Source organism: Streptomyces sp. JH34, from assembly GCF_029428875.1.
GTDB lineage: Bacteria > Actinomycetota > Actinomycetes > Streptomycetales > Streptomycetaceae > Streptomyces.
The window spans coordinates 620772-850052 of sequence record NZ_JAJSOO010000001.1 but is presented as its reverse complement, the minus strand read 5'-3'; the positions used below and the strand labels follow the sequence as shown (position 1 = coordinate 850052).

198 protein-coding genes, 2 tRNA genes, 2 pseudogenes and 1 riboswitch (2 of these 203 running past the window's edge) are annotated in these 229281 nt (G+C 71.3%); of the genes and pseudogenes, 117 read left to right on the top strand and 85 right to left on the bottom strand.

The genetic code is table 11. The features are described 5' to 3' along the window. The 7 genes from LWJ43_RS03990 to LWJ43_RS03960 form a co-directional block, all read left to right on the top strand. A protein-coding gene (locus LWJ43_RS03990; protein WP_277330875.1) for a quaternary amine ABC transporter ATP-binding protein crosses the window boundary here: on the top strand, positions 1-911 show its 3' portion. 172 nt of this gene lie to the left of the window's left edge; 911 of the gene's 1083 nt are visible here — the last part of the coding sequence; the start codon falls outside the window, past its left edge; the stop codon is at positions 909-911. Continuing rightward, positions 911-2893 carry an ABC transporter permease gene (locus LWJ43_RS03985; RefSeq protein WP_277330874.1) on the top strand — a complete coding sequence of 661 codons (1983 nt, stop codon included), beginning with the start codon at positions 911-913 and terminating at the stop codon, positions 2891-2893. The genes LWJ43_RS03990 and LWJ43_RS03985 overlap by 1 nt, the downstream gene beginning before the upstream one ends. A 1-nt stretch (position 2894) precedes the next feature. After that, on the top strand, positions 2895-3878 hold the full coding sequence (locus LWJ43_RS03980; protein WP_277330873.1) for an ABC transporter substrate-binding protein: 984 nt from the start codon (positions 2895-2897) through the stop codon (positions 3876-3878). A gap of 113 nt (positions 3879-3991) precedes the next feature. After that, the gene (locus LWJ43_RS03975) at positions 3992-4561 is read left to right on the top strand and encodes a PadR family transcriptional regulator (protein ID WP_277330872.1); all 570 of its coding nucleotides are present in this window, start codon (positions 3992-3994) and stop codon (positions 4559-4561) included. Beyond that, the gene (locus LWJ43_RS03970) at positions 4558-5298 is read left to right on the top strand and encodes an ABC transporter ATP-binding protein (RefSeq protein WP_147959153.1); all 741 of its coding nucleotides are present in this window, start codon (positions 4558-4560) and stop codon (positions 5296-5298) included. The genes LWJ43_RS03975 and LWJ43_RS03970 overlap by 4 nt, the downstream gene beginning before the upstream one ends. Beyond that, positions 5288-6619, top strand: coding sequence for an FtsX-like permease family protein (locus tag LWJ43_RS03965; RefSeq protein WP_147959154.1), 1332 nt, complete (start codon positions 5288-5290; stop codon positions 6617-6619). The genes LWJ43_RS03970 and LWJ43_RS03965 overlap by 11 nt, the downstream gene beginning before the upstream one ends. A gap of 110 nt (positions 6620-6729) precedes the next feature. Next, the gene (locus LWJ43_RS03960; RefSeq protein WP_277335805.1) at positions 6730-7335 is read left to right on the top strand and encodes a maleylpyruvate isomerase family mycothiol-dependent enzyme; all 606 of its coding nucleotides are present in this window, start codon (positions 6730-6732) and stop codon (positions 7333-7335) included. 40 nt (positions 7336-7375) lie between these two features. Here LWJ43_RS03960 and LWJ43_RS03955 read toward each other — a convergent pair whose 3' ends face one another. The 6 genes from LWJ43_RS03955 to xylB all read right to left on the bottom strand — a co-directional run bounded on the left by LWJ43_RS03955 (position 7376) and on the right by xylB (position 16246). Beyond that, a complete protein-coding gene (locus LWJ43_RS03955; RefSeq protein ID WP_277330871.1) occupies positions 7376-8566 on the bottom strand; it encodes a low temperature requirement protein A in 1191 nt (396 codons plus the stop codon). A 502-nt stretch (positions 8567-9068) separates the two neighbouring features. Beyond that, positions 9069-10958 carry an ABC transporter ATP-binding protein gene (locus LWJ43_RS03950; RefSeq protein WP_277330870.1) on the bottom strand — a complete coding sequence of 630 codons (1890 nt, stop codon included), beginning with the start codon at positions 10956-10958 and terminating at the stop codon, positions 9069-9071. Positions 10959-11054: 96 nt separating this feature from the next. Next, a complete protein-coding gene (locus LWJ43_RS03945; RefSeq protein WP_277330869.1) occupies positions 11055-12422 on the bottom strand; it encodes a cytochrome P450 in 1368 nt (455 codons plus the stop codon). A gap of 157 nt (positions 12423-12579) precedes the next feature. After that, on the bottom strand, positions 12580-13407 hold the full coding sequence (locus LWJ43_RS03940) for a hypothetical protein (protein ID WP_277330868.1): 828 nt from the start codon (positions 13405-13407) through the stop codon (positions 12580-12582). Continuing rightward, positions 13407-14693, bottom strand: a complete 1287-nt coding sequence (locus LWJ43_RS03935; RefSeq protein ID WP_277330867.1) for a VWA domain-containing protein — start codon at positions 14691-14693, stop codon at positions 13407-13409. The genes LWJ43_RS03940 and LWJ43_RS03935 overlap by 1 nt, the downstream gene beginning before the upstream one ends. Positions 14694-14764: 71 nt before the next feature. Continuing rightward, positions 14765-16246, bottom strand: coding sequence for a xylulokinase (gene xylB / locus LWJ43_RS03930; RefSeq protein ID WP_277330866.1), 1482 nt, complete (start codon positions 16244-16246; stop codon positions 14765-14767). A 218-nt stretch (positions 16247-16464) separates the two neighbouring features. On the opposite strand from xylB, the gene xylA reads away from it, so the two are divergent. Further along, entirely contained in the window at positions 16465-17634 is a 1170-nt protein-coding gene (gene xylA / locus LWJ43_RS03925) for a xylose isomerase (RefSeq protein WP_277330865.1), read from the top strand. Between the two features lie 71 nt (positions 17635-17705). Here xylA and LWJ43_RS03920 read toward each other — a convergent pair whose 3' ends face one another. The 5 genes from LWJ43_RS03920 to LWJ43_RS03900 all read right to left on the bottom strand — a co-directional run bounded on the left by LWJ43_RS03920 (position 17706) and on the right by LWJ43_RS03900 (position 22346). Next, positions 17706-18962: an ROK family protein gene (locus LWJ43_RS03920; RefSeq protein ID WP_277330864.1), complete on the bottom strand. Its 1257-nt coding sequence runs from the start codon at positions 18960-18962 to the stop codon at positions 17706-17708. A gap of 65 nt (positions 18963-19027) precedes the next feature. Further along, entirely contained in the window at positions 19028-20326 is a 1299-nt protein-coding gene (locus LWJ43_RS03915; protein WP_277330863.1) for a phytase, read from the bottom strand. Positions 20327-20508: 182 nt separating this feature from the next. Next, entirely contained in the window at positions 20509-21156 is a 648-nt protein-coding gene (locus tag LWJ43_RS03910) for a DUF305 domain-containing protein (protein WP_277330862.1), read from the bottom strand. Further along, the gene (locus tag LWJ43_RS03905) at positions 21153-21803 is read right to left on the bottom strand and encodes a DUF3105 domain-containing protein (RefSeq protein WP_277330861.1); all 651 of its coding nucleotides are present in this window, start codon (positions 21801-21803) and stop codon (positions 21153-21155) included. Before LWJ43_RS03905 ends, LWJ43_RS03910 begins: the two co-directional genes overlap by 4 nt. A 114-nt stretch (positions 21804-21917) precedes the next feature. Further along, entirely contained in the window at positions 21918-22346 is a 429-nt protein-coding gene (locus LWJ43_RS03900; RefSeq protein WP_277330860.1) for a hypothetical protein, read from the bottom strand. A gap of 62 nt (positions 22347-22408) precedes the next feature. On the opposite strand from LWJ43_RS03900, the gene LWJ43_RS03895 reads away from it, so the two are divergent. After that, positions 22409-23296, top strand: a complete 888-nt coding sequence (locus tag LWJ43_RS03895; protein WP_277330859.1) for a phospholipid scramblase-related protein — start codon at positions 22409-22411, stop codon at positions 23294-23296. Positions 23297-23387: 91 nt separating this feature from the next. Here LWJ43_RS03895 and pcaDC read toward each other — a convergent pair whose 3' ends face one another. Genes pcaDC through pcaH form a run of 4 tightly spaced genes read right to left on the bottom strand, consistent with a single transcriptional unit; the run spans position 23388 to position 27173 of the window. Next, positions 23388-24530 carry a bifunctional 3-oxoadipate enol-lactonase/4-carboxymuconolactone decarboxylase PcaDC gene (gene pcaDC, locus LWJ43_RS03890; RefSeq protein WP_277330858.1) on the bottom strand — a complete coding sequence of 381 codons (1143 nt, stop codon included), beginning with the start codon at positions 24528-24530 and terminating at the stop codon, positions 23388-23390. Continuing rightward, on the bottom strand, positions 24527-25858 hold the full coding sequence (gene pcaB, locus LWJ43_RS03885; protein ID WP_277330857.1) for a 3-carboxy-cis,cis-muconate cycloisomerase: 1332 nt from the start codon (positions 25856-25858) through the stop codon (positions 24527-24529). Before pcaB ends, pcaDC begins: the two co-directional genes overlap by 4 nt. Further along, entirely contained in the window at positions 25858-26430 is a 573-nt protein-coding gene (pcaG, locus tag LWJ43_RS03880) for a protocatechuate 3,4-dioxygenase subunit alpha (RefSeq protein WP_277330856.1), read from the bottom strand. Before pcaG ends, pcaB begins: the two co-directional genes overlap by 1 nt. Continuing rightward, positions 26430-27173: a protocatechuate 3,4-dioxygenase subunit beta gene (gene pcaH, locus LWJ43_RS03875; RefSeq protein ID WP_462100937.1), complete on the bottom strand. Its 744-nt coding sequence runs from the start codon at positions 27171-27173 to the stop codon at positions 26430-26432. Before pcaH ends, pcaG begins: the two co-directional genes overlap by 1 nt. Positions 27174-27396: 223 nt before the next feature. Here pcaH and LWJ43_RS03870 point away from each other — a divergent pair, with 223 nt between their 5' ends. The 9 genes from LWJ43_RS03870 (at position 27397) to LWJ43_RS03825 (ending at position 36997) form a co-directional block, all read left to right on the top strand. After that, positions 27397-27864 carry a MarR family winged helix-turn-helix transcriptional regulator gene (locus LWJ43_RS03870; protein WP_277330855.1) on the top strand — a complete coding sequence of 156 codons (468 nt, stop codon included), beginning with the start codon at positions 27397-27399 and terminating at the stop codon, positions 27862-27864. A 317-nt stretch (positions 27865-28181) separates the two neighbouring features. Then, positions 28182-29870 (top strand): FUSC family protein, encoded by a 1689-nt coding sequence (locus LWJ43_RS03860; RefSeq protein WP_277335803.1) that lies wholly within the window; start codon positions 28182-28184, stop codon positions 29868-29870. Beyond that, on the top strand, positions 29867-30370 hold the full coding sequence (locus LWJ43_RS03855; protein ID WP_277330854.1) for a MarR family winged helix-turn-helix transcriptional regulator: 504 nt from the start codon (positions 29867-29869) through the stop codon (positions 30368-30370). Before LWJ43_RS03860 ends, LWJ43_RS03855 begins: the two co-directional genes overlap by 4 nt. A gap of 611 nt (positions 30371-30981) precedes the next feature. Further along, complete coding sequence (locus LWJ43_RS03850; protein WP_277330853.1) at positions 30982-32610, top strand: sensor histidine kinase; 1629 nt, start codon at positions 30982-30984, stop codon at positions 32608-32610. Then, entirely contained in the window at positions 32607-33014 is a 408-nt protein-coding gene (locus LWJ43_RS03845; RefSeq protein ID WP_033302788.1) for a roadblock/LC7 domain-containing protein, read from the top strand. Before LWJ43_RS03850 ends, LWJ43_RS03845 begins: the two co-directional genes overlap by 4 nt. Continuing rightward, positions 33011-33379, top strand: coding sequence for a DUF742 domain-containing protein (locus tag LWJ43_RS03840; protein WP_277330852.1), 369 nt, complete (start codon positions 33011-33013; stop codon positions 33377-33379). The genes LWJ43_RS03845 and LWJ43_RS03840 overlap by 4 nt, the downstream gene beginning before the upstream one ends. Next, positions 33360-33974 carry a GTP-binding protein gene (locus tag LWJ43_RS03835; RefSeq protein WP_277330851.1) on the top strand — a complete coding sequence of 205 codons (615 nt, stop codon included), beginning with the start codon at positions 33360-33362 and terminating at the stop codon, positions 33972-33974. Before LWJ43_RS03840 ends, LWJ43_RS03835 begins: the two co-directional genes overlap by 20 nt. A 79-nt stretch (positions 33975-34053) precedes the next feature. Beyond that, a complete protein-coding gene (locus tag LWJ43_RS03830) occupies positions 34054-35568 on the top strand; it encodes a cytochrome P450 (RefSeq protein ID WP_277330850.1) in 1515 nt (504 codons plus the stop codon). An 82-nt stretch (positions 35569-35650) separates the two neighbouring features. After that, positions 35651-36997, top strand: a complete 1347-nt coding sequence (locus tag LWJ43_RS03825; RefSeq protein WP_277330849.1) for a 6-phospho-beta-glucosidase — start codon at positions 35651-35653, stop codon at positions 36995-36997. A gap of 15 nt (positions 36998-37012) precedes the next feature. Here the strand turns inward: LWJ43_RS03825 and LWJ43_RS03820 are convergent, their stop codons facing one another. Together LWJ43_RS03820 and LWJ43_RS03815 are read right to left on the bottom strand one after the other, a co-directional pair. Then, positions 37013-37453 (bottom strand): hypothetical protein, encoded by a 441-nt coding sequence (locus tag LWJ43_RS03820; protein WP_277330848.1) that lies wholly within the window; start codon positions 37451-37453, stop codon positions 37013-37015. Further along, complete coding sequence (locus LWJ43_RS03815; protein ID WP_277330847.1) at positions 37447-37905, bottom strand: ATP-binding protein; 459 nt, start codon at positions 37903-37905, stop codon at positions 37447-37449. Before LWJ43_RS03815 ends, LWJ43_RS03820 begins: the two co-directional genes overlap by 7 nt. A gap of 206 nt (positions 37906-38111) precedes the next feature. Here LWJ43_RS03815 and LWJ43_RS03810 point away from each other — a divergent pair, with 206 nt between their 5' ends. The 5 genes from LWJ43_RS03810 to LWJ43_RS03790 all read left to right on the top strand — a co-directional run bounded on the left by LWJ43_RS03810 (position 38112) and on the right by LWJ43_RS03790 (position 41325). Further along, positions 38112-38972: a helix-turn-helix domain-containing protein gene (locus LWJ43_RS03810; RefSeq protein WP_277330846.1), complete on the top strand. Its 861-nt coding sequence runs from the start codon at positions 38112-38114 to the stop codon at positions 38970-38972. Continuing rightward, the gene (locus LWJ43_RS03805; protein WP_014152862.1) at positions 38972-39208 is read left to right on the top strand and encodes a DUF397 domain-containing protein; all 237 of its coding nucleotides are present in this window, start codon (positions 38972-38974) and stop codon (positions 39206-39208) included. The genes LWJ43_RS03810 and LWJ43_RS03805 overlap by 1 nt, the downstream gene beginning before the upstream one ends. A 64-nt stretch (positions 39209-39272) precedes the next feature. Further along, positions 39273-40082, top strand: a complete 810-nt coding sequence (locus tag LWJ43_RS03800) for an SAM-dependent methyltransferase (RefSeq protein WP_277330845.1) — start codon at positions 39273-39275, stop codon at positions 40080-40082. A gap of 157 nt (positions 40083-40239) precedes the next feature. Beyond that, the gene (locus tag LWJ43_RS03795; RefSeq protein ID WP_277330844.1) at positions 40240-40695 is read left to right on the top strand and encodes a YchJ family protein; all 456 of its coding nucleotides are present in this window, start codon (positions 40240-40242) and stop codon (positions 40693-40695) included. Positions 40696-40737: 42 nt separating this feature from the next. Continuing rightward, positions 40738-41325 (top strand): GNAT family N-acetyltransferase, encoded by a 588-nt coding sequence (locus tag LWJ43_RS03790; RefSeq protein WP_277330843.1) that lies wholly within the window; start codon positions 40738-40740, stop codon positions 41323-41325. A 9-nt stretch (positions 41326-41334) separates the two neighbouring features. Here LWJ43_RS03790 and LWJ43_RS03785 read toward each other — a convergent pair whose 3' ends face one another. Next, entirely contained in the window at positions 41335-43410 is a 2076-nt protein-coding gene (locus tag LWJ43_RS03785) for an MDR family MFS transporter (protein ID WP_277330841.1), read from the bottom strand. 56 nt (positions 43411-43466) lie between these two features. Next, a complete protein-coding gene (locus LWJ43_RS03780) occupies positions 43467-44303 on the bottom strand; it encodes an ATP-grasp domain-containing protein (RefSeq protein ID WP_277330840.1) in 837 nt (278 codons plus the stop codon). A gap of 107 nt (positions 44304-44410) precedes the next feature. Here LWJ43_RS03780 and LWJ43_RS03775 point away from each other — a divergent pair, with 107 nt between their 5' ends. From LWJ43_RS03775 to LWJ43_RS03765, 3 genes are all read left to right on the top strand, one after another. Beyond that, positions 44411-45637: a cytochrome P450 gene (locus LWJ43_RS03775; RefSeq protein ID WP_277330839.1), complete on the top strand. Its 1227-nt coding sequence runs from the start codon at positions 44411-44413 to the stop codon at positions 45635-45637. Positions 45638-45868: 231 nt separating this feature from the next. After that, entirely contained in the window at positions 45869-46378 is a 510-nt protein-coding gene (locus LWJ43_RS03770) for a Pycsar system effector family protein (protein ID WP_277330838.1), read from the top strand. An 11-nt stretch (positions 46379-46389) separates the two neighbouring features. Further along, positions 46390-47088: a Crp/Fnr family transcriptional regulator gene (locus LWJ43_RS03765; protein WP_277330837.1), complete on the top strand. Its 699-nt coding sequence runs from the start codon at positions 46390-46392 to the stop codon at positions 47086-47088. Between the two features lie 57 nt (positions 47089-47145). On the opposite strand, the gene LWJ43_RS03760 is transcribed toward LWJ43_RS03765, so the two are convergent. The 5 genes from LWJ43_RS03760 to LWJ43_RS03740 all read right to left on the bottom strand — a co-directional run bounded on the left by LWJ43_RS03760 (position 47146) and on the right by LWJ43_RS03740 (position 54873). Next, complete coding sequence (locus tag LWJ43_RS03760) at positions 47146-48759, bottom strand: hypothetical protein (protein WP_277330836.1); 1614 nt, start codon at positions 48757-48759, stop codon at positions 47146-47148. Positions 48760-48779: 20 nt separating this feature from the next. Continuing rightward, positions 48780-49883 carry a protein phosphatase 2C domain-containing protein gene (locus LWJ43_RS03755; protein WP_277330835.1) on the bottom strand — a complete coding sequence of 368 codons (1104 nt, stop codon included), beginning with the start codon at positions 49881-49883 and terminating at the stop codon, positions 48780-48782. A 273-nt stretch (positions 49884-50156) separates the two neighbouring features. After that, on the bottom strand, positions 50157-50834 hold the full coding sequence (locus LWJ43_RS03750) for a vWA domain-containing protein (RefSeq protein WP_277330834.1): 678 nt from the start codon (positions 50832-50834) through the stop codon (positions 50157-50159). A 15-nt stretch (positions 50835-50849) separates the two neighbouring features. After that, positions 50850-52616, bottom strand: coding sequence for a vWA domain-containing protein (locus tag LWJ43_RS03745; RefSeq protein ID WP_277330833.1), 1767 nt, complete (start codon positions 52614-52616; stop codon positions 50850-50852). 1 nt (position 52617) lies between these two features. Beyond that, positions 52618-54873 carry a hypothetical protein gene (locus LWJ43_RS03740; protein WP_277330832.1) on the bottom strand — a complete coding sequence of 752 codons (2256 nt, stop codon included), beginning with the start codon at positions 54871-54873 and terminating at the stop codon, positions 52618-52620. Positions 54874-55209: 336 nt separating this feature from the next. On the opposite strand from LWJ43_RS03740, the gene LWJ43_RS03735 reads away from it, so the two are divergent. Beyond that, positions 55210-55779 carry a hypothetical protein gene (locus LWJ43_RS03735; protein WP_277330831.1) on the top strand — a complete coding sequence of 190 codons (570 nt, stop codon included), beginning with the start codon at positions 55210-55212 and terminating at the stop codon, positions 55777-55779. 87 nt (positions 55780-55866) lie between these two features. Here LWJ43_RS03735 and LWJ43_RS03730 read toward each other — a convergent pair whose 3' ends face one another. The 4 genes from LWJ43_RS03730 to LWJ43_RS03715 form a co-directional block, all read right to left on the bottom strand. Next, a complete protein-coding gene (locus LWJ43_RS03730; protein ID WP_277330830.1) occupies positions 55867-57081 on the bottom strand; it encodes an acyl-CoA dehydrogenase family protein in 1215 nt (404 codons plus the stop codon). Between the two features lie 4 nt (positions 57082-57085). Next, positions 57086-57559 carry an SCP2 sterol-binding domain-containing protein gene (locus LWJ43_RS03725; RefSeq protein ID WP_277330829.1) on the bottom strand — a complete coding sequence of 158 codons (474 nt, stop codon included), beginning with the start codon at positions 57557-57559 and terminating at the stop codon, positions 57086-57088. Positions 57560-57631: 72 nt separating this feature from the next. Beyond that, positions 57632-57895, bottom strand: coding sequence for a hypothetical protein (locus LWJ43_RS03720; protein ID WP_277330828.1), 264 nt, complete (start codon positions 57893-57895; stop codon positions 57632-57634). A gap of 199 nt (positions 57896-58094) precedes the next feature. Next, the gene (locus tag LWJ43_RS03715) at positions 58095-59309 is read right to left on the bottom strand and encodes a helix-turn-helix domain-containing protein (protein WP_277330827.1); all 1215 of its coding nucleotides are present in this window, start codon (positions 59307-59309) and stop codon (positions 58095-58097) included. Positions 59310-59963: 654 nt separating this feature from the next. Between LWJ43_RS03715 and LWJ43_RS03710 the strand changes: the two genes are divergently transcribed. The 17 genes and pseudogenes from LWJ43_RS03710 to LWJ43_RS03630 all read left to right on the top strand — a co-directional run bounded on the left by LWJ43_RS03710 (position 59964) and on the right by LWJ43_RS03630 (position 77418). Further along, positions 59964-60599 carry a hypothetical protein gene (locus tag LWJ43_RS03710; protein ID WP_277330826.1) on the top strand — a complete coding sequence of 212 codons (636 nt, stop codon included), beginning with the start codon at positions 59964-59966 and terminating at the stop codon, positions 60597-60599. Between the two features lie 278 nt (positions 60600-60877). Beyond that, the gene (locus LWJ43_RS03705) at positions 60878-62368 is read left to right on the top strand and encodes a DUF6801 domain-containing protein (RefSeq protein WP_277330825.1); all 1491 of its coding nucleotides are present in this window, start codon (positions 60878-60880) and stop codon (positions 62366-62368) included. 57 nt (positions 62369-62425) lie between these two features. Continuing rightward, positions 62426-63379 carry a hypothetical protein gene (locus LWJ43_RS03700; RefSeq protein ID WP_277330824.1) on the top strand — a complete coding sequence of 318 codons (954 nt, stop codon included), beginning with the start codon at positions 62426-62428 and terminating at the stop codon, positions 63377-63379. A 744-nt stretch (positions 63380-64123) separates the two neighbouring features. Beyond that, complete coding sequence (locus LWJ43_RS03695; protein ID WP_277330823.1) at positions 64124-65110, top strand: ABC transporter ATP-binding protein; 987 nt, start codon at positions 64124-64126, stop codon at positions 65108-65110. Next, positions 65107-65952, top strand: a pseudogene (locus tag LWJ43_RS03690) (MlaE family ABC transporter permease); the annotation flags it as partial. The gene LWJ43_RS03695 and the pseudogene LWJ43_RS03690, both read left to right, overlap by 4 nt. 7 nt (positions 65953-65959) lie before the next feature. Then, complete coding sequence (locus tag LWJ43_RS03685) at positions 65960-66763, top strand: MlaE family ABC transporter permease (RefSeq protein WP_277330822.1); 804 nt, start codon at positions 65960-65962, stop codon at positions 66761-66763. Next, complete coding sequence (locus LWJ43_RS03680; RefSeq protein WP_277335802.1) at positions 66763-68082, top strand: MCE family protein; 1320 nt, start codon at positions 66763-66765, stop codon at positions 68080-68082. Before LWJ43_RS03685 ends, LWJ43_RS03680 begins: the two co-directional genes overlap by 1 nt. After that, on the top strand, positions 68079-69110 hold the full coding sequence (locus LWJ43_RS03675) for an MCE family protein (RefSeq protein ID WP_277330821.1): 1032 nt from the start codon (positions 68079-68081) through the stop codon (positions 69108-69110). Before LWJ43_RS03680 ends, LWJ43_RS03675 begins: the two co-directional genes overlap by 4 nt. Next, positions 69107-70123: an MCE family protein gene (locus tag LWJ43_RS03670; protein ID WP_277330820.1), complete on the top strand. Its 1017-nt coding sequence runs from the start codon at positions 69107-69109 to the stop codon at positions 70121-70123. The genes LWJ43_RS03675 and LWJ43_RS03670 overlap by 4 nt, the downstream gene beginning before the upstream one ends. 1 nt (position 70124) lies before the next feature. Continuing rightward, positions 70125-71267 carry an MCE family protein gene (locus tag LWJ43_RS03665; protein WP_277330819.1) on the top strand — a complete coding sequence of 381 codons (1143 nt, stop codon included), beginning with the start codon at positions 70125-70127 and terminating at the stop codon, positions 71265-71267. Beyond that, entirely contained in the window at positions 71264-72403 is a 1140-nt protein-coding gene (locus LWJ43_RS03660; protein ID WP_277330818.1) for an MCE family protein, read from the top strand. The genes LWJ43_RS03665 and LWJ43_RS03660 overlap by 4 nt, the downstream gene beginning before the upstream one ends. Then, positions 72403-73659, top strand: coding sequence for an MCE family protein (locus LWJ43_RS03655; protein ID WP_277330817.1), 1257 nt, complete (start codon positions 72403-72405; stop codon positions 73657-73659). The genes LWJ43_RS03660 and LWJ43_RS03655 overlap by 1 nt, the downstream gene beginning before the upstream one ends. Further along, positions 73656-74177: a hypothetical protein gene (locus tag LWJ43_RS03650; protein ID WP_277330816.1), complete on the top strand. Its 522-nt coding sequence runs from the start codon at positions 73656-73658 to the stop codon at positions 74175-74177. Before LWJ43_RS03655 ends, LWJ43_RS03650 begins: the two co-directional genes overlap by 4 nt. Continuing rightward, positions 74174-74785 carry a hypothetical protein gene (locus LWJ43_RS03645; protein WP_277330815.1) on the top strand — a complete coding sequence of 204 codons (612 nt, stop codon included), beginning with the start codon at positions 74174-74176 and terminating at the stop codon, positions 74783-74785. The genes LWJ43_RS03650 and LWJ43_RS03645 overlap by 4 nt, the downstream gene beginning before the upstream one ends. Positions 74786-74798: 13 nt before the next feature. Next, the gene (locus LWJ43_RS03640) at positions 74799-75329 is read left to right on the top strand and encodes a nuclear transport factor 2 family protein (RefSeq protein ID WP_277330814.1); all 531 of its coding nucleotides are present in this window, start codon (positions 74799-74801) and stop codon (positions 75327-75329) included. Positions 75330-75368: 39 nt separating this feature from the next. Continuing rightward, positions 75369-76160, top strand: a complete 792-nt coding sequence (locus tag LWJ43_RS03635) for a hypothetical protein (protein ID WP_277330813.1) — start codon at positions 75369-75371, stop codon at positions 76158-76160. A gap of 19 nt (positions 76161-76179) precedes the next feature. Further along, a complete protein-coding gene (locus LWJ43_RS03630) occupies positions 76180-77418 on the top strand; it encodes a lytic transglycosylase domain-containing protein (RefSeq protein WP_277330812.1) in 1239 nt (412 codons plus the stop codon). A gap of 4 nt (positions 77419-77422) precedes the next feature. Here LWJ43_RS03630 and LWJ43_RS03625 read toward each other — a convergent pair whose 3' ends face one another. After that, entirely contained in the window at positions 77423-78484 is a 1062-nt protein-coding gene (locus tag LWJ43_RS03625) for an ATP-dependent DNA ligase (protein WP_277330811.1), read from the bottom strand. A gap of 95 nt (positions 78485-78579) precedes the next feature. On the opposite strand from LWJ43_RS03625, the gene ligD reads away from it, so the two are divergent. Then, positions 78580-79590 (top strand): non-homologous end-joining DNA ligase, encoded by a 1011-nt coding sequence (ligD, locus tag LWJ43_RS03620; protein WP_277335801.1) that lies wholly within the window; start codon positions 78580-78582, stop codon positions 79588-79590. After that, positions 79587-80657, top strand: coding sequence for an ABC-2 transporter permease (locus LWJ43_RS03615; protein WP_277330810.1), 1071 nt, complete (start codon positions 79587-79589; stop codon positions 80655-80657). The genes ligD and LWJ43_RS03615 overlap by 4 nt, the downstream gene beginning before the upstream one ends. Positions 80658-80670: 13 nt before the next feature. On the opposite strand, the gene LWJ43_RS03610 is transcribed toward LWJ43_RS03615, so the two are convergent. Together LWJ43_RS03610 and LWJ43_RS03605 are read right to left on the bottom strand one after the other, a co-directional pair. Continuing rightward, positions 80671-82911, bottom strand: coding sequence for an OmpL47-type beta-barrel domain-containing protein (locus LWJ43_RS03610; RefSeq protein WP_277330809.1), 2241 nt, complete (start codon positions 82909-82911; stop codon positions 80671-80673). Further along, a complete protein-coding gene (locus LWJ43_RS03605) occupies positions 82908-85265 on the bottom strand; it encodes a ThuA domain-containing protein (protein WP_277330808.1) in 2358 nt (785 codons plus the stop codon). The genes LWJ43_RS03610 and LWJ43_RS03605 overlap by 4 nt, the downstream gene beginning before the upstream one ends. Between LWJ43_RS03605 and LWJ43_RS03600 the strand changes: the two genes are divergently transcribed. From LWJ43_RS03600 to LWJ43_RS03585, 4 genes are all read left to right on the top strand, one after another. Continuing rightward, positions 85159-85389, top strand: a complete 231-nt coding sequence (locus LWJ43_RS03600) for a hypothetical protein (protein WP_277336063.1) — start codon at positions 85159-85161, stop codon at positions 85387-85389. The genes LWJ43_RS03605 and LWJ43_RS03600 overlap by 107 nt on opposite strands. A gap of 248 nt (positions 85390-85637) precedes the next feature. Further along, positions 85638-86627, top strand: a complete 990-nt coding sequence (locus LWJ43_RS03595) for a multicopper oxidase domain-containing protein (RefSeq protein WP_277330807.1) — start codon at positions 85638-85640, stop codon at positions 86625-86627. A gap of 200 nt (positions 86628-86827) precedes the next feature. Further along, entirely contained in the window at positions 86828-87619 is a 792-nt protein-coding gene (locus tag LWJ43_RS03590) for a VOC family protein (protein ID WP_277330806.1), read from the top strand. A gap of 121 nt (positions 87620-87740) precedes the next feature. Continuing rightward, positions 87741-87992, top strand: coding sequence for a WhiB family transcriptional regulator (locus LWJ43_RS03585; RefSeq protein WP_277330805.1), 252 nt, complete (start codon positions 87741-87743; stop codon positions 87990-87992). An 83-nt stretch (positions 87993-88075) separates the two neighbouring features. Here the strand turns inward: LWJ43_RS03585 and LWJ43_RS03580 are convergent, their stop codons facing one another. The 4 genes from LWJ43_RS03580 to ssgD form a co-directional block, all read right to left on the bottom strand. Further along, positions 88076-88966, bottom strand: coding sequence for a chitosanase (locus LWJ43_RS03580; RefSeq protein ID WP_277335800.1), 891 nt, complete (start codon positions 88964-88966; stop codon positions 88076-88078). 144 nt (positions 88967-89110) lie between these two features. Then, on the bottom strand, positions 89111-90088 hold the full coding sequence (locus LWJ43_RS03575; RefSeq protein ID WP_277330804.1) for an acyl-ACP desaturase: 978 nt from the start codon (positions 90086-90088) through the stop codon (positions 89111-89113). Between the two features lie 154 nt (positions 90089-90242). After that, complete coding sequence (locus LWJ43_RS03570; protein ID WP_277330803.1) at positions 90243-91889, bottom strand: ABC-F family ATP-binding cassette domain-containing protein; 1647 nt, start codon at positions 91887-91889, stop codon at positions 90243-90245. Between the two features lie 298 nt (positions 91890-92187). Continuing rightward, entirely contained in the window at positions 92188-92604 is a 417-nt protein-coding gene (gene ssgD, locus LWJ43_RS03565; RefSeq protein WP_277330802.1) for a spore wall synthesis regulator SsgD, read from the bottom strand. Positions 92605-92789: 185 nt separating this feature from the next. Between ssgD and LWJ43_RS03560 the strand changes: the two genes are divergently transcribed. The 4 genes from LWJ43_RS03560 (at position 92790) to mmpA (ending at position 95529) form a co-directional block, all read left to right on the top strand. Further along, entirely contained in the window at positions 92790-93875 is a 1086-nt protein-coding gene (locus LWJ43_RS03560) for a WD40/YVTN/BNR-like repeat-containing protein (protein WP_277330801.1), read from the top strand. A 166-nt stretch (positions 93876-94041) separates the two neighbouring features. Continuing rightward, positions 94042-94551 (top strand): protease inhibitor I42 family protein, encoded by a 510-nt coding sequence (locus LWJ43_RS03555; RefSeq protein WP_277330800.1) that lies wholly within the window; start codon positions 94042-94044, stop codon positions 94549-94551. Between the two features lie 68 nt (positions 94552-94619). Next, positions 94620-95333 carry an endonuclease V gene (locus LWJ43_RS03550; protein ID WP_277330799.1) on the top strand — a complete coding sequence of 238 codons (714 nt, stop codon included), beginning with the start codon at positions 94620-94622 and terminating at the stop codon, positions 95331-95333. A 49-nt stretch (positions 95334-95382) separates the two neighbouring features. Beyond that, on the top strand, positions 95383-95529 hold the full coding sequence (gene mmpA, locus LWJ43_RS03545; protein ID WP_277330798.1) for a morphogenic membrane protein MmpA: 147 nt from the start codon (positions 95383-95385) through the stop codon (positions 95527-95529). A gap of 25 nt (positions 95530-95554) precedes the next feature. Here the strand turns inward: mmpA and LWJ43_RS03540 are convergent, their stop codons facing one another. Then, the gene (locus LWJ43_RS03540) at positions 95555-96745 is read right to left on the bottom strand and encodes a saccharopine dehydrogenase family protein (RefSeq protein ID WP_277330797.1); all 1191 of its coding nucleotides are present in this window, start codon (positions 96743-96745) and stop codon (positions 95555-95557) included. Between the two features lie 205 nt (positions 96746-96950). Here LWJ43_RS03540 and LWJ43_RS03535 point away from each other — a divergent pair, with 205 nt between their 5' ends. Genes LWJ43_RS03535 through LWJ43_RS03515 form a run of 5 tightly spaced genes read left to right on the top strand, consistent with a single transcriptional unit; the run spans position 96951 to position 103742 of the window. Continuing rightward, positions 96951-98102 (top strand): CaiB/BaiF CoA transferase family protein, encoded by a 1152-nt coding sequence (locus LWJ43_RS03535; RefSeq protein ID WP_277330796.1) that lies wholly within the window; start codon positions 96951-96953, stop codon positions 98100-98102. Continuing rightward, the gene (locus tag LWJ43_RS03530; RefSeq protein WP_277330795.1) at positions 98102-99136 is read left to right on the top strand and encodes an LLM class F420-dependent oxidoreductase; all 1035 of its coding nucleotides are present in this window, start codon (positions 98102-98104) and stop codon (positions 99134-99136) included. The genes LWJ43_RS03535 and LWJ43_RS03530 overlap by 1 nt, the downstream gene beginning before the upstream one ends. 1 nt (position 99137) lies before the next feature. Beyond that, complete coding sequence (locus LWJ43_RS03525) at positions 99138-100280, top strand: acyl-CoA dehydrogenase family protein (RefSeq protein ID WP_277330794.1); 1143 nt, start codon at positions 99138-99140, stop codon at positions 100278-100280. Positions 100281-100317: 37 nt separating this feature from the next. Continuing rightward, on the top strand, positions 100318-101532 hold the full coding sequence (locus LWJ43_RS03520; RefSeq protein WP_277330793.1) for an acetyl-CoA C-acetyltransferase: 1215 nt from the start codon (positions 100318-100320) through the stop codon (positions 101530-101532). 38 nt (positions 101533-101570) lie between these two features. Then, the gene (locus tag LWJ43_RS03515) at positions 101571-103742 is read left to right on the top strand and encodes a 3-hydroxyacyl-CoA dehydrogenase NAD-binding domain-containing protein (protein ID WP_277330792.1); all 2172 of its coding nucleotides are present in this window, start codon (positions 101571-101573) and stop codon (positions 103740-103742) included. Positions 103743-103758: 16 nt separating this feature from the next. On the opposite strand, the gene LWJ43_RS03510 is transcribed toward LWJ43_RS03515, so the two are convergent. Next, positions 103759-104499, bottom strand: a complete 741-nt coding sequence (locus LWJ43_RS03510; RefSeq protein WP_277330791.1) for a MerR family transcriptional regulator — start codon at positions 104497-104499, stop codon at positions 103759-103761. Positions 104500-104720: 221 nt separating this feature from the next. Between LWJ43_RS03510 and LWJ43_RS03505 the strand changes: the two genes are divergently transcribed. Continuing rightward, on the top strand, positions 104721-106550 hold the full coding sequence (locus tag LWJ43_RS03505) for an AMP-dependent synthetase/ligase (protein WP_277330790.1): 1830 nt from the start codon (positions 104721-104723) through the stop codon (positions 106548-106550). A gap of 41 nt (positions 106551-106591) precedes the next feature. Further along, positions 106592-107068: a macro domain-containing protein gene (locus LWJ43_RS03500; RefSeq protein WP_277330789.1), complete on the top strand. Its 477-nt coding sequence runs from the start codon at positions 106592-106594 to the stop codon at positions 107066-107068. A gap of 45 nt (positions 107069-107113) precedes the next feature. Here LWJ43_RS03500 and LWJ43_RS03495 read toward each other — a convergent pair whose 3' ends face one another. After that, the gene (locus LWJ43_RS03495) at positions 107114-108286 is read right to left on the bottom strand and encodes an acyl-CoA dehydrogenase family protein (RefSeq protein ID WP_277330788.1); all 1173 of its coding nucleotides are present in this window, start codon (positions 108284-108286) and stop codon (positions 107114-107116) included. A gap of 98 nt (positions 108287-108384) precedes the next feature. Between LWJ43_RS03495 and LWJ43_RS03490 the strand changes: the two genes are divergently transcribed. Continuing rightward, the gene (locus tag LWJ43_RS03490; protein ID WP_277335799.1) at positions 108385-109017 is read left to right on the top strand and encodes a TetR/AcrR family transcriptional regulator; all 633 of its coding nucleotides are present in this window, start codon (positions 108385-108387) and stop codon (positions 109015-109017) included. 52 nt (positions 109018-109069) lie between these two features. Here the strand turns inward: LWJ43_RS03490 and LWJ43_RS03485 are convergent, their stop codons facing one another. Both LWJ43_RS03485 and LWJ43_RS03480 read right to left on the bottom strand, forming a co-directional pair. After that, positions 109070-110509: an aldehyde dehydrogenase family protein gene (locus LWJ43_RS03485; RefSeq protein ID WP_277330787.1), complete on the bottom strand. Its 1440-nt coding sequence runs from the start codon at positions 110507-110509 to the stop codon at positions 109070-109072. Next, entirely contained in the window at positions 110506-111384 is an 879-nt protein-coding gene (locus tag LWJ43_RS03480; RefSeq protein WP_277330786.1) for an oxygenase MpaB family protein, read from the bottom strand. The genes LWJ43_RS03485 and LWJ43_RS03480 overlap by 4 nt, the downstream gene beginning before the upstream one ends. 425 nt (positions 111385-111809) lie before the next feature. Here LWJ43_RS03480 and LWJ43_RS03475 point away from each other — a divergent pair, with 425 nt between their 5' ends. Then, positions 111810-112673: an oxygenase MpaB family protein gene (locus LWJ43_RS03475; protein WP_277330785.1), complete on the top strand. Its 864-nt coding sequence runs from the start codon at positions 111810-111812 to the stop codon at positions 112671-112673. A gap of 45 nt (positions 112674-112718) precedes the next feature. On the opposite strand, the gene LWJ43_RS03470 is transcribed toward LWJ43_RS03475, so the two are convergent. After that, positions 112719-113768, bottom strand: a complete 1050-nt coding sequence (locus LWJ43_RS03470; protein WP_277330784.1) for a LacI family DNA-binding transcriptional regulator — start codon at positions 113766-113768, stop codon at positions 112719-112721. Between the two features lie 241 nt (positions 113769-114009). Here LWJ43_RS03470 and LWJ43_RS03465 point away from each other — a divergent pair, with 241 nt between their 5' ends. Continuing rightward, positions 114010-115749 (top strand): BCCT family transporter, encoded by a 1740-nt coding sequence (locus tag LWJ43_RS03465; protein WP_277330783.1) that lies wholly within the window; start codon positions 114010-114012, stop codon positions 115747-115749. Between the two features lie 13 nt (positions 115750-115762). Here LWJ43_RS03465 and LWJ43_RS03460 read toward each other — a convergent pair whose 3' ends face one another. Continuing rightward, a complete protein-coding gene (locus LWJ43_RS03460) occupies positions 115763-116695 on the bottom strand; it encodes an FAD-dependent oxidoreductase (protein ID WP_277335798.1) in 933 nt (310 codons plus the stop codon). A gap of 106 nt (positions 116696-116801) precedes the next feature. Here LWJ43_RS03460 and LWJ43_RS03455 point away from each other — a divergent pair, with 106 nt between their 5' ends. Next, positions 116802-118442 carry an ABC-F family ATP-binding cassette domain-containing protein gene (locus tag LWJ43_RS03455; protein WP_277330782.1) on the top strand — a complete coding sequence of 547 codons (1641 nt, stop codon included), beginning with the start codon at positions 116802-116804 and terminating at the stop codon, positions 118440-118442. Between the two features lie 113 nt (positions 118443-118555). Here the strand turns inward: LWJ43_RS03455 and LWJ43_RS03450 are convergent, their stop codons facing one another. The 3 genes from LWJ43_RS03450 to LWJ43_RS03440 form a co-directional block, all read right to left on the bottom strand. Continuing rightward, positions 118556-120994, bottom strand: a complete 2439-nt coding sequence (locus tag LWJ43_RS03450) for a Tex family protein (RefSeq protein WP_277330781.1) — start codon at positions 120992-120994, stop codon at positions 118556-118558. Positions 120995-121153: 159 nt separating this feature from the next. Then, entirely contained in the window at positions 121154-121285 is a 132-nt protein-coding gene (locus LWJ43_RS03445; RefSeq protein WP_258310621.1) for an LPFR motif small protein, read from the bottom strand. A gap of 67 nt (positions 121286-121352) precedes the next feature. After that, positions 121353-122216, bottom strand: a complete 864-nt coding sequence (locus LWJ43_RS03440; protein ID WP_277330780.1) for an SCO6745 family protein — start codon at positions 122214-122216, stop codon at positions 121353-121355. 124 nt (positions 122217-122340) lie between these two features. Here LWJ43_RS03440 and LWJ43_RS03435 point away from each other — a divergent pair, with 124 nt between their 5' ends. Together LWJ43_RS03435 and LWJ43_RS03430 are read left to right on the top strand one after the other, a co-directional pair. After that, positions 122341-123297 (top strand): GlxA family transcriptional regulator, encoded by a 957-nt coding sequence (locus tag LWJ43_RS03435; protein ID WP_277330779.1) that lies wholly within the window; start codon positions 122341-122343, stop codon positions 123295-123297. A gap of 18 nt (positions 123298-123315) precedes the next feature. Continuing rightward, positions 123316-123951: a DJ-1/PfpI family protein gene (locus LWJ43_RS03430; protein ID WP_277330778.1), complete on the top strand. Its 636-nt coding sequence runs from the start codon at positions 123316-123318 to the stop codon at positions 123949-123951. Here the strand turns inward: LWJ43_RS03430 and LWJ43_RS03425 are convergent. Continuing rightward, a complete protein-coding gene (locus tag LWJ43_RS03425) occupies positions 123938-124738 on the bottom strand; it encodes an enoyl-CoA hydratase/isomerase family protein (RefSeq protein ID WP_277330777.1) in 801 nt (266 codons plus the stop codon). The two genes, LWJ43_RS03430 and LWJ43_RS03425, sit on opposite strands and share 14 nt — an antisense overlap. 340 nt (positions 124739-125078) lie before the next feature. On the opposite strand from LWJ43_RS03425, the gene LWJ43_RS03420 reads away from it, so the two are divergent. Next, positions 125079-125534 carry an ATP-binding protein gene (locus tag LWJ43_RS03420; protein ID WP_277330776.1) on the top strand — a complete coding sequence of 152 codons (456 nt, stop codon included), beginning with the start codon at positions 125079-125081 and terminating at the stop codon, positions 125532-125534. A gap of 24 nt (positions 125535-125558) precedes the next feature. Here LWJ43_RS03420 and idi read toward each other — a convergent pair whose 3' ends face one another. From idi to galE, 3 genes are all read right to left on the bottom strand, one after another. Further along, positions 125559-126152: an isopentenyl-diphosphate Delta-isomerase gene (gene idi / locus LWJ43_RS03415; protein ID WP_277330775.1), complete on the bottom strand. Its 594-nt coding sequence runs from the start codon at positions 126150-126152 to the stop codon at positions 125559-125561. A 231-nt stretch (positions 126153-126383) separates the two neighbouring features. Further along, positions 126384-127325, bottom strand: coding sequence for a cation diffusion facilitator family transporter (locus tag LWJ43_RS03410; protein WP_277330774.1), 942 nt, complete (start codon positions 127323-127325; stop codon positions 126384-126386). Positions 127326-127517: 192 nt separating this feature from the next. Next, positions 127518-128504, bottom strand: coding sequence for a UDP-glucose 4-epimerase GalE (galE, locus tag LWJ43_RS03405; protein ID WP_277330773.1), 987 nt, complete (start codon positions 128502-128504; stop codon positions 127518-127520). 305 nt (positions 128505-128809) lie between these two features. Between galE and LWJ43_RS03400 the strand changes: the two genes are divergently transcribed. The 18 genes from LWJ43_RS03400 to LWJ43_RS03315 all read left to right on the top strand — a co-directional run bounded on the left by LWJ43_RS03400 (position 128810) and on the right by LWJ43_RS03315 (position 148866). Further along, positions 128810-130564, top strand: a complete 1755-nt coding sequence (locus LWJ43_RS03400) for a DUF5941 domain-containing protein (protein ID WP_277330772.1) — start codon at positions 128810-128812, stop codon at positions 130562-130564. Further along, complete coding sequence (locus LWJ43_RS03395; protein ID WP_277330771.1) at positions 130561-131298, top strand: phosphocholine cytidylyltransferase family protein; 738 nt, start codon at positions 130561-130563, stop codon at positions 131296-131298. The genes LWJ43_RS03400 and LWJ43_RS03395 overlap by 4 nt, the downstream gene beginning before the upstream one ends. Further along, a complete protein-coding gene (locus LWJ43_RS03390) occupies positions 131286-132347 on the top strand; it encodes an iron-containing alcohol dehydrogenase family protein (RefSeq protein WP_277330770.1) in 1062 nt (353 codons plus the stop codon). Before LWJ43_RS03395 ends, LWJ43_RS03390 begins: the two co-directional genes overlap by 13 nt. Further along, on the top strand, positions 132325-133104 hold the full coding sequence (locus LWJ43_RS03385; protein ID WP_277330769.1) for a CDP-alcohol phosphatidyltransferase family protein: 780 nt from the start codon (positions 132325-132327) through the stop codon (positions 133102-133104). Before LWJ43_RS03390 ends, LWJ43_RS03385 begins: the two co-directional genes overlap by 23 nt. A gap of 8 nt (positions 133105-133112) precedes the next feature. Beyond that, complete coding sequence (locus LWJ43_RS03380) at positions 133113-133985, top strand: glycosyltransferase family 2 protein (protein ID WP_277330768.1); 873 nt, start codon at positions 133113-133115, stop codon at positions 133983-133985. 101 nt (positions 133986-134086) lie between these two features. Beyond that, positions 134087-135016, top strand: a complete 930-nt coding sequence (locus tag LWJ43_RS03375; RefSeq protein ID WP_277330767.1) for an ABC transporter permease — start codon at positions 134087-134089, stop codon at positions 135014-135016. Further along, the gene (locus LWJ43_RS03370; protein WP_277330766.1) at positions 135009-135794 is read left to right on the top strand and encodes an ABC transporter ATP-binding protein; all 786 of its coding nucleotides are present in this window, start codon (positions 135009-135011) and stop codon (positions 135792-135794) included. The genes LWJ43_RS03375 and LWJ43_RS03370 overlap by 8 nt, the downstream gene beginning before the upstream one ends. 415 nt (positions 135795-136209) lie before the next feature. Continuing rightward, positions 136210-137127 carry a squalene synthase HpnC gene (hpnC, locus tag LWJ43_RS03365; RefSeq protein ID WP_277330765.1) on the top strand — a complete coding sequence of 306 codons (918 nt, stop codon included), beginning with the start codon at positions 136210-136212 and terminating at the stop codon, positions 137125-137127. 29 nt (positions 137128-137156) lie between these two features. Beyond that, the gene (gene hpnD, locus LWJ43_RS03360) at positions 137157-138077 is read left to right on the top strand and encodes a presqualene diphosphate synthase HpnD (protein WP_277330764.1); all 921 of its coding nucleotides are present in this window, start codon (positions 137157-137159) and stop codon (positions 138075-138077) included. A gap of 115 nt (positions 138078-138192) precedes the next feature. Then, on the top strand, positions 138193-139581 hold the full coding sequence (gene hpnE / locus LWJ43_RS03355; RefSeq protein ID WP_277330763.1) for a hydroxysqualene dehydroxylase HpnE: 1389 nt from the start codon (positions 138193-138195) through the stop codon (positions 139579-139581). Continuing rightward, positions 139578-140681 carry a polyprenyl synthetase family protein gene (locus LWJ43_RS03350; RefSeq protein ID WP_277330762.1) on the top strand — a complete coding sequence of 368 codons (1104 nt, stop codon included), beginning with the start codon at positions 139578-139580 and terminating at the stop codon, positions 140679-140681. The genes hpnE and LWJ43_RS03350 overlap by 4 nt, the downstream gene beginning before the upstream one ends. A gap of 104 nt (positions 140682-140785) precedes the next feature. Next, complete coding sequence (gene shc / locus LWJ43_RS03345; protein WP_277330761.1) at positions 140786-142798, top strand: squalene--hopene cyclase; 2013 nt, start codon at positions 140786-140788, stop codon at positions 142796-142798. Between the two features lie 19 nt (positions 142799-142817). Then, complete coding sequence (locus LWJ43_RS03340) at positions 142818-143462, top strand: phosphorylase family protein (RefSeq protein ID WP_277335797.1); 645 nt, start codon at positions 142818-142820, stop codon at positions 143460-143462. A 6-nt stretch (positions 143463-143468) separates the two neighbouring features. Continuing rightward, the gene (gene hpnH / locus LWJ43_RS03335; RefSeq protein WP_277330760.1) at positions 143469-144488 is read left to right on the top strand and encodes an adenosyl-hopene transferase HpnH; all 1020 of its coding nucleotides are present in this window, start codon (positions 143469-143471) and stop codon (positions 144486-144488) included. 158 nt (positions 144489-144646) lie between these two features. Then, positions 144647-146557: a 1-deoxy-D-xylulose-5-phosphate synthase gene (gene dxs / locus LWJ43_RS03330; protein ID WP_277330759.1), complete on the top strand. Its 1911-nt coding sequence runs from the start codon at positions 144647-144649 to the stop codon at positions 146555-146557. Then, entirely contained in the window at positions 146554-147948 is a 1395-nt protein-coding gene (locus LWJ43_RS03325; RefSeq protein WP_277330758.1) for an aspartate aminotransferase family protein, read from the top strand. The genes dxs and LWJ43_RS03325 overlap by 4 nt, the downstream gene beginning before the upstream one ends. A 57-nt stretch (positions 147949-148005) precedes the next feature. After that, positions 148006-148623, top strand: coding sequence for a helix-turn-helix domain-containing protein (locus LWJ43_RS03320; protein WP_277330757.1), 618 nt, complete (start codon positions 148006-148008; stop codon positions 148621-148623). Between the two features lie 69 nt (positions 148624-148692). Next, complete coding sequence (locus LWJ43_RS03315) at positions 148693-148866, top strand: DUF6126 family protein (protein WP_014152776.1); 174 nt, start codon at positions 148693-148695, stop codon at positions 148864-148866. 9 nt (positions 148867-148875) lie between these two features. Here LWJ43_RS03315 and LWJ43_RS03310 read toward each other — a convergent pair whose 3' ends face one another. Continuing rightward, the gene (locus LWJ43_RS03310; protein WP_277330756.1) at positions 148876-149700 is read right to left on the bottom strand and encodes a tyrosine-protein phosphatase; all 825 of its coding nucleotides are present in this window, start codon (positions 149698-149700) and stop codon (positions 148876-148878) included. 412 nt (positions 149701-150112) lie between these two features. After that, positions 150113-150273: riboswitch (cyclic di-AMP (ydaO/yuaA leader) on the top strand. A 3-nt stretch (positions 150274-150276) separates the two neighbouring features. Here LWJ43_RS03310 and LWJ43_RS03305 point away from each other — a divergent pair. Together LWJ43_RS03305 and LWJ43_RS03300 are read left to right on the top strand one after the other, a co-directional pair. After that, positions 150277-151179, top strand: coding sequence for a M23 family metallopeptidase (locus LWJ43_RS03305; protein WP_277330755.1), 903 nt, complete (start codon positions 150277-150279; stop codon positions 151177-151179). Positions 151180-151342: 163 nt separating this feature from the next. Further along, positions 151343-152170 (top strand): SGNH/GDSL hydrolase family protein, encoded by an 828-nt coding sequence (locus LWJ43_RS03300; protein WP_277330754.1) that lies wholly within the window; start codon positions 151343-151345, stop codon positions 152168-152170. A 75-nt stretch (positions 152171-152245) separates the two neighbouring features. Here the strand turns inward: LWJ43_RS03300 and LWJ43_RS03295 are convergent, their stop codons facing one another. From LWJ43_RS03295 to LWJ43_RS03270, 6 genes are read right to left on the bottom strand one after another with little or no spacing between them, the layout of a single operon-like run. Next, a complete protein-coding gene (locus LWJ43_RS03295; protein WP_277330753.1) occupies positions 152246-153205 on the bottom strand; it encodes an STM4011 family radical SAM protein in 960 nt (319 codons plus the stop codon). An 8-nt stretch (positions 153206-153213) separates the two neighbouring features. Continuing rightward, positions 153214-154617: an STM4012 family radical SAM protein gene (locus tag LWJ43_RS03290; RefSeq protein WP_277330752.1), complete on the bottom strand. Its 1404-nt coding sequence runs from the start codon at positions 154615-154617 to the stop codon at positions 153214-153216. Further along, entirely contained in the window at positions 154614-155426 is an 813-nt protein-coding gene (locus LWJ43_RS03285; protein WP_277335796.1) for an STM4013/SEN3800 family hydrolase, read from the bottom strand. Before LWJ43_RS03285 ends, LWJ43_RS03290 begins: the two co-directional genes overlap by 4 nt. Positions 155427-155463: 37 nt before the next feature. After that, positions 155464-156702 (bottom strand): STM4014 family protein, encoded by a 1239-nt coding sequence (locus tag LWJ43_RS03280; RefSeq protein ID WP_277330751.1) that lies wholly within the window; start codon positions 156700-156702, stop codon positions 155464-155466. Further along, positions 156683-157651, bottom strand: a complete 969-nt coding sequence (locus LWJ43_RS03275) for an STM4015 family protein (protein ID WP_277330750.1) — start codon at positions 157649-157651, stop codon at positions 156683-156685. Before LWJ43_RS03275 ends, LWJ43_RS03280 begins: the two co-directional genes overlap by 20 nt. A gap of 7 nt (positions 157652-157658) precedes the next feature. Continuing rightward, positions 157659-158609, bottom strand: coding sequence for an STM4015 family protein (locus LWJ43_RS03270; protein WP_277330749.1), 951 nt, complete (start codon positions 158607-158609; stop codon positions 157659-157661). Positions 158610-158872: 263 nt separating this feature from the next. Between LWJ43_RS03270 and LWJ43_RS03265 the strand changes: the two genes are divergently transcribed. Then, the gene (locus LWJ43_RS03265) at positions 158873-159199 is read left to right on the top strand and encodes a hypothetical protein (RefSeq protein ID WP_277330748.1); all 327 of its coding nucleotides are present in this window, start codon (positions 158873-158875) and stop codon (positions 159197-159199) included. A 114-nt stretch (positions 159200-159313) separates the two neighbouring features. Beyond that, entirely contained in the window at positions 159314-160315 is a 1002-nt protein-coding gene (locus tag LWJ43_RS03260; protein ID WP_277330747.1) for a DUF6745 domain-containing protein, read from the top strand. 118 nt (positions 160316-160433) lie between these two features. Here the strand turns inward: LWJ43_RS03260 and LWJ43_RS03255 are convergent, their stop codons facing one another. After that, entirely contained in the window at positions 160434-161045 is a 612-nt protein-coding gene (locus LWJ43_RS03255; RefSeq protein WP_277330746.1) for a TetR/AcrR family transcriptional regulator, read from the bottom strand. 9 nt (positions 161046-161054) lie between these two features. Next, positions 161055-162299 carry a Glu/Leu/Phe/Val dehydrogenase dimerization domain-containing protein gene (locus tag LWJ43_RS03250; protein ID WP_277330745.1) on the bottom strand — a complete coding sequence of 415 codons (1245 nt, stop codon included), beginning with the start codon at positions 162297-162299 and terminating at the stop codon, positions 161055-161057. A 154-nt stretch (positions 162300-162453) separates the two neighbouring features. Here LWJ43_RS03250 and LWJ43_RS03245 point away from each other — a divergent pair, with 154 nt between their 5' ends. Together LWJ43_RS03245 and LWJ43_RS03240 are read left to right on the top strand one after the other, a co-directional pair. Then, positions 162454-162894: a PPOX class F420-dependent oxidoreductase gene (locus tag LWJ43_RS03245; protein WP_277330744.1), complete on the top strand. Its 441-nt coding sequence runs from the start codon at positions 162454-162456 to the stop codon at positions 162892-162894. Positions 162895-163026: 132 nt separating this feature from the next. Further along, positions 163027-164223 (top strand): MBL fold metallo-hydrolase, encoded by a 1197-nt coding sequence (locus LWJ43_RS03240; RefSeq protein ID WP_277330743.1) that lies wholly within the window; start codon positions 163027-163029, stop codon positions 164221-164223. 259 nt (positions 164224-164482) lie between these two features. Here LWJ43_RS03240 and LWJ43_RS03235 read toward each other — a convergent pair whose 3' ends face one another. From LWJ43_RS03235 to LWJ43_RS03215, 5 genes are all read right to left on the bottom strand, one after another. Further along, complete coding sequence (locus LWJ43_RS03235) at positions 164483-165709, bottom strand: metallophosphoesterase (protein ID WP_277330742.1); 1227 nt, start codon at positions 165707-165709, stop codon at positions 164483-164485. Positions 165710-165905: 196 nt separating this feature from the next. Further along, positions 165906-167030 carry an ABC transporter ATP-binding protein gene (locus tag LWJ43_RS03230; protein WP_277330741.1) on the bottom strand — a complete coding sequence of 375 codons (1125 nt, stop codon included), beginning with the start codon at positions 167028-167030 and terminating at the stop codon, positions 165906-165908. Further along, the gene (gene modB, locus LWJ43_RS03225; RefSeq protein WP_277330740.1) at positions 167027-167887 is read right to left on the bottom strand and encodes a molybdate ABC transporter permease subunit; all 861 of its coding nucleotides are present in this window, start codon (positions 167885-167887) and stop codon (positions 167027-167029) included. The genes LWJ43_RS03230 and modB overlap by 4 nt, the downstream gene beginning before the upstream one ends. Next, the gene (gene modA / locus LWJ43_RS03220; RefSeq protein WP_277330739.1) at positions 167884-168702 is read right to left on the bottom strand and encodes a molybdate ABC transporter substrate-binding protein; all 819 of its coding nucleotides are present in this window, start codon (positions 168700-168702) and stop codon (positions 167884-167886) included. The genes modB and modA overlap by 4 nt, the downstream gene beginning before the upstream one ends. Before the next feature lie 657 nt (positions 168703-169359). Further along, positions 169360-169944, bottom strand: a complete 585-nt coding sequence (locus LWJ43_RS03215) for a helix-turn-helix domain-containing protein (protein WP_277330738.1) — start codon at positions 169942-169944, stop codon at positions 169360-169362. Between the two features lie 118 nt (positions 169945-170062). Here LWJ43_RS03215 and LWJ43_RS03210 point away from each other — a divergent pair, with 118 nt between their 5' ends. From LWJ43_RS03210 to LWJ43_RS03200, 3 genes and pseudogenes are all read left to right on the top strand, one after another. Beyond that, positions 170063-170899, top strand: a complete 837-nt coding sequence (locus LWJ43_RS03210) for an EamA family transporter (protein WP_277330737.1) — start codon at positions 170063-170065, stop codon at positions 170897-170899. 30 nt (positions 170900-170929) lie between these two features. Next, positions 170930-171578 (top strand): annotated as a pseudogene (locus tag LWJ43_RS03205) (FMN-binding negative transcriptional regulator). Positions 171579-171618: 40 nt separating this feature from the next. Then, positions 171619-172344 (top strand): B3/B4 domain-containing protein, encoded by a 726-nt coding sequence (locus tag LWJ43_RS03200; RefSeq protein ID WP_277330736.1) that lies wholly within the window; start codon positions 171619-171621, stop codon positions 172342-172344. On the opposite strand, the gene LWJ43_RS03195 is transcribed toward LWJ43_RS03200, so the two are convergent. After that, the gene (locus tag LWJ43_RS03195; RefSeq protein ID WP_277330735.1) at positions 172336-173073 is read right to left on the bottom strand and encodes an SDR family oxidoreductase; all 738 of its coding nucleotides are present in this window, start codon (positions 173071-173073) and stop codon (positions 172336-172338) included. The two genes, LWJ43_RS03200 and LWJ43_RS03195, sit on opposite strands and share 9 nt — an antisense overlap. 162 nt (positions 173074-173235) lie before the next feature. Beyond that, on the bottom strand, positions 173236-173952 hold the full coding sequence (locus LWJ43_RS03190) for a DinB family protein (RefSeq protein ID WP_277330734.1): 717 nt from the start codon (positions 173950-173952) through the stop codon (positions 173236-173238). A gap of 192 nt (positions 173953-174144) precedes the next feature. On the opposite strand from LWJ43_RS03190, the gene LWJ43_RS03185 reads away from it, so the two are divergent. Both LWJ43_RS03185 and LWJ43_RS03180 read left to right on the top strand, forming a co-directional pair. After that, a complete protein-coding gene (locus tag LWJ43_RS03185) occupies positions 174145-174645 on the top strand; it encodes a cupin domain-containing protein (protein WP_277330733.1) in 501 nt (166 codons plus the stop codon). Between the two features lie 165 nt (positions 174646-174810). Next, complete coding sequence (locus tag LWJ43_RS03180; RefSeq protein WP_277330732.1) at positions 174811-175254, top strand: SRPBCC family protein; 444 nt, start codon at positions 174811-174813, stop codon at positions 175252-175254. A gap of 111 nt (positions 175255-175365) precedes the next feature. Here LWJ43_RS03180 and LWJ43_RS03175 read toward each other — a convergent pair whose 3' ends face one another. Continuing rightward, positions 175366-175638: a hypothetical protein gene (locus tag LWJ43_RS03175; RefSeq protein ID WP_277330731.1), complete on the bottom strand. Its 273-nt coding sequence runs from the start codon at positions 175636-175638 to the stop codon at positions 175366-175368. Positions 175639-175804: 166 nt separating this feature from the next. On the opposite strand from LWJ43_RS03175, the gene LWJ43_RS03170 reads away from it, so the two are divergent. Continuing rightward, positions 175805-177601 carry an ABC transporter ATP-binding protein gene (locus LWJ43_RS03170; RefSeq protein ID WP_277330730.1) on the top strand — a complete coding sequence of 599 codons (1797 nt, stop codon included), beginning with the start codon at positions 175805-175807 and terminating at the stop codon, positions 177599-177601. Positions 177602-177849: 248 nt separating this feature from the next. Here LWJ43_RS03170 and LWJ43_RS03165 read toward each other — a convergent pair whose 3' ends face one another. Then, entirely contained in the window at positions 177850-178926 is a 1077-nt protein-coding gene (locus LWJ43_RS03165) for a LacI family DNA-binding transcriptional regulator (protein WP_277330729.1), read from the bottom strand. Positions 178927-179498: 572 nt separating this feature from the next. Here LWJ43_RS03165 and LWJ43_RS03160 point away from each other — a divergent pair. The 5 genes from LWJ43_RS03160 (at position 179499) to LWJ43_RS03140 (ending at position 185255) form a co-directional block, all read left to right on the top strand. Next, positions 179499-181511 (top strand): beta-galactosidase, encoded by a 2013-nt coding sequence (locus LWJ43_RS03160; RefSeq protein ID WP_277330728.1) that lies wholly within the window; start codon positions 179499-179501, stop codon positions 181509-181511. A 362-nt stretch (positions 181512-181873) separates the two neighbouring features. Then, positions 181874-183850, top strand: a complete 1977-nt coding sequence (locus LWJ43_RS03155; protein WP_277330727.1) for a sensor histidine kinase — start codon at positions 181874-181876, stop codon at positions 183848-183850. A gap of 7 nt (positions 183851-183857) precedes the next feature. Then, positions 183858-184292 (top strand): roadblock/LC7 domain-containing protein, encoded by a 435-nt coding sequence (locus LWJ43_RS03150; protein WP_277330726.1) that lies wholly within the window; start codon positions 183858-183860, stop codon positions 184290-184292. A gap of 2 nt (positions 184293-184294) precedes the next feature. Next, positions 184295-184666 (top strand): DUF742 domain-containing protein, encoded by a 372-nt coding sequence (locus LWJ43_RS03145; protein WP_277330725.1) that lies wholly within the window; start codon positions 184295-184297, stop codon positions 184664-184666. Beyond that, the gene (locus LWJ43_RS03140; RefSeq protein ID WP_277330724.1) at positions 184644-185255 is read left to right on the top strand and encodes a GTP-binding protein; all 612 of its coding nucleotides are present in this window, start codon (positions 184644-184646) and stop codon (positions 185253-185255) included. Before LWJ43_RS03145 ends, LWJ43_RS03140 begins: the two co-directional genes overlap by 23 nt. Positions 185256-185286: 31 nt before the next feature. Here the strand turns inward: LWJ43_RS03140 and LWJ43_RS03135 are convergent, their stop codons facing one another. Beyond that, on the bottom strand, positions 185287-188310 hold the full coding sequence (locus LWJ43_RS03135) for a ThuA domain-containing protein (protein ID WP_277330723.1): 3024 nt from the start codon (positions 188308-188310) through the stop codon (positions 185287-185289). Positions 188311-188634: 324 nt separating this feature from the next. Here LWJ43_RS03135 and LWJ43_RS03130 point away from each other — a divergent pair. Next, a tRNA-Pro gene (locus LWJ43_RS03130) sits at positions 188635-188708 on the top strand. 601 nt (positions 188709-189309) lie between these two features. On the opposite strand, the gene LWJ43_RS03125 is transcribed toward LWJ43_RS03130, so the two are convergent. Then, entirely contained in the window at positions 189310-189825 is a 516-nt protein-coding gene (locus tag LWJ43_RS03125) for a hypothetical protein (RefSeq protein WP_277330722.1), read from the bottom strand. A gap of 417 nt (positions 189826-190242) precedes the next feature. Here LWJ43_RS03125 and LWJ43_RS03120 point away from each other — a divergent pair, with 417 nt between their 5' ends. After that, complete coding sequence (locus LWJ43_RS03120; protein ID WP_277335795.1) at positions 190243-198801, top strand: golvesin C-terminal-like domain-containing protein; 8559 nt, start codon at positions 190243-190245, stop codon at positions 198799-198801. Between the two features lie 95 nt (positions 198802-198896). Beyond that, entirely contained in the window at positions 198897-199868 is a 972-nt protein-coding gene (locus tag LWJ43_RS03115; RefSeq protein WP_277330721.1) for a hypothetical protein, read from the top strand. A 196-nt stretch (positions 199869-200064) separates the two neighbouring features. On the opposite strand, the gene LWJ43_RS03110 is transcribed toward LWJ43_RS03115, so the two are convergent. The 3 genes from LWJ43_RS03110 to LWJ43_RS03100 form a co-directional block, all read right to left on the bottom strand. Continuing rightward, on the bottom strand, positions 200065-200961 hold the full coding sequence (locus tag LWJ43_RS03110) for a DUF2510 domain-containing protein (protein ID WP_277335794.1): 897 nt from the start codon (positions 200959-200961) through the stop codon (positions 200065-200067). A gap of 98 nt (positions 200962-201059) precedes the next feature. Then, complete coding sequence (locus LWJ43_RS03105) at positions 201060-201731, bottom strand: response regulator (protein WP_277330720.1); 672 nt, start codon at positions 201729-201731, stop codon at positions 201060-201062. 4 nt (positions 201732-201735) lie between these two features. Next, complete coding sequence (locus LWJ43_RS03100; protein ID WP_277330719.1) at positions 201736-202689, bottom strand: HAMP domain-containing sensor histidine kinase; 954 nt, start codon at positions 202687-202689, stop codon at positions 201736-201738. 236 nt (positions 202690-202925) lie between these two features. Here LWJ43_RS03100 and LWJ43_RS03095 point away from each other — a divergent pair, with 236 nt between their 5' ends. The 5 genes from LWJ43_RS03095 (at position 202926) to LWJ43_RS03075 (ending at position 207199) form a co-directional block, all read left to right on the top strand. Further along, positions 202926-203204: a DUF3040 domain-containing protein gene (locus LWJ43_RS03095; protein ID WP_277330718.1), complete on the top strand. Its 279-nt coding sequence runs from the start codon at positions 202926-202928 to the stop codon at positions 203202-203204. A 140-nt stretch (positions 203205-203344) separates the two neighbouring features. Then, positions 203345-204109 carry a FadR/GntR family transcriptional regulator gene (locus LWJ43_RS03090; RefSeq protein ID WP_277330717.1) on the top strand — a complete coding sequence of 255 codons (765 nt, stop codon included), beginning with the start codon at positions 203345-203347 and terminating at the stop codon, positions 204107-204109. 146 nt (positions 204110-204255) lie between these two features. Beyond that, positions 204256-205023 (top strand): (Fe-S)-binding protein, encoded by a 768-nt coding sequence (locus LWJ43_RS03085; RefSeq protein ID WP_277330716.1) that lies wholly within the window; start codon positions 204256-204258, stop codon positions 205021-205023. Beyond that, on the top strand, positions 205020-206564 hold the full coding sequence (locus tag LWJ43_RS03080) for a lactate utilization protein B (RefSeq protein WP_277330715.1): 1545 nt from the start codon (positions 205020-205022) through the stop codon (positions 206562-206564). Before LWJ43_RS03085 ends, LWJ43_RS03080 begins: the two co-directional genes overlap by 4 nt. Beyond that, positions 206561-207199, top strand: a complete 639-nt coding sequence (locus tag LWJ43_RS03075) for a LutC/YkgG family protein (RefSeq protein WP_277330714.1) — start codon at positions 206561-206563, stop codon at positions 207197-207199. Before LWJ43_RS03080 ends, LWJ43_RS03075 begins: the two co-directional genes overlap by 4 nt. A 60-nt stretch (positions 207200-207259) precedes the next feature. Here the strand turns inward: LWJ43_RS03075 and LWJ43_RS03070 are convergent, their stop codons facing one another. From LWJ43_RS03070 to LWJ43_RS03045, 6 genes are all read right to left on the bottom strand, one after another. Further along, entirely contained in the window at positions 207260-209155 is a 1896-nt protein-coding gene (locus LWJ43_RS03070) for a DUF2264 domain-containing protein (RefSeq protein ID WP_277330713.1), read from the bottom strand. Next, positions 209152-210180 carry a hydroxyacid dehydrogenase gene (locus LWJ43_RS03065; RefSeq protein WP_277330712.1) on the bottom strand — a complete coding sequence of 343 codons (1029 nt, stop codon included), beginning with the start codon at positions 210178-210180 and terminating at the stop codon, positions 209152-209154. Before LWJ43_RS03065 ends, LWJ43_RS03070 begins: the two co-directional genes overlap by 4 nt. Positions 210181-210216: 36 nt before the next feature. Further along, a complete protein-coding gene (locus LWJ43_RS03060; RefSeq protein ID WP_277330711.1) occupies positions 210217-211092 on the bottom strand; it encodes a carbohydrate ABC transporter permease in 876 nt (291 codons plus the stop codon). Then, positions 211089-212090 (bottom strand): carbohydrate ABC transporter permease, encoded by a 1002-nt coding sequence (locus LWJ43_RS03055; RefSeq protein WP_277330710.1) that lies wholly within the window; start codon positions 212088-212090, stop codon positions 211089-211091. Before LWJ43_RS03055 ends, LWJ43_RS03060 begins: the two co-directional genes overlap by 4 nt. Positions 212091-212134: 44 nt before the next feature. Next, positions 212135-213502, bottom strand: a complete 1368-nt coding sequence (locus tag LWJ43_RS03050; protein ID WP_277330709.1) for an ABC transporter substrate-binding protein — start codon at positions 213500-213502, stop codon at positions 212135-212137. A 102-nt stretch (positions 213503-213604) separates the two neighbouring features. After that, positions 213605-214729 (bottom strand): substrate-binding domain-containing protein, encoded by a 1125-nt coding sequence (locus LWJ43_RS03045; protein WP_277330708.1) that lies wholly within the window; start codon positions 214727-214729, stop codon positions 213605-213607. A 146-nt stretch (positions 214730-214875) separates the two neighbouring features. On the opposite strand from LWJ43_RS03045, the gene LWJ43_RS03040 reads away from it, so the two are divergent. Next, positions 214876-215643, top strand: coding sequence for a sulfite exporter TauE/SafE family protein (locus tag LWJ43_RS03040; RefSeq protein WP_277330707.1), 768 nt, complete (start codon positions 214876-214878; stop codon positions 215641-215643). A gap of 22 nt (positions 215644-215665) precedes the next feature. Here LWJ43_RS03040 and LWJ43_RS03035 read toward each other — a convergent pair whose 3' ends face one another. Both LWJ43_RS03035 and LWJ43_RS03030 read right to left on the bottom strand, forming a co-directional pair. Next, positions 215666-217195, bottom strand: coding sequence for an amino acid permease (locus tag LWJ43_RS03035; protein WP_277330706.1), 1530 nt, complete (start codon positions 217193-217195; stop codon positions 215666-215668). Between the two features lie 62 nt (positions 217196-217257). Continuing rightward, the gene (locus LWJ43_RS03030) at positions 217258-218265 is read right to left on the bottom strand and encodes a hypothetical protein (protein WP_277330705.1); all 1008 of its coding nucleotides are present in this window, start codon (positions 218263-218265) and stop codon (positions 217258-217260) included. Between the two features lie 374 nt (positions 218266-218639). Between LWJ43_RS03030 and LWJ43_RS03025 the strand changes: the two genes are divergently transcribed. From LWJ43_RS03025 to LWJ43_RS03015, 3 genes are read left to right on the top strand one after another with little or no spacing between them, the layout of a single operon-like run. Next, positions 218640-220073: an FGGY family carbohydrate kinase gene (locus tag LWJ43_RS03025; protein ID WP_277330704.1), complete on the top strand. Its 1434-nt coding sequence runs from the start codon at positions 218640-218642 to the stop codon at positions 220071-220073. Next, the gene (locus LWJ43_RS03020; protein WP_277330703.1) at positions 220070-221491 is read left to right on the top strand and encodes an FAD-dependent oxidoreductase; all 1422 of its coding nucleotides are present in this window, start codon (positions 220070-220072) and stop codon (positions 221489-221491) included. Before LWJ43_RS03025 ends, LWJ43_RS03020 begins: the two co-directional genes overlap by 4 nt. After that, complete coding sequence (locus LWJ43_RS03015) at positions 221488-222759, top strand: FAD-dependent oxidoreductase (RefSeq protein WP_277330702.1); 1272 nt, start codon at positions 221488-221490, stop codon at positions 222757-222759. Before LWJ43_RS03020 ends, LWJ43_RS03015 begins: the two co-directional genes overlap by 4 nt. 10 nt (positions 222760-222769) lie before the next feature. Here LWJ43_RS03015 and LWJ43_RS03010 read toward each other — a convergent pair whose 3' ends face one another. From LWJ43_RS03010 to LWJ43_RS03000, 3 genes are all read right to left on the bottom strand, one after another. Next, positions 222770-223129 carry a hypothetical protein gene (locus LWJ43_RS03010; protein WP_277330701.1) on the bottom strand — a complete coding sequence of 120 codons (360 nt, stop codon included), beginning with the start codon at positions 223127-223129 and terminating at the stop codon, positions 222770-222772. Positions 223130-223189: 60 nt separating this feature from the next. Then, positions 223190-223612, bottom strand: a complete 423-nt coding sequence (locus LWJ43_RS03005) for a DUF350 domain-containing protein (RefSeq protein ID WP_277330700.1) — start codon at positions 223610-223612, stop codon at positions 223190-223192. A 104-nt stretch (positions 223613-223716) separates the two neighbouring features. After that, positions 223717-224265 (bottom strand): DUF309 domain-containing protein, encoded by a 549-nt coding sequence (locus LWJ43_RS03000; protein ID WP_277330699.1) that lies wholly within the window; start codon positions 224263-224265, stop codon positions 223717-223719. Between the two features lie 107 nt (positions 224266-224372). On the opposite strand from LWJ43_RS03000, the gene LWJ43_RS02995 reads away from it, so the two are divergent. Both LWJ43_RS02995 and LWJ43_RS02990 read left to right on the top strand, forming a co-directional pair. After that, on the top strand, positions 224373-227030 hold the full coding sequence (locus LWJ43_RS02995) for an ATP-binding protein (RefSeq protein ID WP_277330698.1): 2658 nt from the start codon (positions 224373-224375) through the stop codon (positions 227028-227030). 49 nt (positions 227031-227079) lie between these two features. Then, positions 227080-227153, top strand: a tRNA-Pro gene (locus tag LWJ43_RS02990). Between the two features lie 129 nt (positions 227154-227282). Here LWJ43_RS02990 and LWJ43_RS02985 read toward each other — a convergent pair. Together LWJ43_RS02985 and LWJ43_RS02980 are read right to left on the bottom strand one after the other, a co-directional pair. After that, positions 227283-227849 carry a type 1 glutamine amidotransferase domain-containing protein gene (locus LWJ43_RS02985; RefSeq protein WP_277330697.1) on the bottom strand — a complete coding sequence of 189 codons (567 nt, stop codon included), beginning with the start codon at positions 227847-227849 and terminating at the stop codon, positions 227283-227285. 244 nt (positions 227850-228093) lie between these two features. Beyond that, positions 228094-229281, bottom strand: the 3' portion of a protein-coding gene (locus tag LWJ43_RS02980; protein ID WP_277330696.1) for a penicillin-binding transpeptidase domain-containing protein. The gene runs 441 nt beyond the window's last position; only the last 1188 of its 1629 coding nucleotides appear in the window; its start codon lies beyond the right edge, outside the window — the gene reads right to left on this strand; it ends in the stop codon at positions 228094-228096.

The following is a 229281-nucleotide window of genomic DNA, read 5'->3' as shown; positions in this document are numbered from 1 at the left end:
CCTTCGACGTCGAGAAGGGCGAGGTCTTCGTCGTCATGGGCCTGTCGGGTTCCGGCAAGTCCACCCTCGTACGCTGTCTGACCCGGCTCATCGAACCCACCAGCGGCACCCTGGCGATCGACGGCGAGGACGTCCTGGCCATGGACACCAACCGGCTGCGCGAACTGCGCCGCCACCGCGCCGCGATGGTTTTCCAGCACTTCGGGCTGCTGCCGCACCGCACCGTGCTCGACAACGTCGCCTACGGCCTGGAGATCCAGGGCCTCGGCAAGGCCGAACGGCGCGCCAAGGCCGCCGAACTGGTCGAGAAGGTCGGCCTCGCCGGACTCGAGGACCGCCGCCCCGCCCAGCTGTCCGGCGGTCAGCAGCAGCGTGTCGGGCTGGCCCGCGCCCTCGCCGTCGACCCGTCGGTCCTGCTCTTCGACGAACCGTTCAGCGCGCTGGACCCGCTGATCCGGCGGGAGATGCAGGACGAGGTCGTCCGGCTGCACCGCGAGGAGGGCCGCACCATGGTCTTCATCACCCACGACCTCAGCGAGGCGCTCCGCCTGGGCACCCGCATCGCGCTGATGCGCGACGGCGGCATCGTCCAGCTGGGCACTCCCGAGGAGATCGTCGGCTCGCCCGCCGACGACTACGTACGCGAGTTCGTCCGGGACGTCCCCCGCGAGCAGGTCCTCACCGTCGCCACCGCCATGCGGCCGCCGACCGCGGGCGAGAGCGAAAGCGGACCGGCCGTCCGCCCCGGCGCCACCGTCTCCGAGGCCATCGAGGCCGTCTCCCGCTCCGGCGACCCCGTCGCCCGGGTCATGGACGACGGCAGGCTGGTCGGAGTCGTCGACCACGCGTGCCTGCTCGATGTCGTCGCCGGTGCGGGCGGGGGCCCGGAAGTCCGCGAGGTGACCGTCTGATGGCCACCGCCCAAGCCACCACCCGCACCGCCTCGGGACCTCCGGGGAGCCGGCCCCTGGCCGCCCTGCGGGACCGGCCCGCCCTGGCCAAGATCCTGTCACTGCTGGTGATCGCCGCCGTCGCCGTACCCCTCGCACACGCCCGCTGGGGCGGCGGGGTCTGGCCCGGCGCGCTGACCGTCGACCTGAGCGGGCCGCTCGGCGAGGTCAACGACTGGATCATCGGAAACCGCGACAGCCACCCGCTCTTCCTGTACTTCTTCGGCTACATCAGCAACGCCGTCGTCCTGTCGGTGCGCGGGGTCTACCTCGCGCTGCTCGCCCTGGGCTGGGCCGGAGTCACCGCCGTCGCCGCCCTCGTCGCCTGGCGGACCGCCGGATGGCGCCTCGCGCTGACCGCCGGACTCTCCTTCCTCCTCTGCGGGCTGCTCGGCATGTGGGTGCCCACCATGCAGACCCTGGCCCTGATGGTCGTCGCGGTCCTCGTCTCCGTGGTCCTCGGCCTGCTCCTCGGCCTCGCCGCGGGCCTCTCGGACCGCACGTTCCGCGTCCTGCGCCCCGTCCTGGACACCATGCAGGTGCTGCCCGCCTTCGCCTATCTGCTGCCCGTCGTGCTGGTGTTCGGCATCGGCGTGCCCGGTGCGGTCCTCGCGACCGTCGTCTACGCGGCGCCTCCGATGGCGCGGCTCACCGCGCTCGGACTGCGCGGAGCCGACCCCGGTGTCATGGAGGCCGTCGCCTCGCTCGGCGCGACCGGACGCCAGCGACTGCTCAGCGCGCGGTTGCCGCTGGCCCGCAAGGAACTGCTCCTCGGCCTCAATCAGACCATCATGATGGCGCTGTCCATGGCCGTCATCGCGTCCGTCATCGGCGCCGGCGGCCTGGGCGACCGCGTCTACCAGGCGCTCTCCTCCGTCGACGTCGGTGCCGCGCTCGCCGCGGGCATCCCGATCGTGCTGCTGGCCGTCGTCCTGGACCGTACGACCGAGGCGGCAGGCCGGCGGATCGGCACGGAACCCACCGGTCCCGCCGCCCTGCGCGGGGCACGCGGCTGGGGGCTCGCCGCGCTGATCGCCGCGGCCGTCGCCGTCGTGGGCCGCTTCACCGGCGGCCGGATCTGGCCCGAGGACGGTGTCGTCCCCATCGCGGAACCGGTCAACACCGCGAAGGACTGGATGGTCGACCACCTCTACACCGGGATCCCCGTCATCGGTGGCACCGCCGACTGGGCCGCCCACTTCACCAACTGGGTCCTCAACCCGCTCCGTGACGGACTCCTGGGGCTGCCCTGGTGGGCGGTGCTGCTGATCGTCGCCGCCCTCGCCTGGACCATCGGCACCTGGCGCACCGCGCTCACCGCCGTGCTGGCCATGGCCGCCATCGGAGTGCTCGGCGTGTGGGACCTGTCGATGGACACGCTCAGCCAGGTCGTCGCCGCCGTCGCCGTCACCCTCGTCCTCGGCTTCGGCATCGCGGTCGGCGCCGCGCGCAGCCGGCGCCTCGAACGGCTGCTGCGGCCCGTCCTGGACGTCTTCCAGACGATGCCGCAGTTCGTCTACCTCATCCCCGTCGTCGCCCTCTTCGGCGTGGGCCGTGCCCCCGCCGCGGCGGCGGCGGTCGTCTACGCGCTGCCCGCCGTCGTCCGCATCACGACGCAGGGCCTGCGGGGCGTCGACCCCGCCGCGATGGAGTGCGCCCGCTCGCTCGGCGCGACCAGCGGCCAGCGACTGCGCCAGGTCCAGATCCCGCTGGCGAGGCCCGCACTGCTGCTGGCCGTCAACCAGGGTGTCGTCCTGGTCCTCGCGGTCGTCATCATCGGCGGACTCGTCGGCTCCGGCGCACTCGGCTACGAGGTCGTGTTCGGTCTCGCCCAGGGCGACCTGGCCACCGGTCTCGTCGCGGGTGCCGCCATCGTCTGCCTGGGGCTGATGCTGGACCGTGTCACGCAGCCCACCGCCCGCCGCCAGCGGAAGGAGAGCTGACATGGCTCGCACCCGGACCCGCGCCCGTCTCCGTACGTCCGCGATCGTCGCCTCGGCGGCCGCCCTGCTGGCCGTCACCGGCTGCGGCGCGGCGGACATGACCAAGCAGGCCTCGCCGTTCGCGGCCCCCGCCGACATCAAGACCGTGACGCTGTCCGTCCAGTCCTGGGTCGGCGCGCAGGCCAACGTGGCCGTCGCCCAGAAGATCCTCCAGGACGAGCTGGGCTACCGCGTCGACCTCGTGCAGACCGACGAGGTCCCCGCCTGGGACGCCCTCAGCCAGGGCCGGGTGGACGCCATCCTGGAGGACTGGGGCCACCCCGACCAGGAGCAGTTGTACGTCAAGGACAAGAAGACCATCGTCCCCGGCGGCGACCTCGGGGTCACCGGCCACATCGGCTGGTACGTCCCCAAGTACTGGGCGGACGAGCACCCGGACGTCACGGACTGGAAGAACCTCGACACGTACGCCGACGAACTGCGCACCGCGGAGAGCGGCGACAAGGGCCAGCTGATGGACGGTTCGCCGTCCTACGTCACCAACGACAAGGCGCTGGTGAAGAACCTCGGCCTGGACTACAAGGTCGTCTTCGCGGGTTCCGAAGCCGCGCAGATCACCCAGATCCAGCAGTTCGCCAAGGAGAAGAAGCCCTTCCTCAGCTACTGGTACCAGCCGCAGTGGCTGTTCAACGAGGTACCGATGGTCGAGGTGAAGCTCCCGGAGTACTCCGACGCCTGCGCGGCCAAGGACCCGGCCGACATCGACTGCGCCTACCCGACGACCCCGCTCCAGAAGTACCTCAACGCGGACTTCTCGAAGCGCGGCGGGGACGCCGCGGCCTTCCTGAAGAAGTTCGAGTGGTCCGAGAGGGACCAGAACGAGGTGTCCGAACTCATCGCCTCCGAACGGCTGTCACCCGACGAGGCGGCCGGCCGCTGGATCGAGGAACACCCGGAGACCTGGAAGAAGTGGCTGGAGAGGTGACCTCGGCGTAGGGCTCCCTCCCGGCTTCCCGTCAGCCGTCGCGGCACCGGCCGCGGCGGCTGACTCCGTCCTCACTATTCACTCAGTACATGTACTGAGGATATAGTCGGCCCATGAGCACCCGACACGTCCTCCTGGGGCTGCTCGCTGCCGGTCCCTGCCACGGCTACGACCTGAAGCGGCAGTACGATTCACGTTTCCCTCAGGCCCGCCCGCTCGCGTACGGGCAGGTCTACACGACGCTGCAGCGCCTGGTCCGGGACGGACTGGCGGCGGTCGACGGCACCGATTCCGAAGGCGGTCCGGAGCGCACCCTCTACCGCTCGACGGACGAGGGTTCACGCGAACTGGCCCTCTGGACGGACGAGATCACCGCCCCGGCCCCCTTCGTGACGAACGAGATCTTCGCCAAGGTCGTCGTCTCGATCCTCGTCGCCGCAGCCGGAGCACCGACAGGACCCGACGGGCGGAAGCCGGACGCCGCCGCGCATCTGAGGGCCCAGCGCGCCGCCCACATGGAGCGGATGCGCGAGCTCACCGCGCTCAAGACCGCACCGGGCGCCGACCTCAGCACAGTCCTGTCCGCCGACTACGCCCTCGCCCATCTCGACGCCGACGTGCGGTGGATGACCACCACGACGGCTCGCATCGACACCCTCACAGCGGAGGTCAACGCAGCATGAGCACACGGGAAGAACGGCACTCCCCGGAGTCGTCCGCGCTGATTTCGGCGCACGGGCTGAGGAAGTCGTACGGAAGGACCGAGGCGCTACGGGGCGTGTCCCTGGAACTCCGCGAGGGCGAGATCCTGGCCGTCACCGGGGCGAGCGGCAGCGGCAAGTCCACCTTGCTGCACTGCCTTTCGGGGATCGTGCGTCCGGACGAGGGCACTGTCACCTACGGGAGCGAACAGCTCGGCCTGCTGTCCGAGGGCCGGCTCGGCGAGCTGCGCCGCAGCGACTTCGGAGTCGTGTTCCAGTTCGGTCAGCTCATCCCCGAGCTCACCGCGCTGGACAACGTTGCGCTGCCGCTGCTGCTCGCCGGCATGCGCCGCGGTCCGGCGCAACAGCAGGCGGGGGAGTGGCTGGAGCGCTTCGGCGTCAGGGGCCAGGCGGCACTCCGTCCCGGAGAGATGAGTGGCGGTCAGAGCCAACGGGTCGCACTGGCACGGGCGCTGGTCACCGGCCCCCGCGTGGTCTTCGCGGACGAACCGACCGGGGCCCTCGACACGCTGGCCGGGGAACAGGTGATGACCGCTCTCGTGCACACGGCGCGGGAGTCGGCCACGGCGGTACTGCTGATCACCCACGACGCGCAGGTCGCGGCGTACGCGGACCGCGAGGTGGGAATGAGCGACGGGGTCCTCCACCCCGGCTCGGACGACGTCGTCATCCAGAAGGCGGCCCGCCATGAAGGCTGACATCCGCATCGCCTGGATCCTCGCGCGCGGCTCGGAACGCCGTGAGTGGTGGAGAGCCTCGCTCACGCTGATCGGAGCCCTGCTCGCCACGGGCTTCGCGCTCGCCGCCGTGACCGTCGCCGCCGTGTCCGGCCAGGTGTCGATCCCTTACGCACACGGCCTCCTGGACCGGCCCGGCGAGCGTGCCGGGGTGGTGTTCACCCTCGTGCTCCTGCTCGTACCCGTGCTCGGGTTCCTCGGCCAGTGCGCGCGTATCGGCGCTGTCCACCGCTACCGGCGGATGGCCGGCCTGCGGCTCGCCGGGGCGTCCCCGGGGCAGGTGCGCAGGATCGCCGCCGTGGAGTCCGCGTTCGCCTGCCTGGCCGGTTCGTCGGCCGGATTCGCCGTGTTCCTGGTGCTGCTCGCCGCGACGGGGCACAGCCCGCGCCCGGTGGCCTGGGCAGGCTTCACCGCCGTCGTCCTGGCCGTGCCGGTGGCCGCTGCGCTGGTGAGTGCCCTCGCCCTCCGTCACGTCGTGGCCTCGCCCCTCGAGCACGCGCGCAGGACGGTTCCGGGCCCGGGACGACGGGCGGCACTCGGTTTCCTGCTCGCTGTCGCGCTGATCGCCATGTCCGCACTGCTCCTCCTGTTCCCGGTCGGCCCCCGCGTGACGCCGCCCGTGCTGCTGGTACTGGCACTGGTGCTCCTCACCGGAGCCGGTGCGATCTGGGCGGCAGGCGCGTCGGCGGCGTTCATCGGCCGCACCCTCAGCCGCCGGGCGAAGCGCCCGGCGGTGCTCATCGCGGCGAGCCGCCTCGCGCACGACCCGTGGGCCGCCGCGCGCACCCATGCGGCGCTGCTGCTCGTCACCGTCGTCGCCGTGGGCTTCGTCGGAGTGCGCGCGATCCTGCTCGACACGCTGACGGACTATTACCGCCCGGTGGACCTGGCCTTCTACACCACGGGAATCGACCTCGCCGGAGCCGCCGTGCTGATCGCCCTGGCGATCAGCGCCTGCGCACTCGCCGTGGGCGCGGCCGAGTCGCTGGCCACCCGGCGCAGGGGTCTGGCCGCCCAGGCCGCGGCCGGGGTGCCCCACAGGGTCCTGGCCGAGGCAGCGCTCCTGGAGACCGCCCTTCCGCTGGCCCCCGCACTTCTGCTCGCTGGGCTCGGAGGCACCGTGGTGTACGTGGGGTACGCCATGGTCGTGGTCACCGCCCCCGTGCCCCTGCTGCCGCTGCTCGTCCCCGTGACGGTCTACGCGGCCTGCCTGCTGGCGGCGGCGACGTCGTTGCCGCTCCTTCGGCGCGCGGTGCACCCGGCGGAGCTGCGCTTCACCTGATGGCATGGACGCCGCGGCGGGCTGGACCGATGAGTTCCCGGGACCTGTTGAGTCTGCCGTGGTGGAGGGTGCACCCGGTCGAGGAGGTAGCCGTGGAAGATGTCTGGCCGATGGTCCACGCGGAGCGTGCGGCGCTCATCGGGGACCTCGAACGCCTCGACGAGGGGCGGTGGGAGGAGCCGTCGCTCTGCGCGGAGTGGACCGTGCACGACGTCGTCGCCCACCTGGTCGACACGGCGCGGACGACACGCCTGGGCTTCCTGGCCGGTCTCGCCCGCGCGCGGTTCGACTTCGACCGCCAGAACGCCCGCGGGGTCGAGCGCGAACGGGGCGCCTCGCCGCAGGAGACGCTGGAGCGGCTGCGGCGGGTGGCGTCGCGCAGGTCGACCCCGCCGGCGCCACTCGACAGCCGGCTCGTGGAGGAGATCGTGCACGGAGAGGACATCCGCCGGGCACTGGGGCTCGCCCACTCCTACCCGGAGGAGGCCGTCGTCCGGTCGCTGCGTCTGCAGGTCCGTACTCCGGCCTCCTTCGGCGGGGCCAAGGAGCTCGTGGCGCGCGCCCGCCTGACGGCCTCGGACGCCGACGTGGCGATCGGCGAAGGGCCGGAGGTGAGCGGGCCCGCGCTCTCGCTGCTCCTGGCCGTCTCCGGCCGGCGGGTGGCCCTGGACGATCTCGGCGGACCGGGCGTCCCCGCGCTGGCCGCGGCGATCTGACGGCCTGACCGCCACGAACGGTCCGACGGGCCGGTGCGCCTCAGCCCTCCGTGAGGTCCGCCCCCGCGCGCGGACGCGCCGCCACGAACAGCGTCGCTCCGACGAGCGCGGCGGCGACGGCGCCGGTGGCGAGGACCGGGCTCGGAGTGAACGTCATGGCCAGCACCGCGAGGACCGCCGACGGATGGATGAGGTCGTTCCGGCTGCGGATCTCGCGGCCCCGGTGGTGCAGGAGCCACACCAGGGTGATGAACACGGCCACCGGGACGGTGAACGCCGCGGCGGCCGCGTGGTCGGAGAGGTGGCCGTGACCGGTGGTGTGGGCGACGCCCAGGGCCAGCCCGGCACCCACGGCGGCGGCCGACGCGAAGACGGCGTAATGGCCGTAACCCCAGAGGATCGCGGACCTGAGGTTCGTCAGACGGCGTGGGGCGTTCTGGGCGAAGTAGAGCCACCACAGGGCGAACACGGTCAGCAGGCCGCCGACGACCAGGGTCGCGATGTCACCGAGGGCCGTCTCGTCGTCGAGGGCCGTACGGACGGCCACCGTCGCCGCCGTGATGGTCTCGCCGAGAACGATCAGGGTGAACAGGCCGTACCGTTCGGCGATGTGGTGGGGGTGCCAGGTGGTGTTGCCCGCGCTCTCGGCCCAGACGGGGACGGCGAGCTCCGCGACGACCAGGACCGCGAAGAGCGGCAGTCCCCAGTCGTCGGGCAGGGCGAGGCGGGCGACCCAGCCGGCCTGCACGATCAGGATGCCGACCGCGTAGCGCACACAGCAGCGACGGTGCTCGGAGTCGGAACGGGCCGCGCGCAGCCACTGGGTGACCATGGCGAGCCGCATGACGACGTAGCCCCAGGTGATGACGGTGAAGTCCTCGTGCTCCAGGGCCTCCGCCGCGCCGGCGGCCAGGACGAGCGCGCCGGCGATCTGGACCAGTGTGAGCAGCCTGTAGGGGACGTCGTCGGTGTCGTACGCGGAGGCGAACCAGGTGAAGTTCATCCAGGCCCACCAGATCGCGAAGAACACCATCGCGTAGCCGAGGACCCCGTGGGCGATGCGGCCTTCGGCGAGTTCGTGCTCGAAGGCCCCCGACGCCTGGGCGACGGCGGCGACGAAACACAGGTCGAAGAACAGCTCGAGGGCGGTCGCCGGGCGGTGTTTCTCGCTGGAGAGGCGGGCGACCATCGGCCGGTGCCACGCGTCGGCGGCGGACTGTGACTGACTCATTCGTACCTGGTTCCATCGCGGGGAGGCTGTTCGGGCATGGCCGGCCCCGAGGGCGGCCGGACCTGCCGAGACCGGCCGCGCAGGCCACCGGCCTGGTCGGCCGGCTCGACGGACACCGCTCACGTTACGAGCGCGCCCGGAGGACACGCAACGCCGACAGGCCGCCCCCGGGAGGCCGGGACCCCGCCCTCGCCCCCTCGCTCCCGCCGGGCGCGGGCTCAGAAGGACGTGACGACGACCCGCGCCACGTCCGGGTCGCGGAGGGTCCCGTAACCGGCGTCGATCTCGCCCAGCGCGATCCGCCGGGACACCAGGTCGACAGCGTCAGGCGCCCGCCGTCGCCTGCCGGCCCCACGACGTGGACGCCACCCCCGAGCGCCGTCATGCGCAGCGCCTGCTCCGTCGTCGCCGCCGCCCCCACCAGGCCGGAGGCGTGCCGCACTCCGCCGCCCGGTTTCGGTCGGGGGCAGAAGGCGGGAGCGGTGCGGTCCGTACCGAGGGATCAGCGCACCGGGTGGTCGTCGGCGGCCCCCGGGCGTTCGAACTGGGTGCGGTGCAGCTCCTCGTACCGTCCTCCGGCGGCCAGCAGTTCCTCGTGCGTGCCGCGTTCGACGACCCGGCCGGCCTCGACGACCAGGATCAGGTCGGCGGCCCGGACCGTGGAGAGCCGGTGGGCGATCACCACGGCCGTGCGGCCCTCGAGTGCCTCGGCCAGCGCCTCCTGGACCGCCGCCTCCGAGGTGGAGTCCAGGTGCGCGGTCGCCTCGTCCAGGATCACCACCCGCTGACGGGCCAGCAGCAGCCGTGCGATGGTGAGCCGCTGGCGCTCGCCGCCGGAGAGCCGGTAGCCGCGCTCGCCGACCACTGTGTCCAGTCCCTCGGGCAGCGACGCCACCAGGCCGTCCAGACGGGAACGGCGCAACGCGTCCCAGATCTCGTCCTCGGTGGCCTCCGGCCGGGCGAGCAGCAGATTGGCGCGCACCGACTCGTGGAAGAGGTGCCCGTCCTGCGTGACCATGCCGAGCGTCTCGCGGATCGAGTCGGCCGTGAGGTCGCGGACGTCGACACCGTTCAGCCGCACGGATCCCGCGTCGGTGTCGTACAGCCGGGGGAGCAGCTGGGCGATCGTCGACTTCCCGGCCCCGGAGGAGCCGACGAGGGCCACCATCCGGCCCGGCTCCGCGGTGAAGGAGACGTCGTGCAGCACCTGCGCGCCGTCCCCAGGGGCGAGGGTGGCGACCTCCTCGAGCGAGGCGAGCGAGACCCTGTCGGCGGAGGGGTAACCGAAGGACACCCCGTCGAACTCCACGGACACCGGCCCGTCCGGGACCCGGCGGGCATCCGGCTTCTCGGCGATCAGTGGCTTCAGGTCGAGGATCTCGAAGACCCGCTCGAAGCTGACCAGGGCGCTCATCACCTCGACCCGCGCCCCGGCCAGGGCCGTCAGGGGCGCGTAGAGCCGGGTGAGGAGCAGGGCCAGGGCGACGACGGCCCCGGGCTCCAGGCTGCCGCTCAGGGCGTAGTGCCCGCCCAGCCCGTAGACCAGGGCGAGGGCCAGCGCGGACACCAGGGTGAGCGCCGTGACGAAGGTGGACTGGAGCATCGCCGTACGGACGCCGATGTCCCGCACCCGGCCCGCGCGGACGGCGAATTCGGCGGACTCGTCGGCCGGCCGTCCGAAGAGCTTGACGAGTGTCGCGCCCGGAGCGGAGAAGCGCTCGGTCATCTGCGTACCCATGGTGGCGTTGTGGCCCGCGGCCTCCCGCTGGAGGTCCGCCATCCGCGCACCGAGCCTGCGGGCGGGGAGGACGAACACCGGCAGCAGGACCAGGGCCAGCAGCGTGATCTGCCAGGAGATCGTCAGCATGACCGTCAGGGTCAGCAGCAGGGTGACGAGATTGGAGACGACGCCCGAGAGCGTGTTGCTGAACGCCCTCTGGGCGCCGATCACGTCGTTGTTGAGCCGGCTGACCAGCGCACCGGTCCTGGTGCGCGTGAAGAAGGCGACGGGCATCCGCTGTACGTGGTCGAACACGGTGGTGCGCAGATCGAGGATCAGCCCCTCACCGAGGGTCGCCGACAGCCACCGGGTGAGGAGCCCGAGGCCCGCCTCCGTGACGGCGATCAGGGCGATGAGCAGGGCGAGCCCGGTGACCGTACCGCCGTCCTCCCCCCGCACGATCGCGTCGACGACCCATCCCGCCAGCACCGGCGTGGCCACCGCCAGCAGGGCGGTGACCACGCTGAGGAGCAGGAACTTCACGATCCTGCCCCGGTGCGGCCGGGCGAACGCCGCGATGCGGTGCAGTGTGGCCCGGGAGAAGGGTCTCCGGTCCTTCTGCGCGTTCATCGTGCTGTGCAGTGAATGCCACGCGGTGACTTCCATGTCCATGCGGTGCCTCCTGAGTCGGTCGGTACGCATGGCACGCTAGGACCTCAAGTAACGTTGAGGTCAAGCGTTCCCGGCCTGCTTCACCCCTCGGCGCGTTCAGCGTGCCCGTACGGTCGCCATGACCGCGCGGTCCGGCTGCAGGGTCAGCGTCGGTACGGGGTTCACGGTGCCCGGGTCCACCTCCAGTTCGAAGCGGCGTGCCAGGACGGCGAGGACGAGCACCGCCTCGACCATCGCGAAGCGCGTGCCGAGACAGACCCGGGGGCCGCCGCCGAACGGGTACCAGGCGTACTCCGGGACGTCGTCGCCGTCCTCCGCGTCCCAGCGCTCCGGGCTGAACGCCTCGGGCTCCGGGAACCACCGTCCGTCCCGGTGCGTGGCCCACTGGCTGCTCCACACCCGTGTGCCCTCGGGCACGGGCAGGCCGCCGAGCCTGGCCCCCTCCTTGGCGATCCCGGTGACCAGCCAGATCGTCGGGTACAGCCGGAGTGTCTCCTTCACCACCGCCTGGGCGTACGTCAGTTGTGCGTAGTCCTCGATCCCCGGCTCCCGCCCGTCGAGGACCCGGTCCAGCTCCTCGGCGAGAGCCGCCCGCGCCCGCGGGTTGCGGGACAGCAGGTACCAGGCCCACACGAGCGTCGAACTCGTCGTCTCGTGACCGCCGATGTACAGCGTCACGGTCTCGTCGCGTATCTCCTTGTCGGAGAGGTGCGCCCCCGTCTCGTCCACCGCGGTGAGCAGCCGGCTCAGCAGGTCGGGGCGCTCCCCTTCCCCGTCGCGGTGACGGGCGACCACGCGTCCGACCTCGGCGTCGATCACCGCCGCGGCCTTCTTGATCCTGGCCCGTCCGGGAGTCGGCACCCAGTCGGGAAGGACGGCGCCGAGACCGCTGAACTCCTTGCCGATCTCCTGCTGGGCGATGTCCATGGCGCGGCCCATCGACTCCGCGTCGGCCGGTGTGTCCACACCGAAGATGGTGCGGACGGCGATCTTCTGCGTGAGAGCCGCCATCTCCCTCTTGACGTCGACGCGTTGACCGGCCGACCAGCTACCCGCCAGGTCCACCGTGCACGACGTCATCGTCGAGGCGTACGACTTCACCTGCCTGGGGCGCACCGAGGGCTGCACCAACGACCGCTTGCGCCGCCAGTCCGCGCCGCGCGCCACCACGACGCCGTTTCCCATGACCGTACGGAAGGCGATGCCCAGCAGCGGCTGGTCGAAGGTGCGCTCGGTCTCGGTGAGCAGTTCTCCGATGCACTCGGGGTCGGCGACGAAGAGGCAGTCGTGCCGGCCGAAGCGCCAGCGCACCATGTCTCCGTAGCCACGTAACTGCTCGAAGAAGGCGAGGGGGTTCCTGCCGAACCGGGGCAGGCTCCCCAGCAGGGGGAGACCCCTAGGCCCCTGGACGATCCGGTGGCCGCGCGGCTCGGTGTCGAGGGTCGCGCCGGATTCCGTGGACATGGCCACTCCTGTCATCTTCCGTGCACGGTAAGTGAGTTGCCGAGCCTAACGTCCGTCGGCCATGAGTTCGACGGGGCGTCCGCGGTGTTCCGTCCCGGACATGCCGGAGGGCCGCAGGCGGTTGCCTGCGGCCCTCCGGCGGCGGTGCGCCTCGTGGTCAGACGCCCGGCGGCACCCGGGAGGGGCGGCCGTTGCCGCGGGTGAGGCCGTAGCCGAACACCCCTGCCAGCGCGGCGAGTACACCGCCCCCGACGGTCCACAGCCAGCGGCTGGTCCACCAGCCGGAGGACCAGCCGTCCTCCGGTTCGGTGCTCGCCGGGGCGCTGCCGCCCTTCGCCGAGACGGCGGACGCGCCCGGCACCACGGGTTCCGAGAGGGCGCCGTCCACATCGGCGGCCCCGCCCTGGCCGGCCGAGTCGACCTGGGTCTCGACGTGGACGGGAAGACCGAGGTCCTCCTCGGCCAGGCCGACCACCGTCAGGCGTACGTAGTAGGTGCCGGGCAGCGGGTCGGACGCCCACGGCTCCGACCAGGCCCGCACGGTGCGCAGTACGCAGGACAGTTCGACCGTGCCCGCGTCCGGCGCCGCCTTCCTGGTCTGGTGGCCGTACATACAGGCCTGCCGACGGCGGAGCCCGTCGTAGACGTCGACCTGCCAGGTGGACGCGCCGTGCCGGGTGGCGCTCTCCGGCAGGCTCACCTTCGCCCGGACGGTGGGGCGCTGCCCGGCGTCCGCGGGGAAGGCCCAGTACAGGTAGTCACCCGTGGAGGCGTCCGCGGTGGCCTTCTGCCCCTGCTGGACCGCCGTGGCGGTGCGGAAGGTGGTGCCCGCCTCCGTAGGCCCCGCCGACCCGCCGTCCGCCGTGCTCGCGCTCGGTGACGGGTCGTCGGCGACGGCGGCACCCGCCGAGGTGAGCAGGGTGACGGCCGCCAGCAGCGCGCCGACGCATCCGCGCCTCAGGGTGTTCCTGCGGGTGATACGCATCAGTTGGTCCTCCATACGGCGACGCGCCAGCGCGAGATCCAGCCGAACAGCAGGCCGGCGATCAGTCCGGTCAGGACCATGACGCCCAGCAGCCACCAGCCGCGGCCCAGGCCGAACGCGGCGACGTCGGCGGCCTCGTCGGGAGCCTCCACCAGGTCGATGGTCAGCTCGACGGGCATGCCGGGCGTGGTCTTCACGGACGCGGGCGCCGAGAAGGAGTTGCTGAGCTGGAGGCACACCGCCTCGGCGGCGGGCTTCACATTGCCGTCGGAGACATCGGCGTCGTCCTGTTCGGGCTTCGGGTAGCGCAGCCCCGTGGAGATGGCGTCCGTGCGCCCCGTGCCGGACTCCGAGCCCCGGACGATCTCACGGCCGTGCGCGGTCACGGCGCGCAGCAGGATCCCGTAGTCCTTGTTCACGGCGCGGTCCGCCGCCACGCTCGCGGAGGCGCGCAGCTCCTGGCCGGGCAGTACGTTCACCCGGTACCAGCGGTGCTTGCCGATCTCCTGGCGGTCCGTGAAGAGCCCTGCCTGGAGCTCCGGGGCCGAGGCGCAGCTGCCCGCACCCTCGGTCGCGACGGGGGTGACGACGGGCTCGGCGGCCCGGTCCACCAACTGCTTCACGCGGCCCGACAGCTCGTCGGTGTGCTGGACCGCCGTGTAGGTGCCGCCGGTGGCCTCGGCGATGCAGGTCAGCTGCTGCCGGATCTTGGCGTTGGGCACCAGGCCCAGGGTGTCGATGACGAGGTGGATCCCCCGTGCGGCGATGTCACGCGCGACCTCGCAGGGGTCGAGCGGACCGCAGGTGTCCTCGCCGTCGGTGATCAGGACGATCCGCCGGGTGGTGTCCCCGCCCTCGAGGTCGTCGGCCGCACCGAGCAGGGCGGGGCCGATCGGGGTCCAGCCGGTCGGCGCCAGGGTGGCGACGGCGGTCTTGGCCTCGGTGCGGTCGAGCGGGCCGACCGGGTAGAGCTGCTTGGTGTCCTTGCAGCCGACCTTCCGGTCGTCGCCCGGGTAGTCGGCACCGAGCGTGCGGATGCCGAGCTCCACCTCTTCGGGCACCGCGTCGAGGACGTCGTTGAACGCCTGCTTGGCGGCGGATATGCGGGACTCGCCGTCGATGTCGCGGGTGCGCATGGAGCCGCTGACGTCGAGGACCAGTTCGACCTTGGGTGATGCGGCGGTGGAGGGTTCGTCGGCGGCGGCCGGGAGAGCGGTGCCGAGCCCGGCGGCCAGGGTGGCGAGCAGGACGCACACCCCGGCCGTCAGCCGTTTACTTATGATCATCGCCGGATCCTATTGAAGATCCGCGGCCATCCCCAAAACACGTCCGCCGGGCGCGATTTCGGGGCCCTGCCTCATCCGCCGAGGACAGGCTCCGACGCCCTGTCCAGCACCGAACCGACGCGCTCCCACGTCTCGACGTCCCTTTCCGTCGACGGGAGTTCGGCGTCCTGGGACTTCTCGTTCCACCGGGTCGCGATGGCGACCGGGTCGCCGCCGCCGGCAGCGGAGGCGGCCAGCGCGGCCGCACCGAGCGCGACCAGTTCGCCGCTGCCCGGCACGATCAGGGGACGGCCCGAGAGGCGGCGCACGGTCTCCACCCACGTACGGCCCTGGGCGCCGCCGCCGATCAGCCGCAGCGGCCGCTCGGCGACCTCGGGGTCGGCCGGGTCGAGGCCGCAGGCCAGCAGCAGTTCGTCGAGTGCCCGCAGGACGGTGTAGGCCGCCCCCTCGTAGGCCGCGCCCAGTAGTTGCTGCGGCGTGGTGTCGTGGCGGAGCCCGGTGAGCAGTCCGGACGAGGTGGGCAGGTCGGGGGTGCGTTCGCCGTCCAGGTAGGGGAGGAGGACGGCCTCGCCACCAGGCGTGGCGTCGTCGCGGTGCAGCCCGAGCAGCGCCGCCACCTTGTCGACCGCGAGGGTGCAGTTGAGCGTGCAGGCCAGCGGGAGGTACGTGCCGTCGGCGGCGGCGAAGCCCGAGAGGGCCGTGGACGCGGGGCGGGTCCGGGACGCGGCGAAGACCGTGCCCGAGGTGCCCAGACTCAGCACGGGGTGGTCCAGCAGGCCCGCGCCGCCGAGGCCCAGGCCCACTGCGGCGCTCATGTTGTCCCCGGTGCCCGCCGCGACGGCGATCCCGGCCGGCAGGCCGAGCGCCGCGGCCGCGGACTCCGTCAGGGAGCCGATCCGGGTCCCGCCCGTCGCGGCGACCTCCGGCAGCATGGAGGCGTCCAGGCCGAGCCGGTCCAGGAGTTCCGGGTCGTACGCGCCCGTCGCGGTGGAGTACCAGCAGGTGCCCGACGCGTCACCCGGGTCCGTCGCCGCGACGCCGGCCAGCCGCTCCGTGAGGAAGTCGTGGGGGAGGCGTACGGAGGCCGTCGCCTCGGCGTTCGCCGGGTCGTTCTCGCGGAGCCACCGCCACTTCGTCGCGGTCATGGAGGCGACGGGCACCGTGCCGGTGCGCGCGGTCCACGCCTCGGGGCCGCCCAGCTCGGCGACGAGTGCCGCGGCCTGCGGCGCGGAGCGCGTGTCGTTCCAGAGGAGCGCGGGGCGCAGCGGGCGCCCGGACCGGTCGAGGGTCACCAGTCCGTGCTGCTGGCCCGCGACCGCGATGCCGACGACGGCGCTCGGGGAGAGCCCGGCCTCCTTGAGCCCGGCCGCGACGGCGTCGCACAGTGCCAGCCACCAGACCTCGGGATCGGTCTCGCGTGCCCCGCCCTCGCCGGTGACGACATGCGGGGCGCGGCCGACGGCGAGCAGCTCACCGGTCTCGGTGTCGGTGACTGCAGCCTTGGTGGACTGGGTGGAACTGTCCACGCCGATGACGACGGTACGCGGCGGCATGGGCTACCTCTTCTCGTGCGGATTCCGGTGGTGCCGGTTTTGGGAGTGCGACAAACAAATTACGTGATCGAAGGCGCCCGGAACAGGGGCGACCCCATTTCGCCGTCCGGGGGGTTACGTCGGCACGGTCCCCCGTGCATAATTAATCATGTCAGTGAACAAATAGGCCCGGGCGACTGGCGACGACCCCGGGGCCCAGGCAGGCGAAGGCGGACCCCATGACCGAACGCTTCACTCCCACTCCCGCGGACAGGTTCACCTTCGGTCTGTGGACGGTGGGCTGGCGTGGCAATGACCCGTTCGGTGACGCGACGCGTCCGGTGCTGGATCCGGTGGAGTCGGTGGAGCGGCTCGCGGAGCTGGGTGCGCACGGTGTGACGTTCCATGACGACGACCTGATCCCGTTCGGGGCGGACGAGGCGGAGCGGGCCCGGCTGGTCGGGCGGTTCAAGGACGCGCTGGAGCGGACCGGGATGAAGGTCCCGATGGCGACGACGAACCTGTTCACGCATCCGGTGTTCAAGGACGGCGGGTTCACCTCGAACGACCGTGACGTGCGGCGTTTCGCGTTGCGCAAGGTCATCCGGAACATCGATCTGGCCGCCGAGCTCGGCGCGAGCACCTATGTGGCCTGGGGTGGGCGTGAGGGTGCGGAGTCCGGGGGTGCCAAGGACGTGCGTCTGGCGCTGGACCGGATGAAGGAGGCCTTCGACCTGCTGGGCGACTACGTCACCGAGCAGGGCTACGACCTGCGGTTCGCGATCGAGCCCAAGCCCAACGAGCCCCGCGGTGACATCCTGCTGCCCACGATCGGGCACGCGCTGGCGTTCATCGAGCGCCTCGAGCGCCCCGAGCTGGTCGGGGTGAACCCGGAGACCGGTCACGAGCAGATGGCCGGGCTGAACTTCCCCCACGGCATCGCGCAGGCCCTGTGGGCCGGCAAGCTCTTCCACATCGACCTCAACGGCCAGTCCGGCATCAAGTACGACCAGGACTTCCGCTTCGGCGCCGGAGACCTGCGCCAGGCGTTCTGGCTCGTCGACCTGCTGGAGACCGCGGGCTACGACGGCAGCCTGCACTTCGACTTCAAGCCCGTGCGCACCGACGGCATCGACGGGGTCTGGGAGTCCGCGAAGAACTGCATGCGCAACTACCTCATCCTCAAGGAGCGCGCCGCCGCCTTCCGCGCGGATCCCGCCGTCCAGGAGGCCCTGACCGCCTCCCGCCTCGACCAGCTCGCCCGCCCCACCGCCGACGACGGCCTCAAGGCCCTCCTCGCCGACACCTCCGCCTACGAGAACTTCGACGCCACCGCCGCCGCGGAACGCTCCATGGCCTTCGAAGCCCTCGACCAGCTCGCCATGGAACACCTCCTCGGCGTCCGCTGACCCACCACACCACCTACCAGGGGCCCGGCCCGCACCACCGGGCCCGGGCCCCTGGGCCTCGGCGGATGCCGTCAGACGTCCGCCGGCGCGGACCGGGAGTACGCGACCGGGTCGGCCAGCACGTCCTGCACCACCAGGGCCGCCGCGCCCCGGGCCGCGTCACCCGCGACGGACGACGCGCGCAGCCTGCCGCCGCCCGGGGACCAGAGACCGGACACCACACGGCCCGTCAGTTCCTCGTCGGCGGGCGGCGAGAGCCATGGCATCAGGCCGCGGTAGATCCCGCCGAGGACGACCGCGTCCGGGTCGAACAGGTTGACCGCCCCCGACAGCACCTGCCCCAGCATCCGGCCCGCGTCGGCCACGGCGGCCAGGGTCGCCGGGTCGCCCGACTGCGCCCGCCGCTCCAGTTCCATCACGCCGGCGGCGCCGCCCGCGCCCTCGTCGATGCCGGCCGCACGAAGCAGGGCCGACTGACCTGCGTACTGCTCGAGGCAGCCGCGTGAACCGCACCGGCACTCCGGGCCCGTCGGGTCCACCACCACGTGCCCGATCTCCCCGGCGAACCCGTGCGCGCCGCGCAGCAGTTCGCCGTCGAGCACCAGGGCGCCGCCGACACCGATCTCGCCCGTCAGGTAGAGGAAGCTGCGTACCGCGTCGAGCCCGCCGAACCACAGCTCGGCCAGGGCCGCGAGATTCGCCTCGTTCTCCGAGCGCACGGGCAGCGGAGCCGTGCCGGGGCGAAGCCCCGCCAGTGCCTCCGCGAAGAGTTCCTCGGCGGCGACCTGGTTCCAGCCCAGGTTCGGCGCCTGGCGCACCGAGCCGCCCGAGACGAGTCCCGGCAGGGCGAGCGCCGTGCCGACCGGACACAGATCCTGCTCCCGGGCCGAGTCGAGGGTGCGCGCGGCGATACCGGCCGCCCGGGCCAGCACCTCCGCGGGCGGGGCGCCCCGGTTGTCCAGGTGCTCGGTCTGCCGTACCCGGCCGGTGCCCGCCAGGTCGACGACGCACACGGACACGTAGTCGATGTTGACCTCCACGCCGAGCCCGGCGGGCCCGGTGCGAGCCACCTTCAGGGCCGTACCGGGACGCCCGGCCTGGCCGCTGAAGGTCTTGCCCGACTCAGTGACGAAGCCGCTGTCCAGCAACTGCTCGACCAGGGAGGACACCGCGGCCCGGGTGAGTCCGACCCGGGCCGACACCCCGGCCCGGGTCGCCTCACCTGCCTCGCCCTCGTCCCGTACGGCGCGCAGCACGAGGCTCAGGTTGTGGCGCCGCACGGTGTCCTTGTCGGCCTTGGACCCCAGGGGCGTGAGGTAGCTCTTCATATCGTCGACGAGCCTATGCGATGCCCTGCGGGAGAGGGTCCGCGGCAGGGACGAGGGGCCGTGGGCTACAGGTCCGCCGCGTCCTTCACCGCACGGAGGTCGACGAACTTGAAGCCGGTCGCCTCCCGGCCCTCCTCGGCGCCCGACGCGGAGGTCTCGTGCCCGTCCTGGACCACCAGCAGTCCGTGCGGGTACCGGGCACCCAGGGGCTCGTCGAGCACGGCGGCGCCGTCGCACTCCTCGCTGCCGTCGAGGTCGGCCGAGACCGCGGTCACGCGGAAGCCGCCCTCGTACTCGTTGTCCTCGGAGACCTCGCGGTCGTACAGCGCGAAGGAGTCGTCACCCTGGCCCGACGCCATGAGGTAGCCGTCGCCGCCGGACTCACGGATGAGGGTGAGGCCCTCCACGTCGGCCGCGAGCCGCTTGCCGCCGAAGCCCGGGTCGGCGCCGGGCGCGCACTCCTCGGTCTCCGGGTCGTACCTCCCGGGGACGCCGTACTCCCGCACCTTGTCCATCAGGACCGGACGCCCGTCCAGGCCGGCCGGCAGGCGCCAGATGCCGACGTCCTCCTGGCCGGCGTAGAGCATCCCGTTCGCCGGGTCCACGACCATGCCTTCGACCTGGGGCAGCTCACCCGGCTCGCCGCACGGCGTCCACGCGGTGCCGTCCGGGAGACGGAAGGAGGAGGGGAGCGACAGGGTGCGCACCAGGCGGTAGCCGACCGTGCCCGTCGCCGTCGGCCGCAGCTCCAGCAGGGCGAGGTCCGTGGTGTTCCGCCTGCTGACGAGTGCGTACGCACGCCCGGTGGAGCGGTCCTGCCAGGTGGCGAGGCCGTACGCCGTCCGCTGCTCGTCGATCTCGTCCTGGCCCGACGAGAACACCGGGGCGGCGGCGGGATCCGTGACGTCCTTCAGGGGGCCACCGGGCTGCGAGGGGTCGACGCGGTAGACGCGGAGGCGGTCGTTGCCCCGGTCGCTCACCACGGCGAAGTCGGCGCGGCCGGCCGCGGTGCGGAGACCGGAGACGAGGTCGACGTTGTTGAACCTGCCCGGGGCGTCGTCCTCCGTCGCGGGCGCCGGTGCCGGGATCGTCTGTACGAGGGAGGCGTCGAGTCCGTACACCCGGAGCCCGCCCTCCTTGGCGGTGGCGACGACCAGGCTGCGTCCGGGGTCCGCGTCGTCGCGCCAGATCGCCGGGTCGTCCGCGTTGGCGTTGCCGCCCGCCTCGTCGTCGTACAGCGCGGCGGTCTCCGCCGTCGCGCCGACGGACGGCAGCGACCTCGCGTGGGCGGAGGAGAGCGGGACGAGAGCGATGAGCGCCGTGCCGAGGACGGCGGTCGCCGCCAGTCGGGGGGAGCGGTGCATGCGCACGGATGCTTCCTGTCGTGAGAGGGACATGTCCATGACTCGTCAGGAAGTGTCGGGCGGCGGAGCGCTGCCCCGGTGTCGCGTTCATGAGGGGTACACGGGAGCCGGGTGAATTCCCGGTGCCGTGGGAGAGGGCGGGGCCGGTGACACATGCCACCGGACCCGCCGCCCGTCGGTCCCTAGGGCTGTGCGCCCCGGTCCTTCAGCATGTCCGCCATGAGGGAGATCTCCGACTCCTGGGCCCGTGCCATCCCCGCCGCCAGACTCCTGATCTCGTCCGTGCCCGCCGCGCCGGCGGCCGCCTGTGCCATGTCGGCCCCGGCGCGGTGGTGGACGGTCATCAGCCGGAGGAACAGCACCTCGGCCCCCTTCCCGCGGGCCGCGCGCAGCCGGTCCAGCTGGGTGTCCGTCGCCATGCCCGGCATGAGTGAGCCGTCGGACGCGGTGACCGGATGCCCCATCCACTCCATGGGCGGCCGGTCCGAACTCTTCGGCCTGTCCCAGGACTCCAGCCAGCCCAGCATCATGCCGCGCTGGTTGGCCTGGGTGTTGATGATGTCGTACGCGAGCCGGCGCACGGCCTCGTCATCGGTGCGGTCCCGGACGAGGAACGCCATCTCCACCGCCTGCTGGTGGTGGACCGACATGTCCCGGGCGAACCCCACATCGGCCGAGCCCTCCGCGGGGACGGCGGCCGCCCCTCCCGAGCCGGACGGGGAGGCCGCCGAGGGGCGTACGACCATCAGCAGCACCAGCCCCACGGCCACGGCGAACACCACGGCCCCCGCCCACACCAGAGAAGGGGAGGTACGCCCGGCCGAGCTCACTTGGCGACCCCGCCCGAGCACGCGGCGCCCGGCTCCGGGGTCTGCGCGCCCTGGACGTACTTGGTGAAGAACTGCGCGACGCGGGCGTCGGTGGCGCTCTTCACCGTCAGCTGCTTGCCCCAGGCGCTGAGCATCAGCGGGTCCTTCTGGTCGGCCACCGGGCTCATCAGGGAGTAGGGCGTCTTCTCGACGCGCTCGGAGAGCGCCTTGACGTCGGCGGCCGCCGCCTTGTCGTTGTACGTGACCCAGACGGCGCCGTGTTCCAGGGAGTGGACGGCGTTCTCGTTCGGTATCGCCTCGGTGTAGACGTCGGCGTCGCAGTTCATCCAGACGGGATCGTGGTTGCCGCCGACGGGCGGGTTCATCGGGTAGTCGACGGGCGTCCCGACGTGGTCCTGCGTCAGGTCGTCCCAGGACTTCTCGCCCGTCACGGGTGAGGTCCTGGCCTGCTCGTCGGCCTTGTCCTTCTCGTCGGCCGCCGACATCAGGTAGCCGCCCCCGGCGACGAGGCCGGCGAGCACGACGACGGCCGCGGTGATGGTGATGACGCGGCTGCGGCGCTCGCGGGCCCGCTCCTTGCGGCGGGCCTCCTCGAGCTTGGCGCGCCGCGCGGCGGCAGGGCTGTTCTGGTTCTTGGCGGATGCCATGTCAGGTCCTCGGGTTCGGCGGACCGCGTGGGGGCACGAGGTGCCACGCGGGGAAAGGGCATACGGAAGATCCGCCTCCGGCGCTTCGCGGCACGGAGGGCGGATCCGGGATGCCTATGTCCGCTGGATCTGGAGGCTTATCCGGTCGACGGAGCCCACGCCCTCGTTCGAGGGACCTCGGATGGCGACGGCTCCGGTGAGCGGAGCTGTCCGGGGCGACGCCGAGGGGCAGGGCAGCGCGAGAGGAGCGGGATGGCCGGGCAGGACGACGGCCGTCGAGTGGTCCACCGGACCGTGGCAGGAGCTCCCGATCCCGCGTTCGTCGGGTGCGTCGGCCACCACGACGGACGCGGCGGGCGCGTCCACCGGGGTGAAGGCCCTGAGCGCGGTGGCCGAGGGCGCCTCGGCACGGGGTGGGACACCCGCCGGGGAACAGCAGAGGAGGACCGCCAGGAGCATGAGCGCCCAGACCGGCGCGGAGAGCGGGCCGTTGCCGCTCCGTCGCCGGTCCGTCCGCGCGCTCGCTCTGGTCATCGCCGCCATCGTAGATGGTGTGTGAATGTTCAAAGAGTCCGGCCCGTAGTCCGGCAGGATAAAGTGCCCCGGTGACCACGCAATCGAACATTCCTGCGGGCTGGCATCCGGATCCTCACGGAGCGCCGCAGCTGCTGCGCTACTGGGACGGCTCCCGGTGGACGGAACACACGCACCCGGCCCAGGGGCAGGCGCCCGCTCAGGCCCAGCCTCAGGCCGGCGGGCCGTACGCCGGACAGCCCCAGCAGCAGCCGCAGGTTCAGCACCAGCAGCCGCAGGCCGCGGTGCCGCAGCAGCAGTTCGCCCCGCAGCAGGCGGCCCCCGCGCAGGCCGTTCCCCAGCAGGGGGCGCCCGGCGCCGGCTCGCTGTTCAGCCAGCAGGTCCTGGTCGTGAACCAGAAGGCCAAGCTGATCGAGCTCACGAACGAGTACAGCGTCTTCGACCAGCAGGGCAACACCGTCGGCTCCGTCGTCCAGGTCGGTCAGAGCACCCTGCGCAAGGTGCTCAGGTTCGTCTCCAGCATCGACCAGTACCTCACGCACCGTCTGGAGATCCGCGACGCCTACGGGCAGCCGCAGCTGCTCCTGACCCGCCCGGCGAAGTTCATCAAGTCACGGGTCGTGGTGCAGCGTCCGGACGGGCGGCCCGTCGGTGAGATCGTCCAGCAGAACGCCATCGGCAAGATCAACTTCGCCATGACGGCCGACGGACAGCAGATCGGAGCCATCAAGGCCGAGAACTGGCGCGCGTGGAACTTCGCCATCGTCGACCACAACGGTGCCGAGATCGCCAGGATCACCAAGACCTGGGAGGGCCTGGCGAAGACCATGTTCACCACGGCGGACAACTACGTGCTGCAGATCCACTACCAGCTCCCCGAACCGCTGCTGAGCCTCGTCGTGGCGACGGCACTGACCGTGGACACCGCGCTGAAGCAGGACGCCCGCGGCCTCGGCTGATCCTCAGGGTCCTCCGGATCCTCAGGGTCCTCCGGATCCTCCGGTGGCACGGGGCGACGGCCACCTCCGCCGCCCCGGAGCCGGTCCGCCGCTACCCCGGCCCGTCCCGCTCCGTCTCCGTCAGCACCCGCTCGGCCACCGCGAACGCCGAATTCGCCGCCGGGACCCCGCAGTAGACCCCGGTCTGCAGGAGTGCCGCCCCGATCTCGCGCGGGCTGAGGCCGTTGCCCACCGCCGCTCGGACGTGCATCGCCAGCTCGCCGTGATGGCCGTGCGCGACCAGGGCGGTCAGCGTGATGAGGCTGCGTTCCCGGCGGGACAGGGTCGGGTCGGTCCAGATCTCGCCCCAGGCGTAGCGGGAGATGAAGTCCTGGAAGGGCGCGGTGAACTCCGAGGTCGCCGCCTGCGCCCGGTCCACGTGGGCGTCCCCGAGGACCTCGCGGCGCACCGCCGTCCCGCTCCCGCGCTCCCGGGGGGCGAAGTGGGCGCGCAGCGCCTCCCGTACGGCCTCCGGGCGTTCGGCGGGAGCCAGGTGGGAGGCGTGCGGCAGTTCGGTCAGTGCGGCGCCCGGGATCCCGTCGGCGATCTCCCGGGCGTGCGCGGGCGGGGTGGCCGGGTCGTCGCGGCCGGCCACGACCAGTGTCGGCGCCTGGATCCCGGGCAGGCCGGGCCGCAGGTCGCACTCGGCGAGCGCGTCGCAGCACGCGGCGTAGGCCGCGGGGTCCGTGCCCAGCAGGTCGTCGAGCAGCCGTGGCTCGGTGAACCCGGGTGTGAACCAGCGGCCCGCCGCGCTCTCCGCGACCTTGCCCAGTCCCTCGGCGCGGACCAGGGCGGCCCGCTCCCGCCACGGCCCCGGGTCGCCGAAGTGGGCGGACGAACACACCACGGCCAGGCGGTCGACGCGCTCCGGACGGTGGACGGCGAGCCAGAGGCCCACGGCGCCGCCCAGCGACACCCCGGCGTACGAGAACCGCTCCAGGGACAGCGAGTCGGCGAGCGCCAGGACCAGCGCGCCCAGATCGGCGACGCCCGCTCCCGGGCCGATCAGTGAGGCCGGGGAGTCTCCGTGCCCCGGCAGGTCCCACCGCACGACCCGGTGGGTGGCGGAGAGCTCGGGGGCGACCCCGTCCCAGAGCGCGGTCGAGGTGCCGAGCGAGGGACCGAGCAGCAGCGGGGGAGCGCTCGCCGGGCCTTCGGCGCGGTGGTGGAGGAGGCGGGCGGGTGTCGTGGTCATCGGCGCTCCAGAGCGCGGTCGGTGAGTGCCCCGGCGCAGCCTGTGTACCGGGCGGGATCGGTCAGTTCCACGAGGTCCAGGCCCTCGAAGGCGGGTTCGCCCCCGAGGACCTCCGCCAGAGGTCTCCCCTCGTCGCGGGCCCGGCCCGCGGCCGACTCCAGGATCTCCTTCGCGCGGGCCCGGCCCACCCGCGCGGCGGCGACCGCGGCCAGCCGTTCGGAGACGATCAGCCCGCCGGTCAGCGCCAGGTTCCTCCGCATGGCGTTCGGGAACACCCGGAGCCCCTCGGAGAGTTCAGCCGCGTCCCGGGCCGCCCCGCCGGTCAGGCGCAGCAGGTCGCGCAGAGGCTCCCACTCGGCGTGCCAGGCCCCTGCGGGCCGTTCGTCCCCGGCGGCGAGCGAGCCGTACAGCGTGGCCGCCGCGCCGGGCGCACGGCGCGCCGCGGCGGCGATCAGGGTGGCGCGGACCGGATTCGCCTTGTGCGGCATGGCCGAGGAGCCGCCGCCCGACCCCTCCGAGAGTTCGGCGATCTCCGTACGGGACAGGGTGAGCACATCGGCTGCCGTCTTCCCCAGCGCGCCCGCGGTGAAGGCGAGTGCCCCGGCCAGATCGGCGACCGGGGTGCGCAGCGAGTGCCACGGCAGGAGGGGTTCGGCCAGACCCGTTTCCCGCGCGTACGCGGCCACGAGCCCTGGCCCGGCCGTGTCTCCGGCCGCGGTGACGGGGAAGGCGGCCAGCGTGCCCGCGGCGCCGCCGAGCTGGACGGGGAGCGCGTCGCGCACCATCCGCAGCCGGTCCCGCGCGTCGAGCACCAGCGACCGCCAGCCGGCCGCCTTGAGGCCGAACGTCGTCGGCACCGCGTGCTGTGTCAGCGTGCGGCCCGGCATCGGCGTGTCGCGGTGCTCCACGGCGAGGCGCTCCAGCGCGTCGGCGGTCCGTCCCAGGTCGTCGAGGACCGGTGCCAGTGCCCGCGACGCGACGAGCATCGCCGCGGTGTCCAGGACGTCCTGGCTCGTCGCTCCTAGGTGGACGAAGGGCCGCACCTCCGCGTCGACCGCCGCGGACAGGGCGGCGACCAGCGGAATCACCGGATTGCCGGCTGCCCGCGCCCCGAGCGCCAGCTCCCGGATGTCGTACCGGCCGGCGTCCGCCGCCGTGGTGACCGCCCGCCCGGCCCCGGCCGGTGCGGTCCCGGCGGCGGCCTGGGCCCGGGTGAGCGCGGCCTCGGCGTCCAGGAGGGCCTGCAGGAAGGCGTGGTCGCCGGTGGCTGCCTCGGCGACGGAGCCGGCCCGTCCGGGGGCGAGGAGGCCGGCATCGCTCTCGTGCATCAGCTGAACTCCAGGAAGACCGTCTCGTCGGCGCCCTGGAGACGGATGTCGAAACGGTAGGTACGGGGGTCCGTGCGCGTCGCGATCAGTGTCGCGCGCCGCCCCGCGTCCAGCGACTCCAGCAGCTGATCGCCGGCGCCCGCACCCGCGTCGAGCAGATCGGGGAGGTACACGCGGGTGTGGAGGTGCTGGACCAGGCCGCGGGCGAAGACCGCGGCGCAGATGTAGGGGACACCGCCGGGCCGCAGCGTACGCACGGCCCAGTGCCCGGCCGCGTCGGTCGGCGCGCGGCCGAAGCCGGTGAAGTCCACCCCGTTGCGTCCGATGACCTTCCCCGTCGCGGGGTCGTGGCGCATGGATCCCGGGAGGCCCGTGCGCGATCCGTCGGGTGCGGGCTGCCAGGTCTCGACGATCGCGTCGGGCACGGGTTCGCCCCGGCCGTCGAGCACGTGACCGTGCACCGTGACCGTGTCCGGATGCCCGGCCGGGGCTACCTCGCCGCCTCCGGGGAAGGGCAGGGCGTAGCCGTAGAAGGGACCGACGGTCTGGGAGGGAGTCGGGGCGTGGGACATCAGTGGTCGCCTTCTTCCTCGGTCCAGGTGGCGCGCGGCCCGTCGAGGACGATGTCCCAGCGGTATCCGAGGGACCACTCGGGGACGGACAGCTCGTGGTCGTACGCCGAGACGAGCCGCTCGCGCGCCGCCTCGTCGGTGACGGAGCGGATCACCGGGTCGTAGGGGAGGAGCGGGTCGCCGGGGAAGTACATCTGGGTGACGAGCCGCTGGCTGAACGACGTGCCGAACAGCGAGAAGTGGATGTGCGCGGGGCGCCACGCGTTGGTGTGGTTGCGCCAGGGGTACGCACCGGGTTTGACGGTCGTGAACGAGTAGCCGCCGTCGTCGTCGGTCAGGCACCGCCCGAACCCGGTGAAGTTGGGGTCCAGCGGGGCCGGGTGCCGGTCGAGCTGGTGGGCGTACCGCCCGGAGGCGTTGGCCTGCCATACCTCGACGAGCTGACCCCGCACCGGCCTCCCGGCCCGGTCCAGCACCCGGCCGGTCACGGTGATCCGCTCACCGAGCGGCTCGCCGTCGTGCCGCGCCGTGAGGTCGCGGTCCAGCGCGGTGACGTCCGTGACGCCGAAGGCGGGCCCGGACAGCTCGACCGCCTCCGGGTCACGCACGGGGACGAGCGGACGGTGCGGGTGGCGGAAGTGGCTGCTGCGGTACGGCGGGTAGTCGCGCGGCGGATGGTGGGAACCCGGTTCGGCCGCCGCCTGGGCCCGGTCCATCTCGGAGTCGATCTCCTGCTGGCTCATCCCGTCGGGCAGCGGATGCGCGGGAACGTCACGTGATGTCATGTCACGGCTCCGTGAATCGCGGTTGATGCTCAGTGCACTGATTAAATGTGGTGGCCATGAAGCTATCCAGGGCCCGTTGTCGAGGTCAATACCCTCAGTACACTGTGTACCGCCGGCATCCCGGCCGATGGAGTCGACGGCCGATGGCCGACGGCCGACGTCCGAGAGAGAGGGCGGTGCCGTGCAGGCGGTCGACCTGAGCACCCACCCCGGGCACCTGGCCCGGCGCCTTCAGCAGGCCCACCACCTGCTGTGGAACACGATGGTCTCCGAGGAGATCACCTCACCCCAGTTCGCCGTCCTGAACGCCCTGACCGCCGAACCCGGCCTCGATCAGCGGACGGTGGGGGAGCGGGTCGGGCTCGACCGGTCCACCGTCGCCGAGGTGATCACCCGGCTGTCGCACCGGGGGCTGCTGGGCAAGGTGCGAGACCCGCAGGACGGTCGCCGCTACCTGCTCCGCCTCACGGACGAGGGCGTGCGTACCCACGGGCGGCTCGCCCGCCGCACGGTCGGGATGAACCAGGTCTTCCTCGGCCCGCTCTCCACGGACGAGCGGACGACCCTCTTCGCACTGATGCGCAGGGTGGCGGACGCCGCCGAGAGCGTCCGGCTGCCCGAGGGGGCCGGGCCGGCCGCGGGTCGCTGAGGCTGAGTCCTCGGAGGGGGTGGATGCCGAACCTCGCCCGTGGGGCGGTCTCGGACCGCCATCCGAAGAGTCCCGCGTAGAACGCCTTGGCCGCCCCCGCGTCCGAGGTGCTCAGCTCGACCCAGCAAGGTCCACCGGGAACCGGTTCCGTGAGCTTCATACGGGTTCCTCCCGAGGCGAGCGATCCCTCACATTCCTACGCTGGTATGCAGCACGGTAGAGCCGTGAGGGGGTGGCGGCTACCTGAGGCGGCGCGCACCACGAAAACGTTTTACGTGTGTAACACCTGTTAAGGTAAATGGGTGAGTGATACATCTATGCGATCCCGGAAGCCATCCGTCCACAGACTGCCGGTCGCCGGTGTCCTGCGCCTCAACAGCCCCGCCGAGATCTGGTACAAGCCCGCGCTGAGCGTGGTCGTCGCGTCGGCCGTCCCGAATCTGCTGCTGTACTCCCTGGGCCGGCTCGACCTGATCATGTACACCATGGCGGGGTCGCTCTGCGCGCTCTACGGACACAACCTCCCGTACGCCCGCAGGGCCCACACCGTCCTCCGCGTGATCCTGGGGATGGCGGCGGGCTTCGCCGTCGCACTGGTCACCGCCTCGCTCACCGACTCGACCGCCGTGCTCATCGCCGTCGGCGCACTGCTCGCCGCCGTGCAGAAGACCTTCTGCGACGCGACCCGCATCGGCCCGCCCGGCAACGTGATCTTCGCCTTCGTCACCTCGGCGGCGCTCTTCGCACCGCAGGAACTCGGCCAGGTCCCGGGGCACCTGGCGCTGATGCTGGCCGCGGGCGCCTTCTCGTGGCTGGTCACCGCGGGCCCCGCCCTGTGGCACAGGGAGGGGCCCGAGCGTCTCGCCACCGCCCGCGCCCTCGACGCCGCAGCGGCGTACGCGACGGCGCCCGACCCCCGGAGCCGGCACACCGCGGCGGCGGCGGTGCAGGGCGCCTGGCAGTCACTGCTGGCCGCGGGCCGCCCCACTCCCGTACGCCAGGAACTCGAACGCCTCGTCGTCCACGCCGAGCGCGCCCTCGCCACCCCCGCGGCCGACGGCCACGTCCCCGGCGCCGACCCCGAAGAACTGCGCCGGTGGGCGGCGGCGACCCGGGGCCGTGGCACCGTCCCCGGACCCCCGCCCGCGCCGGGCACCGTCGAGCAGCTGTTCGGCATCGACGCCGAACGTGCCGGACAGCGGATGCGACGGGGCCGGCGCGAGGCCAGGCGCCGGCTGCTGCGCGCGCTCGGCCCCGGGTCGCCGGTTCTGCCGGTCGCCTTCCGCACACTCATCGGCTGCGCCCTGGCCGGTTACGTGTCCTCGGCGCTCGGTGTCGGGCACCCGTACTGGGCCATCGTCACCGCCGCCTCCGTCTACCAGCCCAACCTCGCCCTCTCCTGGAGCAGGGCCCTGCAGCGGACCGTCGGCAACCTCCTCGGCGTGCTGGTCTTCGCGGCCGTGATCCCGCTCGCCCGGGTCGGCCCGCTCGCCCTCGTCCTGTGCGTCCTGTTCTTCAACTTCGCCGCCGAGGCCCTGATCACGCGCAACTACTGGCTCGGCTCCGTCGCGGTCACCCCCATGGCCCTGCTGATCCTGGAGTTCGGCGGGTTCCAGCCCGCGGGTCAGCTCGTCGAGGACCGGGCCCTGGACACCCTCGTGGGTGTCGCGGTCGGCTTCCTCGCCGCGGTCGCCGTCACCAACCGCAGGGCGTCCGGCCGCGTGGAGCGGGCCCTCGCCGCGGCCTGGGAGGCCCGGGACCGTGCCGAACGCGCGGTCGCCGACCCGGCGGACGGTCCTCCGGCGCTCGAAACGGCACGCAGGAGGCTGACCGCCGCCCTCGTCGAACTGCGGGACGCCGGCGACGTCGCTTCGGGCGAATGGTGGCAGCGCGCCCTTCCCAAGGAGGAGTTGCTCGCCGCTGAGCAGGCAGGACACCGTACGCTCGCGGCGACAGCACAACGGCAGGGGCTGATCACCCTGCCCCCGGCGAACGGAGCGGTGTGACCGACGACATCGTGGCCTCGGTGGTACGGCAGTGGCAGGCCGTCCACCCTGGGCTCGACACCGGACCGATGGAGCTCATCGGCCGCATCAACCGCTGCGCCGCCCTCCTCCAGCAGGCCGAGGACGCGCCGCTGCGCTCCGCCGGACTGACGCGTGCCGAATTCGACCTGCTCGGAGCGATGCGGCGCACCGCCCGCGAGCTCACCCCCGGCGAGCTCGCCCGTGAGACCTTCTCGTCCGGGGCCGCCGTCACGAAGCGTCTGCGTGTCCTGCAGGAGTCAGGCCTGATCGACCGTCGCAGCGACGCGCGGGACCGCAGGGTCGCCCACGTCGGGCTCACGGAGGCGGGGCGCGACCTGGTCGACCGTCTGCTGCCCGAACAGCTCGCCTACGAGCGGTCGGTGCTCTCCGGGCTCGACGAGGAGACCCGCGGCGGCCTCAGCGAACAGCTCGGTGAGCTGCTGGTGCAACTGGAGGGCCGGCTCGGCGGCCGTCGCTAGACATCCGGGAGGTGCGGGCAGGCCCAAGGATCTCCGGGCGGACAGGAGGGGTCTCACGGAGAGTGAGGAGGTCGGGGAGCCGGAATTCCCGCCCCGCGCGCCTGTCGTCGGCGCCGATCCGGCGCCCCGTGTCCCGCAGCCCTTACGGGTTACGGTTCGCGCGTTCGTTCGTCGATCAGGGATCTGCTCCTTTCGATCCGATTCGATCGCATGTGCGCTTGTCCGGCTCTGCGGTTGCTGAGTATTCGCACATCGCGACGCCGATCGCTCACGCGTACCTAGATTTCCGCATTCCTGCAGGTGATTGACCCTCCAGGCTGACCGCCCCGTTCGCCCTCGTGTCCCGCACAGTCGGACGCGAGGGTCTACTTTCTCCCGATTCCCGATACAGGTCACTCCCTGCGTCCGCTCGACGTCGGTGAGTACGAAAACTGGCGAGTGTATTACCGCAGCCGTGCTCGCGCAGGGGGTTGGGTGAATATGCCGAAGCACTGTTCTGATCTGGCTAGGCTCACGCGCAGTGAAGTCGAGTTGATATGAATTCGAGCGCTTGTGCACAACTATCCGTGCACATGCGTATACCTCCCGAAATCAACCGCCAGAGGGTTTAGATGGTCCGTGTTGAATCACCGCCGACCAAAAGAGACGTCCCCGTAGTCCGCGCCGCGCTCCTGCCCGTCGTACTGATGGCCGGTGCCACCGCGGCGGGCGCGGCGCCGGTCACCGGAGCCACGCGGGCGGCAGTCGTCTGGTGCGGCGCGGTCGCCACAGTCGTGGTCGCCACGCTCGCCGTCGTACTGAACCGCCGGCGCCGGGCGGCGCGCGTCCAGCGAGCCGAGTACGAACGGCGCATCGCGGCCCTGGAACACCGGATCGCGTCCTACGACCAGGAGACCGAACGGCTCACCAAGGACCTCCTGCCGGCCGCGATCCGGCGGCTGCGCGCCAGCAACTCCCCGCAGGAGGTGATGCGTGACATCGTCGACGCCGACGCGTCCTACCGCAACCTCCCCAAGGCGCAGCGTGCCCTGGTCCTCCAGGTCCTCGACATCATCGACAACGAAGAGGCGATGCGTGACTCCGCGCAGCGCGCCTTCGTCAGTGTCGCCCGCCGGGTCCAGGCCATCGTCCACCGGCAGGCCAGTGAACTCCGGGAGATGGAGGACCACCACGGGCGCAACCCCGACGTCTTCGACGACCTCCTCCGCATCGACCACGGCACCGCGCTGATCGGCCGTCTCGCCGACTCCATCGCCGTACTCGGCGGCGCACGCCCCAGCCGTCAGTGGCCCAAGGCCGTGCCGCTCTTCAGCGTGCTGCGTGGCGCCATGTCCAGGATCCTGGAGTACCAGCGCGTCGACCTGCACTCGATCGCCAAGGTCGCCATCGTCGGCACCGCGGTCGAGCCGCTCATCCACGCCTGCGCCGAACTCCTCGACAACGCCACGCGCTACTCGCCCCCGCAGACCCGGGTGCACGTCACCGCGGTCGAGGTGCAGACGGGCATCGCCATCGAGATCGAGGACGGCGGCGTCAGCCTCAGCGAGGAGGCCCGTGTGCGGGCCGAGAACATGCTCGCCCAGGCACAGGCCGGCATCAACATGAACGACCTCGGGGAGTCGCCGCGCCTCGGCATGGCCGTGGTCGGCCGGCTCGCCCGCATGTACCAACTCCAGGTGTCGCTGCGGCAGTCCGCGTACGGAGGGGTACGCGCCGTACTCATCGTGCCGCGCGACATGATCACCACCGGCCCCGCCCCCGGCATCGCGCACGGCATCGGCGCCACCTCGCGGCCCCAGAGCTCGCTCGACATGTCGCAGATGCAGCACGTCGTCCCACCGCGCGGCAAGCACAAGACGCGCCCCGCCGTGACCGGCCCCGTCCCGTCGCTCGCCACCCCCGTACCCGCACCGGCTCCGGCGGCCTCGGCCGCGCGGCCCGCGCCCGCCGCGGCGGCCATGGGCGACGACGAGATCGTCGTGACCGAGTGGACCGAGGGCGGGCTCCCTCAGCGCCGCAGCCGGGGGCGCGCCCCCCTCGGATCGCACAACCTCCCGCAACAGGCCGCGCCGGCCGCGGAGCCGGCCGCGCGCAACGGGCACAACGGACACGGTGGTGGCGGATCGGCACCGCCCGGCCTCTGGCTGGAGGCCTTCACCCAGGCCGTCAACGGTGTGCCCAAGGACCCCGGGAACGACACGGACTCAGACGACGCGTGGGACAAGGGAGACGAGAAGTGATCCAGCAACGGGGAAACATGGACTGGATGCTCAAGGAACTGGCCGACGACGTACCGAGCATCCATCAGATCGTGGTGCTCTCCGCCGACGGCCTCCGCATCGCCCGGCACGGCGGTGACCCCGACGTCGCCGACCGTCTCGCCGCCGCCTGCGCCGGACTGCAGAGTCTGGCCGCCGCCGTCGCCACCGAGATCCCCTACAGCGACGGACTGATGAAGCTCGTCGTCATCGAGGTCACCGGAGGGTTCTTCTACCTGATGGCCGCGGGCACGGGCGCCTACCTCGCCGTCCTGGCCGGCGAGACGGTCGACGCCGGACTGGTGGGTGCCCGCATGCGCGACATGGTCGTCCGTATCGGCGCGCACCTGACGAGTCCTCCGCGCCACGACGGGCAGTCCGGATGAGCCCTCCCCGACGAGAACGCCGCAAGGCCGACCCGGCGGTGAGCGACCCGGAACGGCTGTACGTGATCACCGGCGCCCCCGACGGTGAGAGAGCGGCACTCGACCTCGTCACGATGGTGGTGGCACAGGCCGATCCCTCGCCGACGGTCCAGCCCGAGCAGGCCGCGATCCTGCGGCTCTGCAAGGCGCCGCTCTCCGTCGCCGAGATCTCGGCCTACCTGAGCCTCCCCTTCAGCGTGGTCACCTCGCTCCTGACAGAACTCCTGGCGACCGAACTGATCGAGTCGCGCGCGCCCATCGTCCGCGCCGCGCTCCCGGACCGGTCCCTCCTCGAAGCGGTGATGCATGGACTCCAGAAGCTCTGACACGATCACGGGCCCGCGCAACGAGGACGTCCTTCCCGACACGGCCACGGCCGCGGTGAAGGTCGTCGTCGTCGGCGGGTTCGGGGTCGGCAAGACGACCATGGTCGGCTCGGTGAGCGAGATCCGGCCCCTGACGACCGAAGAGACCATGACCCAGGCCGGTGTCGGCGTGGACGACAACGTGGGGGTGGAGACCAAGACGGCCACCACCGTCGCCATGGACTTCGGCCGGATCAGCCTCAGCGACGAACTGATCCTCTATCTGTTCGGCACCCCCGGCCAGGAACGCTTCTGGTTCCTCTGGAACGGGCTATTCGAAGGAGCACTCGGAGCCGTCGTCCTCATCGACACCCGGCGGCTCCAGGTCAGCTTCGACGTCATCGGCAGGCTGGAGGAGCGCGGCGTGCCCTTCGTCGTGGCCGTCAACACCTTCCCCGGCGCCCCGCGTCATCCCGTCGAGGCCCTGCGCAGCGCCCTGGACCTGCCGGACGAGGTCCCGATGATCGACTGCGACGCGCGACTGCGTGCCTCCAGCCGCGATGTGCTGATGACCCTGATGCGCTACCTGCACAGCCTCGCCGTACCGCTCACCTGACGGCGGCACTCACCTCTGCTTCCGAACGGGCCATGTCCCCACTCGCCCCTTCCCGGAACGTCCTATTCCTGGAGCCACTGTGACAACCCCCTTCCAGTACGAACCCGGATCGTCCGCGGGCCCGGTTCCGCCCCCGCAGTGTCCCGCGCACTCCATGGGCATCGGGCCCGGCGGGCTGCGCCGGCTGTACGGTCCCGAGGCCGAGGCCGACCCCGCGGGTCTGTACGAGAAGCTGCGCGCCGAACACGGGACGGTGGCACCCGTCCTGCTGCACGAGGACGTCCCCGCCTGGCTGGTGCTCGGGCACAGCGAGAACCTGCACATGACCCGCACCCCCTCGCAGTTCTCCCGCGACTCGCGTCGCTGGCGTGGCCTGCAGGACGGCAGCGTGGCCCCCGACCACCCGCTCGCCCCCCTCTTCACCTGGCAGCCCGTCTGTTCCTTCGCCGAGGGCGCCGAACACGAGAGGCTGCGCGGCGCGGTCACCGACAGCATGGCGCGCATCGACACCCGCGGCGTGCGCCGCCACATCAACCGGTACTCCAACCGGCTCGTCAACGACTTCTGCGGGGAGGGCCGGGCCGAACTGGTCACCCAGTTCGCGGAGCGGCTCCCGATGATGGTGATGTGCGCGATCATCGGCATGCCGGAGGAGTACGACGACCGTCTGGTCCAGGCCGCCCGCGACATGACGCGGGGATCGGAGACGGCCGTCGCCAGCAACGCCTATGTGATCGGGGCCCTGGACCGGCTGGTCCAGCGCCGCAGGGCCGCACCTGCCGAGGACTTCGCCACCTGGCTGGTCGAGCACCCCGCGGGCCTCACCGACACGGAGATCAGCGAGCACCTGCGGGTGGTCCTCATCGTCGCCTACGAGACGACGACCAATCTGATCGCCAACGTGCTGCGGATGGTGCTCACCGACCCCAGGTTCCGGGCCAGGCTCAGCGGAGGGCACATGACCGTGCCCGAGGCGGTCGAGCAGACCCTGTGGGACGAGCCCCCGTTCACCGCTGTCCTCGGCCGCTGGGCGGTGGGCGACACGGAGCTCGGCGGGCAGCAGATCAAGGCCGGTGACGCCCTGATCGTGGGCATCGCGCCCGCCAACACCGATCCCGCCGTGCGGCCCGACCTCACCGTCAGCATGGACGGCAACCGCGCCCACATGGCGTTCAGCAGCGGCCCCCACGAGTGTCCGGGCCAGGACATCGGGCGTGCCATCGCCGACGTCGGCGTCGACGCCCTCCTGATGCGCCTGCCCGACCTGGAACTGGGCGTCGACGAGAGCGAGCTGCGCCGGGCGGGCAACTTCATGTCGCGGCATCTCGTGGACCTTCCGACGACGTTCGCCCCGGCGCCGCAGCAGGAGATCGACGAGGAACCGCTGCCCGCGGTGGCCCGGCCGCGGACCCACGGTGACTGGGTGGTCGCCTCGCCCGTCGTCCCCGGCACCACCCCTGCCCGCCGGGTCCCCGCGGAGGCGCCCACCGCCCCCGCGGACACCGCTTCCGGAGAGGGCGCCGTCATCCCGGCGCAACGGGGCGGGCCGACGAAGATCTGGCGTGCCGTCGTGCGGTGGTGGAACGGCCACTGACGGCGGGGCGGTCCACCGTGCCGGGCGCCCCGGGCCCCAGGGTCCGGGGCGCCCGGCTTCCGGCCCCGTACCATCGAGCAGCGTGAAGCTGACAATTCTTGGTGGCGGCGGATTCCGGGTCCCTCTGGTGTACGGGGCACTGCTCGGCGACCACGCCGAAGGCCGCGTCTCGCGGGTGACCCTGTACGACACGGACGGGGACCGGCTCACCGCCGTCGCCCGGGTGCTGGCCGAACAGGCCGCCGGCGTCGACGACGCTCCCGCCGTGCTCGCCACCGGTGATCTCGACGAGGCCCTGCGGGGCGCGGACTTCGTCTTCTCCGCGATCAGGGTCGGCGGTCTCGAGGGGCGGGCGGCCGACGAGCGCGTCGCCCTCGACGAGGGCGTGCTCGGCCAGGAGACGGTCGGAGCGGGCGGCATCGCCTACGGGCTGCGCACCGTTCCCGTCGCGACGGACCTCGCACGGCGCATCGCCCGGCTCGCCCCCGACGCGTGGGTCATCAACTTCACCAATCCGGCGGGCCTGGTCACCGAGGCGATGGCCAGGCACCTCGGCGACCGGGTCATCGGCATCTGCGACTCGCCGGTGGGGCTCGGCCGCCGAATCGCCCGTGTCCTGGGCGCGGACCCCGACCGCGCGTGGATCGACTACGTCGGGCTCAACCACCTCGGCTGGGTGCGCGGGCTCCACATCGACGGACGTGACGAACTCCCCCGCCTGCTCGCCGATCCCGACCTGCTCGGATCCTTCGAGGAGGGCAGGCTGTTCGGCCCCGACTGGCTGCGCTCGCTGGGCGCCGTCCCCAACGAATACCTGCACTACTACTACTTCAACCGGGAAGCGGTCCGCGCCTACCAGGACGCCGAACAGACCCGCGGTGCCTTCCTCCGCGACCAGCAGGAGGGCTTCTACGCCCGGATGAAGGACCCTGCCGCCCCTCCGCTGGCCACCTGGGACCGTACGCGCGCCGAACGTGAGGCGACCTACATGTCGGAGAACCGGGACGTTGCGGGGGCCGGTGACCGCGAGGCTAGCGATCTGGAGTCCGGAGGGTACGAGCAGGTAGCCCTGGCCCTGATGCGGGCCGTCGCCCGCGACGAACGCACCTCGCTGATCCTCGACGTACGCAACCGTGGCACCCTTCCGGTGCTCGACGAGGACGCCGTCATCGAGGTCCCGTGCCTCGTCGACGCCAACGGCGCGCACCCCGTCGCCGTCGACCCGCTCCCGTACCACGCGGTCGGGCTGGTCACCGCGGTCAAGGCGGTGGAGCGTGCGGTGCTCGAAGCGGCGGAGAGCGGCTCACGGGCGGCGGCAGTACGGGCCTTCGCCCTGCACCCGCTGGTCGACTCCGTCACCGTGGCCCGCAGGCTCGTCGAGGGGTACACCAGGGCGCACCCCGGGCTCGCGTATCTCGACCGGCCGTGAACGGCGGCTCCGCGGTCAGGGGGCGGGTACCGCCCTGGGCCGGCCGGACGGGCCCCAGGACGGGGCGACACCGGTGACCTGGCACACCATGAGGAAGAGCGGAATGGGCGGCGTGTAGGGCGTGCGGCTCTCCGGTGTGTGGATCAGCCGGGGCCGGCCGGCCGGGACGTAGGCGCCCGCGGCGTACGCGGCCTGCTCCGGCCAGTCCAGATCGAGGTCGGAACCCGCCGGGACGATCCACCACCACCGGTCGGTGTCGGCGAACACGCAACCGGCGCGCGGCAGATGCGACATCAACCGGAACCCGTACTGCGCGGGCACGCCCACCGCGTCGAGACCGAGGCTCGCCGACAGCGCGGGCGGCAGAGGAAGCCGGACCCGGCCCGAGGAGCGGTCCTCCTCCACGGGGCGGCCCCGGCGCGTCCCGAGAAGGTGGGAGAGGGCGTCCCTCAGCATGTCCGCTCCGGACCGTAGGGCAGCTCCGCCCATACGATGCGCCCGGAGTGGTTCCCCGCGTCGTGGGATCCCCAGGCCGTGCTCAGGGAGTCGACGAGCAGCAGTCCGCGCCCGTGTTCCCCGTCGGCGGTGAGGGACAGCCGGGGGCCGCCGGGCTGGTGCCCCTGGTCCTGTACGGAGACGCGCAGCCGGCCGGCGTCGCAGCGGAGCTCACAGACGACCTTGGTGCTCGCGGTGTGCACCACCGCGTTGGTGACCAGTTCGGAGACGATCAGCACCGCCGCGTCGTCGGCGTCCCCGGCCGGCCCCCACTCGGCGAGCCGGGCTCGCGTGAGGCGCCGGGCACCGGCCACGGACTCGGGGTGCGCGGGCAGCGCGAAGCAGTAACGGAGCGCTTCCGTCCCGGGGCTGAGGTCCATGAGCCGGGGGATGAGCGCACTGCCAGGTGCCACGACCGATTCCTCACAGTGGGGGGCGCGTCACGCACCGCACCGCCCCGGATCAGGGTGGTGACGACCACGCGAACTTGGTTCGGTCACCAACTCTCCCCCTGACATGAACACTTGGCAAGAGGCACTCTGAAATATTCAGAGTGGCTGTGTCCAGGAGGTTCCGCGCATGGCACACTGCTCGCACACAGTGCATCGGGAGGTCTGAAGTGAGCGAACCCCGGTCCGCCCCGACCGTGGGTCAGGTCGTTCTCGGCAAGCGCCTGCAGGATCTGCGGGAGCGCGTCGGCCTGAGCCGCGACCAGGCGGCGAAGGTGCTCCGTGTCGCCCCGGGGACCATACGCAGGATGGAGACGGCCGAGGTCGGGCTGAAGATCCCGTACGTCCAACTCCTCCTCAAGGCCTACGGGATCGCCGACCACGAGACCGACGCGTTCGTCGAACTCGCCGAAGAGGCCAACAAGCCCGGCTGGTGGCAGCGCTTCCACGACGTGCTCCCCGACTGGTTCAGCATGTACGTCAGCCTGGAGGGTGCCGCGAGCCTCCTGCGCACCTACGAACCGCACTTCGTCCCGGGTCTGCTGCAGACCGAGGACTACGCGCGCTCCGTCCTGCGCACCGGCGCCGTCGGCCAGACCAGACCCGCCGACATCGAGCGCCATGTGGCACTCCGCATGGAGCGGCAGTCCCTGCTCACCAAGGCGGAGGCGCCGAAGCTGTGGGTGGTGATGGACGAGACCGTCCTGCGCCGTCCCGTCGGCAGCCCCGACGCGATGCGGGCGCAGGTCGACCGGCTGCTCGAAGCGACCGACCTGCCCAACGTGACGCTCCAGATCGCGGAGTTCGCGACCGGCCACCACCCGGGCACCTACGGCCCGTTCGTCCTCTTCCGCTTCGCCGTCCCGGAACTCCCGGACATGGTCTACAGCGAGTACCTGACCGGCGCCGTCTACTTCGACGCGCGCCCCGAGGTGGCCTCCTACCTCGAGGTCATGGACCGCATGGCGGCTCAGGCCGCGACTGCACAACGCACGAAGGAAATCCTCAGGGACTTCCGCAAGGAGCTGTGATGAACCACATATACAACGGCATGCCGGCCGCCGACCTCGGCACCGAAGGCTGGTACAAGCCGTGGAGCGGCGGTAACGGGGGCAATTGCATCGAGGCCATGAAGCTGGCCGACGGAAGAGTGGCGGTCCGCCAGTCCGCAGACCCGGACGGCCCCGCGCTCATCTACTCCAACGGCGAGATCGCCGCCTTCATCCAGGGAGCCAAGTCCGGACAGGCGGATTTCCTGCTCACCTGACATGTAGTCACAAGTGCTCGCGCCACACGCTGTTCGCCGAATCCCCCGACCAACGGAGTGCGTCATGACCGGGCAGGAATCCCAGGCCGTCGAGATCGACACGAGCAAGCCGCATCCGGCACGGATGTACGACTGGTTCCTCGGCGGCAAGGACAACTACCCGGTCGACGAACAGATGGCACGGCAACTGCTCGTCCTGGACTCCCGCGGGCGCGACATGGCCCGGGTCAACCGTGCCTTCATGCACCGGGCGACCCGCTGGCTCGCCGAGAACGGTGTACGCCAGTTCCTCGACATCGGATCGGGTATACCCACCGAGCCGAATCTCCACCAGATCGCCCAGCGGACCGCCCCGGACGCGCGCGTCGTCTACTGCGACAACGACCCCATCGTGCTGGCGCACGCGGCAGCCCTGCTGCGTTCGACCCCCGAGGGCGCCACCGAGTACATACAGGCCGACGCCCGCAGGCCCGACGCCATCCTGGAGGCGGCGGGCAGGATCCTCGACTTCGACCGGCCGATCGCGCTGTCCCTCCTCGCCCTTCTGCACTTCGTGGACGACGAGGACGGCGCCGCCGAGCTCGTCGACCAGCTCGTGGAGCGGCTGCCGTCCGGCAGCTATCTGGTGCTCTCGCACACCACGGGTGACTTCGACCCCGAGGGCGCGGCCAAGGCCCGGGCCATGTACAAGGCGCGGGGGATGACCCTGCGGCCCCGCTCGCGCGCCGAGCTCACCGCCTTCTTCCACGGCCTCGCACTCGTCGAACCGGGCGTCTCGCTGTCCGCGGAATGGCGTCCGGAGCTGGGCGAGGTCATCGACGTCCCCGGGCACGAGCCGATCCCCGGGTACGCGGGCGTCGCCCGCAAGCGCTGACGCGGAGCTCTCGGGCGTCGCCCGCAGGCGCTGACGCGGAGCTCTCGGGCGTCGCCCGCAGGCGCTGACGCGGAGCTCTCGGGCGTCGCCCGCAGGCGCTGACGCGGGGCGGGAACCCGGCCCACCGGCCGCCGGGACGACCGGCGACAATGGGGGCATGTCACGACGCACCTCCCGCCCGACCGGATCCGGCGCCCCCTCCGCCGGAGCGAGCCCCGGACGGACGGCCCCGGATTCCCCCTGCCCGTGCGGCCTGCCCGCCACGTACGCCGACTGCTGCGGCAGGTACCACTCCGGGGCTGCGGCCGCCCCCACCTGCGAAGCCCTGATGCGCTCGCGGTACGCGGCCTTCGTGGTCCAGGACGCCGCCTACCTGCTGCGCACCTGGCACCCGGACACCCGCCCCCCGGGGGTCGACTTCGACCCGGCCATGCGCTGGACGGGCCTGGAGATCCTGGAGACGACCGACGGCAGCGCCTTCCACACCACCGGCACGGTCACCTTCCGGGCCCGCTACGCCGACGGCGGGCGCCCCGACGCCCTCCACGAGAAGAGCCGTTTCGTGCGCCACGAGGGCGCGTGGGTCTACGCGGCGGCGGTCTTCGTCGACTGAAATCCCGTTGTCCCGGCGGCCGGATCTTCCTAGGCTCCGCGCATGGACAGCGAGAGCGCGGCGGAGCCGGACGCCGGACGGACACACTGCTGGAGCGGTCGCGGTATCGCCTTCACACCCCTGGAGATCACGGACGCACCGCTGGTGCACCGCTGGCGCTCCGATCCGGTGGCGGCGCACGAGACCGGGGTCTGGCCCGGATCGCTGTACGAGCTGACCGAGCGCATCGAACGCCATCTCGACGACAGCTCCCGCGACGACTTCCTCGTCCTGCTGCCCGACGGTACCCCCGCCGGCCTCATCGCCCTGCACGACCAGCAGATGGCCGAGGGCACCGCGGAGGCGTATCTGATCCTGGACCGGGAACACCGGGGGCGCGGCCTCGGCGTCGCCGCCCTCGACGCCCTCACCGACCTGGCCTTCGGCGAACTGCCGATGCACCGGGTCGAGGCCCTCACCCACACCGACAACGCCGCGGCCCTCTCGGTCCTCGCCGCCGCCGGTTTCGCGCCGGAGGGGATTCGCCGCTCCTCCTGCCTCCACCGGGGCCGCCGCTACGACAACGCCGTGCTGTCCCTGCTCCGCAGCGAGTGGGAGGCCCTGGACCGCCCCCGGTCCTGGGACATCTGAGCGGCGCCGTCACACCGGCGCGGCCATCCGTTCGGTCGACGGGGCCAGTTGCCGCTCCAGGTCCTCGGCGAGCAGCCGCTTGGCGATCACGTCGACCGCGGCCCGTAGCCGCCGGTCGTCGGGGCGGGCACCGTCCTCGGCCAGCCTTTCGTCGAGCCAGCGGCCCCACGCCGCCGAGATCGTCGCCGCCTCACGGCTGCCCGCCGCCGTATGGGTGAAGATCCGGCCGTCCCCGGTGAGGTAGCCCTCCTCGATCATCCGGTCGAAGACGGGCACGAGCACCTCCGGCGGGATCCGGTGCCGGGCCGCGATCAGCCGGAGACCGGCGTGGCCCACCATCCGGGTGAAGAGGTCGACCTGCATCACGGCCCAGGCCCCGGCCATGTCGAGGCGGGTGTCGGACTCCGCGACGATCCGCCGGGCCGTGTCGGGCCCCGCCTGGTGCAGGATCCTGGCGACGGCGGTTTCGAGGACCTTCGCCGGATCCCCGGTGCTCGGCTGGGCGAAACCCTCACCCATGTCCGTGGAGCTCGCACGGGCGCTGTCGCGCAGTTTCACCTGCTTCAGGAAGAGCGAGACGACGAACCCCAGCAGGGCCACCGGAACCGTCCACAGGAAGACCGTGTGGAGGGTGTCCGCGTAGGCCTGCGCGAGGGGCGCGGTCTGTCCGGGCGGCAGGGCGTGCACGGCCTGCGGACTCTCCGCGACCCGCGCCAGGGACGCCGGATCGCCGCCTGCCCGCGCCGCCTGTCCGACGCCCTGGGTCAGATTCGGCCGCAGCGCGTTGGCGTAGATCGTGCCGAACACGGCCGTGCCGAACGAGCTGCCGAGCGTGCGGAAGAACGTCACGCCCGAGGTAGCGGTCCCGAGGTCCGAGTAGTCGACCGTGTTCTGCACGGCGATGGTGAGGACCTGCATCGACAGGCCGATACCGATGCCCAGCACCAGCATGTAGAGGGACTCCAGCCAGACCCCGGTGCCCGGCCCCATCCGGGACAGGAGGTAGAGGCCGGCCGCCATCACGAGAGAGCCGACGACGGGGAAGAAGCGGTAGTGGCCCGTCTTGCTGACCACGTTCCCGCTGAAGATCGAGGCCGCCAGCAGGCCGATCACCAGTGGAAGGGTCCGCACCCCGGAGAGGGTGGCGGAGTCCCCGTCGACGTACTGCAGATACGTCGGCAGGTAGATCATCGCACCGAGCATGGCGAAGCCCACGATGAAGCTCAGGATGGAGCAGACCGCGAACACCGGGTTGCCGAACAGCCTCATCGGCAGCATCGGCTCCCTCGCCCGCGTCTCCACCAGACAGAAGAGCGCCAGGGCGATCAGGCCCCCGACGAACAGAGCGACGATGACGGGGGAGCCCCATGCGTACTCGTTGCCGCCCCAGCTCGTGCCGAGGATCAGGGCGCTTGCTCCGACGGCGACCAGCCCGATGCCCAGGTAGTCGATGACCGGCCGTCCGGCCGCGCGCACGGAAGGGATGTTGCGGGCGGCGGCGATCACCACCACGATCGCGATCGGCACATTGACGTAGAACGCCCAGCGCCAGGTCAGATGGTCGGTGAACAGTCCGCCCAGCAGGGGACCGACGACCGTGGCCACGCCGAAGACCGCGCCGATGGCCCCCTGGTACTTGCCCCGGTCCCGCAACGGGATGACGTCGGCGATCAGCGCCATGGAGGTGACCATGAGCCCGCCCGCGCCGACGCCCTGGAGACCACGCCAGATGATCAGCAGCAGCATGTTCGACGCGAGACCGCAGAGGAACGAGCCGGTGATGAAGATGACGGCCGAGATCTGGAAGATCAGCTTCCGGCCGAAGAGGTCACCGAACTTCCCGACCAGCACCGTCGCCACGGTCTCGGCCAGCAGATAGGCCGTCACGACCCAGGACATGTGCTCCGCGCCACCGAGGTCGGAGACGATCGTGGGGAGCGCCGTCCCCACGATCGTCTGGTCCAGCGCGGCGAGCAGGATCCCCAGCACGATGGTGGCGAAGACGATGTTCCGGCGCCTGGGGTCGAGGACGGGTGGCGCTGCGGCACTCTGCACGGCGGGTGGGGTCTCGCTGGCAGTGGTCACCTTCGCAACCCTCACACCCGGCCCGGGCCCACGCATGCGGGGGCGAGCCGGACGGGTCAGGCGAGCAGTTCCTGCACGCAGGCCGTCATCCGGACCACGAACGCCTCGCGGACGTCCTCGGGGACACGGTCGAGGGACAGGTACGGATTGAGGTCCTCCAGCTCGACGAGCAGCAGGCCACCCTCCGGGGTCCGGCAGGCGTCCACCCGCTGGATGCCGTGCGTGAGCGTGTTCCACTCGACGAAGCGGCGTGCGAAGGCCAGGTCCTCGGGGCTCGGCACGTACGGCTCGAGCTCCCAGCGCCGCTCCATACGCGGGGCGTGGAGGGCGTACTGGAAGTCGTGGTCGACGAAGTAGAAGGACACCTCGTAGCGGAAGTCGATCCGGGGCTGCACGAGCAGGGTGCCGTCGGCGTCCTCGGGAAGCTCCGGCCGGTCGGTGAACCGCAGCCCCACCGAGTCCGCGCCGAGCTTGGGCTTGACCACGTACCCGTCCGACCGGGGGAGGAGCCCGAGATCGGCCGCGCGGTCCACGGTCGGGATCACCGGGAAGCCGGCCCGGCTCAGATCGACCAGGTACTGCTTGCCCGCCATGTCCCCGCGCCCGTCCAGCGTGTTGCAGACCCGGGCCCCCGACTCCCGCGCGCGGGCCACGAACGCGTCGTACGCCTCCCGGTGGTACAGGACCGGACCGCTGTTGCGGACGACGACCGCGTCGAAGCCGTCCAGCAGCGCGGCCGCGTCCCCGGGGTGACAGAGCGCGACGTCGAACGTCTCGCGGAGCCGGGACGTCAGGAAGATGTCCTCGTCGCAGTAGCGCCGTCCGTGCGCCTCGTAGGCGAGATCGGTGACGAACAGGACGGAGGGGCGTGGAGCGCCGGGGTTCGCGATCAAGAAGTACTCCCAGGGGGTTCGGTATCGGGCCGGACGTCAATAGCCTTGCGTGTGCTGCCCGTTCACCGTCATGAAGCACCCTGATCTCTGCCCCACAGGAGTCACACGTGTCCCAGGCTTCATCACCGCCCGACATTCTCTCGCCCGCCTTCGCCGCCGATCCCTACGGGGCCTACCGGACGATGCGCGAGAGCGCCCCCCTCATCCACCACGAGCCCACGGGGAGCTACCTCGTGTCCCGGTACGAGGACGTCGAGCGCGTCTTCAAGGACCGGGCCCAGGAGTTCACCACCGAGAACTACGACTGGCAGCTGGAGCCCGTCCACGGCAGGACGATCCTCCAGCTCAGCGGCAGGGAACACGCGGTGCGGCGGGCCCTGGTCGCCCCGGCCTTCCGTGGTGCGGACCTCCAGGAGAAGTTCCTCCCCGTGATCGAGCGCAACGCCCGGGAGCTCATCGACGCCTTCCGGCACACCGGGGAGGCCGACCTCGTCGAGGCGTTCGCGACCCGCTTCCCCGTCCTGGTCATCGCCGACATGCTGGGCCTGGACAGGGGGGACCACCAGCGCTTCCACGGCTGGTACACCAACGTCATCGCCTTCCTCGGCAACCTGGCCGGCGACCCCGAGGTCGCGGCCGCCGGGGAGCGGACCCGCCAGGAGTTCGCCGAGTACATGATCCCGGTGATCCAGCGGCGCAGGGAGGAGCCCGGGGACGACCTGCTCTCCGCGCTCTGCGCCGCCGAGGTCGACGGCGTACGGATGAGCGACGAGGACATCAAGGCGTTCTGCAGCCTGCTGCTCGCCGCCGGCGGCGAGACGACCGACAAGGCCATCGCCTCGGTGTTCTCCAACCTGCTGGCCCATCCCGAGCAACTCGCCGCTGTGCAGCGGGACCGTTCCCTCGTCGACCGGGCCTTCGCCGAGACGCTGCGCTACACCCCGCCGGTCCACATGATCATGCGCCAGACGGCGGGCGAGGTGAAGCTGTCCGGCGGCACCGTCCCGGCCGGGGCCACCGTCACCTGTCTGATCGGGTCGGCCAACCGGGACGGGGCACGCTACGCCGACCCCGACACCTTCGACCTGTTCCGCGACGACCTGACCAGCACCACGGCGTTCTCGGCGGCCGCCGACCACCTGGCGTTCGCGCTGGGCCGGCACTTCTGCGTGGGTGCGCTGCTGGCCCGGGCCGAGGTCGAGACCGGGGTGAACCAGCTGCTCGACGCCATGCCGGACCTGCGGCTCGCCGAAGGCTTCAGCCCGGTCGAGGAGGGCGTCTTCACCCGGGGCCCGGCAGCACTGCCCGTGCGGTTCACCCCGACCGGGGTGTGAACGGGAGCCGGGCGGCGGTCGGCCCCGCGGGAGGCCGATCGCCGTCCGGTCATGTGCACGGCGCCGGCCGGCACCGCGCTGCGGACCCCAGGCCTGAGCGGCCCCTCCGCAGTGGCCCCTCCGAAGCAAGTCCGTCGGTGGCAGCGCTGGTCGAGGTGGTCGACAAGGCGCCGCCCAGCGCCCTTCCCGCGGCTACAATGGCGACGGCTTCGAGGATCGGGGGATGTCTCAGTGTCGCAGGAAGAGTCTCAGGCCCAGGCGGTGCGGACGGCCTGGCAGATCCACGCCGCGCTCCAGGAGTCGACCCGCACGGTCGACGCCAAGGCGTCCTTCGCCCTGGCCATGGAGTCCGCCGCCCTCGCCGGGATCGCGGCCCTGGCCGGCGACGGCCGCGCACTCGATCGTGTGACCGGGTTCGCCGAGATCGTCCTCTGGTCCGGCGTAGGCCTCATCGGGCTCTCCGCGATCCTCGCCGTACTCGTGGTCCTGCCGCGCCACGACGGCGCGGGCCGGTCGCCCGACCCCGGCGAGGACGAGTTCCTCTTCTACGGCCATCTGCGTCACTGGGCCCCGGGGGACCTCGCCCAGCGGCTCGCACGGACCGACGCCCTGCCCACGCTCAGCCGGCAGATCGTCGTGATGAGCGCGATCGCCTGGACGAAGCACAGGCGTGTCCAGCAGTCCCTGGTGGCCGCCGTCGTCGGCACCTTGCTGGTCGCGGTCGTCCTGGTGCTGCCCTGAACCGGCCCGCCGTGGACAGCGCGCCGCGGCGCCGGCCCCGCCGGATGCCTTTCTGGTCGCTGCTCGACGACGAGTCGAGGACCCCGCTGCTCACCGCCGGCCGCATGGTGGCCTTCCCGCCCAAGGACACCCTGCTGCGTCAGAACGACTTCACCGACCATCTGCTCGTCATACGGAGCGGCTGTGCCAAGGTCGCGGCCGGTTCCGCCGCCGGATACCAGGCGGTGCTGGCCATTCGCAGGCCCGGAGACCTGCTCGGCGAGCAGGCCGCTCTGGACGGAGGACCACGCTCGGCCACCCTCACGTCGCTGACCAGGGTCGAGGCCCTGATGATCCCGTCGTCCGCGTTCCGCGCGGCCGTGCGGTCCGTGCCCGTGATCGCCCTCGCCCTTCAGCAGGTGCTCTCCGAACGCCTCCGTGAGTCGGACGGCCACCGGACGGCCGTGGGCTCCGAGGCCGTCCAGGCGAGGCTGGCCGCACTTCTGCTGGAACTCGGCGCCGAGTACGGGCGCCCCCAGTCGAACGGCGCGGTCCTCATCGCCCTGCCACTGTCCCAGGACGACTTCGCGGGCCTCGTCCTCAGCTCTCGGAGGACGGTCACTCGCGTCCTCGAGCAGTGGCGCGGCCTCGGCTGGGTCACGACCGGCCGCAACAGGCTGACCATCGACCGGCCGGACGAGCTGAAGCGGCTGAGCGCGTCGGGGCATTAGCCCGGTCCCGGTCGCCTGGGGGCCGGCCGGATCGCGGCGCGCGGCGGGGGAGCACGGTCACACCTCGTCCCAGGACATCGTGGTAAGCCCGTGCTGTTCGGCCGACGGATTCCAGGCGGCGACGAAATCCTTCTTCGCCCTCGTCGCCCGCTCACTGGCGCCGGCCGCCTCGAGCCAGTACGACGAGGACGTCACGCCCTCGGACGTGCACCCGTCCATCACCTCCTCCGCCAGCATCGCGTAGGCGCGGTCGGCGTCGGCCGACGCCTGCCAGCCGGATCGGAGATCGCCCGTCATGCTGTCGGACAGAAGATCGGGACCGAGATCCTCCAGGTCCTGCACGAGTTCGTCCCGCTCGGCCGCCGCGTCCTCGAACACCTTCTTGACCACACGGAGTCCGGAGCGGCCCGGGCAGCTCGTCATCCGGCTGACCGCCTCGCCGACGTCGCTGCGATTGCCCTCGTTGCGTTCGAGCAGGTTGCCCAGGGCCCGGAGCTGCCCCTCCTCGGAATCCTGGCCGGCGGATTCGGACGTGCCGCTCCCGGGGTCCTGGCCCGGGAGTGAGGAACTGCCGGAGCCGGAGGGGGGATCCCCCTGCTCCAACGCCTCGTAGAGATCGGGACCGTAGACGAGGGCGAGAACGGCCAGCACGAGGGCGACGAACCACCTGCCCGTCTTCGACTTGCCCTGCCGGGGCGGTGCCGGCCGTCGTGCCGAGGAAGTCCGCACCGGCGGGGGCGGCGTGTGGGGAACGGGCGGCGGTGTCTGCCCGGCGCCCCCTGACACCGGTGCGGCCGGCGGTACGGAGGACCGCTGCGGTGCCGTCGGCAGCGTCGCCGGGGCGTCGGCGGCCGCAGCGGCCAGTGCGTCCAGCCACTGTTCCAGGACCGGCCGACGGGCGGGATCGGTGGACAGGCTCTGCTCGGCGAGCTGTCCCACGGCCTGGTTCGTGGCCTGCAGCACCGCCACGTCATGGCCGTCCTGCTCTCCCGCGAAGAGCCGCGAGGCGAGCAGTGCGAACTTGTAGGTGTCACCCGTCGCGCTGCCCATGCGCTCGCCGGACGGCAGGCCCCAGTTGGGTGTCTCCACGGCCGGCAGGGCCCACTCGCCCCGCAGCGCCATCGCGTCGCAGTCGATGAGGAAGCAACTGGGCTCCCGGTCGAGGCAGAAGAGCACGTTGTTCGGTGACACGTCGCCCACGACGACTCCGAGCGAGTGCAGTCGCACCAGCGTGCGGGCGAGGTCCAGAAGCAGCTCGAACCGCTGCCGGGGTGTGATGTCGAAGCCCGCCCGCCGGAAGTAGGCCGGCGGGTTCAGCAGGTACTGGAAGCCCGCGGGCTTCGGCTTGTCCGGCTCGAAGGCGAACCGGCGGAAGAACCGTTCGGGGATCTGCCGCATCAGGAAGCCGCTCACCCCGGCGGAGTCGGTCACCAGCACGGCCGGCCAGGCGGTGCACCCGGCGAGCCACCGGCCGGTACCGACGGGCAGGGACGGAACGAAATCGACCATCGCGGAGAGCACGTCGGCCTTGAGCAGGGGCCGGATCCTGGCGTGGTACTCCTTGTACGCCACCGGCCAGGACCCGTTGATCGTCCGGCCCTGGACCGCCCACACCGAACCCTGGCCGCCGGCGTTGAACTTCGGCCCCTTGGTGACCCGGTCGGCGTCCATGGAACCTGGACGGGCCCCGGTCATCCCGCGGCCCCGCGTGCCCCGGCCACGCCCCCTGCCGCCTCCGGCCAGGCCGCCGAGGCTCCCGGACTGCCGCTCTCGTCGAGGCGGTGCCGCGGCCAGACGGCGAGCAGGGTCCGGTCGTCGTCGAACGTCTCCCGGGAGAAGTCGAGCAGTTGCGCGACGGCCTGGGGTTCTCGCGGCGGCCGGCCCAACTCGTACGCCATCACCGACCCGATCCTCCCCGTACCGTCTCCCAGCGGATCACCGAACCCGTCCGTCCCGATCAACAGCACCCCCTCCTCGGGAAACGTGTACCAGGTCCCCTCTATCCGAGGCGGCACCCACGGAAGGGCGGACACCGCGGAGGAGAAGACCCCGTCCGCCCGTTCCTCCTTACCGCCCGTCAACGGGTGGAAGCGGGACTCGTGCAGCATCCAGGCGCCGCTGTCTCCCACGTGCACCAGATTGACCTCCAGCCGGCCGTCCCCCGTGATGCGCACGACCCCTGTCACCAGAGTCGTCGCCAACAGGGCCTGGGCCTCCTCCCGTTGCTCACGCGTCGGTTCCGCACCGCGGGTGACCCGCATGATCAGCTGGTAGGCAGCCGCCGTCACCGTACGTTTCCAGTCGACCTGCGGGCGTCCCTCGTCGAGTTGCCGCAGCACGTCGGCGACCGCGGTACGGCAGGCCAGCGCCGCGCCCACATGCGACTGAGGGGCGGACGAGACCCCGTCCGCCACCGCGAACACCACCGACCCCGTCGGTTCGTGCCAAGCCACCACGATGTCGTCCTGGCGGGGCTGCCCGCCGAACCGGTGCGCGTCACCGCGCACGGAGGCCATCCGGACCGTGAGCCCCGGTGTGGACCAGCCGTCGAAGAGGGTGTCGGGCCGGTAGGGGTCGGAGGGCGGCGGCTTCGGCTCGAACCGGGCGGTCGGCCGGCCGAGGACGAACCGCGACCAGGCCGGCGTCTGAGCCCCCGGCAGCCGGGGCTCCCGTGTCGCTTGAACGGGGGGGACGACGGTCAGGAGGCCGGGGCGGCAGCGGGGAAGGCGTCCGCCGGCCCTGTGCCGCCGGAGGCCGTGAGCCGGTCGGCGGCCCGTCGCCCGGAGATCCGTCATGACCGGGTACGGGCGAGTGCCGCCCCGAGGGCACGGACCCGTGCCCCGGCTGCTGGGGGTGGGGGCCGCCGGCCGGGGGCCGCTCGCCCGGGGGCCGGCCGGGTCCAGGGAATCCGGAGGGTCCGGAGGGTCCGGAGGGTCTGGAGGGTCCGAAAGCACCGGGGGACCCGGATGGCCCGGAGGGTCCGACGGCGCCGGAGGGTCCGGAGGACTCGGAAGGGCCCGGGGGCTCGTCCTCGTTCTCCTGCCGGCGCCCGAAGAAACGAGCCACGCTCACACCTCGTCAATCGCGAGCCGGAAGCCTTCCGGCCGCTCGACCACGAGTTCGGGGTGTCCGGACGCCATGGCGTTGCCGGACTCCACGACGCTCTTGGTGAGCGCGGTGAAGAACCGGGCGATGGAGGCGCCCAGTTGGGCGCCCGGCACCGAGATGAAGGCGAAGTCCGACTGGGTGGCGACGCTGAGCATCGTCCCGGCCTCGGCCTGGCCGATGCCGCAGGCGATGATGTTGGGCGCGGCCTTGGTCACCGAACGGTCCGTGAGCTCCCGGTGCCTGTCCTGCCAGGCCTCACCTGAATTGGGCTGGCCGTCACTGAGGAAGAACACCGCCGGCCGGTGCACGCGGTAGCCCTGGCTCTTGAGCGTGTCCACATCCTGCGGTATGCGCCGCAGCAGTGCGCCGAAGGCCGCCTCGTAACTCGTGCCGCCGCTCGCCGTCAGCCGGGGCAGTTCGTTCTCGGCGCGCAGATCGGCGAGGATCAGCCGCTCGGTCACACTGTTGGCGAAGCCCAGCACGGAGAACCGGACCTTCGCCGCGGCCATCGGTTCACCGAGCAGGGACAGGTGCAGCGAGGCGAGCCCTGCATTGAGGTCACCGACGTACGGGTGCATGGAACCGGACTCGTCCGCCAGCACGTACACGGGCAACAGTTGCCCTTGGTTTTCAGCCATTTCTTCCGAGTCCTTCTACTCGACATCTTCGAGGGTGCTCAGCCCCCGTGGGCGTTCCAGCCGGAGCTCCGAGGAGCCCGCGACCGCACTGCGCCCCAGGTGGAGCACGGTGTTCTGGAGGAGCATCGAGAACTGCGCCACCGACTCCGGGAGACCGGCCCGCGCGTCCGCCGAGACAGCGAATTCGGAGGGGCTGGCGATCCGCGCCACCGTGCGCCGATCGGTCGTGCCGATGCCACAGGCGACGATGTTGGGCCGGTAGCGGTGCCTCATCAGCTCCTCGTGGGCGGCCTGCCACGCACCGCCGTCCTCCGGGTCTCCGACGGCGAGGAAGAAGACGGTGGGGCGGTTGACCCGCGTAGCCTGCTGCTTGAGCCGTTCCGTCTCCAGGGGTACGAGCTCCAGCAGACGGCGGAAGGCCGGTTCGTAACGGCAGCCGTCCCCGGTCTGGAGATCGGGGACACCGGTCTGCCACGAGACCTGGGTGAGTGGCATCCGGACGTCGGCCGTGTCGCTGAAGGTCAGCACGGACAGCCGGACGGCAGAGGTCACGTCCGGACTGTTGGCGAGCACGGTCTGCAGCGACCGCAGCGCGTCACGGAGCTCGGTGACACAGCCGGCCGCGGCCGAGGAGGTGTCCAGCACGACGTAGACCGGAGCCAGGCCGACCGCTGTCCGAGGGCTGCCGGACGGCTCGGCGGACGGGGAGGAACCGGACGACCGCGTCCCCGTCGGCCGGGTTCCGCCCCACGGAGGAGTCGTTGGCGGCCCGGTCGTGGAAGCCGGGTCCGCCGGCGGCGACGGCTGCGACGCCGCCGGCAGGGCGTGCGCCGCGGCCGGTGCTCCGGTGCCCGGCGGCAGCATCCCGCCGAAGGAGCCGGCGGCAGGACCGAGCACACCCTCGCGCAGCCCCGGAACGTCCACCTCCCGCACGATGCCCTTGTCGATCATGTACCGGACCATCTCGACCTGGCGCTGCTCCTGATCCAGCGCCCGCTGCTGCCGTGCCTCGTCCCAGCGCAGGAGCAGTTCCATGGACTTCTCGGTGTCGCCCGGATGTTTCGCCAGGTGCTCGAGGATCAGACCGCGGAAGTCGAGTTGCACCGCGGAGAGAGCGGCACGCTCCCGCCTGTCCCGGGCGATGCGGGACTCCTGCTCGATGTCCTTGACCGCCTCCTGGTGGAGGGTGGTCCCGATGACCGCGTTGTGCTGCAGGCGGCCCATCTCCGACGCACGGCCGGCCTCGGTCCGGCCGCGGATGAACTCCCGGGCCGCTTCGTCGGGTTCGAGCTGGACATCGCAGTAGTAGAGCGTCATGCCCTCGGGCAGCGGGAGGGGCAGCGCCAGGGAACCGTTGATCCTGGCCTGCGCCTCGAACGCCTCGTCGATCGCGAACCGCGCCGCGTGCGGGCGGATCTTGCTGATCAGATGCGGGTAGACCGCGCTGAGCACATCGGGGAGATTGCTCCGCACCACCGCGACCGGGTCATGCACCCGGAATCCGACGTCGATGGTCGCTTCGAACCGGTGTGCCTGGTCCTTGCAGGTCAGAGGGGTCCTGGTGAGTTTGGCCGTACGCCGGTGGTCACCCAGGTCCACGACGTAACACACCTTGTTCTTGCCCAGCCACCGCTGGGTCATCGTCCGGTGCCGGGGCGACTCGATCTCCCATCCGCCGCCCTCCAAGGGGTAGACGACCGCGAAGTTCGGCGGCAGGCCGGGAAGGGTGTCGAGCTGGGCACGGGGGACCGGCCGGTTGTTCAGGATCAGTGAGACTGTCATGTCACACCCCTTCCAGATCGAGCTGGGCACGGACGACGGCGGTGGCCAGGGGCAGCGGTGCCAACTCGTCCCGGTCGACCCAGTCGGCCGCACACCTCCGCAGGATCCGTCCCGTCCTCGGGTCCCCGTAGGCGAGCGCGCCCACCATCAGCTGGAACATGTCCCGAAGCCCCTCGTCGCGTTCGGCGAGTGCCGCCCAGTTGCGCAGCACCTGCTGCGCCTCCCCGCCGAAGTCGGCCTGGTTGAGCGCCTCACGCCACAGACCGATGAAGGGCGGGCGCAGGTCCTCGCGGTGGTGGGCCAGATAGAGGAGGGCGGGCCACTGCTCCACCTCACCGTCGGTTCCCCACTCGTCCCTGCCCACCACGACCTGAGCCGCGACGATGAGGAACGAGAGCAGTGCCGTCGGCCGCCCGCGGTGGTCGGAGGCCCGCTCGTGGAGGGTGTGGAGCACCAGCCCCGTCGTATCCGGGTTCCGTGCGAGCAGATCGGTCAGGCTGCGGCCGATGGCCACGGCCACGGTCGCCCGGTCGACGACCGCGAGGCGGACCAGCGCCGGGACGGCGACTTCGGGATCCTCACGCATGCCGTACACGCGAGCCGCCGTCGCCTGGCCGAAGGGCTGGCTCCGGTCGGCGAACCAGCCCTGCACCAGGACGTCCGCCCGCTCCGCGATCCAGGGATCACGCGAGGCGACCCGCAGCGCGTAGGCGACCGCGTCGCGGTACAGCAAGTTCCCGCTCAGTGCCCAGCCGTGGAAGAGCTGGTCGCAGAGGTAGGTGTAGGACTCGGCCGCGATCGCCCCGAGCGCCGCGGCGGCGTAGATCCGCACCTCTTCCGCGGGCTCCACGACCAGCTCGGACAACCAGTCGAGCAGCTCACCCTGGATCTCGTACTGGATCCAGGCATGCCGGATGACCCTTCGCGGATAGGAGGGGTCCTTGTACTCCAGCGCGCGGCCCGGTTCACCGTCCTCCTTGACCGTGTCCCGGGCGCGCAGCCGTGTCAGCTGCGTGCGGCGCGGAGCGGCGAACGGGTCCTTGACACGGGGCAGGCCGCCGTCCGGCCCGGCCATCAGCACATGGGGGCGGTCGTCCTCCAGCCGTTCGCGCAAGGACCTGGCCGCAGCGGCGATGTACTCCTGCGGCAGGCCGTTGAGCACGGCGAGGGACAGGGCCAGGCTCCGGACGGCGGGCTCCCTCAGGCTCTCGACCCAGATGTCGAAGTCCTCGTCGGCCAGACGCGCGCGGCGCAGCTTGATGTTCTCGGGATCCAGCCGGCCGGTGTCCCACTCCTCGATGATCGCGGCAGCCAGATCGGCCGCCTGCTTGCAGGCGGGGTCGCCGCCGAGCAGTTCGTCCAGCAGGTTCACGATGCCGGCGTCGGAGAGAAGCCGGTCCCGGACGGCGTCGCCCAGCCTCCAGCGCAGATGCGAGGAGACGATGCCGTGGTGGTCGGGAGCCTCGACGACGTCGACGACGGCCGCCAGGAGTTCGCTGTCCGCCACGTCGGCGCTGGACACGGTCATCACCAGCCACGCACCCGCGACGGCGAGCGCGCCCTGGACCTTCTCGTACACCTCGCCGCGCAGTCCGGCGATCGCGGACGGCTGGTCCAGGAGGAAGGCCGCGCCCCGCTCGACGGATTCCGTGCCGCGCTCCAGGAGGTCGGCGAGGGAGCCGAAGTCGACATCACTGTCGAGGTGGTACTTGGCCGTGGCCCCCATGCCCTGGAGCAGCCGCAGCGCCATGGCCGTCTTCCCGTACCCCGGGGCACCGCGCAGGATCAGCAGATGCCGGCCCGCCAGGGCCTCCCGGGCGGCAGGCAGGCCCGGCGGCTCCTCGTAGGCGAAACGTACCCGCTCGTCCATGAGCGGAGAGACGGCCCGCAGGCGCCGCTGGGCGCCCCCGAGGAGCAGGACGTACTTGTCGCCGCCGACGACATCGCCCTCGACGTTGGCGAAGGCGTTGCGCACCCGGTCGTGGCGGAGTGACCCCTCACCCATACGGCCGGTCGCGTCGAAGGACTCGGCACCCGGACCCGACCGGGGAGGCTCTCCCGGTGCGCTGTCCGTGCTGCCGCTCTGCGGCGCGCCGCCCGCGCCGTCCGGCGCCGCGCCACCCGCCCCGGACGGCTGTGCCGGGCCGGGCGGGGCGACGGCGTTGCCCGCCGCCCCGCCCGGCCCGCCCCCCGTACCGGGTGCGGGAGCCGCTCCCGCGGCTCCCGCACCCGGCGCTCCCCCCGTCGGTGTGGTCATGGCCGGACCGGTCCGGTCGTATGGACGGTGACGGTCTTGTCGCCCTGGAACACATCTCCGTGGACGGTTCCGACGCTGATCCCGGCGCCGCCCGCCGGCTGCCGGCCGGTCGCCGACCCCTCCTGCCCGCCCGTGTCCGCGCGGGCTGCACGGGGCTCTGCCGCGTCCCCGTCCTGCCCGGTCTGTCCGTCCTGCCCGGCCGGTCCGGAGGAGGCGCCCCCGAGCCCGGGGGGGTGCGGGAGACCCGGGCACGGTCACCCAACTGCCGATGAGCTCACCATGTTTGGTGTGGAAGGGCATCGGCAGGTACGCGGCCGGGTCGATGGAGCGGTGCCCATGGCGCACGACGGCCCGGTAGATCTCGTCGGACACGACGAAGACCATCCGCGACGAGGGGGTGGCGGCGAGAACCTTTCGCAGCGGCCCCGCGTCCACCAGCCGGCAGGCGGTGTTGACCGCGTCTCCGGACCATCCCTCTCTGTCCCGCGCGGCGATGCCCTGGTGCAGGGCGACCCGGAACCGCATGGCGTGGGCGGGGCTGTGGACGACGGCCTTCTGCCTCAGCTCGTCGTCGAGGGCACGTACGAAGGGACCCGCCAGCACGATCGGCGAGACGGTCGCGGGGACGATCATGAGGACCCCGTCCCCACGATCCTCGGTGACGACACCGTCGACCGGCAGCCCCGCCTGCAGGAGCGCCTCACCGAGCACCTCGTACATCGCGGCTCGCAGGGAGCGCTGGATCGGATCGGGGCGGGAGCTGAAGTTCTCGATGTCCAGCACCACGATCCAGTGGTGCGCGGCTTCGCCGGACATGGCGGTCTCCCCACGGGTTCAGGATGGCAACAGCTCGATCGGTGGACCCAGTTGTATGGCATCGACGACCCCCGGGTCTACGCCATTTGACACACAGGGAAACACTGAACTCTCCCGCACCGGTGGGGAATTGCGGCGCCCCGCGGATCCGCCGGAGCAGGGCGCCGCGACCGGACGTCAGCGGATGTGACGTCCCGAGATGGCCCGGGAGATGACCAGGCGCTGGATCTCGCTCGTGCCCTCGAAGATCGTGTAGATCTTGGCGTCCCGGTACATCCGTTCCACCGGGTGCTCACGGCTGTAGCCCGCGCCGCCGAGTATCTGGACGGCCTTCTCCGTCGCCGCGACGGCCAGTTCGCCGGCCCGCAGCTTGGACATGGAGCCCTGGCCGGCGTCGAAGGTCCGGTCGTTGCGGGCCATCCAGGCGGCCTGCCAGATCAGCAGGCGTACGGCCTCGATCTCCGTGCGGATGTCGGCGAGGGCGAACGCGATCGACTGGTTCTCGATGATGGGCCTGCCGAACGCCTCGCGCTGCCCGGCGTACTCCAGCGCGTACTCGTACGCCGCCCGGGCGATGCCGAGGGCCTGCGCGCCCACGGTGGGGCGGCTCACCTCGAAGGTCGCCATGGCCGCCTGGCCCTTCGCGGTGCCGCCCTCCCGGGCGCGGGCCAGCCGCTTGTCCAGCTTCTCCTTCCCGCCCAGCAGACAGTGCCCCGGGACGCGTACGTCGTCGAGGAAGACGTCCGCGGTGTGCGACGCGCGCAGCCCGAGCTTCTTGATGGTGCGGCTCGCCTCCAACCCCTTCGTCCCGGGCGGCACGATGAACGCCGCCTGGCCGCGGGCTCCGAGCGAGGCGTCGACCGAGGCGACCACCACATGGATCTCGGCGATCCCGCCGTTCGTGATCCACGCCTTCTGGCCGGAGAGCACCCACTCGTCCTTGGCCTCGTCGTAACGGGCCCTGGTGGCCATCGCCGAGACGTCGGAGCCGGCCTGCGGCTCGGAGACGCAGAAGGCGGCCACCTTCGGGTCGTCCTCGTCGCCGTAGCACTGCGGGACCCACTCGGCGAGCTGGTCGGGGGTGCCGGAGGCGAAGATCCCGGCGACCGCGAGCGAGGTGCCGAACAGGGCCATACCGATCCCGGCGTCGCCCCAGAAGAGCTCCTCGTTGGCTATCTGGAGGGAGAGGCCGCTGGGGTCGCCGTACATGTCGGCGAGCGACTCGAAGCCGTACAGCCCGATCTTGGCGGCCTCCTGGATGACCGGCCACGGGGTCTCCTCGCGTGCGTCCCACTCTGCCGCGGCGGGGCGCACCACCTGGGCGGCGAAGCCGTGCACCCAGTTGCGCAGGTCCTGCTGTTCCTCGGTCAGGGCGAGGGAGAAGTAGGACATGGGCTCAGGCCTTCGGGATGTCGAAGTAGCGGGTCAGTCCAGAGGCCAGGCCGACGTCGCCGGCGACCTTCAGCTTGCGCATCATGAACATCGTCACGGGGTTGCCGTTGCCGGAGACCAGCTTGAGGAACTCGGCGTCGCCCATCACCAGCGTCGTGCGGGGCTCGGCGTCGGAGCGGCCCGCGCTCACCGTGCAGGCGCCGTCGGCTATCGAGGTCTCGTAGACCTCCTCGCTCTCGCCGGTGATCTTCCAGCGGATCAGGGCCTTCAGCTGACCGGCCGCTTCCGGGCGGAACTGCTGCCGCATCCGCCCGAACACCTCGCTCAGCACCCGGGCGCGCAGGTCACCGTGCATCACCTCACCGAGCTGCCCGGCGGACAGCCCCTTCACGATCCGCGCGAACTCCTCCGGGGAGACGGCGGCGAAGTCGAGCCCGGACAGTTCGTCGGTGAGGTTGCCGTTGCTGTTGTCGGCCACGCCGAATCCTTACTCCAGAGTAAACTTACTTCTGGGTAAGGTAGGACGGCCGCAGCCGCAGCGCAAGGAGCGTCACCAGGCGCCGTTCGGACGCACCGCGAGATGCGGGTGGCGGGCGGACAGCACCTTGTTGGCCCACGCGAGCTCGGACAGTGCCTGCTCGCGGTCGCACTCGTCCTCGACGCCGAGCCTCGGTCCCCGGAACCTGCGCACCTCGCGGGCGGCGCAGTCGGCGTCCCACTCCGCCTGCAGGATGTGCTGCGGTGTGCAGGAGCCGATCAGCGCGGCGACCCGGTCGGGAATCGGTACGGGGACGAGGAGGTGCGAGGCGGTCATGGGGGGGTTCCCTCTCGGATGGTCGGCCAGGAGGTGGTGCTCCGCCACGGCCGGTGGGCCGCGGCTCCTCCTTATGTAACGGGACGCAGTTCCTGGTTTCTCGTTGAGAACGTCTCCGTGTCGCAACCGTTTGGGACTGACCGTCTATTTCGCGTTACCTGGCGGTAAGTTGACTCGGTGAGCTCTGTGTGATGAGGCGTCAGTTCAGAGCCTGGCCTCCGCGGGCCCGTAACTGCAGGGCGCGCAGCACGGCTTCGGTGGAGAAGCGGCTCTCCGGGTCGGTCAGCTGGGCACCGAAGATGGCCTCCAGGCCGCGCATCCGGTAGCGGACCGTCTGGGGGTGCACGTCCAGGAGTTCGCCCATCTGGGCGGCGGTGCCCCGGGTGTCGAGCCAGATCCGCAGCGTCTCGATCAGGCGTTCCCGACGTGTGGTGCTGATGCCGGAGACGGGGGCGAGTTCACGCGTGGCGAGCTGGTCGAGCAGGGCGGGATCGGAGAGCAGCCACAGGGTGATGAGGTGGTCCTCGCAGAGGATGAACGGCGCGTCGTCGATGACGCCCGCGTCGGCCAGTTCGAGTACGCGACGGGCCCAGCGGATCGAGTCGGCGGCGAGCGCGGTGGGCACGGTCAGTCCGATCGCCGCACCGCCGCCGGGGATCGTCCGGTCGAGCATCTCCCTGCGTGCGTCGTCCACCGGTCCGGGGATCAGCAGGTGCGGCTGCGGGTCGCCGGGGTCGATCAGGACGTCGTGGTCCGCGCTGATCCGGTCGAGTCCGGCCGGGGCGCGTACGGCGACGAGTGTGACCTGCTCGGGCAGCGTCCAGCCGGTCTGCTCGCAGAGTTCGGCGATGGCGCTGCGGGGCACCGGTCTGCCGGTGAGGATCAGGTGCAGCAGTCGCCGGCGCACCGCCTCGCTCTGCTGATCGGACTGGGCCTGCACTTCCAGATAGCCCTCGCGGGACAGCGACTCGAGCTCGTCCACGTACGCGAACAGGGCGTCGGCGAAGCTCAGCATCAGCGCGGGCGAGAAGTTGTAGCTCCGGCCCACCTTCTTCGCCCTCCGCAGCGCGACCCGCGCGCCCAGCCGGTACGCGCCCTGCAGCGCGTCCATGGTGCGGCCCTCGTATGCCTCGAACCGCCCGAACCTCCGGCACATGTCGTCGCGCAGGACTGTGGGGGAGGTGGGCTCGGCGACCAGGTCGACGAAGGAGGAAAGGCTCTGTTCGACGCCCATGCGGATGGACGCGCCGTTGGGGCCGTTCAGAAGACGCGCGTATTCCGGATAGGCCCGGGTCACTTCCATGCCTATCTCTTTGATCAGGCTCGGCAGTTCGGGTCGCATGATCGCGGCGAACTCCTGGGGGAGGGGCCCCAGCGGATCTCCGGTGTCCAGCGGCTGGATGAGTCTCGGCATGACCGTCCCCTCGCTCTCCTGGGCCCGGCTGGGTGGAGCAGGTGGGGGGAAGCGCTCCCACGGACCGACAGGTGTATACCAACATCGGCGCCGAAGATAGACCAAGTCGGGCGGGGTGCACACCGCCTGGACAAGATCGAAGTGCAGGGGGCACACATCGTGGCCGCCTTATGGGGTTCCGGTGCAGGTGGGGCGGTAAATGCTCACTTCCGGACAATGTTTTCGGCCGCCGACCGCGTCCGGGGCGCCGACGAGACGGTGCGGTGACGGTATCCAGGCCGGTCCCCGGGGGTGTGAGGAACGTGACCCGCCGACGCGTCCGGTCCCCCGCGGCGGGAGGGCGGCGCGGAGTCGGGCACCCCGGACGACGCCCGGCATTTCCCAGGGATATTGCGCACCAAGTGACAAGTGGACCGCATGAATTAGTGAGCTACTGACGAGGAAAAAAAATCGCGGAACCAATCTTGACCGCCGCCATTGTGCTCCAAGTTTCCCGCAAGTAACGTCACGCCCTGTCACAGAACGTGTGTGGCTGAAAGAGCAGCACGGTCCCCACGCAACACGATTCTTCGCGGCACTCCCTGCACCTTTGCAGGAATTCGGGTGCCTTCCCCGCAACAGTGCGCCCGCACTGCCGAATCGGAGGAACTCACTGTGCGCAACACCCTCAGAAAGATCGCACTCGCGGCCGGTGCCGCCGCGGCCGCAGTCACCCTCGGAGCCACCACCGCCACCGCCGGCGTGGCCGCTCCGACCTGGACCGTCGGCCCCAACTCGCCGGAGACGTTCTCGGCCACAGCCGGTACCGTCACCCTCACCCTCAACGGCATCCCGATGACGTGTACGTCGTCCGCGGCCCAGGGAAACCTGGCGTCGGCCTCCGGTACGACCAACGTGACCGTCGGAACGATCGCTCCGCTGACCTGGAGCGGCTGCACCAGCCCGTTCGGCGCGGTGACCCCGACCGCCGACACGACCACCGCCTGGAAGCTGAACGCGAACACCTACAGCGCGGGTGTCACGAGCGGCTACATCAGCGGCATCAAGGCCACCCTGAAGGTTCTCACCTGCACCTTCACCGTGACGGGCAACGCCGCCGCCACCTACACCAACTCCACGGGCAAGCTGGCGGTCAGCAACAACGCCACCTACAAGCTGACCGTCGCGACCGTCACCTCGGGCTGCACGGGCATCGCTGCTGTGGGTAACAACCCGACCTACACCGCCAGTTACTCCGCGGTCACGCCGATCGGCGGCACCACCAAGCCGACCATCGTCTACACCCCCTGATCCGGCCGCACACCGGTAACGGGTGAGCGTGGATCGCACGGCGGGACCGCCCGCCGTGCGATCCACGTGTCCCAGGCCGCGGCGGGCTCCAACTGGACCTGCCGGGCCACCGGTCGGTGGCCACCCCGATCGGGGGTACGGACCGTCCGGGCATCGTGCACACATCGTGATCCGGCCTCAGGCACCCGCGAGTGAGCGGAAGACGTCGGTGGGTCCGCCCGCCGTGGGGCGCACACCGTCCGTCCGAGGGAGGGACATCGTCAGTGGGAGGCAGGCGTATGAAAGGCGCACGGCGCACGGCGCGCGGCGCCGCGGTGGCCACCGCGGTGCTGCTGGGAGGGATGATCCCCGGTGCGCAGGCCGCGTCCGGTGTGCAGGAGATCGACGCGGAGCTGTCCTACACCTGCGACTTCCCGGCGGGCGAGCAGTCGGTGAAGGTCGGGATCACGGCCGAGCTTCCCGAGTCCGCTCAGCCCGGACAGGCGATACAGGCCGAAGGAGTGGTCCTGGACCTGGCCCTGCCCGAGGGCGTGTCGGCGGACCCGGCCGAAGACGTGGCGGCGCGTGTCAGTGCCGAGACGCGACTTGCTGTCGACGTGTCCCAGAACGACGGGAAGGCGCAGGCCGAGTGGGTGGGCACCACGTCGGAGCCGACGCCGGTGCCTGAAACCGGGGATCTCGTGCTGAGCACATCGGGGAGTGTTCCGTACGTGAGACCCGGGGCGTCGGGTGACCTGGTGTTCGAGGCGTCGGCCCTGACACTGGAAGTCACCACCGAGAAGGACGGCGACGTCTCCGCCGAACCGGCGGGGCTGTCGGTCGACTGTGTCCCGGACCCGGGACAGGAGAGGGCTCTGGCGGTGGTGGGCGTCCACGGAGAGGACGGTGCGGGTCAGGAGACGGAGCCGACCCCTTCCGAGACCTGGCCCGGCGAGGAGGGGACGACCGGTCCGGACGAGGGCGCACCCGAGATCGGATCCAAGGCCGCCCCGCCCACGGCCGCGGACGCGCCTCCGTGCGTCGGCGATCCCGGCGACGACACCAACATGGTCGCCTATGTGACCGGGTACGCCAACGTCACGAAGCTCGAAGGTGCCAACAAGTTCCCCTTGGCCTGCGCCCGGATCACGCAGGGCTTCCAGGAGGTCCAGTTCATCGACGGCATCCTGCACTTCCTGCAGAACTCGACCATCGACCTCGACTACCGGGGGAAACCACAGCTCCCGCCCACCACGGGGACGTTCCTGACCTTCGGCTTCATGCCGACGACGGCCACCCTGGAGATGACACAGATCCCCACGGGCACGCGCCCCGACGGGTCCAGGATCGAGAACATCCACTCCGATCTGGCCATCGAGGGTGTGACGAGCAGGAACCGCACGGACGTCACCCTCGACTTCGTGCTCAGGCTGTACGACGTCAAGGTCAACGGTGTTCCCCTGGACGTGGGGGACAACTGCCGCACGAGCCGGCCGTTCAAGCTCGGCCTGGCCGGTTTGGGGACGTGGAAGGACAACGTCCTGAACGGCTACACCCTCGCCGAGGGCGGTGAGCTGACCGGATCGGTGACCATCCCACCGTTCAGCGGATGCGGCACCGACGAGGACCTCGACAACCTCTTCACCGCGTCGCTGTCCGGTGTGCCCGGATACGTCAAGCAGGTGCAGGGAGCCCCCTGTGCCGCCGCACAGCACCCGCCCCAGCCCGGTGGCAAGGCCGTCTGCACGGACGAGTACGAACCACTGGACGTCCCTGAGGCGTCCCGCTGACTCCACCGCCGTACCCAGCAAAGCAATCTCCCGAGCCGCTATCGAATCGAGGGAACGATGAGACCTGCCTCCAAGACCTGGATCAAGGCCGCCGGCGCGGTCGCCGCGTCCGCCGCTCTGGTCATGCCCCTGACGGCCACCCCGGCCGGTGCCGCCACCGCCGCCACCCAGCTGAACGGTGCCTGGGCCCCCTTCGACCGCTGCCCGGTGGACGCCCCGGCCATGCTCGCGACGGACGGCGACACGGACGTCGCGCTGTGCGTGACGTCCACCTCGCCCAGCGGGACGATCAAGCTGGGCAACACCGAGGCGACGACCGGCTCGACGAACCTGCAGTTCGGTGTCATCCAGCACCCGGCCGAGGGGACCTACACGGTCGTCCCGCCCGCGGCCGGATCCATCATCAGCGGTAAGACCACCATCCCAGGGGGGCTGCTCGGCATCATGTGCCCCAGCAACGTCCCCGTCGTCTCGGCCGTCTGCGGGCAGATCACCAACGCCACCCTGAACAAGGTGACCGCCACGGTGGAGTCGGCCGGCACGCCGACCGAGTTCAGCCTGGTCGCGGGCATATCCTCGGGGCCGATCGTCAAGCTGCCCGTCAAGATCCGCCTGGAGAACCCGCTGCTCGGCTCCAACTGCTACATCGGCAGCAGCAGCAACCCGGTGCTCCTGCGCCCCGGGAACCTCAGCGCGCCCAGCTTCTCCGCCTCCAGGTTCAACGGTGACGGCTCGGCGAACCCGGACGAGGGATCGATGATCCAGATCGCCCTCTCCGGCGCCGCCCAGGGCGACAGCCAGTTCTCCGTGCCGAAGGCCAGCGGCTGCGGTCTCGGCGGACTCCTCAGCTGGGCACTCGACCTCAAGGTCGGTCTGCCCGCCGCGGCCGGTTCGAACAACCTCGTCCTGAACGACGCCAAGACCTACACGGCCGGCCTCACGGCCCCGGGTCTGTCCGTGCCCAACGCCGGCAAGGAACTCGCCGACAGCTGGCACTCCGCGGTGAAGTAGCACCGGAACGCGGCCGCGCGGCCCGCGGTGAAACAGCCGCAGGAGCGGGACCGGCAGCGCCAGCCGTTTCTTGTCACATGATGCGCCCGGCCTCCGGCCGTCCATGAGCCCGCCCCGACCGAATGCACCCTGGTCGGGGCGGGCTTCGGCGTTTCCGGTGATCGTTCCAGAGGTCGGCGGTCCGGTCGGCGGACCCTCACTTCTCGATAGGTTTCACGCCCTGATTACTCATCGGGACACAAGAAATCGGCGCTCTGCAATTGCCCCGGAGAAAGTTCGGGAAGTGCTATTGCGGACTTAGGTTACTGGCCCGTAGCGTCCCGCTTGAGCAGCTCGGAAACCCATCCGCACCTGCTGGTCCCACGCACGTGGAGTCCTGGTCGCGCTCCCTTGACCGGTATTCCTCCGGGAGTTCCGCCGGCCCTCGAACCCTCCCGGCCGGGACGCGGTTCTCCCGGCTGCCGGTGGTCTCGTGGATTCGGCCCCCCGGGCCGCGGGACCCCGGTGCACCCGGAGTGCTTGCGCAGATTCCGACAAAGCCGCCGAGCGGGTTTGTCAATCGGTGACAAGTGATCCACGAAGAGATCAACATCCGGCGATTTCCGCTGTTCAACGGCTTGTCCTGGCGGTTTCGACGGACATAACGTGCGCCCCCTGGTGCATGTGTGACAACCCGTCGTTGCATGGACCGGAGCCGGAGCGCAGACAGATGACGTCGTTCACCACCACTTCGAGGGAGGGCCGATGGGAATCGAAGTAGTCGTCGAAGGCCTGACGAAATCCTTCGGCAAGCAGAACATCTGGCAGGACGTCAGTCTCACCCTGCCGGCCGGCGAGGTGAGTGTCATGCTCGGCCCTTCCGGCACCGGGAAGACCGTCTTCCTCAAATCCATCATCGGACTGCTGAAGCCGGAAAAAGGCCGCGTACTCATCAACGGCGTCGACATGGTGAACAGCCCCGAGCGGGACATCATGGAGACCCGGAAGCTGTTCGGGCTCATGTTCCAGGACGGCGCACTCTTCGGTTCGATGTCGCTCTTCGACAACATCGCCTTCCCCTTGCGTGAACACACCCGCAAGAAGGAGTCGGAGATCCGGCGCATCGTCATGGAGCGGATCGACATCGTCGGCCTGCTCGGCGCCGAGGGAAAGCTGCCGGGCGAGATATCCGGCGGTATGCGCAAGAGGGCCGGCCTGGCCCGCGCCCTCGTCCTGGATCCGCAGATCATCCTCTGCGACGAGCCCGACTCCGGACTCGACCCGGTGCGCACCGCCTACCTCTCGCAGCTCCTCATCGATCTCAACGCGCAGATCGACGCGACGATGCTCATCGTCACCCACAACCTCGACATCGCGGCCACCGTCCCCGACAACATGGGCATGCTGTTCTGCCGCAACCTCGTCACCTTCGGTCCCCGTGAGGTGCTGCTCACCAGCGACATGCCCGTGGTCTCCCAGTTCCTCGCCGGACGCCGCGAAGGCCCCATCGGGATGTCGGAGGAGAAGGACGCGGCCACCCTCGCCGCGGAGCAGACGAACGGCAACGGCTGGGCCCACCCCGCTCCGCGCACCGTCGTCCCCCAGCTGGAGCCCTCCCCGGGCATGCCCGTACGGCAGGCGGCCCTGCGCCGCCGCGAGCGGGTCGTCTCGATGATGGGCCAGCTGCCGGAGGCCGCTCGTACGGCCATCATGAACAGCTACACGCCGACCCTGGACGGTGGGCGCCGATGACGGCACCACTGCCCGTACGGCCGCCGGCCGAACCCGCCACGGAGAAGGCCCCACGGACGCCGGGACGGAAGCCGTCCTCGCGGCTCCTCGCACCCCTCCGTCAGACCGGTCAGCTGTTCGCGCTCGCCCTGGCGGTCGCCCGCGCCATCTTCCGCCGGCCCTTCCAGGTGCGGGAGTTCATCGAGCAGTTCTGGTTCGTCGCGAGCGTCACCATCCTGCCCGCGGCGCTCGTCTCCATCCCGTTCGGCGCGGTCATCGCCCTCCAGGTCGGCTCGCTCACCGAGCAGCTCGGCGCCCAGTCCTTCACGGGCGGTGCCAGCGTCCTCGCCGTCATCCAGCAGGCCAGCCCGCTCATCGTGGCCCTGCTGATCGCCGGGGCCGCCGGATCGGCCATCTGCGCCGACCTGGGCTCCCGCAAGATCCGTGAGGAGCTGGACGCGATGGAGGTCATGGGCGTCTCGCCCGTCCAGCGCCTCGTCGTCCCGCGGGTCCTGGCCACCATGTTCGTCGCGGTCCTGCTCAACGGGCTGGTCTCCGTCGTCGGCACGCTCGGCGGGTACTTCTTCAACGTGATCATGCAGGGTGGGACCCCCGGCGCCTACCTCGCCAGTTTCTCCGCCCTCGCCCAACTGCCCGACCTCTACGTCGGCGAACTCAAGGCGCTGATCTTCGGCTTCATCGCGGGCATCGTCGCCGCCTACCGGGGACTCAACCCCCGGGGCGGCCCCAAGGGTGTGGGTGACGCGGTCAACCAGTCCGTGGTCATCACCTTCATGCTCCTGTTCGCCGTCAACATGATCATGACGGCGATCTACCTCCAGATCGTCCCCCCGAAGGGGGGGCTGAGCGATGTCGATGCTCGGCTGGCTCGACCGCTCCGGCGACCAACTCACCTTCTACGTACGGGCGCTCATCTGGATCCCCCGGACCCTGCGCCGCTATCTCAAGGAGGTCCAGCGGCTGCTCGCCGAAGTGGCCTTCGGCAGCGGTGGCCTCGGGGTGATCGGCGGAACCATCGGCGTGATGATCGCGATGACGCTCGCCACCGGTTCGGTCGTCGGCCTCCAGGGCTACGCCGCCCTCGACCAGATCGGCACGTCCGCCTTCACCGGTTTCATCTCCGCCTACTTCAACACCCGGGAGATCGCCCCGCTCGTCGCCGGACTCGCCCTCTCCGCGACCGTCGGCGCGGGCTTCACCGCCCAGCTCGGCGCGATGCGGATCAACGAGGAGGTCGACGCCCTCGAAGCGATGGGCGTGCGCTCCATGCCCTACCTCGTCACCACACGGATCATCGCCGGTGTCGTGGCCATCATCCCGCTCTACGCGATCGGGCTGCTCTCCTCCTACCTGGCGTCCCGCTGGATCACCGTCCTGTTCAACGGACAGTCGGCGGGCACCTACGACCACTACTTCAATCTCTTCCTCTCCCCGGACGACGTGCTGCTGTCGGTGCTCAAGGTGCTGATCTTCAGCGTGCTGGTGATCCTCGCCCACTGCTACTACGGATTCCACGCGACCGGCGGCCCCGCCGGAGTGGGTGTGGCCGTGGGCCGGTCGGTGCGCAACGCCATCGTGCTCATCAGCGTCACCGACTTCTTCCTCTCGCTCGCCATCTGGGGCGCGACGACAACGGTGAAGGTGGCCGGCTGATGCCCTCCTCCACGGCGCAGACGGTGCGCCGCAGACTCGCCGGCGTGGCCTTCGTGCTCGTGCCCGCCGTCCTCGTATGGGTGTCGGTCTCGGTGTACGAGAAGGACTTCACCGACGACGCCACCGTGACCGTCCGCACCGGGAGCGTCGGCAACGAGATGCACGACAACGCCGAGGTCAAGCTGCGTGGCGTCGTGATCGGCGAGGTGCGCCACATCGCGTCCGACGGTGACGGGGCGAGGCTCACCCTCGCCATCGAGCCGGACCGGCTCGGGCAGATCCCGGCCGACGTCACCGCGCAGATGCTGCCGACCACCCTCTTCGGGGAACGCTTCGTCGCCCTCGTCCCGCCCGCCGTCCCCTCCGCCGAGACCCTCCGGGCCGGGGCGGTGATCCCGCAGGACCGCTCCAGCAACGCCATCGAGCTGGAGGAGGTCCTCGACAACGTCCTGCCGATGCTGACGGCCGTCAAGCCGGAGAAGCTCGCCGCCACCCTCGACGCCGTGTCCCAGGCGCTCCAAGGACGCGGCGACAAGCTCGGCGACACCCTGGTCACCCTCGACGCGCACCTCAAGGAGTTCAACCCGCAACTCCCCACGCTCAACGCGGACATCAAGGAACTCGTCAAGGTCAGCCACCTCTACGCGGACGCGGCACCGGACGTCCTGGACGCGCTCACCGACTTCACCACCACCAGCGGCACGATCGCCGGACAGCAGGCGGAACTCGCGGACCTGTACGGATCCACCACCGCCTCCGCCAACGACGTCACCGCCTTCCTGCGGAAGAACAAGGACAACCTCATCCGCCTCTCCGCCTCCGGCCGCCCCACCCTGGAGCTCCTCGCGGAGTACTCCGACGCCTTCCCCTGCACCCTGCGCACCATGGCCGGGTTCGTCCCCGCCATGGACAAGGCGCTCGGCAAGGGCACCGACGCGCCGGGACTCCACGTCACCGTCGAGGCCGTGGAGTCCAAGGGCAAGTACGTCGCCGGCAAGGACACCCCGGTCTACGACGCGACCGGGGGCCCGCACTGCTACTCGGTGCCGTACACCGGAAGGACCGTCCCGACCGCCGACGCGCGCAAGGCGTCCGCCCCGGCACCCGGCGCCGAGGGCGGGGGAGGCGCGGACGGCGCGGACGCGGTGGAAGCACCCGCCGCCGACAGCGCGCTCGGCATGCCGAACTCCCCCGAGGAGAGCCGGCTCGTCAACGAACTCGTCGCACCCTCACTCAAGGTCCAGCCGCAGTCCCTGCCCGACTGGAGCAGCGTGCTCATCGGTCCGGCGTTCCGCGGTGCGGAGGTGAAGCTCAAGTGAAGCGCCGCTCCCTCGCGGGACCGCTCGTCAAATCCCTCGTCTTCGTCGTGGTGACCGCGCTGGCCACCACCGTCCTCGCCCTGGCCATCGCCGACACCGGCGTCGGCGACACCACCTCGTACAAGGCGCGGTTCACCGATGCCACCGGACTGGTCGTCGGCGACAGCGTCAGGATCGCGGGCGTCAAGGTCGGGCAGGTCGAGTCCATCGATGTCGCCGACCGCCGGGAGGCCGAAGTCGGCTTCGCCGTACGCAAGGGCCGCAAGCTGCCCGCCTCGGTGACCGCGTCGATCAAGTACCTCAACATGGTCGGCCAGCGCTACATCGACCTCGACCAGGGCGTCGGAACCGTGGGGGCGGCCTTCAGGTCCGGTGCGACGATCCCGCTGTCGCGCACCACCCCCGCACTCGACCTCACCCAGCTCTTCAACGGCTTCCAGCCGCTCTTCGAAGGACTCTCCCCGCCGGACGTCAACCAGCTCGCCGGCTCCATCGTGCAGGTCCTCCAAGGGGAGGGCGGCACCGTCGACAGCATCCTCTCCCACGTCGGATCGCTGACCGGCACCGTCGCGGCCAAGGACAAGGTGATCGGTGAGGTGATCAAGAACCTCAACACGGTTCTCAAGACCGTCAACGACCGGGAGGCGGGCTTCGACGACCTCGTGGTCACGCTCGAGAAACTCGTCAAGGGCTTCTCCGGCGACCGCAAGCCGCTAGGCGACGCGGTCACCGCGATGGGCGCCCTCACCACCGTCACCGCGGACCTCCTCCAGGACGGCCGCGCGCCGCTGAAGGAGGACATCGCGCAGCTGGGGCGGCTCAGCGGACAGCTCGACAAGGGCGCGCCGCAGATCGAGGGCTTCCTGGAGAAGACACCCGCCAAGATGGAGGCCATCACCCGCCTCACCTCGTACGGCTCGTGGCTCAACCTCTACCTGTGCGAGGCGAAGGTCACCGGTGTGACCACCGAGGACGGCAGCGCGCCGCCCACCGGCATCACGATCGGCGGATCGAGGTGCACGGGATGAGGATCAAGCCCGTACGCGAACGCAACCCCGTCGCCCTGGGCGTCATCGGCCTCGTCGTCCTGGCGCTCGTCGGCCTCGCCGCCTACCGGGCCGACGCCCTGCCGTTCCTCGGCGGCGGCACCTCCTACAGCGCCGACTTCACCGAGTCCGCCGGACTCGAGGCCGGCGACGAGGTCCGGATCGCAGGGGTGAAGGTCGGAGAGGTCACCGGTGTCTCCCTCGACGGCGCCGAGGTGAAGGTCGACTTCAAGGTGAAGGACGCCTGGATCGGCGACTCCTCCACCGTCGGGATCGCCATCAAGACCCTCCTGGGCGAGAAGTACCTCGCCGTCGACCCGCTCGGCGACGCGCCGCAGGACCCGGACTCCCGCATCACGTCGAGCCGGACGACCTCCCCCTACGACGTCACCCAGGCGTTCGACGGCCTCGGCGAGACCATCGACGAGATCGACACGGCACAGCTCGCCCAGAGCTTCGAGACCATCTCGGACACCTTCAAGGACTCGCCGCCCGACGTGCGCAGCGCCGCGGAAGGGCTCTCCGCACTGTCGAGGACGGTCTCCGAGCGCGACGCGCAGCTCGCCACCCTCCTCAGGGGCAGCAAGCAGCTCACGAAGACGCTCGCCACGAAGAAGAGCAGCTTCGAGACCCTGCTGGAGGACGGCAATCTCCTCCTCGGCGAGATCCAGGCCCGCCGCGACTCCATCCACCTGCTGCTCACCGGCACCCGGGACCTGGGTACCCAGCTCACCGGTCTCGTCACCGACAACGACAAGCAGCTGAAGCCGACCCTCGACTCGCTGGGCCGGGTCACCACCGTCCTGGTGAAGAACCGCAAGAGCCTCGACAAGGTGCTCTCCATGGCCGGCACCTACAACCGGCTCGTCGGCAACACCCTCGGCAACGGGCGGTGGTTCGACAACTACGTCTGCGGAGTCGTCCCCAAGACCTACCTGCCGAAGGACACCCCTCCGGCGAACGACTGCATGCCGCCGAAGCAGGGGGGCCGCTGACATGAGGCGCATCCGCATCATCGGTATCGGGGCCGGACTCGCGGTCGTGGCCGTGGCCGTCGGCTCGGGCGTGAGCGCCATGGACCAGGACGGCACCACCGTCACCGCCTACTTCGACCGGGTCACCGGTGTGTACCCGGGATCCGACCTGCGGATCCTCGGAGTGAAGGTGGGCACCGTCGAAGCGGTGACACCGCGCGGCGAGGAGGTCCGCGTCACCCTGCGGCTCGACGAGGGCGTCGACGTCCCCGCGGACGCGCACGCCGTCGTCGTCGCCCCCACCCTCGTGGCCGACCGGTACGTCCAGCTCGCTCCGGCCTACACCGGGGGAGCGCGGCTGAGGGGCGGCGCCGTCCTCCCCGCGGCGAACAACGCCACGCCCATCGAGGTGGACCAGCTCTACGAGTCGATCACGGAGATCTCCGCGGCGCTCGGCCCCGACGGTGCCAACGCCGACGGAGCCCTCTCCGGCCTCCTGGAGACCGGTTCCAAGAACCTCAAGGGCAACGGGGAGGCCATCGGTGACTCCATCGAGCAGTTCGGCAAGGCGACGAAGACGCTCGACAAGTCCAGCGGCAACCTCTTCGACACGCTGTCCTACCTGCAGACCTTCACCACCGTGCTCAAGGAGAAGGACGGTGACGTGCGGGCCGCGGAACAGCAACTCAACACGGTCACCGGCTTCCTGGCCGACGACAAGGAGAACCTCAGCGCGGCCCTGAAGGAACTGGGCACCGCGCTCGGCCAGGTCAAGAGCTTCATCCAGAAGAACCGGGGCGCGCTCAAGAAGAACGTGGACCTCCTGGTGCCCCTCACCCGGACCCTGGTCGACCAGCGCGCCTCGCTCGCCGAGTCGCTCGACACGCTGCCGCTCGCGGCGGACAACGTGCTCAACGCCTACGACCCGGCGAACCGCACCCTCAACGGGCGCACGAACCTCAACGAGCTGTCCATGGGCGGTCCGCTCACCGAACCCGGTGCGGGGACCGCGGGCCTCCAGGGGCTGGCCCCGGTGGACACCACCCGGCAGAAGGACCTGCCCGCCCTGCCGCTGCCCGCCGTCGGCACCGTCTACGGCACCCCGGAGGACACCGGGACCACGAAGAAGACCGGTACGGGCGAGAAGAAGGAGGCGGACCGATGAGCCCCGCCCTGCACGGACCCGGCACGCGCGCCGTCGCGGGCCTCGGAGCCCTGGTGGCCGCCGGCGTCTGCTTCGTACTCGTCGCGACGACCACCGGCCTGCCGTCGTTCTCGGGCATCGACCAGATGCCGCTGCCCGGCGGCGCCGACCTCGGCGACCACCCGTACGAGATCACCGCCGAGTTCGGCGACGTCCTCAGCCTCGCCCCGCAGTCCTCCGTCAAGGTCAACGACGTGGCCGTGGGCCGGGTCACCAAGATCTCCCTCACCCCCGGCAGCTGGACGGCCAAGGTGACCATGCGCGTCAACGGGAAGATCAAGATGCCCGCCAACGCCTACGCCCACCTCGAACAGTCCAGCCTCCTCGGTGAGAAGTACGTCCAGCTCTCACCGCCCGCCGACGGAACGGCGAAGGGCTCGCTGTCCGACGGAGACCGCATCCCGCTCGTCCGCACCAACCGCAACCCCGAGGTCGAAGAGGTCTTCGGCGCCCTGTCGATGCTCCTCAACGGCGGCGGGATCGCCCAGCTGAAGACCATCACCACCGAGCTCAACAAGGCACTCGCCGGACAGGAACCCCAGATCCGCTCGATGCTGAGCCGCGTCGACACCCTCGTCACCGACCTGGACACCCACAAGGAGGACATCACCGATGCGCTCGACGGCGTCAACCGGCTGGCCGCCACACTCGCCACCCGTAAACAGGACGTGGGAACCGTGCTCACCGGCCTCAGCCCGGGCCTGAAGGTACTGGAGAAGCAGCGCGGATCGCTGCTCACCATGCTGCGCTCGCTCGACACGCTCTCCACCGTCGCCGTCGACACCGTCAACAGGAGCAAGGCGGACATGATCGCCGACCTCAAGGCCCTCGCCCCCACCCTGACGGCCCTCGCCGACTCGGGGCAGGACCTCCCCGACTCCCTGCAGGTGCTGCTCACCTACCCGTTCACGGACGAAGTGCTGCGCGGGGTGAAGGGCGACTACCTCAACGTCTACCTGGACGTCACCGCCGTGCCCGGCACGCAGATCATCCCGGCGCTCACCCCGCCGGCGACCGGCACCACGCAGAAGGCCGGCTCGGCGCTGCCGCTGCCGCTCCCGTCGGTCACCGCGTCCGGCACGGAGGGCACCCGCTGATGATCACCCTCGCCACCCGGCTCAAGAACATCGCCTTCCTGATCATCGCGGTACTCGTCCTCGGCTACCTGGGCGCCCGGTACGCCGACCTCGGCCACTACGTCGGACTGCGCGGCTACTACACCGTCAAGATCCAACTGCCGCAGACGGGCGGCCTGTTCACGCACTCCAACGTCACCTACCGGGGAGTCTCCGTCGGCCGGGTCGGCCCGATCCGGCTCACCGACGAGGGGGTCGAGGCCGAACTGCGCATCGAGAACGACGCGCCGCGCATCCCCGACAGCCTGGAAGCCGTGGTCGCCAGCCTCTCCGCGGTCGGCGAGCAGTACGTCGACCTGCGGCCCACCCGCGAGGACGGCCCGTTCCTGGAGAACGGCTCGGTCATCGACCAGGCCGACACCACCGTCCCCGCGCCCGTCACCGACGTCCTCACCAGCGTCAACGACCTCACCGCCTCCGTGGACACCGAAGACCTGCGCACCGTCGTCGAGGAGTTCGGCGCCGCGTTCGAAGGACGCGGTGACGACCTCCAGGTGCTGCTGGACACCGGCGGCGAGTTCGTCGACGCGGCCGACCGGGCACTGCCGACCACCACCAAGCTGATGGCGGACGGCGAGACCGTCCTGCGTACCCAGGCCGAACAGGGCGAGGCGCTCAAGGGATTCGCCTCCGGCGCCGAGGAGCTGGCCGCCGAACTGAAGGGTTCCGACACCGACCTGCGACGGCTGATCGCGGCGGCGCCCGGTGCCACCGCCCAGATCAGCGGGCTCCTGCGCGACCTCGAACCCGGCTTCGGAGTCGTCGTCGCCAACCTCCTCACCACCTCCGAGGTCGCCGTCACCCGGCAACGGGGCCTGGAGGAGCTGCTGGTGAAGGTACCCGCGGTCGCCGCGGCCGGGGCGAGCATCATCGACGAGGACGGAGACGCCCGCTTCGGGATGTCCGTCACCTTCTTCGAACCGCTGCCCTGCACCGCCGGATACGGCTCCACCACCTACCGGCCCGGCAAGGACCTCTCGGCCGCACCGGCGGTGAACACCGGTGCCCGCTGCGCCTCCCCGCCCGGCAGCGGCGTCAACGTGCGGGGCAGCGCCAACGCCCCCGACGGCGGCGGTGTGCCGAAGCCGGCGAAGCCCGGCTCGCTGATCTCCGGCACGGAGGGATCCGGACTCCCCGGAGCCCTCGGCGTCGCGGGAGACGCGGGACGCCCGGCCGACGGCATGGCCGGCCTGCTCGGCCTGGGAGGTGGCGCGTGAACGCCCGTACCAGGAACCTGGGCGGTTGGGCCGTCATGCTCACGGCCGTGCTGGTCTGCGCACTCGGCGGCTGGTCCTACGCCCAGGCACGCGGCGACGACACGCTGGCGTACGCCAAGGCACGTGACGCGGCGACCGCCGACGGCAGGAGTCACCTCGCGCGGCTGAACAGCATGGACGGCACGAGCGCGGCGAGCGTGAAGTCCGGGCTCACGGCCTGGCTCGCCGCTTCCACGGGCCCGCTGCACGAACAGTTGGAGAGCAGCCGGAAGAAGGACACCGCGGAGCTCACCGAAGCCGGGGCGACCGCACGCGGCAAGGTCACCGACGCGGCCCTCACCGCGCTCGACGACCGGGCCGGAACAGCGGTGCTGATCGCCACCGTGGACGTCGCGATCACCCCGCGCACCGGCACGGACGGCACCGAGCGCAAACGCTTCGAGGCGACCCTGGCCCGGACCGGGGACGGCTGGAAGATCAAGGCACTGGACGCGATACCGGTCGGGAGCGGCGGATGACACAGCCCGGAGGGACCACGGTCCAGGAGGCCTCCTCGAAGCCCGGCCCGGACACGGAGGCAGCGGGTGACGGGGTGGACACCGCCCAGGAGCCCGGCACGCCCCGCCGGGCGCCCTGGCGCCGCGTTCTCGCGGCGGCCCTGGCCGTCGCCCTGCTGGCCGCCGGTGCCGTCCTCTTCGTCCAGGGGCGGCACCTGCGCGACACCCCGGCGACCTCGAACCGCGCGCTGACCGACACCGCCGGGACCAACCGGGTCGTGGGAGACGTCAGCAGCGCCCTGGGCAAGGTCTTCTCGTACAACCCCCGGAGCACCGCCGCCACCAAGGAGTCGGCGAAGCGACTCCTGGCCGGCAAGGCCCTGCAGCAGTACGCGGCACTCTTCGGCCAGGTCGAGAAACAGGCGGCCGACCAGAAACTCACGCTCACCTCGCAGGCCGTACGCGCCGGAGTCACCCGGCTCGGCACCCGCAGCGCCCACCTGCTCGTCTTCCTCGACCAGGTCTACGAGCGCGAGGGGAAGGCCGCCACCACCGCGGCGGCCCAGCTCTCGGTGACGGCGGAACTGCGCGGCGACCGCTGGATCATCGTCGACATCACCTCCAGGTAGGGGAGAGGCACCAATGGCACGGGTACGGACGACGAGGAATCCGCTGGTGACGGCGGCGGTCGTGCTGGCGGTCGCGGCGGCCGGGGCGGCGGCCTGGGGCGGCTGGGAGCGTTACGACGTGACACACGACGACTCGGCGGCCTACGCCGAGGCACGCGACGACGCGTTGGCCGCGGGTGAGCAGGCCGTGCAGAACATGAACACGCTCGACCACGCGAAGGTGGAGAAAGGGCTCGACAGCTGGGAGGAGTCGACCACCGGCGACCTCCACAAGCAACTCGTCGACGGACGGGACGCGTTCGTGAAGCAGATCGAGGCGGCCAGGACCGTCAGCACCGCCGAGATCCTGTCGGGCGCGGTGACGGAGCTCGACGACCGGGCCGGCAAGGCGGGGGTGATGGTGGCGCTCAGAGTCACCGTGACGGCCCCGGAGGGCAAGCCCGCGGTCAAGGAGAGCCGGATGCTGGGGCAGCTCACCCGCACCTCCGAGGGGTGGAAGCTCAGCGCCCTCGGCCAGGCCCCGGTCGGCAACACCGCCGGCTGAACCCCGCCCGACCGAAAGCCCTTCGAGAGGACCACCGACATGTCGACGACCCGACACCTCGTCAACCGCCGCCGCAGGCTCGCCACCGTCACCGCGACGAGCGCACCGCCGCGCACAGCCGCGACCCGGGAACCGGCCACCGAGGCGACCGAGTCCGCTGACGCCCACGAGTCCCCTGAGGATCCCGAGTCCCCTGAGAATGCCGAGTCTCCTGAGGATCCCGAGGGCGACGAGGCGGCCGGTGCCGACGCGAAGGCCGACACCGACGCCTCCGGCGAGCCCGCCGACGACGGACGTCCCGCCGGCCGGATGCCCCGCCTCCGCATCCCGCTCCCCGCCGTGCTCTGCGCGGCCACCGTTCTCCTCGGCGCCCTCGCCGCCTGGGCGTTCACCTCCGCCGCGACGCTCCGGGAGGACCCCACGCGGCAGAACACCGCCCTCACCGACATCAGCCGGACGAGCGAGGTCAAGGGCCAGATCTCCGAGGCCGTGGGCGCCGTCTTCTCGTACACGTACGCGTCGCCGGGGAAGTCGGACCTGGCCGCACAGAAGTACCTGACCGGCAAGGCGGTCCAGCAGCACAAGGACATGCTCGCCGAGGTACGCGCACAGGCGCCGAAACAGAAGCTGGTGCTCACCACGACCGTCACCGAGAGCGGCGTCGAACTGCTCGACGGCGACCGGGCCCGGCTGCTCGTCTTCGCCGACCAGAGCAACACCCGCACCGGCAAGCAGGAGGAGACCACCTACGCGGCCGCCATGTTCGCCGTGGACGCCGTACGACGCGGTGACACCTGGCGGATCGCGGCCATCGACACCTTCGCGCGATGACCCAGGAGAGGGAGGAAACATGAGGTTCAACGGAACGATGCGCCGCGGGCTCACCGGGACGGCCACCGCCGTGGCCGCCATGGCGGCGCTCACCGCGTCCCAGGCCCCCGGGCTCGCCGGCGGCCCCGACGACGACATGAAGACCGTGGCCTCGGACGACGTCGTCTGGACCGAGGTGCCGAACGACGACAGCTACCACACCGAGCTTCCGCCCCTGCGGTCGCCGGAGCCGCCCAAGGGCCTGAACAGCGGGAAGAAGCCGAGCCCGGCGGTCGTGCGGACATGGGCCGAGGCGGGGATCCCCGCCACCGTCCTGGCCGCCTACCGCGCAGCGGAGAGCTCCCTCCGCGGCAGCGACCCGGGATGCAACCTCCCCTGGCAGTTGCTCGCCGCGATCGGGAAGGTGGAGTCCGGCCACGCGAGCGGAGGACGGGTGGACGCCGCCGGCACCACGCTCACCCCGATCCTCGGCCCGATCCTCGACGGAGCCGGCTTCGCGAACATCCCCGACACCGACGGCGGTGCGTACGACGGGGACACCCGGTACGACCGCGCCGTCGGGCCCATGCAGTTCATCCCCTCCACCTGGGCGCACTGGGGCAAGGACGGCAACGGAGACGGACGCAAGGACCCCGGCAACGTCCAGGACGCGGCCCTCGCCGCCGGCCACTACCTCTGCGCGGGGACACGCGACCTGTCCTCACGGGCGGACCTGGACAGGGCGGTCCTCAGCTACAACCACTCCGACACCTACCTGCGCACGGTCCTGTCCTGGCTGGAGTTCTACCGCAAGGGCACCCACACCGTCGCCGACGGCAGGGGCGTCGTCCCGAGGAGCCCCGGAGCGGGCAGTCCCCACGCGCCTGAGGCCCCGGTCGGAGGCCCCGGCAGCCCGAGCGACCCCGGCAAGGGGGGCGGCGGGATCATCGTCGGCCCGCAGCCCGGCGGCACCCCGCGCCCCTCCACCTCACCCACCGTCACACCCACCCCCACGCCGACGGATTCCGGCAGCCCCGGCCCGGGAGGACCCCCGAGCCCCGGCCCGACGGACAGCGGCCCCACCGAGCCCACGCCGACCCCGGACCCCACCACCACACCGGACCCCACCACCACACCGGACCCGACCACGACGCCCGACCCGACCACGACGCCCGACCCGGAGCCCACGACCACCGATCCAGGCTGCCCCACCGCCCCCACCCCGACGCCCGACCCGGCCGACCCCACCGGTGAGCCCTGCCCCACTCCGGCCGTGTGACGGGTCAGCGGGCGCTCAGCACCTCGGACAGGTCGTAGCGCACCACTTCCTCCAGCTGCGCGTAGGTACAGCCGGAGGGACTGCGGTCCGGCCGCCACCGGCGGAACTGGGTGGTGTGGCGGAAACGGTCACCCTCCATGTGGTCGTACGCCACCTCGCAGACCCGCTCCGGCGCGAGGGCCACCCACGACAGGTCCTTCTTGCCCGTCCACCGGCTCGGCGCGCCCGGCAGCCGTGACCCCTCGTGCGCCGCGGCGTCCGCCCAGGCGGCCCACGGGTGGTCCGCCGGCTCGATGCGCAACGGGTCCAGCTCCTCGACGAGTTCGGCCCGCCGCTTCATCGAGAAGGCGGCGCACACCCCCACGTGCTGCAGGGCACCCCCGGAGTCGTACAGACCGAGCAGCAGCGAGCCCACCACGGGGCCGCTCTTGTGGAAGCGGTAACCGGCCACCACGCAGTCGGCGGTCCGCTCGTGCTTGATCTTGTACATGACGCGTGCGTCCGGCCGGTACGGCAGATCGAGCGGTTTGGCGACCACTCCGTCGAGCCCCGCTCCCTCGTACCGGTCGAACCATTCCCGTGCGAGGGCCGGGTCCGTGGTGGACGGGGCGAGATGGACGGGGGCCGAGGCCCCCGCCAGCGCTTCCTCGAGGATCCTCCGCCGTTCCGTCTGCGGGGTCGCGAGCAGGGACCGGTCGTCCAGGGCGAGGACGTCGAAGGCGACGAAGCTCGCCGGGGTCCGCCCGGCCAGCATCCGTACCCGGGAGTCCGCCGGATGGATGCGCTCGCTCAGCCGGTCGAAGTCGAGCCGGCCGTCGTACGGCAGGACGATCTCACCGTCGATCACACAGCGCCGGGGAAGGTTCTCCAGCACCGCGGTGACCACCTCGGGGAAGTAGCGGGTCAGCGGCTTCCCCGTCCGGCTGCCGATCACCACCTCGTCGCAGTCCCGGTGCACGATCGCCCGGAACCCGTCCCACTTCGCCTCGTACTGCATCCCAGGGGGAATCGTGGACACGGATTTGGCGAGCATCGGCTTCACGGGTGGCATCACCGGCAGGTCCATGGCCCGATTCTCACCCACCGCACGCGGCGCGTCCTCCCGATATGCGGCGTATGTGGGCCCGCCCTACGGTGGCCGACATGGGAGCTGGAGCAGCGATGGAGCTGGACGTGGACGGACGGGCCGTAAGGCTGTCCAACCCGGACAAGGTGTACTTCCCGGAGAAGGGCTACACCAAGAAGGACGTGGCCGACTACTTCCAGGCCGTGGGACCGGGGATCCTCCGGGCCCTGCGTGAGCGGCCCACCACCCTCCAGCGCTTCGTCGACGGGGTCGAGGGCGAGTTCTTCTACCAGAAGCGGGCACCGAAGAACCTCCCCGACTGGACGCCCACCGCCAGGATCGAGTTCCCCAGCGGCCGGCACGCCGACGAGATGTGCCCCACCGAACTGGGAGCCGTCCTCTGGGCGGCGAACCTCGGCACCCTGACCTTCCACCCCTGGCCGGTGCGCAGGGCGGACACCGACCACCCGGACGAGCTGCGCATCGACCTCGACCCGCAGCCCGGCACCGATTACGCCGATGCGGTGAGGGCGGCCCACGAACTGCGTTCGGTCCTCGACGACCACGGGCTGCGCGGCTGGCCCAAGACCTCCGGCGGACGTGGCATCCACGTCTTCGTCCCACTCGTACCGGAGTGGACGTTCACCCAGGTCAGACGCTCGGCGATCGCGGTGGGCCGGGAACTGGAGCGCAGGATGCCCGACCGGGTGACGACCGCCTGGTGGAAGGAGGAACGGGGCGAGCGGATCTTCGTCGACTACAACCAGACGGCCCGCGACCGGACCATCGCCTCCGCCTACTCCGTACGCCCCTTCCCGCACGCCCCCGTCTCGGCACCGCTGCGCTGGGAGGAGATCGACGACGCCGAGCCCCGCGACTTCGACCTCCGGACCATGCCCGCGCGGTACGCGGAGGTCGGCGACCTGCACGCCGACATGGACGACCACGCCTTCCGGCTCGACCGGCTGCTGGAGCTGGCCAGGCGGGACGAGCACGAGCACGAGCTCGGCGACCTGCCCTATCCGCCCGAGTACCCGAAGATGCCGGGCGAGCCGAAACGGGTGCAGCCCAGCCGCGCCCGCCACGACCACGGCGACCCGGCATGACGGACCGGGCCACCGGCGGACACGGAGCACACGGCAGGCCGCCGACCCGGCGGGAGAAGTGGGAGGCGTACAAGAAGTCGCCGTACTTCCCCGCGGTGGTCCTGCTCTTCATCCTCGCGGCCGCGGCCGGTCTCTTCGCCGGTTCGTACACCTACGCGATGGCCAATCCGACGCCGCACCGCATCCCGGTCGCGGTCGTCGAAGGCCCTAGGACGCCCTACGCCGCCGAGTTCGTCCGGGGCATGAACAAGGCCCTCGACGCCTCGCTCGAACTCCACAGATACCCGGACGGCGCACAGGCCGAGGAGGCCCTGGAGGAGCAGAAGGTCTTCGCGATCCTGCGGAGCAAGGGGAAGGGCGTGGTGATGGACGTCGCCGGGGCCTCCGGCGCCACCGTCGCCCAGCTGCTGGGGGAGACGGGGGTGAAGGTCGCCCGCACCATCGGTGTCCCGCTCACCGTCAAGGACGTCAAACCGCTCGGGGAGGGGGACCCGCGCGGTCTCGCCCTCTTCTACATCTCGCTCGCCGCCGTCATCATCGGCTTCGTCGGGGCGATCCAGCTCAGCGTCCACGCCCGGGCGCTCAACCCGCTGGAACGGATCCTGTTCACCGTCGCCTACTCCCTGCTCGGCGGGTTCGCCATCGCCGCGGTGGTCGACTGGGGGCTCGGCGCCCTCGATCTGCCGTTCGTGCAGTCGTGGCTGATCCTGGCGTTCACGATGTTCACGTCGGGGATGGTCTTCACGATGTTCAACACCCTCATGGGCCGGTGGGCGATGATCCCGACCTGGGGCGTCATGGTGCTCCTCGGCAACCCGTCGTCCGGCGGGGCGGTGTCCTGGCCGCTGCTGCCCTCGCTCCTCGGGCACATCGGGCGCTGGCTCCCGCCCGGTGCCTCGATCAACGCCCAGCACACCGCGGTCTACTACAAGGGCCACCAGTACGCCTTCCCGTACCTGGTGCTGGCGGCCTGGGCGCTGGTGTCCTGCACGGTCTTCTGGGTCTGGCGCCGCCGGCACCCAGGAGGCCGCGACCGCGTGCCGGAGCACGCGGCCACGGCCGCCTGAGTGTGCCTCGCGCCTACAACTCCTTCACGCGGATGTCGCGGTACGAGATCACGTCCGTGGTGCTGTGGACCTGGAGCCCGATGTAGCCGGAGGCGTACCGCCGGCCGTCGGTGCCCGGGTCGTCACCCCGCGGCGGCTCGAAGACCTGCCCGCCGTTGTTGTCGAACTCGTTGAGCAGGACACCGTTGCGGTAGACCGAGTAGTGCTGGTCCACCACCCGGATCTCGTAGTCGTTCCAGGTGCCCTTGGGCGTGACCCCGGCACCGCCGAGGCCGACCCGGTCGAACCCGTAGACGGACCCGGTCTTGTACATGTCGCCGTCGGGCCGGTCGTTGACCTGGATCTCATGGCCGTACTTGATGGCGACCCACTCCGGACGGGACTCCTCCGGGTGGTCGTGGACGTTCGGGAAGCGGACGAAGACACCGCCGTTGGCGTTGCCCGCGCCGGGGGCGTCGTCGCGCCACTGGAGCTTCAGCGAGAAGTCCCCGTACTGCCGGGCCGGGAACCACAGCATCCCCATGCCGTCCACCGTGGTGGAGCTGGTGATCGAGCCGTCCTCGGTGTTGAGCCCGAACTTCCCGCCGCCGACCTGCTCCCACTTGGCGAGGGAGTCGGCGGTGCCGTCGAAGAGCTTCCGGTAACCCTCGTCCTGGCCCGGCTTGCCGATGCCGGACTGCTTGGCCGCCTTGTAGATCTTCTTGTGCTCACGGGCGTCGACGACCCCGTCGGCGAGGAGCTTGTCCAGGACCTTGTCGACGTGCTTGAGGAACAGCGCGTGCGACGACCAGTCCTTCTCGTCCTCGATCAGCTCGTTGATCGTGCAGCGGTTGCCGGTGAGCCGGTTGGGGACACCCGTGTCGACCGTGCCGACGATGACGGTGAGCCGTTCGTCGAACTCCGGGCAGTTGGGTGCCGGGACGCCGCCGCTCTGCGCGACGGTGAACGAGACCTGCCTGGCCTCCGAGGTGTTGCCCGCCTTGTCCGTCGCCCGGTGGGCGAACGTGTGGTAGCCGACGCGGTCGGCGATGACGGGGGACGAGTAGACCAGGTACGGGCCGCCGTCGAGGGAGTACTCGACCTTGTCCACGCCCGAGTCCGCGTCGGTCGCGGTGACCGTCGCCTCGGCACTGGTGATGAACGCGCCGTCAGAGTTCTTGTCGCCCGACACCACCACGGAAGTCTCCGGCGGTGTCTTGTCCTGCGACGGAGGCTCGACGACGGTGAAGGCGACGGACTTCTCCGCCGCGACGTTGCCGGACCTGTCGGTGGCGCGGTAGCGGACGGTGTGCTCGCCCACCTCATGCACCATCACGGGTGCGGTGTACGGCTTCCAGGCGCCGTCCGCCCCGACCGCGTACTCGATGGTGTTGACGCCGGACCCGGTGTCGGACGCGGTCACGGTGACCGTGGCCATGCCGAGGTAGGCGCCGGCGTCGTCCTTCTCGCCCGAGACGGTCGCCGAGGTCTCCGGCGCGGTCTCGTCGTCCGTCGGCGGTGCGGCGACCGCGAAGTCGGCCTTCTTCTCCGCCGCGGCGTTGCCCGCCTTGTCGGTGGCGCGGTAGCGGATCGTGTGCGACCCGACCTCGTTCACCACGACGGGTGCGGTGTACGGCTGCCAGGCGCCGTCCGCCCCGACGGCGTACTCGACGGTGTCGACGCCCGAACCCGCGTCGGTCGCCGCCACGGTCACGGTCGCCTGGCCGATGTACGCGCCGTCCGCGTTCTTGTCGCCGTCCACGGTCGCCGAGGTCTCGGGAGCGGTGGTGTCCTCGCCACCGCCGCCGTCCTCGGTCACCGTGAGGATGCCCTGCATCGAGCCGTGACCGGGGATCGTGCAGTGGTAGAAGTACCGGCCCGGGGTGAGGGTGACGTCGACGCTGTGCTTGCCGCCCTCGCTGTCACTGGGGTTGGCCAGGATGTTGACCGCGACGTCGTTGTTGAACTCCGGGTCCGACACGCTGAACGTCAGGGTGTGCGGCATGCCCGTCGTGTTGCCCGTGGCCGCGCTGTTCTCGAAGACGAGGGTCGCGGCGCCGGCCACCGCGGTCTTCGGCGCCGTCAGGTAGTGGTCGATGGGGTCACCGGCGGTCCAGTTGAGGACCTGGTTTGCGGCGGCCGCCGCCCGGTCGTCGTCCCGCCCGTAGGCGGCGGTCGACGCCAGCCCCAGGACCATCAGGAACGATCCGAGCAGGGCGAGCCACCAGCGTGCGGGCCCGTACCGCCGTCGAGCGAGGAGCGAGGGGTGTCTCACTGCGCTGCCGCCTTCCTGGCCAGGTCTGCGGCGGCCGGGGTCGGACCGCCGCCCTTGTACGTCACGCGCCACAGCGCGGACTTGGAGTCGGAGGTGAAGAAACCGCGCCCGTAGTCCAGGACGTAGAGCGATCCGTCCGGCGCGAACTTCCAGTCCATGAGGTTGCGGATCCCGTTCGCACCGACGGGAATGATCTTCTTCAGGGACTCGGCGTGGGTGGGCAGACCGCCCTTGCCGACCGTCTTCGGGTCGGTGAGCACGGCGTGACGCGGCTGGGTGTCGTCGTAGAAGTCACCGACGAACCACTTCCCGTCCCAGTAGGACGGCCACTTGGCGGCGCTCGTGCTCGCCGCGTCGTAGCGGTAGACCGGTCCGTTCATCGTGGCCTGGCCGCCACCCTTGAGCCAGGGCAGCAGCTGCTTCTGGTCCTCGACCTTGTAGCTGGGGACGCCGTTCGCGTCACGCGGGTAGTCCACGCCGCCGCCCTGGGGCGAGTACCAGATGGTGTTCGACGTGACGGGGGGCAGCTTCACCAGGCCGTCGTTGTTGGGCGACTCGTTCTTCGGGGCGTCGCAGTCGTACCAGTCGAGCGGCTTGGACGGGTCGGGCAGGTTGCGGTCCCGGTAGGGCTGCTTGTTGCCCATGCAGTACGGCCAGCCGTGGTTGCCCGCCTTGGTGATCGCGGCGAACGTGTCGTACTTCGCGGGACCCCAGGTCGTGCTGGGAGCGCCCGCGTCGGGGCCGACCCAGCCCGCGTACAGGGTGTCGGTCGACGTGTCGATGGAGATGCGCGCCGGGTTGCGGACGCCCATCACGTAGATCTCGCCGCGGGTCTTGCCCCCGCCCTCGTCCGGCTCCTTGCCGGTGAAGAGGTTGCCCTCGGGCAGGGTGTAGGTGCCGTCGTCCTCCGGGTGGATCCGCAGGATCTTGCCGTTGAGGTTGTTGGTGTTGCCCGCGGTGCGGCGGGCGTCGGCGAACGACACGCCCTTGTAGTTCGGCTGCGGGTTGTTGCCCGAGTAACCGTCGCTGAAGCCGGAGGAGTTGTTGTCACCCGTGGCGATGTAGAGGTTCTGCTCGGAGTCCCAGGCCATGCCGCCGCCCGCGTGGCAGCAGCTGTGGATCTGGACCGGCCAGTTCAGCAGCACCTTCTCGGACGCCAGGTCCAGCTTGTTCGTGGCGTGGTCGAAGGTGAAGCGCGAGACCTGCCGCACCGCCATCTGCTTGTCGCGGTCGATCTTCGCGTGCGGGGTGTAGTGCAGGTAGACCCAGCCGTTGGTGGCGAAGTCAGGGTCCAGCTCGATCCCGAGCAGCCCCTCCTCGACCTTGACCAGCTCGTCGCCGCCGCCCTTGTTGCCGAAGACGCTCAGCTTGCCCGCGAGGGTGACCTTCTTGGTCGCGGGGTCGTAGACGTGAACTTCGCCCTCGCCCTTGCCGACGTTCGGGTCCTTCCAGTCGGTGACCACCGGCACGCTGCTGTCCGCGCCGCCGCGCCCGATGTAGAAGACCCTGCCGTCCTTCGCGGTGACCAGCCCGTGCGGCTCGCCGATCTGGTCGTTCGTGCCGGGCTGGTTGGGCTGGGTGAGCCGCTCCGCCGTGTAGTTGGAGTCGATGGTGGCCTTGCAGTCGGCCTGCGAGATGCGGCTCGTCCAGGCCAGCGCGCCGCGCAGATGGTCCCGGAAGTCGGTCTCCGCGAAGCCGGCGGCCGTCCCGCCCATGGCGGTGTAGAAGGAACGCCCGCCGTCGTAGTCACGGCACCAGGAGACCGGGTGGTCCCAGCCGTTGGCGCTCTTGCCGGGGGAGTAGGTGATCTCGCGTACGCGGGCCACGGTGTGCACGTCGCCGGACGGGTTGTCCTTCCAGTTCAGCCACTTGTCCGGGCGCTTCCACTCCAGCGGGAGGTTCTTCGTCGCCGGGTGCTGCCGGTCGCCGATCTCCACGGTGGCGCGCTGGACGGCTGTCGGACTGTCCGCCGCCGGGCGGGCGCCGACCAGACCCGTGAACCAGTCCGAGTACGGTTCCGTGCGTGCCGCGTCATGGATGCCGAGGAAGCCGCCGCCTGCCTCCATGTAGGCCTCGAGGCCCGCCTCCTGCTCCGGGTCGAGCACGTCACCGCCGCCGGTCAGGAAGACGACCGCGTTGTACTTGCCGAGCTGCTTGCCGTTGGTGAAGACCCCGGCGTCGTCGGTGGCGACCGTCTTGAAGCGCCCCGCCTCGGGTCCGCTGAGGCCGATCTTCTCGATGGCCGCGATGCCCGCGTCCACGGTCGCCGGCTCCTCACCCGCCGAGGCGTGGAACACCAGTACCCTGACGTTCGCCCCGCCCGGCGGCGAAGGAAGGGACAACGTTGTCGCCACCCGTTCCTTCAGCCCTGGATCCGGATACGGGCTGGCGGTGGCCGCGTTGCCGCCGAGCAGGGACGCTGTCAGGCCGCCGACCGCCACTGCCGCCGCGATCCCGCGGCGCGATCTGGACCTGTGATGTGGTGTGCGCTGCATGTGGTCACCCACCCCTCTTGGTCACTTCTCCGGTCACTTCTTGGTCATCGCACCTCTGAAGTCACTGCGACAGCGCCCGAAGCTAGACCTCTTTTCGTGACTCGCCAATAGCTATGGCAGCAATTGAACGAACTTTGTCCTGAGTGTGGATAAACCCACGGGCCCCGGCTACCGTGTGGGCCGTCCAGGGGAGCAGCGCGTCAGTTTCCGTCTCTCAGTGGGGAGTTCGACATGGACCGAAGGACCTTCAACCGCAGGATGCTGGTGGGCGGGGGCGTGGCGGCGGCCACCGGCGTGACATCGATGTCACTCGGAGCGGTGCAGGCCACCTCCGCCGAGAACCCGGCGAAGACGGCCCCCGCGGGCGGTGCTGTCCGCCATCTCAAGCTGTACGCGGAGAAACTGGCCGACGGACAGCTCGGATACGGGCTGGAGAAGGGCAAGGCGTCGATCCCCGGACCGCTGATCGAGATCACCGAGGGCGACACGCTGCACATCGAGTTCGAGAACACCACGGACGTCGACGCCAGCCTCCATGTGCACGGCGTCGACTACGACATCGCGAGTGACGGCACCCGGATGAACCGGAGTCACGTCGAGCCGGGCGGCACCCGCACCTACACCTGGCGCACCCATGCCCCGGGCCGCCGCAAGGACGGCACCTGGCAGGCGGGCAGCGCCGGTTACTGGCACTACCACGACCACGTCGTCGGCACCGACCACGGCACGGGCGGCATCCGCAAGGGCCTGTACGGGCCCCTCGTCGTGCGCCGCAAGGGGGACGTCCTGCCGGACAGGACGATCACGATCGTCTTCAACGACATGACGATCAACAACAAGGCGGCCCACGAGAGTCCGAACTTCGAGGCCACCGTGGGCGACCGGGTCGAGGTCGTGATGATCACGCACGGCGAGTACTACCACACGTTCCACATCCACGGGCACCGCTGGGCGGACAACAGGACGGGGCTGCTGACCGGCCCCGACGACCCCAGCCGTGTGGTCGACACGAAGATCTGCGGCCCCGCCGACTCCTTCGGCTTCCAGATCATCGCCGGCGAACACGTGGGGGCGGGTGCCTGGATGTACCACTGTCACGTCCAGAGCCACTCCGACATGGGGATGGCCGGACTGCTGCTCGTCGCCAAGGCGGACGGCACGGTCCCCGGGTACGACCCGCCGCACCACGCGGCAGGCGCGGCGGAGGAGCACGGACACTGAGGTCCGGCCCCGGCGCCCCGGCCCGTCGGGAGGGCGGTCGCTGAGACGGTGCTTCCGGCGCCGGCCCCCCGGCCGGCCGGCCCCCCGCCCGGCCGGCACGCCGGAACTGCGGTGGTCCGTGCCCGGTGCCAGACTCGGAGGGTGAGCGAAGCCTGGCGTGAGGACCACGCGAGGCACAGGATCCGCCCGAGGAGCACACCATGCTCGACCCGTCCTTCGAGACCGGCGCCCCCGACTGGGTCGATCTCGGCACGCCCGACATCGACGCGGCCACGACCTTCTACAACGGCCTCTTCGGCTGGGAGCTGCTGCCCGGCGGCCCCGAGACCGGCGGCTACGGGACGTACCAACTGCGGGGCAGGACCGTCGCGGGCGTGATGACCGTGCCCGAGGGCCAGGGAAAGCCCTCCTGGTCGGTCTACTTCCAGACCCCCGACGCCGACGCCACCGCCCGGACGGTCGAGCAGGCCGGGGGCACGGCGGCCTTCCCGCCGATGGACGTGCTCGACTACGGACGCATGGGCGGCTTCACCGACAACAACGGCGCGTACTTCGGGGTCTGGCAGCCCGGCACGAACCCCGGCCTCGGCATGATCATGGAACCCGGTTCTTTGATCTGGTCCGAGCTGTACACCCCGGACGTGCCCTCGGCGGCCGCGTTCTTCCACACGGTCTTCGGATGGCAGACCAACCAGATGAGCTTCCCCGGTGGTTCCTACACGGTCGTCCGGCCCGCGGGCACGGACAACGACGAGTCCGCCTTCGGGGGACTCGTGCCCCTCGACCAGGTGCCGAGCGAGACCGCGGCCGGACCGCACTGGCTGCCGTACTTCGCCGTGGACGACACCGACGCCACGGTGTCCGCCGCGGAGCGGCTGGGCGGGCGGGTGACCATGGCCGCCACGGATCTGCCGGAAGTCGGCCGGATCGCGACCCTCGCCGACCCGGCGGGAGCGACCTTCGCATTGATCAAGCCCGCTCCGATGCCGTAGGTTCCCGACCTGCGGGAATCCCCGTGAGACCGGCCCCGCCGGGCGCGCGGAGCCTGCGGCCGGACCGGTCGTTGAACCATCGTTGATCACATGTTTATCGCCACCGGGCATCGTGTGCGTCATGCCGATCAACACCATGACCGACGAGCTCACCTGGCAGGAGACCGCGCTGTGCGCGCAGGCCGGGCCGGAGTTCTTCTTCCCGGCGCCGGGCAGCTCCACCCGTGAGGCCAAGCAGTTGTGCAACGCCTGCGAGGGCCGGGTCGCCTGCCTGGAGTACGCGCTCACCCACGACGAGCGCTTCGGCGTCTGGGGCGGCCTCTCCGAGAAGGAGCGGGACCGGCTGCGCAGAGGCCGGCGCAGCCGGGGCTGAGGACCGGCGGTCCCGGGACGGTGCGGTACGCCGGGACCGGCCTACCGTCCGCCGAGTGGCCCGTCACCGGTCGGCGCGCCCCGTCACGTGATCCGGAAGGTCTCCCCGTAGACCCGCCACACCAGCGGCTTCTCCAGTCCGAGGTTGCCCTCGCGCAGGAACACCCGCTGTGCCGTGTCGATCCGCGTCGTGTCGCGCTGCACCTTGCGGGCCTTGATCGCCGACCGGCTCTCGTCGAGGAAGGCGTTCAGGTACGAGGTCTCGTCGCCGCCCTCCGCCGCCGTGTCCGCCGACTCCATCGCCGCGTCCCGGATGCCGTAGAAGCCGTTCGCCTCCACGCCCGGGCCGTGCAGGACCATCGCGTCGTAGTAGACGAACTGGCCCAGGGTGCCGAGGCCGTCCATCTTCGCCAGCCGGACCGCGGGCTCGAAGTACAGCCGGTCGCGCGTCGCGTCCTGGGCGTCCCGGAAGGCCTGGTCCTCCGCCGCCCGGCGCCACGCGTCGGTGAAGCCGGGGTCCAGGCCCTCGTGCGAGTCCGTGCCGTCCACCTCGCGCAGGGCGGGGAGGAACGCGGCGAGCGGATTGTCCGGGTGCTCCTCGGTGTAGGCCTCGACCAGTTGCAGCATGTCGTTCGTACCGGAGCAGAAGCCGACTATGCCGGCGGTGTAGCCGGTCCCGTCACCCACGTCCTCGATCGCCGCGTACTGGCTGCGCCAGTCCAGGGTGGACGCCTCCGCGCTGGCCACCAGCCGGGAGGCGGTCTCCTTCATCGCGGGGTCGGCGAGCCCGGGCGGCAGCGCGTCGATCTCCTCGGCGCGCTCGTCGGCCTGTACGGCCGCCTCGGGCGTCGGCGTGCCGGTCCTGCCGGTTCCAGCGGCCTGTCCGGTGATCGTGGGCGGCTCGGAATCGCTCACGTTGAACAGGATCGAGGCGACTACGGCGATCGGTGCGCCGAGGAGAAGGAGACGCGTCACAGGTTTCACGGGCACAGAGTACGTTCCGTCAAGCTCTGGGGTCGGTCCGGACGTGAAGCAGCGGCGCACGCGTGACGCGTGCGCCGCTGCCTCACGGCGGGTCGGGGAGCGGATCCCGAGCCCGTGCCGGGCGGACCGCGGGTGTCAGCCCTGGGCGGCCCTGGCCGCCATACGGGCCTTGCGGGCCAGCAGCTTCTCGTCGAACTTCGACGCCTCGCTGTCCAGGCCGCTCATGTACAGCCCGAGCTCCTCCTGCGCCTTGAGGCCCTCCGGGCCGAGGCCGTCGATGTCGAGGACCTTCAGGTAACGCAGGACGGGCTGGATCACGTCGTCGTGGTGGATGCGCATGTTGTAGATCTCGCCGATCGCCATCTGTGCGGCGGCCCGCTCGAAGCCGGGCATGCCGTGTCCGGGCATCCGGAAGTTGACGACGACGTCACGCACGGACTGCATCGTGAGGTCCGGGGCGAGGTCGAAGGCCGCGCCCAGCAGATTGCGGTAGAAGACCATGTGCAGGTTCTCGTCGGTCGCGATCCGGGCCAGCATCCGGTCGCAGACGGGGTCGCCCGACTGGTGGCCGGTGTTGCGGTGCGAGACGCGGGTCGCCAGCTCCTGGAAGGCGACGTACGCCACGGAGTGCAGCATGGAGTGACGGTTGTCGGACTCGAAGCCCTCGGCCATGTGCGCCATGCGGAACTGCTCGAGCTTGTCCGGGTCCACGGCGCGCGAGGTGAGCAGGTAGTCGCGCATCACGATGCCGTGCCGGCCCTCCTCCGCCGTCCAGCGGTGCACCCAGGTGCCCCAGGCGCCGTCGCGGCCGAAGAGCGAGGCGATCTCGTGGTGGTAGCTGGGGAGGTTGTCCTCGGTCAGCAGGTTCACGACGAGCGCGATACGCCCGATGTCGGTGACCTTGGACTGGCTGGTCTCCCACGCCTCCCCGTCCTCGAAGTATCCGGGGAAGTTACGGCCGTCGGAGAACGGCACGTACTCGTGGGGCATCCAGTCCTTGGCGACCTTGAGATGGCGGTTGAGTTCCTTCTCCACCACCTCCTCCAGTGCGTACAGCAGCTGGGCGTCTGTCCACGCCTTCGAACTGCCGAGGTGGGGAGAGGTGATCGTCACGGGGGCTCCTGGGGACGGGAGAATTACCTACGGCTTCGTAGGTTACGTGACCGTAGGTTAAGGCGGCGGTAAGGCCGCAGCCAAGCCCGGCCCTCGCGGTGTGTGCTCACTCATTGTCATCCATGCAGGTTGAGGTCGTTCCGGGGTGGACCAGTCAGGCACCTGCGCCGCCGGTTCCCGGCAGCTTCCCGGAGTCGATGTCCCGGAGTCCATCCGTGTCCAGCAGCAGCCACCGGGTGATTCCCAGCGACTCAAGGAAGGGCATGTCGTGGCTCGCCACGATCAGCGCCCCCTCGTACGCCTCCAAAGCCGACGACAGGCGGCGCACACCGGACAGGTCGAGGCTGTTCGTGGGCTCGTCCAGCATCAGCAATTGAGGAGCCGGATCCGCGAGGAGCAGCGCCGCCAGGGTCGCGCGCAGGCGCTCGCCCCCCGAGAGCGTCCCGGCCGGGTGGTCCGCCCGCCCGCCCTTGAACAAGAAGTGTGCCAGCCTCGCCCGGATGTCGTTGTCCGTGGCCCCCGGCGCGACACGTGCCACGTTCTCCACCAGGGACAGCGCGTCGTCGAGGACGTCGAGACGCTGCGGCAGGAAGCCCACCGGTACCAGCGGGGCCGCCTCGCCGGAAACCGGATCCAGCGCGCCCGCGATCGTGCGCAGCAGTGTCGTCTTCCCCGCGCCGTTGCGGCCGATCAGGGCGATCCGCTCCGGTCCGCGCAGATCCCACTCGCCGCGCAGCCGTGCGCCGTGGGCGAGTTCGAGGTCCCGGAGCACCAGCACGCCCCGGCCCGGATGGACCCGGGTGTGCGGCAGCTCGATCCGGATCGCCTCGTCGTCCCTCACCGCGTCGACCGCCTCGTCGAGACGTCCCTCCGCGTCCGCCAGCCGTTCCGAATGCATGACGCGGTGCTTGCCGGCCGACTCCTGGGCGGTCTGCTTGCGCTGGCCCATCACGGCCTTCGGCTCACGCTTGGTGTCCCACATCTTCTGCCCGTACCGCTTGCGCCGGGAGAGCTTGACGTGCGCGTCGGCGAGTTCACGCTTCTGGCGCCGCACGTCGGCCTCCGCGACCCGCACCATCCGCTCGGCTGCCTCCTGTTTCACGGCCAGCGCCTCCTCGTAGGCCGACAGGTTGCCGCCGTAGCAGGTGACCGAGCCGTCGCGGAGGTCCGCGATCCGGTCCACCCGCTCCAGCAACTCCCGGTCGTGGCTGACCACCACCAGTACTCCGGCCCAGGCGTCGACGGCGTCGTACAGCCGCCGTCGGGCGTACACATCGAGGTTGTTGGTCGGCTCGTCCAGGAGGAGAACGGAAGGCCGTGCCAGCAGCAGGGCCGCCAGCCGCAGCAGCACGCACTCGCCGCCGGACAGCTCCCCGACGGTGCGGTCGAGGCCGGTACCGGACATGCCCAGCTGGTCGAGCACCGCGCGGGCGCGCTCCTCGACGTCCCAGTCGTCCCCGACGGCGGCGAAGTGCGCCTCGTCGGCGTCGCCCCCCTCGATGGCGAGGAGCGCCGCGCGCGTCGTGGCGACACCCAGCACCTCGTCCACCCGGAGCCCGGTGTCCAGGGTGATGTCCTGAGGGAGGTGGCCGATGTCGCCGACGGTCCTGATGTGTCCTTCCGTCGGCCCGAGTTCACCGGCGATCAGCCGCAACAGCGTCGACTTCCCGCAGCCGTTGAGCCCGATCAGTCCGGTGCGGCCACTTCCCAAGGTCAGTTGCAAGCCGTCGAAGACCTCGCTCCCGTCGGGCCAGGCGAACGAGAGGGAGGAACAGAGGATGTGCGTGGTGGATGCGGACACAAGGGTCTCCCGGCTGTGTCGAAGGAATCACGGAGAACGGCTCGGACACCGGGGTCACGCGTCGCACGGCGCGGCAGGGCGCGCGGTGCGGTGAGCGGACACCTCAGATGTGGAGCAACGTCCTTCTCCGATCCGACGACGACAGGGACACCGATGACGTTACGAGCGGACCCGGGCACCGGGCAACCGGATTACGGGCCGGGGCGCCACCGGGGACGCCGGGCGAAGCAGCCTTGTCCATCCTGCTTGCACCCGTCTCCTGACGCCCCGGGGCGAGCGGGAAGGGAGGCGCCGCCTCTCAGGCGGGACCGCCCAGCAGATCGGTCAGATCGCCGTCCAGGTCCAGGAACAGGTACTCGTCCCCGACCGGGACGAGTTCCTGCGCCCGCTTCAGGAAGCGGCGCAGCTCCGACGTCCGCACGTGGACCATCGCGATGCCCTCGACCGCGTGGAACTCCAGGACCGTGCGGTCGTACCCGAACGGCCGGACCCGCACGTCGCCGGCGCCGGCCGGCGCGTCCATGCCCGTGGTGAGCAGCTCGCGGGAGAACTCCCAGGACACCTCGGTGCCTTCGAGGGTCGCGGGCGCCGGGAACGCAATGCGGACGGCGAAGGGGTCCTTGCGGTCGTAGTGCAGGGTGGCGGGCAGCGTCTCCATGCGCGGTGCGGACGCGACCATGCGTGCCTGCACGGACTGCTCGATTACGGTGGACAAGACCTGCTCCCTCTCGCCTCGGACGAACGGTTCCCGGCATTGGAGTAGACGACGGAACGTCTCCATCCGTGCACTGCCGGGCGGCGTGAGCTGCGTCACCGCCCCCACCCCCCCTCTGATCAACTGCCCCGTTTCGGTGAGTGCACCCTGGACGCCCGCCGGACGGTGGGTTAGCTTCCAGCGCCATGAAGGCCATGGGGAAGATGAGAAGGCTGATCGCTCCGGTGCTGTGCGGTGCGGCGGTGACGGCCGTGCTCGCCGCACCGACGGCGCAGGCCGCACCCGGCGGGCACCAGGGACGGGACCCGGGGTGGGTGCTCACCGGCACGGGTACGGACGCCCGCTTCCGCGGCCTCGCCGCCGTCGGCCACGACGCCGCCTGGGTCGCCGGCTCCGGGGGCACGGTACTGCGCACCACGGACGGCGGGCACCACTGGCACGATGTCTCGCCGGCCGCCGCGGCGGGGCTGGAGTTCCGTGACATCGAGGCCTTCGACCGGCGGCGGGCGGTGGCGCTGTCCATCGGCGAGGGCGAGGCCTCCCGGGTGTTCCGCACCGAGGACGGCGGCGCGACCTGGACCGAGTCCTTCCGCAACACCGACGCCCGGGCCTTCTACGACTGTCTGGCCTTCTTCGACAGCCGTCACGGCCTCGCGATGAGCGATCCGGTGGCCGGGAGGTTCCGCATCCTGTCGACCTCGGACGGCGGGCGGAACTGGCAAGTGCTTCCCGACGCGGGGATGCCCGAGGCGCAGCCCGGTGAGGCCGGGTTCGCGGCGAGCGGCCAGTGTCTCGTCAGTTCGGGCAGCAGCGACGTGTGGCTCGCCACCGGTGGCGCTGCGACCGCCCGGGTGCTGCACTCCCGTGACCGCGGTCTGACCTGGACGGAGGCCGCGTCACCCATCCCGGCGGGGGATCCGGCGCGCGGGGTGTTCGCTCTCGCCTTCCGCGACCGGACGCACGGCATCGCGGTGGGCGGCGACTACCGGGCGGACCAGGTGTCTTCGGACGCCGCGTCCGTCACCGGCGACGGAGGACGGAGCTGGCGGCGCGCGGACGCCCCGCCGCCCGCCTACCGGTCCGGCGTCGCATGGCTGCCGCACAGCCCGCGGTCGGCGCTCGCCGTGGGCCCGACCGGAACCGATGTCACGCGCGACGGCGGCCGCACCTGGCGGACCGTGGACACCGGCTCGTACGACACGGTCGACTGCGCCGCGGACGGCGGGTGCTGGGCCGCCGGCGAGAAGGGCCGGGTCGCGCGCCTGCGGTAGAGCCCCGGGCACCGACCGCGTGAGCTCGTTCTCCGAGTGACAGGCCGGGCCGTCTGTCCAGCGGTGTGCGGTCCGGCGGCCCCCTAAACTGGCAGCGCGACCGCGCCCCCGATGCGTGGCCGCCGGGACGACTTCAACGACGGCCACACGGGCAAGGCTTACACCAGTGATCTCACCGACGCGCACATCGTCCCTCGTCCGCGACGGCGGTGCCGCCGTCGCGGCTGCCGTGTTCCTCGCTCTCGCCACGGGGTGTGGCGGGGGCACCGGCGAACCGGGTACCACGAGCCATCCGGTGAAGGACACCGACATCACTGCCCGGCCGGGCGAGCGCTTCACGCTCACCGTCGACCAGAACGCCTCCACCCGGGAGTACTGGTACCTGGTCGACCCCGAGCCCGACGGCTCGGTGCTGGTCGACCTCGGCCGGGACTTCGCGTCGGACTCCGGTAACGCCCCGGCGGCCGGTGCCGGTGGCCGGCTGACCTTCACCTTCGAGGCCAAGGGCAAGGGGACCACCCGGTTCACGCTGCTGCACTGCACCTTCACCACGTGCAAGGGCAACACGTCCACGCTGCCTCCCGGGACGACCGGACCCTCCGCCACTCCGACCACCGGGACGGCCGCCCCGGCCCCGGCTCCCGAGCGGGTCACCTACACCGTCACCGTCGGCTGAACCGCGGGGGCGGACCAGCCGGCCGGGCACATGATCGCCAGGCCGCAGGGCTCCTAGACTGACCGGTCATGACGACTTTCCGGATGCCCGCCGACGAGGCCGAAGCCCGTGCCGTCCAGGACGCGTTGCGTGCCCGGGTGGTGCTCGACGAGCCGGGTCCGCCGCCCGGGACCGGCCACGTCACCGGGGTCGACGTCGCCTACGACGACGAACGGGACCTCGTCGTCGCGGCGGTCGTCGTCCTGGACGCGGCGACCCTGGAGGTGGTCGCCGAGTCGACCGCCGAGGGCCGGGTGACGTTCCCGTACGTCCCCGGCCTCCTGGCCTTCCGTGAGATCCCGGCGGTCCTGTCAGCGCTGGAGAGCCTGCCGGCCGACCCCGGGCTCGTCGTCTGCGACGGCTACGGGCTGGCCCATCCGCGCAGGTTCGGACTCGCCAGCCACCTCGGTGTGCTCACCGGGCTGCCGGTCATCGGCGTCGCGAAGAACCCCTTCACCTTCACTTACGAGCAACCCGGCCCCCGGCGTGGCGACTTCACCCCCCTCCTCGACGGGGACGAGGAAGTGGGACGCGCGCTGCGCACGCGGGACGCCACGAAGCCCCTCTTCGTCTCCGTCGGCCACCGCGTCACACTGGACAACGCCTGCGCCCACACGCTCGCGCTGGCCTGCGACTTCCGCCAGCCGGAGACAACACGCAGGGCCGACGCCCTGTGCCGGTCCGCCCTCCGGGAAGCGATCGCCGACGGACGGGGACCCGCTGACGGTTCTGTTGCCGACTGAGTACAAGAACGGATGTTCTTCGTCGAACATCAGGGGCAGGCTTGTACACATGATCGACCACCAGGCACCTCAGATGAGCACCGGAACCGTACGTCTCTCCCAGCGCGGTATGGCTGTGGGTATGAGCCTGGGCGTCCTCGCCGGAGTCGGCTGGACCGTGTCCATGGCCGTCACGCTGGCGTCCTGGATGCTCTGACCGGGGTGCCCGGCGCTTCTTGGACTCAGCGGGACGCCGCCACCCGGAAGCGCAGTCCCGCCGCCCGCAGCCGTTCCAGCAGCGCGTCACCCATTGCCACGGCCGTCGTGACCTGACCCGACGTCGCCGGCAGATCGTCGAGGGCGAGCGCCAGGCTCGCCTCGGCCAGCATCTTCGCCGTCTCGCCGTAGCCGGGGTCGCCGCCCGAGACCTCCGTGTACACCTGCCGGCCGCCGCCCTCCCCGATGAACCGGACCGTGAACCAGCTGCGCCGCCTGCGCCGTTCGTCGGGGCCGGTGCCCGGTTCGACCCGGGCGGAGAGCCAGTTCCGTGCGGCCGGGATCTGGGCAGCGCCCACCAGAAGGCCGATCGCCGCCGTGCCGCCGATCGCCATGGGCAGGTGCTTGACCGAGGCGAAGTGCCGGTAGCGGAAGTCGGGGCCGTAGCGCTCCAGCCCGCGCGCGGACCGTTCCACCACGCGCGGGTCCAGGGTCGGCAGCGGAAGCGCCCAGGCGCGGGTCTCCGGGCTGAAGTGCGGGGCACCCCGCGGAGCGCGGACCCGGCGCCCGACCAGGCGCGGTTCGTGCAGTCGCCGCTCCTGTGCGGCCCGGAGCATCTGCGGTCCACGGCCCATCGCGGTGAGGGCCGAGGCGAACGTACCGCCGGAGAAGACCGCGTCGGTGCGGACGTATCCGTCGACCGTCAGCGGAACCCCCTCGGGCAGCTGCCGCACGGTGAAGTAGGCGCCGAGGTCGTGCGGCACGGAATCGAAGCCGCAGGCGTGCACGAGCCGGGCACCCGTCTCGCGGGCCCGGCCGTCGTGCTCCAGGTACATCCGGTCGACGAACTCCGCCTCCCCGGTGAGGTCGGTGTAGTCGGTCCCCGCCTCGGCGCAGGCGGCCACGAGCTTCTCGCCGTACCAGACGTAGGGTCCGACGGTCGACGCCACCACGTGCGTGGACCCGGCGAGTTCACGCAGGGAGGCGGCGTCGTCCGCGTCGGCCCTCAGCAGGGGGAGTTCCGCGCACCCCGGATGCTTCGAGCTGAGGCGGTCGCGCAGCTGCTCCAGCTTGCCGAGGCTGCGGCCGGCCAGGGCCCAGCGGCAGCCGTCCGGCGCGTGCGCGGCCAGGTACTCGGCGGTGAGTGCCCCCACGAAGCCGGTGGCCCCGAAAAGGATGACGTCATAGGGGCGTTCTGCCCCGTTCTGCCTGTTCAAGAGTGCCTCCGCAGGGGCTGGCGCCGATGTCGGAGGCAGAGGGTAGCCGAGGCCTTCGTGGTGCCGCGCGGCCGGGAGGGCCTCGGTGCGAGAGGATCCGAGGAGAAGAACTAAGCGCTTGCTCGGCCAAAAGGGTTGTGCGGAGCGCGGCCGGTTCTTAGCATCATCGATGTTACATCAGTTGTGTCATACCTCTGGGGGCTTGATGGCAACGACAGGACAGGGGCCGCGCGGCCCACTGGCCGGGGTGCGCGTCGTCGAACTGGCGGGCATCGGCCCCGGGCCGTTCGCCGCGATGCTCCTCGCCGACCTCGGTGCCGACGTGGTGCGCGTCGACCGGCCCGGAGGCTCGGTGATCGGCATCGACCCCGCCTTCGACCTGACCAACCGGAACAAGCGGTCGGTCCTCGTCGATCTGAAGGCGGAGGGCGGAGCCGGTCAGGTCCTCGATCTCGTCGAGCGGGCCGACGTCCTGGTGGAGGGCTACCGCCCGGGTGTCGCCGAGCGCCTCGGCGTGGGACCCGACGCCTGCCTCGAACGCAATCCGCGGCTCGTCTACGGCCGGATGACCGGCTGGGGCCAGGACGGTCCGCTGGCCGAGCGGGCCGGGCACGACATCGGCTACATCGCCCTGACCGGCACCCTGTCCATGATCGGAAGATCCGGCGAACCGCCCACGGTGCCCGCCAACCTGGTCGGCGACTACGCCGGCGGATCGCTCTACCTGGTCGTCGGCGTGCTGGCGGCCCTTCAGCACGCCCGGACGCCGGGCGGGGCCGGACAGGTCGTCGACGCGGCCATCGTCGACGGCGCCGCCCACCTCGCCACGATGATCCACGGCATGCTGGCCGCGGGCAGCTGGCAGGACCGGCGAGGCTCCAACCTCCTCGACGGAGGCTGCCCGTTCTACGGCTCCTACGAGACCTCCGACGGCCTGCACATGGCGGTGGGCGCTCTGGAGCCGCGCTTCTACCAGGAGTTCGCCGAGCTCCTCGGTCTCGGGGACGAGGCCCCCGACCGCGACGACTTCGGACGCTGGGAGGAACTGCGCACCCTCGTCGCCGACCGGTTCAGTACCCGCACACGTGCCGAGTGGACCGAGATCTTCGAGGGGACGGACGCCTGCGTGGCCCCCGTCCTCTCGCTCCGTGAGGCACCACGCCACCCCCACCTCTCCGCCCGCTCCACCTATGTGGAACACGGCGGACTCACCCAGCCCGCCCCCGCACCCCGCTTCTCCGCGACGCCCGTCTCCGTACGCAGCGGACCCGCGCTGCCCGGGGCGGACACCGAGGCCGTCGCCGCGGACTGGGACCTGCCGGGCCTGCTGACCACCGGGAAGGAAACGACCGGCTGATGGAACTCTCCCTGCCGCTCGACTACGCGGGCGACCCGCGCGCCGCCTGCGACCAGGTCGCCGCACTCGAGTCCGCCGGACTCGACGCCGTATGGGTCGCCGAGGCCTACGGCTTCGACTCGCCCACCCTCATGGGCTACCTCGCCGCCCGCACGGAAAATCTGAAGATCGGCGCGGCGATCCTCAACGTCTACTCCCGGACCCCGGCCCTCATCGCCCAGACCGGTGCGGGGCTCGACGCGATCTCCGGTGGCCGCGCGCTGCTCGGGCTCGGTGCCTCGGGCCCACAGGTCGTGGAGGGCTGGCACGGCAAGCCCTACGACAAGCCGCTCGGCCGGACCCGCGAGACCGTCGAGCTCTGCCGGCGCATCTGGCGCCGCGAGGTCATCGACCACCACGGCATCAGCGACATGCCCCTGCCGAAGGAGAAGGGCGGCACGCTCGGCAAGCCGCTCAAGATCCTGACCCGGCCGGTCCGCGACACCATCCCGCTCTACGTCGCGTCCCTCGGCCCCGCGAACGTCAGGATGACCGCCGAGATCGCCGACGGCTGGCTGCCCACCCTCTACATCCCGGAGAAGGCCCAGCAGGTCTGGGGCACGGCCCTGGCCGAGGGTGCCGCGAAGCGTGACCCGGAGCTCGGCCCCCTGCGGACCGTCGCGGGCGGCCTGCTGGCCATCGGAGACGACGCGGCAGCCGTCCGCGACCTCGCACGCCCGCAGATCGCGCTGTACGTCGGCGGCATGGGCGCGCGCGGCAAGAACTTCTACAACGACCTCGCCGTCGCCTACGGGTACGAGGAGGAGGCCGCCACCATCCAGGACCTCTACCTCTCGGGGAAGAAGAGGGAGGCCGAGGCCGCCGTCCCCGACGAGTTCTGCGAACTCATGACGCTCTGCGGCCCCGAGGGATACGTACGCGACCGTATCGAGGCCTTCCGCGAGGCGGGCGTCACCATGCTCAACGTCACGCCCGTCGGTCCCGAGCCGGCACGGCTGATCTCCACCGTCAAGAACTGGCTCCAGGGGGCTTGAAGTGCAGCGGCAGATCTTCACCGAAGAGCACGACGCGTTCCGCGGGACCGTCCGCACGTTCCTGGCCAAGGAGGTCCTCCCGCACCACGAGCAGTGGGAGAAGGACGGTGTCGTCTCGCGTGAGGCCTGGCTCGCGGCCGGCCGGCAGGGGCTGCTCGGCCTCGCCGTCCCCGAGGAGTACGGAGGCGGCGGGAACACCGACTTCCGCTACAGCGCCGTGCTCGCCGAGGAGTTCACCCGGGCCGGGGTCTCCGGACTCGCCCTCGGGCTGCACAACGACATCATCGGCCCCTACCTCACCGGACTCGGCACCGAGGAGCAGAAGCGCCGCTGGCTGCCCGGCTTCTGCAGCGGCGAGACCATCACCGCCATCGCCATGACGGAACCCGGCGCGGGCTCCGACCTCCAGGGCATCCGTACCTCCGCGGAGGACAAGGGCGACCACTGGCTCCTCAACGGCTCGAAGACCTTCATCTCCAACGGCATCCTCGCCGACCTCGTGATCGTCGTCGCGAAGACCTCGCCGGAGGGCGGTGCGAAGGGACTGTCGCTGCTCGTCGTCGAGCGCGGCGCAGAAGGATTCGAACGGGGCCGGAACCTCGACAAGATCGGCCAGAAGTCCCAGGACACCGCCGAGCTGTTCTTCGACGACGTACGCGTCCCCAAGGAGAACCTCCTCGGCGAGCTCGACGGCGCCTTCGTCCACCTCATGACCAACCTGGCCCAGGAACGCATGGGCATAGCGGTCGCCGGGATCGCCGCCGCCGAGTACCTCCTGGAGATCACCACCGCCTACGTGAAGGAGCGCGAGGCCTTCGGACGGCCGCTGTCCAAGCTCCAGCACATCCGCTTCGAGATCGCGGAGATGGCCACCGAGTGCGCCGTCACCCGCACCTTCCTCGACCGGTGCATCGTCGACCACTCCGAGGGGACCCTCGACGCCGTGCACGCCTCGATGGCCAAGTGGTGGGCCACCGAACTGCAGAAGCGGGTCGCCGACCGCTGCCTACAACTCCACGGTGGATACGGCTACATGACGGAGTACCGGGTCGCGAAGGCCTTCGTCGACGGCCGCATCCAGACCATCTACGGCGGGACGACCGAGATCATGAAGGAGATCATCGGCCGCTCGCTGCTCGCCTGAACTCCCCGCCCAGCAACGACCCCGAAAGGCAGCTGCCTTGAGTACCGAAGCATTCGTCTACGACGCGATCCGCACCCCGCGCGGCCGCGGCAAGGCCAACGGCGCCCTGCACGGCACCAAGCCGATCGACCTCGTCGTCGGCCTCATCCACGAGATCCGCGACCGCTTCCCCGGCCTCGACCCGGCGGCGATCGACGACATCGTCCTCGGTGTCGTCAGCCCGCTGGGTGACCAGGGCTCCGACATCGCCCGCATCGCCGCGATCGCGGCCGGGCTGCCCGACTCCGTGGCGGGCGTCCAGGAGAACCGCTTCTGCGCCTCCGGCCTGGAAGCGGTCAACCTCGCCGCCGCCAAGGTCCGTTCGGGCTGGGAGGACCTGGTCCTCGCGGGCGGTGTCGAGTCGATGTCCCGCGTCCCGATGGGCTCGGACGGCGGCGCCTGGGCCATGGACCCGATGACCAGCTTCGAGACCGGCTTCGCCCCGCAGGGCATCGGCGCCGACCTCATCGCCACCCTCGAGGGCTTCTCCCGCCGGGACGTCGACGAGTACGCCGCCCTGTCCCAGGAACGCGCCGCGACCGCCTGGAAGGAGGAGCGCTTCGCCCGCTCCGTCGTGCCGGTCCGGGACCGCAACGGGCTGCTCGTCCTCGACCACGACGAGCACATGCGCCCCGGCACGACCGCGGACTCCCTCGCCTCCCTCAAGCCCTCGTTCGCCACCATCGGCGAGATGGGCGGCTTCGACGCCGTAGCGCTCCAGAAGTACCACTGGGTCGAGAAGATCGACCACGTCCACCACGCGGGCAACAGCTCCGGGATCGTCGACGGCGCGGCCCTCGTCGCGATCGGCTCCAAGGAGACCGGCGAGCGCTACGGCCTCACCCCGCGCGCCCGGATCGTCTCCGCCGCCGTCTCCGGGTCCGAGCCGACCATCATGCTGACCGGGCCCGCCCCCGCCACCCGCAAGGCGCTGGCCAAGGCCGGACTCACCATGGACGACATCGACCTCGTCGAGATCAACGAGGCCTTCGCCGGAGTCGTCCTGCGCTTCGTCAAGGACATGGGCCTGAGCCTCGACAAGGTGAACGTCAACGGCGGCGCCATCGCGCTCGGCCACCCGCTCGGCGCGACCGGCGCGATGATCCTCGGCACCCTCATCGACGAACTGGAGCGGCGGGACAAGCGCTACGGCCTCGCCACCCTGTGCGTCGGCGGCGGTATGGGCGTCGCCACCGTCGTCGAGCGTCTCTGACCGTCCCCCGGAACCCCTGCCTACGGAGAAGACAAGCAATGACCGAGAGCACGACCATCCGCTGGGAACAGGACGAGACCGGCGTCGTCACCCTCGTACTGGACGACCCCGGCCAGTCCGCCAACACGATGAACCAGGGCTTCAAGGACTCCATCGCCGCCGTCGCCGAGCGCGCCGAGGCCGAGAAGGACTCCATCCGGGGAATCATCTACACCTCCGCCAAGAAGACCTTCTTCGCGGGCGGTGACCTCAAGGACATGATCAGGATCGGCCCGGACGACGCCCAGGCCGCGTTCGACGCCGGAACCGCCATCAAGAGGTCGCTGCGCACCATCGAGACCCTCGGCAAGCCGGTCGTCGCCGCCATCAACGGCGCCGCGCTCGGCGGCGGTTACGAGATCGCGCTCGCCGCCCACCACCGGGTCGCCCTGGACGCCCCCGGCTCCCGCATCGGCCTGCCCGAGGTCACCCTCGGACTGCTGCCCGCGGGCGGCGGTGTCACCCGCACCGTACGGCTGATGGGCATCACCGACGCCCTGCTCAAGGTCCTCCTCCAGGGCACCCAGTACACCCCGCGGCGGGCGCTGGAGAACGGCCTCGTGCACGAGGTCGCCACCACCCGGGAGGAGATGCTCGAGAAGGCACGCGCCTTCATCGACGCCCACCCCGAGTCGCAGCAGCCCTGGGACGTCAAGGGCTACCGGATCCCCGGCGGCACCCCGTCGAACCCGAAGTTCGCGGCCAACCTGCCCGCGTTCCCCGCCAACCTGAAGAAGCAGATCGCGGGCGCGCCCATGCCCGCGCCCCGCAACATCATGGCCGCGGCGGTCGAGGGATCACAGGTCGACTTCGAGACCGCGCAGACCATCGAGGCGCGCTACTTCACCGAGCTGGTCACCGGCCAGGTGGCCAAGAACATGATCCAGGCGTTCTTCTTCGACCTGCAGGCGGTCAACTCCGGGGCCAGCCGGCCGGAGGGCGTCGCGGAGCGCCAGGTGCGCAAGGTGGCCGTCCTCGGCGCCGGGATGATGGGCGCCGGCATCGCCTACTCCTGCGCCCGAGCCGGCATCGACGTCGTCCTCAAGGACGTCTCCACCGAGGCCGCCGCCAAGGGCAAGGCCTACAGCGAGAAGCTCCTGGCCAAGGCGCTCTCCCGGGGCCGCACGACGGAGGCGAAGCGCGACGAGCTGCTGGCCCGGATCACCCCGACCGGGGACCCGGCCGACCTCGCGGGCTGCGACGCCGTGATCGAGGCGGTGTTCGAGGACACCGCGCTCAAGCACAAGGTGTTCCAGGAGATCCAGGACGTCATCGAGCCCGACGCGCTGCTGTGCTCCAACACCTCGACCCTGCCCATCACGGTGCTCGCCGAGGGCGTGAGCAGGCCGGTGGACTTCATCGGCCTGCACTTCTTCTCGCCCGTCGACAAGATGCCGCTGGTCGAGATCATCAAGGGGGAGAAGACGGGGGACGAGGCCCTGGCCCGCGCCTTCGACCTGGTGCGCCGGATCGGGAAGACCCCGATCGTCGTCAACGACTCGCGCGGTTTCTTCACCTCACGCGTCATCGGCCACTTCATCAACGAGGGCGTCGCGATGGTCGGCGAGGGCGTCGAGCCCGCCTCGGTCGAACAGGCGGCCGCGCAGGCCGGCTACCCGGCCAAGGTGCTCTCCCTCATGGACGAGCTGACGCTCACCCTGCCCCGCAGGATCCGCGACGAGACCCGGCGCGCCGTCGAGGAGGCGGGCGGCACCTGGGCCACGCACCCCGCGGACGCGGTCATCGACCGGATGGTCGACGAGTTCGGACGGCCCGGGCGCAGCGGGGGAGCGGGCTTCTACGAGTACGGCGAGGACGGCGGCCGGGGTGCGCTCTGGCCGGGCCTGCGCGAGCACTTCACGAAGCCCGGTACCGAGATCCCCTTCGAGGACATGAAGGAGCGGATGCTCTTCTCCGAGGCGCTGGACAGTGTCCGCTGCCTCGAGGAGAACGTCCTCATGACCGTCGCCGACGCCAACATCGGCTCCATCATGGGGATCGGCTTCCCCGCCTGGACCGGTGGCGTGCTCCAGTACATCAACGGGTACGAGGGCGGCCTGCCCGGCTTCGTGGCGCGCGCCCGTGAACTCGCCGAGCGCTACGGGGACCGCTTCCTGCCGTCCGCGTACCTGGTGGAGAAGGCCGGTAAGGGCGAGACCTTCCACGACTGACCCCCGCGGGCCGCTTTCACCGCTCCTCGTGCGCGGTGAAAGCGGCCCGCAGTTCCTCCTTCAGCGACCGCTGGAAGGCCGTCAGCAGCGCCTGCAGCACCATCGGCTGCATATGGGCCGAGAGCGACTTCATCGCCTTCACGTGCTCGGGGTCCGACTCCCGTTCCCGGTAGGGGTTCCACACCTCGTCCCGGAAGAGCCGGCTCAGCTCGTGGGCGGCCGAGCGGGTGTGCTCCAGCAGGACGGTGCGCGCGGCCAGGATCGTCTCGTGCGCGATGGGCACCTCCAGGAGCTCCACCCCGAGCCGCAGCAGGCCCGGGTCCACGAGGAAGGGCCCTCCGGGCTTCGTGGGGCGCTCCAGCACCCCCATGGCCGCCAGCCGGTCCACGTCCTGCCCGCTGAGTTCCCGGCCCGCCCGGCGCTCCAGTTCGGCGCGCTCCATGTCCTCGGCCGAGTCCGGCGCCCAGGACGCCACCAGGGCGCGGTGGATCGCCAGGTCCTGCGCGCTCAGGTCGGGCGGCAGCTGCTGGAGGTAGCGCTCGATGGCCGCCAGCGTCATGCCCTGGTGCTGGAGTTCCTCGATGAGCGCCAGCCGGGAGAGGTGCTCGTGTCCGTAGTGCCCGACGCGCCGGGGGCCGATCACGGGTGGCGGGAGCAGGCCCCTGGTGCTGTAGAAGCGCACGGTGCGCACGGTGACTCCCGCACGTGCCGCCAGTTCGTCGACGGTCAGCGTCGGCTCGTCCGTCCCGGTCGCCATGTCCACTCCTCGTTGCCCGGGCACCGCTGTTCCCGGTGCCGTCACCCCTGTACCACCGTGCGAAGCCCGCCACTGCGCCGGGCCGTTCCTCTTTCCTGCGTCGATCCGGTGCAACAGTATTGCTGTCTCACCACTGTTGTGAAAGTGTCCGGCAGCATCGAAGCGCAGTCCCACCCCCGGTACGGACCGCACCGGTCCGGCCGAACGGACAGGAGGCGGCCGTGACCACGATCCTGCGACTTCCCACCGAACCCGATCAACTCACCCTTCCCGCGCTGCTGCTGCGCAACGCCGAGGACCACGGCGACCTCCCCGCCCTCTCCTGGCGGGCGGCGGACGGCGGGGACGACGGAGGATGGACCACCCTCACCTGGCGGGACGTACGCCGGGAGACGGCCGTGCTCGCCGCCGGATACAGCGCCCTCGGGGTGGAACGCGGCAAACAGGTCCTCATGATGATGGGGAACAGGCCCGAGCACTGGCTCAGCGACCTGGCCCTCACCCACCTCGGTGCCGTCCCCGTCACCGTGTACGGCACCGCGGCGCCCGGCCAGATCGCCCACATCGCCCGGCACAGCCGCGCCCGTCTCGCGATCGTCGAGGGCCCCAGGGAGCGGGAGCGCTGGGAACCCCTGCTCGCGGACGCCACCGTACCGCTGGAGAAGCTCGTGGTCGTGGAGCCGGCCGCCACCGGGACGCATCTGTCCTACGGCGAACTGCGCGTGACGGGCGAACGCCTGTGGAGCCAGAAGGCGTTCGACAAGGCGTGGCGGGAGACCCGTGCCCAGGACCCGCTGACGGTCGTCTACACCTCGGGCACCACGGGCGACCCGAAGGCCGTTCCGATCACCCACCGCAGTGTCGTCGTCAACGCCCTCGCCCTGGACCGGGTGGTGGAGCTGCCCGACCACGTGGAGCACATCTGCTACCTCCCCTTCGCCCACATCGCCGAGCGGATGCTGGGCATCTACCTGCCGGTCTTCCGCGCCTCCCACGTCCACCTCTGCGCGGACGCCGCGGCCGTCGCGTCCACCGCGCGCACCCTGCACCCGGCCCAGTTCTTCGGCGTACCCCGGGTGTGGGAGAAGCTCGCCGCCTCCGTGCGCGCCGCGCTGGCGACGCTCCCCGAGGAGCAGACGGCCGCCATCGAGGCGGCGAACGCGACGGCCCGGGAGCACGTGTCCTGCCGCGAGCGCGGCGAACAGCCCTCCGCCGAGCTGGAATCCGCCTACCGGGCGGCCAAGGAGACGGTCCTGGACCCTCTGCTCTCGCTCGCGGGCTTCGAACGGCTGGTGTGGACCGCCAGTGCCTCCGCGCCGATGCCCCTGGACGTGGTGCGCTTCTGGGCGGGATTCGGCATCGTCGTCATGGACGCCTGGGGACTCACCGAGACCGTGGGGGTCTTCACCACCAACAGCCCGTCCGCCTTCCGCCTCGGATCGGTGGGGCGCCCGCTGGAGGGCCTGGAGCTCCGCGTCGCCGACGACGGCGAGATCCTGGTCCGCGGCGAGACGGTGTTCGCCGGGTACCTGCGCGCCGACGGCACCGTGGACGGGGCGCTCGACGCGGACGGCTGGTTCGCGACCGGCGACATCGGCCGGGTCGACGACGACGGCTACCTCTGGCTCACCGACCGCAAGAAGGAAATGATCATCACCTCGACGGGGAAGAACGTCTCCCCGGCGCTCGTCGAGAACACGCTCAAGGAGCACCCGCTGGTCGGACAGGCGCTCGTCCACGGCGACGGACACTCCTACCTGGTGGCCCTGCTCGTCCTCGACAACGAGATGGCGCCCGCCTGGGCCGCGGCCCACGGCATCGAGGGGGACCCGGCGGCCCACCCCGCGGTGCGGGAGGAGATCGCCCGCGCGGTCGAGGCCGCCAACGCCCGGCTGAACCGCACCGAGCAGATCAAGCGCTACCGGCTGCTGGAGCGGGAGTGGGGCCCCGAGACGGGCGAACTGACCCCCTCGCTGAAACTGCGCCGCAGGGTGATCCGAGACCGCTACGCCGAGGTCCTCGACGCGCTGTACGCGGAGGGAGAGGCCTGAGCGGGGGGACCGTTGTCGGTGGCGGACCGTACGGTGGAGGCATGTCGGGGATCACCTATGTGCGGGGGGACGCCACCGCGCCCCAGGGCAAGGGCGTCAAGCTGATCGTGCACGTCTGCAACGACCTCGGCGGCTGGGGCAAGGGCTTCGTTCTCGCCCTGTCCCGGCGCCGGCCCGGCCCGGAAGCCGCCTACCGGCGCTGGCACCGCGAGCGCGCCGGCAACGACTTCGGGCTCGGGGCCGCGCAGTTCGTCCAGGTCGAGCCCTTCATCTGGGTGGCGAACGTCGTGGGCCAGCGGGGTATGCGAAGAGGCAGCAAGGGCGTTCCGGTGCGCTACGAGGCGATCGACGAGGGGCTGCGCAAGGTCGCGGAGCAGGCCGCCGTGCTGGGTGCCTCGGTGCACATGCCGAGGATCGGCTGCGGCCCCGCGGGCGGCACCTGGACCAGGGTGGAACCCCTCGTCACCCAGCGCCTGGTGGACCGGGGTGTCCACGTCACGGTGTACGACCACGGATGAGACCCGAGCAGGGTGCCCCCGCCCGGAGCGGGGGCACCCTGGCGCTCAGAGGCCGTAGCTCCTGCCGATGATGTCGCGCTGGATCTCGCTCGTGCCGCCGTAGACCGTCGACACGACCGCCGCACGCAGATGGCGCTCCATGTCGTATTCGGTCGCGTAGCCGTAGCCACCCATCATCTGCATGCCCTCCAGCGCGGCGTGCCGGGCCGTCTCGGTCGCCTTGAGCTTCGCCATGGACGCCTCACGGGAGAACCGCTTGTCCGGCTCCGCGTCACAGGCCGCCGCCACCTCGAAGACCAGCAGCCGCGCGCACTCGATCTCGGTCGCCAGGTCGGCCAGCCGGTGCCGCAGCGCCTGGAAGGAGCCGACCGGGCGGCCGAACTGCTCACGTCCGCGCACGTACGCGACGGTGTCCTCCAGGACCCGCTCGGCCAGGCCGAGCATGTTCGCCGCCAGGAAGAGCCGCTCCGCGTCCAGACCGGCCATCAGCTGGGGCCAGGCGTGGTCGGCCGCGCCGACCACGGCGTCGGCGGGCAGCCTGACATCGGTGAAGTAGACGTCGTTGACCTCGCGGCCGCCCATGGTCTCGATGGGACGGATCCGGATCCCGGGCGTCCCGGCGGGGACATGGAACATGGTCAGCCCCTCGCGTTTCGTGCCGCTCGCGTCGGTCCGGGCCACCAGCAGGATGTGCTCGGCCAGATGCGCGTTGGAGATCCACGTCTTGTGGCCGTTGACCAGCCAGCCGCCGTCCGGGGTGCGTTCGGCGCCGCACCGCAGGGCCGCCACGTCCGATCCCGCCTCCGGCTCCGACATCGCGATCGACAGCACCCGGCCGGCCACCGCACCACCGACCGCCGCCTCGCACTGCGCCTCGCTCCCGAAGCGTTCGTACGCCTTCGCCGTGATCACCGAGGTGATGAACCCACCCGCGGGCACCAGACCCCGCGAGGTCTCCCGCAGGAAGAGGCAGGCGTCCGTCATTCCGCCGCCCGAGCCCCCGTACGCCTCGGGCAGGCACACACCGAGCCAGCCGAGCTCCGCCAGCCGGGCGTAGAGCGAAGGGGCGTGCGGGCCGCCCGCCTCGGCGGCCAGCGCGTCGCGCTGCTCCCGCGTGCCGCACTCCCGGCGGGCGAAGTCGCGCAACGCCGTGACGAATGCCCGCTGCTCGGCGGAGAGCGATCGCGGGAGGGCATGGGCCGTGGGCGTGGTGGACATGGAAGACCTCCGGAAGGGGTTACAAAGCAACGGATCAGGTAACAATGTTGCGCATTCGGTATGGTTGAGTGATGGGCGACGACGGACGGGGAGAGTTCATGGCGGCACCGGGCACCGACGAGACACTGCTGGCCAGGGCGCTCGGCGAGACGCCGCCGTCCGACGCGCTGAGCGAACAGATCCTGGACGCGGCGCGCGAACAGTTCATGACCTTCGGGCTGCGCCGCTCGACCGTCGACGACGTCGCCAAGCGCGCCAAGGTCTCGCGCGTCACCGTGTACCGCCGGATCGGCAACAAGGACAGCCTCGTCTCCGCCTGCCTGCTGCGGGAGTACCGCAGATTCGTGAAGGACGTGGACGAGGCGGTGGCCGCACTGCCCACCATGGAGGACCGGCTCGTCGCCGGCTTCGTCACCGTCCTCAGGCACATCCGTGAACACCCGCTGGTGGGTGGGCTGCTGAAGCTGGAGCCGGAGATCATGCTCCCCTTCCTCACGCTGGAGAGCGGCCCCGCCTTCCTCGCGATGCGCGGATATCTGGCCGACCGGCTCCGCCACGCCCAGCGTGCCGAGGGGCGGCCGGAGACGGACCCGACACCGGTCGCCGAACTGATGGTGCGGATCACCGTCTCCTTCCTCCTCAACCCGGTGAGCAGCTTCGAACTCGACGACGACGAGCAGGTGGGGGCCTTCGCCCGCCGCTATCTGGCTCCGCTGCTCAGCGTCGGGTGACCGGGGCGCCGGGCTCCGGGTGACCGTGGTGTCCGGCTCCGGGCGCCCGTCCTCAGAAGCGGGCGTGCAGCCTCCTGCCCAGTTCGACCGCGCGGGCGACCTTCTCCCCGGGAGTCGCGAACGACGTCAGGTCCACCGGCGGTGCGAAGCGCCGCACCGTCACCGCATGCGGTGCGGCGAAGGCCCGCAGACCCTCCTCGCCGTGGATCCGCCCGTACCCGGACTCGCCGGCGCCGCCGAACGGCAGCGACGGGATCGCGGCGAAGCCGAGCACCGAGTTCACCGACACTGCGCCGGAGCCGAGGCGCTCGGCGAGCGCGAGCCCCGCCGCCCGGGACCGGGTGAACACGGCGGCGCCCAGCGAGTACGCCGACGCCTCGGCCCGCTCCACGGCCTCGTCCATGTCGCGCACCGGGTTCACCACGACGACCGGGCCGAAGGTCTCCTCCGTCACGACCGGTGAGTCCTCCGGCACGCCCGACAGCACCACGGGACCGAGCACGAGGGCCCGCAGGGCGTCGGGCCCGCCGAGCCTGGCCGTGCCGCCGTCCACCAGGGCCTGCTTCACATGCCGCTCCACCACGTCGAGCTGGGACGGCAGCGTGAGAGGACCGTAGGCCTCGCCGGGCGCCAGTGCCCGTGCACGGTCCACGACGCGGGAGCACAGGGCCTCGTACACCGACTCCACCGCGTACACCCGCTCCACTCCGGCGCAGGTCTGGCCGGCGTTGCCCATCGCGCCCCACACGATCGCGTCGGCCGCCGCGTCCAGATCGGCGTCCGCCGCTACCAGTACCGCGTCCTTGCCCCCGCACTCGGCGAGCAGCGGCGTGAGCGTGGCCGCGCAGGCCGCCGCGACCTTGCGAGCGGTTCCCGGTGAGCCCGTGAAGGCGACCTTGTCCACACCGGACGGGCCCTCCGCCCCGGCGAGCGCGGCCCCGGTGGACCCCGGGCCGGTGAGCACCTGCAGCAGATCCGCGTGCCCCGGTACCGCCTCCCCGAAGCTCCGTGCCAGCAGGACCCCCACCCCCGGTGTGAGCTCGGACGGCTTGAACACCACGGCGTTGCCCGCCGCGAGGGCGTAGCCGATCGAACCCATCGGTGTGTACAGCGGATAGTTCCAGGGCCCGATCACACCGATCACTCCGAGCGGGCGGTACGCCAGCGACGCCCGTTGATGGAGCGACAGGAGGCCGGACGGCACCCGCCGCCGGCCCAGCACCCGGTGAGCGTTGCGTGCGGCCCAGTCGAGATGGACCACCGTCAGCAGCACCTCGGCCCGCGCGTCGTGCACCGGTTTCCCGGTCTCGGACGCGATCAGCCGCGCGAACTCGTCCGCCCGGGCCGCCAGGGAACGCTTCCACCGCAGCAGTGCGGCGCGGCGATCCCGCGCCCCGAGCGCGGCCCAGCTCCGCCCGGCTCTCCTGGCCCGCGCCACAGCGGCGCGGACGTCCTCGACGGTGTGCACGGCATGGTTCGTCCCGGTCGTCATGACGCCTCCAGGGGAAGGGGTTCCAGCGGACGGCTCTGCGCCCAGTGCGGGCCGAGGTCGTCGAGCTGATATCCGAAGGGGTAGCTGCGCGGCCGGGGGCGGGAGGGCAGCCACCGGGGACGGGCCGGCAGCAGGCGCACACCGTGCGACCGGGCACGCACCATCCGTACGGCCGCCGCCCGCACCCACCGCGGCTGAGCGGGGAACCCCAGCGCCCGCAGTAACGGCTCGTCCAGGAGGGCCAGCGAGAACCTGGCCATCAGGGGACGCAGCGGCGCCGGGTACCAGGCGGCCATCACGCGGAACGTGGCGTTGGCGACGCGGCGGTTCGCCGGGTCGTACGCGAACATCCGGTCCTCGTAGGAGTCGAGTAGCTCCTCGAAGCCCTCGTAGGTCCCGGGAGCGCCCTCGATGCCCATCATGGCGGCCATCCGCCGCCCCACCTCGGCCAGTGCCGCGGTCTCCTGCGCGCACAGAGGCCGCCATCCGAAGCGGTCGATCCAGCGTTTCGGGCCGACGACCGTGGTGGCCAGCACATAGAGGTAGTCCTCGTTCGGGATGCGGTACCTGCCGTGGATCCGGTTGAGGTGGCGGGCCGCGGCCCGGGCACGCTCGGAGTCGAAACCCTCCGCCGCCAGCTCGTAGCCGAACAGGACGGTGTCGTCGTAGCGTTTCTGGCCGTTGCGCTCGAACTCCTGGGTGCGGTCGAGCAGCACGGAGATCCTCGGGACGCCGTAGTCGCGCAGGAACGCGACGCTTATGCCCTGCCGATAGTCCCAGGGGAACTCGTACTGGGACATCAGCCGCAGTATCTCGGCACAGTCGCGGGCGGGATCCATCCGGCGGATCTCGCGGAGTCTGCTGTAGCGGCCCATGGTGCAACCTCCTTGGTCGGTACGGCCGTTTCAGGTACGGGGCACGCGGTGAGGCGGGTGCGGCGGATGTCCGGGGCGTGGAGGAGAGTCCGGGCCGCCCCCGCCGGGATCACCGAGGGGACGGACGTCGCAGCGGGTCGCCTCCGGCGGGTACGGCATCAGGGCACAACTCGTCGGCTGCGGTCGGCATGTGACGGCACCTCTCGTCCTGAGAGTCAAAGTTACAAATACTATTGACTTGTTTCATAGGGTGCGTCAACACTGCTGACAGGAAATCGAGCAGGGGAGCCCCTTACGGGCGCGCCCGCGAGAGCCGGGGGTGGCGGGGCCGCCCCCGTTTCCGGCCCGCGCGCTCGCGCTCGCATACTGGAACCCGGACGGACCAGGCGCCGGTCCGAGCAGCCGCCGACCCCGGGAGCACCGGCATGACCAGTACGGGAGAGCCCTCACCGCCCCCGCCGGGCGGCGTCCTGTGGAGCCTCGCGGGCGACGTCCGCGGACTGCTGATGCTGCCCGCCGCCCTCACACTCCAGGTCGCCCACCCGGCGGTCGGAGCGGGCGTCGACGAACACTCCGTCTTCCGTACGGACCCCTGGGGCCGCGGCGAGCGGTCCCTGAGCTCGCTCCAGCTCTGGGTGTACGGGGGAGAGGCCGCCGCCGAGGAGGGGCGCAGGCTCAGGAGACTGCACCGCACGATCCAGGGGACCGACACCCGCGGCCGCCGCTACCACGCGCTCACGCCCGCGAACTACGCGTGGGTGCATGCGACAGGCTTCCCCGTCTACCGGCACGCCTCGCGCTACCTGGTCCGTCCGCTCACCGAGGCGCAGGAACGCGCCCTGTACCGGGAGTGGCTCCAGGTCGGCCGGATCCTGGGCATCCACGACCGGGACATGCCGCAGACGATCGAGGAGTTCTGGCCCTACTACCGCAGGATGCTGGCCGAGGAGGTGGAGGCCACCGTCGTCGTACGGGAACTGGTCGCCACGGATGCCGCCGTACCGCCGCCCGACCGGGGCCCCCTCGCCCTCCGGCTGCTCCTGAAGGCGCTGTGGCCGGTGCTTCTGCCGCCGCTGGCCCGGTTCCGCGGGTTCCTCACCGTCGGGCTGATGCCGCCGGACGCCCGACAGGCCATCGGGCTCGACTGGTCCCCGGCGCAGGAACGGCGCCTGCGGCGCTTCGGTGCGGTGGTGCGGCGCGTCGTGCCCCTGCTCCCCGAGCGGCTGCGCTATCTGCCGCGCGCCAGGTCGGCACGTGCCGAGTGGCGGGCAGGCCGGTGGACGGGATGACCCCCGTGTGCCCGCGCGGCAGGGGCCGCGACGCCGGGGGCGGTCTCAGGCCGAGGCCCGGCGGACCAGTTCGGTCGGGGTGATCACGGACTCCGGCCAGGCGCCCGTGCCGCTGTTCAGCCGCTCCATCAGCAGTCTTACCATCAACCGCCCCATTCCCTCGACGTCCTGACGGACCGTCGTCAGCGGCGGTTCGGTGGCCTCGGCCACCGGTGTCATGTCGTCGAACCCGACCACGGCCACGTCCTCCGGAACCCGGACGCCCCGCTCGCGCAGCACCCGCAGGGCACCCGAAGCCATCAGGTCGTTGGACACGAAGACGGCGTCGAGATCCGGACGGGCGTCCAACAGGTCCGCCATGGCCCGGGCCCCGCCCTCCGCGGTGAAGTCACCGTCCGCGACGAGTTCCCGTCCCGCGTCCGGCAGCACGTCGTGGTACCCGTCGATCCTGTCGAGCGCCGACACCTGGTCGCGGGGCCCGGTGATGTGCCCGATGCGCCGCCGGCCGAGCGAGACCAGATGCCGCACGGCTTTGCGGGCGCCGCCCCGGTTGTCGCAGTCCACATAGGGCACCTGCGGCGCGTCGTCGCCCAGGGCCGTGTGTTCCGGGCGGCCCCCGTAGACCGTCGGGATCCGGAACCGCCGGATGATCGAAGGCAGTTCGTCGTCGGTGTGAAGGGAGAAGGCGAGCACGCCGTCCACATGGCCACCGGCCAGGTAGCGGGCGACCCGGTCGAAGTCACCGCTGCCCTCCACCAGGAGCAGCACCAGCTGCGCGTCGTGGGCGTTGAGCTCACGGCTGATCCCGCGGATCTGGCGGGAGAAGAACGGGTCGGAGAACACCCTGAACTCGGGCTCGTCGATGATCACCGCGACGGCGCCGTTGCGCCGGGTGACCAGTGTCCGTGCCGCGTGGTTCGGGATGTAGCCGAGTTCGTCGACCGCCTTGCGGACCTGGTCCACCAAGGGCTGACGTACGCCCGCACCGCCGTTGACGACACGGGACGCCGTCGCCCGGGACACACCGGCGCGGGCGGCCACGGCCTCCAGGGTGGGCCGGACGTCCCGCTGCGGTTCGGGGGTCGGGTCGGGCAAGGGTCGCTCCTCGTACGCGCGTCCCACGCTGGGAACGGCTGGAACCGGCGGGTTCGTCACGAACGCTGTCAGCCTAACCGCCCGGTCCGGGCAGCCGGGCGAATGATTCGGACAGCGACGCGGGGGCATATCGGCTCACAAACGGTCAAGACGGAACGGCTTGTTGATCCCACGTGTGACACAGCGCGTGTGGTACTGCCTACGGAGAGCGAAATTTCGCGCTGCGTGAAAGGTGCCTTCTGTGTCACAAGACGAGCAGGGTTCCGGCGGGCGGGGGGACTATCTCCCGGTCACGGCCGAGCTACCCGCCGAGCCGCACCACGGCCGGCGGCCCACGACCGACCGGGTGGTCTTCGGCGTCACGGCGGTGCTGACCGTCGCCTTCGTGATCTGGGGTTCCACGGCCACGAACTCGCTGGAGGACGTCTCCAGCACGCTCCTCACCGGCCTCATCCACAACGGTGGCTGGGCCTTCATGCTGGCGGCCTCGGGGTTCGTGGTCTTCGCCCTCTGGCTCGCCATCAGCCGGTACGGGAAGATCTCGCTCGGTCAGGAGGGCGAGGAGCCCGAATTCCGCACGATCTCCTGGGTCGCGATGATGTTCAGCGCGGGCATGGGGATCGGCCTGATGTTCTACGGAGTGAGCGAGCCGCTGGCCCACTTCGTGAATCCGCCGCCCGGAACCCGTCCCGAGGACGCCGCCGAGGCCATGCAGACGGCGATGGCGACCACCCTCTTCCACTGGACCCTCCACCCCTGGGCGATCTACGCGGTCGTCGGGCTCGCCATCGCGTACAGCGCCTACCGCCGGCACAGGAGGCAGACGATCAGCTCGGTCTTCGTCCCCCTCATCGGTGAGAAGCGCGCCCACGGCCCGGTCGGCCGGGTCATCGACATCCTCGCCATCTTCGCGACCCTCTTCGGGTCCGCTGCCTCGCTCGGTCTCGGCGCCCTCCAGATCGGCAGCGGCTTCCAGGAGCTCAACTGGATGGAGAAGACCGGCACCGGCCTGCTGGTCGCGATCATCGCCGCCCTGACGGTCGCCTTCGTCGCCTCCGCCGTCTCCGGGGTCGAGAAGGGCATCCAGTGGCTGTCCAACATCAACATGGTCCTCGCGCTGATCCTCGTGGTCTTCGTCTTCATCGCGGGGCCCACCATCATCGTGCTGGACCTGCTGCCCACCTCGATCGCCGCCTACTTCGGTGACCTCGCCCAGCTCGCCGGGCGCACCGAGGCCACGGGCAAGGGGGAGGTGGCGGACTGGCTCGCCAGCTGGACGGTCTTCTACTGGGCCTGGTGGATCTCCTGGACGCCCTTCGTCGGCATGTTCATCGCCAGGATCAGCCGGGGCCGGACGATCCGTCAGTTCGTCGGCGGCGTCATCCTGGTGCCCAGCACGGTCAGTCTGGTCTGGTTCGCGGTGTTCGGCGGGTCGGCGATCAGGCTGGAGGAGTCCGGGCAGCTCAAGGGCATCGGCGACACCCCGGAGGCGCAGCTCTTCGGTGTCCTGCAGCAGTTCCCCGTCGCGACCCTCATGAGCATCCTGGTGATGGTCCTGGTCGGCATCTTCTTCGTCTCCGGTGCCGACGCGGCGTCGATCGTGATGGGCACGCTCTCCCAGAAGGGCGTCCTCGAACCCTCCAGGTGGGTCGTGATCTTCTGGGGCGTCGTCACCGGAGCCGTGGCGGCCGTCATGCTGCTCATCGGCGACGGCCAGGGCGACGCGCTGGCCGGTCTGCAGAACCTGACCATTCTCGTGGCCGCGCCCTTCACCATCGTCATGATCGGCATGTGCGTGGCGCTGATGCGGGACCTGCGGCACGACCCGATGATCGTCCGCCGGGAGTTCGGCGTGGAGGCCGTCGAATCGGCCGTCATCGAGGGGCACGCCAAGTACGACGGCGACTTCGAGATCCGGATCGGGCCGGGCACGGCGGAGATCACCACCGACGAACGCCACAAGCACGACCCGCCGTCCTGACGGATGCTGCGGCTCAGCCCACCAGCTGGGCCGCAGCCCGCGCACAGCCCCGGGCGACCGTCACGCCGGCGCCCCCGTGCCCGTAGTTGTGCACCAGCAGACCACCGCCCGGCAGGTCCTCCGCCTCGATGCGCACCCCCGCGTCCCTGGAGGGCCGCAGACCCACGCGGTGGCCGATGACACGGGCCCCGGCGATCTCCGGCCGCACCCGCGCGCAACGCTCCACGATCTCCCGAGCCGTGCCGGGGTCGGGCTCCCTCCGCGGATCGTCCACCTCCGCCGTCCCGCCCAGCACCAGCCCGCCCGGCTGCGGGAAGAGGTACGTCGTCGTGCTCGACGCCGGGTCCGCGTGGGTGAACCACTCGTCGATGCCGGGGTTCTCCACCACCACCAACTGCCCCCGCACCGCCCTCACCCCGGGATCCGGGACCAGCTCGCGGGCGCCGAGACCGGTGCAGTTGACCACCACCCGCGCCTCGGCCGCCGCCTCCTCGAAACCGCGTACCGTACGCCGCTCGACCACGCCGCCCGCCGTGGCCAGCCGGCCCGCCAGCCAGCGCAGATGCGCGGGCATGTCGATCAGCGGAAGGGTCACCCGCAACCCCTCCGGCACCTCGGAGACCTGATCCAGGCTGCGGGCCCACGGCCCCAGCGCGGCCAGCCGCTCGCCCCCGTGCACCCCGGCGACCATGCGGACGCCGGTCTCCGCGGGGACCGCGGCCAGCTCCTCGTACACCCGGAGCGTCTCGAGCGACCACGCGCCCACCAGCTCCGCGGGCTCGATCCGGTACGGCCACCACAGCGCGCCGGCCACGGCCGAGGTCGTCGCCGTGACCGCGTCCCGGGACCAGACCCGCACCCGCAGACCGCGCTCCGCCAGCAGCAGGGCCGTGGTCAGCCCGCTGACCCCGCCGCCCACCACGATCACGTCCGCCACCGCGCCCACCCCTGTCCCCACGTCGCGCCGCCCGTGCCGGGGCCGGAGGAGCCATGGTCGCACCCCGGTCCGGAGGGAAACCCGGCTCCACCGGTTGGCTAGGATCGTCACCCTGATGACTGCCACTCTCGTCGCCAAGGAACTCGCCGCCGGCCACGGCGACCGCACACTCTTCGCGGGACTCGACCTCGTGGTCGCCCCCGGCGACGTGATCGGTCTCGTCGGAGCCAACGGCGCCGGAAAGTCCTCGCTGCTCCGCCTGCTCGCCGGACTCGACAGGCCGGAGGAGGGCGAGCTGAGGCTCTCCCCGCCCACCGCCACCGTCGGACACCTCCCGCAGGAGCCCGAGCGACGCGAGGGCGAGTCCGTGCGCGACTTCCTCGCCCGCCGCACCGGGGTCGCCGACGCCCAGGCCGCCATGGACGCGGCGACCCAGGCCCTCGTGGACGGCGCGCCCGGTGCGGACGACGCCTACTCCGAGACGCTGGAGCGCTGGCTGGACCTCGGCGGCGCCGACCTGGACGAGCGAGCCGAGGAGACCGCGGCCGACCTCGGCCTGTCCGTCGGCCTCGACCAGCCGATGACCGCGCTCTCCGGCGGTCAGGCGGCCCGCGCGGGCCTCGCCTCGCTGCTGCTCTCGCGTTACGACGTCTTCCTGCTCGACGAGCCCACCAACGACCTCGACCTCGACGGCCTGGAGCGCCTGGAGCGCTTCGTGTCCGGACTGCGCGCGGGCACCGTGGTGGTCAGCCACGACCGCGAGTTCCTGATGCGCACGGTCACCAAGGTCCTGGAACTCGATCTCGCCCAGCAGCAGATCAACCTCTACGGCGGCGGCTACGCCTCCTACCTCGAGGAGCGCGAACGCGCGCGCTCGCACGCCCGCGAGGAGTACGAGGAGTACTCCGACAAGCGCTCCGCGCTCGAGGGACGTGCCCAGATGCAGCGGGGCTGGATGGACAAGGGCGTCAAGAACGCCCGCCGCAAGGCCACCGACAACGACAAGATCGGCCGCAAGTTCCGCAGCGAGGCCAGTGAGAAGCAGGCCGCCAAGGCCAAGCAGACCCAGCGCATGATCGAGCGGCTCGACGTCGTCGAGGAGCCGCGCAAGGAGTGGGAGCTGCGGATGGAGATCGCCTCCGCACCGCGCTCCGGCTCCGTCGTCGCCGCCCTGCGCGACGCGGCCGTCGTCCGAGGCGGCTTCTCCTTCGGACCGGCCACCCTGCAGATCGACTGGGCCGACCGGGTCGCCATCACCGGTGCCAACGGGGCCGGCAAGTCCACCCTGCTCGCCGCGCTGCTCGGCAGGCTGCCGCTCGACGCGGGCCACGCGTCCCTCGGCTCGGGCGTCGTGGTGGGCGAGGTCGACCAGGCCCGCAAGCTGTTCCACGGCACGGAGAGCCTGCTCGACGCCTTCTGCGCCGCGGTCCCCGACACCGAGCCCGCCGAGGTGCGCACCCTGCTCGCCAAGTTCGGTCTGCGGGCCGCGCACGTGCTGCGCCCCGCGACGACGCTCTCGCCCGGCGAACGCACCCGGGCGGGCCTCGCCCTGCTCCAGGGAAGGGGCGTCAACCTGCTGGTCCTGGACGAACCGACGAACCACCTGGACCTCCCGGCGATCGAACAGCTGGAGTCGGCCCTGGAGGCGTACACCGGGACCCTCCTGCTGGTCACGCACGACCGGCGGATGCTGGAGGCGGTCCGCACGACCCGCCGGGTGGTGGTGGCCGACGGCAGGGTGACCGAGGCCGGCTGACCGGAACCCCGGCCGGATCGATCGCCTGTCCGTCCCGGAACGGCCGCACGGCTGCCCGGTGGAACGACGACGGGCGGACAGGGGATGCCCCGTCCGCCCGTCGCCCTCGTGTGTCAGCGCTTGCGTCCGCCTCGGTCGGAGCCGCCCGTCAGGCCCGCGCGCCGCAGTGCGTCGGCCATCGCGCTGTTCGCCGGAGCCGCGGCGGGACGCGGTGCTCCGCCCCCGCCCCCGTTCCCGCCCCCGCGCCTGTCACGGCGCTGCCCGCCGCCTCCCTGACGGCCGTCCTGCCCCTCCCGCTGGCGCGGCGGCCGCTCGCCACCGCCCTGCGCGCTCCGCTCCCGCTTCGGGCCCTGCCCGCCGCCCTCCTGACCCGTCGCGGCCTCGTCGTCGAGCCTCAGGGTCAGCGACACACGCTTGCGCGGGATGTCGACGTCCATGACCTTCACCTTCACGATGTCGCCCGGCTTCACGACGTCCCTCGGGTCCTTGACGAACGTCCGCGACATCGCCGAGACGTGGACGAGACCGTCCTGGTGGACGCCGACGTCGACGAACGCGCCGAAGGCCGCGACGTTCGTGACGACACCCTCCAGCACCATCCCGGGCGCCAGGTCGCCGAGCTTCTCCACACCTTCCTTGAACGTGGCGGTCCTGAAGGCGGGCCGAGGGTCACGGCCCGGCTTCTCCAGCTCACGCAGGATGTCCGTCACGGTCGGCAGGCCGAACTTGTCGTCCACGAAGTCGCCGGGGCTCAGCGAGCGCAGCGCCTGCGTGTTGCCGATCAGCGAGGCGACGTCACCGCCGGTCCGCTTCACCATCGTCCGGACCACGGGATACGCCTCGGGGTGCACGCTCGACCCGTCCAGCGGGTCGTCGCCGCCCCGGATCCGGAGGAAGCCCGCGCACTGCTCGTACGCCTTCGGCCCCAGCCGGGCCACGTCCTTGAGCGCCCGGCGGGAGCGGAACGGGCCGTTCGCGTCCCGGTGCGCCACGATGTTCTCGGCCAGACCGGACGCGATGCCCGACACCCGTGAGAGCAGCGGGGCCGAAGCGGTGTTGACGTCGACGCCGACGCCGTTCACACAGTCCTCGACCACCGCGTCCAGGGAGCGCGACAGCTTCACCTCGGACAGGTCGTGCTGGTACTGCCCGACCCCGATCGACTTCGGGTCGATCTTCACCAGCTCGGCCAGCGGGTCCTGGAGCCGGCGCGCGATCGAGACGGCGCCGCGCAACGAGACGTCCATGTCGGGGAGTTCCTGCGAGGCGAACGCCGAGGCCGAGTACACGGAGGCGCCGGCCTCCGACACCATCACCTTGGTGAGCTCCAGCTCGGGGTGCTTGTCGCACAGCTCACCGGCGAGCTTGTCGGTCTCGCGGGACGCCGTGCCGTTCCCGATCGCGATCAGGTCGACCTGGTGCTCCTTCGCGAGACGCGCCAGCGTGGCGAGCGACTGGTCCCACTTGTTCGCCGGTACATGCGGATGGATCACGTCGGTCGCGACGACCTTGCCGGTCGCGTCGACGACGGCGACCTTCACGCCCGTACGGAATCCGGGGTCGAGCCCCAGGGTCGCCCGGGTACCCGCCGGTGCGGCGAGCAGCAGGTCCCGCAGGTTCGACGCGAAGACGCGCACGGCCTCGTCCTCCGCCGCCGTGCGCAGGCGCAGCCGGAGGTCGATCCCGAGGTGCACCAGGATCCGGGTCCGCCAGGCCCAGCGGACCGTGTCACCCAGCCACTTGTCGCCGGGCCGGCCGCGGTCGGCGACCCCGAAACGGCGGGCGACCATGTTCTCGTACGTCGAGGGGCCCGGCTGTTCCGACGGCTCCTCCGGCTCGAGCACCAGATCGAGCACGTCGTCCTTCTCGCCGCGCAGCATCGCGAGGATCCGGTGCGAGGGAAGCGCGGTGAACGGCTCGGCGAAGTCGAAGTAGTCGGCGAACTTCGCGCCCGCCTCTTCCTTGCCGTCCCGCACCTTCGCCACGACCCTGCCGCGCGACCACATGCGTTCGCGCAGCTCACCGGTCAGGTCGGCATCCTCCGAGAAGCGTTCGGTGAGGATCGCCCGGGCGCCCTCCAGGGCCGCCGCCGGGTCCGCCACACCCTTCCCGGAGTCGACGAACGCCGCGGCGGCGTCGAGCGGCTCCACCGACGGGTCGCCGAGCAGCCCGTCGGCCAGGGGCTCCAGGCCCGCCTCGCGCGCGATCTGCGCCTTCGTCCGGCGCTTCGGCTTGAACGGGAGGTAGATGTCCTCCAGTCGCGCCTTGGTGTCGGCGGCCCGGATCCGCGCTTCCAGGGCCGCGTCGAGCTTGCCCTGCTCACGCACGGAGTCGAGGACCGCCTTGCGGCGGTCCTCGAGTTCCCGCAGATAGCGCAACCTCTCCTCGAGCGTGCGCAGTTGCGCATCGTCGAGCATCTCGGTCGCTTCCTTGCGGTAGCGCGCGATGAACGGCACGGTCGACCCGCCGTCGAGCAAGTCGACGGCCGCCTTCACCTGACGCTCACGTACGCCGAGCTCCTCGGCGATCCTGCCTTCGATGGACGTCGTCACGGTTTTCCCGACTCGCCTTCTCGTACTGGCTGTGCTGGCTGTGCCACTGGGGTGGTCCACACCCGGGTGGGCCCCTTCGCCTGCATTGTGCCGGGTTGCCGGGGGCCGTGTCGCGTGACCTGCTCGGTCACGGCCCCGACGTACCTGAGAAGACCCCGGTCACGCGCGCCGGGTCCTGCCGCCGCGCGACGCGCCGCCGAAGAGGCCGGCCAGGAGCCGGAAGGGCAGGGTCACCACGGTGGCGATGGCCGATCCGACGGTACTCAGAGCGTTTGCGATCGCACGGAACACGGTGTGCCTCCTTCGTAGGGTGTATCCGTCGCCTGGCCCGTGGGACGCGTCGTAAACGTGTGCGGGCTCAGCCCTTGCCGACCAGATCCTCCGGGAACGCGCCCGCGGAGGCGGCCGCGAAGAGGAATCCCCGGCCCAGTTCGGTGAGCCGGGCCACGCCGTCGGCGCCCAGATGTTCGTAGGGTGCGGCGTCCATCCGGTCCGTCGCCTCCTCCAGCTCCGCCCTGAGCGCGGTGCCCGTGCCGGTCAGCTCGCCCTCCGCGTCCAGAACGCCCCGGCCGCGCAGGCGCTCCACCGCCGCGTCCCAGTCGGCGCGACGCCAGCCGCGGGTGGCGAGGATCCAGCGGGGCGCCATGCCCTTGCCGGTGGCGGTGTGGCTGACCAGCGCCTCGAGCGGGTCGAGGCCTGCCGAGAGCAGAGCGGCGAGATGCCCGTCGCCGCGGTGCTCGCGCAGCAGCGTCGCGGCGTGCCAGAACGCAAGGTGAGGCTGGTCGGGGACCGCGAGATCGGCGTGCGCGGCGTAGAGCGGGCGGGCGTGGCGTGTGCAGGCCTCGGCGGCCCGCAGAGCGAGCTCCGCCGCCTCCGCCATCTCCGGGGAGGCCACGGTCTCCTCGCCGAGCACCCGCCGCAGCGTCGAATCGGCCGCCTTCAGCCGCGCGTCGAGTGCCGCCTGCGGGGTGATCTCCGACCAGACGGACGGCAGGTGGCGGGACACCAGTTCGTGGTTGAAGTTGTAGAAGGTCGCGGTGACCGTGCCCGCGCCCGCCGCGCCGAGGGCCGCGCCGCGCGCGGCGAAGTAGACCCGGCTCGCGTCGTCGACGCCGAGCTCGCCGAACTCCTTGCCGAGGTCGGGGGAGAAGTAGACACAGGAGTGCAGCGGGTTGAGCGCGTTGTGGCAGCGGCGTCCGGCACGCGGGGGAAGAGTACTCATGCCCGCACGTTACCGACTGGTTGGTACGTGGAACAGGCCCGGGTCCGCCCGCGACGTGCGCATGGCAGCATAGGTGGGAAACTCGTCATTGCGGCCATCGGGCGGTCCGGCCAGGATTGCCCGCATGAAGCAGCGATCCGTGCTCGTCGTCCTCTTCGAGGGCGTGCAGAGCCTCGACGTGAGTGGCCCGGCGGAGGTCTTCGCCGGAGCCTCCCGCTTCCCCGAGGTCTCCTACGATCTGCGCACCGCCTCGCTGGACGGTGCCCCGGTCCGCTGCTCCAGCGGCCTCACGCTCGTCCCCGACGGCGCGCTCGCGGACGCCCCCGTGCCCGATCTCCTTATCGTGCCGGGAGGTGCCGGGACGCGTACGCCCTCCCCGGACCTGATCGACTGGCTCCGCACCCACGGCCCCCGGGCCGGGCAACTGGTCTCGGTGTGCACCGGCGCCCTGCTGCTCGCCGAGGCCGGCCAGCTCGACGGCCACCGGGTCACCACCCACTGGTCCGTCTGCGAGACGCTCGCGCGGACGTACCCGGCGGTGCGGGTCGACCCGGACCCGATCTTCGTGCGCGACGGACGGCTGGCGACGTCGGCCGGTGTCACCGCGGGCATCGACCTCGCGCTCGCGCTGGTCGAGGAGGAACACGGGCGGGAGGTGGCGCTCACCGTCGCCCGTCACCTCGTCGTGTTCCTGCGGCGCCCCGGCAACCAGGCGCAGTTCAGCGCCCAGTTGACCGCGCAGACCGCCGTCCGCGAACCACTCCGCGGGGTCCAGCACTGGATCACCGAGCACCCGGACGCCGACCTCTCGGTCGAGGCGCTCGCGGCCCGGGCCGGACTCTCGCCCCGCCACTTCGCCCGCGCCTTCCGGACCGAGACCGGCCTCACCCCGGGCAGGTACGTCGAGCGCGTACGGCTGGAACAGGCGCGGCGGCTGCTGGAGGACACGGCCGACGGCGTCGAAGGCATTGCCCGGGCCAGCGGTTACGGCACCCCGGAGGCGATGCGCCGCGCCTTCGTCAAGGCACTCGGGACGGCGCCCGCCGAATACCGGCGCCGCTTCCGCTCCCATCCCGCGTGAAACGACGGAAGGAACACCATGCGGATCGCGATCGTGCTCTTCGACCGGTTCACGGCGCTCGACGCCGTGGGCCCCTACGAGATGCTCAGCCGGGCTCCCGGAGCGGAGACCGTCCTCGTCGCCGAGAGGCCGGGTGCCGTGCGCAACGACAGCGGCAGTCTCGCACTCGTCGCCGACCGGACCCTCGCCGACGTGCCCGCCCCCGACGTGGTGATCGTGCCGGGAGGTCCGGGGCAGAGCGACCAGATGGAGAACGGGGCGCTGCTCGGCTGGCTGCGGGCGGCCGATGCCGGCAGTACCTGGACGACCTCGGTGTGCACCGGATCCCTGCTCCTGGCCGCAGCCGGACTGCTCGCCGGGCGGCGCGCCACCTCGCACTGGCTCGCCCTCGACGTCCTCAGGACCCTCGGTGCCGAGCCGACGGGCGAGCGGGTGGTCACCGACGGGAAGTACGTCACCGCCGCGGGCGTCTCCGCCGGCATCGACATGGGCCTCACCCTGCTCGGCAGGATCGCGGGCGACGAACACGCCCAGGCCGTCCAGCTGCTGACCGAGTACGACCCCCAGCCGCCCTACGACTGCGGAGCACCGGGGAAGGCCCCGGCGGCGATGGTCGGGAAATGGCGGGCCAGGAGCCGCTTCATCCTGACGTAGGCGCGTCCCCGGCGGTCCCCGCGGCCCAGGTGAAGCGGGGAGCGCGGCGCTCCAGGAACGCGGCGACACCCTCGGCGGTGTCGCCGCTGCCGCGTGCCTGCAGGGACCAGTGGGCGTCCCGGTCCTCACGGCCGTCGGCGAACTCCTTCGCCGCGGCCTGCGTCAGCTGCGAGCGCGAGGCCAGGATTTCCGTGAACCCGCGGACCCGCTCCTCCAGTCCGCCTCTCGGCAGGACCTCGTCCACCAGTCCGGTCCGCAGCGCCCGTTCCGTCCCGATCAGCTCCCCGGAGAACAGCAGGAACTTCGCGGTGGCCGGGCCGACGAGCGCGACCAGCCGGCGCGTCGACGAGGAGGGGTAGACGATCCCGAGCTTGGCCGGAGTGACGCCGAAGGACGCGCCCTCCTCGGCGAACCGCAGGTCGCAGGCTGCCGCCAGCTGGCTGCCGCCGCCCACGCAGAAGCCGCGCACGGCCGCCAGCGTCGGTCCCGGGAACGCGGCCAGGGCCTCCTCGGCACGGACGGCCAGTGCCTGCGGCCGGCCGGCCGGATCCCGCAGGGAGGAGATGTCCGCCCCGGCGCAGAATGTTTCGCCCGCCCCGGTGAGGACGAGGACGCGCACACCGGGGTCGGCGGCCAGCTCCTCCAGCAGTGCGGGCAGGGCCTGCCACATGTCCGCGGTCATGGCGTTGCGCTTGGCGGGGTTGCTGATGACGACGGTCGCGACACCCTCCGCGACCGTGTGCTCCAGCCGGGGCCCGGCCCCCGTCGCCTGCTCCCTGAGGTCCATGCGCCGGATGCTATCCGTACGGCCCGGACCCAGGATCAGGAAGGGGCCGCGAAGCGCGCACGCACCGTGAGGAGCTGTCGATGGCCGGACCCGCGACCGAGGGGAGCCCGGGCTGATCGCGTCGGAGTGGGCGGGAGACGGGCCGTCAGTGGGGTGACGGACCAGATGAAGCCCGAAGAAGGCAAGAAGTAGTCCAATCACCTGACGGCGACATACCCACTCGGTCAAATTGAGGCTGTAAGTGACCACTTGTGGACAGTGCTGCGGCCCGGACCACTCTCTTCCCGACACTCGTTATCCGATGGTCTGTGATGTGCGAATCGAGAGCGGGTGGCGGTCCATGGAGAGCCGTGGGAGTGTTCCGGCCCATCCCGTGTCGTACGAGGGCGTGTGGCGCTTCACCGCGCCCGCCGTCGACGTCTCGGTTCCGCAGGCCCGCCACGCCGTCCGTGACCTGATCGACCGGCAGGGCGTACCCGTCGAGGACGACATCCTCCAGGGGCTGCTGCTGATCGTGTCGGAACTGGTCACCAACGCGGTCCGGCACGCGGCGCTGCTCTCGCCCGAGCTCGCCGTCGAGGTGGCCATCGGGGCCGAGTGGATCCGGGTGGCGGTCGAGGACAACCACCCGTACCGCCCGACGGCGCTGGTCACCGACTACGCGCAGACCGGCGGCCGCGGCCTGCTCCTGGTCCGTGAGATCACCGCCGAGGCGGGCGGCGCCTGCGACGTGGAGCACACCGCGGGCGGCGGCAAGATCATCTGGGCGGCGCTGCCCCTCAAGACGCAGCTCTGACCGCCCCCCGCGGGGCCCGCGGCCTCACCAGCCCGCGGACGGTCCCGTCAGCTCCCTGATCGCGGGACGCGCGGCGTCCAGCACGGTCATGAACCACGCCGAGAACGGCGCGGCGGCATGCCGCTCCGCGAGTTCACCGGCGGTCACGAACGCCGTCTCGCCGACCTCCTCCGCGTCGGGGCGGAGGCGCTCCTGCACCATTCCGACGAACAGATGGTTGAACTCCTGCTCCACCAGGCCGGACATCGGGTCGGGGTGGTTGTAGCGGACCGTGCCCGCCGCGGCCAGCAGCGAGGGCGAGACCCCCAGCTCCTCGTAGGTGCGCCGGGCGGCCGCCGCGAACGGCGCCTCTCCCGGGTACGGGTGGCCGCAGCAGGTGTTCGACCACACACCGGGGGAGTGGTACTTGCCGAGCGCACGGCGCTGCAGCAGCAGCCGCCCCTGCTCGTCGAAGAGGAAGACGGAGAACGCGCGGTGCAGCTGGCCGGGCGCCTGGTGAGCGGCGAGCTTCTCCGCGGTGCCGATGGTCGTGCCGTTCTCGTCGACCAGTTCGAGCATGATCGCGTCTGCTGTGCCGTTCGACGAGCTGTGCGCCGCGGTGGCTGGTGTGGTCGGCATACCCATCCTTCGCTTTGGTTCCCGGCCTCGTGCGCCGGACCCCTCGAGTGCGGTCAAGTCTGCCGTACAAAAGCCGCTTGTCCGCACTTCGGGTGCTGGCATGTCCGCCCTGCCCGCCCGCCCGGACGGGACGGGACGGACACCGCGCCTGACCCGGAGGCCGACCGCTGCCGGATCATGCCCCCGGGCCCGGCGCGGAACCGTCACCGGGCCGGGGCCTCGTGTGCTCGCTCAGTGGCAGAGCCGCGCCTCGTGCTCCGCGTGCCCGCTGGGCTCCAGCTGGAAGGTGCAGTGCTCGACGTCGAAGTGGTGGCCGAGGCAGCCCTGCAGGTCGTGCAGGAGCTTCTCGTGCCCGATCGAGTCCAGCATCTCCTGGTGCACGACCACATGGGCGGAGAGGACGGGCATGCCCGAGGTGATCGTCCAGGCGTGCAGGTCGTGGACGTCGAGCACGCCTGGCAGGGCCGTGATGTGGGCGCGCACCTCGTCCATGTCGACGCCCTTGGGGGCCGACTCCAGCAGCACGTCGAGCGTCTCCCGCAGGAGTTTCACCGTCCGCGGGACGATCATGAGGCCGATCAGCAGCGAGGCGATGGGGTCGGCGGCCTGCCAGCCGGTGGCCATGATGATGCCCGCAGACACGAGCACCGTCACCGAGCCGAGCGTGTCCGCGACGACCTCGAGGTACGCCCCCCGCACGTTCAGGCTGTCCTGCTGCCCGCGCACGAGCAGGGACAGGGAGACCACGTTGGCCACCAGGCCGACCGCGGCGAACGCGATGGCCAGACCACCCCTGGTCTCCGCCGGTGTGACGAAGCGGTCCACCGCCTCGAAGACCAGGTAGCCGCCGACGCCGAGGAGCAGCAGACAGTTGGCGAGCGCGGCGAGGATCTCGGCACGGGCGTAACCGAAGGTGCGGTTGGGGCCCGCGGGTTTGTTGGCGAAGTGGATGGCCAGCAGGGCCATGCCCAGCCCCAGGGCGTCGGTCGCCATGTGGGCGGCGTCCGCGATCAGGGCCAGCGAGTCGGCGAGGAGCCCGCCGACGATCTCCATGACCATGACGCCGAGCGTGATGCCCAGCGCGACGCGGAGCCGGCCCCGGTACGCGGCGGCCGCCGTGCCCGTCGGGGGCGGCTCCCCGTGCGTATGCCCGTGATCGTGGCCGGCCCCCATGCGAACGCCTCCGTATGCCCGTCATACCCGTCAGAACTGTCGTGTCCCTCGGACAGCGCGGACGCGACTCGCCCGATGCGGCCAGTGAACTACGGGGGAGGGGTACGGGGCAACACGGCACTGAACACCGTTGTCATGTGCTCTGACCTGCGGAAACGATCGCAGGTCAGAGCTTCGCCCGAGTGCGGGCGGTCAGCGCGCCGAGCGGGCCTCGGGGTGGCGCAGGCACCAGCCCTCCCACGCCGACTCCACCATCTCGCGCATGCCGCGCCGCGCCTTCCAGCCCAGCCGCTCCGTCATCCGGTCGGCCGACGCCACGGCCCTGGCCGCGTCCCCCGGCCTGGGCGGTTCGACCACCGGTTCCGTCCGCACGCCGGTGACCTCCCCCACCAGCTCGGCGAGACGGCGCACCGACACGCCCTCGCCCCGGCCGATGTTGACGGTCAGGTCGCCACCACCGGGGTTCTCCTCCAGGTGGCGGGCGACGGCGAGATGCGCGTCCGCGAGGTCGGCGACGTGGATGTAGTCACGTACACAGGTGCCGTCAGGCGTCGGGTAGCCGTCGCCGAAGATCCGCGGCGCCTCGCCCCGCGTCAGCCGGTCGAAGAACATCGGGACGACGTTGAAGACCCCCGTGTCGGCCAGCTCCGGCTCGGCGGCACCGGCGACGTTGAAGTACCGCAGGCAGGCCGTGGAGATGCCGTGCGCCCGCCCCGTCGCGCGGACCAGCCACTCCCCGGTGAGCTTCGTCTCGCCGTACGGGTTGATCGGCGCGCACGGGGTGTCCTCCGTGATGAGTTCCACGTCCGGGACGCCGTACACCGCGGCCGACGAGGAGAAGAGGAAGCGCTCCACCCCTGCCGCCGCGACCGCCTCCAGCAGTACGCCGAGCCCGGTCACGTTCTCCCGGTAGTAGAGCAGCGGCTTCTCGACGGACTCACCGACCTGCTTCTTCGCCGCGAGATGCACCACTCCCGTGACGGCGTGCTCCGCCAGGACCCGGTCGAGCACCGCACGGTCCGAGGCCGATCCCCGTACCAGGGTGACCTCCGCGGGCAGCCGCTCCTCGATGCCCGTCGAGATGTCGTCGAGGACGACGACCCGTTCCCCGGCACCCGTCATGGCCTTCGCCACATGTGCCCCGATGTAACCGGCTCCGCCTGTGATCAACCACGTCATGCACGTCAGCTTATGCGCTGACCGGACGCGGTTTGTGGGGCGAGGCGTTGATCGACCATGATGATCGCGAACGGCGCCGCTCGATGGCCGATTCGCCCGAACGGAGCACAAACGGGTGGTGAACTCGGTCTTCCGTTCATCCGATAGCCTCAGCCGACGTGCCGCCGGCCCACCCCCGGGCCGTCATGCCGCGCGCCGTTCCCGTCAGCACCAAGGAGTGAGTTCGTCTGTCGACCGCCATCCTCACCGGTGCACCGGTACCCGGGTCGTCGCTCGAGGACGATCTGCGGTCACTCGGTTTCGACGTGACTGCCGCAGCCGACGCCGACGAGGCCGCCGAGCTGCTCGCCGCAGTCCCCGCGAGCAGGCGCGTCGCGCTCGTGGACCCACGCTTCGTCGGACACGTCCACGCCCTCAGGCTCGGACTCACCGACCCGCGCTTCACCGCCGCGTCGATCCCCGGAGCGCTCACCGCGCAGCCCGAGGCCCGCCCGGCACTGCTCCGCGCCCTCCGGCGGGCCGTGGCCGCCGTCGGCGCCGGAGCCCCCGTCACCTCTCCCGGCGCCGATGCCGTCACCGAGGACCGGACGGTCCCCGGACGGCTGGCCGCGGCGCTGGACGCGGAAGGCACCGCCGTACAGCGCCCCGAACTCGGTTCGCTCACGGCCTCGGTCCCGACCGGCCCGGAGGAGCGGCACGCCGCCCGGACCGCCGTGGCCGCCGTCGACGACGAGGCCGTGCGGCTGCGCAGCGCGGTGAAGGCCCACGACGGCTTCTTCACCACGTACTTCATCAGCCCCTACTCCCGCTACATCGCCCGCTGGTGCGCCCGCCGGGGCCTCACCCCGAACCAGGTCACCACCGCCTCGCTCGTCACGGCACTGATCGCGGCGGGCAGCGCGGCGACCGGTACCCGAGGCGGCTACGTCGCGGCCGGGGTGCTCCTGCTCCTCTCCTTCGTCCTGGACTGCACCGACGGGCAGCTCGCCCGGTACTCGCTGCAGTACTCGACGATGGGCGCCTGGCTGGACGCCACCTTCGACCGGGCCAAGGAGTACGCGTACTACGCCGGCCTGGCCCTCGGCGCCGCACGCGGCGGCGACGACGTGTGGGTCCTGGCGCTCGGCGCGATGGTGCTCCAGGCCTGCCGCCATGTCGTCGACTTCTCGTTCAACGAGGCCAACCACGACGCGGTGTCCAACACGAGTCCCACCGCCGCCCTCTCCGACAAGCTCGACAGCGTCGGCTGGACGGTCTGGCTGCGCCGGATGATAGTCCTGCCCATCGGTGAACGCTGGGCCATGATCGCGGTGCTCACCGCCGTGACCACCCCCCGGATCGTCTTCTACGCGCTCCTCGTCGGCTGCTCCCTGGCGGCCTGCTACACCACGGCGGGCCGGCTGCTCCGCTCGCTGACCCGCAAGGCGCAGCGCACCGACCGCGCCGCCGTGGCACTCGCCGACCTCGCCGACTCGGGGCCGCTCGCCCAGGCCGTCGCCGCGGTGGTCCGGCGTCCCGGTGGTGGCTTCACGGCCCCGTTCCTGGCGCTCGTCGGCGCCCTGGTGATGGTGGGCGCGGCGGTCTTCACCCCGTACGGCGGCCTGCTGACCGTGGGCGCGGCCGCCGTGTACGCGGTCCTCTCCGGACTGGCCGTCTCGCGGCCCCTCAAGGGCGCCCTGGACTGGCTGGTCCCGCCGCTGTTCCGGGCCGCCGAGTACTGCACGATCCTGGTGCTGGCCGCCCGCAGTGACGTGCCGCACGCCGTTCCCGCGGCCTTCGGCCTGGTTTCGGCCGTCGCCTACCATCACTACGACACGGTGTACCGCATCCGGGGCGGCACCGGGGCACCGCCCAGGTGGCTGGTGCGCGTCATCGGCGGGCACGAGGGCCGGACCCTGGTCGTGGCCGTCCTCGCCGCCGCACTCATCCACGGTTCAGGTTTCACCACGGCCCTCACCGCGCTCGCGGCCGCCGTGGCTCTGGTGGTGCTCGTCGAGTCCATCCGCTTCTGGGTGTCCTCCTCGGCCCCCGCCGTACACGACGAAGGAGAACTCGCATGATCGGCCTCGTACTGGCTGCCGGTGCCGGACGCCGTCTGCGTCCCTACACGGACACCCTGCCCAAGGCCCTGGTGCCGGTGGACGGCGAGAAGACGGTCCTCGACCTGACGCTGGCCAACTTCGCGGAGGTCGGGCTCACCGAGGTCGCGGTCGTCGTCGGCTACCGCAAGGAGGCGGTCTACGCCCGCAAGGCCGAGTTCGAGGCCACGTACGGCGTGACGCTGACGCTGATCGACAACGACAAGGCCGAGGAGTGGAACAACGCCTACTCCCTCTGGTGCGCGCGTGAGGTCCTGAAGAAGGGCGTCATCCTCGCCAACGGCGACACCGTGCACCCGGTGTCCGTCGAGAAGACCCTCCTGGACGCCCGCGGCGAGGGCCGGAAGATCATTCTCGCCCTCGACACGGTGAAGAACCTCGCCGACGAGGAGATGAAGGTCATCACCGAGGACGGCAAGGGCGTCCGGCGGATCACCAAGCTGATGGACCCGGCCACCGCGACCGGCGAGTACATCGGCGTCACGCTGATCGAGCCCGAGGCAGCCGAGGAGCTCGCCGACGCGCTGAGGACCACCTTCGAGCGCGACCCCGACCTCTACTACGAGGACGGCTACCAGGAGCTCGTGAACCGCGGCTTCACCGTCGACGTCGCGCCCATCGGCGAGGTGACGTGGGTCGAGATCGACAACCACGACGACCTCGCCCGGGGCAGGGAGATCGCGTGCCGGTACTGACCCGCCTCATCCCGTCCCCGGTCGTCGTCGACATCCGGCGCGGCGCGATGGACGATCTGGCCGGTCTCCTCGCCGACCAGCGGATCTCCTCCTCGGGGAAGCTCGCCATCGCGATCAGCGGTGGTTCAGGGCGCGCCCTGCGCGAGAGGCTCGCTCCGGTGCTGCCGGGGGCCGACTGGTACCCGGTCACCGACGGCACGATCGACTCCGCGGTACGGCTCGCCGACGGCATCAAGGGCACCCGCTACGACGCCGTGGTCGGCCTCGGCGGCGGCAAGATCATCGACGTGGCGAAGTACGCCGCGGCGCGCGTGGGCATGCCCATGGTCGCCGTCGCGACGAACCTGTCGCACGACGGTCTCTGCTCCCCGGTCGCGACGCTGGACAACGACAACGGACGCGGCTCCTACGGCGTCCCCACACCGATCGCCGTGGTCATCGACCTCGACGTGATCCGTGAGGCGCCCGCACGCTACGTGCGCTCCGGCGTCGGTGACGCGGTCTCCAACATCTCCTGCGTCGCCGACTGGGAACTCGCCCACGAGGTCCGGCGCGAGGACATCGACGGGCTCGCGGCGGCCATGGCCCGGCAGGCCGGCGAAGCGGTGCTGCGCCACCCCGGAGGGGTCGGCGACGACGCCTTCCTCAAGGTGCTCGCCGAGGGGCTGGTCCTCACCGGGATCTCGATGTCGATCGCCGGGGACTCCCGGCCCGCCTCGGGCGCCTGCCACGAGATCAACCACGCCTTCGACCTGCTCTACCCGAAGCGCGCGGCCAGCCACGGCGAGCAGGTCGGCCTCGGCGCCTGTTTCGCCATGCACCTGCGGGGCGCGCACGAGGAGTCCGTCCAGATGGCGTCCGTACTGCGGCGCCACGGGCTGCCGGTACTGCCCGACGAGATCGGCTTCACCACCGAAGAATTCGTGCGGGCGGTCGACTACGCGCCGCAGACGCGCCCGGGACGCTTCACGATCCTGGAACACCTCAACCTCTCCACCGACCAGATCAGGGACGCGTACGCCGACTATGCAAAAGCCATCCATAGCTGAACTCCGTCCGGTCGTGCACCCGCCGGGTGTGAAGGACCGGCGCAGCGGCGAGCACTGGGCGGGTCGGCTCTACATGCGCGAGATCTCGCTGCGCATCACCCGGCACCTGGTGCCCACCAAGGTCACGCCCAACCAGCTGACCTACGTGATGACCGTCGCGGGTGTGCTCGCGGCCCCCGCCCTGCTGGTCCCGGGCATCCCGGGCGCCCTGCTCGGCGTGCTCGCGGTCCAGCTCTACCTGCTGTTCGACTGCGTCGACGGCGAGGTGGCCCGGTGGAAGAAGCAGTTCTCGCTGGGCGGCGTCTACCTGGACCGGGTGGCCGCCTACCTCTGTGACGCGGCGGTGCTGGTCGGCTTCGGCCTGCGTGCCGCCGACCTGTGGGGCCCGGGACGCATCGACTGGCTGTGGGCCTTCCTCGGCACGCTCGCCGCGCTCGGCGCCATCCTGATCAAGGCCGAGACCGACCTCGTCGGCGTCGCCCGCCACCAGGGAGGGCTGCCGCCCGTCAAGGAGTCCGCGTCCGAGCCGCGCTCCTCCGGCATGGCGCTGGCCCGCCGGGCCGCCGGCGCGCTCAAGTTCCACCGGCTGATCCTCGGCATCGAGGCGTCGCTGGTCATCCTGGTGGTGGCCGTGCTGGACACGGTCAGGGACGACCTCTTCTTCAGCCGTCTCGCGGTCGCGGTCATGGCCGGCATCGCCCTTCTCCAGACCGTCCTGCACCTGGTGTCGATCCTGGCGTCCAGCAGGCTGAAGTGAGCTCTCCCATGAAACTCGGCGCGGTCATCATCACCATGGGCAACCGCCCCGACGAACTCCGCGCCCTCCTCGATTCGGTCGCCAGGCAGGACGGCGACCGGATCGAGGTGGTCGTCGTCGGCAACGGCGCCCCGGTCCCCGACGTCCCCCCGGGCGTGCGGACCGTCGAGCTGCCCGAGAATCTGGGCATCCCGGGCGGCCGCAACGTCGGCATCGAGGCGTTCGGCCCGTCCGGGGCCGACGTGGACGCCCTGCTCTTCCTCGACGACGACGGGCATCTGCCGAACACCGACACCGCCGAGCTCTGCCGGCAGGCGTTCGAGGCGGACCCCCGGCTCGGTATCGTCACCTTCCGCATCGCGGACCCCGACACCGGCGTCACCCAGCGGCGGCACGTGCCGCGGCTGCGTGCCTCCGACCCGATGCGCTCCTCCCGCGTCACGACGTTCCTCGGTGGCGCCAACGCCGTGCGCAGCCAGGTGATCGCCGAGGCCGGCCCGCTCCCCGGCGAGTTCTTCTACGCCCACGAGGAGACCGACCTCGCCTGGCGGGCCCTGGACGCCGGCTGGATGATCGAGTACCGGGCGGACATGGTGCTCAACCACCCCACCACCGCCCCCTCGCGGCACGCGGTCTACCACCGCATGGTGGCCCGCAACCGCGTCTGGCTCGCCCGCCGGAACCTTCCCGCACCGCTGGTCCCCGTGTACGTCGGGGTCTGGCTGCTCCTCACCCTGGTCCGGCGTCCCTCCTTGCCCGCCCTCAAGGCATGGTTCGGAGGTTTCCGGGAAGGCTGGACCACGCCCTGCGGACCCCGGCGCCCCATGCGGTGGCGTACGGTATGGCGGCTGACCAGGCTGGGCCGACCGCCGGTCATCTGAGAGGCTCTCCTCTGAGACCATGAGCCGTATTCATTCGTACGGGGACCCTGTCCGCCTTGGCCGCGCCCGGCTGCGCATTGTGAAGACGAGAGTTCTTAACTGTGAGTGACACGACCCACGACGGCGGAGTTGCCCTGAGCAGCCCGCCGTCCGCCGACGAGGGCCTGAGCGCGAGCCGGCTGGCCGAGAAGTACGGCCTGACGGTGAGCGGTGCCCGGCCCGGACTGTTCGCGTACATCCGGCAGCTCTGGGGCCGCCGGCACTTCATCCTGGCGTTCTCGAGGGCGAAGCTGACCGCGCAGTACAGCCAGGCCAAGCTCGGCCAGCTGTGGCAGGTGGCGACACCGCTGCTGAACGCCATGGTCTACTTCCTGATCTTCGGCCTGATCCTGGGCACCAACAGGGGGATGAGCCAGGAGATCTTCATCCCGTTCCTGGTGACCGGGGTCTTCGTCTTCACCTTCACCCAGAGCTCGGTCATGGCGGGGGTGCGATCCATCTCCGGCAATATCGGCCTGGTACGGGCGCTCCACTTCCCCCGGGCCTCGCTGCCCGTCTCGTTCTCGCTCCAGCAGCTCCAGCAGCTGATGTACTCGATGATCGTGCTGTTCGCCGTGGCGGTGGGCTTCGGCAGCTACCCGTCGCTGTCCTGGCTGCTCATCGTCCCGGCGCTGGCCCTGCAGTTCCTGTTCAACACCGGTCTGGCGCTCGTCATGGCCCGGCTGGGCAGCAAGACCCCCGACCTCGCCCAGCTGATGCCGTTCATCATGCGCACCTGGATGTACGGCTCGGGCGTCATGTTCTCCATCCCCGTGATGCTGGAGGGCAAGCCGCAGTGGATCGCTGACGTGCTGCAGTACAACCCGGCGGCCATCTACATGGACCTGGTCCGCTTCGCACTGATCGACGGCTACGGCGCCGAGAACCTGCCGCAGCACGTCTGGGCCGTCGGGCTCGCCTGGGCGCTCGTGGTGGGCGTCGTGGGCTTCGTGTACTTCTGGAAGGCAGAGGAACGGTACGGCCGTGGCTGAGGAATCGTCCCAGGGACACATCCCCACCGTGATCGCGGACGACGTGCACATCGTGTACCGGGTCAACGGCACGGGCGGAGGCAAGGGCAGCGCCACCGCGGCGCTGAGCCGGATCATGCGCCGCGGCAAGGGCGAACCGCGCGGGGTGCGCAAGGTGCACGCCGTGCGGGGTGTCTCCTTCACCGCCTACCGCGGCCAGGCCATCGGCCTCATCGGCACCAACGGTTCGGGCAAGTCCACCCTGCTGCGGGCCATCGCCGGCCTGCTGCCGACCGAGCACGGCAAGGTGTACACCGACGGCCAGCCCTCGCTGCTCGGCGTCAACGCGGCTCTGATGAGCGATCTGACCGGTGAGCGCAACGTCGTGCTCGGCGGTCTCGCGATGGGGATGAGCCGCGAGGAGATCCGCACGCGGTACCAGGACATCGTGGACTTCTCGGGGATCAACGAGAAGGGCGACTTCATCACGCTGCCGATGCGGACGTACTCGTCCGGCATGGCGGCCCGCCTGCGCTTCTCGATCGCGGCGGCCAAGAACCACGACGTCCTCATGATCGACGAGGCGCTGGCCACCGGTGACCGCAAGTTCCGGGTCCGTTCCGAGGAGCGGATCCGCGAGCTGCGCAAGGAGGCGGGCACCGTCTTCCTGGTCAGCCACAACAACAAGACCATCAGGGACACCTGTGACCGGGTGCTGTGGCTGGAAAAGGGCGAGCTCCTGATGGACGGCCCCACCGACGAGGTGCTGAAGGCCTACGAACGGGAGACGGGCAAGTAGCCGTCGACGCGTGTGGCCCCCGCCGGAGCGCGGCGGGGGCCCTCGTGGGCCTGAGGCGGCGGGGACCGCACCGCCGCGGACCCTCCGGGGAGGATCTCCTCCCGTCGGATGACGTCAACTGCGACGTGTCCGGCGATGGTTGAGGGCGGCCCTGGCGTCACGCGTGGGTGCAGCGCACCCCGGCGCGGCTCTGTGAGCTGTACAACGTAAGCTGTAACGGTGCTGATTCGCGGCAATGTGGGGCGTATGCCCCCGGCGCATCGCCCGTTGTGAGCATGTCGCACTCGGCCGGACGAGCGGCGTGTCCGAAAAGGGATGTTTTGGGTCAGCAGTGTAGAACGGGAGATGTGACGGCAATGATGGAAAATCTCCAGCTCCGACGTGGTTTCGCCGTCCCCGCGTCGGGTGGTAAGCAGTGACCCGTTCCCAGCAGGCGCGCGCCGACGCCGCCACCGCCACACTCGACAAGGCCGCGGACGAGAACTTCCCCGTGGCTCCCTTCTTCCTGCCCCGCGCCTGGCGCGACGACCTGATGGCCGTCTACGGATTCGCCCGCCTCGTCGACGACATCGGTGACGGCGACCTCGCCCCCGGCGGAGCCGACGCCCGCCACCTCGGCCTCGAACCCGGGCGGAGCGAGGACCGTCCCGCCGCGCTGGACGCCCTCGAAGCCGATCTGCACCGCGTCTTCTCGCCCACGGGCGACGGCCCGCGCCACCCCCTGATGCGTGCACTGCGCCCCACCGTGCGGCGCTGCGCGCTCACCCCCGAGCCCTTCCTCGGGCTCCTCGAAGCCAACCGGCAGGACCAGAAGGTCCGCCGCTACGGGACGTACGGCGACCTGCTGGCCTACTGCGAGCTCTCCGCCAACCCCGTCGGCCGCCTCGTCCTGCAGATCACCGGCACCGCGAGTCCCGAGCGGATCCGCCGCTCCGACGCCGTCTGCACCGCGCTGCAGATCGCCGAGCACCTCCAGGACGTCTCCGAGGACCTCGGGCGCGACCGGATCTACCTGCCCGCCGAGGACATGGCCCGCTTCCATGTCGGCGAGGCGGAGCTGGCCGCACCGTCCGCCGGCGCGGCCGTACGCTCCCTGGTCGCGTTCCAGGCGGAGCGCGCCCGGGACCTGCTCGACGAGGGCGTCCCCCTGGTGGGCAGCGTCCACGGCCGGCTCAAGCTGCTCCTCGCCGGATTCGTCGGCGGAGGGCGCGCCGCCCTCGGCGCGATCTCGGCCGCGGGTTTCGACGTACTGCCCGGACCGCCCAAGCCCACCGCGCCGAGACTGCTGCGCGAGGTGGGAGACGTCCTGCGAAGAGCGCACAGAGAGGGGTGAGCCGGACCGTGGAGGGACAGACGACGTACATGTCGGCACCGGTACAGGCCGCGTACAGCTACTGCGAGGCCGTCACCGGACAGCAGGCCCGCAATTTCGCGTACGGCATCCGACTGCTGCCGTACGAGAAGCGGCAGGCCATGTCGGCCCTGTACGCCTTCTCCCGTCGGGTCGACGACATCGGCGACGGCGAACTGGACCCGGAGACCAAGCACGTCCGGCTCGAGGAGACCCGGGGACTGCTCGGCCGCATCCGGGACAACGCCGTCGACGAGGACGACACCGACCCGGTCGCGGTCGCGCTGGCCGACGCCACGCGCAGGTTCCCGCTGCCGCTCGGCGGCCTCGACGAGCTCATCGACGGCGTGCTGATGGACGTGCGCGGCGCGACGTACGAGACCTGGGACGACCTGAAGACGTACTGCCGGTGTGTCGCGGGCGCCATCGGGCGGCTCAGCCTGGGCGTCTTCGGGACGGAGGCGGGCGCACCCGGTGCCGAGCGGGCCGCGGAGTACGCGGACACCCTGGGTCTCGCGCTGCAGCTGACCAACATCCTGCGGGACGTCCGCGAGGACGCCGGCAACGGGCGCACGTACCTGCCCGCCGACGACCTCGCCAAGTTCGGCTGCTCCGCCGGATTCCACCGGGCCACCCCGCCGCCGGGATCCGACTTCGCCGGCCTGGTGCACTTCGAGGTGCGCCGCGCCAGGGCCCTCTTCGCCGAGGGCTACCGGCTGCTGCCCATGCTGGACCGTCGCAGCGGTGCCTGCGTGGCCGCCATGGCCGGCATCTACCGCAGGCTCCTCGACCGGATCGAACGCGATCCCGAGGCGGTTCTCCGGGGCAGGGTCTCGCTGCCCGGCCACGAGAAGGCGTACGTTGCGGTGCGCGGACTGTCGGGCCTCGACGCGCGGTACATCTCACGGCGGACGGCCAGGGGGAGGGTCTGATGAGGGGTCCGGGCCGAGGTGCGGGACGGGCAACCCCCCGGTGCCCCGGTGCGTCCCTGTCTGCGACGACGCGGCGTGTGCCGCCGACCGCGGTGGCACGGCGAAGGGAGCGGGGATGACAGGCCGGAGCTCCCGTTCCTCCCGCGCGGTGGTCGTCGGCGGCGGTCTGGCGGGCGTCACCGCGGCACTGCGTCTGGCCGACGCGGGGCTCGACGTGACACTGCTCGAAGGCCGCCCCCGGCTCGGTGGACTCGCCTTCTCCTTCCGGCGCGGCGACCTGTCCGTCGACAACGGCCAGCACGTCTACCTGCGCTGCTGCACCGCTTACCGCTGGTTCCTGGACCGGATCGAGGGCACGCACCTCGCCCCGCTGCAGGACCGGCTCGACGTGCCCGTCCTCGACGTCGGCAGGGTCGCCGGGCCCAGGCTGGGACGGCTGCGCCGCACCGGGCTGCCCGTACCGCTGCACCTGGCCGGCGGACTCGCCGCATACCCGCACCTCTCACTCGCGGAGAAGGCCGGCGTCGCCCGGGCCGCGCTGGCGCTCGGCCGGCTCGACCCCGCCGACCCCGCGCTCGACGGCATCGACTTCGCCACCTGGCTGCGCCGCCAGGGGCAGTCGCAGCGCACCATCGACGCCCTCTGGGACCTGGTGGGCGTCGCCACGCTCAACGCCACCGCGCCGAACGCCTCGATGGCGCTCGCCGCGAAGGTCTTCAGGACGGGACTCCTCTCGGAACCGGGTGCCGCCGACATCGGCTGGGCCGCCGTGCCGCTCGGGGACCTCCACGACACCCTCGCCCGCAAGGCACTCGAATCGGCGGGCGTGGAGATCCGCCTACGAGCCCGCGTCACCTCCCTCACGCGCGCCGAGGGCGGCCACTGGGCGGTCGCGACCGACGGTGAACTCCTCGACGCGGACACCGTCGTCCTCGCGGTGCCGCAGGGGGAGACGCACCGGCTGCTGCCCGACGGCGCGCTGGACGAACCGGGCAGGCTGCTCGACCTCACCGACGCGCCGATCCTGAACGTGCACGTGGTCTACGACCGCAAGGTGCTGCGCAAACCGTTCTTCGCCGCGCTCGGCTCACCCGTGCAATGGGTCTTCGACCGCACCGCGTCCTCCGGCCTCCAGGGCGGAGGCCAGTACCTCGCGGTGTCCCAGTCCGCGGCACAGGAAGAGATCGATCTTCCCGTCGCCGAACTCCGCCGCCGCTACGTGCCCGAGCTGGAACGGCTCCTCCCGGCGGCACGCGGCGCCGGGATCAGCGACTTCTTCGTCACCCGGGAACGCACCGCGACCTTCGCGCCCACGCCGGGCGTGGGGCGCCTGAGGCCGGGTACCCACACCCGGGCCCCCGGGCTGCATCTGGCGGGAGCATGGACCGCCACCGGCTGGCCCGCGACGATGGAGGGTGCCGTCCGCAGCGGATTCACTGCCGCGGACGCCGCGCTCCGGGCCCTCGGCCGGCCACACGAACATCCGCTGCAGGAGGCGGCATGAGCAGTACCACCGGAACAAGAGGAGAGTCTGTGACCCCGGCGAATCCGGCTTACGACACCGTGGCGGACCCCACGGACGTCACCGCGCTTCTGGAGCGTGGAAGGGCCCTGTCAGCGCCGGTGCTGCGAGCTGCCGTGGACCGGCTGGCGCCGCCCATGGACACCGTCGCGGCCTACCACTTCGGCTGGATCGACGCCCAGGGCCGACCGGCCGACGGCGACGGCGGCAAGGCCGTGCGTCCCGCCCTGGCCCTGCTGTCCGCGGAAGCGGCGGGCGCCCCGGCGGAGGCCGGGATCCCCGGAGCCGTGGCCGTCGAACTCGTGCACAACTTCTCGCTGCTGCACGACGACCTGATGGACGGCGACGAGCAGCGCCGTCACCGCGACACCGTGTGGAAGGTGCACGGCCCCGCGCAGGCGATCCTCGTCGGGGACGCGCTCTTCGCGCTGGCCAACGAGATCCTGCTGGAGCTCGGCACCGTCGAGGCCGGCCGGGCCGCCCGCCGCCTGACCACGGCCAGCCGCAAGCTGATCGACGGCCAGGCCCAGGACATCTCGTACGAACACCGCGAGCGGGTCACCGTCGAGGAGTGCCTGGAGATGGAGGGCAACAAGACGGGCGCCCTCCTCGCCTGCGCCGTGTCCATCGGCGCCGTGCTCGGCGGAGCCGACGACCGTACCGCCGACACCCTGGAGGCGTACGGCTACCACCTCGGTCTCGCCTTCCAGGCGGTCGACGACCTGCTCGGGATCTGGGGCGACCCCGAATCCACGGGCAAACAGACCTGGAGCGACCTGCGCCAGCGCAAGAAGTCCCTGCCCGTCGTCGCCGCGCTCGCCGCGGGCGGACCGGCCTCGGAGCGGCTGGGCGAGCTGCTCGCCGCCGATGCCAAGAGCAGTGACTTCGACAGCTTCTCCGAAGAGGAGTTCGCCGCCCGCGCGGCACTCATCGAGGAGGCGGGCGGCCGCGAGTGGACCGCCGAGGAAGCCCGCCGTCAGCACGCGGTGGCCATCGACGCGCTGCACGGCGTCGACATGCCGGAACGAGTGCGGGCGCAGCTCACCGAGCTCGCCGACTTCGTGGTCGTACGAAAGAGATGATCACCATCCAGATATGACTCGCAGTCGCCGGCGGGCGCCCCACGGGGCGCCCGCCGACGGAGACCCCAGCACAGCAGAGGACCGAACTGCACGAAGGGGAAGCCATGACAGCGACGACCGACGGAAGCACCGGGGCCGCGAACCTCCGCGCGGCTTCGATCAGCGATCCGACCGAATCGACCAGTGCCGCGGGCGACATGATGGCCGTCGCGCGGCACGCCGCGGAGCGCTCGGTGGAGCACCTCCTCGGCAGGCAGGACGAGCAGGGCTGGTGGAAGGGCGACCTCGCCACCAACGTCACCATGGACGCGGAGGACCTGCTGCTCCGTCAGTTCCTCGGAATCCAGGACCCGGAGACCGTCAAGGCCGCGGCCCGTTTCATCCGGGGCGAGCAACTCGGCGACGGCACCTGGAACACCTTCTACGAGGGGCCGCCCGACCTCTCCGCCACCGTCGAGGCGTACGTCGCGCTCCGACTGGCCGGGGACCGGCCGGACGACCCCCACATGATCCGCGCGGCCGGCTGGGTCAGGGAGCAGGGCGGCATCGCGGAGTCCCGGGTCTTCACCCGGATCTGGCTCGCGCTCTTCGGCTGGTGGAAGTGGGACGACCTGCCCGAACTCCCGCCCGAGCTCATGTTCTTCCCCAAGTGGGTCCCGCTCAACATCTACGACTTCGGCTGCTGGGCCCGCCAGACCATCGTGCCCCTCACCATCGTGTCCGCGAAGCGGCCGGTGCGCCCGGCCCCCTTTGCCCTGGATGAGCTGCACACCGACCCGGCGTGTCCCAATCCGTCCAAGCCGACTGCTCCCGTTGCCAGTTGGGACGGCGTGTTCCAGCGGCTGGACAAGGCGCTGCACCTCTACCACAAGGTCGCCCCGCGCAGGCTGCGGCGCATCGCCATGAACGAGGCCGCACGCTGGATCATCGAACGGCAGGAGAACGACGGCTGCTGGGGCGGCATCCAGCCGCCCGCGGTGTACTCCGTCATCGCCCTGCACCTGCTCGGCTACGACCTCGACCACCCGGTCATGCGGGCCGGGCTGGATTCGCTGGACCGGTTCGCCGTGTGGCGTGAGGACGGCGCCCGCATGATCGAGGCCTGTCAGTCCCCGGTCTGGGACACCTGCCTCGCCACCATCGCCCTCGCCGACGCGGGAGTGAGCCCCGACCATCCGGCGCTCGTGCGAGCGGCCGACTGGATGCTCGGCGAGGAGATCGTGCGGCCCGGCGACTGGTCGGTGCGCAAGCCGGAACTCGCTCCGGGCGGATGGGCGTTCGAGTTCCACAACGTCAACTACCCCGACATCGACGACACCGCCGAAGTGGCCCTGGCGCTCCGGCGCGTCCGTCACCCGGACCCGGCCAGGGTCGACGCGGCGATCGAGCGGGGGGTGCGCTGGAACCTCGGCATGCAGTCACGCAACGGCGCCTGGGGAGCCTTCGACGCGGACAACACCAGTCCGTTCCCCAACCGGCTGCCGTTCTGCGACTTCGGCGAGGTCATCGACCCGCCGTCGGCCGATGTCACCGGCCACGTGGTGGAGATGCTGGCCGTCGAGGGCCGGGCGCACGACCCCCGCACCCGGCGGGGCGTCGAGTGGCTGCTCGCCGAACAGGAGGCGAGCGGGGCGTGGTTCGGCCGGTGGGGCGTCAACTACATCTATGGAACGGGCTCCGTGGTACCCGCGCTGATCGCGGCCGGCCTGCCCGCCGCGCACCCCTCGGTGCGCAGGGCCGTCGACTGGCTGAAGTCCGTGCAGAACGACGACGGCGGGTGGGGCGAGGACCTGCGCTCCTACCGCGAGGAGAAGTGGATCGGTCACGGCAGTTCGACCCCCTCCCAGACCGGATGGGCGCTGCTCGCCCTGCTGTCCGCGGGGGAGCGGGAGACCAGATCCGTGGAGCGGGGAGTCGCCTGGCTGGCCGGAACCCAGCAGCCCGACGGTTCCTGGGACGAGCCCCACTTCACCGGGACCGGATTCCCCTGGGACTTCTCCATCAACTACCACCTGTACCGGCAGGTGTTCCCCCTCACCGCCCTCGGCCGGTACGTCTACGGGGACCCCTTCGCCACCGCCTCCGCCATCGGCGCCGGCTCCGGCAAGGGGGCCTGAACCGGTGGGTGGCGCCGAGGTGCCGCCCGGTCCCGCCACGCCGCTGCTGATCGCCTGCGCACTCGGCATCGAGCGCTTCGCCCTGCGCACCGGCAGGAGGGCCGGCGAACCGGGACCCGGTCCCGTGGACATCATCAGGTCCGGGATGGGCCCCCAGGCCGCGGAGAACGCCGTTCGGCAGGCGCTCGGGCGGCCCGGGGCCGGTGGCACCGCGGTCATCGCCTCCGGCTTCTGCGCCGGGCTGGAACCCGGCATGCACCCGGGGGACCTGGTGGTGGCCGAGGAGACACGGGACGCCGGTGGCACCACGGCCTGCACAGGGACCGGGCTGCTGGTCGACGCACTGGTCAGAGCGGTGCCCGGACGCACGGTCCACACCGGCCCGCTGACCGGCTCCGGGCATGTCGTGCGGGGGCCGGAGCGTGCCGGGCTCCGGGCCACCGGCGCCATCGCGGTCGACATGGAGTCCGCGGCCACGCTGCGCACCGCCGTCCGGACGGGGGTACGCCCTGTTGCGGCCGTACGGGTGGTCGTGGACGCTCCAGAGCATGAGCTCGTCCGTATCGGCACGGTCCGCGGTGGAATATCGGCATTCCGCGTTCTTCGTGCCGTCCTTCCGGCTTTCCATGAATGGCACCGATCTTTGCTGCTCCCCAGGAGGTGAGCCCAGATGGCCATGCCGCTTCGTCAGTCCATCAAGGTTGCGACGTATCTCTTCGAACAGAAGCTCCGCAAGCGGGAGAAGTTCCCGCTGATCGTCGAGCTGGAGCCCTTGTTCGCCTGCAATCTGGCGTGTGAGGGCTGCGGGAAGATCCAGCACCCGGCCGGAGTGCTCAAGCAGCGCATGCCGGTCGCGCAGGCCGTCGGGGCGGTGCTGGAATCAGGTGCCCCGATGGTCTCCATCGCCGGTGGCGAGCCGCTGATGCACCCGCAGATCGACGAGATCGTGCGCCAGCTGGTGGCCAGGAAGAAGTACGTCTTCCTCTGCACCAACGCCATGCTGATGCGCAAGAAGCTCGACAAGTTCACCCCGTCGCCCTACTTCGCCTTCGCCGTGCACATCGACGGACTCCGCGAGCGGCACGACGAGTCGGTCGCCAAGGAGGGCGTCTTCGACGAAGCGGTGGCGGCCATGAAGGAGGCCAAACGGCGCGGCTTCCGGGTCACGACCAACTCCACCTTCTTCAACACCGACACCCCTCAGACCGTGATCGAGGTCCTCAACTACCTCAACGACGAACTGAAGGTCGACGAGATGATGATCTCGCCCGCCTACGCCTACGAGAAGGCGCCGGACCAGGAACACTTCCTGGGCGTCGAGCAGACCCGCGAGCTCTTCAAGAAGTCCTTCGCCGGCGGCAACCGCGGCCGGTGGAGGCTCAACCACTCACCGCTCTTCCTCGACTTCCTGGAGGGCAAGGCCGACTTCCCGTGCACGGCCTGGGCGATCCCCAACTACTCGCTCTTCGGATGGCAGCGGCCCTGCTACCTGATGAGCGACGGCTACGTCCCCACCTACCGGGAGCTCATCGAGGACACCGACTGGGACAAGTACGGCCGGGGCAAGGACCCGCGCTGCGCCAACTGCATGGCCCACTGCGGATACGAACCCACGGCGGTGCTCGCCACCATGGGGTCCTTGAAGGAGTCCCTGCGAGCGGCGCGGGAGACCGTCGGCGGGGGCCGCTGACGTCATGAGGGAAGCGGAGCCGGCGGGACTCCCCGGGCCGCCGGCCCCGGCCGCTCCCGCTGCGCCGCCCCTCGCGGCGCAACCAGGCCGGGCCGGCGGAGGCGGGGTTTCGGCGGTGACCGGGAGCCGATGACAGGACCAGAGAGAAGGGGCCGGGCGTGACGATGCTGGAGTCCGTCAAGGGGCCGCGGGACCTCAGAGGGCTGAGCCGGCCGGAACTCGGTGAACTGGCGGAAGAGATCAGGACGTTCCTCGTCCGCGCGGTGACGAGCACGGGCGGCCATCTCGGCTCCAACCTCGGGGTGGTCGAGCTCACGATCGCTCTCCACCGGGTCTTCGACTCGCCCGTGGACCGCATCCTGTGGGACACCGGACACCAGAGTTACGTGCACAAGCTGCTGACCGGGCGCCAGGACTTCTCCGAGCTGCGTGGCAGGGGCGGTCTCTCCGGCTACCCGTCCCGCGAGGAGTCCGAGCACGACGTCGTCGAGAACTCGCACGCGTCCGCCGCGCTCGGCTGGGCGGACGGCCTGGCCAAGGCCGACGAGGTGCTGGGGCGACGGCGTCATGTGGTGGCGGTCGTCGGTGACGGGGCCCTCACCGGCGGCATGGCCTGGGAAGCGCTCAACAACATCGCCGCGGCGGGTCACCGTCCCCTGATCATCGTGGTGAACGACAACGAGCGTTCGTACGCCCCCACCATCGGCGGTCTCGCCGACCACCTGGCGATCCTGCGTACCACCGACGGCTACGAGCGCTTCCTGTCCTGGGGCAAAGGAGTGCTCCAGCAGACCCCGGTCATCGGGCAGCCGCTGTACGGGTCGCTGCACGGCGCGAAGAAGGGCTTCAAGGACACCTTCGCCCCGCAGGGCATGTTCGAGGACCTGGGCCTCAAATACGTCGGCCCGGTCGACGGGCACGACACCGCGGCGGTCGAAGCGGCACTGCGGCGGGCCAAGCGGTTCCACGGACCGGTGCTGGTGCACTGCATCACCGAGAAGGGGCGGGGCTATCCACCCGCCCTGGCCGACGACGCCGACCGCTTCCACACCGTCGGCAGGATGGATCCGCGGACCTGCGAACCGCTCGTCGTGCCGGCCGCGCCGTCGTGGACCTCGGTGTTCGGCGATGAGATCGCGGACATCGGTGCGGAGCGCCCGGACGTCGTCGCGATCACCGCCGCGATGACGCACCCGGTCGGGCTGGCCCGGTTCGCGGAGGAGTTCCCCGGCCGGATCTGGGACGTCGGGATCGCCGAGCAGCACGCGGCGGTCTCCGCCGCGGGGCTGGCCACCGGAGGTCTGCACCCGGTCGTCGCCGTCTACGCGACCTTCCTCAACCGCGCGTTCGACCAGTTGCTGATGGACGTCGCCCTGCACCGGTGCGGGGTGACCTTCGTCCTGGACCGTGCCGGAGTCACCGGGGCCGACGGCCCCTCGCACCACGGAATGTGGGACATGTCCGTGCTCCAGGTCGTCCCCGGGCTCCGGATCGCCGCCCCGCGTGACGCCGAGCGGCTGCGTGAGGAGCTGCGCGAGGCCGTGGACGTCGACGACGCGCCGACGGTGATCCGGTTCCCCAAGGAGGCGGTGGGCGAGCCGGTCGCCGCCGTCGGGAGGATCGGCGGGATGGACGTCCTGCACCGCGTCCCGGACCCCGACGTCCTCCTGGTGGCCGTCGGCGCGCTCGCCCCGGTGTGCCTGCGGGCCGCCGACCTGCTCGCCGGGTCGGGCATCCGCTGCACGGTCGTCGACCCGCGCTGGGTGAAGCCGGTCGACGGCCTGCTGCCGGACCTCGCCGGACAGCACGGGCTGGTGGCGGTCGTCGAGGACAACAGCAGGGCGGGCGGAGTCGGCTGGGCCGTGGGACAGGCGCTGCGGGACGCCGGTGTCGACGTACCGCTGCGGACGTTCGGCAGCCCCGAGCGGTTCCTCGCTCACGGTGGCCGCGGTGAGGTACTCGCCGAGATCGGGCTCACGCCGGTGGAGATCGCCGGCCGCATCAGCGCGGCGCTGGAGCGCCGCCCAGCGACGGGAGGGCGCCGCATGCCGAAGGAGAACGGGGCATGAACGACCAGGGGAAGGGCTTCGACCTGGCACGGCTCCTCGAGGAGCGGGGCGCCGAACGCTACGACCTGCACACCCGGCACCTGAACCACCAGCTGCCGCGGATGCTCCACACCCTCGGCTTCGACAAGGTCTACGAGCGGGCCGAGGGCGCGTACTTCTGGGACGCGGAAGGCAACGACTACCTCGACATGCTCGCCGGCTTCGGCGTGATGGGTCTCGGCAGGCACCACCCCGTCGTACGCCGGGCGCTCCATGACGTCCTGGACGCCTCGCTGGCCGACCTCACTCGATTCGACTGCCAGCCCCTGCCCGGCCTGCTGGCCGAGAAGCTGCTCGCGCACAGCCCGCACCTGGACCGGGTGTTCTTCGGCAACAGTGGCACGGAGGCGGTCGAGACCGCCCTGAAGTTCGCCCGGTACGCCACGGGCAAGCCCCGGATCCTCTACTGCGACCACGCCTTCCACGGGCTGACGACCGGCTCGCTCTCCGTCAACGGTGAGAAGGGCTTCCGGGACGGGTTCGCACCCCTGCTGCCCGACACCGCCATCACCCTCGGCGACCTGGAAGCGCTGAGGCGCGAGCTGCGGCGCGGCGACGTGGCCGGCCTCGTCGTCGAGCCGATCCAGGGCAAGGGCGTCCACGCCTCACCACCCGGTTTCCTCCGGGAGGCACAGGAACTGCTGCACCGGCACAAGGCCGTGCTCATCGTGGACGAGGTGCAGACCGGTCTGGGCAGGACCGGAGACTTCTACGCGTACCAGCACGAGGCGGGGGTCGAACCCGATCTGCTCTGCGTCGCGAAGGCGCTGTCCGGCGGCTACGTGCCGGTCGGGGCGACGCTGGGCAAGGACTGGATCTTCAAGCGTGTCTACTCGTCCATGGACCGGGTCCTCGTCCACTCGGCGAGCTTCGGCTCCAACGCCCAGGCCATGGCGGCGGGGCTGGCCGTCCTCGCGGTGATGGAGGAGGAGGAGACCGTCTTGAACGCCCGTCGCACCGGTGATCTGCTGCGCGAACGGCTCGCCGCACTCGTCGGACGGTACGAACTGCTGCACGAGGTCCGCGGCCGGGGGCTGATGATCGGCATCGAGTTCGGCCGGCCGTCCTCCCTGAAGCTCCGGAGCCGATGGGCCATGCTGCAGGCGGCCCGCAAGGGTCTCTTCGCGCAGATGGTCGTCGTGCCGCTCCTGCAGAAGCACCGGATCCTCACCCAGGTCTCAGGTGATCACCTGGAGGTGATCAAGCTGATCCCGCCGCTGGTCATCGGGGAGCCCGAGGTCGACCGCTTCGTGGCCGCCTTCACCGCCGTCATGGATGACGCGCACAGCGGGGGCGGGCTGGTATGGGACTTCGGCAGGACCCTGGTGAAACAGGCGGTCGCCAACCGCTGATTTTGCCTCGGAGGCAACTTATTTGCCTCCGAGGAAAGGTCCTGGCTCAATGGAGGCATGAATCCTCCTGACGGAGCGGTGGCCGACGAGCTTCCCGGGATCGCGCCGCGACTGCGCGACCTGCGCCGCAACCGGGGCCTCACCCTGGAGGCCGCGGCCGGGCGAGCGGGGCTCTCCCCGGCCCACCTGTCCCGGCTCGAAACGGGCCGGAGGCAGCCCTCGCTGCCGATGCTCCTGGGCCTCGCCCGCGTCTACGGTACGACCGTCTCCGAGCTTCTGGGTGAGATGCCGCCCGAACGTGACGCGATCGTCCGAGGGGGCCCGCTCGAGGGCGCGAGCGGAACCGAGGGAGGTGGCTGGCTCTACCGGCAGGCCGGCGGATCGGGCCGCGCCATGCAGGCGCTGCGGGTCCGCGTCCCCTACGGCACCGAGGGCGACCTCGTGCGCGTCCATCCCGGGGAGGAGTGGCTGTACGTCCTCGACGGCCGGCTCCGCGTCGTGCTCGGGGAGACCGTGCACGACCTCGATCCGGGTGACAGCGCGCACTTCGATTCCCTCACCCCGCATCGGATCGCGGCCCTCGACATCGGGGGAGCGCGCCTGCTGTTCGTCCATACGCTGCTGCAGAGCCCGACCGCGGACCTCTGCCTCGGCGGCGGGGCCCACCGGCTCTGATCCGGCCCGCCCACACCGTTCGACTGATTCGTCACCCCGACCCGGACGGTCGGGAGAGAGAGGACCGGCATGTCCGATTCGGAGCACTACGACCCACTTACCCCGCGCAGGCAGAAGAGCGCGGACACCCAGGAGCGGCGCATGCCCCGTGGCGTCGTGATCCGGCTCTTCGCCTATCTGGTGGCCGGACATGTCATCGCGGCCTTCCTCTTCCTCCTCTTCACCGTCGCGGGTAAAGGCTGAGCCCGGGCGTCACGCGTCCTCGACGAGCCGCTCGCGCAGCTTCGCGCGGGTCTCCGCGCTGATCCCCAGTCCGTCGCGGAGGTAGCGGTCGGTGCTGCCCCAGACCTCCTCGATGGTCGAGAACGCCGCGGCCAGGTACTCGGCCTGTGCCCCGAAGAGCGGATTGAGCAGTTCCATCACCTCGTCGGACATCCCCGTGGGAGAGGTGTCGCTGCGCCGCACCTTGTAGCGGCGGTGCGCGTCGTTCGACTTGAGGTAGTCGGCCTCGATGGCCTCCCTCTCGACACCGACGGCCAGCAGCGAGACCGCGATCGAGAGACCCGCGCGGTCCTTGCCCGCCGCGCAGTGCATCAGCGCCGGCACGCTGTCCTCCGCGAGGGCGTGCAGTACGCGGCTGTGTTCGGCGGTGCGGTCCTTGATGATCGAGCGGTACGAGGTGACCATCCGCTCCGTGCCCTTGCCGTCCGCCAGGATCGAGCGCAACTGCTGGATGTTCCCGTCGCGCACCAGCCGCCAGAACTCGGCGCCGTCTGCCGGGTCGGAAAGGGGGATGCTGACGTTCCTGACGCCGGGCAGTTCCACGTCGAGGCCGTCCAGCTTGTGGTCGGCCGCGTTGCGGAAGTCGAAGACCGTGTGCAGTCCGAGCCCGGCGAGGAACGCGGCGTCGGCCTCCGTGGCGTGCGCGAGGTGACCGCTGCGGTAGAGGCGCCCGTAGCGCACGGCGCGGCCGTCCACGGTCGGTAGCCCACCGACGTCGCGGAAGTTGCGGACGCCGGTCAGTTCGACGTCCTTCGGACCGTGGCCGGCCGGCGGGACCTCTGGCAGCTGCGTCACAGGGACTCCTGGAGTGTCGGGCGCCGGCGCCGCTCGCCGACGGGGCACGCTCGCGACCATACGACATGGCCGCATCTCGCAACCGTCTCGGTCGTGGCGGCGGACCCACCGCGCCGAGTGATGACCGCGAGATGTCCGTATTGATGCATATGGCAGAACATGCCCCGCTTGTACGGGAGATGGGGTGAGGTGGGTGAGCGGGATCATATCCGTGACGGTGTGTGGCGAACGCGCGGGTGGGTATTCCTGACGCCGCGCGGAATGCCAAGATCCGTAATCCACGGAGTGTGACGGTAATTCCGCGACGGAATTGAAGAGTGGATTCCGGTTCGCGATCGGCCGCTTGTTCGCGGCGTCCCGGCTCGTTTACGGTCACGGTCAATCCGGACGGAACGCCTAATCCTGCCGCCGCCCGGAATCCGCACCGACTCACGTGTGGCAGGAGCGGGGGAACCAGGTAAGTCGCCGTCCGGAGTGATCCGGTACGGCTCGGGGTCAAGACGCGCACCGCGCGGCCGGGCATCTCCAGTCCGAACCCGACAGCTCACCTCGCAGGCGCCGGAGAGGAAATCCCCCATGCCCGCAAAAGGCAAGCACCGTCGTACGAAGACCGGCCCGATCTCCCGAGGCGTCCTTGCCGCGGGTACCGGCGGCGCCGTCCTCGCCCTCCCGCTGATCGGCGCCACCGGCGCCCACGCCGCCGAGCAGGCGGCGCCGGCCAAGCCCGTCGCCGCCCACAGCGCTCCCGCCTCGGCCGCGAAGAGCTCCCCGAAGACCTACTCCGTGGTCTCCGGCGACTACCTGGCCAAGATCGCTGCCGACCACGAGGTCAAGGGCGGCTGGCAGAAGCTGTACAAGGACAACCGCGACGTCGTCGGCGGTAACCCGAGCCTGATCCTTCCGGGCATGAAGCTGACGCTCGGCGCCAAGGCGTCCGGCTCCGCCGAGGCCGCGCCCTCCAAGGCCGCCCCGTCGACGGCCAAGAAGGCCGCTCCGGCCGAGAAGGCGGCCGCCCCGGCGCAGGAGACCGCCGCGAAGACCGCCGACTCCGCCGCGTCGGAGAGCAACACCTCCGGCTGGACCACCCCGGTCGAGAACGCCGACGTCACGACCCAGTACCGCGCCTCGGGCGCCAGCTGGTCCAGCGGCTACCACACCGGATCCGACTTCCAGGCGGCCTCCGGCACCAGCGTCCGGTCCATCGGCGAGGGCACCGTGGTCTCCGCCGGCTGGAGCGGCTCGTACGGCAACGAGGTCGTCATCCAGCACAGCGACGGCATGTACTCGCAGTACGCCCACCTGTCCTCGCTCGAGGTCTCGACCGGTCAGACCGTCACCGGCGGCCAGCAGATCGGCCTCTCCGGCTCCACGGGCAACTCCACCGGCCCGCACCTCCACTTCGAGGTCCGGACCGGCCCGAGCTACGGCTCGGACGTCGACCCGATCGCCTACCTGCGTTCGCACGGTGTGTCCATCTGAGGCACACCACCTGAGGGCCGGGGAGAGGGGCGGTGCGCCGAGGCGCACCGCCCCTCTCCTTATTCCTGCTTTACCAAAAACTGACCAGGTGGTCTTTCTCACCACCCGTCAACCCCCTATTACGGTCGCGTAGGTCACATTCGAAGGTGCAGGATAAGCCCTTGTGGCAGACGATTCGAGAAACAGACAACGAGGCATCATCGGGTCGTACGCGGCGATCGGCGACAGTTTCACCGAGGGCGTCGGAGACCCCGGCCCTGGCGGGACGCTCGTCGGCTGGGCGGACCGGTTCGCGGTCCTCCTCGCGGACCAGCTCCCGGTCCCAGATGCGATGGTCGGACCCCTGGACGACTCGCACGGGCATTTCCGGTACGCCAATCTCGCCGTACGCGGACGCCTCCTCGACCAGGTAGTCGAGGAACAGGTCCCCCGCGCCAAGGAGATGGCCCCCGATCTGGTGAGCTTCTGCGCGGGCGGCAACGACATCCTCCGTCCCGGGTCCGACCCGGACGACGTGGCGGAACGCTTCGAGCGGGCGGTGGCCGACCTGACGCAAGCGGTCGGCACCGTCATGGTCACCACCGGCTTCGACACCCGGGGCATCCCCGTGCTGAAGCACCTGCGGGGCAAGATCGCCATGTACACCGCGCACGTCAGGTCCATCGCCGACCGTTACGACTGCCCGGTGCTCGACCTCTGGTCCCTGCGGTCCGTGCAGGACAGGCGGGCCTGGGACAGCGACCGGCTGCACCTCTCGGCCGAGGGGCACACCAGGGTCGCGCTGCGCGCCGCCCAGGTCCTCGGCGTCGAGGTGCCGGCCGACCCCGACCAGCTGTGGCCTCCGCAGGCCCAGCGCGGGACGCTGGAAGTACGGCGCGACGACATCCACTGGGCGCGCGAGTACCTCGTCCCGTGGATCGGCCGCAGGCTCCGCGGGGAGTCCTCGGGGGACCAGGTCGCGGCCAAGCGCCCCGACCTGCTGCCGCTCTGACCGCGCGGAGAACGACGTCCCGTCAGCGTCCGCCGTGACGTCGGGCCGTCGCGTCCCGCCGGCCGACGCCTCCGGTCAGCGGCTGACGAACGGGAGCGGACTCCGGGACGGGCCCGGCGACACGGGCCCGCCCGGTGCGGATGCCGGGCGGGCGGGTCTCCGCACCGGGTCCGCGGGCATCCGTACCGGGTCCGCGGGTATCCGCTCCAGCACTCCGCCCGCGAAGACGTCGTACAACGGCAGCGTCTCCAGGTGCACATAGCCGATGTGGCAGTCGCAGACGTCGAGCGGGCAGCCGCGTGGGCCCAGAGAGTCCTGGTAACTGCCGTCGTAGAGATTGCCCAGTTCGGCACGGACGAAGTGGCAGCGGCGCACCGTCCCGTCACCGTCCACCGAGACGACCGACTCGCCGGTCCGGCAGGGCAGTCCGGCCGAGCGGTGCGGGTGCCTGCTGTAGGGGAACAGTGGATCAAGGGCCGTCCAGCGGTCCGCCTCCTCGTCCGTATAGGTGTGTCCCTCGGCGGCGTTGACCCAGAGATACACCTCGGACGGCAGAGCGGCACGCAGACGGCGTGCCTCCTCCAGGTGCTCGTCGAGACCGACGATCCCGACGCTGTGACGCACTCCGAGGGCCGCGAGCTCCCGGCACCGGGCGAGGAACCGCTCGTACGGCGTCTGACCGGGGTGGTAGGTGCACCACAGGGCGACCTTGTCGCGGTCCGCCTCGGCGAGCCAGCCGGTGCGGCAGCTCAGGTTGGTCTGGATGGCGACCCTGCTGACATGGGGCAGCCGGGACATCTCGACGAGCGCCCTCCTGTACCAGGACCGCACCAGGCCCTCGCCCCACGGAGTGAAGAGCACCGAGAGCCGGTGGCCGGTCCGCTCCGCCGCCCACGCGGTGAACCGCTCCAGGGCCGCGCGGTCGGACCGCAACTGCTCCCCGGTGTCCCGCCGCTTGGCGAACGGGCAGTAGGGGCAGTCGTAGTCGCAGGAGGCCAGCGGGCCCCGGTAGAGGATGGTCAGGTCCGTGCTCATGGGACGGCTCACCTCGCCTCGTACGCGGCCATCGCGGCCCGTACCGCCGGGGAGAACAGCTCCGGGCCGAGCGCGTCGGAGTGGGCGAGGCCCTCGGGGGAGAGACGCAGTCGGCCGGGCGCCGCGGAACCGCCTGTCCCCGAACCGTCGACTTCCGGACCGCCGCCCCCCGAAGCGTCCAGCCAGCCGCGGCCGGCGAAGAGCTCCAGCTCCGCGGCGAAGTCCTCGTACGGATCGGACCCGAAGCGCTCGCGGTACTCGGCGGGCCGCATGCCCTCGGCCTGGAGCAGCGACTGCAGGAGGTGGCGCCGGCGCGCCTCCCCGTCGTCGACGTACCGGCCGACCTCCGCCCGGGAGAAGTCCGTTGTGGTCGTGAAACCGTCGATGATGCCCCGAATCTCCCGCATCTCCACCGCGTAGTCGAAGGAGTAGTGCAACGAGGAGGTGTACGAGCGTGCCCCGCAGCCGAGCCCGATCATGCCGTCGGTCTGGCAGGCGTAGTCGTCGGGTCCCGCGGGCGGGGCGTCCACGCGGCGGAACATCCGCATCGACACCTGCTCGTATCCATGGGCCAGCAGATGGTCGCGGCCGGCGCGGTACAGCCGCAGCCGCTGTTCGTCCCAGGCGGTGTCCGGGCCCTCCGCGGACGCTCCCAGCCGCCCGAGGCCGGTCAGCGGGCGCACATACAGCGGGTAGAGGTACAGCTCCTCCGGACGCCAGGCCAGAGCGGCGTCCAGCGAGGTCCGCCAAGTGGCCTCGGTCTGGCCCTCGATGCCGTAGATCAGGTCGATGTTGAGGACCGGGACGCGGGCCTCACGGATCCGGCCGAGCGCCGCCTCCACCTCGGAGCGGTGCTGCGGACGGACCGCTGCCCTGGCCTCCGCCTCGACGAAACTCTGCACACCGATGCTGATCCGGGTCGTGCCCCGGTCCGCCAGGACGGCGAGCCGGTCCGCCGTCGCCGTCGACGGCGACGTCTCGACCGACAGCGGCACGGCACTCAGGTCGGCTCCCATCCGCTTCTCCGCGATGTCGCAGAGACGTTCCAGCTCACCGGCGGTGAGGAAGGTGGGCGTCCCGCCACCGAACGCCGCGGAGGCGAAGCGCACCGGCTCGTCGTCGCCCAGGGCGTCCCGGACCGCGGTGGCCTGCCGGTCGAGCGCGTCGAGATAGCGCGTCGTCAGCTCCTCGGGGGCGCCGATCCGGGTGAACAGATTGCAGAAGCCGCAGCGGACCTCGCAGAACGGTATGTGGAGGTAGAGGGAGAGCGCGTCCTTGCGCTCCGTCGCCCAGAGGTCCCTGAGCAGCGGACGCCCGCCGGGGTGGTCCGCGAGGGGGCGGTAGGCGGTCTTGTGCGGGTAGGCGTAGACGTAGCTGCGGTACGGGCCGGTGCCGAGCGTGGTGCCGGTCATCGGGGCGCCCCCTGTTCGAGGAAGAAGTGGGCATAGGGCACGGTCCACACGGCTTCGTGGCCGATCCGGTGACCGGTGTAACCGTCGTCGCCGTACGCCGTGCCGTGATCGGAGCAGACGATGGCGAAACACCTGCGGCGGCTGCTCGCGGCCGCGAAGAGGCGCCCGATGTGCCGGTCCACGTACTCCAGGGCCGCGGCGTGGGTGGCCCGGGAGTCCCCGGCGACGGCGGTGGCGCCGGGCATGTGGAACCAGTTGGGCTGGTGCAGGGCCGACACGTTGACGAAGAGGAGGAGCCGCTGCTCCGCCGGGAGTTCGGCGACCACCTGCTCCGCGCGTGAGACCTGCGCCTCGAAGGACGTCGGAGAGGCGACGCCGAACTCCGGCTCCCAGTGGCTCTCCTGGAACATGCCGGGCAGCACCGAACCGAGCGGGGGGCGGCGGTTGAAGAAGCCCACACCGCCGACGCACACCGTGCGGTAGCCCACAGCGGCGAGACCGGAGAGGAGATCGGGGGACTCATGGACGAAGGTGCCGTACGCGGTCGACTCGCTGCCCGCGAAACGGGCGGCGAAAAGCCTGGGGTGGGGGCCGGGAGCGGCCGGCGTCGGCAGGAAACCGGCGAAGATCGCCTGGTGGGAGGCGTAGGTGAAACTGCCTGGCGCATGCCTCTTCTCCCAGACCCCGCCGGGCAGGTGCCGGGCGAGATTCGGGATGCGCCCGGCCGCGGCGAGCTCCTCGGCCACGTCGAAGCGCAGGGTGTCCAAGGTGACGAGCAGCAGATCATGGCTGCCCACGATCGCGTTCATGTCCGGGTCCGGGGGCCGCGCGTCACGGATCGTGGGATCAGGGGCTGTCGATGGCACGGTCGTTCCTTGTCCGGTCGTTCTTCGTCCGGTCGTTCTTGGTCAGGCCGTCACCCGCCCGGCGGGATCTGCGGAGCCCGTCGCCCGTCGGGACGGCGTGGGACGGATCCCGCAGGACGGCCGCGACCTGCGCGCCGTAGGTGTCCAGCCCCTCCGCACCGCTGCCCGGCAGACCGGTCAGCCGCGGGAGGAGGTCCCCGAACGCGTTCACCTCGCCGACGGCGAAGCGCCGCCAGCCGGTCGCGGGCAGCAGATCGACGCCCACGCACAGCGTGTCCGCGAAGCAGGCCGCGGCCTGCTCGCACACAGCCAGGGCGGCACTCCAACTGCCGCCCGCCGCCTCGACGGCGGCCCGTACCCCGTCCAGGTCACCGCGCGAGCCGCCCAGGTGCAGATTGGTCATGGGTGACCGGCTGGTCCGCACGACGGCATGTGTGGCGCGCCCCGCGACCACCACGACCCGCAGGTCGGCGACGCGCCCCCGCTGGGACGCCTTGGGCAGCCAGCGCTCGAGGTGCAGTCCGTCCGGTGCCAGGGCGTCGACCAGCGCAGCCACCTCCCTCTCCGTCGTGCAGCGTCGTACCCGCAGCGAGTTGAAGAGCCGGCCCTCCTCGTCCCGCTCCACCGAGGTCGCCGCCCGTATCCTCCCCGGGCCGGCCGTCTCCAGTGCCAGGACCCCGGAGGCGGACGAGCCGTGCGCGGGCTTCACGAACACCCGCGGCATGCGATGCTCCGACATCAGCCGGCGCACGTCCGTCCACCCCCGCACCGGGCCCGCGTCGGGCCCGGAGGTGGGGGAGTCGGGCACCGGCACCCCGGCGGTGTCCAGCGCGGCGTGACAGAGCCGCTTGTCGAACATCACCGCGATGTCCCGAGGGTCGTCCAGCAGCGTCGCGCCCGCCACCGCGGCCGCCCGCGCCACCTCCTGGACCGCGGAGGTGAAGCGGGCGTACCAGCGGGCCGAGCCCTCGACCCTGGTCGGGTCCCCACCCCCGCGCAGCAACGTGTCCACCTCGGCGTCCTCACCGGGCGAGTCGATGCGCACGGTCTCCCCGGGGAGGAAGGCCGCCTCTCCCCGCAGGACCTCCAGCCACGACACCGTGCGCGCGGCGGGCAGCCCGGCGGCGCGCACGGCGTCCTGGAAGAGCCCGACCCTGCGGTTGGCGGGGATGCCGACGACCGCGAGGCGTGGCCTCCCGCTACTCGCTGACGGCGACATAGCGGGCCTCGGCGTCGTCGGAATCCCAGCGGCCGTCCTGGTCGAGACGGACGTGGACGTCCGCCCGGGCGCACAGTTCCCCGATGCGGGCGACGAACGGATCCGAGAGGAAGTGGTGGTGCAGATCCAGGCTGGACAGATGGGTGAGCGGCTGGCCGTCGAGCAGGGCCTGCGCTCCGGCATCGCCGAGGGTGCCCATCGCGAGGGACAGGGATTCCAGCCGCGCGACCACCGGTGCCGAGGCGACGGCGGCGGCGATCTCGTCCTGGATCTCGCTGTTCTGCAGTCCCAGATGACGAAGACGGGGGAAGGGGGCCCCGGAGAGCACGGGCGCCAGGTCCGCCACCGTCGTGTCACCGCCGTACCACTCGGAGCCGAACCAGAACTCCAGGTGCTCCAGGGCCGGCAGTTCGGACGCGCCGACCGCGCGGACGACATGTCCCGGCAGCCCGCCCGACTCGAAGCGCAGAGCCTTCAGCGCCTGATGGCGCACCGGCCGCAGCTGGAGGCTCCCGTCTCCCGGTGCGCCCTCGCCGCAGCCGCGCACGCCCAGCTCCTCCAGGAGCGGGAGCGCCTCCAGCACCGGAGTGATGTCGCACAGCTGCAGCCAGGACAGCTCGCACTCCTCGCCCTCCACATCGGCGAGGAACAGCGCCCGCAGCGCCGGGAACCGGTGCGCGTCGGCGACGATCGCCCCGACGACCGGTTCGAGGGAGACGTAGTCCTCCTCCCACCAGGGGCCGATGGCCAGCGCCCGGACCTGGGTGGTGTCGACCTCGTCGAGGAAGCGCCGCCAGACGTCCTCGAACGGCAGCTCGTACGGATAGCAGTCCAGCCGCCATGCCACCGAGCCGGCGGCGGGCGGTGCCGCGGACGGCGCGGGGGAGGGCGGGGACAGGGTGTGGACCGGCAGGCCGTGGAAGGTCTCGAGGTGGGTGATGTCGGTCATCGCGCCGTCACTCCGCTACCGCGGTGTAGCGGCCCTCGGGACCGAGGTCGTCCCACGGCTCGCTGCGCCCGGACAGATCGACCGACACGCCGTGCGGTTCCAGGGCCTCCGCCACGCGGCGTTCCATCGGCTCGGTGAGGAAATGGTGGTGGAGGTCGAGTGAGGCGAGGTGGGTGAGGGGCTGGCCCTCGAGCAGCGCGGCAGCGCCCTCGTCGCCCAGGGTGCCGTTCGACAGATCCAACGTGCGGAGCTGCGCGACGACCGGCGCGGAACCGATCGCCGAGGCGATCTCGTTCTGCAACTCGCTGTTGCGCAGGCCCAGGTGACGCAGGCGCGGGAAGCGGGTACCGGCGAGCAGCGGTGCCAGGTCCGGGACGACCACGTCACCCCCGTACGCGGAGACGCCGAGCCAGAGGTCCAGGTGTTCCAGCGAGGGAAGCTCACTGTCCAGCACACCGCGCAGCGCCTCCGAGGGCAGTCCTCCGCTCTCGATGACGAGCTCACGCAGGGAGTCGTGCTTGACCGGAGGGAAAGTCAGATCGGTGCCGCCCCGCACACCGAGGTGGGTCAGGTCCGGGAAGGCGGTGAGCAGAGCCGTGACGTCCGACTGCTCGATCCAGGAGATCTCGGCCTCCTCGCCCACCAGATCCCCGACGAAGATCGCCCTGAGCGAGGTCAGCCGGTCGGCCGCGGCGACGACGAGACCGATGGGATAGGCCGAGGTCTCCTCGTACGACTCGCCCCACTGTCCGATGATCAGAGCCTCGACACCTGACGGGTCGACGGCTGCGAGGAAGGCCTCGAACTCCTCCTCCCACGTGGCGTCCCCGTCGAACGGATCGACGCATATGCGCCAGGCCACGGCACCGGCCGGGGGACGCCCGGCCTCTTCGGTCTCGCGCTGGAATTCGACGGCCGGAAGGCCGAGCAACTCGTGCAGACGGTCCGCGTCGGACATGGCGCTGAGCTCCTGATACTGGAGGCGACTGATGTCCGCAAGGTTTATCAAGTGCCACTGACAACGGCGCGACCGGGCCCGGACCGGCCGGACGTTCCGGGCCCCGGGGCGGGGGAACCCGCAACCCGCGCGCAATCACTCGCCCCCTGCCTGCCCGTGACCGTCCCGCGGAATCCGTCGCCGAGGACCGCGATGTCAGACCCCTCTCGTAGCGTCTTTCCTGTGGCCGGCACAGCGGGTGCCGGGACGGAGGGGAGACGTCTGTGTACCGGCAGGGCGACGTGCTGATGATGGCGCTGGAGGAGTCGGAGGTGCCCGCGCACTTCCTCGAGGCACCGGGCGAACCGCGTGACGGCCGGGGGAGGCTGGTCCTGGCCCTGGGCGAGGTCACCGGACACGCGCACGCGGTGCAGGGGCCGGGCCGGCTGCTGCGGGAGGCCGGGCCCTTCGGCCCGATGCTGCTCCATCTCCCCGAAGGGGGACGCGTGGTCCACGAGGAACATGCCGCGATAGCGCTTCCCCAGGGATGGTTCCGCGTCGTGCGCCAGCGCGAGTACGCCCCGGGTGCGGTCCGCGTCGTCGCGGACTGATCCGATTCGGTGGCGCGGTGGGGACTGATGCCTCCGGGGGCGGTCGACGGCCCGGTGAGCGGTGGTGCGGTGATGTGCGTTCGGAGAACAGTGGACAGGGGACGGGGAATACCGATGCAGTACGTGAACGCGTGGCGGGCCGTGGCGGCGGCGACGGGCAGGGCCGACCGGGGCGCGGCGGAGGAGGGGGTGCGGCTCGCCTACCGCTCCGCGGGGCTCGCCGAGCCGGAGCGCGTCATCTGGGCGGATTCGCCGAGGGCGGCCGTCGAGGTGGTGGAGAAGCTGACCGGGGCGGGACGCTCGGTGCGGGAAGAGGTCCGCACCCGCCCATGGGCGGAGGAACGCCGCCGCATGTACGACGAGTTGGGCCCGGCCGGGTGGTCCGCTCTCTGGTCCGCGACCGGGGCACAGCTGTGGGAGACCACGGCGGCCCTGGCCGAGCGCATACGCGCGGGAGTGGTCGCCGAGCTCGCGCCGCGGCCGGAGGACGAGTCCGGCATCCGTCTGGTGCTGCTCGACGCGGTCCTCGGCCAGCACGACGCGGCCTGGCTCGCGGCGTTCGACGGCCTTGGCGACCGGCTGACGGGACTGGCGGAGGTGGCCAGGAACGCAGGATGGTGGTGGCCCTACGAGCACGCCGTGGTGATCGTGGAGCGGCCCGAGACGCTCCACCGGGACGAGGCGGGACGGCTGGACCGGGGCGACGGACCGGCCCTCGCCTACCCGGACGGGTTCGCCCTGTACGCCTGGCGGGGCATGCCCGTGCCGGCGGAGTTCCTGGACGGTCTGGCGAGCCTGACCCCCGACCGGATACGAGCCGAGGAGAACGCCGAACTCCGCCGTGTGATGCTCGAGTACTACGGCTACGACCGCTACCTCGCGGAGTCGGGCGCCGAACCGGTGCACCGCGACGAGACCGGGATCCTCTGGCGCATCGCGATGGAGGGCGACGAGGACGTCGTGATGGTCGAAGTCGTCAACTCCACGCCCGAGCCCGACGGAACGCACCGCGTCTACTGGCTGCGGGTGCCACCCAGGACCCGGACCGCGAAGGAAGGCGTGGCCTGGACCTTCGGGCTCGACGGGGAGGCCTACGCGCCGGTGCGCCAGACCTGACCGGATCCGCGGCCGCCCTGGCCCGGCCGCTCGGGGACCGGAGCCCTCGGCAGTTCCGTGACCCGGCGCCGGCACCCCGGGCGCCGAGCGGGGCCTTCGAGAGATCCGCGGCCGCCCTTCAGGCGGTCAGGACCTTGCGATCGATGCCGAGTTCGCGGGCGAGCGCCTCTTCGGCCCACCGCAGCATGGTGGCCCGGGAGAGCGGACCCCCGTACGACGTCATCTGGACGGCCAGCCCGTCCAGGAGCGCGGTGAGCCGCCAGGCCACGGACATCGGGTCGTCGCAGCGGAACTCACCGGCCGCGGCTCCTTCGTCGATGACCTCGGCCAGCTCGGCCTTCCACTGCTCGTCCAGATCCGCGGCGACCTCGCGCAGCACCGGGTCTCGCAGGGAGGAAGCCCAGCCCTCGATCCAGAGCCGCCAGCCCTTGGCCTGACCGGTCGGCGCGTACCAGCGAACGGCGGCCCTGAGCCGCCGGACCGCGGTGGTGCGGCGGCTCAGCAGCTTGCGCAGATGAGCGAGATCGGCCTCCGCCGCATAGGCGAACGCAGCGGCGACCAACTTCTCCTTGGACGAGAAGTGGTAGAGCACCAGGGCGTTGCTGACCCCGAGTACGGCCGCCACATCCGCGATCCGGACGGCCGACACACCACGGACCTCGATCTGTTCTACGGCAGCGCGCAGGAGCTCCTCCCGCCGCTCAGCCACGCTCAGCCGTACTCTCGCCACCCGGTCACCTTAACCAACGCCCCGGCCCGGGCCTCGGCCCGTGTGGCCGACGCCCTTTCCGTACCAGCCGAACCGCTCCGCCATCACCGGCAGCCGGTCGGCGGCGAGCGCGTGCGCGGCGGCCCGTGGCGTGCAGCCGTCCGCCGCCGCCCGTTCCAGGACGCGGTCGACGAGGGCGCGCATGGAGCGGCGGGTGTACCGGAACGCCTCCTCCGCGTCGGGCCCGACGTCCCCGAACAGCGTCCACCACCACCACGCGTTCGTCGCGGAGTTGACGACCACATCCGGCAGCACCGTGATGCCCCGCTCGGCGAGCAGGGCTTCCGCCTCCGGAAGCACCGGCATGTTCGCCGCCTCGACCACCCAGCGAGCGCGGACCGAAGCCTGGTTCACGGCGTCGACGGCGTACGACACGGCGGCCGGTACCAGGATCTCCGCCTCGGTGCCCAGCCAGGCCTCGGCCGGCAGCTCCTGGTCGCCCGCCCGAAGCGCGGCGCGGTCCACCGCCCCGTACGCGTCCCGTGCGGTCAGGAGCGCCTCGACGTCCAGGCCCGCCGGATTGGCGATCGTGCCCTTGAGGTCGGCGACCGCGACGACGGTCAGCCCGGCCTCGGAGAGGAAACGCGCCGTCGCCCCGCCCATGGTGCCGAAGCCCTGCAGCGACACCCGGGTGCCGGAGTGCGCCACACCGGCCCGGTCCAGCGCGGCGAGCGTGGACTCCGCCACTCCGCACCCGCCGACCAGTTCCTCCAGCCCGATCCCGTCGACGACGACGGCGAAGGCGTCCGCCAGCCGTCTCCGCGCATCCCCTTCGTCCTCGAGCAGGGGGTAGACCGCCTGGACGGTGGACACGAGCCCGGCTTCGGCGGCGGCCCGGTCGACCAGGTCCTGACTGAGCCCGAGGTCCTCTCCGGTCGTCCAGACGTTCTCCACGTACGGGCGCACGGCCCGCAGGAAACGCACGAGCACTCCGTAGGCGTCCGGGTCCCGCGGGTCGCAGTCGATGCCGCCCTTCGCGCCGCCCAGCGGGATGTAGCGCGTCCGGGACTCCTCGGGGTCGAAGTGCAGGGCCTCCTTCATGGTCATGCCCCGTGCCAGGCCCGTCACCTCGGCGAGGGTGCAGCCCTTCCGCATCCTCAGGCCACCGCTCGACACCCCGCGCACCAGCCGGTCGACGACGAGGTACCCCTCCGTGCCCGTGACGTGGTCCGTCCACGTCAGGGAGACCAGCGGGGCGGGGGAGTGGGACGGCACGGAGCGGCTCCTGGGTCACCTGACTCGAATAACTGAACAGCGAGTCAGTATCGGCAGGTCGGGCCCGGGTGTCAACGCGAGGAAGGCGCCCGGATGTGACATCACCGTCGCCCTGATGCGGAATCCTTCGGCGGGTACGGACGTTGGACTCGGCATGACGGACATCGAACCCGCGCGCGAGGCGCTGCTCCGGCTCGTCGGGCAGCACGACGGCGGAGTGCTGGTCACCCTCAAGCGTGACGGCCGGCCCCAGCTGTCGAACGTCAACCACGCCTACTACCCCGACGAAGGGGTGATCCGGGTGTCCATCACCGAGGACCGCGCGAAGACCCGCAACCTTCGCCGGGACCCACGGGCCGCCTATCACGTGACCAGCGACGACCGGTGGGCGTGGACCGCGGCCGACGTCACGGCCGAGCTGACGCCGCCCGCCGCCGACCCCCACGACGCGGTCGTGGAGCAGCTCGTCGCGCTCTACCGCGACGTCCAGGGAGAGCATCCCGACTGGGACGACTACCGTCGCGCGATGGTCGAGGACCGCAGAGTGGTCCTGACCCTGAGGATCGAACACGTCTACGGCCAGCCGCGTGCCTGACGCGACCGTCAGGACGACACCCGCGACACGGCTCCAGGGGGCGCACGAGTGATGCTCCGTTCACCGCGCCGCCCTCGCCCTGTCGTACTCCCCGACCATAATGAGACGACACCGACTCCCTCAGGAGATGTTGTGACCGGCGCCGACAACCAGCCCTCGCTCCGTACGAGACTCCGCTCACTGCGCCCCGACGCCTTCGGGGCGGACCCGGCGGGGGCACGGATGGAGCGGATCCGCCGCTCGCCGAACTTCGCCGACGGAGTGTTCCAGAACCCGGAGGGGGCCCGGACCAGGCCGTCCGGCTCCATGCTCGAATTCGCCAAGGTGTACTTCCGCAAGGAGGAGCGGGCCCGCAGGTCCCCGCTCGGTACCGTGCCCGTCCACGCCACGACCCTGGCCGACCTGGCCGCGCCCCCGGCATCGGGCCTGCGGGTGACCTGGCTGGGCCACTCCAGCGTGCTCGTCGAGATCGACGGCCGCAGGGTGCTGTTCGACCCCGTCTGGGGCGAGCGCTGCTCGCCCTTCGCCTTCGCCGGGCCCAAGCGGCTGCACCCCGTCCCCCTGCCGCTCGCCTCGCTCGGCCCCGTGGACGCCGTCGTGATCTCCCATGACCACTACGACCACCTGGACCTGCCGACGATCAAGGCCCTGGCAGGGACCGACACGGTCTTCGCGGTACCGCTCGGTGTCGGTGCCCACCTGGAGCGATGGGGAGTCCCCCCGGACCGCGTCCGCGAGCTCGACTGGAACGAGACCACGCAGATCGCGGGCATCGGCCTGACCGCCACCCCCGCACGCCATTTCTGCGGTCGCGGGCTGCGCAATCAGCAGCACACGCTCTGGGCGTCGTGGGTCGTCACGGGCCCGGAGCACCGGGTCTACCACAGTGGGGACACCGGCTACTTCTCCGGTTTCGAGGACATCGGGGCCGCGCACGGGCCCTTCGACGTGACGATGATCCAGGTCGGCGCCTATTCGGAGTACTGGCCCGACATCCACATGACACCGGCCGAGGGCCTGCGGGCGCACCTGGACCTCCAGGGCGGCGCGCCGCACGGGGCCCTGCTGCCGATCCACTGGGGAACGTTCAATCTCGCCCCGCACCCGTGGTCGGAGCCCGGTGAGTGGATGAAGGACGTCGCCGACGAGGCGGGCCAGGCACTGGCCCTTCCCCGTCCGGGCGAGCCGTTCGAACCGGCGGGGAAACTGCCCTCGGACACCTGGTGGCGTGCCGTGGCGGCGCCTGCCGCACACCCGTGGCGTCGCTCTGCGGTGGCGGAGACGGCGCCGGTGCGGCGGGAGGAAGTCGACCTCGCGGGCGAGCGCTGAGGGAAGAAGCCGCTGCCCAGCGTGCAGGGATCGTTGCGCATCGTGTCCGAACCGCGCGTGGGAGGGCCGTCTGCCTGTTCGCACCTGAGTGCGGTGATCGACGGATGTTCACGAGCTTGTCGGCGCCGTTCCGTCACGGGTAACGGGCATGGAGTGGCCGGTCGCGCCCGAAGGTGTCAGGTCCGCGCGCTCGGTCGCCCTCCGCCACGCGGTCCTGGAAGTCCTGTTCCCGGTCTGAGAGGTTGCAGACGGAACCCCTTCACAGGGGCTGGGCGGACGGCCCCTGCGGGGAGCGGAGTACGAGCAGGGTGATCTCGCTGGGGGCGAAGACGCGGAACGGCGGGCCCCAGAAGCCGGTGCCGCGGCTGGTGTAGAGGAGCGTGCGGGCGCCATGGCGGCTGAGGCCGGCGAGGGCGGGCTGGTCGATGCGGACCAGGTGGTGGAAGGGCCAGATCTGGCCGCCGTGGGTGTGGCCCGAGAGCTGCAGGTCGACGCCGCCTGCCGCGGCCCGGTCGACGAACTTGGGCTGATGGGCCAGGAGCAGGACGGGCAGGTCGGGGTCGGCGCCGCTCAGGGCTCCGGCGAGGCTGGCGCGGTGGCCGGCCAGCCCGGAGGACTCGGCGGTGACGTCGTCCACGCCGGCGACCACGAGGGTGTCACCGCCGCGTTCCAGCAGCAGATGACGGTTGCGCAGCGGCTCCCAGCCCAGCTCGTCCATCAGGTCGACCCATCCCTGGGCCTCGCTGTAGTACTCGTGGTTCCCGGTGACGTAGACCCGGGCCCGGGTGGCTCGCACGGTGCCGAGCGGAGCGGCCTGGGCGCGGCGGCGTCCGGCCGTGCCGTCCGCGATGTCGCCGGTGTGACAGACCAGGTCGGCCTCCAGGGTGTTGACCTTCTCGCAGACCCGCGCCGACCAGCGGGCGCGGTCGAGCGGGCCGTAGTGCGTGTCGGTGATGAGAGCGACGCGCGTGCCGTCCAAGCCGGCTCCCAGGCGCGGGAGTCGTACGTCGAGACGGCGCACCCGTGGCACCCGGCGGGCCTCGGCGTACCCCCAGGCGAGCAGTACGAGGGTTACGCCGAGGACCACGAGAGTGACGATCCGGGCCCGGTTCTGCCCGTCGCCCACGCCGGTCACGGTCAGGGCGAGGCGCAGCAGGACGCCGAGCAGGAGCGACCAGGTGAACAGCACCCAGCCGGCCCCGAGGAGAGTGTCTCCGACGATCGCCGCCCAGTCCTGCTGTCGCCGGCCGTGGCCGCGCGCCATCGCGAGCGGCATGGCGATCAGGCCGAGGACGAACAGGGCGGTGCCGCCCACTGCCACGGGGAGCGGCCAGTGCTGGCCGGCGTGCAGCAGTACCCAGCAGGGCACAACCCACAGCAGGACGGGGGCGATCAGGGGGATGTAGCGCATCAGGCGGTGCAGCCGACTCTGCCGGGTGGCCTGCGCCGCACCGTCCACGGACCGGGTTTCGCTGGTGTCGGTCACGCTTCCCCCTGTTCACGTAGCCGGACTGCCGACGCGCGCACTGTACCCGGTCGTTGCGGTGGCCTGAGCCGGAGCTCCGGAGTGCCGACGGCGGCCTCGGTGAGGATCTCTTCGGCCGTCCTGGCCCAGGTGCGCGGGCCTGGGCGGTCAGGCCGGTGGGACCGCGGTCACGGGCGCGTCCGGCGGACCGGGGCTCTCAGACGGGGTAGGCGTGGGTCTGCGTCGCCTTCACCGTCGCCCAGACCGGCGCGCCCGGACGCAGATCGAGTTCCGCGGCGGCCATGGTGGTCAGGTCGGCGGCCAGACGCAGCTCCCCGGTCAGGTCCGCGCGGATCTGGTCACCGTGGGTTTCCAGGCCGGCGATCTCGCAGTGCCAGAGATTGCGGGCGCTCGTACCGACGGGGCGGTCCCTGTGGAGCGTGACCGCGCTCGGTGGGAATGCCACGAAGACCGGCCCGGACAGAGCCTCCGAGGTGGTGAGGGGGGTCCCGGCGCCGAGGCGGACGGTGTGCCCGTCCGCCGTGCCCTGGTACAGGTTCAGGCCGACCAGTTGGGCGATGTAGTCCGTGCGCGGACGGCGGGCGACGTCGGACGGCGCGCCCTCCTGGACGACTTGGCCGTCCTCGATCACGACCAGCCGGTCGGCCAGCACCATGGCGTCCAGGGGGTCGTGTGTGACCAGCACGGCGACGGCCTCGAAATCGGCCAGATGCCGCCGGAGCTGAGAGCGGACCTCCAGGCGGGTGCGGGCGTCCAACGCCGCCAGCGGCTCGTCCAGGAGCAGCAGCCGTGGTCGGGTGGCCAGCGCGCGGGCCAGGGCGACCCGCTGGGCCTGGCCACCGGACAGTTTGCGTGGCTTCGCGCCCATGTGGTCCGCGAGCCCCAGCCGGCCGAGCCACTCGGCGGCCTGTTCCCTGGCCGACGCCTTGGTCACGCCGTGGCAGCGCGGTCCGAAGGCCACGTTGTCCAGGGCGGAGAGGTGCGGGAAGAGCAGGTAGTCCTGGAAGACGACGCCGACGGGGCGGTACTCCGGCGGCTTACGCTCCAGCGCGGTGCCGTCCAGTCGCAGATGCCCGCCGGTGAGACGTGTCAGACCCGCGAGGGCGCGCAGGGCGGTGGTCTTGCCCGCGCCGTTGGGTCCCAGCAGGGCGACCACTTCGCCGGGGGCGGCGGTCAGTGCCACGTCGAGACGGAAGGCGCCGCGCTCGACGACCAGGCGGGCGTCGAGACCCGCCTCGGACAGGCCGGCGCGGGAGTCGCGGGAGCGCCGGGTGCCGTGGGCGTCGCGCGCCTCGTGGGTGGATTCCGGGGTGTCGGTCATCCTGCTGTCATCCAACGGTCGCGCAGGCCGGCCAGCACCGCGACGGACACGGCGAGCAGGACCAGGCTGAGGGCGATGGCCGCCTCCGGGTCGCTCTGCAGGGCCAGGTACACGGCCAGCGGCATGGTCTGGGTACGGCCCGGGAAGTTCCCGGCGAACGTGATCGTCGCGCCGAACTCGCCCAGGGCGCGGGCCCAGGCGAGCACGGCGCCGGCCGCGATCCCCGGCGCGATCAGCGGCAGGGTGACCCGGCGGAACGCGGTGAAGCGGGAGGCGCCGAGCGTTGCGGCGGCCTCCTCGAACCTGGGGTCGGCGGCGCGCAGTGTGCCCTCCACGCTGATGACGAGGAAAGGCATCGCGACGAAGGCCTCCGCGATCACGACTCCTGTCGTCGTGAAGGGCAGGGTGATCCCGAACCAGTCGTCGAGGGACTTCCCGATGATGCCGTTGCGCCCGAGGGCCATCAGCAGCGCCACACCGCCCACGACCGGTGGCAGCACGAGCGGCAGTGTGACGAGGGCCCGTACGACGCCGCGGCCGGGGAATTCGACGCGGGCCAGCAGCCAGGCCAGGGGTACACCGATCACCAGGCTCACCGCGGTGGCGGCCGTGGCGCAGATCAGGGACAGCTGGAGCGCCTGCCACACCTCGGCGCCGGTCAGCAGCTCGGGCAGGCTGCGCCACGGAGCTCGTACGAGCAGCGCGATCAGCGGGACGATCAGGAACGCGAGGCCGAGCAGCGCCGGCAGCAGCAGCGGCAGTGGCACCCCCCGGCCACGGCCCGTCCGGGCACGCCGGCGCCGCGGCCCGCCCTTGGGCGAGCCCGCCGCTGCGCCTGACGTGTCCAGTTCGGTCACGGCTTCAGGAACCCGGCCCCGGCCAGGACCTCCTGGCCCCGGGAGGACCGCACGAAGGCGATGAATGCCTTGGCTCCTTCGGCGTTCCCGGAGTCCTTGAGCTGGACGATCGGGTAGTCGTTGACGGCCTCGGCGGACTCGGGGAATTCCACGCCCTCCACCTTGTCACCCGCCGCGTGCACATCCGTCTTGTACACGATGGCCGCGTCGGCCTCCTTCAGCTCGACCTTCGTCAGGGCGGACTTGACGTCCTGCTCGTACGAGACGGGGGTGAGCTCGAGCCCGGCGGCGTCGAGGGCCTTCCGGGCGGCGGCGCCGCAGGGCACCTCCTTGTCGCAGAGGACCACCTTGAGACCGGAACCGGCGAGGTCCTTCAGGGAGGAGACCTCGTCGGGGTTGCCCGGCAGGGTGGCGATCTCCAACTGGTTGCGCACGAAGGTGGCGGCTGCGCCGGCCGCGCCCCCCGCGTCCGTGACGATCTTCATCGTCCTGGGGCTCGCCGAAGCGAACACATCGGCCGGGGCGCCGCCGGTGATGCCCGCCGCGAGGGAGTCGCTGCCGCCGAAGTTGAAGGTGACCTCCGTGCCGGGGTGCTCCTTCTCGAACTCCTCGCCCAGCATCGTGAAGCTCTCCTTCAGCGAGGCGGCGGCGAACACCGTCACTGTGCCGGACAGCTCGTCCGACGAGGAGCCGGAGGAGCCCGACGCCGACGAGGAGTCGTCCGACGACGAGCAACCGGTCAGGGCCAGCAGAGCGGCCGCACCTGCGCCGGCCACCCGCAGGGTCCGGCCCGTCGGGCGGGCGGTACGGGTCATGATGGGTCGCTCCCTCTTGTCCCTCTTGTGCTAGCTCTCGTCCTGGTGGACACGATCACCCGTGGTCCTTGTGAACCGGATGCCGGGCTGTGCCGCGGCGTCCCCGTTCCGGCGGGTGCGCCTGCGCTGATGATACTGCCGCAGATGCAAGGGGAAAGCCTCGTGTTGCTTTGCATGAGTAAGAGATGACCTCACCTTGGCTCGCATGTGCGTTTGTGCAGGGTGTGAGTCCGGGTACGGTCACCCCGGAGGCGGTACCCGTGGGCCGGTCCCTCGCGGCCGCCGCCACGACAGCCGGCCGGGCGTCGGAGGTCGCCGAACCTCGTCGACTTCCGCGACGGGTCGGAACGGACCGTCGACACGCGGACCGTCGGCACCGTCGGCACACGAACCGCCCACAGGCGGCCGGACGACCGCCTTCCTCGCCGCCGTCGCCTCCGGTGACAGGTCGCTCCTTCTCTCCGGCGCCGCGGAGAGCCTGGCGACGCACCGCGTCGTCCGGGCGGCCGAACGGGCGAGGACCGCCGGCACGGTGGTCGAGCTCGACGCCGAGGGCCACGTGCTGACGTCGGCTTGACCCCGGTCGTGTGCGGGCAGCCGGGCGGGACGCACGGCGGCCGAAGAGGCAGCCGGAGACGAACAGGGGTCAGCCGGGGGTCAGTTCGTGGAGGTGGGACCGGGCGGGATGTGCACCGTCATGATCAGATGACAGGTCGTGGTGCCCGAGCCGCGATAGGTGTGGGTCGCGTCGCCGTCGAAGGTGGCGGTCTGCCCGGCCTCCACGGAGTGTTCCGTGCCGTCGACGACCAGCGTCATCCGGCCCGAGGTGACGCTGAGGGTCTCCACGACCCCGGCCTGATGAGGGTGACTGGGGTACTCCTCGCCCGGCTCCAGCTTCCACCGCCAGACCTCGACGGGAGCCGCTCCCGAGGTCGTCAGCATGAGCCGGGCCTCGCTGCCCTCCGCACCGGCCCACAGCGGCATGACGGCGTCGGCCGACACCACGCGGACGCGGCCCTCCGCCGGCCCCTCCAGCAGAGCGGACACGGAGATGCCGAGCGTGTCGGCGAGACGGACGAGGGTGGCGAAGTTCGGATTGCCCTGAGCCTTCTCCAGGCCGACCAGCGCGCCCTTGCTGACCTTGGCACGCCGGCCCAGCTCGTCCAGGGACAGGCCTGCCCGTACGCGTGCCGCTCTGACGTTGCGCGCGAGCGTGCGCAGGGCTTCGTCCGCCTCGGGCATCTGATCACCGTCCTGATGTGTGGAGCACTGGAATGGACCGCTCGGTCGTTCGGTTGACAACGAACGGTCGTTTTATTGTACGGTTGAGTCGTTCCATTGTGACACCTCGGGAAGTTCCATGATTGCTCTGCTGCTGGCCCTGGGCAGCTCCCTCGCCTACGGGTGCGCCGACTTCCTCGGCGGCCTCGGTGCCCGCAAGGCACATGTGCTGCGCACCGTCATTGTCGCGGCTCCGGCCAGTCTGGTGGTCGAGCTGCTGCTGTGGCCCGTTCTCGGCGCGTACTTCACTCCTGCGGCCATCGGGTGGGGTGCGGCATCGGGCGTGGCCTCGGCCGCGGCGTTCGCCCTGCTCTACAGGACCCTCGCGATCGGCCCGATGAGCGTGCTGTCACCCGTGACCGCGCTGGTCTCGGCAGTGGTGCCGGTCGGCGTCGGACTGCTCCAGGGCGAGCGTCTCGGCCCGGCCGGACTCCTCGGTCTGCCGCTGGCGCTGGCCGCCGTGATGCTGGTCGGTGCCGGCCGTGGAGCGAGGTCGGCTCACGCCTCCCGCACCGCCTTGCTGACGGCCTTCGGCGCGGGCATCGCCATCGCCCTGCAGCTCGTCTTCCTCCACCAGGCTCCGTCCGGGAGCGGTGTCGCTCCGCTGATCATCGGCAGAGCGGTCTCGTCGGCCGCCGGCCTGACCGCGGCGGCCGTGATGTACCGCCGACTGGGCTCCGAGAAGCCCGCCTACGCGATCTCTGCCGCCGCGGGCGTGCTGGACTCACTGGCCAACCTGCTGTTCCTGTTCGCCGCCCGCGACGGCGACCTCGCCGTCGTCGCCGTGATCACCGCTCTCTACCCGGCCGCTACCGTCCTGCTCGCCCGCAGAGTGCTCGCCGAGACCATCCACCGGAGCCAGCTCGTCGGCCTGGGTACCGCGGCCGTCGCGGTCAGCCTGCTCGCCCTCACGTGACCCGCCGGACCACGACACCGGGAGAAGCACATGCTCATCCAGTCCTGGGACGCCGCCCTGGACGACGCCGAATGGCGACAATGGATCGCCGCCGGGCATGACTTCGGCATCCTCGGCGTCAACGGGCCGCCCGGTCAGGGCCCCGTCGCCGTCCCCACCCACTTCTGCACCGACGCGGGCCGGCTGCTGATCCACCTCGCCCGGCCCAACCCGGTCTGGAAGGCGGTGGAGCAGGACGCGAACGTCACGTTCACCGTCGTCGGCGACTACGCCTTCGTCCCCGGCCCCTGGCGTGCCGGGCCCGGTACGCCGCCCACCGACGGCGTACCCACCAGCTCCTACGCAGCGGTCCAGTTCATCTGCCGCGCCACCGTCATCGACGATCCGGTGGCCAAGGCCGAGTTGCTGGGCAGGCAGATGGCACATTTCCGACCCGACGGCGATCACGCGCCCGTCGACCCGGACCGGCCCCCCGTACGGGCGGATGCTGCCCGGCATCCGAGGGCTGGAGCTGGACGTCGTCGAGGTACTCGCCAAATTCAAGTACGACGACCACAAGCCGGTCGAGCACCGTACCGCCGTCGCTTCCCGCCTCGGGGAGCGTGGGCAGGGCCTGGACACACCGACCGCCCGTCAGCAGCTGCGACGTCTGGACCGTGTCGGTCCCTGGAAGCCCTGACCGCAACCGCCTCACGCACACGAGAACAGGACACCACCCCATGACCGTCTTCCGTATCCACCCGGACGTCGCCGACGCCTTCCCCGACACCCTCATCGCGCTCGTCACCGCGACCGGCCTGCGCGGACACGAACCCTGGCCCGAGGCCACCGCCGCTCTCGGACACCTGGAACGGCAGGCCGCCGACGGCACCTGGCAGCCCGCCGACGAGAACGACCCCCGCATCGAGGCATGGCACACGGCCTACCGTGCCTTCGGGACCAATCCCCGCCGCGTCCGCCCCAGCGTCGACGCCCTCGGCCGCCGCGTGGCCAAGAAGGGGACACTGCCGCGGATCAACCCCGCCGTCGACTCGTACAACGCGGTCTCCCTCCGCCACGGCCTGCCCGCCGGCGCCTTCGATCTCGCGCACGTCACCGGCGACGTCGACATCCGGTACGCCGACGGCAGCGAGGAGTTCACCCCGCTCGGCGAACCGGACACCGTGGAGAACCCGAAACCCGGTGAGATCGTCTACGCCGACACCAGCGGTGTCCTGACCCGGCACTGGAACCACCGCGACGCCCACCGCACGCGCGTCACCGAGGACAGCGCCCACGTCACCTTCGTCCTGGAGACCCTTCACGCGAGGCGCGACGGCCATCTCCTCGAGGCGGCCGCGCGGGAACTCCGGGAGCTGCTCCTCCCGCACGCCGGACACGCCGCGGTCCGGTACCTCGGCCCCGGCCGTCCTGCCGGCCGGGGCACCGCGGAGGCGTCAGTGTGACGCCAGCCAGTCCGCGTAGCGGGTGGGGGCGCGCGAGGCGTCGCCCTTGCCCGTGAGGACGTCCCCGCGGACGACGGCGAACATCCCGGCGGTGTCGTCGGTGACGACGGTCCGGCCGTTCGGACGGGCCGTGAGAGTGATCCTGCCGAGCTCGTCGAGCGGGAAGACCTCGGGTCCCGCGACGTTGTGGACGCCCCGCAGCGGACTGCCCACCGCGGCTTCGGCTACCGCGTCGGCGACCTCCTGGGCGGCGATCGGCTGGATCGGGGTGGTGGGCAGACGGACGGTGTCACCGTCGGCGGTCCAGCTCATGACCGCGTCCATGAACTCCATGAACTGCGTGGCGCGGACGATGGAGTACGGGACGGGTCCCGCCGCGAGCAGTTCTTCCTGCAGCGTCTTGGCGCGGTAGTAGTCCAGTTCGGGTACCTGGTCCACGCCGACGATGGACAGCATGACGAAGTGGCCCACGCCCGCCTTCCGTGCCGCCGCCAGCAGATTTCCCATCGACTGCCGGAAGAACTCCGGTGCGGCGTCGTCGAACGTCGGGGAGTTCGTCAGGTCGACGACGACGTCGGCCCCGGCGACCGCCTTCTCCACCCCCTCACCACTGATGACGTCGACGCCGGTCGACTTCGAAGAGGGCACCGCTTCGTGTCCGTCGGCCTTCAGCCTCTCGACGACCTTCGACCCGATCAGCCCCGTACCGCCGATCACCGCGATCTTCATGACTGGCCCTTCCGCCGACGGACGTCCTCGACCCCGTTGCGGGTCACCGGTCCACTGAAACACGCCGCCCTCCGGCGCGCACACGCTCCGTCGGGCCACGGACGGTTGAGCCCCGCCGCTCCTGGCGGACACTCCGTACGACTCGCTCGGGGCGCGCCGGGCCTACCCGGATGCCGTGAAGCGCCCCCGCCACAGGTCGCGGAGAAGCGAGATCTCGGCCATGTGATGGATGAATTCGAGGTTGGCACCCGCCAGCACCGAGACGAACGGATCGTCGGGGTCGGAGCCGTACGGGTACTGCGAGAAGCCGACCGTGTCGAGCTGCTCCTCCGTGACCGTGGCCACGCTGTCGCGCCAGCGGCCGGTCACGGCCCAGAACCGGTCGAGCGCCACCGACGCGGAAGGAGTGAAGTCGACCAGCAGCTTCGGATCCTGCCGCCGCTCACCGAAGGTCCACTCCCATTGGCCCGCGAGGCAGGAGTGCAGGTGCCCGAGCCGCCACGCGATGGTGGTCACGGGGGTGTCGTCGGGCTCCGGCTCACCGGTGTGGGCGAGGACCTGCTCGACCCGCTCGACGCTCACGCTCCAGTCATCGGCGATCCTGGACACCGTCATACCCCCGGCGGCCTGCCGGGCGACCTCGGCGTACTCGTTCGCCGGGATGTCCGGGGCGCCCTGGTCGAGCACCCACTCGCCCGGCCCGTACGCCCGGGGCGTCGACGCCTCGCTCCGGCGCCGGACCGACCAGGAGCCGGCCACCGGCTCCCACAGGAACTCCTCGTCACCCAGCCCCTTCAGCCGTACCCCGGCCATCTCCCTGGCCTGGTCGAACTGGCCGAGCAGCAGGTCCAGGCGGTCGGTCCTCGTGTCCCCTGCCATGCACGGCTCCCCTCGTGTGGTGGCTGCGACCCACAGCGCTCCGAGGAAGCTAACGGTTCGGGACCCGGGGCGCGAACGGTTTCCGGGCCGGGGCGAGGAGCGCCGGACTGCGGTCCTGCTACCGATTGGCCCAGGGGTCCACGGCCCAAATGGCCCTGGATGATGGGCATATGCACTCGTAGAGTCGTGTTCATGACCAAGAACACGGCCACCTCGAACCTCCCGCTGCTCACCCGTCACAACGATGCGGAGACCTGCGTCGACCCGAGCAGCACCATGCGTCTGCTCGGCGAGGCCGGTGACGGCGAGGGCGGTTTCACGAGCTACCGCTCCACCTTCGCCGAGGGGGCGGTGGGGGCACCGGCCCATTTCCACACCAGGGCGACGGAGCTGTTCTTCGTGGTCGGCGGAGCCCTGCGGGTGCTCGTGGGGGAGGAGGTGACGGTCCTGCGGGAGGGGGACTTCCTGGCGGTCCCGCCCCGTACCCCGCACGCCTTCGCCGCCGCCCCCGGCCTCACCGCTGACGTCCTGTTCGTGTTCGACCGCAGCATGGACCGCTTCGCGTACCTGCGTCTGCTCGGCCGGGTCATGCGGGGAGAGGCGGATCCGAAGGAGATCGCGGAGTCCGCCGAGCGGTTCGACAACCACTACGTGGAGAGTGCCGTCTGGCGTGCCGCGCTGGACGCCTCGTGAAGGACGACGGCGGCCGGGCGCCCGTGACGTGCGTGGTGGCCGGCTGGGCCCGGGCGGTCGCGCCGCAGGGGGCCTGCCCGCAGGCGAGAAGGGCATGCGTGCGCCGCCGACTATCGGGTACTCGGCAGCGCAAGACCTGACCGAGCAAAGAAGGGGTTGTTCTCCATGTCCTCCTCCCTCGTCGAAACCGTCGACATCAAGGCGCCCGTCAGCGTCACCTGGGCTCTGTGGAGCGACGTGACGCAGTGGCCGAAGTTCCTGAGCCACGTGCGACGGGTGGACCCGATGGACGACCGCCGGTTCTCCTGGCAGCTGTCCCTGCCGGGCGCCGACAAGGGCTTCGTCGCGGAGCTCACCGAGGTCGTCCCGCAGGACCGGATCGCATGGAAGACCATCGAGGGTGTGCATCACGCCGGCGTGGTCACCTTCCACCGGCTCGACGACACCTCCAGCCGCGTCGCCCTGCAGATCGAGTACGACCCCCGCGGATTCGTGGAGCACCTCGGCGCCCTGACCAATCTGGACTCGGCCCTGGCTAACTACGACCTGGGCGAGTTCCAGAAGCTGGCCGAGTCGACGGTGGCGGGTGACGGGCCCCGCGGTCTGTGACCACGGCACGTTCGTCCGTCCTGCCGGGGACGGCCCGCAGACGGTGACCGCCCGTGCGCCCGGGAAGGGCGGCACGGGCGGTCACGTCTGTCGCGGGAGCGTGACGGGCAGTCAGCGCCGGGACGCTGCCGCGGTCTCGGCTCCCCGGGTGACCGGACCGTCCGTGTCCGGGTGCCGTTCGAGCGGCGCCCCGTCCTTCAGGGCCTCCTCCTCCGCGCGCGCTTGGCGCGCGGTGCGCAGCGGTGACTGGGTCCATTCCGCGAACCACCAGACGCCGGCCACCACGCAGGACCAGAGGAGCCCGCTCAGTACCGCGCTCGGCCACGGTGCCCGTTCCCCCCATCGCTCCACAGCGGTCAGCACCACCCAGCCGCTGAGCAGCACGGTCAGAACTCGTACACGCCTATACCTGAACATCTCGGCCCGCTACCCGGTCCGAGCGGGATTACGCAGCGTCACCTCGAAAGAGTGCCGGTGTGTGTGCCGCCCTTCCGTCTCTTCCCGTGGAACGGGGGTTGTCGGCGGAAGTGGGAACAGGTGGGATGACCGCATGGAGAAAGCGCTTTCATCGCTGTCCGCCGAACCCCTGGCACCCTTCGACCACCTCGATCACCGCTACCGCGGCGAGAACCCGGTCCGCACGCTCGGCCATCTCTTCCGCCCCGACAGGGGCCGGCTGGCCCTGGCGGTCGCCATCTTCGTCGTGAAGCACAGCCCCATCTGGCTGCTGCCCCTGATCACCGCCACCGTCCTCGACGTGGTCGTCCAGCACGGTCCCGAATCAGGGATATGGAAGGCGAGCGGCGTCCTGCTGTTCATCCTCGTGATCAACTACCCGCTCCACCAGTGGTACGTCCGATGCCTCGCCGGCAGCATCCGGCGCATGGGCACCACCCTGCGATCGGCGCTCTGCCGCCGGATGCAGCAACTGTCCATCGGCTATCACTCACGGGTGAGTTCGAGCGTGCTGCAGGCCAAGGTGGTGCGTGACGTCGAAGCTGTGGAGCAGATGGTCCAGCAGAGTTCCGACATGGGACTCGGCGCGGTCGTCACGCTGATCGGCGGGCTCGTCGTCATCGGGGTCCGCGTGCCCGAGTTCCTGCCCGTCTTCCTCGTCGTGGTCCCCGCCTCCGGTTTCCTCGTGATGAAACTGCGGGGCCGACTGCGCAGTCACAACGAGTCCTTCCGCCGTGAGGTCGAGCAACTCTCCTCCCGGGTCGGCGAGATGACGTCCCTCATCCCCATCACCCGCGCCCACGGCCTGGAACGGACAGCGCTGGGCCGGGTGGACGGTTCGCTGCGGCAGGTGTTCGTGGCCGGGATGCGCCTGGACACGATCAACGGCCGCTTCGCGTCACTGGCCTGGGTCATCCTCAACACGCTCGGTGTGCTGTGCCTGACCGGCTCCGCTCTGGTGGCGTACCACGGATGGATGGCCATCACCCCCGGGGACGTGGTGATGCTCAGCTCCTTCTTCACCGTGCTGACCGGCTCCGTGACGACACTGCTGGGTCTGGCTCCCGTGCTCGCCAAGGGGCTGGAGTCCGTGCGTTCGGCGGGTGAGGTGCTGCAGGCCCCCGACCTGGAGAACAACGCCGGCAAGGCGCGGGTGGAGAGCGTCGTCGGCCGTATCGACTTCGAGGACGCCGGATTCGTGTACGAGGACGGCAAGCCTGCGGTCGACGGGTTCACCCTCTCGGCGAGGCCGGGGGAGACCATCGCGCTCGTCGGAGCGTCGGGCGCCGGTAAATCCACGGTGCTCAACCTGCTCATCGGGTTCATCAGGCCCACCTCGGGCCGCATCCTGCTCGACGGGACCGACATGGCGGGACTCGATCTCCGGACCTACCGCCGCTTCCTGTCGGTGGTGCCCCAGGAGTCGATCCTCTTCGAGGGCAGCATCCGTGACAACGTCACCTACGGCATGGGCGACACGGACGAGGAGACGCTGATGCGAGCCCTCCAGGACGCCAACGCGCTGGAATTCGTGGACCGCCTGCCGCGCGGACTGGACACGGTCATCGGGGAGCACGGGGCGCAGTTGTCGGGTGGTCAGAAGCAGCGCCTGGCCATCGCGAGGGCACTGATCCGCGACCCGAGGGTGCTGGTGCTCGACGAGGCCACCTCCGCGCTCGACAACCGGTCCGAGGCCCTCGTGCAGGAGGCACTCACACGGCTGGTGCACGGCCGGACCGTCTTCGTCGTGGCCCACCGGCTCTCCACGATCCAGGGGGCCGACCGCATCGTGGCCATGGAGGGCGGCAGGATCGCCGAGGTGGGAACCCACGAGGAACTGCTGGGCGCCGACGGTGTGTACGCGGGGCTGCAGCCCGCCCGGTCGAGGTGATGCGGGCGGTCCCTCCACAGGTCCGCTGCTGAGGGGGTGGGGGTGACGGGCCGGGGCGGCGGCCGACCACCGCTTCCCGGCCGGCCTCCGCCGGTGCGTCCAGAACGCCGGGAAGACCTACGGCTGCACGAGGTCGTACTCCGCCCACGCCTGACCGGAGCGTCGGCCCCGGCCCCCTCCCGGCCGGGGCCGTCAGGGACCGGGGAGACGGACGGTGCGCGGCGTCCGGTGCGTCCACGGGCGCCGGCTCACCCTCCGGAGGCCGGTGCGGAGGGATCCTGCCGGTGCCCGGCGGGTCTGCCCGTGCTTCCCCGGACCATGAGCCGCGGCGCGATCTCCGTGTACTCGGCGGGTGCTCCGCCCTCGATCTCCTGGACGAGCGCGTGCACAGCCGTCCTGCCGACGGCGGCGAAGTCCTGGTGGACGGTCGTCAGCGGCGGGATGAAGTTCCTGGCCTCGGGCATGTCGTCGAATCCGACGACGCTGACGTCCTCCGGGACGCGCCGACGCGCCTCGGTCAGAGCGCGCAGCACACCGAGGGCCATCTGGTCGTTCGCGGCGAAGACGGCCGACAGCTGCGGCTCCTCGGCGAACTTTCGCCCGGCGGTGTACCCGGAGTCGGAGTACCAGTCGCCGTGGACCGGCTCGGGCACGGGCCGGCCGTGGGCGAGCAAGGTCTCGCGCCAGCCCCGCAGGCGCAGTTCGGCGGAGTAGGAGTCACGGGGGCCGGCGACGTGGCAGACGGTGTCGTGGCCCAGTTCCAGGAGGTGCTCGGTCGCCAGGCGGGCACCCGTGAACTGGTCGGTGTCGACCACCGCGGACCGGTCGGCCGCCCGGGAGTCCACCACGACGACCGGAGTACCCCTGCGGAGCTGGGCCTCCGCCGTCCCGAGCAGGTGCGATTCGATGATGACGACGACACCGTCGACAGCCTGCTCTCCCAGCCGGTCGAGGGCGGCGCTCACATCGGCGTGCGTGGGGTGCGTCAACGGCATCAGGGTGATCGTGTAGCGCCGCTCCGTGGCCGCGGCGGCGACAGCTTCCAGGGTCCGCAGGTTGCCGTAGGACGTCAGGGTGAAGACGATGACACCGATGCTGCGGAACTGACCCGATCTCAGGGCGCGAGCGGCGCTGTTGGGGCGGTAGCCCAGCTCGCTCATGGCCGCCAGCACTCGCTCGCGGGTCGCGGCCCCCACGTTGTCGCGGCCGTTGGCGACACGGGACACCGTCTGGCCGGAGACGCCGGCCCGCCGCGCCACGTCGTCGATCGACGCCTCACGACGTGGCCGCCGCGCCTGCCCGGATCCTGCTCGCACGCCGTCCATGGCTCCCTCCGCGCGCCTACCGCCTGGTGGTACGTGAACCCGGCCAGGGTATGCGAGCGCGGGTCCCGGAACCGTGGTGCAACGAAGTCCGCACGCTCCCACCCGAGTTCACCCGCGCGAGGGTCGCGTGCAGAGGATCCGGCAGTCCCCGCATTCGCGCGCGCACGGATGTTGACGTCAACATCCGTGGCTGCCTACGCTCCTTCCGAAGCCGGTCCGGCCCTCCGGGGCGGGGTCCGGACGCGTCCCGCGGTGCCGCGGCAAGCCGTGTGCGGAGGGTCTTCGTCCTCCGGTCTCCGGGAGCGCTCGAACCGTGTGTGCGGGGAGGGGTGCTTCTGAACGCGCGGACCGTGGATCTCCCCGCGGTACGCCGTCGGCCGCTCAAGGGCCGATGCGGTCGGTCGACGGAAGACGTCGTGAGATCCACGGCGGACTCTGTTGAAACGTTACAAGACCGGTGACCGGCCCGGCGCGCCGGGCAGCTGGCTTCCCGTGCACCGGCGACCCCGCCGTACGGCACACCACCAGGCGCGGGACAGCTGTCCCGTGTGCTCGCAGGAGGATGGACCGGAATGACGAACGAATGCCGCGCCTGGCCGCTGCGCACCGACGGGATCGCCTACGGGGGTGACTACAACCCGGAGCAGTGGCCGGTGGACGTCCAGCTGGAGGACGTGGAACTGATGAAGGAGGCAGGTGTCGGCCTCATCAGTCTCGCCATCTTCTCCTGGGCGCAACTGGAACCGCGTGAGGGGCACTTCGAATTCGAGTGGCTGGACGCGGTGCTCGACCGGCTGCACGCGGCGGGCATAGGCGTCGCCCTGGCCACCGCCACCGCGTCGCCGCCCCCGTGGCTCACACGCGGGCACCCGGAGATCCTGCCCGAACTCGCCGACGGCACCGTGCTGAACCAGGGGTCCAGGCAGTCCTACGCGGTGTCCTCACCCGTGTTCCGCGACTACGCCTGCCGCATGACCCGCCGGATGGCCGAGCGCTACGGGGACCATCCCGCACTGGCCGTGTGGCACGTCGACAACGAACTCGGCTGCCATGTGCCGCACGACTACTCGGACGCCGCCGCCGAGGCCTTCCGCGCGTGGCTCCGCAGCCGGTACGGCACCGTCGAGGCGCTCAACGCGGCCTGGGGCACGGCCTTCTGGGCCCAGCGCTACGACTCCTTCGAGGAGATCCTGCCGCCGCGATCCGCCCCCACGTCCGTCAACCCGACCCAGCAACTGGACTTCGCCCGCTTCTCCTCCGACGAGCAGCTCGTCCACTACCGGGCCCTTCGCGACATACTGCGCGAGATCACCCCGCACGTGCCGACGACGACGAACTTCATGATGACCACTGCCAACAAGTGGGTGGACTACTTCTCGTGGTCCGGCGACATGGACGTGGTGGCCAACGACCACTACCTCGTCTCCCGCGACCCCGAGGCCCACATCGGTCTCGCGTTCAGTGCCGATCTCAGCCGCGGCGTCGCGGGCGGGGCGCCGTGGATGCTGATGGAGCACTCCACGTCGGCGGTCAACTGGCAGCCCCGCAACGGGGCCAAGCGCACCGGGGAGATGGTGCGCAACTCGCTCGCCCATGTGGCACGGGGCGCCGACGCCGTGATGTTCTTCCAGTGGCGGCAGTCCGCGGCGGGGGCCGAGAAGTACCACTCGGCCATGCTCCCGCACGCCGGGCGCGACTCCGACGTGTGGCGCAACACCGTGGAGCTGGGCCGACTGCTCCGGGCCCTGGCGCCGGTCAAGGGGAGCCGCGTCGACGCCGACATCGCCCTCGTCTTCGACTACCCCTCCTGGTGGGCCTCGGAGATGGAGGGCCATCCCACCCAGGCCCTCGGCTACCTCGACGAGATGATGCGCTGGTACCGCGCCCTGTGGCGACGCGGGGTCACCGTCGACGTCGTGTCGCCCCGGTCCGACCTCTCCGGCTACCGGGCCCTGGTCGTCCCCACCCTGTACACCGTCGACGACCAGGACGCGGCACGTATCGCCGAGGCCGCGCACGCCGGCGCCAGTGTCCTCATCACCTTCTTCAGCGGCATCGTGGACGAGCACGACCACGTCCGGCTCGGCGGCTACCCCGGTGCCTTCCGCGAACTGCTCGGGGTGCGCTCCGAGGAGTTCCATCCACTCCAGGAGGACGAGGTCCTCACCCTGGACGACGGCACGCGCGCCGATCTGTGGAGCGAGAACACCCACCTCGAAGGAGCCGAGGCCGTACGCACCTGGGCCGACGGGCCCCTCGCCGGGCTCCCCGCCGTCACCCGCAACAGCGCCGGCCGCGGCCACGCCTGGTACGTCGCGACCCGCCCCGACGACGACGGGGTCGCCGGCGTCGTCGACGCCCTCCTCACCGAGGCCGACGTGACGCCGGTCGTCACCGGCCTGCCGCAGGGCGTCGAGGCCGTACGCCGGCACGGCGACGACGGCAGCAGCTTCCTCTTCGTCGTCAACCACACCACCCAGGACGTCGACGTGCCCACCGCCGGCCGTGAACTGCTGCGCGGTCAGGACGTGTCGGAGCTGCTCACGGTGCCCGCGCTGGAGACGGCCGTCGTCGTCGAGCGCTGAGGTGCCCCGGCACCGATCGCGGACAGAGAGCGGGATGGCTGGAGCACGCATCCCGCGCCTCGGCTGAGACCGCGCGCACGATTCGCACGCAAGGTCGATGCCCGCACGTCCATGCGGAGTCGGCGACCGGTGGATTCGGCCGTCCGTGCGAGACGTCATACCAGAGCGGGACGCCCGGCGGGCAACTTCGACAACTGCACGCCGAGCATCGGCGATTGACGACTACCGTGTGTTGCCGGTGATCAACGGTGGGCTCCTATCGGTCGAGTCCGCCCCCAGCCGTTGACCCGGGCCTTACCGACCACCGTAGGTGTCACCACACGAATTGCCGATTCCTGGTGCCCCACGTACCGAGGACGAAGATGTCTCAACTTCGCGCAACCGAAGCGCGACCGGAACGCCGCGAAGGCGGACGGCACGGCCGGCCGGGTGGCCGTGCCCACTCGGCCGCGAGCCGGCCGCGCACCGCCCGTCCCGCTCCCGACGGCCGCCTGCGACCCCAGCTGATGCGCACGGCGCTCCTGCCGACCGTGGCTGCTCTCCTCAGCGGAGCCGCGGCCGTCATCTTCACCATCCGGGCCTCCGGGGTGCGCCCCTCGGGCAGCCTCCTGGCTGCACTCGGCGGATCCGGCGCCCTCGCCGTGGCGGCCGTGGCGGCGGCCTTCCTCGGAGCCAACCGTGTGTCCACCGGGGTGCTCGACCGTGCGCTAACGCTCCGGCGCACCGGGGCCCAGCACCACGCCGAGCTCCAGCGCCTCGTGGAACAGATCCGCGACGGCGAGCCCCTGCCGGCCCGCCGGGCCACGCCCCCCGCCGCCGCGGACGCGGATGCCTTCGACCTCCTCGCCCAGGAGATGAACCGCGCGCAGGACAGTGCGGTGGCGGCCGTCGTCGAGGCCTCGCAGCTGTTCCGCGGCAATGGCAACGAACAGAAGGTCGAGGTCTTCGTCAACCTCGCCCGGCGGCTCCAGTCCCTCGTGCACCGCGAAATCCAGATCCTGGACGAACTGGAGAACGAGGTCGAGGACCCGGACCTGCTCAAGGGCCTCTTCCACGTCGACCATCTCGCCACCCGCATCCGCAGGCACGCGGAGAACCTCGCCGTCCTCGGCGGCGCCGTCTCCCGGCGGCAGTGGAGCAACCCCGTGACCATGACGGAAGTGCTCCGCTCGGCGATCGCGGAGGTCGAACAGTACCCACGGGTCAAACTGGTCCCGCCGGTCGACGGCACCCTGCGCGGACACGCCGTCGCCGACGTCATCCACCTCCTCGCCGAACTCGTCGAGAACGCGACGGTGTTCTCCGCACCGCACACCCAGGTCCTGCTGCGCGCCCAGCGCGTCACCGCCGGTCTGGCCCTGGAGGTGGAGGACCGGGGGCTCGGTATGCCCGGCCCCGAGCAGAAGCGGATGAACACCCTGCTCGCGGACCCCGACCAGGTCAACGTCGCCCATCTGCTGCAGGACGGGCGCATCGGGCTGTTCGTGGTCGCCTCCCTGGCCCGCAGACACGGCATCGCCGTACGCCTCCAGAGCAACATCTACGGAGGTACACAGGCGGTACTCGTGCTGCCCGAGGTCCTCCTCGGCATCGACATCGAACCCACCACGGCCCCCGCAGCGGCTCCGGTCCCGTCACCCGGCGCCGCTCACCTGCCGCCCGCGCAGGCCGCGGTTCCCCTGGCCCCGACCCAGGTGGCGGCAGATCCGCCGGCACGGCTCGACCCGACTCCCGCTCCCGTGAGGGAGGGCCAGAGGGGCGGGCCCCCGCTGCCGCTGCGCGCCGAGCGCGTCGACCGGCCCAATCCCGCGGCGTCCCCCCCGGTCACCCGCCCCGTCCGGCCCCCGGAGCCCGTTCCCTCGCCGGTGCCCGCCCCCTCCGACGGCCCCTTCCCACCGGCCGGACCCGTCGAGTCCGCGCCGCCCACGACGGACACCACCGCGCCGGCCGCACCCGCACGTCCTCAGCTGCCCAAGCGCAGCAACCAGGAGCACCTGGTTCCGCAGTTGCGGGAGGCCCCGGTCCGGCGAACCGAGGACGAGAACGTCCTGCACGATCCCGGCCTGATGGCGGCCTTCCGGCGCGGAGTCGATCTCGCCGAGGCCCAGACCGCCGAAGAGCCGGAGACGACGGAACCCCACAGCGCAGCGGGTGTCGCACCCGCCGCCACCGGCCCCGCCCCGACCGTCGGGGCGCAACGGCCCCACGGCCTCGCCCCACTGCCCTTCCGGGCACCCACCAGCACGGCGACGGCAGGCTCGGAGCGGACCGGCCCGGGGCACCGGACCCCGCAGACACCCGAACCGGATCGCCGAACCCAGAACACCGTCAAGGAGTAGACGCATCATGACGAGCGAAATGCCGTCCGGTCAGGTCTCGGACCTCGACTGGCTGCTGAGCGGCCTGGTCCAACGCGTGCCCTACACACGCAGCGCCGTCCTCCTCTCGGCGGACGGACTGGTGAAATCCGTCCACGGGATGGACGCGGACAGCGCCGATCACATGGCGGCCCTGGCCGCGGGCCTGTACTCACTCGGCCGGAGTGCCGGTGCCCGGTTCGGTGACAACGGCGACGTGCGTCAGGTCGTGGTGGAACTCGACTCCACCCTCCTGTTCGTCTCGACCGCAGGCTCCGGCACCTGCCTCGCCGTCCTCGCGGGCCGCGAGGCGGACGCCGCCGTACTGGGTTACGAGATGGCCATGCTGGTCAAGAGCGTGCGCCCCTACCTGATGACGCCGCTCCGGCAGCCGGCCGGAGCGCCGTTCAGCCCGGGGCTGTGAGGATGCCGGCCCCGCAGGACGGGCCGTTGCTCGACGACGCGGCAGGCCGGCTCATCCGCCCGTACACCGTGAGCAACGGCCGTACGCGGCCGACCACCGTGCTCGATCTGCTCTCCCTGGTGATGGCGACGGGGAGCGATCCCCAGGTCCACCTCGGCCCCGAACACACCGTGGCCCTGGAACTCTGCGGCGGACCCACGTCCGTGGCGGAGATCGCCGCGCATCTCCGGCTGCCCGCCGTCATCACCAAGGTCCTCCTGTCCGACCTGGTCGACTGCGGGGCGGTCACCGCGCACGCCCCCGCCTTCCACGACATGCCAACCGACCGATCTCTGCTGGAGGCAGTGCTCGATGGTCTACGACGACAGCTCTGACAGCTCCGAATTCTTCCCCGTGGCCCTCAAGCTCCTGGTCGCGGGTGGGTTCGGCGTCGGCAAAACGACGTTCGTGGGCGCCGTCAGCGAGATCCAGCCGCTGAGTACCGAGGAGCTCCTGACGCAGGTCAGTGCGGCGACCGACAGTCTCGAAGGCATCGAGTCCAAGTCGGCCACCACCGTGGCCATGGACTTCGGCCGGATCACGCTGTCCGAGCAGCACGTGCTCTACCTCTTCGGTACGCCGGGACAGGAGCGCTTCTGGTTCATGTGGGACGAACTGTCCAAGGGCGCCCTCGGCGCGGTGGTGCTGGCCGACACGCGCCGGCTGGCCGAGTGCTTCGCGGCCGTCGACTTCTTCGAGCGGCGCGGCATCGGATTCATCGTCGCCGTCAACGAGTTCGACGGCGCCTACCGCTACGAACCGGAAGAGGTGCGGGCGGCGCTCGATCTCGCGCCCGAGGTGCCGGTCGTCCTCTGCGACGCCAGGATCGCCAGCTCGGGGACCGGGGCGCTGGTCACTCTCGTCCAGCACCTCATCAACGCCACGGCGCCCGCGCCACTCTCGGGCTTCGGAGCACATCCGTGACCTCGACGCGTCCGAGGGCCGTGAGCCGTCGTCACCCTGTCCCGGGCTTCCCGGCCCCCGGCCCGGCGAAGCGGAGCCAGTCCACGGCGAACAGGTCCGGCTTCTCGCTGCTCCACGCCGGGTTGGTGAACACCACGTAGAGGCGCCCGCCGCCGCCGGGGATCCTCAACTCGGTCGTCGGTGACACGTCCCCGCCGCCGAGCCCCGCCCCGGGGACACGCGACGAGCCGAGGAGAGGGCCGTCGGGAGAGCCGTCCCGGAATTCGACGGTCCCACCGAGCCCGCACGGCGTCGCCCCGACCGTCACCGACCGGATGCCTCTCAGGTGCACCGGATCGAAGGCGATCCAGTCCCCGTCCTCGATCTCCGTCAGTGTCCTGCCGCCCGAGGCGTCCGCCCGGTTGCCCGCCACGGCCCCGCCGTGGGCGCCCCCGGTCGAGGTGAACCGCTCCGCCTCCTGCAAGGCCGTGCGCAGGGTGAGCGAGGCGGAACCCGTGAGTTCCGGGGCCTTCGGGCCGCCCCTGTCCGTGTACCGCACCGTGACCCGGTACAGGCCGGGCGTGACGGCACCCGCCTCCGCGACGATCGAGCCCCCGCAGCCGCGTGAACGTGGCAGGGGGCGCAGCGCTCCGGGACGGCCGACCTGTGAACGTACGAGGATCCGGGAGCAGTCGACAGGGGTGGTCCCCGCGTCCTCCTCGTCCCTCACGTCCACGGTGAAGTCCATGCTGTCGCCGGGGCGGAACAGTCCACCGTCCGGAAGCCGCTGGACGCTGATCCGGGGGCGGGTGTTGCCCACGGTGATGTCCTGGCCGGCCACGGCCGTCGTACCCGCCGGCCCGGTCACCGTGAGGCGCGCGGTGAACCGCCCCTCGGCGCGGTAGGTGTACGAAGGGTTCGCCTCCGTCGAGTCGGTGCCGCCGTCGCCGTCGAAGTCCCAGGCATACGTGACCGGCTCTCCTGCGGGGAGCCCGGAGCCCGCTCCGGTGAAGGCCACGGTCAGCGGGGCGGGACCGTTGTCACGGTCGGCGGTGACGGCGGCACCGGGCAGCCGGCCGAGGCCGACGTGGTCGATCCGGAAGACCCCGGCACTCTCGTCGTCCCCGGCACCGTCGTCGCGCCCGGCGTCGACGACGTACAACGCGCCGTCCGCACCGAACACGGCGGCGGTCGGCCGGTTCCACTCCATGTCCTCGAACACGCCGTCGACGGACTGCAGTTCACCGGCCGCGACCGTCCCGGGCCGGGGGCCGGCGGACGTCCGGGCCCTCCGCTGGAACGAGAGGGTGGTGAAGCGCCGGCCGACCGGTTCGTACGTCAGCCACTTCCCGGCGAAGTACTCGGGAAATCCGGTGCGGTGGAGGCTCCCCGCGTCGTAGTCGTAGACGGGGCCGCTCATCGTGATGCCGCCTGGACCGGTGGCGTCCGGTGCGCCGCTGACACGGGGAACGCAGGCCGCCGCCCCCCGGGGGACGCCGCCCGAGCAGAGAAAGGGCCGCTCGATCTGCCCCGCCCCGGTGATCCGGAAGTACCCGGCGGTGCCGTCGGGGCGCGTGTCGGCCGCCAGCAGTGTGCCGCTCACCGGGTCCACGGTGACCCGGTAGGGGTTGCGCATGCCCATCGCGTAGATCTCCGGGCGGGTGCCGGCGGTGCCCGGCGGGAAGAGGTTGCCCTCCGGCACGGTGTATGTGCCGTCGTCCTGCGGGGTGATCCGCAGGATCGCGCCCCGCAGATCGTTCGGGCCCCCCGCGTTGAGGGGGAGCGTGATGTCGCCCGTCGCCGCGTACAGCCGGCCCTCCCGGTCGAAGGCGAGCGAACCCGTCGGTGAGAGGGAGTCCCCGTCCTGGGCCCGCCGGCCCGGAAGGGTGAGCAGCCGCTTCTCCGAGGCGGGATTGACCGTGTCCTGGCCCGCCGTGAAACGGGAGAGGACCAGCCGCCTCCCGACGGTGTCGGGACGCAGGAGATAGAGCCAGTGGTTCTCGGAGAAGCCCGGATCCAGAGCCAGACCGATCAGCCCGTCCGAGAGGGCCGTCCCCGGGCCGTACGCGAAGTCCAGAGCCCTGGAGACCCTCATGGTCCGCTGGTCGACGACCTCGAGTTCACCGGTCCGCCGGGCGACGAACACCCGGCGGTCGGGCGCCACCGCCACGTCGACGGGATCGCCGGGGCCACCTGTCGCGAGCCTGGTCCGCCGGAAGGAACCGGCCCGGGTCGCGGTGCAGTCGCCCGGCTTCGCGCCCGCGGCCCACTCGATGCCGCCCAGCAGATGGGCGAGGAAGCCCTCCGAGCGGAAGGCCGAGGGCGCGTGGCCCCCCGCCGTGAACCAGGAACGCCCGCCGTCGTAGTCCTGGCACCACGACCAGGGGTGGCCCACACCCTCGTCGCGCCCGGTGATGCCGTCGCGCACCCTGATCTGCGCGAGGGTGTGCACCCTCGTGACCGGAGCGGTGCGCCAGTCGTACCGGTCCTCCGTACGTTCCCAGAGGTCCGGAAGCGTCACCGTGGAAGGGTGGGCGTGGTCGAGGACCTCGACCCTTCCGGGCTGCACCGGAGCGCTCCGGTCGAGGGTGGCGCCGACCAGACCTTCGTACCAGTCCCAGTCACCCGCGCCGGCCGACGCGTCGTGCAGTCCGACCCACCCGCCACCCGCCCGGATGTAGTTCCGCAGGGCCGCACGGCCCTGCTCGTCGAGGCCGTCGTCGCCCTCCGCCGCGCCTTCAGCCGTGCCGGCGGTGTTGTTGAAGACGATCGCCTGGAACCGCGCCAGACCGGCGTCCTCGAAGACGGCCGGATCCTCCGTGGCCTCCACCCCGAACCCGTTGCGGGCTCCCAGTTCCCTCACCGCGTCGACACCGGCTCGGACCGTTTCCCGGGACCCGTGCGCCGCCCCGGAGTACACCAGCACGCGGAACGACATCACCGGAGCCCTCGGGAACGAGGCGACCGTCACCGCACCGATGACCAGCGCCATGAGCGCGAACAGGGCGACGGCGGCGATCGACGCGGGGGGAAGGGCCTGGGGCGAGGCACTGCTGCGTGACGGGCGGCTGCTCATGAGTGCGCTCCCGGTGCGGTGTGGGGCCGGGCGGGGGATGGAAAGCGCTTACTGATGTGCGTGGCCCAGCGTAGGTCGACGGCAATGCCGGGTCAACGGGCAGGCGGGCCCTCACCGGCGACGCCGTGCCGGGGCGGGGCGGGACCCGGGCGCGGGATGCCGCTGACGTGCGTGAGGGGCCTTGTGCGGTCGCTTCGAAGATGCGCAGACCTCAAGCATGGTCAAGGTCTAGCCTCCCGGAAACGGGTTCGTGAGCACCGGTGCAAGTGCGGTATTGTTCTCATGCGCGTTCAGCCGGGGGGAAACCCCAGGTCAGACGGGCAACGGGACGTGGCGCAGCTTGGTAGCGCACTTGACTGGGGGTCAAGGGGTCGCAGGTTCAAATCCTGTCGTCCCGACTTTTCGAAGTCGCAGGTCAGGGGCCGTTTCAGAGGAAATCTGAAACGGCCCCTCGATCATTTTTGGGGACCCGTTGGGGACCAGCGCACTTGACGGGGCCGAAGCGCACCCTGACTCGGTCGAGATGCACCCCCGGCCGCGACGCATGAGCGACTGGACGCCCTCGCGACGGCCACCGGAAACGTCCTCGGCGTGGGGAAACTGTCGCAGGCCCGCCGATGGGGCAGCCGGCTCGCCGACCTCCCGCTGCTGACCGAGGCAGGTCAGGCCCTGCTCCATCAAGGGGGCGCGGACGCGGCAAGTGGCCGACGCCGGACCTCGGCGCTGGTCAGGGTCACCCCTGTGGCCGTCGTCACAGACCGGCCGGTGCGTCCTGCCGGGCCTGATCGCCGCGATCACGTCCTCTCCCGGCCAGGCGCGGGCCGCTTCCGCTCGGCGGTGTCAGGATCCGCGCGTTCGTCGTCCACCTGAAGCGCGGTGACCCGGACCGGCCCGGCCCCAGCGCCGGGATACGCGCCGTCGGCGTCACCGGGGAGGTGGGAGCGAGGGTGTCGGCGGCAGCCGCCACGGCCCTGGCCGTACGACGGAGGAGGTGTGAGGTCACCGGTTTCCCTCAGGGGCTGCGGACGCTTCGGGGGTGGGGAGTTCACCGCTGCACGTGGTCCGGCCGAAGGCGCCGGTGGCGGTGGCGCGTTGGATGTGCTTGCCACGTACGGCCAGGGTGCAGTCCGCCGTGCCGCCCTTCGCGCCGAGGGTCACGTTGACGATCGGGGAAGCGCCGAGCGGAATGCTCACGGTCTTCCTCCACGGCAGGCCGACGTTCGTGACGACATACGCCCTGTCGCCGCCGGCCCCGCGGTAGGAGATGTCGGCCGCGCCCTCGCCGAGCACCTCGTAGGTCACCTCGGCGGTGGGCGTGGCGGGCCGCTCGGCCACCGGGTCGTCATCGGAGTCGAGGACTCCGAAGGTGACGAACACGCCGCATGCCAGCAGCAGGGCCGCGGCTACGGCGATGCCGCTGCGGTCGACGCGGCGGTCGTCCGAGGTCCGGGAAGCCCTTGCGGCGTCCGGGGTTCCGGACTTTTCCTGTCCTGCCGGTTCTTCGGTCGTCGGCATGGCCGCGCTTTCTGTCGATGTGAATTCCGCCTGCGTTATACACCATCGGAATCAACGAATGCCAGGCAGCGGAAAAGTCCGGCAAGGTGCCCCCAACCGCCTTGTTCCGGTAGCTGAAATGCCCTAAATGCGTTAACGGTTGACGGGGCGTCAACTCCCATGTTCAGAATCTGCCCGCCACGATCGGCTCATCTCCGGCGAGGCCATTTCTCCGTATGCGGGAGGTGGCCTGGTTCGGCGTGCCTTGAGGTGCTCCGGTCGAGGTCAGGTCCACCGTGAACGGCGACGGAGTGCCCGCGCCGGCGCGTCGGTGCGCCCTTTTCGCCTGGTGCGGGATGGGCCGATGAAGGGAATGGCGTGAAAGTCAGATACGGGCGGGCGATAGCCTGCCTCGTGGTTTCGGCGGTCGCCGGGACCATGCTGCCACAAGTCGCCTATGCGGCAACGGTTTCGAATGATAACGACGAGGGTATCGTCGATACCCTCGCGGGCTGGTTCGACGACGACGAGGGCGAGTCGGACGGGCCGAAGGAGACGTCGACCGGTGGGACTCCGGTGCTGCCGAGCCGGGAGAAGCTGCCGAAGGGCAAGGCGGCCGGGAAGGCGAAGCGCGTCGCGGAACTGACGGGCAAGCGCACGGCGAACGCCCGGTACTGGAAGCTGTCCGACGGCCGGGTGCAGGCCGAGGTGTCGGCGATGCCGACCGGGTACCGGGCGGGGAAGTCGTGGAAGGACATCGACCCGACGGTCATCCCGACCGGCACCAAGGGCTTCGACTTCGCCAACAGGACCAACGCTGCCAGTAGCTGGTTCGGATCGGACGCCGACAGGCTGCTCCGCTTCGAGTCCGGTGACGGGCATGCGGTGACTCTGGGCCTTGAGGGCGCGGGCAGGCTCACCCCCGTCGCCAAGGGCGACACCGTCACGTACAAGGACGCCGTGGCCGGTGCGGACCTGTCCTACCAGGTGGGTCCCGGCCGGGTGAAGGAGAACATCCTCCTGGACCGCAAGCCCACGGGCCCGGTCTCCTTCACCTTCACTCTGGACGCCGGCGGGCTGACGCCGAAGCCGGGCAAGGACGGTTCGGTCTCCTTCTACGGCGAGGCCGCCCACCCGGTGATGGTGATCCCCGCGGCGTTCATGACGGACGCCAGGAAGGACGCCCAGTCGCCGTACGGTTTCGCCTACAGCAAGACGGTCACCCAGAAGCTGACCAGGGCCGGAAGAGGCTGGAAGCTGACGGTAACCCCCGATGCGAAGTGGCTGTCCGCGCCGGAGCGGCAGTACCCGGTGACGGTCGACCCGACGATCTCGATCGCTCCGACGCCGACGACGGCGCAGGACGTCATGATCTCCTCGGACGGACCGGGGACGAACTACGACGACAACTGGCGGTTGTCGGTCGGCAACACCAGCACCGGATCCTCGCGTGCGCTGATGCGGTTCCCGCTGACCGGCGTACCGGCCGGCACGAAGCTCGACTCGGCTGACCTGAAGCTGTACTACGACCAGTTCCACACCACGGGCGATACCGAGGTCCAGCTGGAGGCGCACCGCGCCACGCAGCCGTGGACCGAGGACCAGGCCACCTGGAACAGCGCCAACGCGATCACCGGTGAGCTGTCCGGCACCGCGGTCGTGGTGGACGACGGCGACGCCGGACGGACAGCAGCCGTCGGCGCCTGGCCCGCGTCGGGGAACACGGCGTACACGCAGCACGCGGTCAACCAGGACTACCTGTACAACAAGGACTCGGCCGCGGGCGACACGTACACCTGGCAGCCGAGCCTCCCCGAGGACGGCACCTATCAGGTCGAGGCGCACAACGTCCCGGCCTCGGACCGTGCCACCGACGCCCCGTACACCGTGACGTACGACGGCGGGACGAAGGCGTACAAGGTCGACCAGCAGGCCGGCACGGCCGGCGTGTGGAAGACGCTCGGCTCGCATCCGTTCAGGGCCGGAACCCTGGGCAAGATCGTTCTCGGTGACGGTCCGGCGTCGACCAGCACGTCGGTGATCGCGGACGCGGTCCGGTTCACCAAGGGCGGCGTGGTCACCAAGCGGCCGGGCGAGCTGAACACCTGGCACACCTTCCCCGTCACCAAGACCGTCCAGTCCTGGATCGACGGCGCCCAGGTCAACAACGGCTTCGTGATCAAGGCCGGCGACGAGAGCGCGAACGGCCCCAAGGGCGGCCCCCGCTACGAGGGCAGCGAGTTCGGGTATGACGGCGAGACCGCCAACTACCCACGTCTCGTGCTGACCTTCGGCCGCCAGGGCGTCGACCTCGCCGCCCCGACCACGATCCACGACACGGGCGCGGAACTGTCCTGGTCGGCGTACCAGGACCGGGACCAGATCGGGACCGCCGACGACATCGTCGAGTACCAGGTCCACCGTTCGATCAACCAGACTTTCACGCCGTCGGCCGCGACGCTGGTCTCCCCGGTGGCGCCGGCCACCACGTCGTTCACGGACACGGCGGCGACGCCGACGAAGGCGGACGACCCCGACCCGTACGGCCGCGCCTACTACTACATGGTCGCGGTCAAGACGAAGGACGGCCAGGTAGTCGCCGCTCCGACGCAGCTCGTGCGGCTGCCGAAGGCCGGACGCACCACGAAGGTGCTGACCGCCTCGCAGGACACGACCCTGTCCTCGGCCCGCACCACGCTCACCCACGACACGATCGACGACGGTGGCCCGAAGAACTGGCTGAGCGTCGGCAACAACTCCGCGACCTACGGCGACACCCGCGCCCTGCTGAAGTTCCCGGCCCTCGGCATCCCCGCCACGGCCCGGGTCCTGGACGCGAAGGTCCGGCTGTGGAGCACGCAGACCGCCCAGGACACCACCGGGGCCCTCTACGAACTCCGCCCGCTGACGCGTGACTTCGACGAGGCCACCGCGACCTGGGCCAAGGCCAACGCGACCACGAACTGGACCACCGCCGGCGGTGACTTCGGCGCGGTGGCGGCCGACACCGGGGCGAAGACCAACGACCCGGCGCGCCACGACTGGGGCGTCACCTCGCTCGCGCAGTCCTGGGTGACCACCCCGGCCTCCCAGCAGGGAGTGGCCATCAAGATGGCCGACGAGGCCGCCTCGCAGGAGCGCACCCTGTTCCTGTCCTCCGAGGGCGCCGAGCCGCGACTCCATCCCAGGATCGTGGTCACCTACATCGACTCCACCACGGAGTCGACGTACTACGCGCCGCAGACCCCGGCGCGGATGACCCCGAACACCGACTACACGGTCGACTTCACCCTCACCAACACCACCGCGTCGACGTGGAACGTCGCCGACCACGTCCTTGCCTACAAGTGGGCCCTTCCGGACGGCACCGACGTCACGGGCGGCGGCAACGACATCCGGACCGCGCTTCCGAGCGACGTGGCGCCCGGTGACTCCGTCCAGCTGCAGGCGCAGGTGAAGACCCCGATCAACTCGGACTCGGGCAACAAGCGCACCGACTACGCCCTGACCTGGGACGTGTACGACAGGACGGCCGGGACGTGGGCCTCGGGCACCGCGGGCATCCCCGGCCTGAAGCAGAACGTGGCGGTGGAGGACCCGACCTCCAACCAGCTCGGCATGGAGAAGTTCTACTCCTACACGGGCAAGAACACCGGCGCCGGCTCGACCGTCATGAACAACCTGGCGTCCGGCAACAGCGTCTGGCAGTACAACGCGTTCACCAACCCGGGCCGCGGTGTCACCACCTTCGCCCGGTTCGCGTACAACAGCCTCGACACCTCCGACACGGTCTCCGGTCACGGCTGGTCCTTCCAGGCGTCCGGCCCGGTCCGGCTCGGCGCACCGCTGGAGTTCCACCCCAAGCCGAACCCGACCGAGATCCGGCTCCCGGACGGTGACGGCACGACCCACGTGTTCCGCAAGCAGGACGACGGAACGTGGAAGGCCCCGGCCGGCGTCCACTACAAGCTGGCGGCCAAGCCCGGTCTGGACTGCACCCCGCTCAAGGACCCGATCTCGGACGCGTGGACGCTGACCCGTCCCGACGGGACGCGGTTCCTCTTCGGCTGCGACGGCTACATGACGTCGCTGGTCGAGAAGAACGGCAACACGCAGACCTACACGTACGAGGAGCGGAAGTCCAACAACAAGCCGACCAAGTTCCTGCGTTACCTCACCGATCCGTCCGGTCGGCAGTCGCTGACCGTCGAGTACTACACCAAGGCGGACAGCTCCAACCCGAAGATCATCGACCACATCAAGTCGATGACCGAGATATCGGGCCGTACGTTCGCCTTCGAGTACTCCGACAAGGGCCTGCTGACGAAGCTGACCGACGGAGCGGGCTCCGCCCAGCCGAAGGTGTTCGGCTTCGAGTACGACGCCACGCAGGGCAACAAGAACGTCAAGCTGGTCAAGGCCACCGACCCCCGCGGCAACGCCACCGCGATGTCGTACTACGCGCCGCAGGCCGGTGACGACCCGAAGTACCACTGGTGGACCAAGACGATCACCGAGCGTCTGCAGGGCGTCACCGGGTTCGGTTACGCGGCCGACGCGGGGAACACCAAGTTCACCGCCACCGAGGTGACCGACGCGGAGTCGCACGCCACCGACTTCGTGTCGGACGACTTCGGCCGGCCGGTCCGGACGACGAACGCCAAGGCGCAGACCACGAAGCTGTCGTGGGACGCGGACAACAACGTCACGTACCTGGAGGAGGCCAACGGCGCCAAGACCGCGTACTGCTACGAACAGAAGACGGGCCACCCGCTCTGGAAGAGGGACGCGGAGAGCAACAAGGCCGGCGTTCCGCCGCCCTCGGACTGCGCGCCGGGCACCTACCCGGCGAACTCGGCCCGGTACACGTATCAGACGCGTGCGGACGGCTATTCCGCCGACCTGGCCACCAAGACCTCACCGGAAGGCCGGAAGTGGCAGTTCGCCTATGACGCCTTCGGCAACCTGAAAGCGGTCACCGACCCCAAGGGCGTCGCCACCACGACGGCGGGTGACTACACCACGTCGTACGAGTACGACGCCTACGGCCGGCTGACCAAGGCGACCGACGCCAACGGCAACCCGACGACCACCGGCGAGTTCGGCCCCACGGGCTACCCGGCGAAGATCACCGACGCGCTGGGCAAGGGGACGTCGTACCTCTACGACGAGCGCGGCCAGGTGCTCGAGGTCACCGACGCGCTCGGCAAGAAGACCACGCAGACCTACGACACCTTCGGCCGGCCGAAGGTGAACACGGTCCCGAAGGTCCAGGACGCGGGCGAGCTGATCACCACCCCGGCCCCGGTCTACGACGCCAACGACAACGTCACCACGTCGACGGCGCCCAACGGCGCGGTCTCGACCGCGGTGTACGACGCCGCGGACCAGCTCAAGTCCGCCACCGCGCCCAAGGACACGCCCACGTCCCCCGAGCGGAGGACGTCCTACACGTACGACAAGGTCGGCAACCTCAGGACCGTCACGGAGCCGAAGGGTTCGCTGACGACGACGGACGCGACCGACTACGTCACCACGAACCACTACGACGAGATCTACCAGCTCACCTCGGCGGCCAACTCCGCGGGCGACAGGATCTCCTACTCGTTCGACGACGTCGGCAACACCGACATGGTGGTCGACCCGAAGAAGAACGCGACCGCCGACACCACGGACTACACGTCCAAGATGGCCTACGACCTGAACCACCGGCTCACCACCTCCACGGACGCGGCCGGCAAGGTCACCTCGCGCACCTACGACAAGGACTCGCAGGTCCTCACGACCACGGACGCCGTGGGCAGCACCACGACCTACGCCTATGACGAGCGGGGCAAGCAGACCGAGGTCAAGGTCCCGTACGACGGGACCACGTTCCGCACCACCAGGTACGAGTACGACCAGGCCGGCAACACCACCAAGGTGATCTCGCCGAGGGGTGTGGCGACAGCCACCGCGGACGACTTCACCGCGCGTACCGAGTACGACGCGCTGAACCGGCCCGTCAGGCAGTTCCAGCCGTACGATCCGAACGACGCCGGCAACAACGATCCGAACGTCTACACGCAGACGGTGTACGACGCGGTGGGGCGGGTGGAGCGGCAGTCGCTGCCGCCGTCGGAGGGCCAGACGGTCCGCAACGACACGGTCTTCGAGTACTTCGACAACGGCTGGCCGCGGAAGTCCACCGACCCGTGGGACATCACCACGACGTACGACTACACCGAGCTCGGGCAGCAGAAGGCCCGAACGCTCACGTCGGCGGGCGGTTCCTCGGACCGCACCATGACGCAGTCGTACTACCCCGACGGCAAGCTCAGGTCCAAGGCGGACGACGGCGTGCCGGTGGGCAGGTCGGTGGTGCTGGTCGACAACTCCGACACCCAGCACACCTCCGCCACGGGCACCTGGACGGCCGGTGACCTCGCCGGCCAGCAGGGCTACGACCACCGCAGGCACGCGGCCGGCACGGGCGCCGATGCCTTCACCTGGACGCTGAACATCCCGAAGGACGGCTCGTACACCGCGTACGTGAAGTACCCGAAGGTGACGGGCGCGGCGACGGCGGCGAAGTACACGCTGTCGCAGGGGGCGACGACCCAGCCCCCGGTCACCAAGGACCAGACGGCAGGCGCCGAGACCTGGGTGCCGCTGGGCTCCTACAGCCTGAAGCAGGGCAATGACGCCCAGCTCGAGGTGGAGCAGAGCAGCTCCGGCAGCGTGGTCGCCGACGCGGTCAAGCTGGTGCGTGACACGGCCGGAGAGACGGACACCGAGAAGAACTCCTTCGCCTACGCCTACGACGTCAACGGCAACCTGACCTCGATCGACGACACCTCGGCCGGCGCGCAGACCGACGCCTACACGGTCACCTACACCGGCCTCAACCAGGTCGAGGAGGTGACCGAGGCCCTCGCGGGCCAGGAGAAGAAGGCCACGTCGTACACCTACGACGGCAACGGCCAGGCAGACACGATCACGCACCCCGGCCAGTTCTCCGAGTACACCTACGACCTGCGCGAGCTGGTCAGGACGATCTCGGTGGGCAAGTCCGCCACGGACGCGTCGCCGAAGGTCTCGTCGTTCACGTACACCGACCGCGGGCAGCGGCTCAAGGAGACCAAGGCCAACAGCAACACCGTCGACCACACCTACCTCCTCGGCGGTGACCTGAAGTCGACCACGGAGAAGAAGGGCTCCGGAACCCTCGTCTCCTCGCACACCTACGCCTACGACCTGAACGGGAACAAGGCGCAGGACGTCGCGAGGAAGATGAACGCCGACAACCACGCGGCGTACCTCGACTCCACCACCGACCACACCTACGACCCGGTGGGACGGCTCGCCAAGTCGGTCAAGACCGGCACCGGCGCGGGCACCGAGACGTACGTCCACGACGACAACGCCAACGTCGTCAGGCAGACGGTCAAGGACGTCACCACCGTCTACGACTACGACCGCAACCGGCTGCTCAGTGCCACCACCGGTGGCTCGACGGCCACCTACGCCTACGACCCGTTCGGCCGGCAGGAGTCCGTCACCGCGGGCGGCAAGGTCATCGAGAGGAGCGTGTACGACGGCTTCGACCACGTCGTGGAGTCCCAGAAGATGGACGGGACCGGTGCGATGAAGTCGACGAAGTTCACGTTCGACCCGCTGGACCGCACCACGTCGAAGACGGCGGACGGCAAGACGACCGACTTCAGCTACCTCGGCCTGTCCGGCGAGGTGCTGAGCGAGGAGGTCGCCGGCCGGCTGACCAAGTCGTACCAGTACAGCCCGTGGGGCGAGCGTCTCTCCCAGGTCAAGCACAACGCTGACGGCACGAGTGAGGACGGCTTCTACGGCTACAACTCGCACAGTGACGTCGAGACGCTGACCGACAAGGACGGTGACACCAAGGCGACGTACGGCTACACCGCCTACGGCTCCGACGACAAGTCCGAGTTCACGGGTATCGACAAGCCGGACGTCGCGGATCCGACGAAGCAGGAGTACAACCCCTACCGGTTCAACTCCAAGCGCTGGGACGCCCAGTCGGGTACGTACGACATGGGCTTCCGGGACTACAGCCCGGGGCTCAACCGCTTCACCACCCGGGACATGTACAACGGCGCCCTCGCCGACATGAACCTGGGCGCGGACCCGTTCACCGGCAACCGATACGCGTTCTCCGGTGGCAACCCCACCAGCTTCGTCGAGATGGACGGCCACTTCGCCATCCCGCTGGTCTGGTGGGCCGGGGCCGCCCTGGTGACGGCCCTGTACGCGGCGACGCCGGAGGGCCAGGGGAACCTTCAGGACGCGGCGACGGCGCTGAGCCAGCTGATGCCGTCCGCGGAGGACGTGGCCTCCTCCAGCTCGTCCAGCGGGTCGAGCAGCGGGCCCACGCCGTCACCGGCGCCGGGACCGGCTCCCTCCGCGCCCAAGAGCGGCCCGCAGGGAACCACTACCGGAGCAGCGGTATCCATGCTGGTCCGGATCTTCCAGGGCCTCACGTCGTCACAGGCGACCGAGGACACCTCCCTCCAGCGCAAGCTGATCGACCGCGCGGGGGAGGAGAACAAGAAGTGCCAGGACTCCTCCGGGCCGAGCACCGTGTGGAACACCCCGGTGGACACACAGGGCCGGGCCACCGGCGGGTTCGCCTGCCTGAATCCCGACGCTCCGGCGCCGAGGAACACCAGCGAGCCGCAGAACCCGGTCGGCTGGAACCTGCAGGGCAGCGCCGACGAGTGGAACCGGGCTCACCTGATCGCCCGTGAATTCGGCGGTACTCACCTCCGGCAGAACATCGTCCCGACGACGAAGTCCGCGAACCAGACCGACATGCGGGCTGTCGAGTACGAGATCGAAAGGCGCCTCAAACTGGGAGAACGGGTCTATTACCAGTCCGTCCCGGTCTACGTTCCCAACAGGACCAATCCGATCGGAGTCCACATGTACGTATCGAGCTCATCAGGCACATTCTCGCGACTGATAGGGTCCGGAGTTTAAGTCCCCTCGAGGGACTGATCCGGCACAGATGAGGCGGTGGGGTGAGCGGCCGGCGGCTGCCCACCCCACCGCCGATGCCGTTCATGGAGGAACACATGAATCATCTCGACGTCATCCGGCTGCTCGGTCTCGACGCCCCGGTGCGGGCGCAGGACGACGGTCACGGGCAGGTCGTTCCCGAGGACTTCGAGTTGCTGGTCCAGGCGCTGCCGCCGGCGGTGATCGCGGCTTCGGTGATGTTCAGCCGGCCCGATGTCCCCGTGCGTTCTCTGCCGGACTTCACGGAGGAAGCCGCACTGCGCCTCGCGGACATGGAGGAATCCCTGCGCACACGCGAGCACGAGCTTCCGCTGTCCTTCTTCCCGCAGCCCGGCGGCATGGTGCCGTGGGGCCGCACCGCCCGCGACGGCGTGCTGCTGTGGGACACCACCGACCCGGACACCGGGAACTGGACAACCGTCCTCACGGATTCCGATTTCCAGCTGTGGCTCGACCTTCCTTTCTCCGCCTCGGAGTTCGTCGCGCGGGCCCTTCTGGCACGCCCCGATGGAGTTCCCGCGTTCGAGACGTACGAGGAATACGAATCGGGCTCGTTCTGGAATGTCGCCGACGACATGCGCGCGACGGCCACCGCGCTGGCGAACCCGGACATCGGGGCGGTGGAGGAAATCCTCACCAGGGTGCGGGGTATCGGTGTCCCGGGCGTGCGGCAGTACGCGGAAGAGCTGTTGGACCACGCCGTCAAGGAGTCGTTCGGTGCGCTTCCGGCGGACTACCTGGCCGTCATGAGGGAATTCCCCGGCGGGGTCGTCGCCGGTATCCGGGTGTTTCCCGTCGTGGCGAGGCCGGAGACCCCGGGGCTGCGGTGGCTGGACGAGGACCGGCTGTTCCTGCAGTGGGGCGAGGCACAGGGGCAGATGTTCGGCTGGCTCACGGGCCAGGGCTCACCCGAGGACTGGCGCATCGCCTACACCGATCCGAGCGGCACCGCGCTCACGCACCTGGAGGACCAGACCTTTTCCACATTCCTGCGACGTCGGATGCGGGGCGACAACTCACTGTTCTGATCCGGGCCCATCCTGACCGGCGTGTCTGTGTCGCCGTGCTCCAGGCGCACGGGTGCCCGCCGGTACGCGGTCGCTGGGCACGGTCATCCTCGGGGGCTCCGCGGACACCGGTGCGGAGTGAGGCCGTGCCGGGGGTCCACGAGTCGAGGCCGTACCGGAACGGTCCGGTACGGCCTCAACGGTGTGATCGGGTCCCTCAGGCGGTCTCGCCGGTACCGGTGCCGGCCGCCTTCTTGATGCCCTTGGTGATGTCGTCCAGGACCGAGAGCTTCGGGGCCTCGGAGTTGATGTCGAATCCGGAGCGGACGACCACCAGCATGCTCGTGACCTCGGGGGAGGGGAACGCGAGCGACTCGACGTAGCCGTCGTCGCCGTTCTTCGTCACCACCTTCCAGCGGACCTGGTAGCCCTTCTGCCCGGCGACCGTGACCGCCCGGGACTCCAGCTCCTCGTGCGAGGTGATCCCGCCGTAGATCTTCTCGCCGTAGGACTCCTCGGCGTTGGCCTTGATGTCGGCCTCCGCCGCGGCCTTCGCCGTGGTCGCCTCGATCTTCAGGGCCTGAGCCGGGGCTGAGAACACCCCGCCCCGTACGCACTTCTCGGACTCGTCACCGGGGCACGCGTAGTCGCCGGTCGTCACACCGGCGCCGATCGCCCCGGACTGGCCCTTCCAGCCGTCGGGTACCGGGATGCTGATCCCGCTGGCGGAGTCGGTGGCGTACCCGTCCTCCGTCTGCGGCATCTGCTGGTCGGGGTTCTGGCCGCCGCCGTCCTGCCCGCCCTTGCCGCCGTCCTGTCCGCCTTCGCTGCCCGGGCCGCCCGGAAGGCGCGGGCTCTCCGAGGGCGCGGGGGCCGCGGCCGAACTGCCGGTGTTGTCGCCCGAACCGCTGCCCAGGAGGTACGCGCCGCCACCGACGGCCGCGAGTACGACGATGCCGGCGGCGATGCCCGCGCCGACGCGTATACGACGGCGCCGGACCGTCGCGGGGGGTATCCGGAGCTGGTCGGTCCAGCGGGTGCCGTCCCACCAGCGTTCCTGGGCGGGGCCGATTCCTGAGTGCCCGGGGTCTGGATGCCAGCCGGGTGGGGTCATCTGGGTCACAGGAGCACGGTAATCGCACTGAGTGAGAATCGTATGAAACGCACAGACGATCGTTCGCGCGCTCGGGGCCGCAGGCTCCCCGTGGTCGCTCAGGGCTCGATGAGCCCCGCCCTGATCGCGTACCGGGTGAGTTCGAGCCGGTCACGGAGTCCCAGCTTCTGCAGGAGGTTGGCCCGGTGCCGCTCCACCGTCTTGACGCTGATCACGAGCATGCCCGCGATCTCCTTCGACGAGTGGCCCTCGGCGACCAGCTTGAGGATCTCCTCCTCCCGCTCGGTGATCGCCCGGTCCGGCACGTCCCCGCCGTCCCTGACCCGGTCCAGGTAGTTCCTGATGAGGGCGGTGACCGCGCCCGGATAGAGAAACGGCTCGTCGCGCATGGCTGCGCGGCAGGCCTCGACGAGATCCCGGTCTGCGACGGACTTCAGTACGAAGCCCGAGGCGCCGGCCTTCAGCGCCTCGAAGAAGTACTGCTCGTTGTCGTACATGGTGAGCATCAGGATGCGCAGGCCGGGCATGATCCTGGACAGCTCGCGTGCCGCCTGAAGACCCGTCAGGCGGGGCATCGCGATGTCGAGCACGGCCAGGTCCGGCTGTTCCGAGCGCGCCATCTCGATGGCCTCGGCGCCGTCGCCCGCCTCGGCCACGACCTGGAGGTCCGGCTCGCCGTCGAGGATCAGCCGCACACCGCGACGGACCAGGGCGTGGTCATCGGCCAGGAGGATGCGGGTCTTCGGGGACCCGTCGGGGGAGTGGGACATGATCTCAGGCGATTCCGTTCCGTACGGGGACGTCGAGGCGCACGTCCGTGCCGCCCGTCGCGCCGGAGGAGAGGGTGAGTGTGGCACCGATGAGCAGGGCGCGTTCGCGCATGCCGCGCAGCCCCGCGCCCTCGGGAGCGTCCCCGAGGCCTCGACCGTCGTCGCGGATGCGCAGCTCCACCCCGTCCGGGCGGCGGCGCAGGGAGAGTTCGAGCAGCGTGGCCCGGGCATGCCGGACGGTGTTCGTGAACGCCTCCTGGGCGATGCGGTAGACGACCAGTTCCGCCTCCTCGCCCAGCGGTGGCAGGTCCTTCTCCATCCGCCGCCTGATCGTCAGGCCCCTGGGTGTCGGTGTCTCCGTGGTCAGCGCCGTCAGGGCGCTGACCAGCCCGAGCTCCTCCAGCACGCCGGGGCGCAGCCGCCGGGCGATCCGTCGGATCTCGTCCAGGCTTCCCCGTGTGATCTCCTGAACCTGCGTGAGTTCCTCGCGCAGGGGTTCCGGGGCGTGACCGGTGACCCGTTTCAGCTCGAGCAGGACCGCGGTCAGGGTCTGGCCCACCTCGTCGTGCAACTCCTGTGCGACCCGGCGGCGTTCGGCCTCCTGGGCGCCGAGGGCGCGGGCGCTGCTGGTCGCGCGTTCGGCCTCCAGCCGGTCGAGCATGCTGTTGAACGTCTCGATCAGCGCCGCGACCTCCCCCTCGCCGGCGACCTCCGGGCGCGGTCGCGGACTCAGCAGGTCGATGGTCGCCATCGCCCGGGTGACCCGTTGCAGCGGTGCGAGCCCCAGCCGCAGGAGCAGGGCGTTCGCGCCGAGCATCAGGGTCATGCCGCCGGCCAGGATCAGGGCCTCCGTCAGCACCACGGGGGCGGACACGGTGATCGGGCCGAGCAGCAGCAGGGCCCCGGCGGCGACCAGCACGGCGGCGTTGAGCAGGAAGATGCGCCAGAACAGGGACAAGACCGCACGGCCTCCTTCGGACGGTACACGGCGTTCGGGTGCCTCCACTATCGCCGGTCGGGGGTCCACCACGCAGACACCGCCACGGGCCGCGGCCGCGGCGGGGTCTGCATGGTGGGCCCCCTCGAAGATGGGTGTCAGCCCCGATGTCCCGCGGCCCCCTCCGGCGCCGACGATGGAGGCGGATCCACAGGATTCCGGTCCGACTGATCCATCTGATCCGGGAGGGAGTCACCATGCCCCACTACGACGAGCGGCTGCACGGCTTCGAGGACCGTCTCCGCAGCGACGACCCCGAACGCGCCGGCGCCCCGGAGCGGGACGCTCCGCGCGGGTTCCGCCCCGGTCCGACGACATGGGTGTGGCTCGCCCTCGGAGTCGTCGGCCTTCTGACCGGCATCTTCATCGGCCACGGCCTCCTGATCGCCGCCGGCCTGGTGGTGGCCGGAATGGCGGGACAACTGCTCGACCCGCAGCGGAGCAGGCGGGGGAGCGGCGTACCCCGGGCCCGTTGAGCCACGCCTGCCGGTGAGGCCGGGTTCCGCCGGTGAGGCGGCGTACGCGGTCCTGCCGAGCCACCCCGGGCTTTGGTCCGACCACACGTGCTGTGTGACATAGTCGGATCATGCGTATCGCCCGGAACAGGGAGTAGCGGATGCCCGTCGAGTGGCAGCCCGTGCGGCAGGCCCGTACCCATGAGCTCGTCCTGCAGAGCATCGAGGAACGGGTCTTCGCCGGAGAACTCAAGGCGGGTGACCGCCTGCCGGCCGAGCGGGAGCTGGCGCCGGTGCTCGGCGTCAGCCGTTCCGCGCTGCGCGAGGCGCTCAGGGTGCTCGAGACCATCGGTGTCCTGGTCGCCCAGCCTGGCAGGGGCCCCGACTCCGGGGCGCGCATCGTGCGCAACCCGGACGACGCGCTCGGCCGGCTGCTGCGCCTGCACTTCGCGCTCGGCAGTTACAGCCTGCACGACGTGCTCGAGGCGCGCGTCGTCCTGGAGCGCTCGAGCTGGGAGGCCGCCGCCCGGCACGCCCGGGCCGAGGACCTCGACGCCGCGGGCGAGCTCGTCCGGCGTATGGGGGAGCCGGACGTGGGCGTGGCCGACTTCAACGACCTCGACACCCGCTTCCACGTCCTGATCGCGGGGAGCTCGGGCAACGCGCTCACCTCCACGCTCACTTCGGCGGTGCGGGAATCCGTCCGCCCGCTCATCCTGCGGGCCCTGGAAGCGGTCGGCGACTGGCCCGCGACGGCGGGTGCGCTCAACGCACAGCACGCGCGGCTGCTGCGACTGGTGCGCGAGGGGCGCGGCGGTGAGGCCGCCGACCTGGTCGAGGAACACATCAGGGGCCTGCACGGAACGCTGGTCGACGAGAACCAGGAGAGCGGCGAGCGCGAGGGCGACGGGAACGCCGCGCGGTAGGAACGCCCCTGCCGCGGAACGGGAGCGGGGACGGTGCACGCGCACCGTCCCCGCTCCCGTTCCCGTTTCCCCCACCGGGCGTGCCCGCACGCTTCCCCATTCGGACCGAGGCTAGTATGGTCGGACCATAAATCCGAGGAGGCCCCATGCGTATCGGACTCTTCGCCACCTGCCTGGGAGACACACTCTTCCCGGAGGCGGTGAAATCCACCGCGGTGCTGCTCGCCCGCCTGGGTCACGACGTGGTCTTCCCGCCGGGTCAGACCTGCTGCGGCCAGATGCACGTGAACACCGGCTACCAGCGCGAACCCGTGCCTCTGGTGCGCAACTTCGCCGAGCAGTTCGGGGACACCTCGATAGACGCCGTCGTCATGCCGTCCGGATCGTGTGCCGGCTCGGTCCGCCACCAGCACGAGATCGTCGCCGAACGCTACGGGGACGCCGCGCTGCGCGCCGGGGTCGCCACGGTCAAGGCCAAGACGTACGAGCTCTCCGAACTCCTCGTCGACGTCCTCGGCGTCACCCGGGTCGGCGCGTACTTCCCGCACCGCGTCACCTATCACCCCACCTGCCACTCCCTGCGCATGCTCCGCGTCGGCGACAAGCCGCTGCGGCTGCTGCGCGCCGTCGAGGAGATCGATCTGGTCGAGCTTCCCGAGGCCGACTCGTGCTGCGGCTTCGGCGGGACGTTCGCCGTCAAGAATTCCGAGACCTCCACCGCCATGCTCCAGGACAAGATGCGCAACATCGCCGAGACGAAGGCAGACGTGTGCTCCGCCGGGGACTCCTCCTGCCTGATGCACATCGGCGGCGGGCTCTCCCGCATCAGGTCCGGAACGCGCACCCTGCACCTGGCCCAGATCCTCGGATCCACCCGCACCGCGCCGTACGCCCTGATGGAGGCCGCCCGATGAGCACGTTCCTCGGCATGCCCGCCGCCCCGCCGCGCTCCCCCTACGGGACGGGAAATCTGCGGGGCGACCGGAAGTTCCCCGAGGCGGCCCACGACGGACTCCGGGACGAACAGCTGCGCCGCAACCTCGGCAGGGCCACCCGCACCATCCGTACCAAGCGCCTGGACGTCACCGGTGAACTCCCCGACTGGGAGCAGCTGCGCGAGGCCGGATCGGCGATCAAGACCGACACCATGAACCGGCTCCCCGAACTCCTGGAACAGCTGGAGCGGAAGGTCACCGAGCGCGGCGGCACGGTCCACTGGGCACGGGACGGCGTCGAGGCCAACGAGATCGTCACCCGGCTGGTTCGGGCGACCGGCAGCAGCGACGTCATCAAGGTCAAGTCGATGGCCACCCAGGAGATCGGCCTCAACGAGCACCTCGAAGCAGTTGGAATCACCCCGTACGAGACCGACCTGGCCGAGCTCATCGTCCAGCTCGCCGACGACAAGCCGTCGCACATCCTGGTGCCCGCGATCCACCGCAACCGCGACGAGATCCGGCAGATCTTCCTCGACGAGATCCCCGGCGTCGACCCCGACCTCGACAACGTGCCCGCACACCTCGCCGCGGCGGCCCGCGCCTATCTGCGCGAGAAGTTCATGACGACCAAGGTGGCCGTGTCCGGCGCGAACTTCGGCATCGCCGAGACCGGCACCCTCACCGTCGTCGAGTCCGAGGGCAACGGCAGGATGTGCCTCACCCTGCCCGACACCCTCATCACCGTGATGGGCATCGAGAAGGTCCTGCCACGCCATCAGGACCTGGAGGTCTTCCTCCAGCTGCTGCCGCGGTCCTCGACCGGGGAGCGGATGAACCCCTACACCTCCATGTGGACGGGCGTGACACCGGGCGACGGGCCGCAGGACTTCCACCTGGTCCTCCTCGACAACGGCCGCACCGCCGCGCTCGCCGACGCGATCGGCCGTGAGGCGCTCAACTGCATCCGCTGCTCGGCCTGCCTCAACGTCTGTCCCGTGTACGAGAGGGCCGGCGGCCACGCGTACGGGTCGACGTACCCCGGTCCGATCGGCGCGGTCCTCACCCCGCAGCTCGCCGGGATGCACGCGGTGAAGGACGACCCCAACAGCTCCCTGCCGTACGCCTCCAGCCTCTGCGGTGCCTGTTTCGACGCCTGCCCCGTCAAGATCGACATCCCCTCGATGCTCGTCGAACTGCGCCACCAGAACACCGAACAGTCCGGCACCACGGCGGAGAAGCTGGCCATGAAGGCGGCGGCCGGGGTGATGAAGAGGCCGAAGCTCTACACCGCGGCACAGAAGGCCGCCTCCCTCGGAAGGGCCGCCGGCGGGCGCGACGGCACGATCTCGCGCCTGCCCGCGCCGTTCAGCGGCTGGAGCGACAGCCGTGACACACCTGCCCCGCCCAAGCAGTCCTTCCGTGCCTGGCTGTCCTCGGCGGAGGGCGCCGCGACGATGCGGGCCGCCGCCGAGGAGGGTGCGGGACGTACCGCCGACACCCCCGAGGAGGACCGGTGACCACCCCCACCGCACGCGAGACGGTACTGAGCCGGATCAGGGACGCCCTGGCCCTCGCACCCGCCCCCGACACCGTGATCCCCCGTACCTACCGCACCGGCCGCACGCTCCCGGACGCCGAACGCCTCGCGCTGCTGACCGACCGGCTCGTCGACTACAAGGCGACGGTCCACCCCTGCACCGCCGACCGCACCGCCGAGGTGATCGCAGGCGTCCTGAGCGAGCGCGGCGCCCGTCGGATCGGCGTCCCGGACGGGCTGGACGAACAGTGGCTCGGCGCCTACGACGGCGAGGTCCGCCGGGACTCCGCGGACATCCCCGCTCCGAGCCTCGACGCACTGGACGGCGTGGTGACGGCATCCGCCGTCAGCTGCGCCGAGACCGGCACCATCTTCCTGGACGGATCACCCGACCAGGGCCGGCGCGCCCTGTCGCTCGTCCCCGACCTCCATGTCTGCGTCGTCGACCTGTCCTCGGTCGTGGCCGGCGTCCCGGAGGCGGTGGCCCGCCTGGTGCCGGAGAGGCCGACCACCCTGATCAGCGGACCGTCGGCCACCTCCGACATCGAACTGGAGCGGGTGGAGGGAGTCCACGGCCCCCGCACCCTCGCCGTGGTGATCCGCACCGACGCATGAGGCAGCGGCCGACGGCAGCCTCGCGGGACTGCCACCGGCCGCCGTCGCCCCCCGGTCGGCTCAGCGGAGCCCGTGGACGACTTCCAGGGGCGCGAAGCCGACACGGGTCATCGAACCGTCGTCCGCCCAGGCGACCTCGACCGTGTCCCCGTCCACGTTCACCCCGCTCACCGCAGTGGCGAGCGGCGCCGGATCCTCCTCCGCCGTCAGCGACGCGAGCGCCACCAGGAGCCGTGCCCCCTCCACATCGGCGCCGAGCCGGGGGAGGACCGCCCAGCGGGTGAACGCGGTGCCCTGCGGGGCCCGTACGTCCTCCTGCTCCTCCCAGCCGTGCAGCCCGTGCAACGCGGAACGGACCGCGTCCTCGGGGCCGGTCGCCCAGCCAGTCTCCTCGGCACGGGCCCCGGCGGGCGCGCCCAGGACCCGGTGCACCCGGAGTTCATACCGTCCCCGGACGACGGTCACGCTCTCGACCCGCAGGCCCGGCCAGGTCGGCGGGCCCTCCGGGAGGACCGGGGTGTGCCAGGACGCCGCCCAGCCCCAGCCGTCACCGTGACCCGCACCCAGCGGGTGGATCCGTACCCGGGTGCTGCGGGAGCCCCCGATCCGGAGCGACAGATGGTTGTCCGCGGTGTTCGCGGACGCCGTCGGGCCGGTGGCCGTCGAATACGCGAGACGGGCGTAGAGCGGGTCCGCGACATCCGCCGTCTCGCCCTCGTGCGGCCGGACATGGTCGCTTCCGTGATTGTGCAGCCGCACCACTCCGTCCGCCCGGGTCGACTGCACCAGCAGACCCGGTGACGGCAGTGACAGCACCCGGTCCGGCCCCTCGCTCGGGGCGGGCTCCTCCCGCGCCGTCCACAGCGGGTGCTCCGCCGGTGCCAGCAGGGCGACGAAGGCCTTCGACGCCCAGTACGGCGAGGCCGGACCCGAGTACACCTGGAGCGTCGCGTCGTGCGGACCGTGCCAGCCCAGGCTGAGCAGACCGTCGGCCCCCGCCGAACCGCGCTCCAGGAAGTACCGCAGCGAGCCGCTGACCAGCCGGCGGGAGACGCCCGGGGACAAGGGGGTGTGCCCGGACACCGCGCCCATCCCGACCGCCGCGCCCGCCGCGAAGCGGTAGGAGAGGGAGCGCCCGAAGTGCATCGGGGCGCCGTCCGCACCGAACATCAGGGAGAAGCCCTCCAGATGCTCGCGCAGCCGTGCGCCGTACAGCGCCGACAGCTCCTCGTCGCCCGACAGGTAGGCGTCCAGCACGGGATACAGGTGCAGCGCCCAGCCGTTGTAGTGGTCGAAGGCACGTCCGTCCCCGTCGGCGTACCAGCCCTCGCCGCGGTACCAGACCTCCAGCAGGTCGAGCGCCCGCTGCCGCGCGCGGCCCGTCTCCGCGTCACCCCGGCCGACCGACTCCAGGAACCCGGCGACGGAGAAGGGGAACAGGTACCAGTTGTTGGGCGCGGGCGTGTGCCGCAGGGCGCCGCGCAGCCATTCCTCCGCCCGGTCCTGGGTGGCGCCGTCCAGCCGGTCCCAGAGCCAGGGGCGGGTCAGCCGCAGGCCGATGGCGACCGAGGCCGACTCCACCATCGGCTGGCCGAACACGGTGTGGTCGAGGATCAGCGGCCAGGACTCGGCGTCGTCCCGTCCTGCCGTGCGGGTTCCTGCGGTGAGCCCGTCGGCGTACCGCTCCAGCCAGTTGTGGGGGTCCTTGCCCTCCGCCCCGGCGACCCGGAAGGCGGCGGTGAGGAACGTCCGGGCGTAGCCCTCCAGCCCGTCGGACCGCACGCCGGAACGCGAGGGGCGGCCCGGCAGGTCGAGGAGGGCCCGGCCGGGGGTCGCCCACTTCCAGGCGGCGTCCAGCAGCCCGTCCGCGGTGGCTTCCCAGTGCGCCCGGGTGTAGCCGGTGGACGGGCTCGCCGAACGGTCTTCGGAGGGGAGCGGGAAGGGGATGGAGCTCATGCGAGGAATGCCAGCCTTTCGCGTCGTACGGGATGGGCGAAGCCGTCGCCCGCGGCCCAGCGGGCGACCTCGCCGACCGCGAGGTCGGCCAGCCGCCGCAGTTCGTTGCCCTGGGACCCCGCGAGGTGCGGGGTGATGACCGCGTTGTCGCAGTCCCACAGCGGATGGCCCGCCGGCAGCGGATCGGGGTCGGTGACGTCGAGGACCGCGCGGATGCGGTCGGCCCGCAGCACGTCGGTGAGGGCGTCCTGGTCGACGACGGCGCCCCGCGAGGTGTTGATCAGGACGGCGTCCGGCCGCATCGACGTGAGGAGTGCGCGGCTGACGAGTCCCGTCGTCGCGGGCAGCAGCGGTGTGTGGACACTGACCACGTCGCTCTGCGCGAAGAGTTCCGCGAGGGCGACGGGGCGGACGCCGAGCGCGGCGGCCTCCTCGTCCGTGACGTACGGGTCGTGGAGCAGCACCCGCAGGTCGTAGGGGCGCAGCAGCTCGATCACCCGCCTCCCGATCAGCGAGGCGGACAGGATGCCCACCGTGCGCCGGTAGTTGCCCACTTCGGCAGGGGCCGCGAGCCAGGCGTCGCGTACGCGGCCGGCGCGGAAGTCCCGGGCCCGTTCCAGGACGCGTTTGCCGGAGAGCAGGATCATGGCCAGGGTGTACTCCGCGACCGGCAGGGCGTTGGCGGCCGCGGCCGACGACACCTCGATGCCCCGGTCCCAGCAGGCGTCGGTGACATGGCCCCTGACGGTCCCCGCCGTGTGCACGACGGCCCGCAGCGCGGGTGCGGCGGCCAGGACACCCGCGTGGATCGGCGGGCAGCCCCAGCCGGTGACCAGGACCTCGGTGTCCGCGAGCACGGCCCGGGCCGCCTCCGTCGTGAAGTCGTCGATCGCGGGCAGCGGGGCGAGCGCGCACACCCCGGCCAGCGCCGCCAGGGAGTCGGGGGAGAGCACCGCGGCTGCGGCGTCCGCTCCCATGGCGAGCGCGGCGCGCGGCCGGCGGTGTGCGGAGGGCGTGCTGGGCATGGTTCTCCTGTGCGGTGGTCCGGTGGGTCGGCTCGGCTACTTGACGGCACCCGCCGTCAGTCCGGAGCGCCAGAAGCGCTGGAGCAGGGCGAAGGCGAGGATCAGGGGCAGCACCGCGAGCAGCGAGCCCATGATGACGACGGGGTAGTACTCGGGCGATACGGACGCGGAGCTGTTCCAGGAGTACAGGCCGAGGCTGACCGGATAGAGGTCCTGGTCGGACAGCATCACCATGGGCAGGAAGAAGTTGTTCCAGATGGCGGTGAGCTGGAAGAGGAAGACGGTGACCAGCCCGGGACCCAGCATGCGGAGCGCCACCCGGAAGTAGGCGGCCAGTTCGCCCGCGCCGTCCATCCGCGCGGCCTCCAGCACCTCGTCGGGTACGTACCCCTGGCTGAAGATCCGGCCGAGGTACACCCCGAACGGATTGAACAGGACGGGGATGAAGACGGCCCAGAAGGTGTTCACGAGACCGGCGCCGGAGGCCATCAGGTACAGCGGCAGGGCGAGCACCGTCTGCGGCACCATGACCGCGGCCAGCACGAGACCGAACAGCTTCTCCTTGTGGGCGAAGCGGTACTTGTCGAAGGCGTAGCCGCACGCGATGCTGATCAGCGCGCCGAGCGCCGCTCCGAGTACCGCGTACAGCAGGCTGTTGCCGTACCAGCGCCCGTACAGTCCGCCGTCCATGGCGAACAGGTCCGTCAGGTTCTGGACGAAGGAGAAGTCGGTCAGCGACAGGACGTCGCTGCTGAACAGGGCGTCCCGGTTCTTGGTGGAGGCCAGGACCAGCCACAGCACCGGCAGCAGGGTGTACAGAACCGAGATGCCGACCACGAGGTTGACGACGGAACGGCCCAGGAGGCGGGGCCGCGGTCGCGATGCGGTCCGGGGTGCGGTCGACGCGCTCATCGGGCGCCCTCCTCGGCGGCGTCGGCGCGATTGGTCCAGCGGGTGACGCCGTAGGAGAGGGCCACCGTACAGAGGAGCAGCACGACCGAGGCCGCTGCCGCGAGGCCGTAGTTGTTCCGGGTGAAGGCGGCGTCGTAGATGTACATGCTGGGCGAGAAGCGCGAGTTGATCATCGGGGTCGACTGGCTGAGCAGCATCGGTTCGGTGAAGAGCTGGAGCGCGAAGATCAGGGTGAACATCGCCACCATCACGATCGAGGAGCGGACCAGGGGGGCCTTGACCTGGAGCGCGGTGCGGACGGGGCCGGCGCCGTCGACGACCGAGGCCTCGATCACCTCACGGGGGACCGCCTGCAGGGCGGCGTAGAACACCACCATGTTGTAGCCGAGGTTGCTCCACAGCGCGATGTTCACGATGGAGGGCAGCACGGTGTGCACACCCAGGAAGTCGATGGTGATGTCGGCCTTGCCGAGCACCTCGATGACCGGACTGATCCCGGGGGTGTACAGGTACAGCCAGATCAGCGCGGCGATGATGCCGGGCACCGCGTGCGGCAGGAACAGTGCCAGCTGGGCCGTTCCGCGCAGGCGTACGACGCCGGAGTCCAGCAGCAGCGCGAGCGCGAGGGCGCCCGCCACCATCAGCGGGATGTAGATCAGGCAGTACAGGGCGACGATGCCCAGACCGCCGAGGAAGGTCGGATCGGTCACGACCGCCGTGTAGTTGCGCAGCCCGGCGAAGACCGTGCGCTCCGGGCCGAAGCCGAGCCCGGGCTGGTCGTCGCTGAAGAAGCTCAGGTGGACGGCGGTGCCGACCGGGATCAGGAAGACGGTCACCATGAGGACGAGGAACGGCGTCATCAGGACGCCGCAGGCGCCCAGTTCGCGACGGCGCGTGGATCCGCGGCCGGTGGGCGCCGGTGCGGTGCCGGCCGGGCGCTCCGGTGCCGGGCGTACGGAGGTCTCCGCGGGAACGGAAACGGGTGTGGCGCTGGTCAAGGGTGTCACCTGCCTCTCAGCTGGACGGTGGTCGCGGTCGTGGGTCAGGTGGACTTCCTGGTGGTGGACAGTCCGAGCGCCCTGAGGTCCGGCACGGTGCCCTCCTCGGCGGCCCTGACCGCCCCGAGGATGTCGCCCCGGCCGCCGCTCGCCCGCGCGAACCCGTCCTTCATGAGCTTGCCGGTCGCGGTCATCCGGGGACCCCAGGTCCAGCCCGCGCGGATCTTGAGCGCCTCCTGCTCGAAGAGGGTGTAGATGTCCTGGCCGCCGTAGTAGGAGCGGTCGAAGGCCGCACGGCCCACGTCCACCAGCCCGGGGGCGGCCGGGTACTGGCTGCTGGCCCCGCTGGAGAGCCGGGCGCGCAGCGCGTCCGGATGCGAGACCTGCCACTCGATGAACTCCATCGCGGCCTCCGGCGCCGTGCTGTCCTTGGTCACCGCGAACGTCGAGCCGCCATGGGTGCCCACACCGGGGTCGGCCGGGTCCCACTGGGGGAGCGGTGCGATCGCCCACCGGTTCTTCTGGCCGGGGCGGGCCTTCATCTGGGCGCCCGCGTCCCAGGCACCGCTGAGCCGGGAGAGCACCGCTCCGCCGGCGATCTGGGCGTCGCTCTGCCGGCTCTCCGTGGCGTTCATGAAGACCAGTTCCCGGTCCGTCAGGCGCTGCCAGTACGCGGCCACGCGACGGGTCGGGGCGTCGGCGAGCGAGAGGTTCCAGGCACCGCCCGAGGTGTCGAACCAGCGCGCGCCCGCCTGCCACGACCATGCGGCGAAATGCGTGTCGCCGTCCGTGGGAAACAGTGCCATCCGGCGCTCGTGCCCCTTGCCGCGCACCGTCCGCGCGGTGTCCTCGAACTCCTCCCAGGTGCGCGGGACGGTCAGTCCGTACCGCTCGAAGAGGTCGGTGCGGTAGTGCATCACCATCGGCTCTATGTCGAGGGGGACGCTGAACACCCGCTTCTCGAAGGTGGTCAGCCCCAGGGCCTGCGGCAGCAGCGCGGCCCGCAGACCGTCGCTCATCAGGCCGGTGAGGTCACGGCAGACCCCGTCGATGGCGAAGCCGGGTACCTGGGGGTACTCGATGGTCGCGATGTCCGGGGCGTTGCCCGCCCGGGCGGCGTTGCTGAGCTTGGCGTAACCGCCCTGGCCACCCGAGGGGACCTGCTGGAAATCGACCTGGATGGTGTCGTGCCCGCGGTTGAACGCGTCCACGACCTCCTGGCTGCCCCGCAGGGCGGACCAGAAGGTGATGCGTGTCTTCCTGCCGTTCCCGCTGCTTACGGTCCTGCCGGTACTGCTCGTACCGCCCGATCGTGTGTCCCCGCCACCACCTCCGCAGGCGCTCAGCGCGCCCGTCAGAGGCAGTGCGGCGATCGTGGCGAGCACGGATCGACGGCTCTGTCGACCAGGCATGTGCGCCTCCCGCGGCTCCTGATTCGAGACACGGGGAATACTGATCGGCTGATCGATAGCGGTCAATAGATCGATCAGAAGAAGCTTGAAGTGTTCAAACGGTCATTCTGTTGGAACGGACGACTCCCGCGTCGATCCGCGCACTTCGAGCCGGGGGAGCAGCTCCGTCCTGCGCACGGGTCCGGTGGTGCCGGCGGGGTGGGCGAGCCGGTGCAGGAGCAGCTCGGCCGCGGCCCGTCCGATCTCGGCCCTCGGCGGAGCCACCGCGGTGAGGGCGGTGCTGCCCAGGGCCGCCACGACGTCGTCGTACGCCACCACGGAGCAGTCCCGCGGGACCCGGATCCCGCTCTCGGACAACCGCTGGACCAGCATCAGGGCGTCCTCGTCGCCGTGCAGGACCGCGCCCGTCACGCCCCGCTCCCGCAGCAGCCCCGCGAGATCCGGGACCTCCTCCCGGGAACCGGGCTCGCCCGGCCCCGCGTTCGGGGAGCTGAGCACCACCGACCAGTCCTCGACCTCCGGCCGTGTGCTCGCGATGTCGGCGAACGCGGCCCGTATGGAACGCGCCGTCGGGCTGTCGTTCCTGGCGGCGAGGACGAGCCGCCGGTGGCCCAGAGAGACCAGATGGTCCACGGCCAGGTGGATCCCGTACCAGTGGTCGGAACACACCGTGTCCACGGCGTGCAGCGCGCTGCCCGGCCGGGGACGCCGCTCCATCAGGACCGTCGGCACCCCCACGTCGGCGAGCCAGCCGTAGTCCGCCTCCTCGCCCGCGGCGCTGCGCCACCGGGGGGCGATCAGCAGTCCGCGCGCCCCCGCCGCCAGGGCCCGTTCCACCTGCGGCCGTTCGGCCCCCGCCGCCTGCGGGGCGATGTGGAGGGCGATCCGGGCCCCGGCCTCCTCCAAGGTGGTCCTGGCGCCGTGCAGGGTCTCGTAGAGATAGGAATGCCGCTCCGGGACGACCAGGGCGATCGCGGCGCCCTCCGCGGCCGGTTCGCCGCTCCGCGCGGCCGGCACCGGCGCCGCCGGACCGGCCTCGTCGCCCACGGGCCGCACCACCCCGTGCCCGCGCCGCAGCATCCCCGTCCTCGCCAGCTCCTCCACGTCCCGCCGGAGCGTGACCGCCGAGACGTCCAGCTCGGTGGCGAGCGAGCTCACCTTGACCGCTCCGCGCGCGTGCACCACCGCGAGGATGCGCTTACGCCTCAGCTCAACCGGCTCCCGCATGCTGGCCCCCTGCCTACCGCTGTGCGATGTTCGTTTGAACGTTTCCGTGAGCGATCGCAGCATAGCGAGGGACCGGCGCGCCCGGCGGTCTACTGGATGGAATGATGATCCGCCCAAGAGAGGATGTGTCTACCATCTGATCCGGCATGGACACCATCACACTCTGGCAACTGGCCGCGCTCGCGGCGGCATCCACTCTCGTCGGCTTCTCGAAGACGGCGGTCAGCGGTGCCAACACGATCAGCCTCGCGGTCTTCGCGGCCGTACTCCCGGCCCGCGAATCGACCGGAGTGCTGCTCCCGATCCTGATCGCGGGCGACATCATCGCCGTGCTGGTCTACCGCCGCCACGCCCACTGGCCGACCCTGCTGCGCCTCTTCCCCGCGGTCGCGGTGGGCGTGGCGGCGGGCACCGCCTTCATGATGTGGGCCGACGACGACGCCGTACGCACCTCGATCGGCGCGATCCTGCTCTTCATGGCGGGCGTCACCCTCTGGCGCCGGCGGGAACGGCCCCAGCCGCCCCCGGACGAGGAGGGCTCCGGCACGCCGTCGCGCGGAGAGCGTCTGAAGGCCCGTTCGTACGGGGTGCTCGGCGGGTTCACCACGATGGTGGCCAACGCCGGCGGCCCCGTGATGTCGCTCTACCTGCTGTCGGCGGGCTTCCGGAAACTGGGCTTCCTGGGGACGTCGGCGTGGTTCTTCCTGATCGTCAATACCTCGAAGGTGCCCTTCAGCGTCGGACTCGGCCTCATCGACGCGCGGTCGCTGCTGCTCGACGCCGCCCTCGTGCTGTTCGTCGTCCCCGGCGCCTACCTCGGCCGCGCCTGCGTCGGCCGGATCAACCAGAAGATCTTCGACCGGCTCGTGATCGGGGCAACGGTCCTGGGCGGCCTCCAACTGCTGCTGGGCTGAAGGCCGCCCGGGGGAGGCACGGTCAGACGATGCCCTCGGCGATCTCCGCCTGCTCACGGGCGTTCCCGTACGCGGCCGGAGTGCTGTAGGAACGGCGTGCGACAAACCACCACACCGTGGCCAGGATCAGCACCGCGACCAGGGCGATCGACGCGTAGTTCATGGAGTCGACGGTCACCGGCGAGGACTGCGGCAGCAGGAACAGCACGGTCACGACGGCGACCCACACCACGGCGATCCAGCCGATCGGCTTCGACCAGCGGCCCAGGTGCCAGGGGCCGCGCTCGAAGCGGTCCCCGGCCCGCAGCTTCAGGTAGATCGGGATGGCGTACGCGGGCGTGATCCCGATGACGTTGATCGCCGTGACCGCCCCGTACGCGGTCGCGGAGTACAGCGACGGGACCGCCAGCAGCGCGGCGACACCGACCGAGAGCCACACCGCGGGCACCGGGGTCTGGGTCCGCGCGCTCACCTTGCGCCACAGCGCCGAGCCCGGCAGCGCGTTGTCACGGCTGAAGGCGAAGACCATCCGGCTCGCGGCCGCCACCTCGGCGTTGCCGCAGAACAGCTGGGCCGCGATGACGATCAGCAGCATCACGGTGGCACCCGCCGTACCCAGTGCGTCGATGAGGATCTGGGCGGGCGGGACCCCGGTGGCACTGTTCTGCGTACCCGCGTAGTCCTGGATGGCGAAGGTCAGCCCGGCCAGCAGCACGAAACCGGCGATCCACGACACCCAGATGGCCCGCACGATGCCCTTCGCCGCCGTCACCGAGGCGTTGGACGTCTCCTCGGACAGGTGGGCCGAGGCGTCGTACCCGCAGAAGGTGTACTGCGCCAGCAGCAGACCGATCGCGGCCACGTAGAGGGGGTTCTCCCAGCCGGTGCCGTTGACGAACTCCGTGAAGACGAACGACGGCGACTGGTGGTTCGAGGGCACGATCGCCAGCACGGTCACGATCACGGCGACACCACCCAGGTGCCACCACACACTGATCGAGTTGAGGACGCTGACCAGACGCACCCCGAAGAGGTTGAGCACGGCGTGCAGCAGCAGGATGCAGAGGAAGATCACCATCGTGTGTCCGGGGGTCGGGTCGAACCCCCACTGCAGATTGAGCAGCGCGCCGGTGAACAGCGCGGCCCCGTAGTCGATCCCGGCGATCGCGCCCAGCAGGCCGAGCAGGTTCAGCCACCCGGTGTACCAGCCCCACTTGCGGCCGCCGAGCCGGTCGGCCATGTAGTAGAGCGCCCCCGACGTCGGGTACGCGCTGGTGACCTCGGCCAGGGCCATGCCCACGCAGAGCACGAACAGGCCGACACCGGCCCAGCCCCAGAGCATGACGGCGGGGCCGCCGGTCGACATGCCGAAGCCGTACAGCGTCATGCAGCCGGAGAGGATCGAGATGACGGAGAAGCTGATCGCGAAGTTCCCGAAGCCGCCCATACGGCGGGCGAGTACGGGCTGGTAACCCAGCTCGCGGAGCCGCTGCTCCTCGTCCTTCTGCGGCGCGGGCTCCGTGCCCGACGGGGTCGAGGCGGATATGGACATGGAGACGACCTCCAGGTGGGGGGACGGGCGGGACGGGAAACAGATGGGGCGGGGCGGCCCGGTCAGCCGTGAGGTGGCCCTCCGGGCTCGTGCTCCGCCGCCAGACAGCGGCCACGGGCCCGGAGGAACACGTCCTCGGCACCTGCCGGATCCTGCGGGGTACGGGTGCGATGGGCCCAGGGCGCCGAGGTGTAGTACGGACCCATCGCCCGGAACACCGGCGCGGCTTCGGCGAACCTGAGCGAACCCCACAGGGCATGCGCCAGATAATTGAGATCGAGCAGGGACAGGGCGGGCGGGTCGGCGGCCCGGAACCAGATGTGCAGGGCGCGCCGGGCGTCCCGCTCCCCGTCCTCGGTGACCCAGTGCAGGTCGAGCGCCCGCTCGTTGCCGTGCTCACGGCGGTAGCGCTCCACCCGGACGTACAGCGGAAGCACATGGAGCGCGGAGCCCTCCGGAGCGGAGGACGACGCCCACTGCACGAAGTTGACCGCCTCGGAGAGTGTGCCGCTCGCCCGTCTGGCGTAGACGAACTGCAGCATCCGGTGGTATGCCTCCCGGTTGAAAGGATCGCGCTTGTCCGCCTCCGCCAGAAGCCCCCAGGGGCCGGGGAACAGCATCGGTCCGGGCGGCAGCAGCCTGTGCTCCTCCAGACGCTGATCCTCGTCGAGCTGGGACAGCGCGAGGAGACAGACCCACGGCACCGGGTCCGCGGGCGAGGCGTGCGCTGCGGAACGGCACCCCTCCCACGCCTCCTGCCACAACTGCTGGGCGCTCGGGTGCTTCTCACGGTGCGCGCGCACGGCACGTTCCACCTTCACCCGGGCGTGCATCACCGTCGCCGCCACACTCCTCGGCTCCTCGGCGAGCCAGGCGTGCACGGTGTCGGAGCCCGCCGCCACAGCCGCGAGGACCTGGGTCCGCTGGGTCCACAGCGCCCAGTCCGGTGTGCTCTCCAGCAGATTCCGCATGGCGAGCCAGCGGCCCGTACGCAGGTCCTGTAACGCCACACGCAACGCGTGATCGTGTCCCGCGGGGTGGTAGACCGGCCGGAAATCACCGGTAGCCATGTACGCGCCCCGCCCCTGGACGCGCGGTGGGGGCGGGGCCGTGAGCCGGGCACGGCGGCACGGCGCAGGATCGTCTCGTCATGAATCCTCAAGAAGCGTGGGGGGTTGGGCTGTGCTGTCATGAACTGCCGGTGGTCATCGTCCGGTTGTCCACTCGGCGGAGAGTGTAGAGCGCCCGGAGCCCGCCTTCCGGTGACTCCGCGGATCTTACTCAAGTAGCGCCCTTATGGCGGACGTTGATCGCGGTATACAAGCCCGTGCGGGATGTTCTGGCCGGGGTTGACGCACGGCGTGGTCTGCACGACTGTGGGCACCGGGAGCAGATGATCACGATTCCGCCCGGGTCCGGGCGGTCCGCACGGCTGGAGCGTCGATTGACAGAGCCGGTACTCGCCATCGACCAGGGGACATCCGGGACCAAGGCGCTGGTGATCTGCCCGGAGCGCGGGGTGATCGGTTCCGGTTCGGCGCCGGTGCGCCCGCGCTACGGCGCCGGGGGCCTGGTGGAGGCCGACCCCGCCGAGCTGATCGGGTCGGTCCTCGACGCCGGCCGGCAGGCGGTGGCGGACGCCGCCGAACCCGTGGCGGCCGTCGGCCTGGCCAACCAGGGAGAGACGGTACTGGCCTGGGACCCCGCGACCGGACGGCCGCTCACCGACGCCGTGGTCTGGCAGGACCGCCGTGCGGAAGGCGTCTGCGGAGACCTCTCGGCACACGCCGACGAGCTGAAGAGGCTCACCGGACTGCCCCTCGACCCGTACTTCGCCGCGCCCAAGATGGCGTGGATCCGCCGCGAGCTGACCCGGGAAGGGGTCGTGACCACCAGCGACTCCTGGCTGGTCCACCAGCTGACGGGGGCCTTCGTCACCGACGCCGCCACCGCGGGACGCACCCAGCTGCTCAGCCTCCACGACGTCGACTGGTCACCAGCCGCCCTGGAGGTCTTCGGTCTGTCGGACGAGCGGCTGCCCGCCGTCGTCGACTGCGCCGGTCCGGTCGGCACCACCACCGCGTTCGGCGGGGAGATCCCCCTGACCGGCCTCCTCGTGGACCAGCAGGCCGCGTTGCTGGCACAGAACGCGCTGGAACCCGGCCAGGCCAAGTGCACCTACGGGACCGGGGCGTTCCTCCTCGCGCAGACCGGCAGCCGCCCGAGCGCCGGCTCCACCGGTCTGGTCAGCTGCGTCGCCTGGCGCCTCGGCGGCCGGACCGCCTACTGCCTCGACGGCCAGGTGTACACGGCCGCCTCGGCCGTGCGCTGGCTCACCGATCTCGGGGTGATCTCCGGGGCCGCGGACCTCGACCCGGTGGGAGCCTCCGTCCGTGACACCGGCGGGGTCACCTTCGTCCCCGCGCTCGCCGGCCTCGCGGCCCCCTGGTGGCGCAGCGACCTGCGCGGTTCCGTGACCGGGCTCGGGCTCGACACCACCGCCGGCCACCTCGTCCGGGCGCTGTGCGAGGGCATCGCCGCACAGGTCGTCGCCCTGGCCGACGCCGTCGCGTCCGACCAGGGCGCCCCGCTGACCACGCTGCGGGTCGACGGCGGACTGACCCGCTCGTCCCTGCTCATGCAGACCCAGGCGGACCTGCTGCAACGGCCCGTCGAGGTCTCGGCGCTGCCCGACGCGACCGCGCTGGGCGCCGGCGTGGTCGCCAGACTCGGACTCGATCCGGACCTGACGCCGGGCCGGGCGACACCCCCGTGGCGTCCCTCCGCCGTGTACGAACCACACATCGGCCCCGAGGAGGCGTCGGAGCGTCTCGCGGGCTTCCGCGCCGCCGTGGACAGCCTGCTGGAGCGCGTGTGACCGTCACCCTCACCACAGCCGGCCCTCTTCACCCCGACGGTGGCGCGGAGGGCACCTACGACGTCACCGTCGTCGGCGCGGGCGTCGTGGGCGCGGCCGTCGCCCGCGAACTGGCACGCCACCGACTGCGCACGGCCCTGATCGACGCGGCCGACGACATCGGCGACGGCACCTCCAAGGCCAACACCGCGATCCTGCACACCGGCTTCGACGCCGTACCCGGATCGCTGGAGGCCCGCCTCGTACGCGAAGGACGGGACCTGCTCGCCGCCTACGCCACCGAGACCGGCATCCCGGTCGAACGCGTCGGGGCGCTCCTCGTGGCCTGGGACGAGGACCAGCTCGCCGCACTGCCCGGGCTGCGGGACAAGGCGGCGCGCAACGGCTACCACGCGTCCCGCATCATCGACGCCGAGGAGCTGCGGGCCCGCGAACCGCACCTCGGCCCCGGGGCCCTCGGCGCGCTCGACGTCCCCGACGAGAGCATCATCTGCCCCTGGACCACCCCGCTCGCCTTCGCCACCCAAGCGGTCCGCGGGGGCGTCCATCTGCACCTGAACTGCCGGGTGCTGGACATCACCACCGACGCCGACACCCACACGCTCACCACCTCGCGCGGCCCGCTGCGCACCCGCTTCCTCGTCAACGCCGCCGGGCTCCACGCCGACGAGGTCGACCGCCTCCTCGGCCACGACGTCTTCACCGTGACCCCACGCCGCGGCCAGCTCGTCGTCTTCGACAAGCTGGCCCGCCCGCTCGTCAGCCACATCCTGCTGCCCGTCCCCGGCCCGGCGGGCAAGGGCGTCCTGGTCGCACCGACCGTGTTCGGCAACGTCCTCCTCGGCCCCACCGCCGAGGAACTCGACGACAAGACCGCCACCGGCTCCACGGCCGACGGGATCCGGTTCCTCCGGGAGAAGGGCCGCCGGATCGTGCCCGCGCTCCTCGACGAGGAGGTCACGGCCGTCTACGCGGGACTGCGCGCCGCCACGGGGCAGGAGGACTACCGCATCCAGGAGTACCCCGGCCTGCGCTACGTCGCCGTGGGCGGCATCCGCTCCACCGGCCTCACCGCGTCCATGGCGATCGGACGCCACGTCATGGAACTGCTCACGGCCGTCGGTCTGGACCCCGGCGAACCGCACGATCTGCCGCCCCTGACGATGCCCGGTCTCGGCGAGGCCTTCACCCGCCCGTACCGGGACGCCGCTCTGATCGCGGGGGACCCGGCGTACGGCACCCTCGTCTGCCACTGTGAACAGGTCAGCCTCGGCGAGATCCGGGACGCGCTGGCCTCGACGATCCCGCCGCACTCCCCGGACGGCCTGCGGCGCCGCACCCGCGCCCGCGGCGGGCGCTGCCAGGGCTTCTACTGCGGCGCCGCCGTCCGCGCCCTGTTCGAGGAGGAACGACCGTGACCGGGAAAGCACGCGAGGTGGACGTCCTGATCGTCGGCGCGGGACCCGCCGGCCTCGCGGCCGGAGCCGAACTCGCCGCGGCGGGCGCCGGCCGGGTGGAGATCCTGGAGCGTGAGCAGGAGGCGGGCGGGATCCCCCGCCACTGCCACCACGGCGGATTCGGCGGCCGCGTCGACCGGTCCGCGTACGCCTGGGCATCGGCGACCGGCTCCACGTACGCACGGCGAGGCACCACCGGGCCCTCCTACGCCCGCCGGAGCGTCGCGGCCGCCGCGGCAGCGGGCGCGGCCCTGCGCACCGGAGTCACCGCGACCGGCTGGGCGGGGCCCCGCACCCTCGAGACCACCGGGCCCGCCGGACTCGAACGGATCACCGCCCGCGCCGTGATCCTCGCGACCGGTGCCCGCGAACGCCCGCGCGGTGCCCGGCTGATCCCCGGCACCCGGCCGCCCGGCGTCTACACCACCGGCGAACTCCAGCAGGCCGTCCACCTGTACGGACAGCGGATCGGCACCAGGGCGGTCGTCGTCGGCGACGAACCCGTCAGCCACGCGGCCGCAGCGACCCTGCACGCCGCGGGCGTCCACCTCGTCGCCGTGGTCACCGACCGGACGGCCCCCGCCCTCCGGCTGCGGAATCCGCGCGTCCCGTTGCTCACCGGCGCCACCGTCACCGAACTCATGGGCAGGACACGCCTGTCCGGGGTGGCGCTGCGCCACGACGACGGACGTACGACCACCCTGCGCTGCGACACCGTGGTCCTGACCGGCGACTTCGTCCCCGACCACGAACTGGCCAGGCGCGGGGGGATCCTCCTCGACCCCGGCACCCGGGGACCCGCGTACGACGCCGCCCACCGGACCTCGCTGCCGGGCGTCTTCGCCGTCGGGAACCTGCTGCACGCCGTCGAACACGCGGGGTACGCGGCGCAGGAGGGCCGGGCCGTGGCGGTGCCCGTACTGCACCGCCTGGCCGGCACGGAGGAACCGGCGGGCGGCGGACGAAGGATCGTCGTCGACGCGCCCCTGCGGTGGATCGCTCCGAACGTGACGGGGCCGGACGGGACGCGTCCGCAGGGGGACCGGTTCGTGCTGCGCACCGAGCGGCGGCTGCCCCGTCCGCTGCTCGTCGTCTCGCAGGACGGACGGGAACTGCACCGGCAGCGACTGCGGGCCGCCGCGGTCCCCGGCAGACCGTTCCATCTGCCGGCCGACTGGGCCGACCGCGTCGACCGGGACGGCACGGCCGTTCGGATCACCGCCCGGTGACGGGACCGGATCAGGGGATGAGCAGCCAGTCGGCGCCGACGGCCGCCACCAGTCCGACCCCCAGGAGCCAGCTGCCGAGCCGGGTGCGGCCGTTCCTGCTGAGCTCGATCACCACACCGCAGAGGATGAGCGCGAGCCCGTACACCCCGACGACCAGGACCGAGGAACGGCTCGCTATGCGCAGGGCCAGGACGACGGCCATCGCCGCCATGCCCACGGAGGAGAGGACGATCCGCAGCCGGCGCGCCTGACGTGGCGTGAGTCTCCGTTCCTGCGCGGCGGCCCCGGACGTCTCCCCGGGGCTCCCACCCGGCTCGACGTCCTGCTCCTGTTCGTGCCGCTGGTCCTGGTCCTGGTCTGAAGTGCTCATGACGCCGGATCGTAACGGCTGCGCACCGTCATGGCCGCCCGACCGCCGGATCACCGGTGATCAGGCGATCGACGCCGAGACGATCGCGGACACGGCCAGGTTGCAGGACGCGGTCACCCACACCGCCGGGTGGGGCTCCCGCTCCACCAGCGTGGCCCCCAGCTTCCCGGGCGTGACGAGGTCCACGACGAGGAAGGCCACCGCCATCATGACCAGACCGAGCAGCCCGAACGCGGCCGTCGAGGCGAGGCCCTTGCCGAAGTCCTCGTAGGTCGTCCAGATCGACGTGAACACGATGCCGCCGATGCCGAGCAGCGCCGAACTCAGGAGGAGCGCCGCGTTGCGGTTGCGCTCCTCCCATATCTGGCGGCCGAGCTTGCCCGGAGTCAGGGCGTCGATCAGAAAGATGCCGAGAACGAGCAGTACGACGCCGAGGGCCCCGTATGCGGTGGCACGGCCGAGGCCGTTGATGATGTCGGTCATCGGGGCGTCCGTCTCCTGAGCAAGTGGTCGAGGAATGGAACATGAAGTGACGGACACGATCGACGATCCGTCAAGAGGGAGCAAAACCTATCGCACTCACCTGCTCACTCCCCGGCCCGGTCCTCCCGCCGCAACCGGGGAGCCTCCGCAGCGGCGTCGACGGCCCGCACCGCCCCGTCGCCTCCCGGGCGCCTGGATCCCTCGCCCGCGGCGGGTCCGGAGGGATCCACCCGGCCCGCCAGACCCTGTGCCCAGACGATCAGCCCGTCCACCCCGATCCCGTGCGGATCGGACGTGCGGAAAGCCTCCACGGCGACGGCGCCCCGCCTCAACAGCCGCGCCCCGCCCGCCGCGTTGCCCCGGGCGGCATGGGTCAGACCCACCGCCATCTGCGCGAGCCCCCGCCACAGCTCGCGCTCCGCGTCCGGCCCCGACTTCCAGGCGTCCTCGAACACCTCGTGGGCATGGAACGGCATCCCCGCGTCCAGCAGCCACTGTGCCTCCCGCACGGTCTCGCCGGGGGAGCGGACCACGCCCTCGGGCTGCCGCTCCACCCCCGGACTCCCGTAGGGCAGGGGGCGCCCGAGCCCGTCCCGAGGGCGCGCGTTGCGCGCCCTCCCTTCCCCGTCGCGGTCCCTGCGAGATTCGTCCACCCACCGATTGTGCCTCGCACCTGCGAAGAACCGCCGTAACCCTGTCCGTGGGCACCCGCGCATGGATAGGCTCGGTGCTCTCCGCAACCACCCTGGGAAGGGGAGGCATGAAGCCGTCCCGGCCGTTGTACGAGCGCGACCCCGAACTCGCGGCCGCAGCAAAGGCGTTGGACGCCCTGTGCGGTGGGCAGGCGGCCGGCGGGCTGCTCGTCTACAGCGGCGAAGCCGGCATCGGCAAGACCGCGCTGCTCGGAGAGATCCAGGCCATGGCCGCCGACCGCTGCACCATATGGTCCGCGCGCGGCGGCGAGACGGTCACGTCGGTGCCCTTCCACGTCGTACGGCAACTGCTCCAGCCCGCCCTGGACCGGTTCCCCGCCGACGAGACACGCGCCCTGTTCGGCGACTGGTTCGAGATCGCCGCACCCGCTCTCGGCCTCGCCGATCCCAGCGGGCCGCAGCCCGATCCCCAGGGTGTCCGGGACGGCCTCGACTACGTCGTGTCCCGGCTCGCCTCACGCCTCAGCCATCGGCCGCTGCTCCTCATAGTGGACGACGCGCACTGGGCCGACGGCGAATCCCTCGCCTGGCTCGCGGGCTTCACCGCCCGGCTGTCCGAACTCCCCGTGCTGGTCGTCCAGGCGCACCGCCCCCAGGAGTTCGCCGACCGTGACGCCGACTGGGCCATCGCCCGCGGCGCGGAACGCGCGGGCACCGCGGGCCACCCCGCGCTGATCCGGGTGGCGCTCCGGGCGCTCACCCCCGACGCCACCGCCGAGCTGGTGCGGGCCGGTCTGGGCGACCACGCGGACGACCCCTTCTGCCGCGAGGTCTGGGCCGTCACCGGAGGCAACCCGTACGAGGCGGTCGAACTCGTCGCCAAGGCGCAGGACCGTGAACTGGCACCGGTCGAGGAGTCCGCCGGCCTCCTGCGCGAACTCGGCGCCTCGGCCCGCGGCAGCGGGCTCGTCGCCCGGCTCGAACGCCTCGGTACCAACGCCAACCGCTTCGCCTGGGCGGCGGCCGTCCTCGGCACCGAGATCTCCCAGGAACTGGCGGCGACACTGGCCGGGATGAGTTCCGCGGAAGCCGCCGACTGCACGGCCCGGCTTCGGGACGCCCGCATCGTCAGCGGCTTCGACCCGCTGGAATTCGTCCACCCGCTCATCGCCAGCGCCGTCTACCGCTCGATCCCGCCGGCGACGCGCACGGCCATGCACGGACGGGCCGCATGGGCGATCACCCAGGCCGGACTCGGGGCCGCGGCGGCCTCCCGCCATCTGCTCGAGGTTCACCCGGACGACGACCAGGAACTGGTCGCGCAGCTCCGGGAGGCCGCACGGCAGCACCTGGCGGTCGGCGCCCCGCAGGCCGCGAGGCGCTGTCTCGAACGCGCTCTGGACGAACCGCCGCGCCCGCGGGACCGGGCGGCGCTGCTGTACGAACTGGGCTGCGCCACCCTGCTCTCCTCGCCCGCCACCACGGTGCAGCACCTGCGGGCCGCACTCGACACCCCCGGGCTCGACGGGAACCTCCGGATCGACGCCACCTTCCGGCTCGCCTCCGCGCTGTCCCACAACAACCAGCTCAAGGACGCGGCGCTCTCCCTGGCGGCCGAGGCGTCACGGACAGCACCCGGCCCCGGCCTCATGCGGCTCCAGGCCGCGCACTTCCTCTGGGAGGGCATGCAGGCCGCCGAGGACGACGGCCCGTCGCGTTCGGCCCGTCTCGCCCGCAACGCGGACCACCTCAAGGGACGCGACAACGCCGAGCGCGCCCTGCTCACCCTGCGCGCCTTCGACGCCATGCTGCGCGGTGAGAACGCCCAGCAGGTCGTCGACTTCTGCGAACGCGCACTCGTCGACGGGCGGCCCGCCCGCGGACTCGGCTGGACCGACTCCGAATGGGGCTTCGAGCTCCCCGCGATGGTGGGCATCACCTACGCGTTCACCGACCAGCTCGACCGGGCCGAGGCCCTGTTCAGCGAGGCCGTGCGCGCTTTCGAGATCTCCGGCTGGAGCGGAGCGCACCTCGCGTTCGCGCACACCCTCCTGGGGCTCGTGCACCGCCGACGCGGCCGTCTCGCCGAGGCCGAGGGCTTCCTCCGCGAAGGGCTCCGCCTAGCGGACAGGGCCGGCAGCGGACTGCCCGTCCACTGGGACGCCACCTGTCTCCTCGTCGACACCCTGATCGCCCGCGGACGGACCGCGGAGGCGCGGCTGGTCGCCGACCGGTACGACTTCGAGCCGCCCTACCCCAGTGCGATGGTCCTGCCGGACGCCCCGTGCGTACGCGGCCGGCTGCTGCTGGCCGAGGGCCGCACGGAGGAGGCGGTCGCCGAGCTGGAGTCGGCGGGAGCGGCGCTGGAGCCCCGGGGCCGTTTCAACGGTGTCTGGGCGCCCTGGGCCGGGGATCTCGCCCGCGCCCTGGCCGAGACCGATCCGGTCAGGGCCGCCCAGCTGGCCACCCGGGCGCGCGTCCACGCGGAGCGCTTCGGCACGGACACGGCGATCGGTGAGGCCCTGCGCTGCCTGGCCCTGTTCGTGCCGCCGGAGGAGGCCGCCCACCTGCTGGGCGAGTCGGTACGCCATCTCGAGACGTCCTCCTCCGCCTACGAGCACGCCCTGGCCCGCTTCGAGTACGGCGTGGCGATCCGCTCGCACCGGGAGATCGCCCGGGCCCAGAAGCTGGCCACCGCCTGTGGCGCGGAGGGACTGGCCACCCGCGCCCAGCAGGTACGCGCGTCGATCCGGTCCGCGGAGTGAGGTAATGTTTGTCCTGCGAAGCCGCCCGGAACACCGGGAGGAAACGCATCGGGACGTGGCGCAGCTTGGTAGCGCACTTGACTGGGGGTCAAGGGGTCGCAGGTTCAAATCCTGTCGTCCCGACTCGTAGGAGTCGTGGGCGGAGGGCCGGTATCGGAGAGATCCGATACCGGCCCTCCGTCATTCTCCGAGGCAACGACGAGCCGTCACCGGACGGTTCGCCCCGAATCCGCGCCCGCGACCGGGGACCGGTCAGCGCCGCGCGGAGAGTGCCGTCCCGATCTCCCGTACGAACGGCTCGAGGTCGCCCGGGTTGCGTGAAGTGATCAGCGTCCATCCGCCGGAGCCGTCCGTCACGACCGGCTCGTCGGTCCACTCTCCACCGGCGTTGCGGATGTCCGTCCGCAGCGAGGGGTAGGAGGTCATCCGCTTGTCCGGGACCACGCCCGCCTCGACCAGTGCCCAGGGACCGTGGCAGATGGCGGCGACGGGGCGGCCCGAGTCCGTGAAGGAGCGTACGAGCCCGTTGGTGGCGCTCTGCAGCCGGAGGGTGTCGGCGTTCAGGGTGCCGCCGGGAATGAGCAGCAGGTCGTAGTCCGAAGGGTCCGCGTCGTCCAGCGTCAGGTCCGGGCGCACGGTCCTCCCCAGATCCTTGTCACCGACCAGCGTCACGATGTCGTCCATCGACACCGCCGCCACATCGACCTGGGCTCCCGCACCGCGGAGGCGTTCGACGGGCACCAGGAGCTCGTCCTGCTCCACGCCGTAGTTGGTCACCACGGCCAGCACCCTGCGCTGCTCGAGTCCGTCGCCGGTCATCGGCTCCCACCTTTCCTCCGGACGGCCCACCGGGTCGTGGGACGTGATCGTGCGCCACCCACGCGGGGCGGCGGCGGACACGGTGCACGGGGGCGAAGCCCTGGTCGGGCCGGTCGTGGTCGTACCGTGCCGGCCTGGGCAGTTTAAGGCCGATCCCGGGCCGCTGCGACCGGGCGGATCACCGGGCCCGCGCCCCGGCGGGGAGCGACGCGGGCCCCGGTGCCCGGTCCGGAGGAAGAGGCGCTCAGGTGAGGTTCTCCAGGAACCTGGCCGCCACCGGCCCCGCGTCGGCGCCGCCCGAACCGCCGTCCTCCAGCATCACGCACCACGCCAGATCGCTGCCGCCCTGGTAGCCGATCATCCAGGCGTGGGTGCGCGGGGGCTTCTCCTGGCCGAACTCGGCCGTCCCGGTCTTGGCGTGCGGTTCCCCCGGGAGGCCGGTCAGGGCGCTGCCCGCTCCGTACGTCACCGTCGCCCGCATCATGTCGCGCAGGGCGCCCGTCACGGACGGGTCCAGCCGCGCGGTCGCCTCGTGCTTCTCCTTGACCGCGTCGGGCACCAGTACCGGCTGCTTGAAGGTGCCCTCCTTCACCGTCGCCGCTATCGACGCCATCACCAGGGGCGACGCCTGCACCCGGGCCTGTCCGATGGTGGACGCCGCGAGGTCGTTGTCGGACGTGCTCACGGGGACCGACCCGTCGTACGTCGTGTCCCCGACGTCCCACTCGCCACCGATCCCGAAGGCCTCCGCCGTGTCGTGCAGGGCGGAACCACCGGCCTCGGCGCGGTTCTCCACGAACATCGTGTTGCAGGACTTCGCGAAGGAGTCCTTGAACGTCGATCCCGCCGGCAGCGTGAACTGGTTCTGGTTCTCGAACCGCTGCCCGTCGACGTGGGCGAACTTGGGACACGCCACCACGTCCGACGGTTTCATGCCCGCCTTCAGCATCGCCGCCGCCGTGACCACCTTGAACGTCGACCCGGGCGGGTACCGCCCCGCCAGCGCCCGGTTGATGCCGCCGGCCGGACGGCTGGAGACGGCAAGGATGTTCCCGGTCGACGGCTCCAGGGCGATCAGGGCCGCGTTGACCTTCAGCCCTTCCATCGCCGCGGCCGCGGCTCCCTGGACCTTCGGATCGATGGTGGTGCGCACGGGTTCGCCGGGCTTCGCGCTGCTCTTCGTGAGTGAGGCCTCGGCCTCGCCGGACTGCCGGTCGGCGATCACCACCTCACTGGTGGCGGCTCCCCCGCCGCCCCGCAACTGCTTGTCGTAGCGTGCCTCCAGACCGAAGGCCCCCTTGCCCTGCTCGTCGACCGAGCCGCGCAGCGAAGCGGCCTGCAGGTCGTCGCCGTGCTTGTCGAGCACCGCGGCACGTTTCGCCACCGCCTTCAGCGCCAGCGTCTTGCCGGGCACCAGCCGCGGATGGACCAT

Coding starts and splice junctions, on each gene's coding strand:
- LWJ43_RS03105 (WP_277330720.1), bottom strand. CDS start 201,731: ATGTCCCACTCCCCCGACGGGTCCCCGAAGACCCGCATCCTCCTGGCC.
- LWJ43_RS02985 (WP_277330697.1), bottom strand. CDS start 227,849: ATGACCGGCGACGGACTCGAGCAGCGCAGGGTGCTGGCCGTGGTGACC.
- LWJ43_RS03700 (WP_277330824.1), top strand. CDS start 62,426: ATGAGACCTGCCTCCAAGACCTGGATCAAGGCCGCCGGCGCGGTCGCC.
- LWJ43_RS03560 (WP_277330801.1), top strand. CDS start 92,790: ATGAAGGCCATGGGGAAGATGAGAAGGCTGATCGCTCCGGTGCTGTGC.
- hpnE (WP_277330763.1), top strand. CDS start 138,193: ATGACAGGCCGGAGCTCCCGTTCCTCCCGCGCGGTGGTCGTCGGCGGC.
- LWJ43_RS03325 (WP_277330758.1), top strand. CDS start 146,554: ATGAACGACCAGGGGAAGGGCTTCGACCTGGCACGGCTCCTCGAGGAG.
- LWJ43_RS03600 (WP_277336063.1), top strand. CDS start 85,159: ATGCCCGCGTCCACGGTCGCCGGCTCCTCACCCGCCGAGGCGTGGAAC.
- LWJ43_RS03485 (WP_277330787.1), bottom strand. CDS start 110,509: ATGACGACCGGGACGAACCATGCCGTGCACACCGTCGAGGACGTCCGC.
- LWJ43_RS03530 (WP_277330795.1), top strand. CDS start 98,102: ATGGAACTCTCCCTGCCGCTCGACTACGCGGGCGACCCGCGCGCCGCC.
- LWJ43_RS03970 (WP_147959153.1), top strand. CDS start 4,558: ATGAGCACACGGGAAGAACGGCACTCCCCGGAGTCGTCCGCGCTGATT.
- LWJ43_RS03680 (WP_277335802.1), top strand. CDS start 66,763: ATGCCCTCCTCCACGGCGCAGACGGTGCGCCGCAGACTCGCCGGCGTG.
- LWJ43_RS03180 (WP_277330732.1), top strand. CDS start 174,811: ATGTCCTCCTCCCTCGTCGAAACCGTCGACATCAAGGCGCCCGTCAGC.
- LWJ43_RS03475 (WP_277330785.1), top strand. CDS start 111,810: ATGACCAGTACGGGAGAGCCCTCACCGCCCCCGCCGGGCGGCGTCCTG.
- LWJ43_RS03060 (WP_277330711.1), bottom strand. CDS start 211,092: ATGAGCGCGTCGACCGCACCCCGGACCGCATCGCGACCGCGGCCCCGC.
- LWJ43_RS03210 (WP_277330737.1), top strand. CDS start 170,063: ATGATTGCTCTGCTGCTGGCCCTGGGCAGCTCCCTCGCCTACGGGTGC.
- LWJ43_RS03535 (WP_277330796.1), top strand. CDS start 96,951: ATGGCAACGACAGGACAGGGGCCGCGCGGCCCACTGGCCGGGGTGCGC.
- LWJ43_RS03145 (WP_277330725.1), top strand. CDS start 184,295: ATGCCGGCCCCGCAGGACGGGCCGTTGCTCGACGACGCGGCAGGCCGG.
- LWJ43_RS03645 (WP_277330815.1), top strand. CDS start 74,174: ATGACACAGCCCGGAGGGACCACGGTCCAGGAGGCCTCCTCGAAGCCC.
- LWJ43_RS03125 (WP_277330722.1), bottom strand. CDS start 189,825: ATGCCGACGACCGAAGAACCGGCAGGACAGGAAAAGTCCGGAACCCCG.
- pcaH (WP_462100937.1), bottom strand. CDS start 27,173: ATGAGCCAGCAGGAGATCGACTCCGAGATGGACCGGGCCCAGGCGGCG.
- LWJ43_RS03920 (WP_277330864.1), bottom strand. CDS start 18,962: ATGAAGAGCTACCTCACGCCCCTGGGGTCCAAGGCCGACAAGGACACC.
- LWJ43_RS03670 (WP_277330820.1), top strand. CDS start 69,107: ATGAGGATCAAGCCCGTACGCGAACGCAACCCCGTCGCCCTGGGCGTC.
- LWJ43_RS03315 (WP_014152776.1), top strand. CDS start 148,693: ATGTCCGATTCGGAGCACTACGACCCACTTACCCCGCGCAGGCAGAAG.
- LWJ43_RS03395 (WP_277330771.1), top strand. CDS start 130,561: ATGATCGGCCTCGTACTGGCTGCCGGTGCCGGACGCCGTCTGCGTCCC.
- LWJ43_RS03230 (WP_277330741.1), bottom strand. CDS start 167,030: ATGACCGACACCCCGGAATCCACCCACGAGGCGCGCGACGCCCACGGC.
- LWJ43_RS03495 (WP_277330788.1), bottom strand. CDS start 108,286: ATGTCCACCACGCCCACGGCCCATGCCCTCCCGCGATCGCTCTCCGCC.
- LWJ43_RS03420 (WP_277330776.1), top strand. CDS start 125,079: ATGGAGAGCCGTGGGAGTGTTCCGGCCCATCCCGTGTCGTACGAGGGC.
- LWJ43_RS03510 (WP_277330791.1), bottom strand. CDS start 104,499: ATGGCGACCGGGACGGACGAGCCGACGCTGACCGTCGACGAACTGGCG.
- LWJ43_RS03480 (WP_277330786.1), bottom strand. CDS start 111,384: ATGGGCCGCTACAGCAGACTCCGCGAGATCCGCCGGATGGATCCCGCC.
- LWJ43_RS03040 (WP_277330707.1), top strand. CDS start 214,876: ATGGACACCATCACACTCTGGCAACTGGCCGCGCTCGCGGCGGCATCC.
- LWJ43_RS03070 (WP_277330713.1), bottom strand. CDS start 209,155: ATGAGCTCCATCCCCTTCCCGCTCCCCTCCGAAGACCGTTCGGCGAGC.
- LWJ43_RS03980 (WP_277330873.1), top strand. CDS start 2,895: ATGGCTCGCACCCGGACCCGCGCCCGTCTCCGTACGTCCGCGATCGTC.
- LWJ43_RS03155 (WP_277330727.1), top strand. CDS start 181,874: ATGTCTCAACTTCGCGCAACCGAAGCGCGACCGGAACGCCGCGAAGGC.
- LWJ43_RS03245 (WP_277330744.1), top strand. CDS start 162,454: ATGACGGACATCGAACCCGCGCGCGAGGCGCTGCTCCGGCTCGTCGGG.
- LWJ43_RS03850 (WP_277330853.1), top strand. CDS start 30,982: ATGGTCCGTGTTGAATCACCGCCGACCAAAAGAGACGTCCCCGTAGTC.
- pcaG (WP_277330856.1), bottom strand. CDS start 26,430: ATGTCCCACGCCCCGACTCCCTCCCAGACCGTCGGTCCCTTCTACGGC.
- LWJ43_RS03270 (WP_277330749.1), bottom strand. CDS start 158,609: ATGTCCGACGCGGACCGTCTGCACGAGTTGCTCGGCCTTCCGGCCGTC.
- LWJ43_RS03940 (WP_277330868.1), bottom strand. CDS start 13,407: ATGCGTATCACCCGCAGGAACACCCTGAGGCGCGGATGCGTCGGCGCG.
- LWJ43_RS03705 (WP_277330825.1), top strand. CDS start 60,878: ATGAAAGGCGCACGGCGCACGGCGCGCGGCGCCGCGGTGGCCACCGCG.
- LWJ43_RS03730 (WP_277330830.1), bottom strand. CDS start 57,081: ATGTCCTACTTCTCCCTCGCCCTGACCGAGGAACAGCAGGACCTGCGC.
- LWJ43_RS03515 (WP_277330792.1), top strand. CDS start 101,571: ATGACCGAGAGCACGACCATCCGCTGGGAACAGGACGAGACCGGCGTC.
- idi (WP_277330775.1), bottom strand. CDS start 126,152: ATGCCGACCACACCAGCCACCGCGGCGCACAGCTCGTCGAACGGCACA.
- LWJ43_RS03290 (WP_277330752.1), bottom strand. CDS start 154,617: ATGACCGGCACCACGCTCGGCACCGGCCCGTACCGCAGCTACGTCTAC.
- LWJ43_RS03295 (WP_277330753.1), bottom strand. CDS start 153,205: ATGAGCACGGACCTGACCATCCTCTACCGGGGCCCGCTGGCCTCCTGC.
- LWJ43_RS03455 (WP_277330782.1), top strand. CDS start 116,802: ATGACTGCCACTCTCGTCGCCAAGGAACTCGCCGCCGGCCACGGCGAC.
- LWJ43_RS03955 (WP_277330871.1), bottom strand. CDS start 8,566: ATGAGTCAGTCACAGTCCGCCGCCGACGCGTGGCACCGGCCGATGGTC.
- LWJ43_RS03320 (WP_277330757.1), top strand. CDS start 148,006: ATGAATCCTCCTGACGGAGCGGTGGCCGACGAGCTTCCCGGGATCGCG.
- galE (WP_277330773.1), bottom strand. CDS start 128,504: ATGACGTGGTTGATCACAGGCGGAGCCGGTTACATCGGGGCACATGTG.
- LWJ43_RS03440 (WP_277330780.1), bottom strand. CDS start 122,216: ATGAGTACTCTTCCCCCGCGTGCCGGACGCCGCTGCCACAACGCGCTC.
- LWJ43_RS03655 (WP_277330817.1), top strand. CDS start 72,403: ATGATCACCCTCGCCACCCGGCTCAAGAACATCGCCTTCCTGATCATC.
- LWJ43_RS03615 (WP_277330810.1), top strand. CDS start 79,587: ATGACGGACCGGGCCACCGGCGGACACGGAGCACACGGCAGGCCGCCG.
- LWJ43_RS03595 (WP_277330807.1), top strand. CDS start 85,638: ATGGACCGAAGGACCTTCAACCGCAGGATGCTGGTGGGCGGGGGCGTG.
- LWJ43_RS03095 (WP_277330718.1), top strand. CDS start 202,926: ATGCCCCACTACGACGAGCGGCTGCACGGCTTCGAGGACCGTCTCCGC.
- LWJ43_RS03065 (WP_277330712.1), bottom strand. CDS start 210,180: ATGCCCAGCACGCCCTCCGCACACCGCCGGCCGCGCGCCGCGCTCGCC.
- mmpA (WP_277330798.1), top strand. CDS start 95,383: ATGATCGACCACCAGGCACCTCAGATGAGCACCGGAACCGTACGTCTC.
- LWJ43_RS03490 (WP_277335799.1), top strand. CDS start 108,385: ATGGCGGCACCGGGCACCGACGAGACACTGCTGGCCAGGGCGCTCGGC.
- LWJ43_RS03170 (WP_277330730.1), top strand. CDS start 175,805: ATGGAGAAAGCGCTTTCATCGCTGTCCGCCGAACCCCTGGCACCCTTC.
- LWJ43_RS03945 (WP_277330869.1), bottom strand. CDS start 12,422: ATGTCCACGGAATCCGGCGCGACCCTCGACACCGAGCCGCGCGGCCAC.
- LWJ43_RS03965 (WP_147959154.1), top strand. CDS start 5,288: ATGAAGGCTGACATCCGCATCGCCTGGATCCTCGCGCGCGGCTCGGAA.
- LWJ43_RS03160 (WP_277330728.1), top strand. CDS start 179,499: ATGACGAACGAATGCCGCGCCTGGCCGCTGCGCACCGACGGGATCGCC.
- LWJ43_RS03625 (WP_277330811.1), bottom strand. CDS start 78,484: ATGGACCTGCCGGTGATGCCACCCGTGAAGCCGATGCTCGCCAAATCC.
- ligD (WP_277335801.1), top strand. CDS start 78,580: ATGGAGCTGGACGTGGACGGACGGGCCGTAAGGCTGTCCAACCCGGAC.
- LWJ43_RS03005 (WP_277330700.1), bottom strand. CDS start 223,612: ATGACCGACATCATCAACGGCCTCGGCCGTGCCACCGCATACGGGGCC.
- LWJ43_RS03585 (WP_277330805.1), top strand. CDS start 87,741: ATGCCGATCAACACCATGACCGACGAGCTCACCTGGCAGGAGACCGCG.
- LWJ43_RS03135 (WP_277330723.1), bottom strand. CDS start 188,310: ATGAGCAGCCGCCCGTCACGCAGCAGTGCCTCGCCCCAGGCCCTTCCC.
- LWJ43_RS03905 (WP_277330861.1), bottom strand. CDS start 21,803: ATGGCATCCGCCAAGAACCAGAACAGCCCTGCCGCCGCGCGGCGCGCC.
- LWJ43_RS03860 (WP_277335803.1), top strand. CDS start 28,182: ATGCGATCCCGGAAGCCATCCGTCCACAGACTGCCGGTCGCCGGTGTC.
- LWJ43_RS03790 (WP_277330843.1), top strand. CDS start 40,738: ATGGACAGCGAGAGCGCGGCGGAGCCGGACGCCGGACGGACACACTGC.
- LWJ43_RS03835 (WP_277330851.1), top strand. CDS start 33,360: ATGGACTCCAGAAGCTCTGACACGATCACGGGCCCGCGCAACGAGGAC.
- LWJ43_RS03800 (WP_277330845.1), top strand. CDS start 39,273: ATGACCGGGCAGGAATCCCAGGCCGTCGAGATCGACACGAGCAAGCCG.
- xylA (WP_277330865.1), top strand. CDS start 16,465: ATGACCGAACGCTTCACTCCCACTCCCGCGGACAGGTTCACCTTCGGT.
- LWJ43_RS03385 (WP_277330769.1), top strand. CDS start 132,325: ATGCAAAAGCCATCCATAGCTGAACTCCGTCCGGTCGTGCACCCGCCG.
- LWJ43_RS03975 (WP_277330872.1), top strand. CDS start 3,992: ATGAGCACCCGACACGTCCTCCTGGGGCTGCTCGCTGCCGGTCCCTGC.
- LWJ43_RS03820 (WP_277330848.1), bottom strand. CDS start 37,453: ATGCTGAGGGACGCCCTCTCCCACCTTCTCGGGACGCGCCGGGGCCGC.
- LWJ43_RS03500 (WP_277330789.1), top strand. CDS start 106,592: ATGTCGGGGATCACCTATGTGCGGGGGGACGCCACCGCGCCCCAGGGC.
- LWJ43_RS03120 (WP_277335795.1), top strand. CDS start 190,243: ATGCTGCCACAAGTCGCCTATGCGGCAACGGTTTCGAATGATAACGAC.
- LWJ43_RS03435 (WP_277330779.1), top strand. CDS start 122,341: ATGAAGCAGCGATCCGTGCTCGTCGTCCTCTTCGAGGGCGTGCAGAGC.
- LWJ43_RS03080 (WP_277330715.1), top strand. CDS start 205,020: ATGAGCACGTTCCTCGGCATGCCCGCCGCCCCGCCGCGCTCCCCCTAC.
- LWJ43_RS03590 (WP_277330806.1), top strand. CDS start 86,828: ATGCTCGACCCGTCCTTCGAGACCGGCGCCCCCGACTGGGTCGATCTC.
- LWJ43_RS03285 (WP_277335796.1), bottom strand. CDS start 155,426: ATGAACGCGATCGTGGGCAGCCATGATCTGCTGCTCGTCACCTTGGAC.
- shc (WP_277330761.1), top strand. CDS start 140,786: ATGACAGCGACGACCGACGGAAGCACCGGGGCCGCGAACCTCCGCGCG.
- LWJ43_RS03165 (WP_277330729.1), bottom strand. CDS start 178,926: ATGGACGGCGTGCGAGCAGGATCCGGGCAGGCGCGGCGGCCACGTCGT.
- LWJ43_RS03380 (WP_277330768.1), top strand. CDS start 133,113: ATGAAACTCGGCGCGGTCATCATCACCATGGGCAACCGCCCCGACGAA.
- LWJ43_RS03630 (WP_277330812.1), top strand. CDS start 76,180: ATGAGGTTCAACGGAACGATGCGCCGCGGGCTCACCGGGACGGCCACC.
- LWJ43_RS03550 (WP_277330799.1), top strand. CDS start 94,620: ATGACGACTTTCCGGATGCCCGCCGACGAGGCCGAAGCCCGTGCCGTC.
- LWJ43_RS03840 (WP_277330852.1), top strand. CDS start 33,011: ATGAGCCCTCCCCGACGAGAACGCCGCAAGGCCGACCCGGCGGTGAGC.
- LWJ43_RS03695 (WP_277330823.1), top strand. CDS start 64,124: ATGGGAATCGAAGTAGTCGTCGAAGGCCTGACGAAATCCTTCGGCAAG.
- LWJ43_RS03410 (WP_277330774.1), bottom strand. CDS start 127,325: ATGGGGGCCGGCCACGATCACGGGCATACGCACGGGGAGCCGCCCCCG.
- LWJ43_RS03090 (WP_277330717.1), top strand. CDS start 203,345: ATGCCCGTCGAGTGGCAGCCCGTGCGGCAGGCCCGTACCCATGAGCTC.
- LWJ43_RS03900 (WP_277330860.1), bottom strand. CDS start 22,346: ATGGCGGCGATGACCAGAGCGAGCGCGCGGACGGACCGGCGACGGAGC.
- LWJ43_RS03425 (WP_277330777.1), bottom strand. CDS start 124,738: ATGGACCTCAGGGAGCAGGCGACGGGGGCCGGGCCCCGGCTGGAGCAC.
- LWJ43_RS03735 (WP_277330831.1), top strand. CDS start 55,210: ATGGCGCACGACGGCCCGGTAGATCTCGTCGGACACGACGAAGACCAT.
- LWJ43_RS03660 (WP_277330818.1), top strand. CDS start 71,264: ATGAGCCCCGCCCTGCACGGACCCGGCACGCGCGCCGTCGCGGGCCTC.
- LWJ43_RS03215 (WP_277330738.1), bottom strand. CDS start 169,944: ATGCCCGAGGCGGACGAAGCCCTGCGCACGCTCGCGCGCAACGTCAGA.
- LWJ43_RS03305 (WP_277330755.1), top strand. CDS start 150,277: ATGCCCGCAAAAGGCAAGCACCGTCGTACGAAGACCGGCCCGATCTCC.
- LWJ43_RS03950 (WP_277330870.1), bottom strand. CDS start 10,958: ATGGACATGGAAGTCACCGCGTGGCATTCACTGCACAGCACGATGAAC.
- LWJ43_RS03985 (WP_277330874.1), top strand. CDS start 911: ATGGCCACCGCCCAAGCCACCACCCGCACCGCCTCGGGACCTCCGGGG.
- LWJ43_RS03150 (WP_277330726.1), top strand. CDS start 183,858: ATGACGAGCGAAATGCCGTCCGGTCAGGTCTCGGACCTCGACTGGCTG.
- LWJ43_RS03050 (WP_277330709.1), bottom strand. CDS start 213,502: ATGCCTGGTCGACAGAGCCGTCGATCCGTGCTCGCCACGATCGCCGCA.
- LWJ43_RS03185 (WP_277330733.1), top strand. CDS start 174,145: ATGACCAAGAACACGGCCACCTCGAACCTCCCGCTGCTCACCCGTCAC.
- hpnH (WP_277330760.1), top strand. CDS start 143,469: ATGGCCATGCCGCTTCGTCAGTCCATCAAGGTTGCGACGTATCTCTTC.
- pcaB (WP_277330857.1), bottom strand. CDS start 25,858: ATGCACGAGAGCGATGCCGGCCTCCTCGCCCCCGGACGGGCCGGCTCC.
- LWJ43_RS03745 (WP_277330833.1), bottom strand. CDS start 52,616: ATGACAGTCTCACTGATCCTGAACAACCGGCCGGTCCCCCGTGCCCAG.
- LWJ43_RS02995 (WP_277330698.1), top strand. CDS start 224,373: ATGAAGCCGTCCCGGCCGTTGTACGAGCGCGACCCCGAACTCGCGGCC.
- LWJ43_RS03260 (WP_277330747.1), top strand. CDS start 159,314: ATGCAGTACGTGAACGCGTGGCGGGCCGTGGCGGCGGCGACGGGCAGG.
- LWJ43_RS03755 (WP_277330835.1), bottom strand. CDS start 49,883: ATGACGGATCTCCGGGCGACGGGCCGCCGACCGGCTCACGGCCTCCGG.
- LWJ43_RS03715 (WP_277330827.1), bottom strand. CDS start 59,309: ATGCCGAGACTCATCCAGCCGCTGGACACCGGAGATCCGCTGGGGCCC.
- LWJ43_RS03795 (WP_277330844.1), top strand. CDS start 40,240: ATGTCACGACGCACCTCCCGCCCGACCGGATCCGGCGCCCCCTCCGCC.
- LWJ43_RS03760 (WP_277330836.1), bottom strand. CDS start 48,759: ATGGACGCCGACCGGGTCACCAAGGGGCCGAAGTTCAACGCCGGCGGC.
- LWJ43_RS03140 (WP_277330724.1), top strand. CDS start 184,644: ATGGTCTACGACGACAGCTCTGACAGCTCCGAATTCTTCCCCGTGGCC.
- LWJ43_RS03275 (WP_277330750.1), bottom strand. CDS start 157,651: ATGACCGACATCACCCACCTCGAGACCTTCCACGGCCTGCCGGTCCAC.
- LWJ43_RS03915 (WP_277330863.1), bottom strand. CDS start 20,326: ATGCACCGCTCCCCCCGACTGGCGGCGACCGCCGTCCTCGGCACGGCG.
- LWJ43_RS03030 (WP_277330705.1), bottom strand. CDS start 218,265: ATGGCTACCGGTGATTTCCGGCCGGTCTACCACCCCGCGGGACACGAT.
- LWJ43_RS03960 (WP_277335805.1), top strand. CDS start 6,730: ATGGTCCACGCGGAGCGTGCGGCGCTCATCGGGGACCTCGAACGCCTC.
- LWJ43_RS03635 (WP_277330813.1), top strand. CDS start 75,369: ATGTCGACGACCCGACACCTCGTCAACCGCCGCCGCAGGCTCGCCACC.
- LWJ43_RS03750 (WP_277330834.1), bottom strand. CDS start 50,834: ATGGCTGAAAACCAAGGGCAACTGTTGCCCGTGTACGTGCTGGCGGAC.
- hpnD (WP_277330764.1), top strand. CDS start 137,157: ATGTCGGCACCGGTACAGGCCGCGTACAGCTACTGCGAGGCCGTCACC.
- LWJ43_RS03045 (WP_277330708.1), bottom strand. CDS start 214,729: ATGCGGGAGCCGGTTGAGCTGAGGCGTAAGCGCATCCTCGCGGTGGTG.
- LWJ43_RS03115 (WP_277330721.1), top strand. CDS start 198,897: ATGAATCATCTCGACGTCATCCGGCTGCTCGGTCTCGACGCCCCGGTG.
- LWJ43_RS03430 (WP_277330778.1), top strand. CDS start 123,316: ATGCGGATCGCGATCGTGCTCTTCGACCGGTTCACGGCGCTCGACGCC.
- xylB (WP_277330866.1), bottom strand. CDS start 16,246: ATGCCGCCGCGTACCGTCGTCATCGGCGTGGACAGTTCCACCCAGTCC.
- LWJ43_RS03085 (WP_277330716.1), top strand. CDS start 204,256: ATGCGTATCGGACTCTTCGCCACCTGCCTGGGAGACACACTCTTCCCG.
- pcaDC (WP_277330858.1), bottom strand. CDS start 24,530: ATGACCACGACACCCGCCCGCCTCCTCCACCACCGCGCCGAAGGCCCG.
- LWJ43_RS03805 (WP_014152862.1), top strand. CDS start 38,972: ATGAACCACATATACAACGGCATGCCGGCCGCCGACCTCGGCACCGAA.
- LWJ43_RS03200 (WP_277330736.1), top strand. CDS start 171,619: ATGACCGTCTTCCGTATCCACCCGGACGTCGCCGACGCCTTCCCCGAC.
- LWJ43_RS03665 (WP_277330819.1), top strand. CDS start 70,125: ATGAGGCGCATCCGCATCATCGGTATCGGGGCCGGACTCGCGGTCGTG.
- LWJ43_RS03010 (WP_277330701.1), bottom strand. CDS start 223,129: ATGAGCACTTCAGACCAGGACCAGGACCAGCGGCACGAACAGGAGCAG.
- LWJ43_RS03195 (WP_277330735.1), bottom strand. CDS start 173,073: ATGAAGATCGCGGTGATCGGCGGTACGGGGCTGATCGGGTCGAAGGTC.
- LWJ43_RS03640 (WP_277330814.1), top strand. CDS start 74,799: ATGGCACGGGTACGGACGACGAGGAATCCGCTGGTGACGGCGGCGGTC.
- LWJ43_RS03685 (WP_277330822.1), top strand. CDS start 65,960: ATGTCGATGCTCGGCTGGCTCGACCGCTCCGGCGACCAACTCACCTTC.
- LWJ43_RS03935 (WP_277330867.1), bottom strand. CDS start 14,693: ATGATCATAAGTAAACGGCTGACGGCCGGGGTGTGCGTCCTGCTCGCC.
- LWJ43_RS03350 (WP_277330762.1), top strand. CDS start 139,578: ATGAGCAGTACCACCGGAACAAGAGGAGAGTCTGTGACCCCGGCGAAT.
- LWJ43_RS03280 (WP_277330751.1), bottom strand. CDS start 156,702: ATGTCGCCGTCAGCGAGTAGCGGGAGGCCACGCCTCGCGGTCGTCGGC.
- LWJ43_RS03190 (WP_277330734.1), bottom strand. CDS start 173,952: ATGGCAGGGGACACGAGGACCGACCGCCTGGACCTGCTGCTCGGCCAG.
- LWJ43_RS03740 (WP_277330832.1), bottom strand. CDS start 54,873: ATGACCACACCGACGGGGGGAGCGCCGGGTGCGGGAGCCGCGGGAGCG.
- LWJ43_RS03035 (WP_277330706.1), bottom strand. CDS start 217,195: ATGTCCATATCCGCCTCGACCCCGTCGGGCACGGAGCCCGCGCCGCAG.
- LWJ43_RS03110 (WP_277335794.1), bottom strand. CDS start 200,961: ATGACCCCACCCGGCTGGCATCCAGACCCCGGGCACTCAGGAATCGGC.
- LWJ43_RS03720 (WP_277330828.1), bottom strand. CDS start 57,895: ATGACCGCCTCGCACCTCCTCGTCCCCGTACCGATTCCCGACCGGGTC.
- modA (WP_277330739.1), bottom strand. CDS start 168,702: ATGACCCGTACCGCCCGCCCGACGGGCCGGACCCTGCGGGTGGCCGGC.